Origin of the sequence: Pseudomonas sp. Tn43 (assembly GCF_014192635.1) — a bacterium.
Classification (GTDB): Bacteria; Pseudomonadota; Gammaproteobacteria; order Pseudomonadales; family Pseudomonadaceae; genus Aquipseudomonas.
The window spans coordinates 172,338-401,395 of record NZ_JACHYG010000003.1; the positions used below are offsets into that span (position 1 = coordinate 172,338).

Genomic DNA, 229,058 nt, shown 5'->3' on the forward strand with positions numbered 1-229,058 from the left:
GTAGACCCGGTCCGGCTCGATATCGACCCGCAGTTGTTCGGCAAGGCCGCCAATATCGCCCAGCTCTTCGTGCCACTCGAGCACCTGACGCAGCCAGGAGATTTTCTCTTCGTAGTGGTTCGAACCGGACTTGACGTCGGTGCCCTTGTACTTCCAGTGCGCGCACACGCCCAGTTCGGCTTCTTCGTGCATGGCATAGGTGCGGATCTGCACTTCCAGCACTTTGCCTTCAGGGCCGATCACCGCAGTGTGCAGCGAGCGGTAGCCGTTCTCTTTCGGGTTGGCGATGTAATCGTCGAACTCTTTCGGGATGTGCCGCCACAGGGTATGGACGATGCCGAGCGCGGTGTAGCAGTCGCGCATTTCCGGCACCAGCACACGAACCGCGCGCACATCGTAGATCTGGCTGAACTCCAGACCCTTGCGCTGCATTTTGCGCCAGATCGAATAGATGTGTTTGGCCCGACCGCTGATGTCTGCATCGACGCCGGTAGCCTGCAGCTCGTTTTTGAGTTGGGTCATCACGTCAGCGATAAAACGCTCACGATCCAGCCGTCGCTCGTGGAGCAACTTGGCGATCTGCTTGTACTGGTCAGGCTCAAGATAGCGGAAGGACAAATCCTCCAGCTCCCATTTGATATGACCGATACCGAGGCGGTGGGCCAGCGGCGCGTAAATGTCGAACACTTCACGGGCTACGCGGTGGCGCTTCTCGTCGTCAGCGGTTTTCACCGCGCGGATCGCACAGGTGCGCTCGGCCAGTTTGATCAGCGCGACACGCACATCGTCGACCATGGCCACGAGCATTTTGCGCAGGTTTTCGACCTGGCCTTGAGTGCCCAGCACCATGGATTGACGGGGGCTCAGGCTGGCGCTGATCGCTGCCATGCGCAACACGCCATCGATGAGTTTGGCGACTACCGGACCAAAGCGCTGGCTGACCGCCGGCAACGGGATCTGGCCTTCGCGCACGCCGCGGTACAAGACTGCCGCGACTAACGAATCCTGATCGAGTTTAAGGTCGGCGAGAATCTCGGCGATCTCAAGGCCCGTGCGGAAACTCGAGGTCCCTTCGGACCATAGATTCTTCGCCGCATTGGCTTGTTGTTCGGCCTCGCGAGCGAATTCGCAGGCTTCCTTCAAGGCTTCGCGATCCAGTGCCGCATCGACACTGACCGCATGATCGAGCCAAGCCTCGAGGTTGATACTGCCGTCGGTATTGATCGGCTGGTGTGCTCTCACCTGTACCATCTTGCTTTACCTTCCCTACGACGCAGATTCAATGCGTCAAATCGCTGACCGTCGCTGCCCGTGTGCATTCGCGGGGCTAAGACGAATGCGTTTGCACGAGCGGGTCAGTCGGACCAGACGAGCCGTCCTGGCTCGCTTCAAATAACGCCATGGCTTCGACATGCGCCGTCTGAGGAAACATATCGAGAATCCCGGCACGTTTTAACCGGTAGCCCTGCTTGATCAATTCGACGGTGTCGCGCGCCAGCGTTGCAGGATTGCACGACACATACACCAATCGTTTGGCGCCCAGGGATGCCAACTTGCGCACCACCTCGAAAGCACCGTCGCGAGGTGGGTCCAAGAGTACCGCACAAAAGCCTTCGTCGGCCCATTCGGCATTCGTCAAAGGCTGGGATAAATCGGCCTGAAAAAACGTCGCATTATGCAAATTGTTGTCAGCGGCATTCGCGGCAGCCCGCTCGACCATCGCTTGCACGCCCTCCACCGCCACCACTTCGCGAACGGTCTTGGCCAGCGGCAAGGCAAAGTTGCCCAACCCACAAAACAGGTCAAGAACCCGTTCATCCGATTTGGGCGCCAACCACGCCAACGCCTGGGCGACCATCGCTTCGTTGACCCCGGCGTTGACCTGGATGAAATCTCCCGGTCGATACGCCAGGTTCAAATCCCACTGTTCAAGGCGATAGCCCAGCGATTGATCGGCTTCGACCGGTTGCGGCTCGCCATCGCCTTGCAGCCATAGCTGGGCTTCATGGAACGCGCAGAATTGCTTGAGGATGGTCATGTCGGCTTCGGACAACGGCGCCATATGCCGCAGCAATACCGCCGACGACGAACCGCTGAACAACTCCACGTGCCCCAGCGCCTTGGGTTTGCTCAAGCGTCGCAGCATCTCCGGCAAGCGGCTCATGATGGGTTGCAAGGGCTGTACCAGCACCGGGCATTCGTTGATGGCGACGATGTCCTGACTGCCGGCAGCGCGGAAACCGACTTCGAGTTTTTTCGCTTTCATGTCCCAACGCACCGCCACTCGGGCGCGACGACGGTAGCCGAATTCCGGACCGCTCAACGGCGCTGCCCACTCATCAGGTTGGACACCGGCAACCCGCGACAATTGCTCGGCGAGCATGCGCTGTTTCAGGGCGAGCTGTTCGTTGTGGGGCAAATGCTGCACGCTGCAACCGCCGCAGCGACTGGCATGAACGCACGGTGCCGGGCGCCGCAATTCACTGGCCTGGAAGACGCGCTCGGTGCGCGCCTCGACCACTTTGCCGTGGGCCCCCAGGACCCGCGCCTCGATGTCTTCACCGGCCAATGCGCCGATGACGAACCAGGTGCGACCTTCGAAAAACGCGATACCGCGACCATCATTGGCCAGGCGCTCGATGGTCAAGCGCTGCTTTTTGCCGGTCGGGACTTGCGGGGCCTTGCTGCCACCCGTGGGCTGGAAGCGCAGGCCTCTCTCTTGCCTGGCCATCAGTTGGGCGCGTCGAAAATGCCGGTCGACAGGTAACGGTCGCCACGGTCGCAGATGATCGCGACGATCACCGCGTTTTCAACTTCTTTGGACAGGCGCAGCATCGCCGCCACCGCACCGCCCGAAGACACGCCGCAGAAGATGCCCTCTTCACGCGCCAGGCGACGGGTCACGTCTTCGGCTTCGCTTTGCGCCATGTCGACGATCCGGTCCACGCGCTCGGCCTGGTAGATCTTCGGCAGGTATTCCTGCGGCCAGCGACGGATGCCCGGAATCGCCGAACCTTCCATCGGTTGCAGCCCGATGATTTGCACGTTGTCGTTCTGTTCTTTCAGGTAGCGCGAAACGCCCATGATGGTGCCGGTGGTGCCCATCGAGCTGACGAAATGAGTAATGGTGCCTTCGGTCTGGCGCCAGATTTCCGGACCGGTGGTGGTGTAGTGCGCTTCAGGGTTGTCACCGTTGGCGAACTGATCCAGCACCTTGCCGCGACCTTCGGCCTCCATTCGCTGGGCGAGGTCGCGAGCGCCTTCCATGCCTTCTTCCTGGCTGACCAGAATCAGCTCGGCGCCATAAGCCGTCATGGCGGCTTTACGCTCGGCGCTGGAGTTGTCCGGCATGATCAGGATCATCTTGTAACCCTTGATCGCCGCAGCCATGGCCAGGGCGATCCCGGTGTTGCCCGAGGTCGCTTCGATCAGCGTATCGCCGGCGTGGATCTGCCCGCGCAATTCGGCGCGGGTGATCATCGACAGCGCCGGACGGTCCTTGACCGAACCCGCCGGGTTATTCCCTTCGAGCTTGAGCAAAAGGGTATTGCTGGTGGCGCCAGGCAGGCGCTGCAAACGGACCAGCGGAGTGTTGCCGACGCAATCGGCGATGGTTGGGTACTGCAAGGTCATGGCGTATTCGCAATCCAGACTGCGGGGGCGCCTATCATACCGGCAAACGTGCGCAGGCCATATCACGCAAAGTAAGAGGCTTATGGCGAATGGGAATAAGAGGGGTTATCCGCTTGTCTCCTGCTTAAAATCCAATGCATAGAACTCATGCAATTTGGGTTTTCGTGGTTTTGCGCTCATAGGCGTCGCGGAATATCTCAAGCGCTGCTGGGTGAGTTTGTCTCAGCACCGCAGAGGCTTTTGCCGGTTGGGTCACGCTTCGTTCGAACAGTGCGGTCTTGAACTGACGCTCCAATTCGCGCTTCGACCATTTTTCTTGAACAGCCATACGTAGGTAAAACTCACGCTCTTCCGGCAGCTTGCCCTGGCTGAAAATGACCAAGTTATGGGTCCAGGGTATTTGTCTCACCAGTGGTGAGACTTTCTCGTCGCCCCGGTAAGTCTCATAAAACTGACGCATGCGGAATAGATTGGGGCGCGTAAACCCGCGCAACCCCGGTTGAGTCTGAGCCAGATGCTCAGCCAGTTGATTGACCACAGAATCGCCCCATTCAGCCTGTTCCAGCTTGCGACTGATGTAAGCGCCCACCTGCCAATACAGCTCGATCAATTGGGTATTCACCGCCTGCATGGCTTGCTGTCTGGCACTTTGAATCAGCGCAAGCACTTCATTGAAACGGTCGTCAGCTGCGTTGTCGGGGACGCTGGATGCCTTCATGCCGAATTCCTGGAGGACGAGGAAAAACCCGAGTCTATTCCGTCGAGTCAGGCATAAGGTGTCGGCAATGCTCTTTAGGAAAGGTCGTACAAATAAACGCGAACGCTCCGGCATGAATCAGCGCGGTGACGGCTGAGAGGGCCGTATCGTGCGCAGGCTCTCTTCCACAGCTGCCGAATGTTTACGCCCCAAGCCCCAAGCACTGAACTTACCGACGAATGACGAGATCAATTTTACGAAGATTGCCCGCATGCAAATCGCTACACTGCGCAGATGGTGCATGCCGGACGCATGTGCAGGTCAATAAACAGCTGGATGCGGGAGAAATGCGTGCTCAAGAAACTGGGAATTAAAGGCCGCGTGCTGTTGTTGACCCTGTTACCGACCACCCTGATGGCACTGGTTTTGGGCGGCTATTTCACCTGGATGCAGCAATCGGACCTGCAATCCCAACTCATGCAGCGCGGCGAAATGATTGCCGAACAGCTGGCACCGCTGGTGGCCCCGGCCATGGGTCGCAAAGACAACGACCTGCTGGAACGCATCGCCACTCAGTTCCTGGAACAAACCGACGTGCGTGCGGTGACTTTCCTCGCCCCCGATCGCACTCAACTGGCCCATGCCGGCCCGACCATGCTCAATCCGGCGCCTTTGGGCAGCGGTTCCCAGCTTCTGCGACGCAGTGGCAATGACGCCACGCGCTATCTGCTGCCCGTGTTCGGCAAGCACCGCAACCTGGCGGGCGACCTGATTCCCGATGAAACCGACCGCCTGCTGGGCTGGGTCGAACTCGAACTGTCGCACAGTGGCATGTTGCTGCGCGGTTACCGCAGTCTGTTCGCCAGTCTGCTGCTGATCGGCGGTGGCCTGGTCGGTGCGGCGCTGCTGGCGCTGCGCATGGGCCGGACCATCAACCGGCCATTGAGCCAGATCAAACAAGCCGTGGCACAGCTCAAGGACGGTCACCTGGAAACCCGCCTGCCGCCCCTCGGCAGCCAGGAACTGGATGAACTGGCGTCCGGTATCAACCGAATGGCCGGAACCTTGCAGAACGCTCAGGAAGAATTGCAAAACAGCGTCGATCAGGCCACCGAAGACGTGCGTCAGAACCTGGAAACCATCGAGATCCAGAACATCGAGCTAGACCTTGCACGCAAGGAAGCCCTGGAGGCGAGCCGGATCAAGTCCGAGTTCCTGGCCAACATGAGCCATGAAATCCGCACGCCGCTCAACGGCATTCTCGGCTTCACCCATTTGTTGCAAAAAAGTGAATTGACCCCGCGTCAGCTCGACTATCTGGGCACCATCGAAAAATCCGCGGACAGCCTGTTGGGGATCATCAACGAGATTCTCGACTTCTCGAAAATCGAGGCCGGCAAACTGGTGCTCGACCATATTCCGTTCAACCTGCGCGATCTGCTGCAAGACACCTTGAACATCCTCGCCCCGGCCGCCCATGCCAAAGAGCTTGAGCTGGTGAGCCTGGTTTATCGCGATACGCCACTGTCGCTGGTGGGCGATCCGCTGCGACTCAAGCAGATTCTCACTAACCTTGTGAGCAACGCGATCAAGTTCACCCGCGAAGGCACCATCGTCGCCCGCGCCATGCTCGAAGAAGAGTATGAAGACAGCGTGCAACTGCGCATCAGCATTCAGGACACCGGGATTGGCCTGTCAAATCAGGACGTGCGCGCCTTGTTCCAGGCCTTCAGCCAGGCCGATAACTCGCTGTCCCGGCAACCTGGCGGCACCGGCCTGGGGCTGGTGATTTCCAAACGACTGATCGAACAGATGGGGGGCGAGATCGGCGTCGACAGCACACCGGGCGAAGGCTCGGAATTCTGGATCAGCCTGAGCCTGCCCAAAACCCGCGACGACGCCGAGGACCTGCCCGGCCCACCCTTGCTCGGACAGCGGGTGGCGGTGCTGGAAAACCATGAACTGGCCCGACAGGCCTTGCAGCATCAACTGGAAGACTGCGGCCTGGCCGTCACGCCGTTCAACACTCTCGAAAGCCTGGCCAATGGCGTGACCGGCGCCCATCAGACCGATCAGGCCATCGGTCTGGCTGTGCTCGGCATCACCAGCAACGACATGCCGCCGGAACGCCTCAACCAGCATATCTGGGACCTCGAACACCTGGGCTGCAGAGTATTGGTGCTGTGCCCGACCACCGAGCTGACGATGTTCCATCTCTCGGTACCCAACCCCCACAGCCAGCTGCAGTCCAAACCGGCCTGCACGCGCAAACTGCGTCGAGCCCTGTCCGACATGGTCAACCCTCGCCAGCAGCGCAGCGACCCCGGCGAGCCGCTTTCGAGTCGCGCACCGAAGGTCCTTTGCGTCGATGACAACCCGGCCAATTTGCTGCTGGTGCAAACCCTGCTCGAAGACATGGGCGCCAAGGTGCTCGCGGTGGAAAGCGGATATGCCGCGGTCAAGGCCGTGCAGAACGAGACCTTTGACCTGGTGCTGATGGACGTCCAGATGCCCGGCATGGATGGCCGCCAAAGCACCGAAGCCATTCGCCAGTGGGAAAGCGAACGGCATTGCACACCGCTGCCGATCGTCGCCCTTACCGCTCACGCGATGGCCAACGAAAAACGTGCATTGCTGCAAAGCGGCATGGATGACTACCTGACCAAACCCATCAGCGAACGGCAACTGGCGCAGGTGGTGTTGAAATGGACCGGCCTGGCGTTGCGCAACCTGGGGCCGGAGCGCTCCAGCGAAAGCAGCATCGATAATGACTTGCAGGTACTTGATCACGACGAAGGCCTGCGCTTGGCGGCGGGCAAGGCCGACCTGGCGGCAGACATGCTGGCAATGCTGCTGGCTTCCCTGGAGGCCGACCGCGAAGCCATTCGCCTCGCCCGTGAAGCCAATGACCAGAATGCGCTGATCGAGCGAGTCCATCGCCTGCATGGGGCGACCCGTTATTGCGGCGTCCCGCAATTGCGCGCTGCCTGCCAGCGCAGCGAAACCCTGCTCAAGCAACAGGACTCCAAAGCCCACGGCGCGCTGGAAGAACTCGAACGGGCCATCAATCGGCTGGCAGCCCATGCGCGTATCAATGCCTGATGCAGCGCAATAACACCGGTCGCCTTGAAGGCTAAGCTCAAATCTGTGTAGCAGCTGCCGAAGGCTGCGTCCGGCGGCGAAGCCGTCGTAAAACCTGCATCCGCGGTTTACCTGAACGATTGCGGTGCCTGATTTAACGACGGCTTCGCCGCCGAACGCAGGCTTCGCCAGCTGCTACAGGTAACTTCCAGGAGGACAGCATGCGCACGATTCTTTTCAGCAGCCAGATCTACGACCGCGACAGTTTTCTGCATGCGGAACTGCCCGCCGGCATCGAGCTGTATTTTCAGCCAGCGCGACTGAGCCTGGACACGGCGGCGCTGGCGGAACATCACGACGTGGTCTGCGCCTTTATCAATGATGACCTCAGTGCTCCGGTACTCGAACGCCTGGCCGCGGGTGGCACACGCCTGATTGCCCTGCGCTCGGCCGGTTACAACCACGTTGACCTGACGGCAGCCAAGCGCCTGGGGCTGGCGATTGTGCGGGTTCCGGCCTACTCGCCCCACGCAGTGGCCGAACATGCGGTGGCGCTGATTCTGGCGCTCAACCGACGCCTGCACCGTGCCTACAACCGCACCCGCGAGGGCGACTTCAGCTTGCACGGGCTGACCGGTTTCGACCTCGTCGGCAAAACCGTCGGCGTGGTCGGCACCGGGCAGATCGGCGCGACGTTCGCGAAAATCATGAACGGCTTCGGCTGCCGGTTGCTGGCCTATGATCCTTGCCCGAACCCACAAGTCGAAGCGCTCGGCGCGCGCTACCTCAGCTTGCCGCAATTGCTGGCCGAGTCGCAGATCATCAGCCTGCATTGCCCGCTCAACGAACAGAGCAAACACCTGATCAACAGCGAATCACTGAGGCACATGCAGCCCGGTTCAATGCTGATCAATACCGGGCGTGGCGGTCTGGTGGAGACGCCGGCGCTGATCGATGCGTTGAAGGACGGCCAATTGGGCTATCTGGGGCTGGATGTGTATGAAGAGGAGGCGCAGCTGTTCTTCGAGGATCGCTCCGACTTGCCGCTGCAGGACGATGTATTGGCGCGCCTGCTGACCTTTCCGAATGTCATCATTACCGCGCACCAGGCCTTCCTCACCCGCGAAGCCCTGGGCGCGATTGCCGCGACCACCCTGCAGAACATTGCGGCCTGGGCGGCCGGTTCGCCACAGAATCAGGTCGAGAGCTGACGGGTCAGGACTTGGACAAAAGGATCATCAGGGCCAGCCAGCCGAAGCCCAGCAAGCGCTGCCCCAGCGAATGCCCGCGACGCAGCAGGAACCAGACAAAAAACGGCGGCAGAAGAAAAATCATCAGTTTCAGCCAGAGTTCCACCGGACGCCGCCCGCCGGCTACCGGTGTCGGAATCCCGGCCTCGACCTCGGCTTTACGTTTGCGCCCGAAAGCGGCCGGGGTCACCCTCGGCACGCTCTCATTGGTCGGTAAACGCCCGAAAGAAACAGGCGCCTGCGTAGCCGTCGATGTAGCCGCTTCTGCCTGCGCAGGTGCACCGCAATGAATACAGGCAGGCGCCATGGAGCTGATGCGTTGCTTGCACTCAAAACATTCGATCAACGCCATTTCCATTCCCTAGAGATACAAAAGCGGCAGTGTGCCATGACTCGGCAAGTCATTTGAACCAGATCGAAGGTCACATGCCCGCGCCATGCTGCGTTCGTGCCCGTGCTAGCATATCGCGCATATTTGGAGGACCCATGGTCGAACACGATTTCCGCTATAGCCTGATGAACCCGCAACACACCCTCACCGAATGCCGCGCCCTTGTGCCGGGGCGTTATCAAGTCACCGGCAACGGCGGCTCGATTCGTAATAACGACGTGTTGGTCGTGACCCTTAAAGGCAGTAAGGACTTGTCCATGCGCCTGACCGTCGAAACGGTTCGCCACCTGATCAACCCGCCGGGCCAATGGGTCGCGGTGGCCAGTGGTCCAGTGTTCGGCGAACTGGCGATTCATACCTGGAAAGTCAATTGCGACAGCTGCGCCAAAGAGCTGAGCTTTGAGTTCGCGGTCGACGCCAAGCTGGGCAACAAGGCCGAAAAACCGGCGGCCACTGCGCGCATTGCCGAGCTGGGCTGGGCCACTGTTGCCGACAAGCACCTGTGCAAGAAGTGCCAGGAGCCTGCGTGATGAAACGCCTTGCTCTGACCGCCATGGCCGGCGCCAGCCTGTTGGGCTGCGCCGCCGAACCGGTGCAATTGCAACACAACCGCAGCTACATTCTGGAATGGATCGGTGAGCGTCCGTTGATGGACTACAGCCACCTGACCATTACCCTCGATGAAGACGGTCGCGCCTACGGCAATGGCGGCTGCAATCACTGGTTCGCGCCGTATACCCTGCAAGGCGACAAGTTGAGCTTCGGCAAGATCGGCAGCACTCGCAAAATGTGTGCGCCAGCGTTGATGGAGCAGGAAAAACGCTTCCTGCAGGCGCTGGAAAACGTCCAGCGCTGGGACGTTTCACCGCTCGACCAGATGCGCTTCTGGCCGGCGCAAGGCAAACCGTTGCGTTGGTGGCTTGAAGAGGGTTGATCATCAGCCCCGAAAAGATCGCAGCCTCGCCAGGGCTCGACAGCTCCTACATGGATTGCCGAACATCTTGTAGGAGCTGTCGAGCCCTGGCGAGGCTGCGATCTTTTGCTTTTAGTTCTTGGCCTGCAACGCCTCAAGCTTCGCCATCAACCCCGCCGCCGTCTGCTCGCCCATCAACTGTTCCCGCACCTTGCCCTTGTCATCGATGATGTAAGTCACCGGCAACGCTTCACTGCGCGGCAATTCGAAAAGGTCGGCCGGGTCCTGGGCCAGCACGGTGAAGGCGATGCCCAGTTTCTCGCTGGCGCTTTTCAGCTCTTCGCCCTGCACATTGTCGAAGTTGACCCCGAACACTCCGATCTTCTTGCCCTTGAGCTGCTCGGCCAGCAGGTTCAATTCGGGAATCTCGGTACGGCACGGACCACACCACTCGGCCCAGTAATTGAGCACCAGCCATTGTTGGTCCAGACGTTCGGCGGCGACTTTATGACCGTTCTGGTCGACGCCATAGTCATTGCCGCAGCCCCCCAGCAATAATGCCCCCAAGATCGCCAATGCCGCTGCCAGTCGCCTTGTCATGTCCGGATCCTTGTCAAAAATGAAATACACCGGCGACCCATCGCCTCCCAAGGTTCTGGATTACGCGCCGCACGGTTAGAATAGCCGCCACCTTACGCAAGATGCGACCCGCACATGACCGATCTGACGCTTTATCACAACCCGCGCTGCTCGAAATCCCGCGGTGCGCTCGAACTGCTCCAGGATCGTGGCCTGGCCCCGACCGTGGTCCGTTACCTGGAAACGCCGCTGGACGCCGCGCAAATCCAGAGCCTGCTGAGCAAGCTCGGCATCAGCGCCCGGCAATTGCTGCGCACGGGCGAGGATGAGTACAAAACCCTCAACCTGGCCGACAGCAGCCTGAGCGAGGCGCAATTGATCGCGGCCATCGCCGCGCACCCGAAACTCATGGAGCGGCCGATTCTGGAAGTCGGCGACAAAGCCATCATCGGCCGTCCGCCGGAGCAAGTGCTGGAGTTGCTGCCGTGAGCGCGCCGTACATTCTGGTGCTGTATTACAGCCGCAGCGGCTCGACCAATGAAATGGCCCGGCAGATTGCCCGGGGTGTCGAGCAAGCCGGCCTTGAAGCCCGATTGCGCACCGTGCCGGCGATTTCCACTGAATGCGAAGCCGTGTCGCCGGACATTCCCGATGAAGGCGCGCTGTACGCCAGCCTCGACGACTTGAAAAACTGCGCCGGCCTGGCCCTCGGCAGCCCGACCCGGTTCGGCAACATGGCCGCCCCCTTGAAGTACTTTCTCGATGGCACCAGCAATCTGTGGCTGACCGGCGCCCTGGTGGGCAAACCGGCCGGGGTCTTCACCTCCACCGCGAGCCTGCACGGCGGCCAGGAAACCACGCTGCTGTCGATGATGTTGCCGTTGCTGCACCATGGCATGCTGATCACCGGCCTGCCTTACAGCGAGTCGGCGCTGCTGGAAACCCGCGGTGGCGGCACGCCTTACGGCGCCAGCCATCACGCTGGGGCCGATGGTAAAAGCGGTTTGAATGAACACGAAGTTGCGCTGTGCCGGGCCTTGGGCCTGCGGTTGGCGAAGACTGCGCAAAAGTTGGTGAGCTGAGATGGCCAAAAAGCCGAAGATTCTGCCTTCCATCGAATGGCTCGAACCGCGAGTACGGGCGATGCGCATCATCAGCCTGCTATGCTTTTTCGGCTTGGTGGGACTGCTCTGCGCCTACTATCTGGTATTCGCCGACCTGCATGGCGCGCGACCGTGGGTGATTCTGCTGATCGAACTGGTGCCACTGCTATTGCTGGCGCCGGGGATGATCGCTGGCAGCGCCCGCGGGCATTCGTGGATGTGTTTTGTGGTGAACCTGTATTTCATGAAAGGCGCATTGGCCGCGTACGACCCGAACCGGCAGCTGTTCGGGTTACTGGAGATGGGCGCGAGCCTGGCGGTGTTCTGCTCGGCAATGTTGTATGTGCGGTGGCGATATCAATTGAACCGCAAGTTGGCGGGTGAAGGCCAGACCAGCGTCGCCTGACAGGCCCCTATCGCGGGCAAGCCCGCTCCCACAGGACCGGAGTCGTTCACATATTTTGTGCTCAATCCAATACCTGTGGTAGCGGGCTTGCCCGCGATGGGCTCATCTCGGTCTCAATGATTCACTGTGTAAGCGAGCATCATCGAAATCTGGCTCATCGGCCGCCCACCGCTCTCTTCGTGCCACTGGTTGAACGCATTCTGCACCGTGGCCATGTCCCGCAAACTGGTTGGCACCTTGTCGACGATCTTCTGCGCATTCAGCGCTGCCACCACGTCATAGCTGGGCACGAAGGTGTCCTTGCCGACCATGCGCAAGAATCGCGGTGCCGATAACCCGCCCAACTGATGCCCGTGTTTCTTCAGATAGGTCCACAAGCCGACAATATCGGTCACCGGCCATTCGGCGATCAACGCGCCAAAACTGTTCTTTTCTTGGGCCACGTCCAGAATGAACTGAGCATTGCGCGGCACGCTCTTGAGCTTGCCCAGGTGGCGGATGATCCGCGCGTCCTGCATCAGGCGTTCCAGGTGTTCGGCGCTCATCAGCACGACTTTTTCCGGGTCGAACTTGAAGAACACTTCTTCGAAAGCCGGCCACTTGGCGTCCACCAGGCTGTGCTTGAGCCCGGCGCGGAATACCCGCAACGCCATGGTCGAGAGGTAGCGATCGTCGCTGATCTTGCGCAATTGCGCCGGGGTCTTGGGAACGGGCAAATGGGCTTCCAGTTCAGCCGCCGAACCGAAGCGGTTCAGACAGTATTCGTGCAGCCACTTGTAATCGCGCATGCCCTTTCCTGATAAGTAAGTGAATAGACTCATGAACTGTCCCCCAAAGACAGGATCGGTGTCCAACTTTTGGGGGCAGTTCATCATGTGGGAGCCAGCCTGCTGGCACCCACCGTGATTGTGTTTAGAGGTTTACAACGTTGACGAAGCGCGAAGCCGCCGTTTCGTCAATCTTCAGGTTGGTGAAATCGAACAGGTTGCGGTCCGCCAATTGCGACGGAATCACGTTCTGCAAGCTGCGGAAAATGCTTTCGGTACGGCCCGGGGTCTTGCGTTCCCACTCCTGCAGCATCTCCTTGACCACCTGGCGTTGCAGGTTTTCCTGGGAGCCGCAGAGGTTGCAGGGGATGATCGGGAATTGCTTGAAGTCCGAGTAAGCCTGAATGTCTTTTTCGTTGCAGTAGGCCAGCGGACGGATCACCACGTTGCGCCCGTCATCGGCGCGCAGCTTGGGCGGCATGGCCTTGAGCGAGCCGTTGAAGAACATGTTGAGGAAGAACGTCTCGACGATGTCGTCACGGTGGTGACCGAGGGCCATTTTGGTCGCGCCAATTTCATCGGCAAAGGTATAGAGCGTGCCGCGACGCAGGCGCGAGCACAGCGAGCAGGTGGTCTTGCCTTCCGGAATCAGCTCCTTGACCACCGAGTAAGTGTCTTTCTCGACGATGTGGTACTCGATGCCCAGTTCTTTAAGGTAAGCCGGCAGCACGTGCTCAGGAAAGCCCGGCTGTTTCTGATCCATGTTCACGGCAACGATCTCGAACTTGATCGGGGCGACTTTCTGCAAATGCATCAGCACATCGAGCATGGTGTAGCTGTCCTTGCCACCGGACAGGCAGACCATGACCTTGTCGCCATCTTCAATCATGTTGAAATCGGCGACAGCCTCACCCGCCTGACGGCGAAGGCGCTTTTGCAGTTTGTTCTGGTTGACCGTAAGAGTGCCCATGACGCGAAATCCGTGAGGTGTGACGAAAGGCCGGCATTTTACGCAAAAACATTGCACTTGTGGCGAGGGGGCTTGCCCCCGTTCGGCTGCGCAGCAGTCGTAAAACAAACACTGCGGTTCCTCTTGGAAAATATAGTCGACTGATTGGGGGCCACTTCGTGACCCAACGGGGGCAAGTCCCCTCGCCACAGGGTTTAAAAGGCACAGACCCATCGGCGATTACCCATAACATTTACAGCGCGATTTGCTCTAAGCCCCTCGCACTATTTCCGGCAACTCCTTTCTATACTGCGGCATAAGGTCGCACACGTATTCAGACCTGTACTTACCTGGCCACTTTGGCCCGTAAGCGCTCCGCTGGGGGGCGATGGCAACAACAAGAGGAGTGACTGGCATGATCCATCACGTAGTGGGGCTCTTCACCCACCCTGACCAGGAATGGAAAGAAATCCGTGGCGACCAGGAGGAAAGCATCAGCCACATGTACCTCACGCACACCCTGATTCTGGCGGCGATCCCTGCCGTATCGGCGTTTATCGGCACCACGCAGGTCGGTTGGGTCATTGGTAACCGGGCGCCGGTGATGCTGACCATGGAAAGCGCGCTGTGGATGACCATCATGTCGTACCTGGCGATGCTTGGCGGTGTTGCGGTGATGGGCGCGTTCATTCACTGGATGGCTCGCACCTATGACGCCAACCCGAGCCTGGCACGCTGTGTCGCGTTCGCCACCTACACCGCAACGCCGCTGTTCATCGGCGGCCTGGCGGCGCTGTACCCGCACCTGTGGCTGGGGATGATCGTCGGCACCGCGGCCGTCTGCTACACGGTGTACTTGCTGTATGTGGGCTTGCCAACGTTCATGAACATTCCGTCGGACGAGGGATTTCTGTTTTCAAGCTCGGTGCTTGCCGTAGGACTGGTGGTGCTGGTGGCGATCATGGCGTTCACGGTGATTGTCTGGGGACTCGGCGTGGGGCCGGTCTATACGAATTAGCAACACCCCCACCAAAAACAAGATCTGCCAACACAGGCCGCCGCAAGGCGGCCTTCTAGCTCCAGGAAAGAGCAGGAGGTACGACCATTCGGCGCCTCGGCGATTCGCAAGTCCCGAGGGTTGCGGCATACTCGACGACTCTGGAGATCCATCAAGCATGCCCGAGCAACTCAACACCCGCGTCGAAGATTGTTTCCAACAAGCCGAATCCTTTTTCAAACGACCTTTCAAACGCCCCGTGGTGAGCCTCAAGCTGCGCGGGCAAAAAGCCGGTGTCGCGCATTTGCACGAGAACCTGCTGCGTTTCAATCTGCAGCTGTACCGGGAAAACACCGAAGACTTCCTCAAGCAGACCGTGGCGCACGAAGTCGCGCACCTGATCGCCCATCAGCTGTTCGGGGACCGCATCCAGCCTCACGGCGAAGAGTGGCAACTGATCATGCGCGGTGTGTACGAACTGCCGCCCAACCGCTGCCACACCTACGACGTCAAACGCCGCAGCGTGACCCGCTACATCTACAAATGCCCCTGCCCCGACAGCGATTTCCCGTTTTCGGCGCAGCGACATGGTCTGGTGAGACAGGGGCGACGGTATTTGTGTCGGCGGTGCAGGAGCACATTGGTGTTCAGTGGCGAGATGCGGGTCGAGTGACCCACATGATCATTCCCACGCTCTGCGTGGGAATGCCGCGATGGACGCTCCGCGTCCACTGTGACGCGGAGCGTCACGGGATGCATTCCCACGCGGAGCATGGGAACGATCTATGTAACAACCCTGGCACGCCGCAATTCCTCGATCCGCTCAGCACTGAACCCCAATTCCCCCAACACCTGATCGGTATGCTCACCCAGCCCCGCCCCGATGTGCCGCGCTTCAGGCAACCCTGCTGAAAACTTCAACGGACAGGCCATTTGCGCCTGAGTCGAACCATCGCCCCTGGGCACGTCAATCACCAATTCCCGCGCCTTCAACTGTGGATGCCGCACCGCTTCGCCCAGGCTCAACACAGGCTCGACGCAGGCATCGACCCCGGCGAACAGTTCACACAGCTTGGCAAAGTCGTATTTTTCGAATTCAACTTTCAACGCCTCCTTGAGCGCCTGTTGCCGGGCCGGCTCGGGCGACAGCCCTTGGGCCGCCAGTTCCGGCCGGCCCAGCGCCGTACAGAGTTGCTGCATGAAACCCGGCTCCAGACTGCCCACCGACAACCAGCGTCCATCGCGGGAACGGTAGTAATCGTAGAAGCTGCCGCCATTGAGCATCTGATTTTCCCTGCCCGGCTCAACCCCGCAGGCCAGGTACCCGGCACCGGCCATGGCGTTCAGGCTGAAGGCGCAGTCGGTCATGCTCACATCCAGATGTTGCCCCTGCCCTGTCTGCTGTCGCGCGATCACCGCCGCCAGCAGACCGATCACCCCGTGCAGCGAGCCGCCCGCGACATCCGCCACCTGCATGCCCAACGGCACCGGGCCGCTGTCGGCGCGACCGGTGTAGCTCGAAAGCCCCGCCAACGCCAGGTAGTTAATGTCGTGACCGGCGCGATCTTTGTAGGGGCCGGTCTGGCCATAACCGGTGATCGACACATAAATCAGCTTCGGGTTGATCGCTTTCAAGGCGTCATACCCCAAACCCAACCGGTCCATCACGCCGGGACGAAACTGCTCCAGCACGATGTCGTAGTCTTGCAGCAATTGTTTGATCACCTCCAGCGCCTCGGGGTGCTTGAGGTCCAGCGCCAGGCTGCGTTTGTTGCGATTGAGGTACGCATGGCTGGCCGACACGCCTTGATCATGCGGTGGCAATACTCGCAGCAGGTCCATGCGGGTCGGCGATTCGATGCGCAGCACCTCGGCGCCCATGTCTGCCAGCAGCAAGGAGGCGAACGGCCCCGGCAGCAGTGTCGAGAAATCCAGAACCTTGAGGGATACCAGTGGACCGAGCATAAGCGTTCTCCAGTGCAATCCCCCAAGCCTAGGCAGCCGAGGACAGTGCAGCAATCACCTTATGTGTCAGCGGCGGTGACCGTTGTGCTCAAATCGCCCCCATGAAAAAACCCGCCGAAGCGGGTTTTTCAGTGCAGCCTGTATGTCAATGAAGCGCTTACTTGAGGCTAGCCGGAGCCGGGCCTTCGGCCACGCCCAGGTCGTCTACTTCACGCTCATCGGAGATACCACGACCGCCGGAAGCCAGCTCGGTTTGCAGCGTGTCTTCATCCAGCTCTTTGACCCACTTGGCGACCACGATGGTAGCCACGGCGTTACCCACAAGGTTGGTCAGCGCACGGGCTTCGGACATGAAGCGGTCGATACCCAGGATCAGCGCCAGGCCGGCAACCGGCAAGTGGCCGACGGCAGACAGGGTAGCGGCCAGCACGATGAAGCCACTGCCGGTCACGCCCGCAGCGCCTTTGGAGGACAACAGCAGCACCAGCAGCAAGGTGATCTGGGCAGTGAGGTCCATCGGCGTATCAGTCGCCTGAGCGATGAACACCGCCGCCATGGTCAGGTAGATCGAGGTACCGTCGAGGTTGAACGAGTAGCCCGTCGGGATCACCAGACCCACAACCGATTTCTGCGCACCCAGGCGTTCCATCTTGATCAACATGCGTGGCAGCGCGGATTCCGAAGAGGAAGTGCCCAGCACGATCAGCAGTTCTTCACGGATGTAGCGAATCAGTTTGATCACGCTGAAACCGTGCGCGCGGCAGATGGCGCCCAGGACCAGAACCACGAACAGAATGCAGGTGATGTAGAAGCAGATCATCAGCTGACCGAGTTGCACCAGCGAACCGACACCGTAGGCACCGATGGTGAAAGCCATCGCACCGAACGCGCCGACTGGAGCGAGCTTCATGATCATGTTGATGATGTTGAACATCACGTGAGCGAAGCGATCGATGAAATCCAGCACCGGTTTGCCGTAGGCACCCAGGCGATGCAGGGCGAAACCGAAGATCACCGAGAACATCAGCACTTGCAGGATGTCGCCGTTGGCGAAGGCGCCGACGATGGTGTTCGGGATCACGTTGAGGACGAAAGCAATGATGCTCTGGTCTTTACCGGCGGAGATGAAGCCAGCGATTTTGCTGGTGTCCAGGGTCGTCACGTCGATGTGCATGCCGGCACCCGGTTGCACGACGTTGACCACGATCAGACCGATCAGCAAGGCAATGGTGGAGACGATTTCGAAGTACAGCAGCGCATAGCCACCGGTCTTGCCGACCGATTTCATGTTCTGCATGCCGGCGATACCACTGACGACGGTACAGAAGATGATGGGCGCGATGACCATTTTGATCAGTTTGATGAACCCGTCACCCAGCGGTTTGAGGGCTACACCGGTCTGCGGGTAGAAGTGACCGAGCAGGATGCCGATAGCGATGGCAACGATCACCTGGAAGTACAGGGATTTATACAGTGGCTGACGAGTCGTCATTGCAAAGTTCCTCAAGAGTGCCTCAGTAGCAACATCCATCTGTTGCCCCTGACATCTCAATTGCGAACCCTCCTGCACTGGAGGGATTTGTTTTGTCGAGCTGCACGCCGGCAGACCTCTGCGGCTTGTATCGCAAGCGTCGTGCCACCTTCGAAAAAAAACCCGCCAGCCTTGTGACATCAAGGGTTACAGGTTTTTTGGGGTCACTGCCCCGTCACAACGATGTGGCGGATTTCCGCCCGCCAGCCGAACCTCGTCCTGCAATTTGGCGGATATCCGCCTTGTTCATTCTCGACAGGCACCGCTACCATCCATTGCTCAATGGATGGACCTGCCCCCTATGCGCGAACGCACCATCGCCAGTCATTTCGCCCGCGCCGCCCTCGGTGGCGCGCGTCGGCGTGGCTACGACTATTCAAGTTTGTTGCAGCAACTGGGGATCAGCCCCGAGTTGCTCGAGGAGCCGCGCGCCCGAATCGCACCCGAGCAGTTCGCCCGATTGATCCAGGGTCTATGGCTGGCTCTGGATGATGAATACCTGGGCTTCGGGCATGCGCCGAGCAAACCCGGCAGCTTCGCGATGATGTGCCACGCGGTGATTCACTGCCGCACCCTGGAGAAAGCGCTCAATCGCGGACTATTGTTTTACAGCCTGTTCCCCGGCGCGCCGCGTCTGACGCTGAGCCGCGAAGGCGAGATGGTTCGCCTGAGCCTGGACGATTCGCCATTGTGGGACCCGGACCATTTCCTCAGCGAAAGCCTGTTGGTGATCTGGCATCGGTTCGGCAGTTGGCTGATCGGCCAGCGCATTCGTCTGGAGCAGGCCACGTTCAGCTACCCCAGGCCCGAACACGGGGCCGAATACGACTTGCTGTTTTCCTGCCCGCTGAGCTTTGCCGACGCAAAAAGCACGACGGCGCAAAGCAGCCTGCTGTTTCACAGTCGCTACCTGAACATGCCGCTGTTGCAGGACGAACGAACCCTCAAGCACTTTCTCGAGCGCTCCCCCGCCGACCTGCTATCGCGCCCCGACGAAGGCGACAGCCTGAGCAGCCAGTTGCGGCGCTTGCTCAGCCGCGACAGTGCTCGCTGGCCGGACCTGGAAGCCGTGGCCGCGCACCTGCATATCAGCCCGCAAACCTTGCGCCGGCATTTGCGCGAAGAAGGCACGAGTTTTCAGGAATTGAAGGATCAGTTGCGGCGGGACATTGCGATTTATCACCTGGGGCGCGCGGATCTGTCGTTGCAACAGATTGCCGAACAGTTGGGGTTTTCCGAGCCGTCGGCGTTTCACCGGGCGTTCAAGAAATGGACGGGGTTGACGCCGGGGGCCTATCGGGCCCAAGAGCTTTAAGATGATCGTTCCCACGCTCTGCGATGATCGTTCCCACGCTCCGCGTGGGAATGCAGCCCGGGACGCTCCGCGTCCCTTCCAGAGCCGAACGCGGAGCGTCCGTTGAGGCATTCCCACGCAGAGCGTGGGAACGATCGGTTGCAGGTTCTTCGTTAGCCTCGCGGGTCGAGGTTGTTTAAACACCACTGTTTATGATCGTTCCCACGCTCCGCGTGGGAATGCAGCCCGGGACGCTCCGCGTCCCTTCAGAGCTGGAACGCGGAGCGTCCCTTGAGGCATTCCCACGCGGAGCGTGGGAACGATCAGTGACAGGTTCAACCCCCCGGAAAATGAACCCGGAACGCCGCCCCACCCATTGGCGAATCCCCCAGCGTCAGCTTCGCGCTGTAGCTCTCGATGATGTCCTTGACCACCGCCAACCCGATCCCCTGCCCCGGATGCTGGCGATCCAGCCGTTCGCCCCGCTGCAGAATCCGCGCGCGCTGATCCGGTGGCACGCCCGGCCCATCATCTTCGACGCACAACTCAATGCCGCCGAGGGTTTCGCGCACGCTGATGCGCACTTCGGCGAGGCACAGGCGATAGGCGTTTTCCAGCAGGTTGCCCATCATTTCCAGCAAGGCACCTTGCTCGATCGGCATATAACATTGATCGGGCAGATCGAAAGCGACTCGCACCTGTTTGTCGCGGTAGACCTTGTCCAGGGTGTCGCAGAGGCTTTGCAACACTGGGCGCAGGCGCACCTGATGACGCACCAGGCCGCTTTTGCGCAGGCTGGCGCGTTGCAGTTGATAGCTGATTTGCTGGCTCATGCGTTCGATCTGGGTTTGCAGCACCCAGGCCTGGTCGCGCTCTTGCGGCTTTTGCGCCATGTCTTCGCCGACCCCTTGCAACACCGTCAGCGGAGTTTTCAGGCTGTGGGCCAGGTCGTCGAGGGAATCGCGATAACGGCTGCGCTGCTCGCGTTCGCTGTGCAACAAACGGTTGAGCGAGCCGGTCAGGCGCAACAATTCACGCGGGTGTTGTTCGCTGAGGCTTTCCCGGGTGCCGCTTTCGATCTGGTCCAGCTCCTGGCTCAGCCGGCGCAACGCCTGCAAGCCCCAGGTCAGACCGATCCACAGCAAGGCGAGCAACACCAGCAAAGCCGCACCAAAGCCCAGATAAAGGTTTTCCCGCAGGCCTTCGACGGTGATTTCGTATTCGCGCACCGGTTGCAACGCGACAATGCTGAACGCTGCGCTTTGGCCGCCGAGCAGTTTGACCTCGACGTCATAGACGAAGAACTCTTCCCCGTTGGCTTCGCGAATCCTTGCGAACTCGTTACCGCGTCCGTCGTAACGCGGTTTGTAGTTGATCTTCTCTTCCTGGGTAGCCTTCGAGCGCCAGACCAGGTGACCTTCGCGGTCATAGATGTAGCCGAGCAAACGGCTGTCGGTAAGGTTGAAGCGTTCGTCGGGCAGTTGCGCCGGCATCTGCAAGCGGTTGTTATTCACCCGGGCAGCAGAGATCAGCGTGGTGACGTCCGACGCCAGGCGCTGCTCGATAGAGTCCTGCAAGGCCAGGCTGAACGCGCCCTGCATCGCCGGCAGCAGCGCCAGCATGAATAAAACCGCCAGGAGGGTGGCGGCGAGCATCAACCGGACGCGAAGGGAACGAATCAAGTGCAGCGCTCGTTAAACAGGTAGCCAAGGCCACGCACGGTATCGATTGGCTTGAAGCCGGCCGGGCCTTCGAGTTTGCGGCGCAAGCGGCCGACCAGCACTTCGATCACATTCGGATCGCGCTCGCCGTCATCCGGATAGAGCTGTTCCATCAAGCGGTCCTTGGCCACCACTTGCTGGTGATGGCGCATCAGGTACTCGAGGATCCGGTACTCGTACGCGGTCAGCGCCAACGGTTGTTCATCGAGGCAGGCCTGTTTGCGATTGAGGTCCAGCAACAGCGGCCCGGCGATGATGGTCGACTGGGTGAAACCGCTGGAGCGGCGCAGCAAGGCATTGAGGCGAGCGTCCAACTCCTCGAACTGGAACGGCTTGACCACGTAGTCATCGGCACCGGCGGCGAGGCCTTCGACCTTGTCTTGCCAGTTGCCACGCGCGGTGAGGATCAGGATCGGAAAGGTTTTGCCCCGGGAGCGCAATTGACGAATCAGGTCGAGCCCGCCCATGCCCGGCAGGCCGAGGTCGATCACCGCCAGGTCATGGTTGAACTGCCCGGCCTGGTACAACGCTTCCTCGGCGTTGGCCACGGATTCGACCACATGGCCGCTATCGGTCAGGCGGGTTTGCAGGTGATGGCGCAACAGCGCTTCATCTTCGACGACCAGCAATTTCATAACGCTCTCCTGGGCAAATCAACATCTCCAAAGGCGCAACATATGCAAAGGCACAGCACCTCAATGGCTGACAGGGCGACGCCAGCAATCAAGCCGCAGAACCTGTGGGAGCGGGCTTGCCCGCGATAGCGATCGGTCTGACACATCAATGGTGAATGTGTTGCCGTCATCGCGGGCAAGCCCGCTCCCACAGGTTGTGCGGCTTAACCGACTGGCCGCCAAACACTTTTTAGAAAGCGTAGTTGGCGGACAGGTAAGTCTGGGCGCTGCTGGTCAAGTCCAGCGAACCCTGTTTGCTGCCGCCGCGCTCACTCATCTCGGTGCTGGCGTTGCTGCGCAGGTAACGGTAACCCAGCTCGACCGAGGTGTTTTGCGAAACTTGCTGCAATACACCGACCTGGCCGCCAATGGCGTAACCGATGTCGCTGTCGCGGCTGAAGCCTGGCGAATCCTGGGTCAGCTTGGTCAAACCGGCCGTGGCACCGCCAAACAATTGGGTGCTGCCGCCCACCGGGTAGAACAGATCGTAGCTGCCCAGCAGGTTTTCCTGACGCAGTTTAATGCCATTGTGCGAGCCCGATACATTGTCGTAAGTGGCGTAGTAGCGGCCCTTGCTGTCTTGCTGGCCCAGACGCACGCCCCAGGTGTTGTCCTTGCCAATCACACCATCGGCATTCGGGTGGTTGAGATTGTCGTTCAGGGCGCTGGATTTTTTAACCTTGTCGCTGGTCTGGCCAAAGCTCAGGCCGGCGAAATTGGTGGTGTCGGCGTGGGCTGCCACACTGGCGCCCAGCATGGTGAAAGCCAGAAGCAGTTTTTTAAAAGTAGTCATTGGGGTTTCCTCATGAGCTATGTGCTTTTTGGGTACGGGGCAAGGTTACTGCCCCCTCCCTGTACGGCCCCTGAACGCACACTGAACCTGAGCTGAATCAAATCGACTACGCTGTCCTGACGATTCTTAATATGGAGATTTGATCATGCGTGTGTTCCTCGCCCTCGTGTTACTGGCTCTGAGCGGGGTCAGCCAGGCCGCCATCCAGACCCAGGAAATTCCCTACCAGAGTGCCGACGGCACCAAGCTGATCGGCTATTACGCCTACGACGACGCCATCAAAGGCCCGCGCCCGGGCGTGGTGGTGGTGCATGAGTGGTGGGGCCTCAACGATTACGCCAAGCGCCGCGCCCGTGATCTGGCTGGTCTGGGCTATAGCGCGCTGGCGATCGACATGTTTGGCGACGGCAAGAACACCGAACATGCCAAGGACGCCATGGCCTTCATGCAAGCGGCATTGAAGGACAGCGCAGCGGCCAGCGCACGGTTTCAGGCCGGGCTCGACCTGCTGAAGAAACAACCGCAGACCGATCCGGACAAACTGGCGGCCATCGGTTATTGCTTCGGCGGCAAGGTGGTGCTGGATGCGGCGCGTCGAGGTGTGCCGCTGGCGGGCGTGGTGAGTTTCCACGGCGCGCTGGTGACCAATACGCCAGCGACGCCTGGCAGCGTGAAGGCGAAAATCCTGGTGGAGCATGGCGATCTGGACAGCATGGTCACCGCGGAAAACGTGGCGGCGTTCAAAGCGGAAATGGACAAGGCCGGTGCCGACTACAAATTCGTCACCCTCGAAGGCGCCAAGCATGGGTTCAGCAATCCGGAGGCGGATCGTCTGAGCCATGGCGACCACGGCGGGCCGGACATTGGTTACAGCAAGACCGCCGATGATAAGTCTTGGGCGGACATGCAGGCGTTTTTCAAGAAGATATTTGGCTGACACGATGATCGTTCCCACGGTCCCCGTGGGAATGCCGCCCGGGACGCTCCGCGTCCCTTCGACGGTGTGACGCAGAGCGTCACCGGATGCGTTCCCACGCAGAGCGTGGGAACGATCAAGCGCTCAGCCACTACCCAGCCTCAAGGCAACCCGGCAAAATGCCCGTCATGAATCCCGTCCCCGCCCTACCCGTCTGCTGCACCCCACTCGACGCTCATTGGCCGCTGCCGTTTGTGCTGGCCGATACCGTCCTGTTGGGCACCCACTTCGATACCAGGCAACTGGCCAGTGATGATTTCCAGCGCAGCGCCATCGAGCCGCCTGCGAGCATTCAGCGTTCAGTAGCCAAGCGCCAGGCCGAGTTTCTCGCCGGGCGAGTCTGCGCCCGGGCGGCGTTGCAACAACTGGAGGGGCTGAGCTTCATTCCCGCCATCGGCGAAGACCGCGCCCCGGTATGGCCGGCGCACATCACTGGTTCAATCACCCACAGCACCGGCCGGGCCGCAGCGATTGTCGCGAATAAAGCCCATTGGCGTGGCTTGGGAATGGACCTGGAAAACCTGCTCGACGCAGAGCGTGCCGAACGCCTGGCCGGGGAAATTCTCACCGGGCCTGAGATGCAGCGCATGGCTGCTGGTGCTCGCGATCAATTGGCAATGCTGGTGACGTTGACGTTTTCAGTGAAGGAGAGTCTGTTCAAGGCGCTCTACCCTATTGTGCAGAAGCGCTTTTATTTCGAACACGCCGAAGTGCTGGAGTGGAGCGCGGGCGGTGAAGTGCGGTTGCGGTTACTGACTGACCTGTCCGGTGAATGGCGTAGCGGCACTGAGCTGGACGCGCAATTTGCGGTGATGGATGGGCAGTTGTTGAGCCTGGTCAGCATCAAGGCCTGAAGCCCTGTAGCAGCTGGCGAAGCCTGCGTTCGGCTGCAAAGCAGTCGTAAATCCTGAGCACGCGATTTGCCTGAAACACCGCGGATGTTTGGTTTGACGACTGCTTCGCAGCCGAACGCAGGCTTCGCCAGCTGCTACAGGTCATATGCCCAACCTCACCGCCGCTCCTGATTCCTCGGCCAGCTCAAACTGAAACAGGCCCCGCCCAGGCTTTTGCTCTTGCCGATCAATGCTCGCCCGTCATGCCAATGGATGATTCGCCGCACGATCGATAACCCCAACCCATGCCCGCCCGAGGCACGGGTGCGGCTGTCATCGAGGCGCAGGAACGGGGTGAAGATTTTCTCCCAGGCCGTTTCCGGCACGCCCGGCCCATCATCCTCGACATCGACCCGACAGCGCTGCTGGCCGACCTGATAACTGACGGTCACCCGTGAATGGGCGTGGCGCATGGCGTTGCTCACCAGGTTCTGCAACGCCCGGTGCAGGTAGCGTGGCTCGGCCTCGACCCAGGCGTCGTCGCAATCGGCAGCCGACAGGCACAAACCGCGCTGCACCGTGACCTCGGCGCGCAGTGGCGCCAGTTCTTCGATCACCTGATTGACCAACGCATCCAGATCGATCCGCTGAAAATTCAGCGCCGGTGAGCCCTGCTCCAGCCGCGCATAGGTGAGCATCTCATCGACCAGCCGATCGAGGTCCTCGATGTCGTGGTCCATCCCTTCGCGGTATTTTTCCAGCGCCTCAGGCGTGGTGGCCGAGCCGATCATCTCCAGGCCAAACCGCAAGCGCGCCACCGGCGTGCGCAGTTCATGGGACACGGCGCGCACCAGTTCTCGCTGAATCGCCAACAATTGCTGCAAGTGCTCGGCCATGCCGTTGAACGCCGAGGCCAGACGCCCTACCGAGTCCGCGCCGCGGGCCGGTACGCGGGTTTCCAGGCTGCCCTTGGCGATGCGTGTGGCGGCGGCTTCCAGCCCGCGCAAACGGCGCTCCAGCTGACGCACCAACAGATAGACAATCAAACCGATCAGGCTCAGGCCGAGGGCCGCGATCAGCACCAGCCACTCGGGCGGGTAAGGATTCATCTGATACAGCGGGCCGATTTCCAGCACCCACGGCGTACCGACCATGCCGGCGAACACCCGGATCGAATCCCCTCCCTTGCCTAGCGCCATCACCGTGTCGCCTTCGGATACGCGCCGGCTCTGGTCTTCGTCCATGTCGGCCTGATCGATCGTGACCAGCTTCAGGTCAAAACCGAAACCCTTCTCTTCCTTCAATTGCGCCAGACGTTTGGGCTGCTCGGCCACCGGGAAGCGCACCAGTTCATCGGCCAACAGGTAAATGGTCGCTCGCGCCAGTTGCTCGCTGATCTGCTGGACTTCCCCGGTGAGCACCAGTTGTTCCTTGTCGCTGACCAAGCGGTAAACCTTCGCCGCGTGCGGCCCGGTCTGCTCCACCAAGACCTGGCCGCGCAGTACACGGGTGCGCTGGGTCAGGTCGAGACCGGTCTGGGGGAATGTCTTGAGCGCCAATGGAATCCCGAGCAAGCGCTCCCACACCAGCAAGGCCCGGTGACGCTCGGTTTCGTTCATCGGTTGCAGGTTGTCGGCCATCAACGAGAACGTGCCGTGGGCCAGACGCTCGCGGTATTGCTCGCTGCGCACCTGATTGAGCAGGTGCAAGGCCAGCACGCCAAGCACGGCCACCAGAATCAGCGCCGCGCACATGCCGCCGTAGATGCGCAGGAAGATCGAGTTCACAGCGACAAATCTGCGCAGGCTTCAGGAACGAACAGATAGCCTTTGCTGCGGATGGTTTTGATCAGTCGCGGATGCTCCGGGTCATCGCCGATCTTCGGGCGGATGCGTGAGATGCGCACGTCGATGGAGCGGTCCTGGCCGTCATAACCGATCCCGCGCAGCGCGGTGAAAATCTCTTCGCGCGACAGAATACGCCCGGCGTTGGCCACCAGCAGCCAGAGCAAATCGAACTCGGCGCTGGTCAACTCGATGCCTTTGTCATGCAGCCAGGCTTCGCGCAACGCGTTGTCCACCACCAACGGACCGAATTGCAGACGGCGTTGTTTTTCCGGCGCGGTTTCAGGGGGTTCACTGCGCCGCAACAAGGCCTGGATGCGCGCCAGCAGTAAACGCGGACGCACCGGTTTGCACACGTAGTCGTCGGCGCCGAGGTCGAGGCCAAGGATTTGATCGGTGTCATCGGTGCGCGCGGTGAGCATCAGGATCGGGCCGTCATACTTGTCGCGAACCTTGCGGCAAATGCTCAGGCCGTCTTCGCCCGGGAGCATCAGGTCGAGGATCACCAGGTCCGGTTTCTCCTTGATGATGCGGGCCGCGGCGAGGGCGCCGTTGCCCTCGATCGACACACGCAGGCCATTGGCTTCCAGGTAGTCGCGAGTCAGTTCGGCCAGACGCTGGTCATCCTCGACAATCAATACCTGCCAGACTTCTTGCTCCACGGTGACCTCTGCTTGCCAACATCACTTAAAGGAAGGATCCGCCCGTCTTTTTGTAATGATTGGGGAGGATAAGAATGCATCTGCATTGGCCGATTGTATAAACGGCGCACGTCTGGAACACAAGCAGGTAAATGCGTTCGGACACAGCGGTTTTTTGTGATAGGGTTCGCGCCCTTAAAAATTCGCTTGAGCGTTTTCGATCATTGAAAATTGATGAAAAATAGTCCGCTCCAGCAGCGTCGCGGCTTACACGCTGATTCCACCTTTCACTCACAATTTACGCACAGGTTTATCCACAGGTAGTACGTTGCAACACCCCCAAAAACGCACTATCTTGTAGCCCGCGTGAAAAAAAACCCTACATATGGGGTTTTTCACTAAAAAACCCAAACACGAATCAGACAAGAAACTCAAGTATTTTCTTGCTTCCAACGGGTTGAACCAAACGTATTTTCGAAAGACCAAACCGCACCTGCGGATGGCTGCTGTTTTTCACACCGAAATGGCGAAAACGGTACGGGTGTTGCAGTCCTCAAACTGCCCCCGACAGGAACTCCGGTCTCAGGCCCAAGGCGTGAGACCAAAGACTTCGGCATGGAAGCGGCATCAATAGCCTTCTTCCTACTGTCCCGAAGTTGTTATGTCCGGCGCTCGCCGGTTGTAGTGCTTCAGGACGGAACGGTGGGCATCGTTATGGTGCCCAAACAAACATAGAGAATGTGGAGACAACCCCCCATGCAAACCGACACAACTCGCGAGAACCCGCAGGGCACCTTGCCGCAGGCCGCCGATTCGACTTCGGATCTGTCCGCCACCGCGCCTGGCCAGCTGCGCGTGATCAAGCGAAACGGGACTGTCGTTCCTTACACCGATGACAAAATCACCGTCGCCATCACCAAAGCGTTTCTTGCAGTTGAAGGCGGCACCGCTGCCGCTTCGTCGCGCATCCACGACACCGTTGCCCGCCTGACCGAACAAGTCACCGCCACCTTCAAGCGTCGCATGCCATCGGGCGGCACCATCCACATCGAAGAAATCCAGGACCAGGTCGAACTGGCCCTGATGCGTGCCGGCGAGCAGAAAGTGGCCCGCGACTACGTGATCTACCGCGACGCCCGTTCCAAGGAGCGTGCTGTACGTGCCCCTGCCGAGGACGCGGTACAGGCTCACCCGTCGATCCGCATCACCCGCGCCGATGGCAGCCTTGCACCTCTGGACATGGGTCGTCTGAACACCATCGTCACCGAAGCGTGCGAAGGCCTGGAAGAAGTCGACGGCGACCTGATCCAGCGCGAAACCCTGAAGAACCTGTACGACGGCGTGGCCCTGACCGACGTCAACACCGCCCTGGTGATGACCGCCCGTACGCTGGTCGAGCGTGAGCCGAACTACTCGTTCGTGACCGCCCGCCTGCTGATGGACACCCTGCGTGCCGAAGGCCTGAACTTCCTGGGCGTCGCCGAGAGCGCGACTCACCACGAAATGGTCGACCTGTACGCCAAGGCGCTGCCGGCGTACATCGCCAAAGGTATCGAATTCGAATTGCTGAACCCGGTTCTGGCGTCCTTCGACCTGGAAAAACTCGGCAAGGCCATCAACCACGAGCGCGATCAGCAGTTCACGTACCTGGGCCTGCAAACCCTGTACGACCGTTACTTCATCCACAAGGATGGCGTGCGTTTCGAACTGCCGCAGATTTTCTTCATGCGCGTGGCCATGGGCCTGGCAATCGAAGAGAAGAACAAGGAAGACCGTGCGATCGAGTTCTACAACCTGTTGTCGTCCTTCGACTACATGTCCTCGACCCCGACCCTGTTCAACGCCGGTACTTTGCGTCCACAGCTGTCGAGCTGCTACCTGACCACCGTGCCGGATGACCTGTCGGGCATCTACCACGCGATCCACGACAACGCCATGCTGTCGAAATTCGCGGGTGGCCTGGGCAACGACTGGACACCGGTTCGTGCGCTGGGCTCGTACATCAAGGGCACCAACGGCAAATCCCAGGGCGTTGTACCGTTCCTGAAAGTGGTGAACGACACCGCCGTCGCCGTCAACCAGGGTGGCAAGCGCAAAGGCGCTGTCTGTGCCTACCTGGAAACCTGGCACATGGACATCGAAGAGTTCATCGAACTGCGCAAGAACACCGGTGATGATCGTCGTCGTACCCACGACATGAACACCGCCAACTGGATCCCTGACCTGTTCATGAAGCGCGTCTTCGATGATGGCCCGTGGACCCTGTTCTCGCCATCCGAAGTTCCGGACCTGCACGACTTGACCGGCAAGGCTTTCGAAGAGCGTTACGAGTACTACGAAGCCCTGTCCCAGTACCCAGGCAAGATCAAGCTGTTCAAGACCATTCAGGCCAAAGACCTGTGGCGCAAAATGCTGTCCATGCTGTTTGAAACCGGTCACCCATGGCTGACTTTCAAAGACCCGTGCAACCTGCGCAGCCCGCAGCAGCACGTGGGCGTGGTTCACAGCTCGAACCTGTGCACCGAGATCACCTTGAACACCAACAAGGACGAGATCGCCGTTTGCAACCTGGGCTCGATCAACCTGCCGAACCACATCGTGGGCGGCAAGCTGGACACCGCCAAGCTGCAACGCACTGTGAACACCGCTGTTCGCATGCTCGATAACGTTATCGACATCAACTACTACTCGGTGCCACAAGCGAAGAACTCCAACTTCAAGCACCGTCCGGTCGGTCTGGGCATCATGGGCTTCCAGGACGCTTTGTACCTGCAGCACATCCCTTACGGTTCCGACGCCGCCGTCGAGTTCGCCGACAAGTCGATGGAAGCGGTCAGCTACTACGCGATCCAGGCATCCTGCGACCTGGCCGACGAGCGCGGCGCCTACGAGACGTTCCAGGGTTCGCTGTGGTCCAAAGGCATCCTGCCGCTGGATTCGCAACAGATCCTGATCGAGCAGCGTGGCCAGAAGTACATCGACGTCGACCTGAACGAAACCCTGGATTGGGCACCGGTTCGCGCCCGTGTACAGAAAGGTATTCGTAACTCCAACATCATGGCCATCGCACCGACCGCGACCATCGCCAACATCACTGGCGTGTCGCAGTCGATCGAACCGACTTATCAGAACCTCTACGTGAAATCGAACCTGTCGGGCGAATTCACCGTGATCAACCCGTACCTGGTTCGCGACCTGAAGGCTCGCGGTCTGTGGGACTCGGTCATGATCAACGACCTGAAGTACTACGACGGTTCGGTACAACAGATCGAGCGCATCCCGCAAGAACTCAAAGAGTTGTATGCGACTGCATTCGAAGTGGACACCAAGTGGATCGTTGACGCGGCCAGCCGTCGTCAGAAGTGGATCGACCAGGCTCAATCGCTGAACCTGTACATCGCCGGCGCTTCGGGCAAGAAGCTGGACGTGACCTACCGCATGGCCTGGTACCGTGGTCTGAAAACCACCTACTACCTCCGTGCCCTGGCCGCAACCAGCACCGAGAAGTCGACCATCAACACCGGTAAGCTGAACGCTGTTTCCAGCGGCGGCAACCACGGCGACGACTCGGTCCTGGCAGCCCCTGCCGGCCCTGCTCCAGTGCCGAAGGCGTGCGCCATCGACGAGCCGGATTGCGAAGCTTGCCAATAAGCTGAGTCGGTGAGCGCTGAAAGGCGCTGACCTCGATAACCCCCGATGAGCCTCTGGCTGGTCGGGGGTTTTCTTTTGCCTGCTTTAAGTCAAAAAATCGCAGCCTCTTAAGATCAAAAGATCGCAGCCTCGCTTCGCTCGACAGCTCCTACAGGGATCAACGTAGGAGCTGTCGAGCGAAGCGAGGCTGCGATCTTTGATCTTGAACTGTATCTACCATCCACAAAAAAGCCCCTTTTGCGAGGGGCCCTTTGTGAAACGCTATTCGCTCACCAACATCAGGTCATCTGAATGATGGTCTGCATGATGGTGCTCTGGGTGGAAATGGTCTTGGCGTTGGCCTGGTAGTTACTCTGGGCCTTGATCAGCTCGACCAATTCATTGGTCAGGTTGACGTTGGACTCTTCCAGGGAGTTGGACACAACCGAACCCAGCGTGCCGGTCGTCGGCGCATCGACACCCGCCACGCCCGAGGCGAAGGTTTCTTTCCAGCGGGTACCGCCAATCGGTTGCAAGCCTTGCTCGTTAGCGAAGCTGGCGACTGCAACCTGGCCGATGGCCTTGGTTTGCTGGTTGCTGAAGTTGGCGGTCATGACGCCGGTAGCGTCGATCGTCAGGCTGGAGATCTGGCCAGTGGCGTAACCATCCTGGAATTGGGCGGTACGAGCGGTTGGCGAATTGTAAGAAGTGGTCAGCGCCATGTTGAACGCGATACCGCCAGTGGCAGCGACGGAACCGTTCGGCCCCCAGGTCACAGGGATCGTTGCGGCGTTGGTAATGGTGCCTGGCACCCAACCGGTCATGGTCAAGGTGTTGCCGGTCTGGGTCCACCCAGCACCCGCCGTCAGCGTATTGATGCTGCCATCGGAGTTGAAAGTGATGTCGGCGGTAATCGCCACGGGTGGCGTGGTGGCGGGGTTACCCGGGGAACGACCATCCATGTAGGTGTGGACACGCCAGGCGTTGGTACCCGTTTTCACGTAGTACTGATCCATGGTGTGCTCGTTACCCTGGCTATCGTAGACCTTGGTGGAAATGGTCTTGTTATAGCTGTTGGTGTCGGTCGGGCTGAACGTGGTCACGGTCGGTAATGTTTCCGCCGAATTCAGGTTCATCGTCTGATCGACCTTGGTCGTCGGATTCGGCTTGAGGCTCGAGGTATCGATCTTCAAATCCGTCAACACACCATTGATGATCTTGCCGTTGGCATCAACGCCATAGCCCTGCAAACGGTTGCCGTTGTTATCGACCACATAGTTTTCAGCATCCGTCTTGAACGCACCGGCACGGGTGTAGCTCAGGGAGCCGTTGTCGCTGAGAATGAAGAAGCCGTTGCCCTGGATGCCCATGTCCAGCACGTTGCCGGTGTTGTTCACATCGCCCTGGCCGAACTGCTGGGAAACGTTGGCCAGACGCACGCCGTTGCCGACGGTCTTGCTGCCGGTACCCAGGCGAGTGGCCGAGTACACGTCTTCGAATTCTGCACGGGAGGATTTGAAACCGGTGGTCGCGACGTTGGCGATGTTGTTGCCGGTCACGTCCAGTTGTTTGTTGGCTGCATAGAGACCGCTAAGGCCGATATTGAAAGACATATTCCACTCCTTGTGCCGTGTAGTCGGCTCTATATACCAATGGTTTGTACTTTGGACAGGGCAACGCTGCCCATGCCTGCCAGGTTCAGCATCAACTCACCGCCGGTCTGGCTGATGGTCACGCTGTTAACGGTCGCTGGCAGGTAAGTAATCAGTGATGTCGCCTTGCTGTCGATGGTGGTCGTTGCGCCGAAGGTGTAGGTACCCGCCGGTGCCACCGCGCCCGCATCGTCTTTGCCGTCCCAGATGAAACTGGCATTACCGGCACTTTGACTGCCCAACTCGAGCGTACGGATGGTCTTGCCTTCCGAGTTGGTGATCTTGACGGTGGCGGCGGAAACCGAGGTAGGCACCACGACGGTTCCGTTAAGGCTCTTGGAAGTGTCGACCAGGGTTTTGTCGGTCTGCGCAATGACGGAGCGCCCCACCAGCGAAGAAGCCTGCAAGGCTTGCGAGGAGCTGTAGCTGTTGGCAAGGCCGCTGACCGTATCGTTCAGCGTGGTAATACCTTCCAGGCTACTGAACTGCGCCAGTTGCGCCACGAACTCGCTGTTGTCCTGAGGATCGAGCGGGTTCTGGTTTTTCAGCTGAGTCACCAACAGTTGCAGGAACGCGTCCTTGCCCAGCGCCTGGCCGCCGGTAGCGGCGGAAGTCAGGCTGTCTTTGGTGGTTGGGGTCTGGACCGAAGAATTGGCCAGAACATCGCTGATAACGCTCATATGAATCGCCCCTTATCACTGACCCAGGGTCAGGACCTTCTGCATCATGGTTTTGGCGGTGTTCATCATTTCGGCGTTGGTCTGGAACGAACGGCTCGCGGAAATCATGTCGGCCATTTCTTCGACGACGTTGACGTTCGGGTAATAGACGTAGCCCTTGCCATCGGCAGCCGGATGGTTCGGCTCGTAGCGCGCGTCAAGGTTGCTCTGGTCTTCGACCACACCCAGCACTTGCACGCCTTGACCGGCAGCGTCCTGGTTCTGGAACAGTGAATCGCTGCCGCCGCTCTGGCTGCCCTGGAACATGGTGGCGAATACCGGGTGGCGGGCACGGTAGGTCTGGTCGATGCTCGAGGAGACGGTCTCGGCGTTGGCGATGTTCGAGGCGACGGTGTTCAGACGAGTGGTCTGGGCACTCATGCCGCTACCGGCAATGTTGAAAACACTGGCAAGGGACATGACTTACTCTCCGCGCAGGGCTGATACCAGCCCTTTGAATTTACTGTTGAGCAGGGTGAAGCTGGCCTGGAAGTTGACCGCGTTTTCCGCGTAATTCGACTGTTCCAGTTGAGCGTCCACGGTGTTCTGGTCGATCGACGGTTGCATCGGCGTGCGATACATCAGCGACTCGTCGCCATTGCCCATGCCTTCAGCTTCGATGTGACGGCTGTTGGTCATGTTCAAGGCGAACTTGCCGTTTTTGGTTTTCTCGTTCTGCTCGGCGAGCACTTTCGAGAAGTCCAGATCCCGAGCCTTGTAGTTCGGGGTGTCGGCGTTGGCGATGTTATTGGCCAGGACTTCGGCACGCTGGGCGCGGAAGCCCAAGGCTTGTTCATGGATACCGAGCGCTTTATCGAAGCTGATGCTCATGTCGGGAAACCTTCGGGTGACCTGATTTTTCGTAACAGGGACATAGCAAGCGTCGTGCCAATTCAAAAAACCCCGTAAACCGGGGCTTTGCGCGCGGTGGCAAACCGGCAATGCCAGAAAAGCGGCAACCGGTTTCCGCCGCCTGCCGCTTTTCTGCCGCTTATCAGGAACTACACCGACCACTGTAGGAGCGAGGCTTGCCCGCGAAAGCGATGTGTCAGTCAGCGATTTTGTGTCTGATACACCGCCTTCGCGGGCAAGCCTCGCTCCTACAGGTAATGCGGCGAGAATGAGAAATCAGGCACAAAAAAAACGGGAGCCCCTGAGGACTCCCGTTTTTTATGCCTGTCGCTTTTGCATCACTTCGCCTGGTAAATGATCCCCGGGCTGCACTGGACCATCTGGTAATGGTCCGGCAAACCGTTCAGCGCTTCGGACGCGCCAAGGAACAGATAACCGCCCGGCTTCAGCGTGCTGTGGATGCGCAACAGGATGTCCTTCTTCACTTCCGCAGAGAAGTAGATCAGCACGTTGCGGCAGAACACGATGTCGAACTTGCCCAGGCTCGCGTAGCTGTCCAGCAGGTTGAACGAGCGAAACTCAACCCGACTCTTGATCGGCGCCTTGATCGCCCAGCGCCCTGGCCCTTTCGGGTCGAAGTAACGCTGAAGGCGCTCGGGCGACAGACCGCGGCCGATGGCCAGGCTGTCGTATTCGCCGGTCTTGCAGTTGGTCAGCATGGTGCCGGACAGGTCAGTGGCAACGATCTGCACGCCCATCTTCAACTGGCCCATGTTGACCCGTTCGAACTCATCGATGGACATCGACAGCGAATACGGTTCCTGACCCGACGAACACGCCGCCGACCAGATCCGCAAGCGCTGGCCGGGGCTTGCCTTGATCGCTGCAGGCAAAACCTTGTTCTTCAAGACTTCAAACGGATAGGTATCACGAAACCATAGGGTTTCGTTGGTCGTCATGGCATCTACCACCATCTCGCGCAAACCGCTGCGCGGCTGGGTCTGGATGCGCTGGACCAGCTCACCCAGCGACTTGATGCCCTGCTGTTCCATCAGTTTGTTGAGACGGCTCGAGACCAGGTATTGCTTGTTTTCACCGAGCAAAATGCCACAGGCTTTTTCCAGGAAGACCCGGAACTGTTCGAAATCCAAATTACCCGTAGACAAAGATGCCGCCTCTTAACTCGTGTTGACCGCCAGGGGCAGAAGGCCCCTAGCTGTTATCTGCTGCTTTGATCCGGTCGACTACCCGGGATGCCAGGTCATCAGGACGGAATTTGGCCAGGAAGTCATCGGCACCGACCTTCTTGACCATCGCCTGATTGAACACACCCGACAACGAAGTATGCAGGATGATATGCAGCTTTTGCATGCGTGGGTCGTTGCGGATCTCGGCCGTCAGGGTGTACCCGTCCATCTCCGGCATCTCGATGTCGGAGATCATCATCAGGAACTCCTCTTCCGGCTTCTTGCCCTCGTCGACCAGCTTGCGCAGGTAATCCAGCGCTTGCCGACCGTCGTTCAGCGCCACCACTTCGACGCCGATGGTTTGCAGGCAACGGGTCACCTGCTTGCGCGCCACCGATGAGTCATCGACCGTCAGCACGCGCAAAGACAACGCCTTGTGCTGCGTCTCGACATCGACCACGCCCGCCGAAATGGCTTCCGGTGTCGGGGCCACTTCCGCCAGCACCTTCTCGACGTCGATGATTTCGACCAACTGATTGTCGACCCGAGTCACCGCCGTCAGGTAGTGATCGCGCCCGGTGCCCTTGGGAGGCGGATGAATCTCCTCCCAGTTCATGTTGACGATCCGCTCCACCGACCGAACCAGGAAACCCTGGGTCTTGGTGTTGTACTCCGTGATGATCACGAAGGGATTGCTTTGATCTTTCAGCGCTCCGGAACCGGTCGCCATCGCCAGATCCAGAATCGGAATGGTCGCCCCCCGAATATTCGCCACACCGCACACGACGGGACTGGACTTGGGCATCAGGGTTAGCTTGGGGCATTGCAGCACCTCACGAACCTTGAACACGTTGATCCCATACAGCTGCTGGCCGTCGAGACGGAACAACAACAGCTCAAGGCGATTCTGCCCCACCAGTTGCGTGCGCTGGTTCACCGAATCCATTACACCAGCCATGCCCAGACTCCTACACCAACGCTAAGTGTGTTGCGACGCACATTCTTCACGAAACGGCACGGCGCTTGCTTTTTAACTTTTATGAACACAGAACCGACATTTTTCCGACACCTGGCTTCAGCCTGCCGCAGATTACTCTGCGCGGTGTCGGCCGCTTGCCTGTTCAACGCTGGCAGCCCTGCCCTTGCTGACGCAGTTACCTTGCCTGACATGCTTATCGGCGTCACTCAGGGCTTTCTTGAATTCACCGTAGAAGACTATTTGGCCACCAGTCAAACGCAAGGACGCTACGAGATCGAGGTCAGCCAGCTCGATCCGCGCTTGCGCATGCCTATGTGCGACAAGGAATTGACAGCCAGCCTTGAGAGCCCGTCAAGGCCTCTGGGCCGGGTTACGGTCAAGGTTCGCTGTGACGGCGCCTCTCCCTGGACAGTCTTTGTACCCGCTCAAGTACGGCTGTTTCGCGACATCGTGACCACCACCCGTCCACTCAAACGCACAGGAATTATCGAACCTCAGGACGTAACCCTGCGAGAGCGCGATATCAGCCTGATAAATCAAGGCTTTCTGACTTCCGTCGATCAAGCGATCGGACAAAAACTGACCCGACCAATGGTCGCCGATCAGGTGATTACCCTGGTGCATCTCGAACAGGCGGAAGTCATTCGCAAGGGCGATCAGGTAGTGATTACTGCCCGTAGCGGTACGCTCAGTGTGCGTATGCCGGGTGAAGCGCTGTCCAATGGCGGCATGAGCGAACAGATTCGCGTGAAAAACCTGAACTCCCAGCGGGTTATCAAGGCGCAAGTCACCGCGCCCGGGCAGGTGGAAGTGTCTATGTAAGCGACCATGTAGTTTGTGAAGAGATGGCGCGCCACTGGGCTGTTGCCTAAACTGTGCCGCATGCAGGACACACGCTGGCGCATGCAAGCTCATTGATAAATGGGCCTAAAGTTTTCACAGCAATGGCCGAAAACATGGCAAGCGTCCAAATACCCAGAGGTTTTTTGTCATGGTCATCGATTTCAGTCGTTTAAACAGCTCCTCGTCACTTACGGGCAGTACACGTACCAGCGCAGCGAAGGAAACCGCCGAAGCCGGCCAATCCACGCCGCTGAATACCCCGGCCGAACAGGCCAGTACCACCAAAAGCGGGGAGTCGGTACACCTCAGCAATGAGGCTCAACAGTTGCAGAAGGTCACTGACAAGCTGCGTGATCAGCCTGCCGTCGACAAGGCCCGCGTGGCCGAGTTGAAAGCAGCGATTGCCGATGGCAGCTATAAAGTCGACAGCAACCGTGTAGCCAGCAAACTGCTCAACTTCGAAGCCCAGCGCTAGGCCACGGCCGCGCCAGGCTTTTGGACGCTTAAAACCCAAGGCCAGCCATGCACGACACTAATTTACTGCAACTGATCATCGACGACTTTGCCCCGGCGCAACACTTGCTGGAACTGCTGCAAACCGAGTCCCTCGCGCTGCACGGTCGTGACATGCCACTGCTCGAAGAAATTCTGGCGCAGAAACAGGCATTGATCATTTTGCTTGAGCAGCATGGCCGCAAGCGCAGTGAAATCCTCGCCGGTCTCAACCTGCCAACCAATCGCCAGGGCCTGGAACAACTTGCCAGCCATTCGAGCATTGGCGATCAGTTGCTGGCACAGAGCGATGTGCTGACTGACCTCCTGGCCCGGTGCCAGGCCGCCAACGTCAACAATGGCCAGTCGATTCTGGTGCAGCAGGCCGCCACGGCCAACCAGTTGAAAATCCTCACCGGCGGCGAGCCGCCAGCGCTTTATGATGCCCGCGGATCAACCTCCAAGCTCGCAAAGCCACGCCCGCTCAGTCAGGCTTGAGCCTTTCAACGCGCACGCTCTATCAAGACGCGAAACATGCTGGCAGAATGCTGGCAAATAGTCATATTGGTCTGGAGATTGATGCCCCGTGTTCAATGCCTTAAACGCGGAAGATGCTCCGCAGCCACCCAAGGTGCTCACTACGCCCCTGGAAATCTCCGGCAATCTGCGTCAGCTGCAAGACAGCCATGACCCGCTGATCATCACGTTCCATGAGCGCAGCCAGCGCTTCCAGAGTTATCTGGTGGACATCGACCGTGACAGCAACATGATCGCCCTGGACGAAATGATCCCACGCGATGGCGAGCGCTTCTTGCTCGCCGGCGAACCGTTCAAGGTCGAAGGCTTCCACGACGGCGTGCGCATCGCCTGGGAAAGCAATGGCCCGCTGACCATCCATGACTCTGGCGATGGCCGCTGCTACCGTGGCGCACTGCCCGCTGAAGTGGTTTATCACCAGCGCCGCAACGCTTTCCGCGCCGCGTTGAAGCTGGCGCAACTGGTCGATGTCGACTTGGGTGGCGACAAACTCAAATCGGCCATCGGCGGCAAACTGCTGGACATCTCTGCCACCGGCTGCAAGCTGCGCTTTGAGGGCGATATCACCGCCAAGCTGCAACTGGGCCAGGTCTACGACCGTTTTGTCGCAGCCCTGCCCTTCGGCAACATGACGGCCCCGGTCGAACTGCGTTACCTGCACTTTGAAGAAAAGATCAACACCACCTTCGCCGGCGTGCGCTTTCACAACATGAGTGGCCTGGTGCAGCGTCAGGTCGAACGGTTCGTCTATCAGCTTCAGCGTGAAGCGCGGCGCTTCGATAAAGACGACTTCTGATACGCCACACCCATGAAAAACGGGCAGTCCCTTGCGGGGACTGCCCGTTTTTTTATGCCTTGGTCAAGGCCGTGCTTCGGTAAAACTTTGCTCGCGACCTGTGTCAGGGTCTTCTGATTCCGTTTCTGTTTCAGCTTCCGTTTCAACTGCTGATGCGGGCTCGGCCTCCGGATTGAAATCATCCTCCGGGTTGACCGGGTTCTGCATCTGCTCCTGCACCACCTGTTCATCGACTCGCGGGTCCAGGCAAGCGACCAAGGGCGAACTCGACATACTGTCCGGCATGGCCACGTGATGCAGCGGAGCATCGTCCACCTGATGCAGGTTGGTGACCGCTTTCGGGCGAATTCGCCATACCAGCACCAGCGCAAAGAAGCTGAAGAAGGCATAGAGCATCTGACTGCCGAACAGCTTCATCAATACCCCGGCCACCAGCGGCCCAACACTCGCGCCGACACCATAGGTCACCAGCAGCATCGCCGTCAGTGACACCCGACGATCAGCCTCGACATGGTCGTTGGAGAACGCCACCGCCAACGGGTACAGGCAAAATTGCACCAACGAACAGAAAAACCCGGCGATGAACAGCACCTCCAGCGGCACTTGCTGCATGATTGCCAGCGGCAACGCAGCCAGCGCCAGGCTGAATGCGAAACAGCGGATCAACAGCGCCCGGTCATAGCGGTCCGACAGCCAACCCAACGGCCACTGCACCACCAGGCCTGCAAAAATGCAGCTACCCATGAACAGACCGACCTGTTCAGTGGACAGCCCTTGTTGCGAGGCATACAACGGGGCCAGACCGTAGAACGAACCGACGATCAAGCCCGATCCCAACACCGTGCTCAACGACTGCGGCACGCGCTTGATGAAGAAGCGTGGTTCCATCGGTGCCGGATGCAAAGGTGCGGGGTGAATCCGCCGCGTCAGGGCCACCGGTACCAGGCACAGGGCGAAACACAGGGCGACCAGCATCAGCAGTTCCAGCCCCAGGCCCGGGTGCATGACCAGAATCAGCTGACCCAGCACCAACCCCAGGTACGAAGCGATCATGTAGCCGCTGAACACCACGCCACGTTTATTGGCTTCTGCCTGCTCATTGAGCCAGCTTTCGATCACCATGTACTGGCACATCATGCCCAAGCCGACGATCACCCGCAGGAACAGCCACGCGGGCAACCAATCCACCAGGCCATGGCCCAGCACTGCTGCACCGACGATCCCGGCGCAGGCTGAATAAGCTCGAATATGCCCGACCCGGGCAATCAGCCGATGGCCGATCTTGCCGCCCAGCACCAGGCCAAAATAATTGGCCGCCATCAGCGCACCAACCCACAGGCTGTCGACTTTATCGGCCGCCAGGCGCAGGGCAAGGTAAGTACTCAACAGGCCCGAGCCGATCAACATCATCAGCGAGGCGAAATACAGCCCCCGAAAAGATTTCAAGATTTGGCGCATCGGCGTTCCGAGCGGCTCCTTGCGGTGAGTATCGGACTATCGACAAACGATAGCCCGACGGCGACGGGTCGTCAGGCCTGGGCTGCTAGAACACGCCGTTCCCAGGGAGTAATTTCATCAAAGAAGCTGGTCAACTCCATGGTCTTCGAAGCGATGTAGCCTTCGATGAACTCCTTGCCGAACAGTTCCTTCGCCAATTGGCTACGTTTCAGACGTTCAAGAGCAGCATGCAAGGTACACGGCAATGAAAGATTATCCGGCACAACGAACTCACCCTGGATCGGCTCGCTCGGCTCCAGTTTGTTCTCGATACCGTACAACCCCGCGGCCAGGCTCGCGGCGATCGCCAGATACGGATTGGCATCAGCCCCCGGCAAGCGGTTTTCGACCCGACGAGCGACCGGTGAACTGGCCGGAATGCGCAGCCCGGCCGCGCGGTTATCGTGGGACCAGCAGGCATTGTTCGGCGATGCAAAAGGATGGCACAGGCGCTGGTAAGAGTTCACGTTCGGCGCAAACAGCGCAGTGAAATCCGCCAGACCGGCCTGCAGGCCACCGATGAAATGACGGAAGGTCGCGGTCGGCTCGCCGGCCTTGTCGCTGAACACGTTACGCCCGGTGCCGATCTCGACGATGCTCTGGTGAATATGCATCGAACTGCCCGGCGTGTGCGCCAATGGCTTGGCCATGCAGACCACGGTCAGGCCATGCTTGAGCGCCACTTCCTTGAGCAGATGCTTGAACAGTAACGTCTGGTCGGCCAACAGTAGCGGATCGCCGTGCAGCAGGTTGATCTCGAACTGGCTGACACCCATCTCGTGCATGAAGGTATCGCGCGGCAAGCCCAGCGCCGCCATGCATTCGTAGACTTCATTGAAGAACGGCCGCAAGCCGTTGTTGGAGCTGACGCTGAACGCCGAATGACCATCCTCGCGACGACCGTCCAGGCCCAGTGGCGGCTGGAAGGGTTGCGTCGGGTCAGGGTTGGGCGCGAAGACGAAGAATTCCAGCTCGGTCGCCACCACTGGTGCCAGACCGAGGGCGGCGTATCGAGCGATCACGGCCTTGAGTTGGCCGCGAGTCGACAATGGCGAGCTATCGCCAGTCAGTTCGTCCGCATCGCAAATGGCCAGCGCCCGAGGCTGCGAGCTCCAGGGCAAGCGGTGGATCTGCGCGGGATCAGGCACCAGCGCCAGGTCGCCATCATCGCTGCCATAAAAACGCGCCGGCGGATAACCGCCCATGATGCATTGCAGCAGCACGCCCCGCGCCATCTGCAAACGCCGCCCTTCAAGAAATCCTTCGGCGGTCATCACCTTGCCGCGGGGTACGCCGTTCAGGTCCGGCGTGACACATTCAATCTCATCAATGCCCGTCAATCGCTGCGCGAGTGAACGATGGCCATCGGTTGTCATGACGCAATCCTTGTTGTTGTACGAGCCGCGAACGGCGACCCGTACAAAATAGGCTTCGGCTGTTCGGAATATCAAGCAGCGTCAAACAAAAAGACGTAGGAACCGCCGAAGGGGATTGTGTCTGTCAGGGGAGATAGAGGCTGAACACGCCGCCACCCAACGGGCCGCCATTGCTGATTTCTGTGCGTCCACCCACGCCGTTGCGCTGATGCAAGGCGGCGATCCGTCCGGCAAAGTACAGGCCCAGGCCGGTGCTGCCAGTGCTGTGGTTGATGCCCTGCACGTAATCGGCCTGACGCTCGATCATCTCGGGCGGATAACCCTCGCCATCATCGTTGATGGTCAGCACCAGTTGCCCGGCCTCATCGCTGACGCTGATCAACAAGGCATGGCGGGCATAACGCATGGCATTGTTGATGCAGTTGGCGAGTACCGAGGCAATCAGCTCCCGGTCGAAGAAACCCAGGGGGCTCAACGGATCCACTTCATAGCTGGCGATAATGCCGCGGCTGGCGAACACTTCCTGGTGAGCCGCCAGTTGCGCCTCGATGAAATCATCCAGCTCATGGTAAGCCGGCTGCAACGGCATCTGGTTGACGCCGAGTTTGTACAGCCCCAGCAATTGCACCAGCATGCCATTGAGGTGGGCGAACTCGAAGTCGATCACGCCCTGCTCCGGGGTGTGTTGCTCGGGATCGGGCAAGCGCGCCAGCCATTGGCTGTGTGCCTGCATCAGCATGGCCAGGGAGTTCTTCATGTCATGCACGGTGGAGGCAATCACCGTGGAAAAGTCGAGTGACGGTTCGCTGTCGATCATTCGCCGAACGCCTTGATTTTCAGTTTCTGGTAGCGCGGATAACGCGCGTCGGTATCGGGCATCAGACCGACGGTTTTCAGGCAGGCCCGGCATTCTTCCAGTTCGGCCGACGGCACGCTGGTGTCAGTGCCATGCAACAGCGACTGCGCCATGTTCAGGGCGATGCTGATGTTCTTGGGCTGTAGCGCCAGGGCTTTGCGAAATACATCCCGGGCCTCCACCAGGTTGCCGGTCTTGTACACCCGTACGCCCTGACGATTGAGGTCGGCGGCCGCGTTGCCGGAGTTGAGGATGGTCGGGTCGTCGGTCAGTTTGGCGATGCCTTTCATTACAGTCGGATCGTCGCCGTAGATTTCCGCACAGTTTTTCAGCATTGAAGCGCCGGCACTCGCCTGCCCCAACATTTGCAGCTGCTTGGCCACCAGCAGCGCCGCTTCGGCGCTCATGAACTGCTCCATGCCGTCGAGGCGCATCATCGCCTGCTCGGTGAGCTTCTCGGCGGTTTCGGCATCGTTGAGCAGCAGACTGGTGGCTTTCATCAGGCGCGCACGAATCTGCAAGCCGGGGTCGGAAGGGTTCTCCTTCGCCACGGCACTCAGCGTGGTGTTGATTTCGAGGCGGGTCCGGGTGTCCAGGCCTTTTTCACTGCCCTTGCTGATCAAGGCATGGGCCAGGCCGAGGTTACTTTCCGCATCTTTGAAACGTGACTGCGCCCCTTGGGCCACCGCTTGGCGATAGGCTCTGGAAGCGGTATCGAAATCCTCGTTGGCCATTGCCAGTTTGCCCAGCAACGCTTGCCGGCGCACCGCCAGCGGCGACAGGCGAATAGCCTCTTCCAGGACTCTCTGCGCCCCTTTGGTGTCCCCTTCGGCGACCAGCACATCGGCCATGCCGTCGTAGAGGGCCGGCATCATCGGAAAAACTTTCAGGGCCTTTTCATATACGCCTTTGGCTTGGCTCACCTGGCCGCGCTTGAACAGCAACTGGCCCAATCCGGCAAACGCCCAAGGCAAAGGCCGATCAGCGATGATGCTGTCGTACAGCCGCTCCAGCGCTTCGTTCTGGTTCAAATCGCGCAACGCATCGGCGCGGTAACGCAGGCACAGCGGCGAATAACGAATGTCCTGTTTGCACAGGGCGATGCAGGCATTGAGCACTTCAACCGGTTTGCCCCGATCAAGTGCTTGCAGGATCGGTTTGAGCAACGTCTTGCGCTGCTCCAGCCGTTCCAGGCGCTGGGCCAGGCCGGAACGGTTGAACGGCTTGGTCAGGTAAGCATCAGGCTCGTGCTCCAGGGCGCTGAGCACCATGGCCTGGCTGGTTTCGGCAGTGACCATGACAAACACGCTTTCATGGCTGATCAGCTTCTCGATCATCAGGTCTTCAAGCACCTGCTGACCGTTCTTCTTGCCGTCGCCCAGGTGGAAATCCTGCAGGATGAAATCGTAGGACTTCTGCGAGCACATACGCAGTGCCTGCTCACCGGTATCAGCGGTGTCCACGTCCTTGACGCCCAGCTCCCGCAGCATGGACCTCACGGAACTGCGGAAATCCGAGAAATCATCGACGATCAGGAAGCTTTTTTGGTGATACGACAGCATCGAAGATTTCCAGGCAATTTAAGAAGAACAACCTAAAGACAGTGACACGGGTGAACTCAGCATCGCGCCCGTTTTTCGGGCGCGCAGATGATAGCGAGAGGCCATAGGCTATCAAGCAATTTCGCACAATTGCGTGATCACACTTGCCGGCCGTCAGCGACGAAACTCGCACAGCCGATCGGGTTATCGGCCAGTAGTCGCGTTCCCTTGAAGCGACGGGAATGCAATCGTACGTTGGGTGGTCAAAAACTTATATAACCCCACAAATGCGCGCTAAATAATTGAACGCCTTATTGAAAAACGGGATTATTCTGATTTTATGAAGCGCGTTTTATATCCGCTTGAACTCTGTACGCTTTACATCGCCAGCAAAGGCAGAAGAAATGACCACCAACCCCAAGCACTCGGCCACCGCCTCTGAGCAAAAGGCCCTGAGCCCCAGCACCCTGGACTTTCCGGTGGTGGGCATTGGCGCGTCGGCGGGCGGGCTGCAAGCCATTAAATTGTTCTTCGAGAACATGCCTCAAGATAACGGCATGGCGTTCGTGATCATTCTTCATCTGTCGCCCGACCATCAGAGCATCGCCGACAAGATCATCCAGGAATCGACCCGGATGCCGGTCCTGCAGGTCACCGAAACCGTGCCGATCGAAAAAAACCGGGTGTACGTCATCTCACCGGCACAACGGCTGACGATGAATGACGGCAACCTTGAGGTCAGTGAAAACGATCCACAGTTGGGCCGCCACGCCTCGATCGATCTGTTCTTCCGTGACCTGGCCAACGTACATAAGGAACGCGCCTTTTGCCTGGTGCTCTCTGGCAGCGGCTCCGATGGCGCGGTCGGTTTGTCACGTATCAAGGAACAGGGCGGCATCACCATGGCCCAAGTGCCGGAAGACGCCGAATTTGACGGAATGCCACGCGCAGCCATCGAGACCGGCATGGTCGATCTCGTATTGCCCGTGGTCGAAATGCCGCAAAAACTGCTGGATCTATGGCATAACTCCCAGGAAATCAGTTTGCCCATCCTCAACGAGCCGGAACAGCAAGCCGTCGCCTCGATGTCCGAGCGCGATGTTGCATTCGCCGAACAAATGCTGCATGACATCCTCATCCAGTTGCGCTCCGGCACCGGCCACGACTTCAAGCACTATAAGCGCGCGACGGTATTGCGGCGGATCGAGCGCCGGATGCAGGTCACCGCGCAGCCAAACCTGAAAGCTTATTACCAGTACCTGCAAAGCAATCCCGAAGAAACCAAAGCGTTGCTGGGGGACATGCTGATCGGCGTAACCAACTTTTTCCGTGATCGCGAAGCCTTTGAAGCACTGGAGCGCGATATCGTGCCGCAACTGGTCAGCGCCGCTGTCTCGGCGCAGCCAGAGAAAGAAGAAATTCGAGTGTGGTCGGCTGGCTGCTCCACCGGCGAAGAGGCCTACAGCCTGGCGATGCTGGTCAGCGATCAGCTGCAACTGGAGTCCAGCAAGGCCTCGCTGCAAGTTTTCGCCACCGACATCGACGAGCGCGCCATCAGCTTCGGCCGGGCCGGCCTGTACCCGCAAGCGATTATCACGGATGTGCCGCCAACACGGCTGCGGAATTACTTCATCAAGGAAGATGACCACTATCGGATTCGCAAGGAAATCCGCGAGAAAGTGCTGTTTGCCAAGCACAGCCTGTTGTCCGACCCACCCTTTTCGCAAATCGACCTGATCGTTTGCCGTAACCTGCTGATTTATCTGGATCGCAGCGTGCAACGCGAAATTCTGCAGATGTTCCACTTTGCATTGCGGCCCGGCGGCTTCCTGTTCCTGGGGTCTTCCGAAAGCGCGGATGCTTGTCATGAGCTGTTCACGCCCGTAGACAAACGCAACCGGATCTTCCGCGCCAAGACCGGCACCGCCAATAGCCGACGCATGCCGACCGTGCCGCGCGGTGGTTATGTGCGCAGCAACGTTTCCCGGCAGACACCGCAAAATGCAGCACCGCGCAAGCTGTCCTTCGCCGATATCCACCAGCGCGCCCTCGAGCGCGCCGCCCCGCCGAGCATGATTGTCGATGCCAACGCGGATATCTTGCACATGAGCGAAAGTGCCGGGCGCTTCCTGCGGCATGTGGGCGGTGAGCTGTCACGCAACCTGCTGACGCTGATTCTTCCGGAGCTGCGCCTGGAGATCCGCACCACGCTGTTCCAGGTCCAGCAGAGTGGCCTGGCGGTCAAATCCCGCGAGGTGCCGATCAAACGTGAAGACCGGCGCTACAAGGTCAGCCTGGAGGCGCAGCCTTACAAAGAAGAAGAATCGTACGGCGAGTTCGTCCTGGTGATTTTCGAAGAAGTCGAAGTTGACCCTTCGCAAGTAACGACCACGACGCTGCTGCAAACCGAGAGCCAGGTACTGTCCAACCTGGAGCGTGAACTGCAACGCACCAAGCTGCACTTGCAGGACACCATTGAACAATCGGAAATTTCCAGTGAAGAACTGAAAGCCTCCAACGAAGAAATGCAGGCGATCAACGAAGAACTGCGCTCGGCCACCGAAGAGCTGGAAACCAGCAAGGAAGAGCTGCAATCGATCAACGAAGAGTTGCTGACGGTCAACTACGAGCTGAAAACCAAAGTCGAAGAAACCGACAAGATCAACGACTACCTGACCAACCTGATCGCCTCCACCGACATTGCCACGGTCTTTGTCGACCGCAGCATGCGAATCAAATGGTTCACCCCGCGCGCCACCGACATTTTCAGCATGTTGCCGATGGATACCGGCCGCTCCCTGCTCGACATCACCCATCGCCTGTACTACGACGAGCTGGCCAGTGATGCCGCCCAGGTATTCGAATCATTGAACATGATCGAGCGCGAAGTCAGCAGCACCGACAAGCGCTGGTACATCGCCCGCCTGCTGCCCTACCGCTCCAGCGAAGACCATATCGACGGCACGGTGTTGACCTTCATCGACATCACCAAACGCCGCGCGGCCGAAGAAGAACTGCGCCTGGGCGAAGAGCGCATGCGCCTGGTGGCCGAAAGCACCCGCGACTACGCGATCATTACCCTCGATGAGCAAGGCGTGATCACCAGCTGGAACAAAGGCGCCGAGCTGATCTTCGGCTACAGCAAGGCCGAAGCCGAAGGCGCTTACTACGACTTCATCTTTTCGGCCGAAGACCGCGCCTCTGGCGTGCCCGAAACCGAGCTGCAAGGAGCACGTACCCATGGCCGTTCCGAAGATGAACGCTGGCACCTGCGCAAGGACGGCAGCCGTTTCTATTGCAGCGGCGAGGTAACCCTGCTCAGCGGTGACAACCTGCGAGGCTATGTGAAAATCGCCCGTGACCTGACCGGCCACAAACGCCAGCATGAGGAACAGAGCCAACAACTGGCCGAGACGCTGAACACCAATTACCTCAAGGATGAGTTCTTCGCGGTCATGTCCCATGAGCTCAAGCATCCACTGAACCTGATCCAGCTCAACGCCGAACTGCTGCGGCGCTTGCCGGTGACCAAGTCTGTGGCGCCGGCCGCCAAAGCCGTCAGCACCATCTGCGATGCCGTCAGCAGCCAGGCACGGATCATCGACGACCTGCTGGATGTCGCCCGCGTCCGTACCGGCAAGCTCAAGCTGAAACCGGTGGCCGTGGACCTGGCCAGTGTGCTGCGCGATATCCACACGGTCGTGCTCAATGATCGGCACAGCACCACCGTCGAGTTGCAAATACCGTCGGAGCCGTTGATGGTCTGCGCCGATCCGACGCGCCTGGAGCAGATCATCTGGAATCTGGTAAACAACGCACTGAAATTCACCCCACCCAACGGCCACGTGCAATTGATCGCCCGGCAGACCGGAAACATGGCGCGTCTGGACGTCAAGGATGATGGCATTGGTATCGCCCCCGAGCACCTCGAACACGTATTCGACCTGTTTGGCCAGGCAGAAACCCAGCATGCCAACCACCAACGCGAGGGGCTGGGCATCGGTTTGTCGCTGGTGCGCCAATTGACCGAGGCCCAACGGGGTACGGTAGAGGTGAGTTCGCCGGGGGTCGGGGAAGGCTGTACCTTCAGTGTCTACTTGCCACTGGCCAGCCCCGAAGGCAAAACCCAAACCGAAGCTCAAATCGATGATGTGTCAGGAAAACTGAGCGGCTTGACGATTCTGCTGGTCGACGACTCTGCCGAGGTACTGGAAACCCTGAAAATGCTGCTGGAAATGGAAGATGCCGAAGTCATTGCCTTCGATCGCCCGGTGGCCGCTCTGGACGCAGCGAAGAGCACTCGTTTCGACCTGATCATTTCGGATCTGGGCATGCCGGTGATGAATGGCCATGAGCTGATGAATGCATTGCGTCAGTTGCCGCTTGCCAAGGATGTGCCGGCCATCGCCCTGACCGGCTATGGCGCCAGCAGCGACATTCAGAAGGCCCGCCAATCGGGTTTTGACCAGCACATTGGAAAACCGGTTTCCTACGATGACCTGATCGCAACCATTGAGAATCTGCGGCAATCCCAGCCCTGAGGGCCATAATCGCTCAGCGTAAATAGGTGCGTTGCACCCACACGCGCCGGTCAATCGCCTGCCTCAGACGCTCTTTGTGGTCTGCCCAGACCTTGGGATCGACCTTAGGCGCACGCATGAGATTCAGCATGGCCGCTTTGGCGGCCAGGTATTCCGACCATGCGTCTTCGCAACTGAGCTTGAAACGCTCACGCTCGCTCATTTCCATGCGCCGTAGCGCCAATACAGACTCATCGGTGATGACCGGACCCAGCGTCAATTGCACCCGATGCGGTGCGACGAACCCTTGGGCGTCCGCCACAATCTCCCTCGCGCGCTGGGCACCCCATTTCAACGCCGCGCAGTAAGACTCATCGTGACCCCTGTCGTGAAACTCCTCGCACAGCATGATCCCATGGTCATCGTAAATACCGATGAACACCTGGGAAACACCTTCGTGATTCACCCGCGCACGAACTTCCACTTGTACCCCATCGCTGAGCACTTCTTCATGGATGTGCAGCGATAACCGATTATCGGTCCATAACCAGAACTGTGCGCCTCTGTGTCGCATTGCCGGGCTCCTTGTGGAATGAGCAGTAAGGCACAGCAATGACAGACTTTCCATGTAGGTCGTCGGCTGGTTCGAGCGTAATAAAATCGCCAGAGCACAGGCGCTGGCGGAGGTTTTCTAACAGGTGAGCACAGACATTTAATCCGTAGCCCAACACCTTATGACGCAGCCGGCCCAAGCCCCACGCGGGTTTCAGCTCATTCGGGGCAATTACTATTGAGTGCCCATGGCCTCTTCGCCAAAAACAAATCGACATAATATTGACACCGAAACACCCGCCTGTCGGAATATTGGCACGTCGTACTGTTAGCTGCGGTTAACACCTTTACAAAGCCTGCCCCCACAACTAAACACACATCAAACTGATATCAGGAAAGGCCGTATCCCTGAGTCGGTGCTCTCTCAAAATACGTCTTGAACAATCTGAACGGTGCAAGGACAGGATTTCGTCCTGTCAGCAATGCCTGGCAACTCCAAAAATAAAAAACCGCCCTCTCGGGAGACAGACATGACTACCACTACAACGACCAGCGGCGGCACCGTTACTTCACTTTCCAACACTGCGCAGGCGCAGGACGACATTTTCACGACCGGTGTGATTGGCACGAGCACCGCGGCCATCACTGAAGACCTGCTGGGAGTCGTATACCTGGACGTCATGTCCAATGACCTCGGCGGCAGCGCAAAGACACTGTGGTCACTCGATGACGCGACCAGTCTTTCCACTGCCACCAAGGTTTATGCACCGGCCGACCTGCTGGTCCAGGACACCGGCAGAATTGAGGCAACGAGTACTGACACCAGTTTCAACGGGGCAAAGATCTGGATTACCTCCGATGGCAAGGTCGGCTACGACGCCGCAACATTGTCGACGGCTTTCAAGGCACAACTTCAGTCGCTGGCGGGTGGAGGGACCCTGACAGACACCTTTACCTATGCGATTCGTCTCGGCAACGGCACCCTCAGTTGGGCCACCGCGCAGGTGCAGTTCGCAGGTGCGAATGACAGCGTGACGATAAGCCTGGATGTGCAGGCCGGCACAGTAACCGAAGATGCGAGCACGACATCGAGCCCGACCGACTCGCTGAGCGCGACGGGGGTGATTGCGTTTAGCGACGTAGATCTGAGCGACACGCATACCGCCTCTTTCGTCCCTGCGGCAGGCAACGCCACCGCGCTGGGCAACTTCACCCTTGCATCAGTAACTGAAGCGGCCAACGCCGCCGACGGCACGGTTGACTGGACTTACACCCTGAACAATGCGGCAGCCCAATCCCTGGCCCAAGGGCAGACGGTGACTGAAACCTATATCGTCACCCTCAGTGACGGGCATGGTTCGTCGACCACGCAGAATGTGACCATCACCATCACCGGCATTAACGACCAGGTGCAGATCACCAGCGGCGTGCAGGCCGGCGATGCCGGGGAAGACAGCGGCGACTACGCAGCCAGCGGTAACATCACCTTCACCGACGTCGACCTGATCGACATCCACAGCGTTACCGTCACGCCGGGCGCTTCCGGCTATCTGGGCAGTTTCACCACTGATCCGCTGAGCGACAGCACCGGCACGGGCAGTGGTTCGCTGGGCTGGAACTTCGCAGTGGACAACGCCGCGTTGCAGTTCCTCGGCGAAGGCCAGATCGTCACCCAAACCTATAACGTGGCGATCGGCGACGGCGCGGTGCAGACCGTGACCATTACTATCACCGGTTCTAACGATCGGCCGACGCTGACAATCGCCGACAGCAGCGGCGCAATGAACGAAGGTAATGGCACCGCCACGCTGAGCGACAGCGGTGCACTGAGCTTTGCCGATCTGGACAGTACCGACACGGTGACCGTGTCGCAGACCGCCAACGGCGACATCGCCTGGAGCGGCGGCGTGCTCAATGCGGCCGTGGCTTCGGCACTGGTGGCCGGTTTCTCGGTCGATCAAAACAGCTGGGACTACAGCAGCAACCAGAACCTCGACTTCCTCGGTGCGGGTGAAACCATCACCTTCTCGTACACGGTGGTTGCCACTGACAACAGCGGCGCGGCTAATGCTGCCTCGGCGACGCAGACGGTGAACATCACAATCACCGGCACTAACGATGCGCCGGTACTCAGTTTCGCCACCGGCCATGATGTCGGCGCGGCGCAGGAAGACACCACGCTCAGCGTCAGCGGTCAGTTCAGTTCGGCCGACGTCGATCATGCCGCAACAGCCAGCTGGAGCATTGCCGGTACGAATACCGGCACCTATGGTTCGATCGCGGTGGATAGTACTGGTAAATGGACGTACACCCTGGCCAATGGCACCGATGGTGTTGCCAGTGCGGTGCAATCGCTGGGGGCTGGCGAGAGTCACGATGAAGTGTTCAGCGTGCAGGTCAGCGATGGCCTCGGCGGCGTGGACACCCAGTTGGTGACTGTGACCGTCACCGGCACTAACGACGCCGCCGTGCTGTCCTCAGCCAATGTCACGCTGACCGAAACCAATGCCCCACTGACCACAGCTGGCACCCTCACCATCAGCGACATCGACAGCCCGGAAACCTTCCAGGCCCAATCCGGCACCATCGGCGCCAACGGTACCTTCGCCATCGATGCCGGGGGTAATTGGAGCTATACCGCCAACTCGGCCTTCGACGCACTCAATGTCGGCGACAGTCTCACCGACAGCTTCACCGTACTCAGTGCCGACGGCAGCTCGACTGCAGTGACGGTGACCATCAACGGCAGCAACGACTCGCCAACAATCACCTCCAACGGCGGTGGTGCGACGGCTTCGGTCAACGTGGCGGAGAACACCACGACGGTCACGACAGTGACGGCAACCGATGCTGATCAGTCGTCACAAACCCTGAGCTACTCGATCCTGAATACGGCCGGGACGGATTTCAGCAAGTTCTCGATCAGTTCAAGCGGGGTGCTGACGTTCAATTCAGCGCCCGATTACGAGAATGCCCAGGATGTCGGTGGTGCTGACGGTGATAACGCCTATGTTGTGGATGTTCAGGTGGCCGACGGCAATGGGGGAACTGACACGCAGACGATAACGGTGAATGTGCAGAACGTCGTTGAGACGCCGGTTGATACCGTGACACCGACGGTGGTAGTGACGGGGACCGCGCTAGGGAATGCGATCGGCTCAGTATCGACAGTCACATTCCAGTTCAGTGAGGCAGTGATCGGTTTCAGCCTTTCCGACGTCACGGTGAGTGCATCAGGGCCAACCCCTCGCGGAACCTGGGGTAACTTCACGCAGGTAGACGGCGATACCTATACGGCGACGCTGACCAGAACGCTGACCGGTAGCGTGAAAGTCGACGTTAGCGCGAATAGCTACACCGATCTGGCGGGTAATGCTGGCACTGCCGGAAGCAGTGCAAACCTTCCGGCAGGCGTTGCCGGCGAACCTATCAATCTCGCCCTCACTACTCCGTCGAGCGATATCAGCGGCCCGATAACGGTTTCAATCAGCGGTGTTCCCTCGGGATGGATATTCAATGCGGGAACCGACAACGGCGATGGCACCTGGACCGTGCAGACCAGTGATCCTGGCGCGTTGACGGTGACAACCCCAAGCGACTTCGCGGGAGCGTTGGTGCTTGATATCAATATGTACTGGAGCAATAGTGACGGCAGCGACGGTAGCGCTTATGTGTTCAACAACATCGAAGTCTATGCCCCCGACGCGCCAATCTTCGCCTTGTCCGCTGACGACAACCTGACTGGCTCGTCCGGTGCCGACACTTTCGTTTTCGCCCAGCCGATCGGCAACAACCAGATCTACAGCTTCGATGCCACGGCGGACAAGATCGACTTGATCGGCTTCCCGGGCATCAACAGCTTTGCTGACTTGAACATCACTAACGACGCCAACGGCAATGCACTGGTCAGCATCAGCGCCGGCCAGTCGGTCACCCTGAAAGGTGTCGATGCGACAGACTTGAGCGAAGCGAACTTCCAGTTCGATGTGGACCCGGTCATGACCAATACCGGCACCCTCACCATTGCCGACGGCGCGATCATGCCGTTCGGTGGCAGCATTCATAACAGCGGCACCATCGAACTCGGCTCCACCGGCAGCGAAACCGAGCTGGAAATTCTTTTCCGCGGTGCGACCTTGACCGGCGGCGGCCAGGTCCTGCTATCCGACAGCGCGCAAAACGTGATTTTCGGTGGCAGCGCCGACACAGTCCTGACCAACGTCGACAACCGCATTTCCGGCGCCGGCCAGTTGGGCGCCGGGCAGTTGGTACTGGTCAATGCAGGCCTGATCCTGGCCAGCGGACTGAACAGTCTGGTGCTCGACACCGGCACCCACAGCATTACCAACAGCGGCGTGCTGGAATCGACGGGTGAAGGCGGCATGACGGTCGCCAGTGCGGTCGACAACTCCGGTCACTTATGGGCCAATGGCGGCGACATGCGTCTGCTGGCCGACGTGATGGGCAACGGCAGCGCCACCATCGACGGCGACGCGACCCTGACCTTTTCCGGCGCCGCCCACGGGTCCGTCGCCTTCCACGGCGAAGGTGCGGGCACGCTGGTGATCGCACAGGCCGAAGCGGCGAGCTCGCTGGTCGGCATCCTCGGTCTGGAAAGCGATGACATGCTGACCTTCGGCGATCTCGCCTTCGGCGCCAACACCCAGCTCAGCTACAGCGCCAACGCCTCTGGCAGCGGCGGCCTGCTGACGGTGAACGACGGCACGCATCGGGCCGAGGTGAACCTGCTAGGGCATTACATAGCGGAGGACTTCCAGGTCACCGAAGGCGAGGCCGGTACTCAGGTCAGTTACAACGGCGCATCCAGCGGCACACTCGTGGGCAGCATGACGGCAGACGTACTCAGTGGCGGCGACGGCAACGACATCCTGGCCGGTCGTGGTGGAGAGGACACGCTCAGTGGCGGCGCGGGAGCCGATATGTTCGCCTACCTCAACGCGGCGGAAGGCGGAGACACCATCCTCGACTACAACTTCGCCGAAGGCGACGCACTCGACCTCTCTGCCCTGCTCAGCGCCAACTTCGTCAGCGGTACCAGCCAGGCGTCCGACTTCGTCCAACTGGCGCAATCAGGCAGCGACATCACCGTGAAGGTAGATGCCGACGGCGCAGCCAATGGTACGAACTTCGCCGATGTGGCGGTCCTTGCCAACACGGGCACAAGCGGTACCGATCTGGTGCGTACGTGGTTTGGGGAGGCTGACCATACGCTGACGGCTTGATGTTGGGCTGGAAAACGAATCCATCGCTGCAGACAGCCACAAAAAAGCCCCACCAGATCACTCTGCGTGGGGCTTTCAAATATGTGGTGTCCCAGGGCAGGTTCGAACTGCCAACCTTCCCCTTAGGAGGGGGATGCTCTATCCAATTGAGCTACTGAGACACAAGTCGCCGCAAATAAATGCAAGCGATGGACGGCGTGCATGTTAACGGCCAGACCCGCGTTTGTCATGTCGTCCTTAGGCTTTTTAAGTGTAGGCAGATGCCTCACGAAAGCGTGGCTTTGCTCACCGTGCAAATTGCATCACCGCAAAATGCCATCATTGCAAAATGCAATGCATCCGCTTTACAAAAAATATCTTAATTCATTGTTTTTAAAGGATTTAATAGCCGTTAGACTTTTGGCATGCGGGCTGCTTCGACTGTTCTCAACCAACCCAGGAGATCAGCCACATGAACAGCGCGCTGTTAATCGCGAACGCGGTCGCTTTGGCAGTTCTGTTGGGTTTCCATTTCTTCCCCGAAAACGACGCCGTGACAATTGCGCAACGTATCCCTCATTACCTGCAGCTGCAAAAAACGCCTCAATTGGCAGTCGCGAACGATCAACGCAGGGTTGTCGGCAAAGAAATGAGCCAAGAAACTATTCAGCTGCGCACACAGTCTTTCGAACGCTTGGTATTTTGAAATCACCCATCAGGAGCACAGCATGTCTAAATCAGCCGCAGGATTTTTTATCCTCGCCTTACTGAGTGGCATCCTTCATTTGTCATTGGTCGAGGACACGGTCGTTACCCTGCCCCTGATTGCTTGCGGCGTGTTCGGTGCTCTGTTCGTGCTGGCGCTGATCGCCGGGCGCAAGATCAAGTTCGATCCGGTTCTGCGCTGAGACTCAACAGCTTCAGAAGATTGGCGACCGTGCCAGCAAGGTCGCCGGAGTTATCGAGTCGGCGGATCTGCGAATCATCGATTGACTCATCAGCCGTAAACAACGCATTACGGTGCAGTCTTGCTTCAATTTCTGCCGGGCTCTCACGCCCCCGCCGCAAAAGGCGCTCGCGCAGGGCTTCACTTTTGACCGTCAATAGCACCGGCAATAGCGTGGGATAGTGTTGTTGTGCTTCTGCCAGGTGCCCGCGCGAACCGTTGACCAACACATCACGGCCCTCCGCGAGCCATTGGTCGATGCATGCAGGAATACCGTAACTCAGCCCATTGGCCTGCCACCACAGCGCAAAATCCCCGTTGGCTCTGCGTTGTTCAAACTCTTCACGAGACACCTCGATGGCCTCTTCACCCACCGATTCCGCCGAACGTGTGATAACGCGACGCACGATTACACAATTGCGTGCGCGTAGCGGCTCGCGAGCGGCTTCGATAAGGGTGTCCTTGCCGGATCCCGAAGGCCCCATTAAATAAATCAGCCTGCCACCCATCCTCAAATCATCCCGTGCCGTACGTCCAGACTAGTAAATCGGCCATTTGCCACTATCCTGTATCAGGTAAGGAACAAGGATCGAATCCGCATAGCATGCACCTTCAGGGCGTCTTCGGGCATCACCTGTCGGGCAAGAGGACGCGGTCAGTAAATTCGGACTCATGGATTATTTTCAGACCAGTCCGCATTTCTGATAATAGGTGCTGGCATTAAGCCTTTACCCAGATCAATATTTGTCACAGAATTGACGCCAATGATCTGGCTAATTTGAGGCATGATGCGCGCCTCTATCAATTCAGGTTGAACATTTGGCCAGAGTGCTTGTCCTATCTGACATCCTGCGGCCAATCCCCGAGAACCGCTCCCCTGAACTAACCGGTTAAATATATGCGCCCATTGAAACAGGCAATTTATTCCAGCCGTACGGCTGACAAGTTTGTCGTACGTCTGCCAGACGGAATGCGTGAACGCATTGCCGAGGTGGCTCGCAATCATCATCGCAGCATGAACTCCGAAATCATCGCGCGCCTTGAGCAAAGCCTTATTCAGGAAGGTGCGTTGGGTGAAGAATTGAGCATGCGCCTGGACAGCCCCGAACTGTCTTTGCACGAACGCGAACTGCTGCAGCGCTTCCGCCAGCTCTCCCACCGCCAGCAAAACGCACTGGTTTCGTTGATCGCCCATGACGCCGAAATGGCCGCAGACGCTTCCTGATTTATCCCGAAAGCTCAAGCCAGCGTAATCGCTGGCTTTTTTTTGCCTGAAATTTACCTAAAAAAAAACCCGCCGGTTGGGCCCAGACTTTTAGGAGCCAGGCTTGCCGGCGAAGGCGTCCTTAAGAGCGCTTTCGCCGGCAAGCCTGGCTCCTACGAAAAGCGGCTTGCTCAGGCGGGTGTTTTTTTGAAGCAGGACATCAAAGCAGGAAAATCGTCGCCAGCCCGAGGAAGATGAAAAAGCCGCCACTGTCGGTCATGGCCGTGATCATCACACTGGCCCCCATTGCCGGGTCGCGCCCAAGCCGCGCCAGGGTCATCGGAATCAAAACCCCCATTAATGCCGCAAGCAATAGATTAAGCGTCATGGCAGCGGTCATCACCACGCCCAGGGACCAACTGCCATAAAGCAGATAGGCCACCACACCAATCACGCCCCCCCAAACCAGACCGTTGATCAAGCCAACCGCCAATTCCTTGCGCATTAGCCGCGACGTATTGCCGGTACTGACCTGGTCCAGCGCCATGGCCCGAACGATCATAGTGATCGTCTGGTTACCCGAGTTGCCACCGATACCGGCGACGATCGGCATCAATGCCGCCAGGGCTACCAGTTTCTCGATGGAGCCTTCGAACAGGCCGATCACCCGCGATGCAATGAACGCGGTGATCAGGTTCACCGCCAGCCAGGCCCAACGGTTGCGCAGGGATTTCCAGACCGACGCGAAAATATCTTCTTCTTCACGCAGACCCGCCATGTTGAGAACTTCGTTTTCGCTCTCTTCACGAATCAGGTCGACCATTTCATCGATGGTCAGACGACCGATCAGCTTGCCGTTCTTGTCGACTACCGGCGCCGAGATCAAGTCATAACGTTCGAACGCCTGAGCGGCCTCGTAGGCGTCTTCATCCGGATGAAAACTCACCGGGTCGCTGGCCATGACTTCCGACACCTGCTTTTCCGGGTCGTTGACCAGCAGACGCTTGATCGGCAACACACCCTTGAGCACGCCGTCATAATCGACCACGAACAATTTGTCGGTGTGGCTTGGCAGCTCTTTGAGACGGCGCAAGTAACGCAAAACCACTTCGAGACTGACATCCTCACGGATGGTCACCATCTCGAAGTCCATCAGCGCACCGACCTGCTCCTCGTCATAGGACAACGCGGAGCGGACGCGCTCACGCTGTTGATTATCGAGGGTTTCCATCAGCTCGTGGACGACGTCTCGCGGCAGCTCGGAGGCCAGGTCAGCGAGTTCGTCGGCATCCATGTCCTTGGCTGCCGCCAGGAGCTCGTGATCATCCATGTCGGCGATCAGGGTTTCACGAACCGAATCGGATACTTCGAGCAGAATGTCGCCGTCGCGATCAGCCTTGACCAATTGCCAGACCGTCAGGCGATCGTCCAGCGGCAGGGCTTCAAGGATGTAGGCAACGTCGGCGGAGTGCAGATCATCGAGCTTGCGTTGCAACTCGACGAGGTTTTGCCGGTGAACCAGGTTCTCGACCCGGTCGTGATGCGGACCTTCCTGGCGATGAGTCAGGTCTTCGACCACTCGCTGGCGCTGCAGCAGCTCAACGACTTGAGCGAGGCGGTCCTGCAAGCTTTCTTGCGTTTTCTTTACTTCAACTTCAGACATAGGCGAACTCCACTCCCAGCAGCGGGGCACGCCGGAAGGATCAATCAGTCAATTCATGATTGTAAAAACGGGATACTGAGTAACTACTGGGTAAGTCCATGGAGGTATTCCACAAGCCCCGGCGGGGCTGACGGGCGCAATGATAACACCGCCTGACGGTTTTAAACGTTAAAAATCGCGGCTGAAACAAGTGCTTGCGAGACAAACCTGAGCGCCTCCTGATCCAGTCAAACTGCGACGACTCATTCTGAAAAGAAAACACACCGCCGCCTGAAAATGTAAAGACTACCCTTGATGAAGACCGTCATGGAGGACGTCGAATGCCATCGATTGCTCAATATTTGCTAGCCGCCCTGCTCTGCCTGCCGCCCCCAGTGCTCGCCACGATCGTTCACCGGTGCGAAGCCGCCAACGGACACATTACTTTCACAACCTTGAGCTGTACGGCAGGAGAAAGTCTCTCAGCACACGACGTACGCACATTTCTGCCAGGCAGCGTGACGCCCCTGATGCCGGAGGCCGAGTCTCGCGAAACACCAGGCAAGAAATTGCAAAGGAGAGAGCCGACGGTCGTTGGTCAATCCGAAGGCAAATGTGGAGATCTGCTCAGCGCGAAGGAACGCCGCATAGCAATCATCAATCAGCGGGTCGTTGCCGGCATGACCCAGCAGGACGTCGAAAGCGCACTTGGCAAACCCGACAAGATCACCACCCGCAATTCAGCCACAAGCTATCGCTACGACAACAAGCGAGGGCGCAGTGCTCATATCGAGTTCGACGAGAAGGGTTGTACCAAAGGAAAAGCCAAATCGCAGACGGCAAAAAGCCCGCGTTAAACGCGGGCTTTTTGTTGTTTGGTGCACTCGACAGGATTCGAACCTGTGACCGCTCGGTTCGTAGCCGAGTACTCTATCCAGCTGAGCTACGAGTGCATTTGTGTTTTTATACCAGATCACAACTGGTTGAAGCCAAGTTACTCACATTACTGCAAACAACTCTTAAATGGTGCACTCGACAGGATTCGAACCTGTGACCGCTCGGTTCGTAGCCGAGTACTCTATCCAGCTGAGCTACGAGTGCATTTGTTGCCGCGCATTATAGGCCGTTGAATCTTTTTGTAAAGCTCTTTTTTCTAGTAATTTCAACAACTTACCGAAAAAGCCAGATTACAACGTACTACGCAAATAATGGCGGAGAACGGGGGATTCGAACCCCCGACACCCTTTTGAGGTGTACTCCCTTAGCAGGGGAGCGCCTTCGGCCACTCGGCCAGCTCTCCGCAACACGGGGCGTATCTTAACCAACCTTTTCCCCGTTTGCAAACATAAAAAACGATAAAAATTAATGGCTTGGTTCTTCGTCCTTCTCTTTCTTTATACGCAGGTAAATTTCTTCACGGTGCACAGCAACCTCTTTCGGGGCGTTGACACCGATACGCACTTGATTTCCTTTTACGCCGAGCACGGTCACGGTGATTTCGCCATCACCAATAATCAGGCTTTCTGCGCACCGACGAGTCAGAATCAGCATACCTTTCTCCTCACGCATTCATTTCAGGGACAACAGTCTGCAAAAAAAAGGCATTTGACCTACAACCAGAACGATCGCAGCCCTACATGCCTGAGTATTGACTAGCGCGAGCAAAAGAACAGTTTTGGTACGCGCCATTCAAAAAAACGAAGGGCGCGGTCAGACCGCGCCCTTGGGAGAACGTATTACTCGCCCTGTCGGGCCGGCGCATCCAGTTCGAAAGCCGTGTGCAGAGCACGCACAGCCAGCTCCAGGTACTTCTCTTCGATCACCACGGACACTTTGATTTCCGAGGTCGAGATCATCTGGATGTTGATGCTTTCTTTCGCCAGGGATTCGAACATACGGCTGGCCACACCTGCGTGGGAGCGCATGCCGACGCCGACAATCGAGACCTTGGCAATCTTGGTGTCGCCAACGACTTCACGGGCACCGATCTCGCGAGCCGTGTTTTCCAGTACGGTTTGCGCCGCCTGGTAGTCGTTGCGGTGCACGGTGAAGGTGAAGTCGGTGGTGTTATCGTGCGCAACGTTCTGCACGATCATGTCGACTTCGATGTTCGCGGCACTGATCGGGCCGAGAATCTTGAACGCCACGCCCGGGGTGTCTGGCACGCCACGGATGGTCAGCTTGGCTTCATCGCGGTTGAAGGCGATGCCGGAAATGATCGGCTGTTCCATGGTTTCCTCTTCATCAATAGTAATGAGGGTGCCCGGACCCTCCTTGAAGCTGTGCAGTACGCGCAGCGGAACGTTGTACTTGCCGGCGAATTCCACCGCACGGATCTGCAACACCTTGGAACCGAGGCTGGCCATTTCCAGCATCTCTTCGAAGGTGATCTTGTCCAGACGCTGAGCCACGGATACCACACGCGGATCGGTGGTGTAGACGCCGTCGACATCGGTGTAGATCTGGCATTCGTCAGCCTTCAGGGCTGCCGCCAGCGCCACGCCGGTGGTGTCGGAACCGCCACGACCAAGGGTGGTGATATTGCCGTGCTCGTCGACGCCCTGGAAACCGGCGACAACCACCACACGACCGGCTTTCAGGTCACCGCGAATCTTCTGGTCATCAATCTGCAAGATACGCGCTTTATTGTGCGCGCTATCCGTCAGAATCCGTACCTGATTGCCGGTGTACGACACCGCTGGCACGCCGCGCTTGATCAGCGCCATGGCCAACAGTGCAATCGTCACCTGCTCACCGGTGGAAACGATCACATCCAGTTCGCGAGGAACCGGCTGGCCATCGCCACTGATTTGCTTGGCCAGATCGATCAGACGGTTGGTTTCGCCGCTCATTGCAGACAGCACAACCACCAGGTCATCGCCCGCCTCGCGGAATTTCTTAACCTTGTCGGCGACCTGCTCGATTCTCTCGACAGTGCCGACGGAGGTGCCTCCAAATTTCTGTACGATCAAAGCCATTTCAAAGCCGCCTCTGCCCATGAAGGGCGCCCAATAATCACTCAAACAACGTTCTGGCCCGCCACTAGACCGCGAGCCAGACACATTGCCTTATAAACCCTGCTCTACAAATGGAACGGTCAGGGCCAATGCGGCATCCAGTGCGCCAGCGTCAACACCACCGCCCTGCGCCATGTCTGGACGACCACCGCCCTTCCCGCCCACTGCCGCAGCAGCCTGTTTCATCAAATCACCGGCTTTGAGTTGGCCAGTCAGGTCTTTGGTCACGCCTGCAACCAGTACGACCTTTTCCTCATGGACACTGCCGAGCAGGATCACTGCGCGGCCGAGTTTGTTTTTCAGTTGATCGACCAGCGCCAGCAGCGCCTTGCCGTCCTGACCGTCCAGACGCACGGCCAGCACTTTCACACCTTTGACGTCCAGGGCGGAAGCCGACAGATCGTCGCCCGCCGCACTGGCTGCCTTTGCCTGCAACTGCTCGAGTTGCTTCTCCAGCAGACGGTTGCGCTCCAGCACAGCCGACAGCTTGTCGATCAGGTTATCGCGGCTGCCCTTGACCAGGTTGGCCGCTTCCTTGAGTTGTTCTTCAGCCGCGTTCAAGTAGGCCAGCGCTGCTGCGCCGGTTACTGCCTCAATACGACGCACACCGGAGGCCACACCGCCTTCGCTGATGATTTTCAGCAGGCCGATGTCGCCGGTACGGGTAGCATGAATACCGCCGCACAATTCGACAGAGAAATCGCCCATGCTCAGCACGCGTACGCTGTCGCCGTACTTCTCGCCGAACAGCGCCATGGCGCCTTTTTGCTTGGCGGTTTCGATGTCGGTTTCTTCGGTTTCAACCAGGGAATTCTTGCGAATCTGGGCGTTGACGATGTCTTCCAGCGCCTTCAGTTGCTCAGGCTTGATTGCTTCGAAGTGGCTGAAGTCAAAGCGTAGACGCTGACTGTCAACCAACGAGCCTTTCTGCTGAACATGCTCGCCCAGCACTTGGCGCAACGCGGCGTGCAACAAGTGAGTGGCGGAGTGGTTCAGCGACGTCGCATGACGCACGTCGGCATCGACATGAGTCTCGACCGGAGCGCCGACGATCAGGCTGCCCGAATCCAGCACACCGTGGTGCAGGAACGCGCCGCCGGTCTTGGTGGTGTCGCGCACGTCGAAACGCGCAGCGCCCGCCTGGAGGAAGCCGCAATCACCAATCTGACCACCGGATTCGGCATAGAACGGGGTCTGATCGAGAACGACCACGCCCTCTTCGCCTTCGCTCAGCACGTCAACCGATTGCCCGTCTTTATAGAGAGCAACGATTTTGGCGGAACCGCTGTGGGCGGTGTAACCGGTGAACTCGGTGGCCACATCAACCTTGACCAGGCTGTTGTAGTCCATGCCGAAGGAACTGGCGGAACGGGCACGCACGCGCTGGGCTTCCATTTCGCGCTCGAAACCTTCTTCGTCGATGGTCAGGCTGCGCTCACGGGCGATGTCGCCGGTCAGGTCCATCGGGAAGCCGTACGTGTCGTAAAGCTTGAACACTACATCGCCCGGGACCACGTCGCCTTTGAGTTCGGCCAGATCCTGCTCGAGGATTTTCAGGCCCTGTTCCAGGGTCTTGGCGAATTGCTCTTCTTCGGCTTTCAGGACGCGCTCGATGTGCGCCTGTTGGGATTTCAGCTCGGGGAACGCTTCGCCCATCTCGGCGACCAGGGCCGCAACGATCTGATAGAAGAAGCTGCCCTTGGCGCCCAGTTTGTTGCCGTGACGGCAAGCGCGACGAATGATCCGGCGCAGCACATAACCGCGACCTTCATTGGACGGCAGCACGCCATCGGCAATCAGGAAGCCGCAGGAACGGATGTGGTCAGCCACGACTTTCAGCGACGCCTGAGCATCGTTGGTGCAACCGATGGCCTTGGCCGATGCGCTGAGCAGGCTCTGGAACAGGTCGATTTCATAGTTGGAGTGAACGTGCTGCAACACGGCACTGATCCGCTCAAGCCCCATGCCGGTGTCCACCGACGGTGCTGGCAACGGATGCAACACGCCATCGGCGGTGCGGTTGAACTGCATGAACACGTTGTTCCAGATTTCGATGTAACGGTCGCCGTCTTCTTCTGGCGAGCCCGGTGGGCCACCCCAGATATCGTCGCCGTGATCGTAGAAAATCTCGGTGCAAGGACCGCACGGACCGGTATCGCCCATGGTCCAGAAGTTGTCGGACGCGTACGGCGCGCCTTTGTTGTCGCCGATGCGAACCATGCGCTCGGCCGGCACGCCGATGTCTTTGGTCCAGATGTCGTACGCCTCGTCATCGCTGGCGTAGACGGTGACCCAGAGCTTTTCTTTCGGCAGATTGAGCCACTTCTCGGAGGTCAGGAAGTTCCAGGCGTAGGTGATGGCATCACGCTTGAAATAATCACCGAAGCTGAAGTTACCCAGCATTTCGAAGAAGGTGTGGTGACGGGCGGTATAACCGACGTTTTCCAGGTCGTTGTGCTTGCCGCCGGCGCGCACGCATTTCTGGCTGCTTACAGCGCGTGTATACGCGCGTTTTTCCTGGCCCAGAAAGCAGTCCTTGAACTGGTTCATCCCCGCGTTAGTGAACAGCAGGGTTGGGTCGTTGCCCGGAATCAAAGAGCTGGAGGCTACACGGGTGTGGCCTTGCTCTTCGAAGAAGCGAAGGAAGGCTTCACGGATTTCTGCGCTTTTCATTAGGTTCTTCCACGGAGGCTGCGGCCAAAGGCCTGTGCGAAACGTCAACAGACGAAGCGACGGCAAAGGGCCGCATTATATCGGCGTTAGTGACCAGGTACAGCGTGTTTGTACGATACAAGCAGTCAATTGGACGGCTAACACGCTCAGTTGTGAGAAAAGTCGGCAAATGTGGCGACGACTTGCTCGATTTGCCCATGGCTGACGTCCATGTGCGTGACCATTCGCAGTCGACCGGCAGCGCTGAGCTTGATCCCGCGTGTCGCGGCAAAGGCCTTGATTGCTTCGGCCTTGTCGCCCATCTGTACGTAAACCATATTGGTCTGCACCGGCTCGACCTCATAACCCGCTGCTCGCAGGCCGTCGGCCAGCCTTTGTGCGTTGGCATGATCATCTGCCAGGCGCTGAATATGGTTGTCCAGCGCATAAAGCCCCGCTGCGGCGAGAATCCCGGCCTGACGCATGCCGCCGCCAACCATTTTGCGCAGACGCCGCGCCTTGGCGATCAACTCGACCGAGCCGCACAATACTGAACCGATCGGCGCCCCCAGGCCTTTGGACAGGCAGACCGAAACCGAATCGAAATGCTGAGTGATCTCCCGCGCATCGACACCCAGCTTGACCGCCGCGTTGTAGAGCCGCGCGCCATCCAGATGCAGCGCCAAGCCGTTTTCATGAGTGAAACGGCGCGCCCGGGCCAGATACTCCAGCGGCAGAACCTTGCCCTGCATGGTGTTTTCCAGCGCCAGCAAACGGGTGCGAGCGAAATGGAAGTCATCCGGTTTAATCGCCGCGGCGACCTGCGCCAGGTCCAGTGAACCATCGGCCTGCACTTCCAGCGGCTGCGGCTGGATCGAACCGAGCACTGCAGCGCCACCCCCCTCGTACTTATAGGTATGAGCCTGTTGTCCGACAATGTATTCGTCACCGCGATCGCAGTGGGCCATCAGGCCAAGCAAGTTGCTCATGGTGCCCGTCGGGACAAACAGTGCCTGGGCAAAACCCAATCGTTTTGCCAGCTCGGCTTCCAGATGATTGACCGTCGGATCTTCGCCATAAACGTCGTCACCGGTGGCCGCATTGGCCATCGCGTCGAGCATCCCTGCGGTCGGTTGGGTAACGGTGTCGCTGCGAAGATCGATAACGCTCATGAATCTGGCCTCGGTAAGCAGGGGGAAATCCCTTTAAGGAAGGAATTACTGCGGTCATGCCGATGATTAATCAACCCTTCGGCTAGGAAAAGGTGGTTCAAGCCAACCAAACAGTCGATAACAATCATCAGATAGCAGCAATGCACAGGTGAGAAATATGTGTTAAAAACGCTTCGCCGCCAAACAATCTGGCGGCAAAACGTTCTCAGGGCGGGGTGCAATTCCCCACCGGCGGTAATTGCGCGCAATGCGCATAGCCCGCGAGCGCTTGGCGGCAGCATGGCAATGGCTGTGATGGCGACAAGGTCAGCAGACCCGGTGTGATCCCGGGGCCGACGGTCATAGTCCGGATGAAGAGAGAACGGGATTGGCGTCGCCTAGGCTCTGCACCAAAGCGCCGTCCGCAGGCACTTGTGGCTGCGTACGCTTAAATCCCATTCGATTCATAACGCCCTGTTTTTCACACAAACAGGAGTCAGAACATGCAACCCACCGCAATCGATAGCAAAAGCAAAAACCATCAGGGCGAGCGCGTCGCGTTCATCCAGGCCTGCTGGCACAAGGATATCGTCGACCAGAGCCGTAAAGGCTTCGTCGGTGAAATGATTGCTCAGGGTTATCAAGAGTCGGACATCGATTTCTTCGAAGTCGGCGGCGCCTTTGAAATTCCACTGCACGCCAAACTGCTGGCCAAATCGGGTCGCTATGCCGGCATCGTCGCAGCGGGCCTGGTGGTCGACGGCGGTATCTATCGCCACGAATTCGTCGCCCAGTCAGTCATCAGCGGCCTGATGCAGGTACAGCTGGAAACCGAAGTGCCGGTGTTCTCGGTGGTTTTGACCCCGCACCACTTCCATGCTGGCGAAGAACATCAGAAGTTCTTCTTCGAGCATTTCGTGCACAAGGGCCAGGAAGCGGCGAAGACCTGCGCGGATACGCTGCACAAGATGCGGGCGCTGCGTCGAAGTGAGCCTCGCGCGGTAGCCGTCTAGTCGAATGATCGTTCCCACGCTCTGCGTGGGAATGCCTCAATGGACGCTCTGCGTCCGCTATTGGGACGCGGAGCGTCCCGGGCTGCATTCCCACGCGGAGCGTGGGAACGATCGTTGCGCGAAAGTCAGGTCAGGTTTTCGTCGGTGGTCGGTACGATCAGGATGCCGGCGCGCAGGCCGTTCTTGACCTTGGGGTTCGGGAAGATGATCCGGGCGCCCTGCTCTTCGATGATCCAGCGGGTATTGGCGATATCCTCGGCCAGCACATACCCCACATCCAACTCTGAAAAGTTTTCGATATCCGCCGGCAGGTTCAGGTGGAATTTATCGCTGTGCTTGATCACTTCCCGCGCGACGCTGAACAATTGCAAGCCATCCAGCCCGTCCGCGGTGATTGGCGGTTCGGTGCCTTCGATGATCTGCTTCAAGCGGGTTTCAAGAAGGTCGACGTTGACCCCCTCGTTCTGCCCGAACGGCCGGGCCTTGCCCAGTTCCAGGGTGAAAGACTCGGCATCGAGCTTGTCGTAGGTGTAGGAACTGAAGACGATGGAAGGTTTGTTCTGCAACAGCACCGCCTCCATGCCGGCGGCGCGCAGGCGAGCCAGTTCCTGGCGTGAATGCTGACGACCTTCTTTCCAGGGGTACAGGGCGAACTGCTCGATTTTCGAGCCGCGGATCGCCGTGTGCAGGTCGTAATGCAGGCGATCGCGCTCTGGCAGGCTGAAGAAAGTCGCCGCCAGCCGTTCCAGCTCACACGCGCGCAAGGCCTCGGAACCACTGGTTTGTTCGTGCCGGCCGTTGAACAGCCGATTGACGTCCTGCTCGATGAAACGCTCGCCTTTGCGAATCGCTTCCGGGTTGCCGAACAGAAACAGAATACGTGCGCGCGGCTTCAAGTCACCACGGGCGATGTCATGCAACAGGCGATCGAGCAGCTCGATCGGCGCTGTTTCGTTGCCATGGATGCCGGCCGAAAGCAGCAGGTCCAGGCCGTTGTCGCGAGCTTCAGGTGGCCGGACTTCCAGCGCACCTTCGCTCAACCAGCGCATGCGCACGCCTTCGACAGTCAGTTGAGTCTTCTCCGCCGGTTCGCGGCCGGCGAGGGTCAGTTCAAGCAGTTTGCCGAGGGCGAGCATAGAGCGGTTTCCTTAGTGGTCGTGATTGCAATCCGGGCCGTGTACGTGGTCCTCATCATCGCCGACGTCGGCCGGTTCCATCTCCAGTTGCAAACTTACCAGATTAGTCGCCAATGGGCGCAGCAGCAGGTTGGCGTATTCAGCGTCACCTTCTTCGACGTCCACGCCAATCAGCAACTGGCCGCGGCCATCCTGCTGGATCCACAGCTCTTTGCCTTGCCACATGACCGCGACGCGGGTGCAGGACGTTTCCAGTTGCGTGCCGTCGGTGTCTTCAAGGATCAGCTGCAGGGTATCGCTCATGTTTTACGCTCTCGTCTGGAGATAGCGCGGCGCATTCAATTCATGCGCCGACTTTCAATTGATCTGGAATGGATAAACCGCGCCCAGTTTAAGGATTTGCGTCAGTTCATCCAGTGCCGTCCGGCACTCAAGCAACAATTGCGGGTCCGCCAGATCGTTTTCGGTCATGCGGTCGCGGTAGTGCTTGTCGACCCATTCGGTCAATGTGCCGTACAACGGTGCGGTCATGATAACCCCTTGGTTGACGGCCGCCAGTTCGGTTTCGTTAAGTGCGACGCGTAACCGCAGGCAAGCCGGGCCACCGCCGTTCTGCATGCTCTGCTTGAGATCGAAAACCTTCACTTCGCGGATCAGGCCGCCAGAGCTGGTCAGGCCTTGCAGGTACTGCCAGACACGCTCGTTGCCACGGCATTCTTCCGGCACGATCAACAGCATGGAGCCGTCAGGACGCGACAGCAGCTGGCTATTGAACAGGTAGGAACGTACCGCGTCTTCCACCGTGACCGCGGAACGCGGTACGCAGATCGACTGAAATTTCCCACCGACTTTTGCGAGTTTGCCTTGCAGTTCGGCGAGCATCTTTTCGGTATCGAGGAAGGCGTCCTCGTGATAGAACAGCACCTCGCCGTTACCCACCGCGATCACGTCGTTGTGGAACACGCCCTGATCGATCACCGAAGGGTTCTGCTGGGCATAGACCACGCCGTCATCGCTCAACCCGTGCAAACGCGCGACCGCCTGGGACGCTTCGAGCGTCTGGCGTGCCGGATACTTCTGCGGGTTCGGGTAACGGGTGTCAAACGCGCTGCGACCGAATACGAAAAACTCAACGCCGGCTTCACCATAATCACGGCAGAAACGGGTGTGGTTGGCCGCGCCTTCATCACCGAACTGCGCCACGGCCGGCAAAGCGGCGTGGTGAGCAAAATGCTTCTGATCGGCGAACATCGCCCCCAGTACGCGGCTGGTGGTCGGGTGTTCGATGCTGCGATGGTATTTGCAGTTCAGGTTGGCGGCGGTGAAATGCACGCGGCCATCGGCGGTGTCGGCGCTCGGGCTGACCGTGGCGGCGTTCGCCACCCACATGCTCGACGCCGAGCAACTGGCAACCAGCAGCGGCATGGCCTCTTTGGCGGCGCGCTCGATCACCTGAGCATCGGTACCGCTGAAACCCAGTCGGCGCAATGCGGCTACGTCCGGACGTTCTTGTGGCGCCAAAACGCCTTGCTGAAAGCCCATTTCCATCAGCGCTTTCATCTTCGCCAGGCCTTGCAGCGCGGCTTCCTTCGGGTTCGAAGACTGCTGGCTGTTGCTCTGGGAGGCGACGTTGCCGTAGGACAGGCCGCCGTAGTTATGGGTCGGCCCCACTAGACCGTCAAAATTGACTTCATAGGATTTCATCAGCGAGGCTCCACGAGAATCTGTTGTTATAAGGCTTCAGTAACTAACTGTTCAGTGCGACCGAGTCGCGGCCATCGCGGGCAAGCCCTGCTCCCACAGGTTCGGAGGTGTTCACACATGTTGTGACCGACGCAAATCCTGTGGGAGCGGGCTTGCCCGCGATTGGGCTTTACACCATCTTCACGCCAGGCGTGAGGGTGGCTGGCAACACCAGGCTCGGGGTTTCCAGCGAGGCCACCGGGTACGCGCAGTAATCCGCGGCGTAGTAGGCACTGGCGCGATGGTTGCCCGATGCGCCGACACCGCCGAATGGCGCGCTGCTCGCCGCACCGGTCAGCTGCTTGTTCCAGTTGACGATACCGGCCCGGCTTTCCAGCCAGAACTGCTGATAACGCGCTTCGGAATCCGACAGCAAACCAGCCGCCAGGCCATAGTCGGTGTCGTTGGCTTCAGCGATCGCCGCTTCAAAATCAGCGTAGCGGATCACTTGCAGCAGCGGACCGAACAGCTCTTCGTCCGGGCGATCGGCAACCGCCGTTACGTCCAGAATGCCCGGGGTCAGCAAGGCTGCCTGGGCCTGGGGCTGAGTCATTTCCAACAGCGCCACGGCGCCGTTGGCCAGCAGATGTTCTTGCGCATCCATCAGCGCTTTCGCAGCGCCGAGGGAAATCACCGAGCCCATGAACGGCGCCGGTTGCTGATCGAACGCACCGACTTCAATCGTCGAGCTGACGGCCACCAGACGCGCCAGCAGCGTATCGCCCCAGGCGCCTTGCGGCACCAGCAAGCGCCGCGCACAGGTGCAGCGCTGACCGGCGGAAATGAAGGCCGACTGAATGATGGTGTAAACAGCGGCATCGAGGTCCGCGACCTGATCCACCACCAGCGGGTTGTTACCGCCCATTTCCAGCGCGAGGATCTTGTCCGGACGACCGGCAAACTGCTGGTGCAGATGATTGCCGGTGCGGCTGGAACCGGTGAAGAACAGGCCGTCGATGCCCGGGTTAGCCGCCAGGGCGATACCGGTTTCGCGAGCGCCTTGCAGCAGGTTCAGCACGCCGGCCGGCAGACCGGCTTCGATCCAGCACTTGACCGTCAGCTCAGCCACTTTCGGGGTCAGTTCACTTGGCTTGAACAGCACGCTGTTACCGGCCAGCAGCGCCGGCACGATGTGTCCGTTCGGCAAGTGACCCGGGAAGTTGTAAGGACCAAACACCGCCACCACTCCGTGTGGTTTGTGGCGCAATACCGCAGTGGCATCGCCCAGCGGACCGCTCTTCTCGCCGGTACGCTCGCGGTAGCTCTGCACCGAGATCGCAATCTTGTTGACCATGCTGGTGACTTCAGTCGCCGCTTCCCACAGGGGTTTGCCGGTTTCTTCACCGATGGTGCGAGCCAGCTCGTCGGCGTGATTCTTCAGTGCAGCGGCAAAGGCTTCCAGCACGCTGATGCGTTCTTCCAGGGGACGACGAGCCCAGCCCGGGAACGCCTGACGCGCCGCTTGCACAGCCGATTCGACCTGACTGGCCGTGGCGCCTTCGCCGGCCCACAGCACTTGCTGGGTCACCGGGTTTACCGATTGAAAGTTTTCACCCTGACCGGCCAGCCATTCACCGGCGATGTATAGCGAATTCATTATTTCGACTCCCGAGCGGACAACGGAACGGCGCGCACTTGATCGCCAGCGTTGAGTTGAAGACGTTTGGCGGTCAGCGGATCGACCACCAACGTGCCGGCGGCGAAGCGTGCTGGTGCGGCAGTGATCCGGCAGTCTTCGCGCTTGCGGTTATGAATCAGGAATGGCGTGGCGTCGTCACCCGGGGTGCCGATGGCCAATACCAGCGCCTGGCTGTCGCGGACCGCACGGATCTTGGTGGTTTCGCATTCCACCGCAGGGCCGGCATCGAAAATGTCGACATAGCCTTGATAACTGAAGCCTTCGCTCTTGAGCATCGACAGTGCCGGCTCGGTATCCGGGTGAACCTGGCCGATCACGTTGCGCGCATCTGGCGACAGGAAGCAGGTGTACAGCGGGAATTTCGGCATCAGTTCGGCGATAAACGCCTTGTTGCCCACGCCAGTGAGGTAATCGGCCTGGCTGAATTCCATCTTGAAGAAGTGCCGACCCAGGCTTTCCCAGAACGGCGAACGCCCGGCCTCATCGGACACACCGCGCATTTCGGCGATGATCTTGTTGCCGAACAGCTGCGGGAACTCGGCGATAAACAGCAGCCGCGCCTTGGCCAACATGCGGCCGTTGAGGCCACTGCGGAAATCGGCGTGCAGGAACAACGAGCAAAGCTCGGAGTTACCAGTCAGGTCGTTGGCCAGAAACAGCGTCGGAATTTCACGGTAAATGTTCAGCTCTTGGGAGGCGCTGACCGTCAGGCCGACCCGGAAGTTGTACCAGGGCTCACGCAGGCCGACGGCGCCGGCAATGGCGGAAATGCCTACCACGCGGCCGTTGTCGTCCTCGAGTACGAACAGATAGTCCGCATCACCGCGCCCGGCTTCGCCGCGGAAGGTCTTCTCGGCCCAGCCGACCCGATGGGCCAGACGCTCTTCGTTGGCCGGCAAGGTGGTCAGGCCGGTACCGGTGCTGCGGGCCAGGTCGATCAGAGCGGGTAAATCGCTGCTGCGTACGGGACGAACAATCATGCTATCTCCTCAAACGGGCCGCTGGCGCTGCCCGTGAAACTCGCTGCTTTACTAAGCATTCATTCTTTACTAGGCATAGCAGCAGGCGTTAAACCGCCACCAGGCGCACGCTGGCACCTTCACCGACGCCCAGGGCTTCGGCCGCTTCAAGATCCAGGGTGACGGGTTTGCCCGGCGCGTAATCGAGCTCAAGCAAAACGGCGCGGTAATCCTGCAACTGGGCATTGGCCACCAGATATTGACGACCTGCGCCTTTGACCGGCTCGCCAATTTTCACCGGCACGACACGGCTCTGGGCGATCGAACGGATCCCCGAGACGCGGGCATGCAGCGTCGGGCCACCGTCGAAAATGTCGATGTAGTGATCGGTCTCGAAGCCTTCACGCATCAGGATGTCGAAGGTGATCTGTGCCCGTGGGTGCACCTGGCCCATCGCCTCTTGAGCGGAGTCCGGCAGCAACGGCACGTAGATCGGGTAATGCGGCATCAGTTCGGCCAGGAAGGTGCGGCTTTTCAGGCCACACAGACGCTCGGCTTCGGCGTAGTTGAGGTCGAAGAAGTTGCGACCGATGGCATCCCAGAACGGCGAGTCGCCATTTTCGTCGCTGTAACCGACGATCTCGGTCACCACCGAATCGGCAAAGCGCTCCGGATGGCTGGCCACGAACAACAGGCGACCACGGGAATTGAGCTCAGCCCAAGGCGAACCCACCAGCTCCGGCTTCACGTAGAAACTGGTCAGCAAGCTGTTGCCGGTCAGGTCGTGGCACTGGGAGAGCACGTGGATCTTGTTGTGAATCTTCAGCTCGCGGGAGGCATGCACAAAAGTTTCGTTACGAAAGCTGTAGAACGGCTCGGAATAACCGGCCGAGGCAACGATGGCCGAACAGCCGACCAGCTTGCCGGTGGCCGTGTCTTCGAGGACGAAGAAATAGCTTTCTTCACCGTTGAAGCTGACTTCGGCGGCGAACGAGGCTTCGCTTGCGGCGATCTTGTCGCTCAGGCGTTCAACGTCATCCGGCAAGGAAGTGACACCAATCGGGCTGTCCGCAGCCAGACGCTGTACCTCGCCCAGATCAGCCATTTGTGCGGGGCGCATCACCAGCATGGTGTCACTCCTTTCTCGAAAAATTCACAGAAGAAAATATCCGGGCCGCCCTTGAGGAGACTGTGGGAGCGAGCTTGTGTGGCGAGGGGGCTTGCCCCCGTTGGGGTGCGAAGCGCCCCTGAAACCAGTCGCCACGATCTTGGATCAGAAGGTGGTGACCGGTTTACGATTGCTTCGCAACCGAACGGGGGCAAGCCCCCTCGCCACAACAAGCCGCTCCCACATTGGTTTGGCCCGGCACAAAAAATTGGGTTCGACGCCTGAAATCATCAGGCGTCGAGGGGTCTATCAGGCTTGCGTCAGCTTGGCCACGGCGCGTTCGAAACGGTCCAGGCCAGCATCGATATCGGCGTCTTCAACCACCAGGCTTGGGGCGAAACGAATCACGTCCGGGCCGGCTTGCAGAATCATCAGGCCTTCACGCTCGGCGGCGTTGAAGATGTCTTTGGCCTTGCCTTTCCAGGCATCGCTCAGCACGCAACCGAGCAGCAGGCCCAGACCGCGAACTTCAGTGAAGAGGCCATATTTCTCGCCGATCTGCTCAAGACGGGTCTTGAACTTGTCGTGCTTGGCACTGACGCCATTCAGCACTTGGGGCGTGTTGATCACATCGATCACCGCCTCAGCGACCGCACACGCCAGCGGGTTGCCGCCATACGTGGTGCCGTGGGTGCCGACGACCAGGTGTTTGGCCAGGTCTTCGGTGGTCAGCATCGCTGCGATCGGAAAACCGCCGCCCAGGCTCTTGGCGCTGGTCAGGATGTCCGGGGTCACGCCGTAATGCTGGTAGGCGAACAGCTTGCCGCTGCGGCCCATGCCGGTCTGAACTTCGTCGAACACCAGCAGCGCGTTATGCGCATCGCACAGTTCACGCGCACCTTGCAGGTAAGACAACTCGGCTGGCAGTACGCCGCCTTCGCCCTGGATCGGCTCCAGAACCACCGCGCAGGTCTTGTCGGAAACAGCCGCTTTCAGCGCAGCCAGATCGTTGTAAGGCACGTGGGTGATGCCGGTGATCTTCGGACCGAAGCCGTCGGAGTACTTCGACTGGCCACCGACGTTCACGGTGAACAGGGTACGGCCGTGGAAGCTGTTGAGCGCGGCAACGATTTCGTACTTCTCGGTACCGAAACGGTCATGGGCCACGCGACGGGCCAGCTTGAAAGCGGCCTCGTTGGCTTCGGCGCCAGAGTTGCAGAAGAACACGCGCTCGGCAAAAGTGGCGTCGACCAGCTTATGAGCCAGACGCAAGGCCGGCTCATTGGTGAACACGTTGGACACGTGCCACAGCTTGTTCGCTTGCTCGGTCAATGCAGTGACCAGCGCCGGATGCGCATGGCCCAATACGTTAACGGCAATCCCGCCGGCGAAGTCGATCAGCTCGCGGCCAGACTGGTCCCAAACACGGGAACCGGCACCACGCACAGGAATGAAAGCGGCTGGCGCGTAGTTGGGAACCATTACCTGGTCAAAATCGGCGCGTTCTACCGCAGCGTGCTCAACGGACATCGGAGTCTCCTGAAGAGGAACACTCGCCTGGAACTGGCGAGCGATGAGGGGATTGTAAGGACAGTTTTCAGCCCGGCCTTGCCGCCAAGCGACAACTTCTTATAGCGCAAACACAGGTTTTGCCCGGGTTTACGGCAATGCGACAAATACCGTCGCAAAGGCGCAGTTTAAACTGCCTGCAGGGTTTGCGGCAGGCTGCGAGGATCTTACTCATCCGGATTTTACGGTGGCGGTATATATGTACCGCACGTCGTCGGCGCTCAGGGTGTTTTCTGAGGTCTTCTTAACGCCAACGGCAACCTTCATGAGCCTGACCAACGAAAATCCGGACGCTCTCCATCTCGATCCGATGCCACCCTTTAACAGGGACACCCATTACCAGCATTTGATGAGCGTCATCCCCCGCTGGCTGACGCAGGCGACTGCGCAAAAGCGCGAAGCCTTGAGCAAGGCAAAACCACGTTTGCCGGCCGGCCTCGACAGCGCGTCCCGCAGCCAGCACGCCGAATTACGCGAACTCAATGCCTTGCACTGGCAAGCACAGAATCGCGTTGACCAGTCCCTGGCCAAGTTGAAAAATGCCAGCGACTTTGCCGAACCATTGCTGGTTGCAGCGCTGAAAAAGCGCTTCGGCCTGGTGCTGGACGTCCGTCAAACTTTTTTGCGTCTTTATATTCCCGCCCATATCCCCTGGTTGCGGCTGAAGTCGGGCGCGGCGCGCATCTGGACGGTGTCGCTGCTGGACGCCGCGCTGCACAACTTCGAAAGCAGCGAGACCGAGGGCGACGCCTTTGAGGCCGCCTCGACCTACATCAGTGCGCCCTCCCCTGCGGGACAGTTCAATGAGCTGCCGCACGTCCGGCTAAAAATGCCCATCGCGGCATTCACTCAGCTGTGCCGGGAACTGGATATTGGCGAACACTACAAAACCTACCTCGAAGAAAACCTGGGCATCAGCAACCCGGTGGTCGCGGCGATCCTGCAAGCCAGAGTCCGCGATAGCCAGAAAACGGCCCTCGACACCGCCCTGCAAATGGCCTACATGCAAAACCGGCTTGGCGGCGATGCCCATCGCCTGATCCTTGGTTTACTCGACGGCCTGCAGCATTTACGCCTGCACGGACAGACATGGGGCTGTCATGAACTGACCATCATGAACGCGCGCCTGACTGGCATCGTGCTGTTTTCCCCGGACCTGGAACGGGCGCATGCAGCGGCCCGAGTGGTGGCCTATATCCCCGACGACCCCGAACACCCGATCAAGGAATATCCCTCCAGCGGCGCCTTCGCCCAAGACCTGACCCAGCGCTTGCGCAATCATGACTATCAACAGTTCTTCAGTCGCTTTATCGACCATGAGGATCGCGGGCACTTCTTCGCTCAGTTGAACAACCGTCTCACCCCCATCACCTGGCAACCGCTTCAACCTGGCGATCCACGCCCCACCTGGAGAGAAACTCCCGCCCGACGGGTAAATCTGCAAATGGCGGCAACGCCGATAAAAGCGGAGCTATGGACTCATCTCTATCAGCGCAAGCTCGACAAGCTTCTCAACGATGCACGTGTTGTCGCGGTATCGACGGCGACCGTCGACCAGAAAGCGCGCTGGGCGCTATGGGATTCGTTCAGTGAAATCGCCTCGGCCCTGATCAATATCGTCTCCTTCGTCGCCCTGCCGTTCGTGCCATTTCTCGGCGAGTTGATGCTGGCCTACATGGCCTACCAGTTACTCGATGAAACCTTCGAAGGCATTCTCGACTGGGCGCAAGGCCTGACCGTTGAAGCCTTCGAGCACTTCATGGGGGTGGTCGAGTCGGCCGTGCAACTGGGCACATTTGCGGCCGGAGGTGTTATTGCTGCGGGGGAGTTCCGTGCGGTTCTGCCCCGGGAAATCGTGCAATTCATCGACCGTTTCAATCCGGTACAGACGCCCACCGGCGCCACCCGCTACTGGAACCCCGACTTGACCCCTTACGAACAACCCCTCGCGCTTCCTGACGACATCAAGCCCGATGAACTCGGGCTACACCATTACGCGGGCAAAACCCTGCTGACCCTGGAAAACAAACACTACAGCGCGTCCCTGGATCCGGTGAGCGGCGAGTATCGCATCGAACACCCGACTCGCCCGCAAACCTACAAACCCGCGCTGAAGCACAATGGCAAAGGCGCTTGGCAAACCGAGGTCGACCAGCCGCTGAGCTGGGACCAGGCCACGGTGTTGCGCCGTATCGGCCCCGAAATGCAACGGTTTTCACCGTCAATGCGCGAACGCATGCTCAGCATCAGCCACTGCCATGAGAATGCCCTGCGCAAAATGCATGTGAATACCGGACAGCTGCCGCCATTGCTGGCCGACACGCTCAAACGCTTCAAGATCGATCAAGACCTCCAGACCTTTATCGATCTGATCGGCAGCGCACAGCCGATTGACTACCTGAAGGCCGACCCCATCGCACAACTGGAACTGCTGTGTGACTACAACTACTGGCCGGCTGACAAAGGATTGCGTCTGGTCGACGCAACGCGAACCCTTTGGGAGCGCAGCACCGCCCACCAAACCGTGGTGCAGATCAATCAAACGCAACTGAGCAACGGTGACCTGATCAGAACGCTATTCCTCAAGCTTGGGGAAAGCGAAACCAGAACACTGCTGGGTGAACATTTCGGCACGCCGGCTCCAAGCCTCGATACCCGCGCCCGCACTTTACGCGCGACACTGAAAGCGCTCGCCGAGAGTAAACGGGAAATTCTCTTCGACAATCGATACCGCAAGCTCGAACGCGCCACTTCCCCGCTGGTGCAAAAACTCATTGAAGCCGAACCCGGCTTGCCGACCAGCGTGGCGCAAGCGCTGCTGCAAACGGCCAGCGACCAAGAGCTGCAACAACTGGAGCGCGGCAACTTATCCAAACGCCTGGCACTGCTCACCCGTGAAGCCCGATTGCAAGTCAGGGTGACCAGGGCCTACGAAGGCTTGGAGCTCCGCTCAACCGCCAACAACCCCGACACCGATCGCCTGGCTCTGCACACCTTGAAGCAACTGCCTGGCTGGTCAGGACAATTGCGCCTGGAGATTCGCGAATACGTCCATGGTGGACGCTTGCTCGACCATGTCGGCAATGCCGATGCGCCGATCCGCAAAGTGCTCGTTCTCAATGCGGATGGCGATTACCAGGCCTTTGACGATAACGGCCTTGAGCTCAGCGGCACGAGCACGTTTTATCTGGAGCTATTGCAGGCGCTACCGGACAGCGAGCGCTCGGCACTCGGCATCCACATTGGCGAAGGCGAAAAACTCAAACAGCTGATTCGCAGCCATGCCCTGAACCGCGATGAACTGCGTTCGGTATTGGCGCAACATCCGCTGTTGAAACCCAGCTACGGCCCGACTGTCATGCGTTTGCTCGGTGGCGCGGATGGCTACCATCGCGCGCCGTACGCTACGCCAACCTTGCAGGCCCGCGCCCATCAGCTGTTCCCCCAGCTATCGCGCGAAGCACTGCACGCCTTTGTCGAACGCTTGCAACAGCATCCGACCGGCCCGCGGGCAGAGCTGACCCGGCTCATGGCCGAATACGCGCGACTGCGCAATGACCTGCACCTGTGGCGTGACGAAATCCCGCTGTTGATGCCGGACACCCAGATAAGAATCCCCCCAGAACAATTCAGCATCCAGCAGCGAAATCGCCGAGACCTGGCACAAGAATTACTCGACTGCTGGCGACAACAAGCCTCACCGCCCGACGGCGAGGATCACAGTGTCGACTTCCGCTTCTCCCAACCGATACTGGGCGAGCTGCCAGCCCTCAGCGCGGGCTTCGACCACGTGACAAACCTGTCGCTGGACGGCCATATCGCCACACGAGGTGTCCACGAATTCATACGCGGATTCCACGGCTTGCGTCGTCTGGCCTTGCGCGGTTTGCGCCTCAATCGCTTGCCGCAGGCCATTGAGCAATGGCCGAACCTCAATGAACTGATTCTGAGCGACTGCGCCATCACCCTGACGCAACAAAGCCATGCGACCCTGTCGGCCCTGGATAAACTGGTAATTCTGGACTTGTACAAAAACCCGCTGGGAATGATCCCTAATGTCGAAAATTTGCCGCACCTGAACTACATCGACGTCTCGGCCACCGGCATTTCCAGATTCCCCTCCGGTTTACTGACTCGGCCACACCTTCGAACCGCCCTGCTCAACGACAACCGCATTCAGGAGCTGCCCGAGGCACTTTTCAATCTTCCCAACGCTACCCGGGAAGGCTTCGATCTCGGCGCAAATCCGCTTTCAGTCATTGCCCGAGAACGCATAAAAATCCATTTCGGCCGCACGCGCCAGGACTTCGCAGTGTTTGCCGAACAGGCTGATATCGATCGGGTGCAAGCGCTGTACCCAGGCATGGATCAGGAGGAAGCCAGTGAATTAATCTATTTGCTGCCCGGCACGCTGGCCGACGGCAAAGTGGCGATCACGCGCCTGGAAAGCGAATTCAACACCCTCAGCAACGACCTCTCAGCCTGGACCGCAGATGTACCGGCGGTGCATCCGGTGAGCGGCGCCCCTTTTACCGCGCAGGAGTTGCTCAGCGAGCATTCGATCCGGGATGAATTCAAACGGATTGTGGAACGTTGCTGGCGCCGGCAAACCACTCTGGATGATTTCAATCAGCAGCTCCTGCCCACCTATGAGCTGAGCCTGCCCACCATTATTACCGGTAACTTGCCGACGCTGCGGGCCGACTTCAGTCACGTCTCGCTGCTGTATTTGCACAGCGTTGATGGGCTGTCCTCTGGGGCCGAGCGTTTTCTGGAGAGCTTTCCTCGCCTCAAGGGGCTGACCCTCGTTAACTACCGACAGCAGCATTTTCCCGAAGCGATTTTCAGGATGGGCGATCTGACCGCCTTGTCGATGACCGATTGCCAACTCACCCTGACGGCACACAGTGCCTTGGAACTGGCACAGATGGAGTGGCTTGATTATCTGGACCTGAGCGACAACCCGCTGGGGGCCCCGCCAGACGTGAGTCAGATGTCCCGCCTCACGACCCTGCTGCTGAACAACACCGGCATCACTGAATTGCCGCCAGGTTTGTTGCAACTCAACTCCCTGAACACTGTGGATCTCAGCGCAAACGCAATCATCCATATACCCGCCGAGATTCGGGAATTGCCACGGGAGATTGGCGAAGGCATCAATCTGAGAAGCAATCCGTTGTCAGAGGAAAGCCTGCAAATGCTGATCGATTATTTCAGGCAGACAGGTATTTACTTCGGCGTCGATGCGGTCATTGATCAAGCGGAAATGGAAGTGTCATCGTCCGAAGGCTCTGACGTCGATGAGTGATCGACGCCAGATTCAACGACTGATCAACCGCGTTCGGATGGCACCGACGACAACTCGAACGGGCTGCTGCTGCGCCGCTGGTTGCGATCTTCCCGCGGCGTGGCGCCGAAGAAGTTGCGGTAGGCGCTGGAGAAATGCGGCCCCGAAGAGAAGCCACATGACAGGCCGATCTGGATGATCGACTTGCTGGTTTGCATCAACATCTGCCGAGCCTTGTTCAGGCGCAATTCCAGATAGTACTGGCTCGGCACGCGGTTGAGGTATTGCTTGAAGATGCGCTCCAGCTGCCGACGCGATACGCACACGTGTTGGGCGATTTCGTCGGTGGTCAGCGGCTCTTCGATGTTGGCTTCCATCAGCAACACCGCCTGGGTGAGCTTCGGATGACTGGAGCCCAAGCGGTTCTGCAGCGGAATGCGCTGGCGTTCGCCGCCTTCCCGGATGCGTTCGACCACCAGTTCTTCCGACACCGCACCGGCCAGTTCGGCGCCGTGATCGCGGGCCAGCACCGCCAGCAACAGGTCAAGCACCGACAGGCCGCCGCACGCGGTCAGGCGATCACGGTCCCAGTCGAACAGGTGGCTGGTGGCAATCACCTTCGGGAAACGCTCGGCGAAATCGTCCTGCCAACGCCAATGCACGGCCGCGCGATATCCGTCGAGCAAACCCAACTGCGCCAACGGGTAAACACCGGCCGACAAGCCGCCGATTACACAACCGGCGCGCACCAGTTGTTTCAGCCCACTGCTGAGTGCCGGCGCAAGCGAGGTCGGCGGCTCATCGGCGAGCAGGAACAGTTTCTGGAAGTTTTCGAGCTTGCCGGCCCAGGGTTCACCTGGCAATTGCCAGGCGCCTTCGGTCGATGGTTCGGCCTGCAAGAACGACAGTTCGTAAACGACGTCCGGGTGCACACGCTGGGCAACACGCAAGGCCTCCTCAGCCAGCGCAAGCGTCAGAGCTTTTGTGCTGGGCCAAATCAGGAAACCAATTCGATGGGCAGTCATGGCGGGCAATCCGAAGCAAAGAACAGAATGAAGGCTTGGGCCAAGGCTAGCCTGTAAATGAACACAAATCTTGAAACCGATGGAGATCAAATTGTAGGAGCTGGCCTGCCAGCGATGGCGGTGTGTCTGTGCCACAGATGCAAACTGACCCACCGCTATCGCTGGCAGGCCAGCTCCCACAGGGATCGGGGCCGGCCTCTAAATCGCGAAGCATGCACAATCGCGGTGCATAACGACAGTCCTGATTATTTCAAGCTGCCGGACAAAAATTGCTGCAAACGCTCGGACTGCGGATTGACCAGCACTTCGCGCGGGTTGCCGCTTTCCTCGACCACGCCTTTGTGCAAGAACACCAGCTGATTCGACACTTCACGGGCAAAGCCCATTTCGTGCGTCACCACCACCATGGTCCGGCCTTCCTGCGCCAGGGCCTGCATGACTTTCAGCACGTCGCCGACCAACTCAGGGTCCAGGGCCGAGGTCGGCTCGTCGAACAACATCACCTCAGGCTCCATCGCCAGCGCCCGGGCAATCGCCACACGCTGCTGCTCGCCGCCGGACATGTGGCCCGGGTAAGCGTCTTTGCGATGGGCAACACCGACCTTGTTCAGGTAATGCTCGGCCTTTTCGCGGGCTTCGCTCTTGGATATGCCGAGCACGTGGACCGGCGCTTCCATGATGTTTTCCATCGCGGTCATGTGCGACCACAGGTTGAAATGCTGGAACACCATCGACAGGCGCGAACGCATGCGTTGCAGCTGTTTCGGGTCGGCGGCTTTCAGCGCGCCGTCCTTGTTGGCGACCAGTTTCAGCTCTTCGTTGTTGAGCAGAATCTTGCCCGCGTGCGGCTGCTCGAGCAGGTTGATGCAGCGCAAGAAAGTACTTTTGCCGGAGCCACTGGAGCCGATGATGCTGATCACATCGCCAGCCGCCGCTTTCAGGGACACGCCCTTGAGCACTTCGTGACTGCCATAGCGTTTATGCAGGTCTTGGACTTCAAGTTTGTACATGCGGTCGGTTCTCACAAAAACAGTCAGTCAGTCGTTGAGCAAGCGCCCGTGACGCAGCGCTTCGCGCCCCGCCACCTTGGCCAGCCAGAAACCGGGTTGGGCATAACGCAGCCGTTCAATGGCAAACAGCACCCCGGACGTACCAGCACACACCGTGCTGACCCGATCCGATAACGGATCGATCACTTCAAAAATCTCGTCGCCCGCCTCAACCCACTCACCGGGTTTACGCAGAAAACTCACCACGCCCGGATGCGGCGCGAACAGCAATTCAGTGCCTTCGAACGGCAGGCCTTCGCAAGCATCTTGCGCAGGTTTTGGCCATTCGCCGCTGATCAAGCCTTGTTCCGCGAGGAACGCCAGAATGCCTTCGGCGCAAGCCACCGCCTCTTCGCGACCGGTATCGGATTGACCACCCAGCTCGATGGTCGTTGCCAGGCAGGCCAGTGGAATCCGGGCATCCGGAAACAGACGCGACAGACGCAGCCATGGCAGCGAACAGGCTTCATCAAAGGAGCTGCCGCCGGAATCCTCCGCCAACAGCCCGACCTTGACGTTCAAGTGTGCGGCCAGCGAACGCCATTGCGGCCAGTGTTGCGGCAAGGCATACATGTGCAGCGCCGCTTCACAATCGCAATGCAGATCCAGCACCACGTCGGCGGTGCAGGCATGACTGAGCAAGATGCGCTGCATGCCTTGCAACTGACTCGCGGCCGGCGGCAAGGCAGCCAGCACATCGCTCATGGTTTCACGGATCAAACGGATATTGGCGTGAGGATCGTCACCCAGATGCCCTTGCAGCTCAGCGGCCACGGGCTCGCTCAGCTCGACGAAATCGCGGTTGAAATTCTTGCCGCTACCCGCCTCGAATCGCCCTTGATGATTACCCTGAAGCAGTTGACCCAGGCCCAGCGGATTAGCCACTGGCACCAGTTCGATCACACCGTTCAGCAAGCCCTGGGCTTCGAGTTCGGTCAGGCGTTTTTTCAGTTCCCAGGCCGTGCGCATCCCCGGCAGTTCATCGGCGTGCAGGCTGGCCTGGATGTAGGCCTTGCGCTCGCCAGCGCCGAAGCGGAACACCGAAATCCGGCGCTCGCTGCCCAGGTGACTCCACGGCAAAACATGATCGATACGTTCCATATCAGTGCTTCCGCGGGGCCAGATAGCCCAGCCAGCGCAGCTCGGCCATTTTGAACAGGCGCACCAGAATGAAGGTCAGGCACAGGTAGAACAGGCCGGCGGTGATGTAGGCTTCGAACGGCAAGTAGAACTGAGCGTTGACCGTACGCGCTGCACCGGTGATGTCGATCAGGGTCACGATGGACGCCAGACTGGTGGTCTGCAGCATCATGATCACTTCGTTGCTGTACTGCGGCAGTGCCCGGCGCAGGGCCGATGGCAGCAGGATCCGCTTGTACATTTTGACCCGCGACATGCCCATGGCCTTGGCCGCTTCGATCTCGCCGTTCGGCGTGGCGCGCAGGCTGCCGGCGATGATTTCAGCGGTGTAGGCGCTGGTATTGATAGCGAAGGCCAGGCACGCACAGAACGTGGCACTGGACAACCATGGCCAGAGGAAGCTTTCACGTACCGTTTCGAATTGCGCCAGGCCGTAGTAGATCAAAAACAGCTGCACCAGCATCGGCGTGCCGCGGATCACGTAAGTGAACAGCCAGGCACTCATATTCACCACCGGCTGCTTGGAGACGCGCATCAGCCCCAGCGGCAGCGCCGCCAACAGACCGAAGAACAGCGACAGTGCGAGCAATTTCAGGGTGGTCACCAGACCGCCGAGGTACAGCGGCAAGGCCTCCCAAATGACGTTGTAGTCGAAGATCATAGATCAGCCGCCCTTACGCCTACCGAGTAGCGCTTCTCAAGGTGACGCAATGCCAGCAACGAGACGCTGGTAATCACCAGGTACATCGCCGCCACTGCGAGGAAGAAGGTGAAAGGCTCGCGGGTAGCATCTGCCGCCTGCTTGGCCTTGAACATCATGTCTTGCAGACCGACTACCGAAATCAGCGCGGTCGCCTTGGTCAACACCAGCCAGTTGTTGGTGAAACCCGGAATCGCCAGACGAATCATCTGCGGCACCAACACCCGGAAGAACACCTGAAAACTGCTCATGCCATACGCCATGCCGGCTTCTGCCTGCCCCTTCGGGATTGCCATGAAGGCACCACGGAAAGTTTCCGACAGGTACGCACCGAAGATGAAACCCAGGGTGCCGATACCGGCGGCCAGCGGATTCAGGTCGATGTAATCGTCATAACCGAGCATCGGCGCGACACGGTTGAGCAAGTCCTGGCCGCCATAGAAAATCAGCAGGATCAGTACCAGATCGGGAATACCGCGGATCACCGTGGAGTACAGGTCGCCCAGCCAGGCCAGCCAGCGTATCGGGGACAGACGCAGCGCAACGCCGATCAGCCCCAGAACAATGGCCAGGACCATGGACGACAAGGCGAGCTGAAGCGTCAGCCATGCGCCATCGAGGATGACAGCCCCGTAGCCTTTCAACATGATTCAGGTCCTCGAAAGTTGGGATGAAAAAATGGCGCAAACCTCAGAGATCCTGTTGCTTGCGCCATTTCGCAGGTGTTGCGGGGACGATTACTTGCCGTAGATATCGAAGGCGAAGTATTTGTCCTGGATTTGCTTGTACTTGCCGTTCTCGCGAATGGCCGCGATCGCGGTGTTGATCTTGTCTTTCAGCGCGTCGCCCTTGCGAACTGCGATACCCACGCCGTCGCCGAAGTATTTGACGTCGGTGAAGGCCGGGCCAACGAAGGCGAAACCTTTGCCAGCGTCGGTTTTCAGGAAGCCGTCATCCAGCAGGGTAGCGTCTGCCACGGTGCCGTCGAGGCGACCGGCAGCCACGTCGAGGTAGATTTCGTTCTGCGAACCGTAAGGCTTGATCTCGGCACCCAGCGGGGCCAGGACTTCGCGGGCGAAACGCTCGTGGATCGAACCACGTTGCACGCCAATGTTCTTGCCCTTCAACTCAGCCAGGTTTTCGCTGACCTGAGTGCCGGCCTTCATGACCAGGCGAGCCGGGGTGTTGTAGTACTTGTTGGTGAAGTCCACAGACTTCTTGCGGTCTTCGGTGATGGACATGGACGACAGGATCGCATCGATCTTGCGCACTTTGAGTGCCGGGATCAGGCCGTCGAACTCTTGCTCGACCCACACGCACTTGACCTTCATCTCCTCGCACAGGGCATTGCCGATGTCGTAGTCAAAACCCACGATGCTGCCATCCGGCGCTTTGGAGGCGAACGGAGGGTAAGCTGCTTCGATACCGATTTTTACGGGCTTGTCATCGGCGAAGGTCGGCAGGGACAGCACGGACAGCGCCAGGGCGCCAAGCAGCACAAGTTTCTTCATCTTGGGACTCCATCGGTAAAGGGCAAAACGGCAGAGTGAGCAACAGCCCAATATGCGAATGGGTTAAACCGCAAAGCGGTGCTGCGTCCTAGGAACCATGCGCTGATTTCAACACAGGCAACGACGAGCGAGTGATCGGCATTCTAACGACAGGCCCGAAGCCGATATTTCTTCAATGCGACAACAAATTACAGATGCACCGAGAAAGCCGCTTGAGCGCATTGACAGCCTTGCAATTTCATGCAAGAGCAAAAGACAGTGAACCGATCTATATTGCAAATTGCGGGCCTATTATTGGCAAACCCTTCTAATCCGGCAAGCGCAGCGTGGCGTCTTATTTTTCCGGCCGGATTGAAGGGCCCTGAAACGGGGCGTTGCGTTTCCCAATGCCTCGTTATTGGACGAGCGGTTACACATTAAGTTACTTGAAGCGGGATGGGTAACAGTGGGAATGGGCCTACGGCGGATACCGATAATTATTGGCACTCCCGCTGATCATTCCCGCGCTCCGCGTGGGAATGCATCCCGTGACGCTCTGCGTCACAGCGTCAACGGCGGACGCGGAGCGTCCATGGCGGCATTCCCACGCAGAGTATGGGAACGATCAATACGAAAAAACCCCACCAGGCTCAACACCTGGTGGGGTTTCGATGACTCAGGAATCGGCGCTTACGCGACGTTCATGGTCTTGTGCGTATCAATCAGATGCTGCACCACACCCGGATCGGCCAGGGTCGAAATATCCCCCAACCCATCGTATTCGGCCGTCGCAATCTTGCGCAGAATCCGGCGCATGATCTTGCCCGAACGGGTTTTCGGCAGGCCCGGCGCCCACTGGATCACATCCGGCGAAGCAATCGGACCGATCTCCTTGCGCACCCAGTTTTTCAACTCCAGACGCAATTGCTCGGTCGGCTCTTCGCCAGCATTCAAGGTGACGTAAACATAAATGCCCTGCCCCTTGATGTCATGCGGCACACCGACCACCGCCGCTTCGGCGACTTTCGGGTGCGCGACCATCGCGCTTTCGATCTCGGCGGTGCCCATGCGGTGGCCGGATACGTTGAGCACGTCATCCACGCGACCGGTGATCCAGTAATAACCGTCCGCATCGCGACGCGCACCGTCACCGGTGAAATACATGCCACGGAACGTCTTGAAGTAGGTGTCAACGAAGCGGTCATGGTCGCCAAACAGCGTACGCGCCTGGCCTGGCCACGAATCGAGAATCACCAGGTTACCCTCGGCCTCGCCTTCGACGATGTTGCCCAGGTTATCCACCAGCGCTGGCACCACGCCGAAGAACGGACGCGCCGCAGAACCCGGCTTGAGGGCGTGAGCGCCCGGCAACGGGCTCATCATGTTGCCGCCGGTTTCGGTCTGCCACCAGGTATCGACGATCGGGCAACGAGACTTGCCGACATTCTTGTAGTACCAGTCCCAGGCTTCCGGGTTGATCGGCTCGCCCACCGAACCCAACAGGCGCAGGCTGCTGCCATCGGCGCCTTCAACGGCGGCGGTGCCCGAGGCCATCATCGCGCGGATCGCGGTCGGTGCGGTGTAAAGGATGTTGACCTTGTGCTTGTCGACGATCTTCGCCACCCGGGTGATGTCCGGGTAGTTCGGCACGCCTTCGAACAGCAGCGTGGTCGCGCCGTTGGCCAGCGGTCCGTAGACGATATATGAGTGACCAGTGACCCAGCCGACGTCGGCGGTGCACCAGTAAATTTCGCCCGGACGATAATCGAACACACGCTCGTGGGTCATCGCCGCATACAGCAGGTAACCGCCGGTGGTGTGCTGCACGCCCTTCGGCTTGCCGGTGGAACCGGAGGTGTAAAGGATGAACAGCGCTTCTTCAGCGCCCATCTCTTTGGGTGCACACACGGTGCCCGCCACTTTCATCAGGTCCTCGAACCAGATGTCGCGGTGCTGGTTCCACTTGATGTCGCCACCCGTACGCTTGCACACGATGACTTTCTGGATGCTGCTTGTTTCCGGGTTGGTCAGCGCGTCGTCGACGTTGGCCTTCAGCGGAATCTTTTTGCCAGCTCGTACGCCTTCGTCAGCGGTGATCACCACTTTGGATTTGCAGTCGATGATGCGGCCGGCCAGGGCTTCTGGCGAGAAACCGCCGAACACCACCGAGTGAATTGCGCCGATCCGGGCGCAGGCCAGCATGGCGACCACAGCTTCGGGGATCATCGGCATATAGATCGTCACCACGTCGCCGCGATGCACATCCTGGCCGCGCAAGGCGTTGGCGAACTTGCAGACTTGTTCGTGCAGCTCGCGGTAGGTGATGTTGCGGCTTTCGGCCGGGTCATCCCCTTCCCAAATGATCGCGATTTGATCGCCGCGTTCGGCCAGATGACGGTCGAGGCAATTGTAGGAAACGTTCAGCGTGCCGTCGGCGAACCATTTGATGTCGACGTGGTGATCGTCGAAGGACGTCTGCTTCACCGTGGTGAAAGGCTTGATCCAGTCCAGGCGCTTGGCTTGTTCACGCCAGAAGCCGTCCGGGTTGACGACCGACTGCTGGTACATGGCCTTATAGGTGGCCTCGTCAGTCAGCGTGTTGGCTAGAACCTCGGGACGAACGGGATACAAAGAAGCCGCACTCATCTTTCTTACCTCGGTGGAATAGTTGTTTTTGTATGGCTTCAGTTGTAGCCGGGCCGGGCCTATAGAACCATTCGACGATGGTAGTAACAAGCCCCTACAAATTATCGTGGATACCCCGAAACCCCACTTCTACGCCTATTCCAGACAATGCCGGAACGCGACCTGTAGCAGCTGGCGAAGCCTGCGTTCGGCTGCGCAGCAGTCGCAATTCGGTAAACGCCAAATTAGCTGACATACCGCATTGCTGGTTTTACGACTGCTGCGCAGCCGAACGCAGGCTTCGCCCGCTGCTACAAATCATGCGTCGCAGTAAAACGGATGCCTTGCCTTTTTGGGGATTGTTACCAAATCCGCCAAAAGTGTTTATCAAAAGCACGGCTATATGCCCGCCACCCCCAGGCTTAAAATCGATCTCGCCAACACGGCAACGTGATTAACCCAGTTGCAGCCCCCACGAAGGCAGTTAATCCAAGTCTCTTTATTAAAGCGCCACACGCAATCCAAAAAAGATTGCGCGACCCCATTCGACCTCAGAAAGGTAAATTTGAAATGAAAGCTTTATGGGTTCTGGTCCTCGGCAGTCTGTGCTTAACCGCCATGGCGGATGAGGTCCCGACTGATGTCGCACAGCAAAAACCCGCCATTGAGGAATACACCTACTCCACCCACCTGGACATCGCCAAAGTCATATCGATGAGCGAAATCCCGAATGTCTGCGAAGTGGTTCCGGCCAAAATGGAATACGACGATTCCAAAGGCCAGCGGCACATTCTGCGCTACAGCGTCATGGGCAACGGCTGCACTAACGGCTGATCCGCCCCCCCTTTATTTATCAAGGCTCGATCCATCCGCCCGCTTTGAAGGCAGATGAAGCGCCGAGCATTAAATCGATAAATACGATTGCTTTAAGCGTTTATTTGCGATTTTTAATCAAATTAGTTGGCGTAGGATGAATTCCACGCCCAAGGCACACAACGCCAACGAACCTGGAGATACCACCATGAAAACCAAACTGATCTTCGCCCTGACCCTTTCCGTTCTGGCCGCCAACACTTCCGCCGCCGATGGCTACGACCACACCGGCTCGGCCGCTTTCACTCAAGCGGCTGTCGTTTCTGACGGTTATGACCACACGGGTTCGGCTTCTTTCGCCTCCGATGGTTCTGATCACACTGGCGCTGCCAGGGTTGCTGCAGACGGCTTTGATCACACCGGCGCTGCCAAGGTCGCCGCCGACGGTTCTGATCATGTCGGCGCTGGTCGTCTCAGCTGAAAATCGAAAACGCCCTCATAGCCCGACTTCGGTCGGGCTTAGTTGTGTCTGGAGTGGTCAAAAATCGACCAAAACCACTACATGTAGTAAAAATCGCCGTTTCTGGTTGTTTTTTGAGCAGTCTATTCCAAGAACATTTTCAGCCAAAAACTGCACACAATCCCACCCACAAAAACGCTGAAAGGCCCGCCCCACCTGGCCTGCAACACAACAGCAGACCCTAATCGCGCGAACACCCAGCCCTCACCGTCAAAAACCAGCCAAAACAGGCGAAAAAAAAACTTCCTCCGCCAAAGCCCTGTAAACCCTCGCTCCAACCTGAAAACGCCACTCGCCGACCGCTCCGGGTGCCATTTCGCCGCACCACGGGGGCGAAAATTTCCTTATAATGCGCACTTAAACGGGCCTGCAATATTCCCTTACAGAGGTGAAAAGCCAGTCTGAAGCCCACGCAGAGCGGTTCACGTTTTCTGCACCCCTCAGCGGCTTCGGAACACCCGTACAAAATTCTGTTTATTGCCTGCGTTGTACCGCTGCAACAAACGATTTCCTTTAGATCCAACGCGGCCAGAAACGGCTGTGTGAAAAACCAACCTATCAGTTTTCACACGGGCAATCTGGCCCTCACGCAGGAGACGACACGTCATGCTGAGCTGGGACGAATTCGACAAAGAAGATGACGGCGAAGTCGCTGTAAAAGGCGCCAACGCCGGCCACGCTTCTGAAGCTAACATGGACCGCCTCGACAGCGCCGGTGGTGCCGCCGCTCAAGAGGCCCGCGCCGTGACCGCGACGGACTCCGCCGCGATCGCCCGCGCCAAGGCTGCCCTGGATTCCCTCGACGTCGCCGAAGGCCTCGCCGAACTGGAAGGCGCCTCTGCCCGTGTAGCCGTCGATGAAAAGCGCATGATCAACTGCCGCGCCGACCTCAACCAGCTCGTCCCATTCAAATACGACTGGGCATGGCAGAAGTACCTGGACGGCTGCGCAAACCACTGGATGCCGCAAGAAGTCAACATGACCGCCGACATCGCCCTCTGGAAAAACCCGGAAGGCCTGACCGACGACGAGCGCCGCATCGTGATGCGCAACCTCGGCTTCTTCTCCACCGCCGACTCCCTGGTTGCCAACAACCTGGTTCTGGCCGTGTACCGCCTGATCACCAACCCGGAATGCCGCCAGTACATCCTGCGCCAGGCCTTCGAAGAGGCGATCCACACCCACGCCTACCAGTACTGCATCGAATCGCTGGCCATGGATGAAGGCGAGATCTTCAACATGTACCACGAGATCCCGTCGGTCGCGAAAAAAGCCACCTGGGGCCTGAAATACACCCGTTCGATCTCCGATCCGAAGTTCGAAACCGGCACCGTCGAAACCGACAAAGAGCTGCTGCGCAACCTGATCGCCTACTACTGCGTTCTGGAAGGCATCTTCTTCTACTGCGGCTTCACCCAAATCCTCTCCATGGGCCGCCGCAACAAAATGACCGGCGTCGCCGAGCAGTTCCAGTACATCCTGCGCGACGAATCCATGCATCTGAACTTCGGCATCGACGTGATCAACCAGATCAAAATCGAAAACCCGCATTTGTGGGATGCTGAAATGAAGGAAGAAGCGAGCCAGATGATTCTGCAAGGGACTCAGCTGGAGATCGAATACGCACGGGATACCATGCCTCGTGGGGTATTGGGCATGAATGCGGCGATGATGGAGGATTACCTCAAGTTTATTGCTAACCGTCGGTTGTCGCAGATTGGGTTGAAAGAGGAATACCCAGGGACTACTAACCCGTTCCCTTGGATGAGCGAGATTATGGACTTGAAGAAAGAGAAGAATTTCTTTGAGACGCGGGTTATTGAGTATCAGACGGGTGGGGCGTTGAGCTGGGATTGATTCCTTAAGCTAAACCACCTGCTAGTACTGATGCAGCCATAGTAAAAAGCCCTGATTCCTCAGGGCTTTTTTTATTGAAATCTCTCAGGAAATCACCCTTCAAAAACCAGAGAAAAATTTCGACCCTTTATTGAAACAGGACTTCCGAACAAATCTTCCTGCAAAGAAAAAATTTCATCTCTAAAATTATAAAAATCAAACTCAGAAAGATAAACCCGACCAAGCAACTCTTCTTGGGCCACAACTATTTGACTTGACGTCCACTTCGGAAGCTCACACTTCAGATATTTCAGGAGCCTAGGCATAAGAATTTTGGCACGCTTATCACAAATCGCTCTAATAACCCGTATTAAAACCCCCGCTTTATTTGGATTCTCCGTCAACACAACCTCTAGCTCGCCCATTTTTAGACACTCCAGATAAGATGAACTAGAAATTATCTGCTTATCTTTAAATGAGAAAGCGACAGCATCCCAGTTTGTAATAGTTGTCAGAAGTAAGCTCTCGCGCCCCTCATACAAAACGTGCTTATGCTTAAACGCCCATGTTTCACGGATAGGCCAGACATCCACCGTCCAGCCACCAACCTCAACCCTATACCCACCAAATTTGTTTCTACTAAATGCAGAAGCCTCTGTAACAAAAAAAACGGACATCTCTTCAATAGAGCAATCGACAACCAAGTCGATATCAGAATTAAATCCTCTTGCCCCAAAGAGAGCTATATCTCTCAACAACCCGCCAAAAACCAGCACCTCGCCAAACAGGGAAAGACGTTTAATAAAATCTGCAACATCAGATCTTTTAGGCGAGCTGAAAAATCGTACAACTCGCTTCTTAAAAGCCTGACTATTAACGGCAATGTCGATCATAAAGAGGCTTTAATTCCGAGTGCAAAGCAATCAAATAGCTATCCGTCATACCAGAAACGGCATCAGCTAAAAGCTGCGCTTCTTTATAGCTCGTTGACAGTTCATTAGATGGGTCTGAGAAAATCCGTCTATAGCTCTCTGAGATCCTTGAGTAAACATACTCACCGAATGGTGCATTAGATTTAAATCCTCCATCCAGCCTTCCATGGATTCCTACCCATAACATATCCATAGTTTCTTCTATGTAATTATTACCTCTCAACTCTAATTCCAATACACTTTTATGCTTAAAGCCATACGCCATATCGAAGTCTTTTAGTACCTTGCAAAAATTCGCGGCATCAGAAACCCCTATTAACCCCTTGAAAACCTGACGCCCCTCTAAAAAGCCCTTCGAAAGCTCAGAGAACTTATCTACAACAGACTTAACCATCGCTGTAATAGCATGGACGCGAAACATTTGCATTGAACAGTCATTTAATTCCTGCGGACTCAGCGCCCCTTTTTCAAATTCGGAACTATGTCCTTTAGCACAGGCGATTACACCAGCAGCCACCGCATCAAAGGTACAATTCTTTTCTAGATATCTTAATAAATCATAATATGAAGCCAATCCCTTTTTAACCGTATCTTCAGCATCTAAAACCGAATACGCAATATCATCACAAGCTTCCATGATATAAGTTAGCGGATGCCTAACGCCTTCCGAAAGCCCAGTAGCTTCCCAAACCTCGGCTACTATTTTTTCCTCAGACTTAAAAAATCCTTGCTTTTTCCACTTTTCTTTAGAAATATTTTTTGTTGACACGGGGTACTTCAATAAAGCCGCAAGTGTCGCATAAGTCAAATTAAGACCAAATTGATCATTTAAAATTTGTAATTTTGTTACAAGACGAACCGTTTGCGCATTTCCATCAAAATTCAAGAAATCGAAAGCATCCTCAGTTTCACCCCCAAACACCTCTTCTTTATTTTCAGCAAACCAATTTCTAATTGCATATTCTCCCTGATGTCCAAAAGGAGGGTTACCTAAGTCATGAACGAGTCCTATCGCAGCCAATAGAGCGGGAACGCTGCGCTGGATAAATTCACATGTACCGGCGCCTTCAAAAAGGTTGGGGTTCTCGTACACCAATCGCAAACCTATACTTCTGGCCAACGTAGCAACTTCGTGCGAGTGGGTAAGCCTAGTTCTTACGCTATCATTTTTATCTAAAGGAAAAACTTGAGTTTTGTCGGCTAAACGTCTCGTCGGGGCCGAAAAAAGGATGCGGTCATAGTCTCGCTCAATTTCATATCTACCATTTGCTGTAGCAGATGTCCCACCTGGCTTTAACTTATCTTTCCTACGATCTTGATTTAAAAGCTGAGTCCAATTGAGCATATGAGATCCTTTTCACTGACTATTTGACCAAATAAGGTGATGAGCATAGTACTGTGGATAAACGACTAGTGCCAACATGTTCATTTCTCGTCACGCGCCTTTACATTTATGGGTTTTTTGATGCTTGACCCCCACCAATTATGCCCATACCCTCCCGGCTAGGTGCCTAAGAAACACCTCACACAGCGGACCAACCGCACCCGACAGTAGCGGCTTTTTTGTGCCTACGGCTCCTCCGTGCGCATCAAAAAATCTCTGTTATGCCGGGAGTGGGCGAATACAAGACCCGAAAGGGGAATATGTCCGGCCCTCTGTGTGGGGTTTCTTAACTCCCGGCACCCAGCCCTAAGAAAGCTGCCATCACACAGAGGTAAAGGATATGCCTAAAAATCTCTCCTTCTCTCCGAAGGAAATCCGCGTTAGCTGCTTCATTTTCTATGCGCCTCCATGCCTGGAGGCTTGCCATGTCTGATCCATACACCCCCACCGTCTTCATTCGCCAAAACCTCGAACTTCACGCCCTCCTCCTGGAAAACCAACCATGGTTCTGCGCCCGCGATCTGGGTCGCTTAATGGGCTTTCACCTGAGTGATCGGGTAGTCAGCAAGCTGGATGAGGATCAACGGCATACACTGTTGATTGACTACCACGGCCAACCAGAGAAGCGGTTAATGCTCAGCGAATCCGGTGTGTATGCGTTACTGGTGTATCACTACGCGCCAGGGAATCGGTTGTTGCGAGAGTGGTTGACTCATCAGGTGGTGCCGGCCTTACGTGATGCGGGGCAGTCGAAAAATGCGGATCGGCCAATGTTGAGCTTGTTGGATTGGCCGGAGATGTCATTGAGTCTGTTGCATTGGCAGGATGAAGGTTGGATTCGGCTGCGGGATATGCCTTATCTGTTGCTCAATCGCACGCGGCGGCGGGTGCCGGTGGTTAAGCCTTGGTGGCGGAAGGTGGCGGAAGTGGTGTTTCAGTCTTCGAAGCATTCGGTGGGTTAGAACGTATTTATAGGATCGCTTTAGCGATGCATCGGTCTTTTCAGTAGGAATTTTCGTAGACATCGTAATGACCACTCAGCATCGCCGAGGGTTTTCAACCCTCGGCGATGTTATGAACGTAACGACGAAAGCTCAATCAACCTTCAATTGCTTCCAACCGTTGCTTCAGCCTCTCATTCACCAACGCCCCGTGCACTCCAGAATGAATTTCCCTATGACAACTTGGGCACACGGCCCCCACGTAGCGTGGGTGATCTAACCCACCATCTGAGAGCCGGTTTACGTGATGTGGCTCTAAGTAGGGTGTGCCATCCTTTTTCATAAAAGGAGCCGGCATCTTACAGCTCTCGCATTCCCCCTGAGCGCGCATCAGTACATAGTGCGCAACCTTTCGGCTGCGCTGATAGATCTTACGCGGAGCGGATTGCCCTAACTCATCGCTGCCAGGCTTACACGCAGCCAGCGCAGCCAACCGTGCAGCAGCTAGAGAGTCGGGAAGGTCAGCTTCACCCTCATCTTCTTCAGCCCCAATCATTCCACTAGGAATACTCACAGGGACTAACCGAAAAACAATCGCCGTCCGTGCCTGGCCACTCACATCCGGCTGGGTCCGATTAAACATGTCGGCGCACGAAAATTCGCCCTCGTAAGCGTAGCCATTACCTTTGCCGAGGGACTTAAACAAGTGCAGCGCTCGGCCATCCTCCGCATGCTTGGCAATGGCTCGGTTGCCACGGATCAAAGTCATGGGCCCGCGTTGTCCTTCACCGGTGTAAAAGTACGCGCCGTCTTCCCAATGGTCGGCATATCCGTATTGCTCACCACTATCGCCGGTGAACAAAAAAATCACAGGATGGGTAGCGGACGCCGCAATGCCACTTTGCAGGCTTCCGCCGAACGGTCCATTGATCTCAGTTTTTCGGTCGTAAACAGCTCCTGGAGTGAACTGCAACACCGGCTCGGCCTCCCCGCGAGGTAACTCCACAATTGTGAAGCCTCGTTTTTCTAGGTAACTGTTGGTCGGATACCCACCAGAGAACTCGCCTACAGCAATGCCGGTAGCCAGAGAGACGATTTTTTTCGCCGGATACAGCTCACCGCCCGCGTGAATGGCATATCGGTGAGCTAAGTTATTTTCCCAGCCCTGCCACTCACGCCTACTCCGGAATTTACGATCAAACTCCAACATCGCTTTGTCTACTCGTTCCTTCGAAACCGCTTTGATCGCCACGAGTGCTGCCCTTCATCGACAATTGCCGTAGGAAAATTCCTACAGCAACCAAAGTACCAAAGGGTTTCAATGCGTAACAAGGCGAAAAGCCACTATTTCTAAAGCGCTAATGCTCAATATGCCCACGGCGCTGCGGAAGAACGCTTGATGTTGAGCGAATCCGGTGTGTACGCGTCGCTCAGCATGCTGCACTGGCAGGATGAGCCCTGGATTCGGTTGCGTGATATGCCTTGTGTGTTGGCAGATGGTCCATTCAATCGGCGTGAATCCTGGTGGCGGAAAGCTTCCAGGGTATTGCGTGGGTTCTGATTGTTTGTCGTGACATAAAAAATCCGCTGTTTGAAGTTCAAGCAACGGATTTTTTTCATTCGGTCGAGCCCTAATCGCCATCCTTGGTCTTCGTTGTGGCTCGCAACGAAGCCACTCTATTAAGCTGTCCTGCGGACTTGCGTTTAGGATTGGCACCGCGAACGGGCGCTTTGGAAACCGGCTTTTGCTGCCCAAGCGGCGGCGTGTAAAGGGTTGTGGCAGCCATGGTCAGCCCCAGGCGCAACCCGAATTTCCTCAAGATAGAGTCGATGGTGCTGATGGTCGGATTACTCTTGTCCTTCTCGATCTGGTACAGGGCCTTGGTCGACATGTTGCACATGACAGCAAAGGTTTCCTGATCCAGACCGGTCACCTCCAGCCGTAGCCGGCGAATAGCGGTGCCCAGGGTTTCGATCCCCGTCACATGCTGCATGACGATGTCGTCAATGAGCTCTCTGCGCCGTTCGTTGCTGTTCTCTTTCATCGCAGCCCCCATTCAACCAGGCGCTTATCCAGATTGTTCATTGGAATAGACTGGGCGCGCCTCACTTCCTCTGGAAGATCGACCAGCAGATCCGGCAAAGCTCTAAATGTCTCAGCGGCTTCGAGCAGACGCTCGAAGAGCATGTCAGGGCTCACCACGTCCTGGAAGTATCCGCAGATCGTTCTCCAGTCAGGACTTCCCATATGCTCGGGCTTCCACTTGGTGACTCGAGTAACGCCTTCCGGATCGAGCACCATCGGTGCAAGATCGTATATCGGCGCCAGCTCAAATTTGTCCCGATACCTGAAAATGGCCGTGTTGCGTCCATGGTTATCCGAATTCCCCAGGATACGGTTCAGCAGGTCACGGCGCAGGTATTCAAGTACCAGTTCCTCAAGCTCTCCCTCCTGCCCATTCGTACGCCACAGGTGGATCAGGCGGCTGAGCACATCCTCATGATTCATCTTCGAACCAGGCTCGGTATTCCCACACACTGAATAAATCGACTCGACCGGAATCCTCTCCACCACGCCGTTAGCGACTCGCCGATCAAAGCGCGGCATCCACAGACTTGGCTTAGCGGCTTCCTCCAGCACCAGTTCATCTATGGATATCGTGTTCAAACCGAGCTGGGATATCGCTTTGTAGTAGTGGTACTCGGCCCGCAGGATGTTCTTGTCGCGCTCAGTAGCTTGGTTGCGAGCAAACTTCACCAACCAATGGCGACGCGCAAGCTCGTCAGAAAGCATCGCATCGGCATGAAGCGCTCCATCCTCATCCTCAACCATAATCAGCTTTGGAGCTTCCCCCTGAGCGCCCGTAGCACCGCCTAGCGCAGCGCCAGATTCATAGGCGTATTCGAGGAAGTCATTTGTTCTGTCTACGACTTCTTTGCGCGCAAAGGCCTCCTTGCGAGTCTGATCGATATGCTCGAAAGATTCCTTCACGCGCAAGTGCCCAATGGGCGAGGGCGTGCAGCGACTCAGGAGGAAAAAGCTCATGTCCATGCCATCAGGCTTTTCCCCACCGAATCGCTTCTGCAACGATTTACGAGCAGCGCCGGCCGGTATGATGTCGTAGACAAATGGGGGATAGCCTTTGCTATCGACAGGGTTCCAGCTCAGCGGAAGGTTCACACTGATGGCGGGCTCGAACGGCGTCTCTAGTTTATTGATGAAATCGACCAAGTAATGCTGGTCGTAAGAGGCGCTGCATCGCGACTCATCAACCTTCTGAACGTTCGACACAGAAAGCGTCATTGCATCGTGCCAATGGCCTTCAATGAAAGTCTGGATCGTGAGTTTTCCTAACATGGCGCGCCATACAATCGGAACTATGATGCCGACTACTGTGGCTCAACCCTTCGTTTTCAGCAATATAATTCTGATTACCTAGGAAACCCAACTCATAATCGGCATTATCATGCCGATTACATCGAGCTTGGTGACTGCGCTGGTTTGGGGAAATCGCGAGCAGGCTCGCACAGATTTTGCACCGCGTCGAAAACATTCAGTGCAACCCGCCCCGCCTCCCGCTATTAATACCCTTCCCCACTCAAGGACCCGAGCCCAGCATGAAATTCGACCTCGCCTACTGCCTCAGCCTCGACGACAAGCTGTCGATCTATGACGTGCGCGATTTGAATTTCGACGAGACCATGGATTTCGACTCCGCCAAAGAACACTTCCAGTGCCCCAACGATGCCTGCCGTTCGGCGTTTGATGCGGCCAACGTGTTGGGGACGTTCAACGCCAAGAATGTGAATTACGTGCGCACACCGCACTTCAAGAACATACCCAGCACGCGGCATGTCGAGGGTTGTCCTTATGTCAGCCTGAAGACGCCGGCGCCGGGGCTGGAGGCGGATGGTGCGGAATCGGATGACAGTCGGGAGGAGCATTTTCCGTCGGAGTTGTTGCTGACTCGGCGTGAGTATGTGCGTAAGCCGTCAAACCCGGCGGAGGCGGCGGATGTCATGCGGGATGGCCCGAAACCAGCTTCAACGGCCAGTAATGTCGAGCATCCGAGCCGGGAGTCGGCGCCGGACAAGACCAGTGTCTTCGCCCATCCGGTGGAGTGTTTTGTGTCGAACTTCGAGGACAAGGAGCTGCTCAAGCGCATGCCGCTGAAGATTGGCGAGCACTCGGCGCCTTATGGGTCGTTCTTCAAGAAGATTGAGTATTTGCAGGACAACAAGGGGCTGATTTACTGGGGCAAGATCAAGGAGATCAAGGACTACACCCAGAGTTTTCGTATCGATTTCGAGCAGAAGGTCTGGTTCAAGCAACCGGACGAGGCGAAGAAGAAGCCTTATTCGGTGAACGTTTATTTGAGCAAGAAGCTGATCGACAACTACCGCAAGCGCAAGGCGTTTCTGGAAGAGATCAAGCACGCGGTCGACAGTGACGCCGAGTTGTATTGCTTCTTTTATGGGGTGACGCCGGAGTTGAAGCAGGTGCCGAGCAAGAAAAACCCCGAACAGACGTTCGGGGTGTTCAGTGCCAACATCGAAAATCTGGATCACTTCATTATTCGTGAAGCGCCGGGGTTGGCGGAGAAGTAATCAGTTTTGCTGAAGCTGATTCTCCAGATCCCGAATTTCCTGCTTCACCTCTTCAAGTCGATCACGTGCTGCCTGAATACTTTGCTCATCAACCCCGCAATACTGACGTAACCAGTGAACCATCATCTCTTCGCTCGGGAAGTAATAGTCTTTATAACCTTTACTGCCTTTGAGGAAGTCGTTCATCCTCGCGTCGAAGCAGCCGGCCGCATACTCATCCGGCGGTAAGGTGCCCCACTCCGCAGCGCAATCCTGGAAGATCCAGGCGATCTCGTCGATGTGCTTTTGCGCACCGCGATGACGGCGTTTATACAGTCGGTACTCGCGATTGCTTTCCTCAAAGCGCTCCATCATTGGCTTATCTTCGGCCCAGCGAAGGATGTCGTGCTGCCCCGCATGATGGATCAGGCCGTTTATCCATCGCTCGGAAAAACGTTGAACAAAACCTGCGACATCGGCCTTTTTCGCGTCCGCGAAAATCATGCAATAACGGGTTTGCACATGGATGACAAATAACACGTGCTTGCGTTGAACGGTGATTGCATGGACCAGCCACTGTTCGGTGGACTCAACTGACTCGTCGTCTTCGATAACAGGCGATGGCGGTTTCTCCACCGGAGTGATTTTCTTGCCCTTGCTCACGCGACTGAAGAAGTCACTGGCCGCTTCAGTGCAGTTGAAGATCAACATCCTTGGTCCTTTTGGTTCATGTAGTGAAGGACACTCAGTCCTGGCTCACGATCTCGTCAACCCATTCAAGCTCATAGGGTTGGCGAACAACTTCCGAAATGTAGTCCAGCGCATGTTCGCTTAGAACTGATAATTCGGCGTCGGTCAGCAAGTCGTGCATGGCCTATTCTTGCGAATAAGCCGACTGATTCCAACCTCACTTGGCGCACATACTCAGCATCACCAAAACCAGCAAACCAATATAAACCCGCGCATGTATTTGGTCCGGTATCCGTCCGATCCACGGCGTCGCCAGGCGAATCCCCACCAGCGATCCAGCCGTCAGCACCGCAAACGCCAGCACATCCACATAACCGACAAACCACGCCCCCAGATCAAACTCGGCAAAACCCGCCATCGCCATGTAAGTCAGCGTCCCGGCCAGTGCAACCGGCAGACTCAACGGATTGGCCATGGACGTCGAATGGGACATGCTCAGCCCACAACGCCGCAGCAAGGGCACGGTCATGACGCTGCCGCCCACGCCGAGGAACGTGGCGATGCTGCCGATGCCTACACCGCCGCCCGACACTTCTGCCCTGCCCAATCGCCGTGGGATGACGGCGTCGGACTGTGTAAGAAAACCGCGTCGGAACAAGCAGTCCAGAATCGTCACGCCGAGGTAGGCGATGAAGGCAAAACGGATCAGTTCGCCACTCGCCCACATCGCTGCAACGGCGCCGACGATCGCGCCCAAACCGATGAACCCGCCCAACGGCCACAGGTAATGGCGAATGAGATTACCGGCGCGGTGATGCTTTTCGGTAGCGATCAGGGCGTTGACGATCATCACGCAGGTCGAGGTGGCCACGGCGATGTGCATCGCCGATTGACTGATGGGGGCGTCGGCGCCGTGGCTGGCGGTGAGCATGCGGTACAGCAGGGGCACGACGACGAAGCCGCCGCCGAAGCCGAACAGCACGGCGGTGACGCCGGTCATGCAGCCGAAGAGTGCCAACAAGAGGTAGAAGAACATCGCGCATCGTCCGTTGGTTGAGAGTGGCCGACGATAGGGCGATGAGGCTTGGCCTGCTTCAGCAAGTCGGCCAATAATGTTTGCGTTTACGCCAACCGCTGGGTACCGCTCGATGCGCAATGTTTCGATTGATCTGCTGGATGACACGCCGCGACCGGTGGTGGCCCTCGGCACGGATTACCCCGACGGGCAGCTGTTGCCGCGCCATACCCATCGACGGGCGCAGTTGTTGTACGGCGCCACCGGGGTGATGCAGGTGAGTACGCACGACGGCAATTGGGTGGTGCCGCCGCAGCGGGCGGTGTGGATTCCGCCGGGGGTGGCGCATGAGGTGTTGATGCTGGGGGTGAGCACGCGCAGCTTGTACATCGAACCGGGGGCGGTTGATCTGGGCAATCGCTGTCAGGTAATCAATGTTTCGCCGCTGATGCGACATTTGCTGATGGAGTCGGTAGAGGTTGCGCTGGAATACGACGAGGCCGGACGCGATGGTGCGCTGATCGACTTGCTGCTGCATGAACTGGCCCGTAGCGCTCACTTGCCGTTGCACATTCCGCTGCCTGTGGATACGCGACTGCTGGGGTTGTGCCAGACGTTTCTCCAGCAACCGAACGCTCATCAAACGCCGCAACACTGGGCTGACCAGTTGCATATCAGTTTGCGTACTTTCAATCGTTTGTTCCGCCAGCAGACTGGGCTGAGTTTCAGCCAATGGCGGCAGCGGGCCTGTGTGGTGTTGGCTTTGGCGCGGTTGGCGGTGGGCACGCCGGTGACGCGGATTGCCCTGGATTTTGGCTATGACAGCCCGGCAGCGTTCTCGACGATGTTTCGTCGCGTGCTGGGGCAGGCACCGTCCGTTTGGTTGGAGGGGGCGAAATAGCGAGGCCAAAAAAGCACCTGCCAAGTGCAAAACCTGTGGCGAGGGGGCTTGCCCCCGTTGGGCTGCGAAGCAGACCTGAAACCTGCAACGCCGTTCTGTCAGGTACACACCGCATGCACCGGGCTTGCGACTGCTGCGCAGCCGAACGGGGGCAAGCCCCCTCGCCACAGGTGCAATGTTTGTCTCACAATTCCATAAGCATCAGCCGCTGCCTTGTTCTGACAGCAACTCAAAACTCTGCTCCTTCACGTCCTGGGAATCCAGACCGATCTGCACCCGGAATTCGCCCGGCTCGGCGGCGTATTCCAATTGGGTGTTGAAGAACTTCAAGTCGTTCTCATTAATGCTGAAATGGACTGCTTTCTCCTCTCCGGCCTTTAGCATGATTTTTTGAAAGTTCTTCAGTTCTTTCACCGGACGGCTGACAGATCCCACGACATCGCGAATGTACAACTGAACCACCGTTTCGCCGTCGCGCTGACCAGTGTTCTTCACCAGGACGCTGGCGACGAGGTTGTCGGTCTTGCTCAGGGTAGTCGACGACAGGGCCATGTCGGTCAGGCTGAAGTTGGTATAACTCAGCCCATAGCCGAAGGGATAAAGCGGACCGTGGGATTGATCGAAATATTGCGACGTGTAGTTGCGAAGCGCACCCGCTATATAGGGGCGACCGGTGTTCAAGTGGCTGTAGTAATTGGGTATCTGCCCCACGGAGCGTGGAAAGGTGATGGGTAATTTTCCGGATGGGTTGTAGTCGCCGAACAGCACATCAGCCACGGCGTTGCCTCCTTCCGAGCCGCTGTACCAGGTTTCCAGAATTGCATCAGCCTGTTTGTGCTCCTTGCCAATGGACAGTGGCCGGCCGTTCATCAACACCAGTACCAACGGCTTGCCGGTGGCTTTCAGGGCGGTGATCAATTCACTCTGGCGCCCAGGCAGGTCGAGGCTGGTTCGACTGGCCGCTTCATGAGACATGCTGCGGGGCTCGCCCACTACTGCGATCACGACATCGGCTTGCTGTGCAGCCTTCACCGCTTCATCAATCATTTCTGCCGCCGAACGAGGGTCATTCTCGATTTTGGACACGCCCTGGTATTCCAAGTATTTAACGACCTCCTGATCCTCCTCGAGATTGGCGCCTCGGGCATAGATCAGCGAGCCCTGGGTCATGGCGTTTTTCAGGCCGTCGTAGATCGTCACCGATTGCTCGGCCACGCCGCTTGCAGACCAACTGCCCATGATGTCGACGGTACTTTTTGCCAACGGGCCTATGAGTGCGATCACGCCCTCTTTTTTCAGCGGCAAGAGGCCGTTTTCATTCTTGAGCAGCACCAATGTCTTGCGTGCCACCTCACGGGCCTGGGCTCTGTGCAGACGGTGTTCGGCATTGTTGTCAGCGGGGTCTTCACTGGCAATGCCGATGCGCCGGTAAGGGTCTTCGAACAGCCCCATGTCGTACTTGGCCCCCAGCACTTCCCGCACTGCGTTATCGATATTGCTCTGGGAAATAGCGCCCGACTCAAGCAGCCCCTGTAACTCCGGACCGTAGGAAAAGTCGTTCATGCTCATATCGACGCCGGCCTTGATCGCGAGCCTGGCGGCTTCGCGGTGATTCTTCGCCACACCATGCTGAACCAGATCGTTTATCCCGTTATGGTCGCTGATGACCAGCCCCTTGAAGCCCCATGCCTTGCGCAGCAGGTCTTGCATCAACCAGGCATTGGAAGTGGCTGGCACGCCATTTATCGAGTTAAGCGCGACCATCATTGCCCCCGCGCCCCCCTCGATTGCCGAACGATAAGGCGGCAGGTAATCCTGGTGCATTCTGGCCAGGCCCATGTCGACGCTGTTGTAGTCGCGCCCACCCTCGACAGCCCCGTACAACGCAAAATGTTTGGCGCTGGCCATGATGCTGTCGGGTGCATTCGGGCTTGTGCCCTGGTAGGCCTGAACCATCGCTTTGGCAATGCGCGAAACCAGATAGGTGTCTTCGCCAAAGCCTTCGGAGGTGCGTCCCCAACGAGGATCCCGGGCGATATCTATCATCGGGGCGAAGGTCAGGTCGATACCGTCTGCACTGGCTTCTTTTGCCGCTATCCGGCCGCTTAGCTCAATAGCGCCAATGTCCCAGCTGGAGGCCAATGCCAGCCCAATGGGGAAAATGGTTCGATGGCCGTGTATCACGTCCCAGCCGAAAAACATGGGGATTTTCAGGCGGCTTTGTTGAGACGCGTCCTGCATGGGGCGGTTTACGAAACGGCTTACAGAGCCGTAGGTACCACCGATTCGCCCGGCGGCGATCTCTTCGCGTATTTTTTCGGGAGTCATCTTTTCATCAATAGTGATCAGCCTCAGTTGGCCGATTTTTTCCTCCAGGGTCATTTGACTTATCAGGTTGCTGACAAAGGCCTCTTTGCTCAACGATGCCATATCAGCCGCGGCGGGCAAGCTTGTAAAACCGATCAGGGCACATAACAGACGTAGTCTTTTCATGATTCCCTTCCCTGCATAACGCTGTGGCGCACTGCGTCATAAACGCCACCTTCCCTGTATTGAAGATCAGAAAGCTGACGTTCAATCATTGCTGCTCGCGGGCGTTGAAAGCCTTGAGCGTTCAGGTGCCCGCATAGAAACAGCGTAGTCGCTCTCAAGCGCCTGCCGGAGCGGAAAACAGAATCGATCAAAAAAATGAGTTTGATCCGGGATCAAAACAACTGTACAAAAACACAGTATATTTTGAATCAGCACTCTCGAGCCCGGAGAACACCATGGTCACTCTTGCGATGAAAATCACCCTGGAACGTATCGCCCTCTTTCAGTTCACCCCCGCCCACTGCGCCCAGGCCCGAGCGATGCTGGGCTGGAGCGTTGAAGAATTGTCCGAGGAGTCCGGGGTTTCCATTGACGCCATTCAGCGCTTCGAGGCGGAACGCGATGTGCTCGATGTCACCCGACTGGCGTTGGCGTATTGCTTCGAGTCGCAAGGCCTGGTGTTCTTCCCGGGATTTGCAACGGGCAGAGGGATGAATGTGAGAGGGTCGACACCGGACCCGGTGGGGCGGGCGGATTATGCGATGGTTGAATGAGGTGCCAGCCAATGAATGAAATCGATGGAAGCAACAGCTGCCTTCACGAGGCGCCGGGCTATCCCGAGGCGGGTGAGATGCGGGCCAAAGCCGAACATGTCATGAAGATTGGCCTGCTCCTCCAAAACGGTCAGCTGAGCAAGACTGAGGCTGCCCAAAGGCTCGGACTGTCTCGGGAAGAACTGGACGAATTACTGGGTGGACAACTTCGCGATTTGACCGTGGCAAAGATCTCGGAATATCCAAACCTGACTAACGTAAATAGATAGGGCAAGGAGCCAGGCCACCCACTTTTTTGTAGCAGCTGGCGAAGCCTGCGTTCGGCTGCGCAGCAGTCGTGAATCCAGCTAACGCGGTCTGCCTGACATACCGCAATCTCTGATTTTACGACTGCTGCGCAGCCGAACGCAGGCTTCGCCAGCTGCTACAGATTGCATTCGGCATCACGTGCCGCGCCCATGGCAAGCGGCCCGATAGCACAACATCAAGCGTTCTGAGGCGCCGCCTGATCGCTTTCGCCTTCCAATCCAAACCACCACGCACTGCCCCGTTGCGGATACATCACGTTGAATGCTTCGCCCATTTGCGGCGTGGTGATCGACACGTTTCGTTCCCAGGCCAATGCCAAAATACGGTCGAAGGGTTCGTACCAGGCGTGCATCGACAGGTCGAAGGTGCCGTTGTGGATCGGCAGCAACCAGCGCCCTTTGAGGTCGATGTGCGCCTGCAAGGTTTGCTCGGGCTGCATGTGAACATGCGGCCACTCGACGTTGTAGGCGCCGGTTTCCATGAGCGTGAGGTTGAATGGGCCGTACTGTTCGCCGATGCGTTTGAAGCCGTCGAAATAACCGCTGTCGCCACTGAAGAAAATCCGCGTGTCGCCGTCGATCATCACCCACGACGCCCAAAGGGTGCTGTTACCGTCGAACAGGCCACGGCCGGAAAAGTGCTGCGAAGGGGTGGCGACGAATTGAAGGCCATCGACCTCAGTGCTCTGCCACCAATCCAGTTGGCGCACTTTGCTGGCATCGATACCCCACTTGATCAGGGTGTCGCCTACACCCAGCGGGGTGAGGAAGTATCGGGCTTTATCCGCCAGTTTGAGCACGGCCTGATAATCGAGGTGGTCATAGTGATCGTGGGACAGGATCACCGCTTCAATCGGTGGCAAGTCTTCGAGGCTGATCGGGGGCTGATGGAAACGCTTCGGGCCAGCCCATTGCACGGGTGAGGCGCGCTCGGCGAAGACCGGGTCGGTGATCCAGAATTTATCTCGCAGTTTGAGCAGTACAGTGGAATGACCCAGACGATAGACGCTGTGGTTGGGCGCAGCGATCAACGCTGCCTGGGTCAGGGTTTGCACCGGGACGGGAGCGGACGGACGGGTGTCGCGCGGCTTGTTGAAGATAAAGTCCCACAAGATGCGCAAGGTTTTGCGAAAGCCTTCGCGCTTCACAGGTACATGATTTCGATATTGCCCTTGCGCCTGTCGTGAAGCTTCAGGCGTTGAGGCGTTATCCGCTGGGGTTAAAGGGGCCATGACTGAATGACTCCAGGAAAACGGCAGTTCGCGATTTTCCCTTTGGGGACGATAGATGGCCAAAGCACGCACGCATCAGCCGCGAGTTCTATTTTTTACCGGGCAGGATTAACAAAACATTACACTGCACAGTGTAGTTTCAAGGTTGCATCAAAGTCGTTCGCAAGTAAACTGCCAAGTGTAGTTCTCAACCTTTTCGTGCCTAAGCGTATTTATGACAGCTCCATATCGCCTCACCGACCGTAAACGCGAAGCCATCATCCAGGCGGCGATTGCCGAATTCCGTGCCAACGGTTTCGATATCACCAGCATGGACAAGATCGCCGCCACCGCTGGCGTGTCGAAGCGCACCGTGTACAACCACTTCCCGAGTAAAGAGGAGCTGTTCGCCGAAATCCTCAATCAGTTGTGGGCGCGGGTAACGGCCGAACAGGAAACCGCCTACCGCCCTGATCTGCCCCTGCGCGACCAGTTGCGTCAGCTGTTGCAGGCGAAATTGCAGATGCTGGCCGATGACAATTTTCTCGACCTGGCGCGAGTGGCGATCGCCGCCACCATCCATTCTCCCGAGCGCGCGCAGAACATGGTCGCCCGGATGGGTGAACGTGAAGAAGGCGTGACTGTATGGATTCGGGCTGCTCAGGCCGATGGCCGATTGAAACCGGTCGCCCCCGAATTCGCCGCACAACAGGTCCAGGGATTGCTCAAGTCCTTTGCGTTCTGGCCGCAGATTTCCATGGGCCAGCCAGGCTTGTCGCCCGAGATGCAGCACACCGTTGTGGAGTCGGCGCTAGACATGTTCCTGACCTGTTATGAGTGCTGAATCGGGTTGCAAAAAATGACAATGTGTACTGTTTTGCCGAAGGCCGGATAGCGCTGAAGAGAACGCCGTAATTTGTTTCAGAATGAAACTGGCGTTGGAGGTCATGAAGCCTTCGCAAGGTAAGGAACCGCCATTGAAGGAAGTTTCAGCGTGCGTAATCGCCAATCTATAGTGGGTACCAGGAATCAACAAGCGTCGAGATCACTCATGGAAACCAGCGCCATCCGCATCGCCCTGATCGGCGATCACGACCCAGAGGTCACCGCCCACCAAGCCATTCCTGTCGCCCTTGGCATGGCTGCCGAACACTCAGGCCAAGACATTCAGTTTCAATGGTTGGCCACCGACCGCATCAACGCCGCTACGCCACTGAATGACTTCGATGGTTTCTGGTGCGTGCCCGCCAGCCCTTATCGCGACATGGACGGTGCCTTACGGGCGATCCGTTTTGCCCGAGAGCAGCAGCGACCTTTCCTCGGCACTTGCGGCGGTTTTCAGCACGCGGTATTGGAATTTGCCCGCAACGTTCTGGGCTGGAGCGATGCCGAACACGGCGAGACCTCGCCCGAGGCCACGCGAGCGTTACTCACGCCGCTGACCTGTTCGCTGGTGGAAGCCGTCGACAGCATTCATTTGGTTGAAGGCTCGTTGATCGCCAAGGCGTACGAAAACGCTGAGATTCGTGAAGGATATCGCTGCCGCTATGGCGTGAATCCTGAGTTTGAACGTGAGCTACTGAAACAACAGTTGCATGCAGTCGGCCATGATTCGGCGGGGGATCTGCGGGCGGTGGAGCTAAAAGATCATCCGTTCTTCGTTGCCACCTTGTTCCAACCGGAACGCGCCGCGCTCCAGGGTACTCTGCCGCCGTTGGTTCGGGCGTTGATCGAGGCGTGTGGTTGAGCAGTAGCAGGTTCCGTGTTTTTTGGATCGCCATCGCGAGCAGGCTCGCTTCCACATTCAATGTGTGAGCGAGCCTGCTCGCGATGGGAAATTTCAACCCCGCACCAAACTCCTCACCGCCGAAATTTCCGGCACTTCCCGCCGATTCATGTACACCCGCAACGGTTCGGTGATGTTGATCCGGTCGTCGATGTTCTGGTCCAGCAGCAACTGGATCAGTTCGCGCTTTAGCGTCATGGTCTGCTCGGGGCCAGAAGCCCAGACGAATTCACTGCTGGGGATGATGCCGTCATCCGCCACGTCCATGCCGAACGAGTCTTCGCTGAAACGAACGATGTACTGGCCGGTCTTGCGATTGAGGCCGACGAAGCCTTTGAGTTGGTCGGCGGCCTGGCAAATGAGCTGGGATGTGATGCGCATGATAAACCTCACAAAAGGTCGAAAGACCGGTGATCGATGGTTTACACGCAGGGCAAGCGAACGGGTTTCCCTCTGCCGGGGAAATGGCCGGGGCCAAGGGTACTGCAAAGAACCGCACAAATGCGCTGAAAAAACTCCTTTAAACACGTTTATGTCGGTCTGGCGATAGCGCAAGTGGCGCTCAGTTGTTAAAAGAGACGTCTTTGAAAACCCATCGCAAAAGGACTTCGAGCATGCCTGTCAACTTCACCAAGAGCGCCTTGCTGCTGAGCCTGATGCTCGGCCTCGGCCAGGCACAGGCCACCAACGAGCCAAACCCCACCTCGCTGGCGACCCGTCTGGGCATTCCGCATCCGGCAGTGATCGCCCACCGTGGTGCGTCTTTCGACGCACCGGAATCCACTGCGGCGGCCTATAAACTGGCCCGTGATCTGGGTGCCGATTACCTGGAGTTGGACCTGCAACGCAGCAAGGATGGCGTGCTGTTCGCCCTGCATGACAACAACCTGCAACGCACCACGGATGTCGCCACCAAGTTCCCTGAGCGCAAGGACAGCCTGGCCAACGAGTTCACTATCGCCGAACTCAAAACCCTGGACGCCGGCAGCTGGTTCAACGCCGCTTACCCGGATCGCGCACGCCCGGGCTATGCGGGCCTGAAAATTCTGACCCTGGATGAAATCATCGACATCGCCCAGGGCAACCCGCTGCACAAACCAGGCCTGTACATCGAAACCAAAGAGCCCAAGCAGTTTCCCGGCATCGAGCGCGACCTCAAGGATAAATTGCAGGATCGCGGCTGGCTGAGCCCGGCCGGTTCAAAACTGGCCAAGAGCAATCTGGCGGTCGGTCAGGGCAAAGGTAAAGTGGTGTTGCAAACCTTCGAGAAGAGCAGTCTCGAACTGCTGCAGAAGGAAATGCCCAAAGTGCCGAAAATCCTGCTGTTGTGGGTGGGTGAAGGCAGCATCGAGCCAAAATCCAAAGTGACGTTCGCCGAATCCGGCGCCAAGGATAAAGCGACCTACTACGCCAGGCAGGAACCGAAAGACAAAGCCGAATTCCAGCAATGGGTTGACTACGCCAAGGCCCAGGGCGCTATCGGCACAGGCCCTTCAGCCGCACTGACCAAGGGTGGCGATCAGAGCTATTCCGACCTGGTGCAACCGTGGATGAACCAGTACACCCATGATCAGGGCTTGCTGGTGCACGTCTACACTATCGACGACGCCGTGGATTATCAGAAAGTCATGGATGCGGGTGTCGATGGCATCTTCACCAACCGCGCCAGCGAACTGCTGAAGTTCTATAAGCGGCCGGCGGCGGCGAGTGTTGCGCAGTTGTTGCAGAACAACGGGTACTGATCGGCGCCAGGCTCTGCACCGCGTCGTTCCCATCGCGGGCAAGCCACGCTCCCACAAGGTCTGCACAAGACCTGTAGGAGCGAGGCTTGCCCGCGAAGCTTTCAATCTGACGCCACAGGTAATTAAGGGTGAATTAAGTTGCGCTGTTTAATCTGATCCCACTTAAACAGTTCACCCCAAGGAAAGAACTTCATGAAAACGTTAACTGCCCTGTTCACCGCTGCTGCCCTGACCCTCACCGCTGGCCTGGCCCAGGCTGACGTTCGCGTCGACCAGATCCCCGAGCTGGTCAAGAGTGGCAAGATCAAATCCCTGGAAGAACTGAACCAGGCGGCCTTGAAGTTACACCCGGGGGCCACGATTACTGATACCGACCTGGATAACCACTTCAACGGTTACGAATATGAAGTTGAACTGCGTTTGGCTGATGGTACCGAGTGGGACGTGGACCTCGACGCCACGACCGGCAAGGTTCTGAGCAACAAACAAGACAAGTGATTCATCTGCAAGAAGCCGCACGATCTTCGGGTCGTGCGGCTTTTTTGCGTTCGGCGTCAGGCCGTTCGCTGAAGCGACGAACGAAGTCGCGAAAATTCACACAAGCCCGCTAGAATCCTTCAAAAATCACAAAAACCATTTGGCACGTTGAAGCAGAGAACCAAGGATATGGGGCAAACAGCGGCAGCAGACATCACCACAATCGGCCGGATCAGTGCGGTGCCGGCGATTCTTCAGGTGATCAGTGAGTTGACCGGCTTGCGGTTCGCGGCAGTAGCCCGGGTCACTGAAGATTCCTGGACAGCCTGCGCGGTGCTTGATCGACTGGATTCAGGTTTGAAGGTGGGCGATAAACTGGACCTGGTGCCTACCCTGTGCAACGAAGTGCGCCAATACCAGCGCTCGGTGATCATCGACAACGCCAGTGAAGATCCGCTCTACCGCGATCAGTACACGCTGAGTAACTGTCCATTTGAAAGCTACATTGCCGTGCCGATTGTGCGCACCGACGGACGTCTTTTCGGCAGCATCTGCGCCCTGGACTCTCATCCTGCGCCGCTCAAGTCCAGCACAATCCTGAGCACCATGGAATCGTTCGCCCGAATGCTCGCGCTGCAAATCGAAGCAGAAGAAACCCGGCAACAGACCGAAGCGGCGCTGGTCCAGGAACGCCGAACCGCCGAACTGCGCGAACAGTTCATCGCCGTGCTTGGCCATGACCTGCGCAACCCCTTGTTCGCCATCAGCGCCGGCGCCGAAATGCTCCTGCGCAAACTTTCCGACCCCGCCAATGAGCAGCGCGCCCGACACATCCTCACCAGCGCCCGACGGGCAACCAAACTGGTGGACGATGTGCTGGACTTTGCCCGGGGGTCATTGGGCCGAGGCATCCCGGTGAACATCGAGCCATGCCCAGACCTGAGAGATGCGTTGCGGCACGTGATTTCCGAGATCCAGAGCATTCACCCCAAACGCATCATTCAGTCGTCGATTGGCGACTTGAACAACATCAGTTGCGATCGCGAACGGGTCGCGCAATTGCTATCCAATCTGGTAGCAAACGCCGTTGTCCATGGAGATCCCCACGGCCCGATCGAAGTCAGTGCAAAGGTCAAGGAAGGACACTTTGTGTTGAGCGTGAAGAACCAGGGGCTGATTGCCGAGGATGCGCTACCGCACCTGTTCCAGCCCTACTCGAAGCCAACTGGCGGATCACCGCAGGCCGGGCTCGGGCTAGGGTTGTACATTGCCAGTCAGATTGCGCAGTCTCATGGGGGGCGGCTTGATGTGAAATCAACTCCGTCCGAGGGGACGGAGTTCATGTTTACGCTGGCGTTGGCACAGTAGCCTCAACGCTCTCCGTTAGCGTGGCTGACGGACGATTGGCTGTTAAATACCTCCACCTTGCAACGGAAAGAATCTGAGGTGGAGGTCGTTCCGTCCAGATGTTTGATCACGTAGAAAAACTCCCCCGTGCCAGCGATTAGAGCGAGTTTCTCTTTACTCAAAGAAACGTGCACAGGAAAGGAATCACCTTCTCGATAGACGTGAGAGGCAACCTCGATGTTGCCGCACGATACTGTGATTCTTTCGCCTGCTTTAAAATGTTCACGTGCCGGAACGACCACTTTCGGAATCAGCGGGTCTGCCTGGTTAACGTAAAGAACAACAATCTGACCGCCGACAAGTGTCATTGGGCTCAATGTTTCGATCATCGCAACCTCCTTGTGAAAGTACTGGCGGGTCAAATAGGCGCGCCAGGCGTTATGTAGCGCTGCGTGAAAAAACTTGTCTACTGTCAGAAATTACAGGTTGCGGCTGAATCAGGTGACGCAACCGAACGTATTCGATCAACGGTCACCTGAGCATTGCGTATGCCTTAATTTTCAGGCGGACGTGCTGAAAAGCGCGCCGGGCATATTGCCCATTTCACTAGGCACTCAACCGCGCCGTCACTTCATTCAATTGCCCCGACAAGCCATGCAGATTGTGGCTTGCCGCTTCGGTGCGCTGCACGTTGTCCAGGTTGGTACTGGCGATGCTGGTGATTTCGGTGAGGTTGCGCGAAATGTCTTCGGCCACTGACGTCTGTTCTTCGGCGGCGGTGGCGATCTGGCGGTTCATGTCACGAATGGCTTCCACGGCATGGGTGATGCGCTCGAGCATGGCGCCGGCCTGGGTCACTTGCTCGACGCTTTCTTCGCTGCGCGACTGGCCGCTTTCGATCGCCTGGGCCGCGTCCATCGCACCGGTTTGCACGGTTTGAATGATCTGGTTGATCTCGATGATCGACGCTGCCGTGCGCTGGGCCAGGCTGCGCACTTCATCGGCGACCACCGCAAAACCACGCCCGGCTTCACCGGCACGGGCCGCTTCGATGGCGGCATTGAGCGCCAGCAGGTTGGTCTGCTCGGCGATGCCGCGAATCACTTCCAGCACTTTACCGATGCGCCCGCTGTCGGCTTCCAGACGACGGATGACCGTGGCGGTGTTAGCGATTTCGCCGCGCATTTGGGTGATGGTGTGAATGGTGCCCTGCATGACTTTTTCGCCCTGCTGGGCGGATTGATCGGCGTCATCGGCCGCCCGTGCCGCGTCCGCTGCGTGGCGCGCGACTTCTTGCGCGGTGGCGGACATTTCGTTCATCGCCGTGGCCACTTGATCGGTGCGATTGAATTGCTCGTTGGTGCCGCTGGCCATGAGGCCGGCAATCGAATTCAGCTCACCGCTGGCGCTGTCCAGATCCGTCGCGCTGCGCTGCAAACGGTTGAAGGTTTCGGCGAGGAAATCGCGCAAGGTGTTGGCGGCTCTCGCCAGGTTGCCCAATTCATCCTGACGATGGCTGGCCACGCGCTCGGCGAAGCGCCCTTGGCTGAGTTGTGCCACGTAGTCGATCAGCTTGCGAATCGGTTCCACCAGGTTGCGGTTGACCAGCCACAGACTCAACAGGCCAATCAGCAGGCCCGATACCAGCATCACCACAAGCCCCAACCACACCGTCCGATCGGCGCTGGCGCTGATCAGCTTCGATTGCTCGGTGCCCTGCTTGCGCAACTCACTGACCAACTCGCTCATCTGCTCACTGGCTGCACGGTCCACACCCTTGACCGCGTTGTCGCCGGCTGTCGGGTCGGCACCGGCGGCCACGTAGGCGTCACGGCCCTTCTGATAGGCCACCCCTAATACACGATGCTCTTCACGCAGGCGTTCGATGCGAGTCTTGAGTTGCGGCTCGATGCCCTTCTGCCCGGCCAGTTCACCGAGGATGCCCTGCACATCGCGCTGACGGTCCTCGAACTGCTTCCAGTATTTGTCCAGGTTCGCAGGTTCCTTGCCGCGCAGCAGAACGTTTTTCCACTCCTGAACCTGCACCTTGAATTGCAGGTTGGCTTCATCGATCAATTGCGAGGTGTGCAACGGACCTTCAATCAGGTTCGCGTAGTTCTGAACGCCATTGGACAGGAAGTGAAAGCAGGCCAAAGCGATCAGCAACATCGCCAACAGGCTGCCGCTCAACAGGGCGAGGATTTGCGCTCTCAGGGATTTTTGCAAAAACATTCGAGTGGTATCTCATGACAGGGATAAGGCACGCCCAAGTGGCGTGCAAGATGTCCGGACATCCCTGTCAGCGACGCTGGTTCACCACCAGCATCGCAAGATCGACATCAGCGTCATCGGCGGGCCAGAGCCTTTCTTGAGCCCTTCCGACCATCGGTAAGAGGCCGGATTTGCGGCGCCCTCCTGGCACAAAACCTTCAAGGCAGATTGCGATGATGCGGCTCAAGCGAACCAACCTCGCAAGCCCTGCGCACCACCAGCCGCTCACGCATCACGTCATAACCCCAGTGGTACACGTAGGTGTAGGGCAGGAAAAACAGCAGCACGCCGATGTCCAGCAGCAATGCCTGCCACAGGCTGACCTGCAAACACCAGGCAATCAACGGCACACCGAACGCCACCAGGCCGCCTTCGAACAACAGCGCATGCACCCCACGCACCCAAGCGCTACGCACAATCGCCAAGCGCTTGAGCAACCGGTCGAACAGGCCGTTGAAGACCACGTTCCAAGCCAGCGCCAGGGCTGCAATGGCCAGGGTGACCGCACCCATTTCCAGCATGGGTTTGTCCATGATCCAGGCCAGCAGCGGGGTACAGATCAATATCGCCAGCAGTTCGAAACCGATGGCCTGAAAAATTCGTTCAGTGATGGATTTGTTGGCGTTCATGGCCAGGACTCCCCTGAGTGACTGTGGTTGCCATGATCGGTGGTCACGCCGATACTTCATAACCAATAACCATCGACCAAGGCGATAGTTCATGGCTTCCCACGAAGTGCTGCTGGCGTTTGTCCAGGCGGCGACTCAAGGTTCGTTTTCCGCCGCGGCGCGCAAGCTCGGTCGCAGTCAGTCGACCATCAGCGCCGCGGTGGCCAGCCTGGAAATCGACCTTGATCTCGTCCTCTTCGACCGCAGCAGCCGCAAACCGAGCCTGACCCCGGCCGGGCATGTCATGTTGCAACGGGCCGAAGAAATTCTGGCCGCCACCAGCCGTCTGGAAATGACCGCCAGCCAACTGTCCCAAGGCGTCGAGCCGAAGCTGACGGTGGCAATATCCGACACCTATCAGTCCGACCGTTTTGAAGCAGCGCTCAGTGCTTTTGAGCAGCGCTATCCCGACCTGGAACTGGAATGCCTGATCGCCGAATGCGATGACTTGGTGGCATTGGTGCAACGGGGTCGAGCGCACGTTGCCTTCGCCGAGAAGCAGGACAGTTACCCACCAGACCTGGTCAGTTCGACGGTGGACGAGCGCACGGAAATCGCTCTGTTCGTGTCCCACGCTCACCCGTTGGCGAAACTGACCGACATCGATCAGGACGTGCTGCAACAGCACCGTGAGCTGCGTCTGGCGACGATCGTCAATCCGTATGAAAGCCGGGCGAAGGGACGTGTCTGGTCGGCACCCAGTTACCTGATGCTGCTGGAAATGGCCCAGGGCGGATTCGGCTGGGCGCCGTTGCCTCGGTGGTTGGTGGGGCGGTTCGGGGCTGGCTCATTGGTGGAACTGAATGGGCGCGGCTGGCCGAAAACGGTGTACGTCGATGCGCTGTGGTCGCGGCTGCATCCACCGGGGCCGGCGGGGAGTTGGTTGCTTGGCAAGATGTTGGAGTGAAGGTCTTGCGGGCCCCTTCGCGGGCAAGCCTCGCTCCTACAGATTCGGGTCGAGTCGCAGAGGTGTGATCAACTCAATCCTGTAGGAGCGAGGCTTGCCCGCGAAGGGGCCCGCAAGATCACATCACTCCAACGCCCGCAGCCGCCCCTCGATAAACCGCCGCTCCGGCACTTGCTGCGTCAATTCCAACGCCCGCTCATACGCCGCTCGCGCCTCATCCACCCTCCCCAACTGCCGGCAAAATTCTGCCCGCGCCGAATGCGCCAGGTGGTAATCCAGCAATTCGCCCCGCGCCAGAATCCCTTCGACCAACATCAAACCCGCCAACGGGCCATCGCGTTTGGCCAGCGCCGCCGCGCGGTTGAGTTCGATCACCGGTGACGGCACGGCCCGCAGCAGCACGTCATACAGACCGACAATCTGCGGCCAGTCCGTCTCCGCCGCCGTGGGCGCTTCGGCATGCACCGCCGCAATCGCCGCTTGCAGGCAATAAGGCCCGAAACGCCGCGTTGTCAGCGCCCGCTCCACCAATGCGCAACCTTCGGCAATCAACTCGGCGTTCCACAATGAGCGATCCTGTTCATCCAGCACAATCAGTTCACCGCTCGATGAAGTCCTGGCCAGACGCCGGGACTCATGCAACAGCATCAGTGCCAGCAACCCCATCACCTCCGGTTCGGGGAGCAATTCCATCAACAACCGGCCGAGACGAATCGCTTCACGCGTCAGGTCTTCGCGGGTCAATTCGTTGCCGATGGACGCCGAGTAGCCTTCATTGAACACCAGGTAAATCACCCGCAGCACACTGTCGAGACGTTCGGGCAATTCCGTCAGTGTGGGCACCTGATAAGGGATTTTCGCGTCACGAATCTTCGCCTTGGCCCGCACGATGCGCTGGGCGATAGTGGCGGGCGCCGAGAGAAAAGCCCGGGCGATTTCCTCAGTGGTCAGGTCGCAGACTTCGCGCAGGGTCAACGGCACTTGAGCGTCCGCCGCCAATGCCGGGTGACAACAGGTGAAGATCAGCCGCAAGCGATCGTCTTCCACGTCTTCGTCACTCCAGTCAGCCTGCTCCAGCGCTTGCAGTTGAGCGATCAACATCGGTCGGGACGCATTAAAACGCGCGCGTCGGCGCAACACATCGATGGCCTTGAAGCGCCCGGTGGACACGAGCCAGGTGCGCGGGTTGTCCGGCACACCGTCACGCTGCCAGCGTTCGACCGCGACGAAGAACGCCTCGTGCAGCGCTTCTTCGGCGAGGTCGAAATCGCCGAGCAGACGGATCAAAGTCGCCAGAATCCGCCGCGACTCTTCGCGGTAGACCTGCTCGACTCGCGCCCGTACCGATTCGCCGGGCATCAGTGCGGCGTGCCTTCGGCGGGCTTTCGTTGCTGGGATGGCAGACTCATCAAAACACTCCCGTTGTACCGGTTATTCAAGGATTCAACTGACGAACAGGCCGCACCTCGACACAGCCGACCCGGGCCGCCGGAATATTGCCGGCGACCTGCAGGGCTTCATTGAGGTCCTTGGCATCGATCAAATAGAAGCCAGCCAATTGCTCCTTGGTTTCAGCGAACGGACCATCGGTAATCGACATCTTGCCGTTGCGCATGCGCACGGTGGTCGCGGTCTGTACCGACTCCAGCGCTTCGGCGGCGAGCATCCGCCCACTGCCCTGGATCGACTCGGCGTAGGCCATGCATTCAGCGTCCTTGGGGCTGTCGGGCAGCGAGTGCAACTCGTGCTCGTTGCTGTAGACCAGGCATAAATACTTCATGGGGGCTCTCCATTTCTTGGGGACTGTGCCCTGATCGAACGGATCAACTATGGCTGCAGATGGGTGCTTTGGCGCTGCTTTCCGATAAACAGCCCAACGAATCAGATCGAGCGTCAGGGTTCCAGATTGAACAGGGTCGCGCCGCTCGTCATGTCGAACGGTGCCGACCAATGTTCGTGAACGATCTGCCATAAGCCCGCTTCCTGGCGGTAGCACGCGGTGACGCGCATCCAGCAGGCCTGGGTTTCACCCTTTTCATTGGTGCCGCCGCAATGCGCCAGCCAGTGAGCGAAAGCGATCTCCTGCGACGACACGATGTCGACCTCGTGGAACTCGAAAATGTGCGGGCCAGGGCACATCTCCATGCATTCCTGCCAATGCGCCCGGTAAGCCTCCTTGCCCTTGAATTGCAGGGCTTTGACCGCGTCGAAGGAAACGATGTCATCGGCGTACAGGGCCATGACCTTTTCCACGTCCTTGGCCATGACTGCCTGGCGATAGGTATCGATCAGGCTACGAATCTGGGTCTGAGCATTCATGATGGTTCTCCGTGTTTTTTTTGTTGAAGACACCCTTAGTCGACTGACGATCCGCCAAATCGACAACGGAAATAAAAATAATCCATGGGAGCAAATTCGCTAGAATCCGAAGCTCATTTCCGTTGGAAAAAGGACACTCCAGTGACAGCCCGACTCGTTCCTTACGAAAGCCTGAGCGCCCTGCAGCGTCAACAGGTCGAGGCAATCGAAATCCACGCCGAACAAATCCGGTTCTCCGGCGACATTCATGGTGCATTGCATACTTTGCTGTCCAAGCCTGGCCCCGGGGTCAAAGGCTTCGCGCTGCTGGTTGAGGATGCTCCGGTGGCCTTCCTGCTGCTCAAGCGCCCGCCGGTGCTGCCGGACTGGGCCGACGAACACAGCGCCACTTTGCATGCCCTGCAAGTTGATCGCCGAGCCCAGGGCAAAGGCTATGGCAAAGCCTGCCTGCAAGCCCTGCCCGAGGCGGCGCGCCAGGCCTGGCCGGAAATCAAAGGACTGGAGTTATCGGTGGATGCGGACAATGAATCGGCCATCGCGCTGTATGCCAAATACGGCTTTGTCGACAGCGGCGAAGCGTACAAAGGCCGGATCGGTTATGAACGGCGGATGGGGCTGGTTTTCTGATTCGTAAAGGGATGAACGATGTTGAATTCAATCGAAGCGCTGGAAGCGATCTACGGCCTGCCCCATGACCGCGCGGTGCGCAAGCAGATCCCGTTTCTAAACGAGGACTATCAGGCGATGGTCCGCGCCTCGCCACTGGTGATTATCAGCTCGGTAGGCCCCGACGGCCTGGACGGCTCGCCGCGTGGCGATACGCCGGGTTTCGTGCGGATCGTCGATGAACGCACGCTGGCGATTCCGGATCGACCGGGCAACAACCGCATCGACACGCTGCGCAATGTCGTGCTCGATTCGCGGGTATCGCTGCTGTTCATCATCCCGGGGATCGGCGAGACACTGCGGGTCAACGGCACAGCCCAGATCAGCGCCGAGCCCGAGTTGCTGGAGAGTTTTGCAGTCAATGGCAAACCGGCGCGCACGGTGATGCTGGTGACGGTGCAAGCGGCGTATTTCCACTGCTCGAAAGCGATTGTGCGTTCGGATCTGTGGAACCCGCACAAACACCTCGAACGCTCTGCGCTGCCGACTGCCGGGGCATTTCACAAGCGCCTGAACGATGGACTGTTCGATGCCGAGGCGTATGACCGGGAAGCACCGGTGAGAGTGCGAGATAGTCTTTACTGATACGACGCCCCCAACTTTACTCCTACAACCTCTCGGGCTATGAACTGTAGGAATAATCTTCCAAAGAAAAAACAAAGTTTCTTTCCTGGATTGAATACCTGGAAATCAATCCCTGTAAGACACTTCTGATTTTTTGTATAAGTATTGACGACCTGCGCATATCGACACTAGGGTTCAGTACATGAGTACTATTACTTCTGAGCGGTGAGACGGGCCCAAGTAAAATACTTGCCACTATTCCTTTGGAGTGAAGCCTCTCACAACTTACAAAACCATTGCACAGGGAGTATTAGGCAATGACCGCGCTCATAAAAACTTCGCAATCGAAAATATTTGACAATGAAATCTCCATATTAGATGGAAAAATCTCAATCCCAAAAAAATATCTACGCGAAAGAGTTTTTTTAGAAAGCACAAGCATTCTCGTTATTTCAGGTTCTTTAATCGAGGGGATTGGGACCATTCATTCCGATATCGACTGCATTATTCTATGCGATCAACGACCTAAAGCTAACAACATCAAAAACAGCCAACACGCCTTGGTTACAGATATAAACTACCACTACATCTCCCAAGATGAAGAGGTTCATAACACAACAGATTTTTACGGTAACACCAGCATCCACATTGATGCTGACTATATAACATTTTCCGAGCTGGAAGATATTATTAAGAAGATCGAGAAAGCATTTGATGAGATCACTTATGATCAGCGCTTCCTCTATGGCCCAGTGTTGTCAAACACTGAAAACAACGTCATTCATAGATCATTAATTGGGCATGCATTGGAGAACGAGGAGAAATTCAATCAATTGAAGTCCGAGATACCTCTGGAGAAACACATTTATGTAGCTCATCGTGAAAAACTTCCCGTATTTTATGCATTCCAGGATGTTCAAGGCTGTTGGCAGTCGGGAAACCTTTGGATGGGTTGTGAGATAGCCCGGGATATGATGCTAAAGACAACAATGAGCTTTACCTACTTAACAGGCACAACAAACAAGCACTACAAGTGGGTTTATTCAAACATGTTCAGAGTTAATGGGTTTGATGAAATTAAAAATAGATTCTTTACCTTGTCCAGACAGGGGGCGGTCACAGAGGCTGAATGCCGATCATACATTCAAGAAACGCTGGAATATATGGACCTGGTATTTCTAGCAATCGAAGAACTGCTAAAAAAATACAAAATTTACCCATCAACACAAAAGTCTCTTTCCGCACTGGATAAAGAATTCAACAAACGAAAACAAACAAAACACAAAATATCGATGTGCGAGTACTACTTCAGGAAAAAATATTTTGCTGCGGAAGGAACACCCTCTTTAATCAGCCTACTTAAAGAATGGGATTGAAAGAGCGACTTACAAACAAACACGGGTGATCAAACATGGAAATTACCCGAATAGCTATTCCACTGATACTTTCCAGACTTGGGGAGATGATTGCATCACTACTTTACTTTTCCTTTATTGGACATTTTATAGTTGATTCACTTAGCTATGCCTCACTCGCATGGGCATTAATTTCTTTTATAACAGTAGTAGGTATTGGATTTTTCTCAACATCGCTGGTAAAAATAGCTGGGTCGACTGACTTAAATGCGAACAGCATTGAACTCGATTTAATTATTTCATTTAGACTTGCAATCCTACTTGGCACAATCATTGTTTTTTCTATATACATATTGACCACTGGCGCATCAATACTATTTATAGACAACGGCAACCTAGAAGAACTCAAAGTATTACTAGTACTTTCACTTTCCATTCCAGCCTTATACTTACAGATAGTTATTTTCAATTTTTTCAACGCTATCAAAAAAGCTCAATACGAGTTGATATACACATGGCTATTCAATGCCACTCTTGCTTTAATCTGCATCTTTTTTGCTTCGACGAAATCATACACAAATATAACTCACTTCGTACTCGCATATTCTGGTTTAAGGTGTTTCTTTGCTGGCCTTGCGTTCGTTTTTTTTAATTTAAAAATCCATCAATATATCTCCCAATTTAGGCATTCACGAAACATCCCGGCCACGGCATATGTCAATTACTTTACTAATGGCCTCCCAATGGCACTTTGTTTTGGCGGTGAAAGCTTGCTATTTTTCATTCTATCTTTCATCTCAAAAAGCTTAGACGATACAAGCTTATCCGCGTATCAGGCGTCGCTCCATTTTTTAAGCATCGTATACATGGTCTCAATTGGAGCGGGAAATGCTACTGGAATAGTTGTCGCACGGCACTATACCGCAATGGACTTCAATTCATTGAGCACAGCCTATGCTCAAGGAGTAAAGTTCGGCTTCTTCATACTGACTCCATTTTTGCTAGCTTGTTTTTTCTTAAAGGAAGATATATCAGCAATCTATACGTCCGATGCAACGACGAGGCGAATGATTGAGGGCAATATCCTGACATCAATTCCATTTTTAGTATTTGAATACGTTTATGTTGTGACGCGAATGACGTTAAGAAGTATGGGAGATTTTTGGGTTCCCACGCTATTTACTATATTGCTACTCAATATCCTTGGCTTAATTCTTTCTGTCGGACTACTATCGTTTTATGAACATAGCGTCAACTCCATATTCCTAGCACTAGTGTTTTGTTCGTTTTTTTTGATGTTGTTTCTACTTTGGCGCCTAGGAAGCATTTTATCTGGATAAGGCATTAGATTAGATGCGGTATAAAGCTCGATGTTTAAAGTGAGTTTTCAATCTTGCACATTATCTCGAGGACGCAACTATGAATCACGCAAATCCCGTTCCACCCTCACTAAATCAGCGCACCAAGTCCATAACTATCATTAGCGAGCATCATGGTTGGCGAACATTGAGCGGTGTACAAACCAGCGACTATTACACTTATCGTAACGCCATACTTGATGGCTGCCATCTTCAAAGGGCTTCTTTCGATCTCAGACACCCAGAAGAAATGATCTGTGACTTGAGCAACCTCGAGCCAATTTATAATGGCATGTCCGATGAAAACATCGTGCTTATATGGAACCACTTAAACTTAAGCACAAACAAAATCAAATTAAGAGAGGTACGTAGAATCAAAGGAGATGGGCTATCTCCAGAAATAGCCATTTCTGGCCCATCAAAACCGATCCTTGGCAATTTGAAAAAATCACTTATTAGCGAGGCATTTGCACACCTTCATAATGATAAATTCTCAGTTCTCACGAAAGAAACTAGTCGAGGCATTACCAAGAGCAGATTACTTATAAATACAAATAATGAAACCATGGAATTCCATAATAGATTCTGCGCCTTCTATAGCAAATATATATCCCATGAACATTGGGACAGTAGTTCCATTCTCAACACAAGATTTGTTTACGAGGATCATGCAATTTGGTCCAAACTCGAAAAAATTGCAAAAAATAAACTATTTTTACTATCGGCGGGATTACCGCTTGCCCTTGGCTACTTGGCGGCAACTGGAGATCATAATATTTTCTTTTCTGAAGTGCATCGGCAAAACGACTCTAGCCTTCTGAGTAGAGATGACGCTTTTCAAGATATTTTCCCTACCCCCACCTCATCGGACGGACCGTGGCTGATTATAGATAAAGCCTATACCGGAGGTAGTCTCAGGCAGGCGGCAAATATGATTAGAAAAAAATTTGGTTATGACGTCGAAGTCAAAACTGTAGCGCTATTCCCAAAATCACTCAGCGCCTTCATGAGCGCGGATTACGCTGTTTATGCTGGAAAACTATTTGAAGTCAAGTCTCATGCCCCACGATTAGACAGGGACCATTGGCACATACAATTAATAATGGAATAGTCGATATGAGACCATTATTTAGACGCGAGCACGTTCCCGAGTTAGAAGAATGCCTCTACGAGGCTAGAAAACAATTACGTCGTTATTGGGCGGGAACCCTGGCTTGCCTCCCAGATTCCAACACAAGAAACAACCGTTGGGATAACTCGCAAACCCCGTACGACTTAGATTGCCAGAGAATACTATATGACTGTCTTTCTAAGATAAGCATACGAGTCACGATATATTCTGAAGAGAACACTTCAGCGGTCACATATGGTGATATTGGAGATTTCTACCTGCTTATAGACCCTCTAGATGGAACGCACAACGCAGTTTTAGGATTTCCTGCTTATACATCTAGCGTGGCACTTTACCATGAGGGAGCCTATGTCTTTGGTTGGATTTATGATTTTTCAAGAGATTTAGTATATACCGCCGCATTAGGTGAGGGAGCTTATCTTCAGTCATCGATTATTGTAAAAAGACTTCAGACTCGTAAAGTTAATCGTATGGAAGACATGTGTATTTCTTTCCACCGTCCCAAAGAGGATAGAGAGAAAGTTATAATTGAAAAGCTTATATGGATAGCAAGTAAAGTCCGCGTTTACTCATGTTCCTCATTGGAAATTTGCCTTATTGCTGCAGGAGTTCTTGATGCCTTTATTGATATCGACACACCAGGACATGAGCGTAGTTGCGATATTGCCGCAGCAGAGTTGATTTTGAGAGAAGCAGGAGGTGCGCTATTTGATAGGACAGGACACTCTAGACTTCCCCTACCTCCTTCGCCGGCTTCTCTTTCAGACAACGGAACTTTGATTGCCTTATCCTCCGCAAAACTGATACGACTTTTTCTGTAGTGCAAGATCAACTTAACTGGAGACAAGCAGCATGCTAATCGAAACTGTAAGTCTGAAACTTGAATTATTGTGCAATGGGGTAAGTTTCACCAAGGACTTTCTAGAATATTATCAAGCTCGAACAGATCACATCGAAAAAAGACGACCCTATGGGACAGGTGACAGCATCATTCTTAATTCGAGCACTCGCACGCCGCAAGAAATCATTCTTGACAGGCAGATTATCGCAGCTGCAAATTACAATCCGGACTCAGACTACCGCATAACCTTAGAGCAAGAAACTCCTGTGCTCAAGCATGGAAATAGAACGATGAGAATTACATTTCCAAATAGACCTAGATCTTATGGAAAATATTTGAGCAATGGCGAGCTCTTTGAGAAACATATCACCGCCTATGGAGATTCGACACTCGGAATTTTTTCCCCTGGTCACTGTTATTACTTTAATGATGGAAATGAATGCAAGTTCTGCTCTTTGGGATCAGCAAGAGAAACCCTGTCTGATCACAAAATGCGAATAAAGGGCGATATAGCGGGCGAAGCAGTAACTATGGCCATCAAGGAGGAAAATGGTCGATATAAGAGAGTGCTATTAAACGGTGGCACAATTCCAAACTATGACAAAGGATACTCAATACATTTGGATTTACTGGAACAGGTAAAAAATACAAACCTGCAAAGCAGTTTAGAGTATCACTTAATTTCTATGCCTCCTAAGGACTTTCGTCTTTTTGATCGATTCAAGAAAATTGGCAACAATATGTCAATGAGCCTAGAGGTATTCAACCCGGATTTATTTTCAGAAATTTGCCCAGGGAAAGCTCGTGATTATACCCGCGAACGTTTCTTAGCCGCTTTTGAGGCCGCAGTGGATGTTTTAGGTCGTGGCAACGTATATGCAGGATTTGTCGCCGGCATGGAGCCACTAGAGTCAATTATTGAGGGCATCGAGTATTTTGGAGATATGGGAGTTGTACCTGCTGTTGCTGCATTTCACCCTGACGCCGGCTCGCAATATTATAACAGGCAGCGACCCTCAGTAGATTTCCTAATGAAGCTTGGAAAGAAAATGTCAGAAATATATCGCAAAGAAGGGTTTCAACCATTAATTGAGGGGAGCGGGAGAAACTCGTTAGATACCGAAGCCTATTTGGGAGGATTTTTATGAATTTGCCAACTGCGAGGAAAGCTATATTTATCGCATTTGAAGGCACTGACGGCGCAGGAAAATCTACAGTTGCAAGGGCAACATATGACAAGGTTTTTGAGTCCTATCCCAAATTGAATTATATAGATAAAAATCGACCACCTGTATCATCAGGGCATACGGAGTTTCATATGTCCCGCATACGTGAAATCCTTTGGGATTACCCGGACAATGCCCCTCTGGACCAATTAGGCGACAGGCATTGGATAAGCTTAATTGCCGCGTGGTTTCAAGCCACAGATTATGCCGCCATCAGGCCGTTGATGAAGGCTGGTAATAGTTGCATAGCAGATGGTTGGTACTACAAATACCTGGCACGCTTTTTACTTAAAGAAACATACTTGGCTGAAGAGGCATTAGCGATATTTTCAACAATTAGAAAACCTGATGCCGTCATTTTTTTGGATGTCGACCCAGTTCTTGCAGCGAAAAGAAAAGGATCTTTTCGTCTTAGCGAGAGTGGGGCCTATGATGGCGGTAATGAAGATCGACTTAAAAGTTTCATCGCGTATCAAAATCGAGTTCGATCCAGTTATGAACAATGCGGTTTGGCAAATTGGGTAAGGATCGATACGACCGACCTTAGTGAGGAAGCCGTACTCGATAGAGCGGTGAGTGCAGTAAAAAATATATTCAGCAAAACATAGAGCACAGCAGATGAGGGCTGCAATCTTCAGTGTGCGAAGATCAGCCTTGCCGGTAAGGCAAGGCAGTCTTCGCCTCTTCCGCATACCCCATCACCCCGACCCGCTCACGCTCAAGGAAGTCTTTCACCGCCGACTTCAAGCCCGGGTGGCGCAGGTAATGCCAGGAATGGGTAATCACCGGCTCAAAGCCACGAATCAACTTGTGCTCGCCCTGTGCGCCGGCGTCGAAACGCTGGAAGCCGTTGGCAATCGCGTAATCCATACCTTGATAGAAACAGGTCTCGAAGTGCAGGCGATCAAACTCCGCCAGGCAGCCCCAGTAACGGCCATAGAAGCTGTCGCCACCGACCAGGCTGAAGGCCATGGCCACCGGTCGTGAGCCTTGTTTAGCCAAAACCACACGAATCGATTCCGGCATGCGCTCGGCCAACAGACTGAAAAACTCCCGCGTCAGGTACGGCGCCTGACGACGCACCGCGTAGGTATTGGCGTAGCACGCATACACAAAGTCCCATTGCGCCTGATCCAGTTGCCGTCCTTCCAGCCATTCGAAGTCGATGCCCTGCCCCGCCACTTGCTCACGCTCCTTGCGCATTTGCTTGCGTTTGCGCGAACTGAGAGCGTCGAGGAAGTCCTGAAAATCCCGATAACCGCGGTTCTGCCAATGGTACTGACAGCCAATGCGCTGCAACCAGCCAGGCTGTTGGGCCAATGCCGCGTCGGTGAATGAATCGGTGAAGTTGATATGGGCGCTGGAGAGGCCTTCGATTTCCAGATAACCCGGCAGGCTCTGCAGGAGTTCGAAACCGTCCTCGATCGTCGCCGCCAGCAATCGCGGCCCGCTGACCGGGCTGAACGGCACCGCCGTCAACAGCTTGGGGTAATAGTCGATGCCGGCACGCTCACAGGCTTCGGCCCAGGCATGGTCGAACACGTACTCGCCGTAGGAATGCCATTTTCGGTAACTGGGCAGCGCGGCGATCAGGCGATCGCCTTCAACATGCAACAGATGCTCGGGCTGCCAGCCGGAATGCGGGCCGAGGCTGGCGCTGTCTTCCAGCGCACTCAGAAAGGCATGACGCAGAAACGGCTGAGTTTGCGGTACCAGCACGTCCCAGGTATGTGGCGCGATTTCGGACAGACTTTCCAGACGTTGCAGCGGCATTGGTATCCCCGAGCATCATTTTCTACAGATGGGAGGAGTATCGCTTATCTGATGCCTGACCCGAAAAAAAACCCCGCCGAAGCGGGGTTAAAACGAGAGGAGCTTTAACGGATGAAGAAAGAGCTCTTACAGCGGTTATTGCGATTTAGAACACGTATTGAGCGCGAACCACGAAGCCGTCACCGCTGTCATCACCCGTACGACGTGCCGGGGTAGTACCGCTGGCTGCAGTGGCATTGGTCACGTTGTCCGTCTTGGCCTTGAGGTAGGCGCCAGTGATTTTCACCGCTTCGTTGGCGTACCAGTTGACGCCCAGGGTGTGCACTTGGGCTTCGGCATCGCCGACATCGCGGGTCAGGCTGGCGGTGGTGATGTTGTCGTCTTCGACGGTCAAGCTGTCGTAACGATAGAACAGCTCCCAAGCGCCGATAGATTTGTTGGCTGGCTTGATCGCATCGAACTTGCCGACTTTATAGCCACGGGCTTCGCCGGTGAGGGTGTAGGCACCCTGAACATAGAAACCGTGACCTTTGATGTCTTCACGGCTGCTGTCATCGGCCTTGGTTTTGCGGGCGATGTATTCACCCTGAATCGAGGCCGGGCCCATGGCGAATGCGGCTTCCAGGCCGTAAGCATCGTCACGGTCATAGGAGCCGGCCGGCGACGAGGAACTGCCGCCCAGCACCGGACGGTTGCCGTTGGTGCCAGCATCGTTGCCACCGAGGGTTTCGACGCCACGCATGCCCATGCGGGTGCGATAACGCGAGTCGAACGCCGTGTCCGAGACGTCACGGGAAGCCACGTTCACACCAAAGTGCAGCACGTTACCGGCGTCATGCAATGGCGCGAAAACAAAGCGGCCGTTGGCCTGTTTAATGCTGTTGCCATCAGTGTCGTCGGTGTCTTTGCTAAACACGCCGGCGGAAGCGTAGAACGAATCAGCGAAGGTGCTGGAGGCTTGCAGGCCCAGGCCATTCTGGTGGCTGTTGGCCCAATCGACCATGTCGTACGCCATGTTGCGTTCTGGCGCAGTGACCCATTTGGAGCTGGTGGCTTTTTCCAGGCCGAAGTCCGGGTCGAAACGACCGACTTTGATCGAGACCGGTTTGAAGCCGTTGTAGGCCAGCGACGCTTCGTCGAAGTAACCGTTATCGGAATCACCGCTGTTATGCGAGAAGTCGTAGTTGATGCTGTAGGCCCAATCCGTGTACAGCACACCAGACAACTCCAGGAACCCACGACGGATGTAGGCCGCGTCAGCGGTATCGCCGTTTTTGGTGTAGACGCCATCGAACTGGCTGTAGTCAGCCTGCAAGCGACCGCCGAGTTTGAAGCTGAATTCTTTATCGGTGGTGGCGACTTCAAGGCCGCCCTTGGTTTTGACTACGATATCGGCGCCGTCAGTGGTGACGGTGCCAGCGAAAGCCTGGGCGGTTACTGCCATGGCCAATGCGCTGGCGGCAAAACCGGCGAAGTGCTTACGGATCATCGAAGAGTTCCCCTAATTGGTAGTCTGTAGCTTGGAAACACGCGGGTTTGGCCCCCGCTTGTGTTGGGAGGGAATCTTGGAGACGGGGTATTTCAGCCGGGTTGCTGATAGATAAAGATTTGATGACAGGGGAACTTTTTTACTTCGAATCGAAATAACAAAAAAACAGCATCAAGGGATGAGCTGCAAGCCGCAAGCTAGAGCGGCTGGAGGGGTGTGTTACGGACGGGGAAACTACGGTTTGTTCTTCAGTCGTTCGTTGGCGAGTCGTTCAGCCAGCGCATCCAGATCAGGTACAGAAGGTTCAGGCATCAGTTTCAGGGTGGCCTGCATCAACCGCATTTGCCGAATGAACCGTCGGCAATGGCGACAGAACATCAGATGATGGCGCATCATCAGTCGCTCTCGAAAACTCAATTGGCCATCGAGATAATCACTGGAGCGCGCCACTTGTTCCTTGCAGGTCAACATTCGCCGGTTTCCTCAAAATGCTCCACGGTCGCAAAGACCTTCAATCGTGCCCGATGCAGCAGCACACGAGCATTGGAGAGCGAGATCTCCAGAAGATTACAGATCTGCTCCAACTCAAGCCCCTGACGTTCACGCAACAGCAAGACACTGCTCTGCAGTTCCGACAGGCTGAGCAACGTGTGCTCCAGACATTCGCGCAACTCGTTTTCGGTCAGCAGCGCCTCTGGCGTGTCCTGATGCCAGGCGAACGGCGCCACCAGCCAATGCCCATCCGTCGATGAAAAACGATCGTCACCGAGGGTGCCGTGAGGCGACGGCAGGTCATCGAGCAGCACTTCCCGGCGGTTTTGCTTGTAGCGGCTCTTGGCCGAATTGGCGGTGATGGTCAGCAGCCAGGTCTTGAGGCTCGAACGCCCCTCGAACCCGCCCAGATTGCGCACCACCGACAGCCAGGCGTCCTGGACCACTTCGTCGGCGTGTCGGTTGCCGACGATGGCATAGGCCACCGCGCGCATGGCGCTCTGATAAGTGCTGACCAGTTCCTTGAAAGCCTTCTGCTCGCCCGCCAGCAGGCGTTCGAGCAATCGGGTGTCGTCAGCTGCAGCCATGCAAACCTCGTTTCAGATCCATCGATGCTCCAGCATCAGACAACATTGTGGCGAGGGGGCTTGCCCCCGTTGGGTGGCGAAGCCGCCCCAAATCTGCGGCCCCGGCTTATCAGTTATACCGAGTGCGCTGGTTTTACGACTGCTTCGCAGCCGAACGGGGGCAAGCCCCCTCGCCACAACAGCCCTCTCACCACAACAGTCCTTCGCCACGACAGCCTTCTCACCACAAGCTCACTCGCCATGTAAGCATCAGCGCTTGCGCAATATCACACTACCGATCGAGTAGCCGGCGCCGAACGAGCTGAGGACCGCCAGCGAACCGCTGACCAGATCGTCCTGGTTTTTGTGAAACGAAATCACCGAACCGGCGGAACTGGTGTTGGCATAGGTGTCGAGAATCACCGGGGCTTCTTCTTCGGTGGCTTCGCGGCCCAGCAGCTTCTTGACGATCAGGTGGTTCATGCTGAGGTTGGCCTGATGCAGCCAGAAGCGCTTCACGTCGCTGACGTTGAGCTGGTTTTCTTCCAGGTGCGTGGCAATCAGCTCGGCGACCATTGGGCAGACATCGCGGAACACCTTGCGGCCTTCCTGCACGAACAGTTTGTCGGGGGCACCGATGCCCTCTTCCGCAGCGCGGTTGAGAAAGCCGAAGTTGTTGCGAATGTTATTGGAGAACTTGGTCAGCAGTTTGGTGCTGACCACATCGAACTGGTATTGGGATGTCGCCAGATCGGCACGTTCGATGATCACTGCGGTGGCGGCGTCGCCGAAGATGAAGTGGCTGTCGCGGTCGCGGAAATTCAGGTGACCGGTGCAGACTTCCGGGTTCACCATCAGGATCGCCCGGGCCTGGCCCAGTTGCACGCTGTTGGCCGCAGCCTGGATGCCGAAGGTCGCCGAGGAACAGGCGACGTTCATGTCGAAACCGAAACCCTGGATACCCAGCGCTTCCTGGACTTCGATGGCGATGGCCGGGTAGGCGCGTTGCAGGTTGGAGCAGGCGACGATCACACCATCGATGTCAGCGGCGGTCTTGCCGGCACGCTGCAAGGCTTGCTCGGCCGCGCCGATGGCCATCTGGCAAAGCACCGACCACTCGTCGTTGGAACGTTCTGGCAGGCGTGGTGCCATGCGTCGCGGATCGAGAATGCCGTCCTTGTCCATGACAAAGCGGCTTTTAATGCCGGAAGCTTTTTCGATGAACGCTGCGCTGGATTCGGTCAATGCCTGGATTTCGCCACGCGCGATGGCGTCGGCGTTGTCGGCATTGAACAGCGCGACGTAAGCATTGAAAGACTGCACCAGCTCTTCGTTGGAAATGCTGTTGGCCGGGGTGTACAGGCCGGTGCCGCTGATGACGACGTTATGCATGGTCGTTTCTCTAATCCGTTCAGGCAGAAAGCGTTGGCACCGACGTACCAACACACAAAGGGTCTATTCCAGGCTCCGGACGCAAACCTGGCATCGCTTTATTCCGATCCGCCCGGCCCGTGAAGGCTCAAAACCGCGGGACTGGCGTTTATAGGCGCGAAGTTTGCCATAAACGCTGGCTTTTGGCGCCTTTTGCAAGAGCGCGATGTAATGCGATACCGGGTAGGAGCTGCCGAAGGCTGCGATCTTTTGATCTTTCTTTGTCGCGACACTAGAAGATCAAAAGATCGCAGCCTTCGGCAGCTCCTACGATAGACCGCAGGCGATCAAGGGGATCGTGTTTAGGGCTCGACCTGGCTCCATTGCTTGTTCAGGCGCTTGTCGGAGATCGGCACTTTGGTCCCCAATTGCTGCGCGAACAGCGAGACCCGATATTCCTCCAGCCACCAGCGATAGAGCTCCAGCTGCGGATCGCGCTTGCCTTCCTGGGCGTGTTTGTTGGCGCGGGTCTGGTATTGGGACCAGAGTCCGGACAATTCACCGCTCCAGACCCGGTCTTTCTGCACCTGAGCGCCGAGTTTTTCGAAACGTTGCTCGACGGCCTTGAGGTAACGCGGCAGTTCCTTGAGCCACGGCATCGGCGTTTCGCGCACGAACCCCGGATACACCAGATGGCTGAGCTGCTGCTTGATGTCGTTCAAGGCCACGGCTTGCGCCAGGTCGATCTTGCCCTTGAAGCGTTTTTGCAGGCCGTGCCACAGCTTGAGAATCTCCAGCGTCAGCCTGGCCAACCGCTCAGCGTGCTCGGTCCAGCCGCCGCGTTTGCGCTCGGCCAGCGACGCCAGCCCGGCGCCATCGCGTGGCAACGGGTCTTCGCCCTCAAGAATGCAGCTGTCGAGGCTGGCCAGCAGAATGTCTTCCACCAGGCTGTCGACACGCCCCATGTCGCGGTACATCAGGCCCAACTCGGTCAGCCCCGGCAACTTGCTGCGCAGGAACTTCGCCGGTTCCGCCAGTTGCTGCATCAGCAAACGCTGCAACGCCCGGCGATGCTGGAACTCGGCTTCGGCCGGGGTCGAGAATCGACCTTCCTTGACGGTGCCGGCCTCTTCGACCAGCGCCGGATACACCGTCATCGATAGCCCGGCGATTTTCTGCCGGGTTTTCTCGGCCACGGCGGCAAAGACTTTCGGCTCCACCGGTTGTTGGCTCTTCGCACTTTGCGGTACAGCCAACGCAGCCTGGCTGGCCTCGGCAAAGCGTGCGGTCAGCTCGGTCAGGTCACGGCCTTCGCCGAGGAACTTGCCCTGACCGTCGACGATTTCCAGGTTCATCCGCAAATGGCTTTCGACCTGCTGCGAGGCTTCGGCCCAGGCTTCATCGCTAACCCGCGCACCGGTCATGCGCAGCAACTCGCGGCCCAGCGCCTGAGGCAATGAGCCCTCGGCAAATGTGATGCGTTGCAATGCGGCTTTGACGAAGTCCGGCACTGGCACGAAATTCTTGCGCAGCGCCTTGGGCAGATTGCGCACCAGCGCAATGCATTTGGCCTCGATCATCCCTGGCACCAGCCATTCCAGACGTTCCGGCGGCAGCATCGGCAACAGCGGCGCTGGCACGCGCAAGGTCACGCCATCACGCGGATGGTTGGGCTCGAAGTGATAACTGAGGGCCAGTTCCAGATCGCCGATGTGCAGCGTGTCCGGGTAATGCGCGGCAGTGACTTCGCTGGCTTCGCGGGCCAGCACGTCTTCTTCGCGCATGATCAACAGCTGCGGGTCTTTCTGGCTGTTGACCCGGTACCAACTGTCGAAGGTCGCGCTCTGGTGAATCTCTGCCGGCAACCGCGCATCGTAGAAGGCGAACAGGGTTTCTTCGTCCGCCAGAATGTCCCGGCGACGCGCCTTGGCTTCCAGTTCATCCAACTGCTCCAGCAATCGCTGGTTGGCCGTCAGACATTTGGCTCTGGACTGAATCTCGCCACGCACCAGACCTTCGCGAATAAACAATTCACGAGACACCACCGGGTCGATCGGCCCGTAATGCACCGGCCGGCGACCCACCACGATCAGCCCGAACAGGGTGATTTGCTCGAAGGCCACGACCTGTCCGCGCTTCTTCTCCCAGTGGGGTTCGAAGTGGTTTTTCTTGACCAGGTGCCCGGCCAGCGGCTCGATCCAGTCGGCGTCGATCTTGGCGATCATTCGCGCGTAGAGTTTGGTGGTTTCCACCAGTTCGGCGGTCATCAGCCATTGCGGACGCTTCTTGCCCAGGCCCGACGAGGGGTGAATCCAGAAGCGCCGCTGACGGGCACCGAGGTAATCGCCGTCTTCGGTTTTCTGGCCGATCTGGCTGAGCAGGCCGCAGAGCACGGCTTTGTGCAGTTTCGGGTAATCCGCCGGCTCCTTGTTGAGGCTCAACTGCAGGTCGCGGCAGATCAGGCTCAACTGACGATGGGAGTCGCGCCACTCGCGCAGGCGCAGGTAATTGAGGAAATTCTTGCGGCACCAGTTGCGCAGCGGGCTGGCCGTCAGGGCTTGGCGCTGCTCTTCAAAACCACGCCACAGATTGACCAGCCCGGCGAAGTCCGAGTCCACGTCTTTCCACTGCGCGTGAGCTTGATCGGCGGCTTGCTGACGTTCCGGCGGACGTTCGCGCGGGTCCTGAATCGACATGGCGCTGGCGACGATCAGCACTTCCTGCAAGCTGCCAAGTTTCGCCGCTTCCAGCAGCATTCGGCCCATGCGCGGGTCCACCGGCAGCCGCGCCAGTTGGCGACCAAGCGGCGTCAACTGACTGTTGCGGTCCACCGCCGAGAGCTCTTGCAGCAGGTTGAAACCGTCGCTGATGGCCTTGCCATCCGGCGGCTCGATAAACGGGAAATCGGTGATCTCGCCGAGGCGCAGATGAAGCATCTGCAGAATGACTGCGGCGAGGTTGGTCCGCAGGATTTCCGGGTCGGTAAATTCCGGGCGGCCGATGAAATCTTCTTCGCTGTAGAGGCGGATGCAAATGCCCGGCTCGACCCGCCCGCAACGACCTTTACGCTGGTTGGCGCTGGCCTGGGAAATGGCTTCGACGGGCAGGCGCTGTACCTTGGCGCGGTAGCTGTAGCGGCTGATGCGCGCGGTGCCGCTGTCGATCACGTAACGAATGCCCGGCACCGTCAGCGAGGTTTCGGCGACGTTGGTCGCCAATACCACCCGACGTCCGGGGTGGGACTGGAAGATCCGCTGTTGCTCGGCCGGCGACAGTCGCGCGTACAAAGGCAGAATCTCGGTATGTTTGAGCTGAGCCTTGCGCAGCATGTCCGCTGCATCGCGAATCTCGCGCTCGCCGGGCAGGAACACCAGCACATCGCCCGGACTCTTGCGCTCACTGCGTTCGAACGCGGCAATTTCGTCCAGGGCGGCAAGAATCGCCTGATCCACGGTCAGGTCATCCTCGACGCGGTTGCCCTCCTCGTCCTGCTCAAGAGTCAGCGGGCGATACCAGGTTTCTACCGGAAAGGTGCGACCGGACACTTCGACGATTGGCGCATCGTCGAAGTGTTTGGAGAAACGCTCCAGGTCGATGGTGGCCGAGGTGATGATGACTTTCAGGTCCGGACGACGCGGCAGCAGGGTTTTCAGGTAACCGAGCAGGAAGTCGATGTTCAGGCTGCGTTCGTGGGCTTCGTCGACGATGATCGTGTCGTAGCGCTCGAGGTAGCGGTCGTTCTGGGTTTCCGCCAGCAGGATGCCGTCGGTCATCAGTTTGATCAGGGTGTTGGCATCGCTCTGATCCTCGAACCGCACCTGATAGCCGACCAGTGCGCCCAACGGCGTCGCCAATTCTTCAGCGACCCGGCTCGCCACACTCCGGGCGGCGATTCGACGGGGTTGCGTGTGGCCGATCAGACCGTGCTGGCCACGACCGATTTCCAGGCAGATCTTTGGCAACTGGGTGGTTTTACCCGACCCGGTTTCACCGGCAATGATCAGCACCTGATGCTTGAGCAGCGCTTCCTTGATTTCGTCGCGCTTGGCGGCGATCGGCAGGCTGTCGTCGTAACGAATCACCGGCAGGCTGGCACGCCGTGCCAACACCTGATCGCAAGACGCCTGCGTGCGTGTTACCCACTCGGCGAGTTTGGCCTCGTCAGGTTTCTTGCGCAGCTCCAGCAACTGCCGCCGCAACCGATGGCGGTCGGCGAGCATGGCGTGATCGAGGTTTTTCAGCAGTTTGTCGATTGAAGGCGATTCGTCAGTCATCAGGTACGCAAAAGTCGTCTAGTGGCGCAGGGGGCGGATTGTCGCAGATTTGGCAGCGATTGCGGGTGGTGTGATCGTTCCCACGCTCTGCCTGGGAATGCAGCAAGGGACGCTCTGCGTCCCAAGAGCGAACGCGGAGCGTCCGGGGAGGCATTCCCATGCGGAGCGTGGGAACGATCAGTGTCAGGTGCGGGTTACTCGTTATCGAGGCCTTTGCGCCGATACGGGAACACATCGATCACCTTCCCCGCCCGAATCGCCTCCTGCAAACTCTTCCAGTAATCGGCGTTGTACAACTCGCCATGCAACTGACCGAACAACTTTCTTTGCCCCAAATCGGCGAACAGAAACGGCGGAAACTCTTCAGGAAACACATCCAGTGGCCCGATCGAGTACCAGGGCTCTGACGCCATTTCGTCTTCCGGCGTGCGCGGTTGCGGGATATGGCGGAAGTTGGCTTCGGTCAGGAAACAGATCTCGTCGTAGTCATAAAACACCACCCGACCGTGACGGGTGACGCCAAAATTCTTCAACAACATGTCGCCGGGGAAAATGTTCGCCGCTGCCAGTTGCTTGATCGCCAGACCGTAATCCTCCAGCGCCTCGCGAACCTGCGCCTCGTTGGCGTGTTCCAGATAAAGGTTCAATGGCGTCATCCGGCGTTCGGTCCAGCAGTGGCGAATCAGCACCGTATCGTCCTCCACGGACACGGTGGACGCGGCCACTTCGAGCAACTCTTCAAGGCACGCCGGCTCGAACTTGCTCAAGGGGAAACGGAAGTCGGCGAACTCTTGGGTGTCGGCCATGCGCCCGACCCGGTCGACGCTTTTCACCAGGCGATACTTTTCGATCACCGTGGCGCGGTCGACGTTTTTCGACGGTGAGAAGCGGTCCTTGATGATCTTGAAAACGGTGTTGAAGCCCGGCAGGGTAAACACGCTCATGACCATGCCGCGCACGCCGGGGGCCATGATGAACTGGTCGTCGGTGTTGGCCAGGTGATTGATCAGCGCGCGATAAAACTCGGACTTGCCATGCTTGTAGAAGCCGATCGAAGTGTACAGCTCGGCAATGTGCTTGCCCGGCAGGATGCGTTTGAGAAAGCCGATGAATTCCGCCGGCACTGGCACATCAACCATGAAGTAGGAACGGGTGAAGGAGAAGATGATCGACACCTCCGCCTCGTCGGTGATCAGCGCATCGATCTGGATGCCCCGGCCTTCGCGATGCAGCAGCGGAATCACCAGTGGCCATTGCTCGTCAGGGGTGTAAATGCGCCCCACCAGATAGGCGCCCTTGTTACGGTAAAGCACCGAGGAAAACAGTTCGACGCTCAGCTCCGGGTCCTTGCAGACCCAGTCCGGCAGATTCTCGCGCAATTGCACTTCGAGGCGACGCAGGTCGCCGGCCAGATCGGCATAATCCTCGCTGAAGCGGTAGTCGGCAAAAATGCTCGTGAGCATGCCCGATAACTGCCCATGCGGTTTGTAGGTGCGGGTTTGTGCCGCCCGGGCGCGACGCAGGCTCGGGCGCGTGGTGTGGATGAACATGCAGCCATCGCTGATCAGGTCGTGGCTGAACAGGCCGCAGAAAATCGAGTTGTACCAGGTCTCGGACAACTCATCGTCAAAGCGCAGGTCGATCAGGCTGATGTAAGCGCTTTTGACCAGCGGCCAGTTGCTGACGTCCATCAGCACCTCGGTCGCGAACGCCGCATGCAAGCGCCCGACCGTTTCGCCGACCTTTTCTTCGTAGAGGTTGATCCGCGCCGCCGATGCGGCTTGCGCTTCCTGCCATTGGGCCTGTTCGAAGCGGGCCCGGGCGCCGTCGGTGATCTGACGGAAATGCTCGCGGTAATCGTCAAAGCCATCGAGGATCATTCGGGCGATGTCGGCGGCTGGCCATTGCTGCGGCATAGGTAAAACCTCGGCGGCTATTCTTGTCGTTGGGGCTGAGCTTAGTGGCCCTGTGTGACGCAACGCAACCATTGCCTTGTGCCCTGACTGGCGCGACACTTGCGCGCCAATCAAGGAAGGAAAGCGCTGTGAACCCCCTCGATATCCTGCGTATGTTGTCGCTTGCCGCCATTTGGGGTGCGAGTTTTCTGTTCATGCGCGTTATAGCCCCCGTGATTGGCACAATCCCCACGGCTTTTTTTCGCGTATCGATTGCCGCCGTCGGGCTGCTGGTGATTCTTGGGCTGATGCGCATCAGCTGGGATTTCAAAGGCAAGTTCAAGACGGTGATGCTGCTGGGGATGATTAATTCCGGGATTCCGGCAACCCTCTATTGCGTGGCGGCCCAGGTGCTGCCGGCCGGTTACTCAGCGATTTTCAACGCCACCACGCCTTTGATGGGGGTATTGATCGGCGGTCTGTTCTTCCATGAAAAATTCACCGCCGCCAAGTTGAGCGGCGTCTTTCTCGGCCTGTTCGGCGTGGGCATCCTCACCCGTGCCGGGCCGGTGGCGTTCAACCTGGAACTGCTGACAGGCGCACTCGCGTGCCTGATGGCCACCACTTGCTACGGCTTTGCCGGGTTCCTCGCCCGGCGCTGGCTCGACCATGCCGGCGGTCTCGACAGTCGCCTTTCGGCGCTGGGCAGCATGCTCGGCGCGACGTTGTTGCTGCTGCCGCTGTTTGGCTACAGCGTGCTCAGCCAGCCACCGGCGAGCTGGGGCGGCTGGAGTGTCTGGCTGTCGTTGCTGGGGTTGGGTTTGGTCTGCACAGCCTTTGCCTACATTATTTACTTCCGTTTGCTGACGTCGGTTGGCCCGGTGAAATCAATGACCGTGACCTTCATGATCCCGCCGTTCGGCGTGTTGTGGGGGGCGCTGTTGCTGGATGAGCCCCTGTCGATGGCGCACCTTTATGGCGGGGTGTTGATTGCGCTGGCGTTGTGGCTGGTGTTGAAGCCGGCGGTGGTGAAGGCGCCTGAGGTGGTTGCCAGGTAGTGAGGTGGTGTTGCTGATGAACCTCTTACGGAACACAAACACCAGGCCGACGATGATCAGCCGGGCAGAAACGATCCCTGTGGCGAGGGGGCTCGCCCCCGTTCGGCTGCGAAGCAGTCGTAAACCAGGCATTGCATTCGTTCTGAAAGAAACGGGATCACTGGTTTTGGGGTCGCTTTGCGACCCAATGGGGGCAAGCCCCCTCGCCACAGGTCACTCAGTCATCGGGCTCAGCCAAACAGCCAATACCCCAACAACGTCAACACCGCCACTGCCAGCACCGGCCGCAGTATGCGGTAGGCCTTGGGGTTACGGCGCTTCCACTGCTTGATCAGACCACTGAATTTGTCGCTGAAATGCTTGCTCCTGGCGTAGGCCTGGTTGATCCCGCCAACGCGTTCATCATCAAGGTTCTGAGGAGCAGTGGCACGTCCCAGCCAGCCGCTGATCGAGCGGTTGATGCGGGTCATGAGACGGTTGCTCAGCGGCCGTTCGATGTCGCAGAACAGAATGAGTCGAGTTCGTTCGGTTTCATTCTTGACCCAGTGCACGTAGGTTTCATCGAACATCACGTCTTCGCCATCACGCCAGGCGTAGACCTGACCGTCGACGAAGATCCGGCAATCGTCGGAATTCGGCGTCGACAGCCCCAAGTGATAACGCAGGGAACCACCGAACGGATCACGGTGCGGGTTGAGGTGACTGCCACCGGGCAGTAGCGCAAACATGGCGCCTTTGACATTAGGAATACTGCTGACCAACGCCACGGTTTTCGGGCACAGGGCTTCGGCCGATGGCAGTGGTTTGTCGTACCACTTGAGATAAAAACGCTTCCAGCCCTTTTTGAAGAACGAGCCGAAACCAGCGTCGTTGTTCATTTCGGCAGCGCGGATGTAGCCCTCGTCAAACAAATGCATGGCTTCGTCGCGAATAACTTCCCAATTGTCCCTGAGTATATTCAGTTCGGGGAACTTGCTGCGGTCCAGATAGGGTTTGGATGGCACGCTGGAGAACAGATACATCAGGGCGTTATACGGTGCGAACAGGGCCGAATGGTTGACGAATTGACGCAGAACCGGCAAACGCGCCTTGCCACGCAAGTGTACATAGAGCGTGCTGCCGAGAAACAGCAACAACACCGATGCCTTCGCGACAAAGGAAAAGTTCATCTACAACTCCTTGATAGTAGGTAACTTTGCACAACGCCATTTACCCGACGTGGCAGTCGGCCATTATCCACATTACAGGCCTGGGGAAATACCCGCCTTATCCAAGATTCAGTGTTAAGGATTACGCAACAAACACTTGTTAACACAAGGTTCCTGAACGGGGGCTGAACTGAATCACCCCCTGTGACAAGGAGTTGGAGCGAGCGTAAATGTTATTGCTGATTTTCCTGGTCGGTAAACAGATCACTGAACAGCATGCTCGACAAGTAGCGCTCGCCAGAGTCGGGCAGAATCACCACGATGGTCTTGCCCTGCATTTCGGGAGTTTCGGCCAGACGCACAGCCGCTGCCATGGCGGCGCCGCACGAGATACCGCTCAAAATCCCTTCTTCCTGCATCAGGCGCAGGGCCATCGCCTTGGACTCTTCGTCGCTGACCAGTTCGACCCGATCGACCATCGACAGGTCCAGGTTCTTCGGCACAAAACCAGCGCCGATGCCCTGGATTTTGTGAGGGCTCGGTTTGATCTCTTCTCCAGCCATCGCCTGGGTAATGACCGGAGACACCGCCGGCTCCACCGCCACCGAGATTATCGGTTTGTGCTGGGTATGCTTGATATACCGCGAAACCCCGGTAATGGTTCCACCTGTTCCGACCCCCGCCACCAGTACGTCGACCGCACCGTCGGTGTCATTCCAGATTTCCGGCCCGGTGGTTTTTTCGTGGATGGCCGGGTTGGCCGGGTTTTCGAACTGCGCCGGCATGAAGTAGGTCGATGGATCGCTGGCGAGGATTTCGGCGGCTTTCTCGATCGCGCCTTTCATGCCTTTGGCCGGTTCCGTCAACACCAGTTCGGCGCCAAGGGCTTTGAGCACCTTGCGCCGCTCGATGCTCATGGACGCAGGCATGGTCAATACCAGTCGGTAACCGCGGGCAGCGGCAACGAACGCCAGGCCGATGCCGGTATTGCCCGAAGTCGGCTCGATGATGGTCATGCCGGGCTTGAGTTTTCCGCTGCTTTCGCCCTCCCAGATCATGTTCGCGCCGATCCGGCACTTGACCGAGTAACCGGGGTTGCGCCCTTCGATCTTGGCCAGGATGGTGACACCGCGCGGGGCGATACGGTTGATCTGAACCAGCGGCGTATTGCCAATGGAATGGGCGTTGTCAGCATAAATACGGCTCATGGCTGGGTCCTTATACAGCGTTGAATTAGCTATCCAAGGTATGCCTGTTACCCGTGGTCGTCCAGTCGGTCGAACGTCCGCCAACCCCCGCAGTCAATCGCTTTATACCGCCAGAGAATTGCCGTCATGAAGCGTCGATACCGTTGGCCTCTGTGGATCCTCGCGGGCCTTGTTGTGCTGCTGGTTGCGCTGCATATCGCGCTCCCCTATCTGGTGCGCGATTACCTCAACGAGAAACTGGCGGACATGGGTGACTACAGCGGTCAGATTACCGATGTAGACCTGGCCCTGTGGCGCGGCGCCTACAAGATCAACGGGCTGAAAATCGTCAAGGTCAATGGCAAGGTCCCCGTGCCTTTCGTTAACGCGCCCTTGATTGACCTCTCCGTCAGCTGGCATTCGCTCTGGTACGACCATGCCGTGGTGGCCGAGGCGCAGTTCGACAAACCCGAAGTGAACTTCGTCGACGGCGGTGCCAACAAGAAGAATTCCCAGACCGGCCAGGGCACCGACTGGCGGGCACAACTGGAAAAACTGCTGCCGATCACCTTGGACGAAGTGCGGATCAACGACGGGCGCATCACCTTTCGCAACTTCAATTCGAAACCGCCCGTGAATATGAATGCCACCCAGGTCAATGCCAGCATCTACAACCTGACCAACGTGGTCGACAACAAGGGCAAACGCGACGCCCGCTTCGAGGGCAAGGCGCTGTTGCTGGGACATGCACCGCTGGAAACCGTGGCCACCTTCGACCCGCTGAGCAATTTCGAAGACTTCGAATTCCGCCTGCGCGCCCGGAACCTCGAGCTCAAACGCATGAACGACTTCGCCTCGGCCTACGGCAAGTTCGACTTCAATGCCGGCCATGGCGACGTGGTCATCGAAGCCGAAGCCAACAAGGGCCAACTCACTGGCTACATCAAGCCGCTATTGCGTAACGTCGATGTGTTCAATTGGCAACAGGATGTGGAGAACAAGAACAAAGGAATATTCCGTTCCATCTGGGAAGCACTCGTCGGTGGCACCGAGAACGTGCTGAAGAACCAGCCGAAAAACCAGTTCGCCACGCGCGTCCAGCTCAGGGGGAGCGTGCATCAGAAAGATATCAGCGCATTCGAAGCTTTTTTGCAGATTTTGCGTAATGGTTTTATCGAGGCCTTCAATGCCCAGTACGAACGGCCCAAGCCGGATACAGACTAGGATTTACGTGTGACGGTGTAGCGACCGGTGTCCTGCGCCGCCCGCGCCGGGTTTGATTGTTGTTGCAGAAAGTCCCAGCCCAGACAGGCCAGCGCCAATGACCGCGGCACCGCTTCACGACCACTGCTGTAGCGACTGATACTGCGGGCCATTCCACGCTCCAGCCATCGTCACCCAAAGCGGCGCCTTCAAAAGCATGCCCCTCCAGCAAGGGTTGCAACCCCGGGTACGAACGCAGATCACGCTAGCGGCCGAGACTGAGTCAAGATGTGACGCCCCATTCAGAGACTGAATAAGCCGTCTGCGTTCACAGTCGACCGGGCAGCGCGTTATAGTCGAGCCTGACCATTTATTGCGCCCCGCCCTGCCTCGCTCAGGTCGGCGTTACCGTTCGAGGATTAGCAGATGAAGTTCGAAGGCACCCAGGCCTACGTCGCCACCGATGACCTGAAGCTGGCGGTCAACGCCGCCATCACCCTGGAGCGGCCACTGCTGGTCAAGGGCGAGCCGGGCACCGGCAAGACCATGCTTGCCGAACAACTGGCCGAGTCTTTCGGCGCCAAGTTGATTACCTGGCACATCAAGTCCACCACCAAAGCGCATCAAGGCCTGTACGAGTACGACGCGGTCAGCCGCCTGCGGGACTCGCAGCTGGGCACGGAAAAGGTCCACGACGTTCGCAACTACTTGAAAAAGGGCAAGCTCTGGGAAGCGTTCGAATCGGAAGAACGAGTGATCTTGCTGATCGATGAAATCGACAAGGCCGACATCGAGTTCCCCAACGACCTGCTGCAAGAACTCGACAAGATGGAGTTCTACGTTTACGAGATCGACGAGACCATCAAGGCCAAGAAACGCCCGATCATCATCATTACTTCCAACAACGAGAAAGAGCTGCCGGACGCCTTCCTGCGCCGCTGCTTCTTTCACTACATCGCCTTCCCGGATCGCGTCACGATGCAGCAGATCGTCGACGTGCATTACCCGGACATCAAGAAAGACCTGGTCAGCGAAGCGCTGGACGTGTTCTTCGACGTGCGCAAGGTGCCGGGCCTGAAGAAGAAGCCATCGACCTCTGAACTGGTGGACTGGCTGAAGCTACTGATGGCCGACAACATCGGCGAAGCGGTGCTGCGCGAGCGCGATCCGACCAAGGCCATTCCGCCACTGGCCGGCGCCTTGGTGAAGAACGAACAGGACGTGCAATTGCTTGAGCGTCTGGCGTTCATGAGCCGTCGCGGCACTCGCTAAGCCCCGATAGAAGAGGCGATTGCCATGCTACTCAATCTGTTCAATGAAATGCGCGCCGCCAAGGTGCCGGTCTCGGTACGTGAGCTGCTGGACCTGATCAACGCGCTGAAACAGCGCGTGACTTTCGCCGACATGGACGAGTTTTACTACTTGTCGCGGGCGATCCTGGTGAAGGACGAAAAGCATTTCGACAAATTCGACCGGGCCTTCGGTGCCTATTTCAAAGGTCTGGAAAAACTCGACGATCACCTCCAGGCGTTGATTCCCGAAGACTGGCTGCGCAAGGAATTCGAGCGTTCCCTGACCGATGAAGAGCGGGCCGCGATCCAGTCCCTGGGTGGCCTGGATAAACTCATCGAAGAGTTCAAGAAGCGCCTGGAAGAACAGAAAGAACGCCATGCCGGCGGCAACAAATGGATCGGTACCGGCGGCACCAGCCCATTCGGCTCCGGTGGCTTCAACCCGGAAGGCATTCGGGTCGGCGATGCTGGCAAGCGCCAAGGCAAAGCGGTCAAAGTCTGGGATCAGCGCGAGTACAAGAACCTCGACGATTCGGTCGAACTGGGCACGCGCAACATCAAGGTAGCCCTGCGGCGCCTGCGCAAATTCGCTCGTCAGGGCGCGGCGGAAGAACTGGACATCGACGGCACCATCGACCACACCGCTCGCGATGCCGGGCTGTTGAACATCCAGATGCGTCCGGAGCGCCGCAACACCGTCAAACTGCTGTTGCTGTTCGACATCGGCGGCTCGATGGACGCCCACGTGAAGATCTGCGAAGAACTGTTCTCGGCCTGCAAGACCGAGTTCAAGCATCTGGAGTACTTCTACTTTCACAACTTCATTTATGAATCGGTGTGGAAGAACAACATGCGTCGTACCTCCGAGCGCACCGCCACCCAGGACCTGCTGCACAAGTACGGCGCCGACTACAAGGTGATCTTCATCGGCGACGCCGCCATGGCGCCCTATGAAATCACCCAGGCCGGTGGCAGCGTCGAGCACTGGAATGAAGAAGCCGGGTACGTGTGGATGCAGCGCTTCAAGGAAAAGTACAAGAAGCTCATCTGGATCAACCCATACCCGAAAGACACTTGGGGCTATACCTCGTCGACCAACATCGTGCGGGACTTGATTGATGACCAGATGTATCCGCTGACGTTGCGGGGGTTGGAGGAAGGGATGCGGTTTTTGTCCAAGTAAAGCCTTGCACCTGTGGCGAGGGGGCTTGCCCCCGTTGGGTTGCGAAGCGACCCTGAAACTTGCAATCGCGATGTATCAGACATACCACATGCAATGGTTCTACGACTGCTGCGCAGCCGAACGGGGGCAAGCCCCCTCGCCACAATTAAAACCGTCGCAAATACTCGACCTGTTCCCGATGCGCCACATCCTGCACCACCGGCCTCAACCGCACCTTCGCCCCGGGCAAACACTGCGCCAATCGCGCCAAGGCCAACGGCGTCAACGCCCCCAGGCGTGGATAACCACCAATGGTCTGCCGATCATTGAGCAACACGATCGGCTGCCCGTCCGGCGGCACCTGGACCGCGCCCAGCGGGATGCCTTCGGAGATCATCGGCTTGCCCTGATACTGCAACGCCGTTCCCAACAGACGAATGCCCATGCGATCGGCGCGGCTGTCGAGGGTCCAGACGCTGTTGAACGCGTCGAACAAACTCTGCCCGCTGAACTTGCCGATCTGTGCACCGAGCACCAGGTCCAGCGGCGCATTGAGTTGGAAATCGGGCACTTGTTCAGGCGCCAACTCCCGCAGCAGTAGCAGCGAGTTTCCCGAGTAGCTCAACTGCGCCTCTTTGGCCAGCGCCCGCCCCATGCCATCCAGCCCACCGAGTTCCTCACGGACCACTGTTGCACAACTGCCCAACACCTTTGGTGCATCAAATCCGCCCGGGGCCGCCAAATAAGCTCGAGCACCCAGCAGCGGCCGGGTGAATTGCAATCGCTGACCTTGGTTCAGCCTGAAACTGCGCCACGGCGCCAACGCCTCGCCATCCACTTGCGCCCCCAGATCCGCCCCGGCCAATGCCAGCACGCAATCGTCCTGGGCAACGACCGTAAACCCGCCGAGGGTGATTTCGATCACCGACGCGTCCAGCCCATTGCCCAGCAGCCAATTGGCCCACGACATCGACCGCCAATCCGCCGCCCCGCCCTGGGTCACGCCCAGATGCCGCACGCCAAACCGCCCGGCGTCCTGCAACAGGCACAGCGGTGTGCTTGCTTCAATCGTCAGTCGGCTCATGCCAGGGTCTCCAACGGCGTATCGTCACCGCCCAGGTTGATGAACTCGGCATGGCTGACCGCTTCGAAGCGTACCGTGTCGCCCGGTTGCAACAGGCTGTAGCCATCGCGCTCGCGGTCGAACAATTTGGCGGGGGTGCGGCCGATCAGGTTCCAGCCGCCGGGGGATACCAGCGGATAAGCCGCCGTCTGGCGTTCGGCGATGCCGACACTGCCGGCCGCCACTTTTTTACGCGGAGTATTCAGACGCGGTGCAGCCAATATTTCCTCCACCAAGCCCATGAAAGCGAAGCCGGGTGCGAAGCCCAATGCGAACACCTGATACTCGTGTTCACTGTGGCGATGGATCACCTCTGGCACCGTCAATCCGCTGCGCCGGGACAGCAAGGTCAGTTCCGGCCCGACGCTCAGGTCATACCAGACCGGCAACACATGGCATTTACCTTTGGCCCGAGCGTTGGGCGACAGATCGATCAAGGCCTCAGCAATCAATTCCCGCGCCTGGGTCGGGTTCAGCGCCATCAGATCGTAATGCACCATCAGTGTCGTGTAAGACGGCACCAGATCGATCAAATGGTTGCCGAATGCCTCCCGCAAACCCTCGCTGGCGGCGAGCATCCAAGGCATGTTGGCCTCGCTGATTTCATCGAACAGACGCACCATCAGGCAATCCAGCGCCACCACTTCCACCCGTGGTTTCATGACGCGCTCTGCTGATTCAGGGCTTGGCGAATGCGTTGCACGGCAGCCACCGAACTGGCGTTGTCGCCGTGTACGCACAAGGTATTGGCTTGCAAGTGCAAGGCACTGCCATCGCTGGCGGTAAGGGTGTCACCGCGGGCAATGATCAACGCCTGTTCGATGATTTTTTCGGGATCGTGATGCACCGCGCCCGGCAGTTGCCGCGAGACCAGCCTGCCAGCGCTGTCGTAAGCGCGATCGGCAAAGGCTTCGAACCACAGTATTACGCCGTACTCATCGCCGAGTTGCTGCGCGGCACTGTTGTCGCGGGTCGCCATCAGCATCAATGGCAGCGTCCGGTCGTAGGCCGCCACGGCCTGAATCACCGCACGTAATTGCGCAGGGTTGGCCATCATGTCGTTGTACATCGCGCCGTGGGGTTTGACGTAACTCACCCGCCCGCCCTGAGCCCGGCAGATGCCGTCGAGGGCGCCGATCTGGTAATGCAACAAATCTTGCAGCTCCTGGGCGGTGTAAGCCATGGACCGGCGACCGAACCCCACCAGATCCTGATAGGCCGGATGAGCACCCATCTGCACGCCGTGGCTCAAGGCCAGGCTGACGGTCTTGCGCATGATGCTCGGGTCGCCGGCATGGAAACCACAGGCAATGTTGGCGCAATCAATGAAGGGCATGACCTCGGCGTCCAGACCCATGGTCCAGTTACCGAAACTCTCGCCGATGTCGCAGTTCAATAGCAGGCGGTTCACGGTGAACACTCCTGTAGGCTTTTATCTTCTTAACTGAAGGACATGTGCCCTTCAGATTATCAGTTACCGGATATTCGCTTATTGAGCGTCGAGTTGCTTGCCACGGGTTTCCGGCAGGCTCAGGGCCGCCAGAATCACTATCCCGTAGGACACCGCCGCAAAGGCGCCGATTCCCACGCTCAGCGGCACCTTCTGGCTGAGCAAGCCGATCAACAACGGGAACAACGCCGCCAATGCCCGACCGATGTTGTAGCTAAAACCCTGGCCAGAACCACGAATCCGTGTCGGAAACAGCTCGGTCAAAAACGCCCCCATACCGCTGAAGATCCCCGAAGCAAAGAAGCCTAGCGGGAAACCCAGCCAGAGCATCACGCCGTTGCTGACCGGCAATTGGGTATACAGCAGAACAATGGTGAACGAGCCGACCGCGAACAGGATGAAGTTCTTTTTACGACCGAGGATGTCAGTCAAATACGCGCTGATCACATACCCGACGTAGGACCCGACGATCACCATGGCCAGATAACCGCCCGTGCCGAGTACGCTCAAGCCCCGTTCGTTTTTCAGAAAGGTCGGCAGCCAGGAAGTGATCGCGTAGTAACCGCCGAGGGCGCCGGTGGTCAGGATCGAAGCGCGAATGGTAGTGAACAAGATGCCCGGGGCGAAGATTTCATAGAACTTGGCGGGGTTGCTTGGCTCTTGTTTAGCCTTGGCTTCGCGGTAGATTTCCGGATCCTTGACCAGGCGACGGACGAAAATCACGAAGATCGCCGGTACGATGCCGAGGAGGAACAGAGCGCGCCAGGCATCTTCCGGCGCCAGCACCGAGAACAGCAGCGCATACAGAATCGCCGTCAGTCCCCAACCCAGCGCCCAGCCCGATTGCACCATGCCCACAGCCTTGCCGCGGTCCTTGGCGCGAATCACTTCGCCCATCAACACGGCGCCAGCAGTCCATTCACCGCCGAAACCGAAGCCCATCAACGTACGGCTGATCAACAGTTGCTCGTAATTCTGGGCGAAGCCGCAAAGGAAGGTAAAGAAAGCAAACCATAAAACGGTCAGTTGCAAAGTGCGCACCCGGCCGATGCGGTCAGAGAGAATTCCCGCCACCCAACCACCGATGGCCGAGGCGATCAGGGTGCTGGTGTGAATCAGCCCGGCCTCGCCGGTGGTGATGCCCCACATGGCAATCAGGGTCGGGACCACGAAACTGAGCATCTGGGTGTCCATGCCGTCCAGGCCATAGCCGATCTTGCAGCTCCAGAACGTGCGACGCTCCTGCTGACTGATGTTGCGGTACCAGTCGAAAGGTCCCGGGCGAGCCGTGGCTTTGGGAATATCGAGGGTGTCGGGCGCACTCATGGCAAGTCTCCGTGCAAATATTATTGGTATTGTTCTGAGCCCCGACGACGCCTATCGTGGGAACCGGATGCGTCGATTTTTGGACGCTTGGCCCTGCTGCGTCCAACTAATAAAAACCCGGCCAAGGCATAAGAAAAAGTTGATCCCATGAACCTGAAGTTTCTCGAGACCTTTGTCTGGGTCGCCCGACTCAAGAGTTTTCGCCTGACGGCAGACAAACTCTTCACCACCCAGGCGTCGATTTCCAGCCGCATTGCCGTGCTCGAAAGTGAGCTGGGGGTGAAGCTGTTCCTGCGCGATTCTCGCGGCGTGAGCCTGACGCCCGAAGGCTTGAAAGTGCTCGAATATGCCGAGCAGATGATGGACACGATGCAGGCGCTCAAGCACTCGATCGAGACACGCTCGAGCAAGGTCGGGCGGGTTCGGATCGGTGTCATGGACACCGTTATCCACACTTGGCTCAGCCCCTTGGTGGCGCAAATGATGGATCACTACCCACTGGTGGAAATCGAGCTGGTGGCCGATACCGCGCTCAACCTCTGCGATCAGCTGCAAAAAGGCTTTCTCGACTTGATCCTGCAAACCGACTTGCTGCGCCAGGAGAGCGTGCGCAGCCTGGAACTGGCCAGTCATCCGATGGGCTGGATCGTCGCCAGCAATTCCATCTACAACCGCGACTATTCGGGTGTCGCCGATCTGGCGCGGGAGCGGATCATTACCTATTCGAAAAACTCCCAACCGCACCAGGCGGTGCTTGCCCTGATGCAGGCCAATGGCGTCATGGCGCCGCGGCTCAACTGCGTGAATTCGGTGTCGGCGATTACTCGGTTGCTGCGCGATGGATTTGGCATCGGCGCGTTACCGCCAGTGTTGGTCGCCGAAGAACTGGCGCGGGGAGAATTGACCTTGCTGGCCATCGATCAACGACCGCCGAATTTGCAGGTGGTGGTGTCGTGGCGGGTGGGCGTGGAATGGGTCGAGGAGATTGTGGCGTTGTGTCAGCAAGTCGTGGAGCGCTATGCGCGCAAGTTGGGTGAGAGTTACATCGTGCTGGCTGATTGAACACTACCCGTGTTGATCGTTCCCACGCTCCGCGTGGGAATGCAGCCCGAGACGCTCCGCGTCCCATTCAAAGCCGAACGCAGAGCGTCCGTTGAGGCATTCCCACGCAGAGCGTGGGAATGATCAGGCCCGCTCGGCAGCGATCAGTCAGAGCCCCCGCACATCCCGGTCTTCGATTGGCCGGCTCTGGCGCAAACGCTTGCCGCCCAGCACCACCCAGTCGATCAATCGGAACAGGCATTCAATGCCGAACGACAGCAGCAATGCGCCGCTCATGCCCCAGATCATCGCTTCCGGTGTCAGCAGGATCTGGTAGCTGTAACCGTTCCAGGTTTCCTTGCGAATAGCCGGGTCGGCGGCCAGGGCCACTTGCAGGACGCGTATGTACCACGGCCCCTGCATGGCCTGGAATTGCTTGTCCAGGGCCAGTTGACGGGTGAGCAAGGTGCTCAGGCTGTCGGCATCGCTGCGAAAGATCGGGTCTTCGCTGGCACGGTAATGGGCCACCAGCGCCTGCATATCACCTTTGAAAAACTGATTGGCAGTGCCCTGAAAACCGCTCAGACCGGTCTGCGCCTCGATCAGATGCGCCTCGACCCGCTTGGCATAATCACTGATGAATCCTGGCACCTGGACACCGATCAACAGGCCCGCCGCGAACAACACCAGCCGTAGATAACTGAGCAACATGGGGGAGAATCCTTATTCGGTCTTGCCCTGGCTGACGCATTCACCGCGTCGCCAGAGGCTCCATTGGCCCGGTTCGTAGCGGGTCCAGGTTTCGTTTTCGGTCAAGGGTTCGGTGGCGATCACCGTGACCACGTCGTTGGGCGTGGTTTCAGCCTGGAAGTCGACGATCACATCGACGTCCTTCAACCGCGCCGGGCCGAAGGGTGCACGGCGGGTGATTTGCGCCAATTTGCTCGAGCAGTAGCAGAACAGCCAGTCGCCGTCGCTGAGCAGGCAATTGAACACCCCTTTGCTGCGGTATTCGGCGCAAGCGGCGACCAGGTCCGGCAGCAACGCTTCGATGTCTACCGGCTCGGGGAACGCGGTGCGTACCCGGTTGAGCAAATCGCAAAACGCCGCTTCGCTGTCGGTATCGCCAACGGGCCGGTAAAAACTGGCGGTCGGGTTGAAATCGGCCAACTGGCCATTGTGGGCGAAACACCAGTTGCGCCCCCACAACTCGCGCACGAACGGGTGAGTGTTGGACAGGCAGACCTTGCCGACGTTGGCCTGGCGGATGTGCCCGATCACTACTTCGCTTTTGATCGGATAGCGCTGCACCAGGTTCGCCACTTCCGACTCGCTGCTCGCCGCCGGGTCCTGGAACAGCCGCAGGCCACGGCCTTCATAAAAAGCGATGCCCCAGCCGTCACGGTGTGGCCCGGTGCGGCCGCCGCGCTGCATCAGCCCGGTGAAGCTGAACACGATATCGGTCGGGACATTGGCGCTCATGCCCAATAACTCACACATGCTCGGACTCTCGATTCAGTACTGGGGCACGGTTACAGGCGCGGTTCGACTCGCGAACGCTGAGGGTTGCTCGGCACCGGTGGCCGACCGTAACGATCATCGCCGGCACCGCCGAAAGGCCGATCGTCATCAGGCTCGTCGGCCCGCGCGGCTGCTTTGGCGGCAGCCGCCCGTTCCTTGCGAGCGTTGGAGGCGCGCTCGATGGGAAAACGGATGGCCACGAACACCAGGTAAATACCGAAGACAATCATGCCGTACATGAACAGATCGGAAACAGCGCGCCAGGCGTTATTGCCGACCTTGAACAGCAAGTCGAGGGCAGTAATGGCGATGGCCGGTGCGACCTTTTCTTTCACCGGATCGATGATGGTCGGGCTGAACAGCAACACCGCCACCAGCAACCGCAGCGGCTCACGCAGCCAACGCCACATCCAGCGGGTGATGCGCATCCACACCAACAGGCAGCCTAAAGCGGCAAAGGCGTAAAGGCCCCAAGCGATCAGATAGTCGTTCTCGGTCATGGTGTCCATGGCAAGGCTGGCAAAGAGACGCTTATAGTAACGACTTTTCGCACGTCAGGCTTGTCCCAATACCAGTTGGGCAAGACACAGACTCTGTGGGAACGGGCTTTTGTGGCGAGGGGGTTTGCCCCCGTTGGACTGCGCAGCAGTTCCTTTTTTGGGGCCGCTTCGCAGCCCAACGGGGGCAAGCCCCCTCGCCACAGACAAGCCTGCTCACCATAAGCCCGCTCCCACAGGTTGCGAAGCCCTTATTCCGTACATTGTTCGAGAGCCATTCATGCCTTTATCCACCCACGTCACCAGTGCCCCGATTGCCCACAAGGCCGACGGCTCTGACCCGTATGCCTGGCTGCAGGAGCGCGACACCGACGCGGTGCTCGATTACCTGAAAGCTGAAAACCGCTATCAAGAGGCACAAACCGCCGATCAGGCCGGCCTGCGCGAAACCCTGTTCGAAGAGATCAAGGGGCGGATTCTCGAAACCGATCTGTCGCTGCCCTCCCCGTGGGGCCCGTACCTGTATTACACCCGTACCACCGCTGGCGACGAATACGCCCGCCACTACCGCTGCCCGCGTCCGGCCGATGGCAGCCTGCAGATCGACGAAAGCCAGGAACTGCTGCTACTTGATCCGAATGTGCTGGCCAAGGGTGGCTTCTTTTCCCTGGGCGCGTTCAGCATCAGCCCGGACCACCAGCGTCTGGCCTACAGCATCGACTCCAGCGGCGAAGAGATTTACACGCTGTTCGTGAAGGAATTGTCCAGCGGCCGCGTCAGCGAGCTGGAGTTCCAGAACTGCGACGGCAGCATGACCTGGGCCAACGACAGCCTGACGCTGTTCTTCGGCGAACTCGACGACACCCATCGCCCGCACAAATTGTTGCGCTATCGACTGGATGGCACCGCGGCCGAAGAAGTGTTCCATGAGCCGGACGGCCGATTCTTCCTGCATTGCTATCGCTCAAGCTCCGAACGGCAACTGCTGTTGTCGCTGGGCAGCAAGACCACCAGCGAAGTCTGGGTACTCGACGCCTCGCTGCCGCATCAGGCCTTTACCTGCCTGGCGCCGAGGGTCGAAGATCATGAGTACGATGTCGACCACGGCAAACTCGATGGCGAGTGGACGTGGCTGATCCGCACCAACCGCGACGGCATCAACTTCGCCCTCTACCAGGCCGCCGATACTGGCGTCGCGCCGACCCAAGCCGACTGGCAGAACCTGATTCCCCACAGCGACACAGTGATGCTCGAAGGCATGAGCCTGAACGCCGAGGCCATGACCCTGACCCTGCGCGAAGGTGGCCTGCCGATCATCGAAGTCCGCCCACGGGACTTGGTGCCCTATCGCGTGCAATTGCCGGATGCGGCCTACAGCCTGCATGTGCAGAACAGCCTGGAATTTGTCAGCGACCGGATTCGTCTGCGCTACGAAGCCTTGAACCGTCCGGCGCAGATCCGCCAACTGATTCTGACCACCGGCGAGCAGAAAGTCCTCAAGGAAACCCCGGTGCTCGGCCCGTTCGACGCCGACGCGTACGTCAGCCAGCGGCTGTGGGCGACGGCACCGGACGGTACGCAAGTGCCGATCAGCCTTGTGGTCAAACGCGAATTTCTGGGTCAGCCGACGCCGCTTTATCTGTATGGCTACGGCGCCTATGGCGAAAGCCTCGACCCGTGGTTCTCCCACGCCCGCCTGAGCTTGCTGGATCGCGGCATGGCGTTTGCCATCGCCCATGTACGCGGTGGCGGTGAACTGGGCGAAGCCTGGTACCGCGCCGGCAAGCAGGAACACAAACACAACACGTTCAGCGATTTCATCGCGTGCGCCGAACACCTGATCGCCAACGGTTTCACCACCCCATCGAAGCTGGCGATCAGTGGTGGCAGCGCCGGTGGTTTGTTGATCGGCGCGGTACTCAATCAACGGCCGGAGCTGTTCGCTGCGGCGATTGCCGAAGTGCCGTTCGTCGACGTGCTCAACACCATGCTCGACCCGGAGCTACCGCTGACCGTCACGGAATACGACGAGTGGGGCAACCCGCAAGAGCCGGACGTTTATGAGCGGATCAAGGCCTACGCCCCGTACGAAAACGTCACCGCGCAAGCCTATCCGGCAACGCTGGTGATCGCCGGCTACAACGACAGTCGCGTGCAGTACTGGGAAGCGGCCAAGTGGGTGGCGAAACTGCGTGCGACCAAAACGGACAACAATCCCCTGCTGCTCAAGACCGAACTGGGCGCCGGGCATGGCGGCATGAGCGGTCGTTATCAAGGATTACGTGACGTAGCCCTCGAATACGCATTCGTTTTCAAGGTTTTGGGCATCGCCTGAGGAACTTGGCCCGGTGCGCCGGTCTTAACTCCAGACACCGGGCGCGATCCCTTGCAGGAGCGAGGCTTGCCCGCGAAGAGGCCCTGACATTCAACATCAATGTCGGCTGTGATAATGCCTTCGCGGGCAAGCCTCGCTCCTGCAAGGGATCGCGCCCGGAACAGACACAGACACAAGAAAAAGACCGTGACGACATGTCAGAACCGACCTTACTGAACAACGAAATTCGCGACTGGCTGATGGACTGCGGCCTGTTCGATCAACTGTTGCCCGCAGACTTCGTCGCGGCTTCGGGTTACTTCAGCATCAGCACCATTGCCGAAGGCGAAGAGATTTTCCATGAGGGCGATGCCGGCAGTTTCATGTGCATCATCCACACCGGCCAGGTTGCGGTGCAGAAAACCAACAGCGACGGACAACGAGTGACCATGGCCACCTTGCGCAGCGGTCGGGCGTTCGGCGAAATGGCCGTGCTCGACGGCGAACGACGCTCGGCCAGTTGCGTGGCCGCGAGCAATTGCCAGTTGCTCAACCTGGGCAAGGATTCCCTGGAAAAGATGCTCAACGACGCACCCAAAATCGCCGCCAAGATCATCCGCGCCCTCGCCGTTTCCCTTTCCAAACGCTTGCGCATGGCTGATGGGCAACTGCTCTCGCAGCAGCTTTAGTGGCCTGTGCCACCCACCGTATTGGTGAAATCGATACTACCCGCCCGGCGGTTTGATTTTTGTCGTGTTCGGCTCAAGGCCCGGCAAGGTCTGGTCCTTGGGTGGATTGGGCATTTCGATCGGCGGCAACAGCGGTGGCCCGCCACTGCCTGAACCGGCCTTGGGCACACTGGTCGGGGTGATCTGCGGATACGGCGTCGGAGTGGCGGTGCCAGGTGAACCGGGCATCGGCGCGGGGCTGGTGGGGATGGTCTGCAGCTCCTGGGCCGGCACTGCAGTTATCGAGAGCGCGGCCAGGGCAATGACCGCTAGAATGGTGCGCTTCATCAATGGCTCCGTTGGCCTTGTGGTCTTTTTGCAGGCTACTCCCTACTGCACGGGTTTGCCTTCCTCCATCTGTCAATTTCTCCTCAAGAGCGCCCCATGAAACGTTTCGTTCTGCTCGACACCACCCCCATCCCTGAAAACGGCGGCGCCCTGTGCCTGTTCGAATACGGCGAGGATTTCGTCATCAAGATCCAGGGCGGTGACGGCGGGCAGTTGATGAACACCCGCATGCACGGCTCCGAAGATGCCCTGGCCGAAATCCCCTGCCGCAAGGTTGCCGGCCGGTCGAATTCGCGCGTGTTGATCGGTGGCCTGGGCATGGGCTTCACCCTCGCCTCGGCGCTCAAGCATTTGGGCAAAACGGCGGAAGTGGTGGTCGCCGAACTGGTGCCCGGCGTGGTGGAGTGGAATCGCGGGCCACTGGGCGAAAAAGCCGGCAACCCGCTGCTTGACCCGCGTACGGTGATCCGTATGGAAGATGTGGCCAAAGTGCTGCAAGCCGAGCCGCAAGGCTTCGATGCGATCATGCTCGACGTCGACAACGGCCCCGAAGGCCTGACCCAGAAAGCCAACAGCTGGCTCTACTCCGCCGGCGGCTTGAGCGCGTGTGCCAAGGCCCTGCGGCCAAAAGGCGTGCTGGCGGTGTGGTCGGCCAGCGCCGACCGGCAGTTTTCCGACAAGCTGAAAAAGGCCGGCTTCAAGGCCGAGGAAGTGCAAGTTTTCGCCCACGGCAACAAGGGCACCCGCCACACCATCTGGATTGCCGAGAAACTCAAGGGCTGAGCGTGGGCCTGTCATCACTTATTTACTAGGCCGCATTGCGCCTGAAGGGCCGGTCTGCTGTGGCGCAGGGCTGCGTTGCTCGGAGCTCGTTTGGAATAACCAAACCACGCTCCTCGCGCCTTGCCTTGCGTCACAGCAGACCCGGCGCGGCCTAGTAAATAAGTGATGACAGGCCCTACACTCACGTCATAACCGTCATTAGTCTTTTACAAAGGTGAACCCATGAGTTCGTCCACCCCAACCAACACATCGAAGCTGGACCGCATCCTCGCCGACAACCAGCGCGACAAGGAAATGGGTTACCGCGACAAAGCCCTGAAGATGTACCCGCATGTGTGCGGTCGCTGCGCCCGGGAGTTCTCCGGCAAGCGTCTGAGCGAACTGACCGTGCACCATCGCGACCACAATCACGACAACAACCCTCAGGATGGTTCGAACTGGGAACTGTTGTGCCTGTATTGCCACGACAACGAACACTCGCGGTATACCGATCAGCAGTATTTCGACGAAGGCTCGCTGAGCACGCCGAAGATTGCCAAGGCGACGCACAACCCGTTTGCGGCGTTGGCGGGGTTGATGAAGAAAGAAGACTGAAATCTTCAGTGTCCTGACTGGCCTCATCGCGAGCAGGCTCGCTCCCACAGGGATCCTCTGTTGATCGTTCCCACGCTCTGCGTGGGAATGCATCCCGTGACGCTCTGCGTCACATTCGGAAGCGGAACGCGGAGCGTCCCTGGCGGCATGCCCACGCAGAGCGTGGGAACGATCACTGAACACCCCTCCCCCAATCCCCGTATAATCGCCGTTTTTTCCCCGAAGGCACCCCGCTCGTGGCAGACAAACGGTACAGCTGCATTGGTTTGTACAACCCCAAATCACCGGAGAACGTCGGTTCGGTCATGCGCGCCGCCGGTTGCTATGGCGTGGCGTCGGTGTTTTACACTGGCAAACGCTATGAACGCGCTGCCGATTTCGTCACCGACACCAAGAAAGTCCATTACGACATTCCGCTGATCGGCATCGACGACCTGAAGAAAATCCTCCCGCTTGGCTGTGTGCCGGTCGCGGTCGAACTGGTCGACGGTGCCCGCTCGCTGCCGGAATACACGCACCCGGATCGCGCCCTCTACATCTTCGGCCCCGAAGACGGCTCGCTGGACAAGGAAATCCGCGACTGGTGCGAAGACGTGGTCTACATCCCGACCACCGGTTGCATGAACCTGGCAGCCACCGTCAACGTTGTGCTGTACGACCGCATGGCCAAGGGCAACAACACCCGCTCAGGGCCAAAATTCCGCTGAATTGCCGCATATTCAATGGAACAAGCCGCTCGCCCAGGCAGTCAGCTAAATATCTGCAACCCTTCCCTGCCTGGAGACTGATCATGCGCGAGTTCAATCCTGTAGAACGTATCGAAACCACCCCCTTCCAGAGCCGTTCCGAACAAAACGTTCATGGTTGGGAACGTGCCGGCTCCCTGGCGGGTGGTGTGGTCATGCTAAGCAAAGGTCTGCGACGCGGCGGCGTGTTCGGATTGATTGAAATAGCCATTGGCGGCATGGCCCTCGCCCGGGGAATCACCGGGCATTGCTCGGCGAAAAGACTGTTGGAAAAAAACCGTCAGGACATGGAAAACGCCCGCACGCGAATCGAACGCGCCGGGGATGAGCTGAGCCGTATGAAAGCCAATGCCGAAGCGGCGACCAGCACCGTGACCGTGACAGGTAATGATTCGCTGAACTCGCCGAAGGCTGGAGTTTGATCCGGACGTTGCGATAGGCCTCAGGACCTCTTCGCGGGCAAGCCCGCTCCCACAGGGATTGGCGGTGAGCACACATGTTGTGTACACCGCAGTTCTCTGTGGGAGCGGGCTTGCCCGCGATGGCGGTATTACTGAAGCAACGCGTAGGTCAGGCTGGCCCAGGCTCCAGACACCACGGGCCTGCTTGGCGTTTAAACGACGACGCTTAACCCGCGCGAAAAATCAGATGGTCTTCCCAATCCTCTTCAGCCACGCTGCCCTCGGCGAGCATGCGCCCGGATTGGGAAATACGTTCTTTATGCACCACCTCGCGATCACCGCACACCAGGTGATGCCAGAGCGGCAAATCCTTGCCTTCGCTGACCAGTCGATAACCGCAGGTCGGCGGCAGCCATTTGAACTCATCGGCCTTGCCCGGCGTGAGCTGAATGCAATCGGGCACAAAGTCGCGGCGGTTGGGGTAATCGGTGCACTGACAGGTTTTGAGATCGAGTAATTTGCAGGCGATACGCGTGTAATAGACGGAGTTGTCGTCTTCGTCCTCGAGTTTTTGCAAGCAGCACAGGCCACAGCCATCGCACAGCGATTCCCATTCCTCTTGATCGAGTTGATCGAGGGTTTTGCGTATCCAGAACGGTTCGACTTTGGCGGCCATGGCTCAAGCATCAACATCAGGTAGTGAAAAGGCCGCCAGTCTAGTGCCAAGGCATCGGCGGGCCAAGCATTGGCGACTATCGGTACAACGGAACTTGTCAGTTACAGCGTCGCCAAGTAGCTTTGCCGTCGCAAGGAGCCATGCTCAAATGCCATTAACGCTCAATCGCGTTGCATTCAGGTGAACTACCCAGGCTCTCGAAAAACCGCATCGCTCAGTTCAACTGCGCCCGCAGGTCTCAGACGCCCCTCACTTTCAAACGTAAAGGAATCTCTTGATGAGTGCTAATCCACGCGTTGCCGACTACGCCATTCACCCTCAGTTCACCGATCGCTGGTCGCCCCGTGCCTTCACCGGCGAAACCATTCCCGTCGAGACCCTGCTGAGCTTTTTCGAAGCGGCTCGCTGGGCACCATCGGCATACAACTCGCAGCCTTGGCGGTTTCTCTATGCGCGCCGCGATACGCCGAATTGGGAGCGCTATCTGGGCCTGCTGAACGAGTTCAACCGCAGCTGGGCGCAGCACGCCTCGGCGCTGGTGATCGTGATCTCGAAAACCACTTTTGCGATACCTGGCGCCACCGAAGAAACACCGGCGCTATGGCACACCTTCGACACGGGCTCGGCCTGGGGCCACCTGGCGCTGCAAGCAAGCATCAGTGGCTGGCACACCCATGGCATGGCCGGTTTCGATCAGGAGCTGACCCGCAAGGAGCTGAATATTCCAGAAGGCTATGCGCTGCACGCGGCGGTGGCGATCGGCAAGCTGGGCGACAAGGCAACACTGGCCGAGTACCTGCAAGCACGCGAAGAACCGAGCCCGCGTCGCCCGTTGAGCGAGTTGGCGGCCGAGGGTGATTTCACCCTCTAAACGCGCCGGACTCGATCGTTCCCACGCGAAGCGTGGGAACGATCAGCTGGGTGAATTCAATACCCGCGATTGAAATCCACTTCCCCACGCAACGCTTCGCCCGCCTGATACGCCCGCAAGTTTTCGACGAACAGCTTCACCATCATGGGTGGCGAAGTCGGTGCCGAACTGTGGCCGGTCAGCAGCAGGCCCCACGCGGTCCAGAACGGATGGCGCTGTGGCAGTGGTTCCTGACGGCAGACGTCAATCACGGCCCCGGCCAGATGCCCTTCCTTCAAGGCTTGCACCAGATCCGCATCGACCACCGCCACGCCGCGCCCGACGTTGATGAACAACCCGGTCGGCTTGAACTGCTTGAACAGTGCGGCGTCGTACAGGTCATGAGTGCTCGGGGTGTTCGGCAGCAGATTGATCACGTAATCCACTTCGCCGACCAGTCGCGGCAAGTCGCTCAGCGCGCCGACTTCGACAAACGGCGCCTGCTCGCGGGCTTCGCTGGCGATGCCGTACAACTTGACGCCAAAGGGCACAAGGAACTGCGCCACGGTCTGGCCGATATCACCGGTGCCGACGATCAACACCTTGCGACCAGCCAGGCTTTGGCCCTGGCGACTGTCCCACTTTCGCTCGACCTGGCTGACCAGCCGCGGCAGTACTTCGCGCTCATGGCCGAGCATGTAAGTCAGTACGTATTCGGCCATGACCTGACCGAAAATCCCTACCGCGCGAGTCAAGCGATAGTGCCGTGGCAGGCCGTCGGCCAGCAACGGCGTGATGCCGGCCCAAGTCGACTGCAGCCATGCCGGCATGTGGCCCTGACGCAACAGCGTCGCCAGCAGGTCCGGCTGGCCGAGCCAGACCTGGCACTCGGCGGCCTGACGGGCCAGTTCGGCGGAATCGCCGCTGGTCAGTACTTCCAGATCAGGCGCTGCCTGACGCAACAGTTGGGCATACACAGGGTGGTCGTGTTCAGCAATCAGAACGCGCATGGTTCAAACCTTTCAAAAACAGTGCAGACGGCCGCCGACGGAGCATCACTCCATCGCCCTGGCCTTCGCCAAAATCATTCCAGTGTTTCATAAAGGCTCTGAACAGAGCCTGTCTGCCGATTACATCGGGTCGTTGCGTCGCAGCAATTCTTCCGGCAAATGCTCGATGTATTCGTCTTCGGCTGGCGGCATTTGCAGGTGATAGCCCTGCTTCTCGAGGTTTTCCAGCACTACGGTGATGTCTTCGCGCGACAGCTTGCGCTCAGGCGTCAGCACCAGATCGAAAGCGTGATGCGGTTTGCCGAAAGCCGCCATCAGACTTTCCGGAACGCGCTCCAGTGCATCGCTTTTAAGCACATAGAGGTACATCTCGTTTTTCTTCAGGCTTCGATAGATGGAACAAATACGTTTCAAGGCTGTTCTCCGGCGGTGGCCAGGCTGTCGAGCAGCGCCTGGCCCATCAATTCGCGGCGCCAGCCACGCAGCGAATCAGGCAATTGGTAAGGACCATTGGGGAAGCCGCTTTTGAGCAGCGCTTCCAGGGTTTTCTTGCGCAGCATCAGTTCAGGAGCGATGTTCAGTCGCTCGGCTTCGGCCTGGCCGATGGCGCGCAGCTGTTTGACCAGCGTAGCGGCATCTACCGGCAACGGCTCCGGCACTGCTGGCGGCCATTGATCAGGCGACACACTGCCAGAGCGCTTGATCAGATCAAGCAGAAATTCGCCGTCCTGACGCACGGTACGCGGGTGCATGTCTTCGATTTTCGCCAGCGCCCCGAGGTTGTCCGGTTGCGTGCGCGCCAACGGCCACAGGGAATGTTCACGGATGATGCGGTTGCGCGGCAGATCACGGGCGCGGGCTTCGCGCTCGCGCCAAGCACAGAGCTCACGCAATACGGCGAGTTGGGCGCGGGACAGCTTCCAGGCCAGTTTGGCGTCGCGATAGACCTCATACGGGTCGACCTCGCGACGCAGATTGGCCACCAGCTCGGCACCGTCTTCCAGGACCCAGGCGTATTTGTCCTCAGAAAGCTTCGGACGCAGTTGCACGAAAACTTCTGCCAGATGCAAGGCATCTTCGGCGGCGTAGCTGATCTGGGTGTCGGACAGTGGACGTTGCAGCCAGTCGGAACGGGTTTCGCCCTTGGGCAGATCGATGCCGAGCACTTCCTGCACCAGCCGCGAGTAACCCATGGAAAAACCCAGGTTCAAGTAAGCGGCGGCCAGTTGGGTGTCGAACAACGGCGTTGGCAGGCTACCGGTCAGACGCAGCAGCACTTCGAGATCTTCGCTGCACGCATGCAGGACTTTGACCACGGCCGGGTTTTCCAGCAACGCGGCCAGCGGCTGCCAGTTGTCGATGGTCAGCGGGTCAATCAGGTAAGCGCGTACGCCATCGCCAATCTGCAGCAAGCCTGCGATCGGGTAAAAGGTGTCGACCCGCATGAATTCGGTGTCGAGGGCAACGAATGGCAGCTGCTGCCACTCGGCGCAAAACTGACCGAGGCTATCGTTGTCGCGAATCCAGTGAATATCGATGGCCACACGGCTCTCCCTTGAAGAATGGCGCGCAGTATATATCGCCCCCGGGGATTTCCGCGCATCCACTGCACAAGAGCTTTAGCGAAAATACCTGCTGGATCGCAAGAATTGTCTGACAGAAGGAAACTAGCTGGTCTTACGCAGCACGTAGACCCGCATCCGCGCGCAACCCGGCAGGAAGTCCTGATGGCTGAGCAAGCGGAAACCCGCCTGCCTGAACTCGGCCTCGAGTTCGGCCTTGCTCGCCTGCGGCTGGACATAGGCACCTTGCGCAGTCGATCGGCGCAGCGTGAAATGCGCATCGACTCGCGCCGCCACAATTACTGTATCGCGACTGACCCGATGGAACTCACCCAGCATGGCTGACCGATGTTCAGGACTGGCGATATGTTGAAACAATTGCATGCAAAAAATGCAATCTACCGCGTTCGCCGACAAACCGATGGTGAAGGCTGAACTCTGAAAGGTCTTGACCCGTTCCAGCAGGTGCTGCGAATGGTGGGTACGGGCATGATCGAGCATGTCCTGCGACGGATCGGTTGCAAGAATCACCCGATTCGCATGCTCGGCCAGTATCGACCAGAAGCGCCCGACACCGCAGGCAACATCAAGAATCAATCCCGGTTCGCCAGCGACCTGAAGCGCATTACGCACCAGTTGCTCGTCGCGCCAGAACGACAGGCGCCCCGCCAGCCCACGCGGTCGCGACTGAAGGCAGACGCGGGCATGTTCCTGATCGTAGCGCCGGGCGAACTCCAGTTCGATGGCGGATGGGGGCTGCGCGGACATGTGCAAGGGCTCTGGTTGGAGTATCGACTGAGGGCAGGTTACTGACTGGCGCGTGAAAAAAAGGTCGACGGACTCATTTTTTGGCCAGCACTCCGTCAATGACTGCACCACGGCAGCCGACAAACAGGTCCAGCCCCGGGTCGTAAACCTTGCTGTTGACCTCCAGCAAGCCAAGCATCGAATGGAACAGGTTGTCCTGGCTCAAGGGCTTTTCGCGGCTCAACTGCAGGCAATGCGTGTCGACCGAGAACGATTTTTGATAACTGTCGGAGAACCACGCCAGCATCGCTACATGCTTCTGTTGCTCCGGCGCCAGCATGTAAGGCGTGCCATGAAGGAACAGATTGTATTCGCCCAGGGATTCGCCATGGTCCGACAGATAGAGCATGGCGGTATCGACTTTGTCCTGATTACTGCGCAATAGGTCGATCAAGGTCGACAGCACATGGTCGGTGTACACCAATGTGTTGTCGTAGCCATTGACGATACTTTCGCGGCTGCAATTGTTCAGCGCATTGCTTTCACACACCGGCGTAAAGTGCTCGTACTCTTTCGGGTAGCGCTTGAAATATTCCGGGCCATGACTGCCCATCTGGTGCAGTACCAGCACCGTGTCTTTATCCAGGGTGTCGATGAAGTGCTGCAAACCTTGCAGGAGAATTTCGTCGCGGCACTCGCTATAGGCGCACAGCACCGGGTCTTTCAGGTTACTCACGTCATCGACGGTAACCCGATCGCAAGTGCCTTTACAGCCTGACTGATTATCCCGCCAGATCACCTCCAGACCGGCGTGCTTGAGCACGTCCAGCAGCCCTTCCTCATTCTTTGCCTTGCTGGCGTTGTAATCCTTGCGGCCCATGTTGGAAAACATGCAGGGCACCGATACGGCGGTTTCCGTGCCGCAAGAATGCACATCGGTGAAGGCGATCAGGCCGGCTTCCTTATCCAGTTGGGGGGTGGTGTCGCGGTCGTAACCCAGGATGCCAAAGTTCTCGGCCCGGGCACTTTCGCCCACCACCAGGACCGTCAGGGATTTACGGCCGTGGGTCTGCCAGACCGGGTTTTTCCGGGCATCTTCACCGAGTTTGACAAAGGGTTGCCGGGCAGAAACGACTTGCTCGCGCAGATAACCGAGCGAGGCCCCGATGTAGTTGCTGGGTACCACCATCAGGCGCAATTCATGGTGATTGCGAAACAACGACGACAAGCCTTGATAGTTGACCAGGGCAACACCGCCGATCACTGCAACCGATGCGGTACTCACCAGCACTTTACTTAATAACTCGCGGTGCCAGCGACGATAGTTGACGGGGATTTTCCACAATAGCCAGGACGGTAATATTCCGAGCGCGACAATATAAACACACAACTTGACGGACACTAAGTCACGCACTTCTGTGGCATTGGTTTCTGCGAAGTTACGAAACATACCGGCGTCGATCAATACACCGTATTGGCTCATGAAATAGGCAACCCCGGCACTGACCAAAAAGATCAGGGTCAACACGGGTTTCATTACCAGTCGAAACGCCAGCCAGGTCAGCACTATGTTGAAGACCGCCAGGATCATTACCCCGAATGCAATACCCAAGGCGATGCCTTGACCCTTTGCCCCGGTGATAACGAACAGGTGACCCCAGAGTTCCGAATTGAACCCAGCCAATAAAAAGACACTGACAATCAACGTCACCCACTCGGGGCGTACGGCTTTTAACTTCAACATGATGGTCGGCTGTTCCTGAAAGAAGTGTCCGCGGCAAATGTGAAAAACTCATTGCCGCGACAACACAAATCTTAAGCAGCCCACTCTCAATTTTTCGTGAAAAAGAAGCCAACGATTAGTTGGCGCATGCCAGGAGACTCAAACGTTCAAAAGACTCACTTCACGCCTGATGCAGATACCAACGCCAGTCCTGCTCGCCGACTTCGCCCATGAACTGCCGGTACTCGGCACGTTTCACCGCCAGGTACACACCAAGAAACTCACTGCCGAATGCCTCCCGCGCCCAGTTCGATGCCTCCAGCGCGCGCAACGTGGTCAACCAGTCGGTGGGCAACAATGCCGTAGCCTGGGCGTACCCGTTGCCTTCCACGGGTGCTCCAGGATCAAGCTGCTCGCGGATGCCGCGATGAATCCCGGCCAGAATCGCCGCCGCCGCCAGGTACGGGTTGGCGTCGGCACCACAGAGGCGGTGCTCGATATGCCGGGAGAATGCCGGCCCGCCGGGCACTCGCAAACTCACGGTGCGATTGTCCACGCCCCAGGTGGCCGCCAGTGGTGCGTAGCTGTTGGTCTGGAAACGACGGTATGAGTTGGCGTTCGGACAGAACAGCAGCAATGAATCGAGCAATGTGCTGAGCATTCCGCCGACCGCTTGTTTGAGCAGTGGCGTGCCGTCCGGGGCTTCGCTGGCGAACAGGTTCTTGCCATCCTTGTCTGCCAGGCTGACATGCATGTGCATGCCGGTGCCGGCCAGATCATCGAAAGGCTTGGCCATGAAACAGGCGGTCATTCCATGCTTGTGGGCCACGCCCTTGACCAGTCGTTTGTAGCGCACCGCTTCGTCCATCGCCTGCAAAGCATCGGTGCGGTGTTCAAGGGTGATTTCCACCTGCCCCGGCGCGTATTCGGAAATCGCCGTGCGCGCCGCAATGCCCTGAAGCTTGCACGCGCTGTAGAGGTCGGCCAGAAATGGCTCGATCTGCTCAAGCTCACGCAAGCCATAAACCTGCGTGGAGCGTGGGCGCCCGCCATCAACATCCCGCGCCGGCTGCGGCCGACCGTTGCTGTCGCGCTGTTGATCCAGCAAATAGAACTCCAGCTCCGCCGCCATCACCGGGTAATAGCCGTCGGCCTGCAAGCCTTCGATGACCTTGGCCAGCAGGTGCCGTGGGTCGGCGATGGTCGCGGGCATGCCCTCTTTTGGATGCATGCTGACCTGCACCGCCGCCGTGGGAATCAATCGCCACGGCATGCGCTGTAGACTGCCGCTGATCGGGTAGGCGCGGCAATCGATATCACCGACGTCCCAGACCAGACCGGAGTTTTCCACGTCATCGCCATTGATGGTCAGGCCCAGAATGGTACTTGGCAGCGGCCGCCCGCTTTCGTACACCGCCAGCAGTTCATCGCGATGCAGCAACTTTCCCCGTGGCACACCGTTGTTGTCGAGGATGAACAGCTCGAACATCTCGATGTCCGGATTGTGTTCCAGGAAGGTCAGCGCTTCTTCTTTCGTGGCGAAGGATGTCGTGGCACAGCTCATGGGAATTCTCGTCTATCCGCGTCAGGCAAACGCACAGCGCGCCGCCAGTTTGATCCCGGCACACGGCGCGGGACCTGTCAGAACAATCAGCGAGACAGGCAGGAATCTGGCGGGCGCGCGTGGCGGCAGTGCCACAGTGCCCAAAAGGCCAGTTCGGAAGGGAGTGCGACCGGACAACCGTCCATAGAGAAGACCGCAGTAAACAGATGAGCAGCAGCGTCACACGGGCGGTTAACTCGTTAAATCGGGATTTGAAGAACCTTGGGTGTGGACAGACTAAACAATCAATTTCCCAAACGCCCTCTATCGCTATGGGAATGGGCTTGCCCGAGATGACGGATTTACATTCAGCCAAGTTGTTGACCGGTCTACCGCTATCAAGCCCGTTCCCACAGGAATTCTGGAGGTAGCGATACCGCTATTTAATTTTTAAATACCGCTCCAGACTTTCTGATTTGCGGCCTCCGGGGCTCGCGCGCCTAATCGGCTCCTGATTTTTGAAGGTCCGATTATGGAAAACGTTCGCACAACCTCCCGCCCTGCCTTCTGGCTGATGTTCAGTATCATGCTTGTCGCCCTGAACCTGCGTCCATCCATGGCCGCTGTCGGTCCTTTGCTATCAGCCATTCGCGGTGATATTGCGCTGAGTTTCAGCCTGGCCTCGCTCCTGACAATGCTGCCAGTCATGGCCATGGGGCTGGCGATGTTCTTCGGTATCGGTGTCAGTCAGCGCTTGGGCGAGCAACGCACCGTGGTACTGTCGCTGCTGATCATCGGCCTGGCCACGGTGTCGCGGCTGTTCCTCGATTCTGCGGCGCAATTGATCTTGAGCGCGGTGGTGGCCGGCATCGGCATTGCGTTGATTCAGGCGTTGATGCCCGCGCTGATCAAGTCCCGTTTCAGCGACAACGTTTCCGTGTGCATGGGCCTCTACGTCACCTCAATCATGGGTGGCGCGGCAATCGCGGCGTCGTTTGCGCCGCTGGTGATGACTCGCACTGCAAGTTGGCGAGTGGGTTTGGCGATCTGGGCGGCGCTGGCGCTGGTGGCGTTATCGTGCTGGTGTGTCCAACGCTCGAGAATGCCGACACTGGATACCAGATCATCAGGCAAGGAATCCTTTTTCACCCATTCTCGCGCCTGGTTACTCGCATTCTTCTTCGGCCTCGGCACCGCGTCCTACACCTGTGTGCTGGCGTGGCTGGCGCCGTATTACGTGGAAAAAGGCTGGAGCGAACAACAGGCCGGTTTGTTGCTGGGCTTTTTAACCGCCATGGAAGTGTTGTCAGGGCTACTGGTTCCCGCCATCGCCAATCGCAGCCGCGACCGCAGACTGGTGCTGGTGGTCTTGCTGATATTGATCATGGCCGGTTTTTGCGGGTTGATTCTAAGCCCGCAACACCTGAGTCTGCTTTGGCCTTGCCTGCTCGGACTGGGCATCGGCGGGCTGTTCCCGATGAGCCTGATTGTGTCATTGGATCATTTGGACAACCCCCAGCGCGCCGGCGGATTGACTGCCTTCGTACAAGGCATCGGTTACCTGATTGCTGGCCTCTCGCCGCTGATGGCCGGGATAATTCGCGATCAGTTGGGCAGTTTCGAATGGGCCTGGTGGTCACTGACCGGCGTCATGGCATTGATGATTTTGATGGCCCTGCGCTTCGATCCGCGGCATTACGCCAAGCACATTCACTGACCCGAGACCCTCATCATGAAACCCACAGGTTTTGCTGCGGCCCACGTCGGCATGCTGCTCTGGGCATTGTTGATTGCCGTCTCGTTTTCCGCCGCAGCCCAGGTCAGCCAAGCCATCGATCCGATTCTGCTGACCGGTTTGCGCTTGCTGTTTTGCGCCCTGGTATTTTTGCCCCTGCTGCTGGTAAAGGGTGATACCGCCATGAACATCCAGGGGCTGCTCAGCCATGCGCTGCTCGGCATGTTGCTGGCGCTGTATTTCGGTTCATTGTTCGAAGCATTGCGCTACACCTCGACGGTCACCACTGGGACGATGTTTGCTGTGGTGCCGTTATCGACGCTTCTGTTCGAAGCCTTCCTGATACCCGACAGCAACCTGAAACAACGCGTATTGCCCATGCTGACTGCCGCAGCCGGTGCCGTGCTGCTGGTGTTGAAAGGCGCCGGCCCCGACGAGTTGCCGTCGCTGTATGCGGTGTCGGTGTATGGGATCGGTTGTTTGGCAATGGCGCTCTACTCACCCCTGAGTCAACGGCTCAAGACCAATACCCTCAAGGGGCGCGGACCGGTGGGCATGACTTTCTGGAACATGCTGTTCGGCGCGCTGTTTCTATTGGCAATCTGTGGGCTCAGCGGCGGCTGGCGATCGGCGTCGTTGCTGACTGCGAGCGATCTTTGGTGGTTGTTGTACCTGGCACTGTTCGCCACGCTGGCGACCTTCTGGCTATTGCATCGAGCCATTGGCGTCATCGCCCCTTCCGCGGTCATTTCCTACATTTACCTGAGCACTCTATTCATCACGCTGTTCCACTGGTTCTGGCTACGTGAGTCGCCGCTCGCCCTGGAAATCATCGGCGCATTACTGGTGGGCATCGGCATGTTGGCGCTGCTAACATCCAGTCGCCAGGCGATTCCCGCGCAGCCATCAGCCTTATAAGCCTTATAAACCTCTGGCCAGCCATCAAGCGATTGAATTCAAAAGTCGTATTCGTACATTTTCTGTCCCACAACTCATGAAAAATCCTACAAGGCATTCTCTTGGCACCATCGTTCCGCTAGGATCATTCGCACACCTTTGCGCACAGTCAGCGCAAGGAGCACAGTGAGACAGAACGGATGCTGAACAGTAACTTGCTTAGAAAACTCGACATGCAGGACCTCATGGTGTTTGTCGCCGTGTATGAGCAAAGCAGCGTCACCGGCGTGTCGGAAGCGCTCTGCGTCAGCCAGTCCACCGTGAGTTATTGCCTGAAAAAACTGCGCATCAGTTTCGAAGACGAGTTGTTCATCAATACCCGCACGGGGATGCGACCCACCTACAAAGCCAGCACCATGTATACCTACGTGCTGAAAATTCTTGAAAACATCAACCTGTGTCATGCCGGAGCACCGACCTTCGACCCGACCTTGCAAGCGGTCACTTTCAATATCTGCGCGCCGGAATACTTCGAGCAGTTAATCCTGCCGCGTCTGTTGAAGAGCTTCGATTTCGCCAACCTGCCAGTGATGGTCAACATGCACAAGTTCGAAACAGACATTCCGGCCGACGAACTGCGTGACGGTAGCCTCGACCTGGTGGTCTGTTTCGGCCCGAATTTTCATCGCAGCCATACCGATTTCAACTGCAAGAGGCTGCTGGAGGATGACCTGGTCTGCGTCTTCGACAAACGGGCCACGCCACTGGAGCCGCGCTTGAGCCTGCAAGCGTTCACTCAACGCCGGCACGTGTTCCCGACGCCATGGACATCTACTACGAATATGGTCGACGGTTGGCTTGCTCAACAGGCCCACAAACGACAAATAGTCGCGCGCTCCAACAGCTACAGCGCGGCGCTGAAGATGATCACCGGCACCGATTTCATCCTGACCCTGCCCCGACGCATTCAGCAATTGCTGGCCAACGAAGCGATCTTCAATCACTGCGAAGCACCGAACGGCTTGCCGGGCTTCACCCTGGACATGCAGTGGAGTCAAAGCGTCGATCAGGACAGCGCCAACACCTGGCTACGCGAGCAAGTGATCAAAGCCTGCGCCGAGCAGGAAATGGCCTGAAGCTCAGCGGCTGATGGCGGTCTTGGTGTAAGACTCTCGATCGATGTCGAGGATTTCAACACACAGTTGGACCTCAACTTCTGCCGGCCACTCACACACATCCTGCACCACGGCCAGCAGGCTTGCAGATAACTGCTTTTTGGTCTCCGGCGAACGACCGCTCAACAGCGCCAGTTTCACATGCACGAAACCCCGCTCGCCCAGTGCAGTGCCCACCCTGAAAGTCTCGACCTTCACGGCACGCGCCTTGATATCGAACTCAGCGCCAAACAGGCCGGAAGCGACCAACGCGTTGTTGAGTCGCATCAACGCCACATCGGCATTCAATTCGGGCAAGTTGGCGGTGTATTCCATGTGCAAGTGAGGCATAACGGGGCTCCTGAAGATTGATAGGAAAAATGATCCTATCCTGAAAACCCGAAACACTTATACGAGCGTTCAAAAAAAAGAAGCTGCTCTGAGTGAGCAGCTTCACCGCCCGAAACCTATATTTCCCTGACCGGTGTCTGATCATGAGTCCCTTTGATCAAACTGATGGCATGCACGCAATCAGACTTGTTGACGTAAGCCTCTCCACTGGCAATCGTTTCATGATTCCCCGCCCGTAAACGCCAGCGCCATTGCCCCTTGCCGGTTTGTGCGGTGCCACGGGTTTGCCTGTAAATCTCAAAATACATTGATCGCTCCTTGCGACTGCTGATTACGACAGGTCAGTGACCTGCAAAACCAGAGTAGATGAGGAATTTTTGCGGCAGTGTCTTTCAATGTGAGGGGATATTTCGAAGATAACCTCTTGATTCACGAGACAATCAACAAATACAGGAGGTGGTAATTAAAGAGACCCAGTGGAGGTACTTTTCTCGGGAACAGTCATATTTTTCTTACGCAGTTGAGCTGATTTACTGACGCTGAAAACCTGAGGCACATGCAGTGAAAGTGGCCGGCCGAAAAATCCACACAAACGAAAAAGCCCCGTAGCTTATTCAGCTACGGGGCTTTTCTATGTAATGGCGGAGAGATAGGGATTCGAACCCTAGGTACCGGTGAAGGTACAACGGATTTCGAATCCGTCCCATTCGGCCACTCTGGCATCTCTCCAACGGCGCGCATCATAACAACACTTTTGCCGGAAGCGAACCCCCTAAGCGAAATTTTTCCGTGCTATCAGATGCTTGCGTCGATTAAAGCGGTACGCCCAGACGATTGGCGACTTCTTCGTAGGCTTCGATGACGTCACCGAGGCCCTGACGGAAGCGGTCCTTGTCCATTTTCTTGCCAGTGGCCTTGTCCCACAGGCGGCAGCCGTCCGGGCTGAACTCGTCGCCCAGAACGATGGTGCCGTCGGAGAAAACACCGAATTCGAGTTTGAAGTCGACCAGCAGCAGGCCGGCGTCGTCGAACAGTTTGCTCAGCACTTCGTTGACCTTGAGCGACAGTTCTTTCATGCGAACCAGTTGCTCGGCTGTGCCCCAACCGAATGCCACGACATGGGATTCGTTGATGAACGGGTCGCCCTTGGCGTCGTCCTTCAGGAACAGTTCGAAAGTATAAGGGTTGAGCTTCATGCCTTCTTCGACGCCCAGACGCTTGACCAGGCTGCCGGCGGCGTAGTTACGCACGACGCACTCGACCGGGATCATGTCGAGTTTTTTCACCAGGCATTCGTTGTCGCCCAGCAGTTTGTCGAATTGAGTCGGTACGCCGGCTGCTTCGAGTTTCTGCATGATGAAGGCGTTGAACTTGTTGTTCACCATGCCTTTGCGGTCGAGCTGCTCGATGCGCTTGCCGTCGAACGCCGAAGTGTCGTTGCGAAACAGCAGGATCAAGCGGTCAGCGTCATCGGTCTTGTAAACCGATTTGGCTTTGCCGCGGTAGAGTTCTTCACGTTTTTCCATGATGGGCTCCGCTTGCTAAGTAGGTGGGCTAGGCGATATGTCGCCAGTCGAGCCCTGAATCTTGATCGGCCAGTTGCAGCCAGTCCGGGTCGCACCCGAGGGTGTCGACAAAACATTGCCGGGCCAGCTGCGGCAGGTTGTTCTTGCTGCTCAGATGGGCCAGGACCAGGTGTTGCAGGCCTTGCCAGCCCAACTCGGCCACCAGGAATGCCGCCTGATGGTTGTTCAAATGTCCCAATTCACCGCCCACCCGCTGCTTGAGAAAGTACGGATAGTGACCGCGAGCCAGCATGTCACGGCAATGATTGGACTCGATCATCAATGCATCGAGGTCCCGGTAGCCGTCCAGCACTGTATTGCAATACGAACCCAGGTCGGTCAACAGGCCGAAACGCCGCTGACCATCACTGAAGACATACTGCGTCGGTTCCTGTGCATCATGGGCCACGGCAATGACGCCGATGCTCAGGTTACCGATCTGCAATTGCTCGCCGCCAGCCAGAAAGCCTGCGGGTTCAATCGGTTTGCGCATCCCGCGCAGGGTCCCGCGACTGAGGTAGACAGGCAGATTGTAACGCCGAGACAGCAAACCCACGCCATGCACGTGATCGGCATGTTCGTGGGTCACGAGTATCGCGCTCAACTGCGACGGGTTCACCCCCAGTCGCAGCAGGCGTTTTTCGGTTTCCCGCAGGGAGAAACCACAATCCACCAGTACATACGTGTCGTCGCTGGCTATCAGCGTGCCGTTCCCTTGGCTACCGCTGCCGAGAACGGCAAAACGCATGTGATCAGCCCAGGTTGTCCTGAATCACGCTCAACACTTTGCGCGCCACGTCTGCTGGCGCCACGGTGTTGATGTTTTTCTCGACAGTGACCTGGACGTTCTCGCCAACCTTGCTCAGTCGAACCTGATAACGCTCGGCGCGGGCTTCAACTTCTTCCTTGTCCGGCTTGCTGCCGAACAGACCGCTGAAGAACCCTGGCTTCTCGTCCTTTTTCTCGGCTTTTTCGGCGAGGTTGATGTAGTACAGGCCCAGGCTGCGGTTGATGTCTTCAACGCGCCATTCGCCCTGTTCCAGCGCACGACCGACACTCGACCAGGCACGATCCAGATCGGAACCGACGTTGAGCACCGGGTTGCCGCTGCCGTCCTCGGTCAGGCTGACACGGCTTGGCGTATCGAAATCACGGGAAGCCAGCATGGAGACCGAACCGCCCTTCTCCGAGGTGCGGCTCATGCTCGCGAGCATGTCATCGACCAATGCGGCGTCCAGGCCGGTATTGACCGAACGATTGGTGAAATCCACGTTGGCAGTGCTGCCGGCAGGACGCTCGGCGCTGACCACGTAGACTTCACTGGTGTTGCGTTGCACGCCCGGCTCGATACGCACCCGTACGCGGGTTTCGCTGTCGGTGTCGACACCGGCCGCGCTCAGGCGCTTGGCCATGGCTGCGGACAGTTCGTCGGAACGTTGCCAGGTAGTGGTGAACTCGCCGGTTTGCGGGCGTTGCTCGTCCAGACGGAAACCGTTGTCCTGGAAGAACTGCACGGCCACGGGCCAGACTTCAGCCGGTGGATGCTGGGCCATGACCCAGCGCGAATCGCCGCTCTTCTGCAGGGTGTAGTCGCTGGCATCAGCCGCTGCCGACAGCGGCTGTGGGCGAGGCACGATGTATTCGCCCTTGGCGGTGTCATCCGGCACATTGCGCGGGATCGGCAACAGCGGATCCAGACGCTTGGCGGTGCTGACGTCCGGAGGCAGTTGCATCGGTGCAGTCTGTTGCGCTTCCAGGTAGTCGCTACCACGGTCACGGAAATAACCTTCCGGGCCCCAGATCCATCCGCAGCCACTGGTGCTGGAGATAATCAAGGCAAGTGCGGAAAGTCCGGCCAATCGCTTCATGCGTAGTACTTCCTCAATTAAACCAGGACGCCGGACTGGCGCATGGCCTGTCGCAGCGGTTCGTGACAGGCAGCGCTGAGCCAGGTGAGCGGCAGACGGATACCGTCCGGCATCAAGCCCATTTCATGCAGCGCCCATTTCACCGGAATAGGGTTGGATTCGATAAACAGGGTTTTATTGAGTGGCATCAGTTTTTCGTGGATCGCCCGGGCCTTGACGGCATCACCGGCCATGGCTGCGGCGCACAACTCACTCATGGCGCGCGGCGCGACGTTGGCGGTCACCGAAATATTGCCCTTGCCGCCGAGCAGCATCAGCTCGACTGCGGTCGCGTCGTCACCGGAATACACCAGGAAGTCGCTGCTCACGCCGGCCAGGATGTCCTTGGCACGCTGCAAATCGCCTGTGGCTTCCTTGATGCCGATGATGTTCTTCACGGTCGACAGGCGGATCACCGTCTCGGCCAGCATGTCGCAAGCGGTACGGCCCGGCACGTTGTAGAGAATCTGCGGGATGTCGACGGCTTCGGCGATTGCCTTGAAGTGCTGGTACAGGCCTTCTTGCGTCGGCTTGTTGTAATAAGGGGTTACCAGCAGGCACGCGTCGGCGCCGGCGTTCTTCGCGTTGGTGGTCAATTCGATCGCTTCGCGCGTCGAATTGGCGCCCGTACCGGCGATCACCGGAATACGCCCTGCAACCTGGGCAACCACGCGACGAATCACTTCGATGTGCTCGTTCACGTCAAGCGTGGCCGACTCACCTGTAGTGCCGACGGCCACGATGGCGTTGGTGCCCTCTTGCAGGTGGAAGTCTACCAGTTTGCTCAGGCTGTCCCAGTCAAGACGACCTTGTGCATCCATGGGTGTGACCAGTGCCACCATACTGCCCGCAATCATGCAACCGCTCCTGCCGGAAAAAGAGAGCGGTAATGGTACTGGCGCCAAGATGCTTGTACAAGCGAAGTACTGCGCTGCTGCCATTCCCCTTGGCGCTGCTTTTCGCTACCCTTCAGACTTTGATCGGTACTGATAAGCTCGTACGCCGCGTTCCAGCCTCCATTTTCGGCCTCACAAGCCCCGATCCAGCGTTGCCACCCCTCGCTCTCGCCACTCTGGAGCACGTCGCAACCTTCGGCCGGGGTTTCTGAATTCGCATCCGCAGGCTGGTCCCGGTAAAAAAAGCCCATAAAAGTATCGACCGCTCATCGCTTTAGGAATGCTGCATGTCCACCCCCACAGTTCGCGAACAATTCCTTGTCATCAGTGCCCTCGGCGCCAACCCCATGGAGCTGACTAACGTCCTGTGCCGTGCCAGCCATGAAAACCGCTGCGCCGTGGTCACCTCTCGCCTGACCCGCCACGGCGAATGCAGCGCGCTGATCCTCGAGATCTCCGGCAGCTGGGACGCCCTGGCGCGCCTCGAGGGCAGCCTGCCCGTGCTGGCCAAACGGCACGCCTTCACCGTTAACGTGGTCCGCAGCGCTGCCCTGGAGAACCGTCCCCAGGCCCTGCCATACGTTGCCTACGTCAGCTCGGCCTACCGTCCGGACATCATCAACGAGCTGTGCCAGTTCTTCATGGATCACAACGTCGAACTGGAGAACCTGACCTGCGACACCTATCAGGCCCCGCAGACCGGCGGCACCATGCTCAACGCCACGTTCACCGTCACCTTGCCGGCCGGCACCCAGATCAGCTGGTTGCGTGACCAGTTCCTGGATTTCGCCGACGCCATGAACCTGGACGCACTGATCGAGCCGTGGCGCCCACAAAACCCAATGTAAGGAAGCTTTCATGGCCGTAGCCATCGACCAACCGGTTGCCGACTTCGAAGCACTCGCCACCAACGGGCAATCCGTCAGCCTCGCGGGCCTCAAAGGCAAGCAAGTGGTGATTTACTTCTATCCCAAAGACAGCACGCCGGGCTGCACCACCCAGGGTCAGGGTTTCCGTGATCAGCTTGACGCCTTTAAAGCCGCCAATACCGAAGTTTTCGGCGTGTCTCGCGACAGCCTCAAATCCCACGAAAACTTCAAGGCCAAACAGGCGTTCACTTTCGAGCTGATCAGTGACAAGGAAGAAGCGCTGTGCCAGCAGTTCGACGTGATCAAACTGAAAAAGCTCTACGGCAAGGAATACATGGGCGTTGATCGCAGCACATTCCTGATCGACAAGAATGGCGTGCTGCGTCAGGAATGGCGCGGCGTGAAGGTGCCAGGGCATGTGGATGCGGTTCTGGCTGCTGCTCAGGCGCTGAACAAGGCTTGATTCGGCTAGTGCCCGTTCTGACGCCATCGCGAGCAGGCTCGTTCCCACAGGATTTGCGCAAACCTTGGGGGACCGAGCCTGCTCGGGATGAGGCCTTCTGCCCCAACCACATAACCCGCACCGACGATTAAAGCAGCGGCGCCACCACAGGTTCTTTGCGCGGCCAGGCATCCAGCACGGCTTTGAACAGCGTCGCCAGGGGAATCGCAAAGAACACTCCCCAAAAACCCCACAATCCACCGAACAGCAGCACCGCGCAAATGATAGCTACCGGGTGCAGATTGACCGCCTCCGAGAACAGCAGCGGCACCAGCACGTTGCCGTCCAGCGTCTGGATGATCCCGTAGACTGCCATCAAATAGATGAACTGGTCGCTCCAGCCCCACTGAAACAGTGCAATCAGCAGCACTGGCACGGTCACCACCACTGCCCCGACGTAAGGCACCACGACCGAGACACCCACCAGCAATGCCAGCAACGCCGAGTAGTTGAGCCCCAACGCCACGAACGCGATATAGGTCACACCACCGCAAATGAAGATTTCGATGACCTTGCCGCGAATGTAATTGGCGATCTGCCGATTCATTTCCTGGGCAACCCGGGTGATCAGCGCCCGCTCGCGCGGCAGATAACCGCGGACCCACTGGCCGATCATCTCCCGGTCCTTGAGAAAGAAGAACACCAGAATTGGCACCAGCACCAGGTAAATCATGATGTTCACCAACAGTGGCAGGCTCGACAGCGAAAACGTCAATGCCCATTGGCCGAACTTGCCGATCTCGCCCCGCGCCACTTCGATCGCCTGCAACACCTGTTCATCCGACACCAGATGCGGATAGCGCTCGGGCAGCAGCAACAGCAGCGACTGCCACTTGACGAGCATGCCAGGCAATTCGTTGAACAGCGTGATCAATTGGTGCCAGAGCAGTGGCACCACGACGATGATAAAAACCAGCAACAACCCCATGAATAACGCGAATACCAGCCCCACCGCCGCGCCACCCGGCATGCGCAGGCGTTCGAGCGTCACCACCAGCCCCTGCATCAGATACGCCAGCACCATACCGGCCAGTACGGGCGCGAGCATTCCACCCAGGGTGAGCACCGCGGTAAATGCCAGAAACAGCAGCACCGCCAGCACCACGGCTTCTTCATCCGAGAAGTAGCGCTGAATCCAGTCGCGTAACACCTTGAACATCAATAATCCTTAGAAACGAACGCAACAGGTTTCAGGCTTTTTTTAACCAATAGCGGTAAACGCCCGCCTCATCTTCTTCACGAAGCAGCGTATGACCGGCCAATCGGGCAAAGGTGCGAAAGTCGCGCTGGGAACCTGCATCGGTAGCGATCACCTTGAGTACCGCACCGCTGGCCAATCGGTTGAGCTCCAGTTTGGCCTTGAGCAACGGCAACGGGCAATTCAGACCGCTGGCGTCCAGTTCGACATCGTGGGTTACTGCGTCAGTCATCAAATCACTCCGGGGCGGGGGTTAAGCCGCTTAGAATATCTGGTCCCAAGCGTAGTGTCCGGCTACAGTAAGGTCTTTGTCGACTAAGGCTTTGTGCATGACTTTTTTGCGCCCTACCCTGCTGACGCTCGCTTGCCTGCTCGCCTCACCGGGCTTCGCTGACGACTTGCCGTCACTTGGTGATGCCAGCTCTGCCATCGTCTCGCCGCAACAGGAACACCAATTGGGCCGTGCCTGGCTGGCGCTGTTGCGCAGCCAGGTGTCACAGCTCAACGATCCGCAGCTCAAGGATTATGTCGAATCCAGCGTCTACCGTTTGGTGGAAACCAGCCAGGTCAATGACCGGCGTCTGGAGTTCATCCTGATCAACAGCCCGCAGCTCAACGCTTTCGCCGCCCCGGGCGGAATCGTCGGCGTCAACGGTGGCTTGTTCCTCAATGCCCAGACCGAGGGTGAATATGCTTCGGTCATGGCCCACGAACTGGCTCACTTGTCGCAGCGTCACTTCGCCCGCGGTGTCGAAGCGTCGCAACGCATGCAAGTGCCCATGATGGCTGCGTTGCTGGCTGGCATTGTGATTGCCGCGGCCGGTGCAGGCGATGCAGGGATCGCAGCCATTGCCGGTACCCAGGCAGCGGCGATTCAGGAACAACGACGCTTCTCGCGCCAGAACGAACAGGAGGCCGACCGTATTGGCATCATGAACCTGGAAAGGGCCGGTTACGACCCGCGCTCGATGCCGACCATGTTCGAACGGCTGATGCGCCAGTACCGTTTCGACGCCAAGCCACCAGAATTCCTGCTGACTCACCCGGTCACCGAATCGCGGATCGCCGACACCCGCAACCGCGCCGAACAGGCCAAACCGGGCGGCATCGAAGACAGCATGCGTTACCAACTGATTCGCGCCCGCGTGCAATTGATCTATGAAGAAACTCCAGGCTTGGGTGCCAAGCGCTTTCGGGCCCAACTCGATGAAAATCCGAAAAACGACGTCGCACGCTATGGCTTGGCGATCGCCCAGATCAAGGGCGGTCAACTGAATGAAGCTCGGGAAAACCTCAAGCTGCTGCTGGCCAAATCGCCGAACGAGATCATCTACAACCTGGCGCAGGTCGATCTGGACATCACCAATAATCGCCTGCCCGATGCTCAATCCCGGGTCGACCGGATGCTCACTCAATACCCCGGCAACTACCCGCTGAATCAGGTGCGTGTCGATTTGCTGCTCAAGCAGAATCGAGCGGCCGAAGCGGAGAAAGCACTGGAGATCCTGCTCAAGAGCCGACCCTATGATCCGGACGTCTGGTACATGGTGGCCGAAACTCGAGGCCTGTCAGGCAACATCATCGGTCTGCATCAGGCTCGCGCAGAATACTTTGCACTGGTCGGCGACTATCGCCAGGCGATCCAGCAACTGGACTTCGCCAAGCGCAAGGCTGGCAGCAACTTCCCGCTGTCATCGCGCATCGACGCACGCCAACGCGAGTTGATGGAACAGGAACGCATGGTCAAGGACATGATGGGTTGACCTCTTCGGGAACAAAAATCCAGGCATAAAAAAACCGCCTCTTTCGAGGCGGTTTGTTATTCAGCCGACAACCGGTTTATTCAGCCAGTTTGAAGGTGATGAAGCTGGCACGACCTTGACGCAGAACTCGCATCGACACCGAGCGATTCTTCGGCAGCGCCTTGGCAATTTCCGTGAACTCCTTGGAGGAACCGATCGCCTGATTGTTCAGGTGAGTGATCACATCACCCGGTTGCAAGCCGATCAGGGCAGCAGGACCGTCCAGAACTTCCTTGATAACCACGCCACCCTTAAGGTCGAGGGTTTTCTTCTGCTCCTCAGTCAGCTCGGCCACGGAAACACCCAGGCGATTGCTGCTGCGCTCGATGCTGGATTGAGGAAGGGCTTCCAACTCCTTGCCTTCTTCGGGAATAGCGCCGACGGTCAGCTCGACGTTCTTGCGCTTGCCTTCGCGAATGACTTCAAGATTGGCTTTCGAGCCAGCCTTCAGCGCACCCACCAAATGCGGAAGATCGGCGGACATGACGATCGGTTGACCGTTCATGCTGAGGATCACATCGCCCACTTGCAGGCCACCCTTGGCAGCCGGACCGTCATCCTGGATCTGAGCCACCAGCGCACCGGCCGGCTTCTCGAGGCCGAACGATTCGGCCAGATCCTTGTTCACTTCCTGGATCACTACACCCAACCAGCCACGACTGACTTTACCGCCACTTTTAAGCTGATTGGAAACGTCCATCGCCACATCGATAGGGATCGCGAACGACACGCCCATGAAGCCGCCGGAACGGGTATAGATCTGCGAGTTGATGCCGACCACTTCACCGGCCAGGTTGAACAGCGGACCACCGGAGTTGCCCGGGTTGATCGCCACGTCGGTCTGGATGAACGGTACATAGTTTTCGTTTGGCAAGGTACGACCGATGGCGCTGACAATACCTTGGGTGACTGTGTGATCAAAGCCGAATGGCGAACCGATGGCCACGACCCACTGACCGGCTTTCAAGTCTTGCGACTTGCCAAGCTTCAGAACCGGCAGGTCCTTGCCTTCGATTTTCAGCAAAGCGACATCGGAGCGCGGATCGGTACCGATCAGCTTGGCCTTCAACTCACTGCGATCGGCCAGACGCACGAGAATCTCGTCGGCATCGGCAATCACATGGTTGTTGGTCAAAATGTAGCCATCGGGCGAAATGATAAAGCCTGAGCCCAGCGACTGCGCTTCACGCTGACGGTCACCGCGCGGGGACCGTGGCTGTTGCGGCATGCCCCGCTCGAAGAACTCTCGCAGCATCGGCGGCAAGCCTTCAAGGTCGGGCATTTGCTCGCTGGAGATCCGGCGATCGGGCAGCTTCTGGGTGGTACTGATATTCACCACCGCGGGCGAGGCCTGCTCGACCAGCTGCGTGAAATCGGGCAACTCGACCGCTGCTTGTGCGGCGACCGCCTGACCGAGTACTAGCACGGTGGCAACGATGGAAAGATAAGACTTCAAGCGTGGTATCGACATACGGCTCCCGTTACGACGAGCATGGTTAAGCGATATGGAGCAAGGAACACCGGAAACGATACGCCGGTATTTTTGTTCCGGGAACAACAAACAAGGCCAGAGCCGAGGGGTTCTGACCTATAAAAAATTTTCGGAATATTTGCAAATGAAAATGCTCGGCAAAACATTTCGAGACATTAATGGCGCAGTAGCCATTACCGATTCCCGCTCCAAACCAGCCCAGATAGGCGAGCACGGCTGACTCAGCTTACTGCTTGCTGGTAGCCGCGGCATCGTTGCGCATGGACAGCGCAATCCGTTCGGCGGTGCCAATCGGTATTTCACCGACAACGGTCACCATCATCTCACCTTGCGGTGTAGTCAATCGCCGGGAGACAGCAACGGTTGGCCCCAGCTGGGTGCGCGTATCTGTGACTGTTGCGCCATTCAATGGCTCAAGGAATACCGAGAAACGGGCCAGACCGTCGTCGAACATCAGGCTGTTGACCTGGGCTTTGGTCGCCGGGTCCTTGTGCGAGGTACTGCTGACCAGCTCGAAACCTGGTGGCAACCAGTCCGAATGCCAGACCTGTGCAGTTTTGACGGCGGAAGCCTTGTCACTATCGAAAGTAACAGGTTTGCAATCAGCACCTGCCTGCATATCGCTGTCGGCAGGCATCTGCGTAGTGTCCAGCCGGGTGAACTGGAACCGCTCAAGCAGTTGCCCTTTGTCATTGAGCAGCAATGACTTCAATGGCAAACCGGTTTCCTTGTCCAGATGCAGCTCAAAACCGTAACGATGCTGATCGCGAGGCTTTAACGACACGATCACCGCCGCACGCCCGGCCACACGCGACTTGCCAATAACGGCAAGGTCATACCAATTCTTTAGCTTTTGTGGATCGAGTGCCCGAGCGGTGGAGTTGGGTGTGTCCCCCAGCCCTGCTATCAGGGTGCCGCTCACGCATTGAGTATGCCCATCAATGCGCACGACTTCCTGTGCGGAGCCGTCGAGCTGGAGTAAACGCTCGCGGACCTTGCCATCCTGGACACGATGCCAGATGTTATGGGTAGAAAAACTACCGTTACGCTCGTAGACGAAAGTACCTTGGAAGCTCTGCGTTTGCTCCGCCTGTCCCAGACGCTTCAGCCAGTCCTGGGCTTCATCGGCGTGGGCTGGAACAACAAACCAGCCACTGAGCAGAAGCGTAAGTAGAGGTATGGGGCGCATGATCCTCCTTAACGGTTTTCCAGGCTTGCTGCACGAGCGTAAGGCAGAGCGCTCTCGGTACCTTTCAATGCTGCTTGTTGAGCATGTTGGCGCAAATAACCTGGCAGACGCTGATCCTGCCAGCCTGGCTGACCTTGCAATACGCCGTTGGCCATAGGGCCAGTGGCTTGCGAACTCTCATTGTAGCCTGCCAATACAGCGGGACCCTTGACCTGTGGAGCGGTCAGAGCCGGTTGACTGGATTGCTGGGCCAATTCGACACCGGCGATCTCATCCTGGTTATACAGACGAACACCTGCCAGCACGGCAACAGTCACAGAAGCAGCGACTGCCAGACGACCCAGACTGCGCCATGGACCGCGAGAGGCTTTTGCCGGTACGGCTTCGTCAGCCAGTGCAGCAGAGACTGCCGCAGCGATGTCCAGACGAGGAAGCAACAAATCCTTGTGCATAACTGCCCGAGCGATCTGGTAACGAGCCCAGGTATCGCGGGTTTCAACATCGTCGAAGGCGTTCAACACCCGACGCAATTCCAATTCGTCCGCTTCGTTATCCATCACTGCGGACAGCGATTCCTGCAGGGCTTCACGACTCATGGCGTTCCTCTCTTGGCTGTCGCCGCTGTCTCAGTTTTCCTGCAACAACGGCTGCAGGGCTTTATCGATGGCCTCCCGGGCGCGGAAAATCCGGGAGCGCACGGTACCCACCGGACACTGCATGACGCTGGCAATGTCCTCGTAACTCAGACCATCGAATTCACGTAAAGTTAACGCCGTACGCAAATCTTCTGGCAGTTGCTGAATGGTTCGATGGACGGTGCCTTCGATCTCATCCCGCAGCAATGCACGTTCTGGCGACTCGAGATCCTTGAGGCCATGATCGCCGTCGTAGAACTCTGCATCCTCGGAACTGACATCGCTATCCGGCGGCCGGCGGCCGCGTGAAACCAGATAGTTTTTCGCCGTGTTGATGGCGATGCGGTAAAGCCACGTATAAAACGCGCTGTCTCCGCGAAAATTGCCAAGTGCACGGTATGCCTTGATAAAGGCTTCTTGTGCGACATCCTGGGCTTCATGGGTGTCGTGCACGAAACGCACGATCAACCCGAGAATTTTGTGCTGGTATTTCAGCACTAGCAGATCGAAAGCTCGCTTGTCGCCGCGTTGAACGCGCTCGACCAGCTGCTGATCCTCTTCCTGGGTTAGCATGAACACTCCTCGATAAGCTCGAAGGAGGCTTGCATTACTGAACAACCAGACTTGCAAACATAGACTCGGGCTTTTCGCAAAAGTTCTCCCCCCTCCAAGCAAGTTTCCTGCGGGCTCTGATTTGGCACGCACGAAAAGCGCAGCGCGGGATAGCCCGGCTGCGCGAATAATCTTGTCATCGGATTCATGAGCAAGGACCCAATCGCAAGTCCTGCACCGAAGCCGACGCTGTCCCTTGTTTCAGGCAACCGTCTATTGATCTTGGGCCTTTGGCAAAAGTTCCATATTTATAGCTGCCCGAAACCGACATTGTGCAACCCTGAAGAGAAAAAGACTGTTAAATCCGCGATACAGTCGTGTTGTCGCCGAAGCCTTCGAAAAACTTCCGACGAAGCGTCCAGCGTTTTCCGTCACAGTAGTTTCACAATGCCATGCTGGCACGGCTATTGTGCCGCTCCCCCCCTCTATATACTAGTGGGCTGTGTGGCTGTCTTGACTCGCCGATCCAGCTGTCTTGCGCCAACCCCGACCCGGTTCGCTTTGAGCGGAATCCTGAAATGAGCCAACAGTTTCAACACGATGTTCTGGTAATTGGCAGCGGTGCTGCCGGCTTGAGCCTTGCGCTGACCTTGCCCGGTCATTTGCGCATCGCCGTATTGAGCAAAGGCGACCTAGCCAACGGTTCAACCTTCTGGGCCCAGGGTGGTGTCGCTGCTGTTCTGGATGACACTGATACTGTCGAGTCCCATGTCGATGACACCCTCAACGCCGGCGGTGGCCTGTGCCATGAAGATGCCGTGCGCTTTACGGTCGAGCACAGCAGGGAGGCGATTCAATGGCTGATCGACCAAGGCGTGCCTTTTACCCGCGATGAACAGTCCGGCACCGAAGACGGGGGTTTCGAATTTCACCTGACCCGCGAAGGCGGTCACAGCCATCGGCGCATCATCCACGCGGCCGATGCAACGGGCGCAGCGATTTTCAGAACCCTGCTCGATCAGGCCAAGCAGCGTCCCAACATCGAACTGCTGGAACAGCGGGTCGCGGTCGACCTGATCACCGAAAAGCGCCTGGGACTTGAAGGCGACCGTTGCCTCGGTGCCTATGTGCTCAACCGCGGCACCGGTGAAGTCGACACTTACGGCGCACGCTTTGTGATCCTTGCTTCGGGTGGCGCGGCAAAAGTCTACCTTTATACCAGCAACCCCGACGGCGCTTGCGGTGACGGCATCGCCATGGCCTGGCGTTCGGGCTGTCGAGTGGCGAACCTGGAATTCAACCAGTTCCACCCCACCTGCCTTTATCACCCGCAAGCCAAGAGCTTCCTGATCACCGAAGCCCTGCGCGGCGAAGGCGGGCATCTCAAGCTGCCCAATGGTGAACGCTTCATGCAGCGTTTCGACCCACGGGCTGAGCTGGCGCCACGGGACATCGTCGCCCGCGCCATCGACCATGAGATGAAGCGCCTGGGTATCGACTGCGTCTATCTGGATATCAGCCACAAGCCAGAAGACTTCATCAAGACGCACTTCCCGACGGTCTATGAACGCTGCCTGGAATTCTCCATCGACATCACCAGACAACCGATTCCGGTGGTACCGGCGGCGCACTACACCTGCGGCGGCGTGATGGTCGATCAGCGGGGGCGCACCGATGTGCCGGGCCTGTATGCGATTGGCGAAACCAGCTTCACCGGCCTGCATGGCGCCAACCGCATGGCCAGCAACTCGCTGCTGGAGTGTTTCGTCTACGCTCGTTCCGCGGCGGCGGACATTCTCGAGCAGTTGCCAGATGTATCAATTCCAACCGCCCTGCCCGTTTGGGATGCGAGCCAGGTCACCGATTCGGACGAAGATGTGATCATTGCGCACAACTGGGATGAACTGCGGCGATTCATGTGGGACTACGTCGGCATCGTGCGCACCAACAAGCGCCTGCAACGGGCTCAGCACCGGGTGCAACTGTTGCTGGACGAAATCGACGAGTTCTACAGTAACTATAAAGTGAGCAGAGACCTGATTGAGTTGAGGAACCTTGCTCAAGTCGCCGAACTGATGATCCAGTCAGCCATGGAACGCAAGGAATCTCGGGGTCTGCACTACACACTGGATTATCCAGAGATGCTGCCAGAGGCGAAGGATACGATCCTTACCCCGACCAGATGAGGCACGTTAGGAGCCCTGAGCGTAGCACGCTGAGGACCCGTTTTGTAACAGCTTTGGGCCATATTTGTCCCATCGCTGGGGTCCTTATCGCCCGCCAGCGAGGGTCCTTATCGCGCCCGCGAGGACCTGAGCGAGGCCACACGGGGGAACCTCACCCAGGAGAAGCATTGAGGTGGTGGCTCAGATTTTTCTATCAGATTTTCGAAGGCACCAGATTATCTGCGCTTAGACTCAAGGCCCGCGAGCATGACTATTGCGGATGCCGTTAGGTGCAATCCATAGGCGACAATCTCTGGTTCCACAGTCCTAACTTCCTCCCCTTGCCCATGACCACCATTCTTGTTTCTTAATGTAGGTATTCCGCTGGTGAGTACGTTGACCAAGGATGACATCTGAGATTCGTTGTATGCAGGCATTAGCCCTGCGTCCCTACACCCCAAGATCAATTTGGAGGCGGTGTCCCCTGCGCCATAAGTTTTACCATTGGCTGTCAGAATGACCTTCATGGTGCTTTCAAAGGCCTTAAGTGCATCGACTAACGCCTCCTCATGGTTCCCGTGACGGTAGTGCTCGTACGCCCCGAAAAACTCATCTCGTGCGCCTTCGAATCCTTCAGCGTTGAGGAATCCAATGGCAGGCTTCACGACTTCCGAATGAAGAAGCTGCGAATCGATACGGATAATTTTTCCATCGATTAGCTCGTACCCGCGTCCAGCTTCTTTGAATCGAGTGTTCAGTTCCTGAATGCAATCATCAACATGAGAACTGGCATCACGCCGACTAAGGTAGATTTGCTTTCGCGCAAGGGAGTCGCCAACGGCATAGCAAAGCTCGACAGCGTCAAGACATCGTTCAATGTCAGGCTCACTGATTAGAAAACTATGCAGATCAGCAAATTCGCTGTCGTAATAGCCGCTCATGGTGTCGGAATGCAATTTTTCTATCCCGTACTCTTTCCTCAGAATCTTGACAATCTGCTTATAGGCATCGATGGGCATCGGAAATTCGCGGAGCTGGGATTTGTCACCTAAAAGGTCTTTGATCATGTATGACAACTGCATTCGCAAAGGAGCTGGGAATGTGTCGTAGACGTAGACATCGATGACCTCACCGCGCAATCGCTTTTGCCGTTTTGAATACAAATCAAAGACTGCCATTTCACCGCCTCAACTGTTTGTCAAAGCGACATCATACATCTAAGCGTCACATGTATTACGCCCCAGCCAATCCCTCATCGGATAGGCCTTACGGGGCTTCACAGCGCGGCTCGTTACGAAGCCTCGAAGGTAATAGTGGTGATCATCGGGAACGCTACAGACTCGGTCTGGAGACCATCAGCGGTCAGCTTCACACGGACCTTGCCATTAGCCACGATGTCCACGACAGCCATGATCTCAACGTCCCAGCACTGATGGGCACCATTGCGGGTCGCTTCGATCTTCCACACGTCACCGTTGCGACCTTCACGGTAGCTCAGTGAGGTGAACAGCTTGGGCAGCAGGAACAGGCCATAATCAGTACCGCTGTAAGGTTGCACAGAGGTGCCAATCAGGGCTTCGATGTCCTCTACGCCAGCTCGTTGAGCAGCACGCTCAAGAACGGCCACCAGTGACACCGGGAGCAGGACCACGAAGTCACCCAGCGAGGTGCCCACAGTCTGGTTGATGTGCATCGTCAAGATGTCGATCAGGTCCTCTGCGATCTCTACAGGCTTGCCGGTTGGCTTGGTCGTGGAGACGCTCTCGGTGGATGGAGCAGTTGCCAGAATGCCAGCGATCTTGCCAGCGGCAGTGAACTCGATGTCCCTTAAGAGCTTCTCAGCGGTCTGGTTCATAGAGCCCTCGGTGAAGCCTGCCAACAAGGTGTGGTCGAGGATGGTGAAGCGGTGGCTGATGACCAGAGCGGTATCGGTGGGCTCAGTGAAGATCACAGACCCGGCCAGGACAGCGCCCTTCGAGATGGTCTGGTTGTCCCAGTTCTTGCGAGGGTCGAAGGTGACAGAGCGATCAGCCATGGTGATGATTTGTTGACCTGAGGCGTTAGAGCCAGCCGGACGGAACTCGCAGGGGGTTCTCTCAGCGGCCTCTTCACGCCATTCGTCACTGTTAAGGTACTCGTCGAGACCCTCGGTCAGGGCTTGCACGTAGACGGACACATCGGTGGCCGCTTCGTTCTCGGTGCGGATGTCAGCAGTGTTGAAGCGGATTGACCCGTTCTGATCATCGGTGATCGAGGTGTAATAGGTTGATGGCTTTTCGTATTGGTTAGGCAGTTTCATGGGAATGGTCTCCTGAATTATGGGAATGATTGAAGTGGTGTCTTTAGGTTCTCTTTGAGAGTTACCAGCCAGAGTTACGAGAGGCAGCACGGACACGGTCGCCTTGTTCACGAATGGCAGCCGCTCGGGCTTCTCTGTCAGCCTTCGCTTGGGCCAGCTCACGGGGCGTAGCTTCACGGAGACGCTCAGCGTGAGCATTGGCCTCAGCTTGTTGACGGAGACGCAGACGGGCCTTCTCTGACTTGTCTATGGCGTACTCACGGGCGACTTCGGGAATCGCAGCGAGCGACAGACCAGCCTCATCGAAGACCTTAACGATCTCGAACTTACGGCTTTGCACGGTGGCGCACTGAGCGACCAACATGGGCAACATGATGTTCTCGACGTACTCACGGCTCAGGGTCTGGCCGGACACGGTGACTTCGTTCTTCAGGACATTGGTGATGGTGATTTTCATGGTGTTGGATCTCCTATGAGGTGACCCATTCGTTCAGCCTTGGCGCCATAGACGCGCACGACAAGACGGCAAGGAGGGAGCCGCGTGGGAATCTTCCAAGACTGACGAATAGGTTCTTGATTGGTTTTGTTTAATGGTGATGGACTAACAGGCTATGGCGGACCTGAGAGACATCATTGAGGGCACCAGTGAGGCGACACTGGGTTATTGCATAGTTACTACAGGACGAGCCTTGAGAACTACGGGGATATTCTTCACGGCATTGTAAAGGGCGATCAGGTCGAGACCAGTAGCAGTCATCAAGGCCTCAAGGGACTCCATTAGGAACGCTCCCAGCTTGCCTGAGACAAACGCCTTGGCTTTCTCTGGGTCCCGATTGGTGAAGACATCGAGAGCTTTGAGGTCAAACAAAGCGGTAGAGGATCGACCTGTCATGGCCGACTCGATGGACAACAAGGTGTCACGGTGCTGATGATCGAGACCATCGAGCTTGAAGTGGAATCGCATGGGTCCTCCTTTGAGATGTTCGGAAAGAATGGGATGTTCATGGTCGCCAGACCAATCCCTAACTTAGAGAGAACTTGAGATGTTCTTTAAGATAAGAGCAAAGACTTATTTAAAGAGAATAATAAGAGAGTTACTCATTGAGTAATCTTTAGAATCTTTAAGGTTAAAGGCCCCCGTGAACATTGAGCAATACACGGTGGCCCCAATCCCGTGCAAGGTCTCTCAGCGGTGCCCTTAATGGACATCGACTAACGAGTGACAGTGTCAATGTTCGCTCCTTCCTACTGGAGCCAGACGCGAAGGTCTGCTTACCGGGGACAGTTGAATGTTGGCGTGTCACCTTGAAGGTGGTCGCACTTAGCACTCGGTGGTCTCAGGCCGGGTCCGTGATGGAGCCCGGTAGGAATCTGAATGGTCGCAGGGACAACTATTTATTTTCGTTGGTGTGTCGCCCTGTAGCCATAGTGAGGGTTTTTAATCCCCTGTTGACATCCTTGCGGAATCCGTGAACGGAATTAATCGACAGCACAACCATAGTAGGAAGGAACGTCAAGGTCGCCGTCATAGCCGTTGAACTCGAAAGGCTCCTCATCGACCTCCACAGGGAACGGTTCGAAGTTCTCCGGAAGTTCCTCAAGCACGCTCACCTGAACGAGGCGGGAGCTGCCAGTCTCTGTATTGGTATGCCGCTCAATCAAGTCGCCAGTGCAGGCGTCAGCGCCAAGAAGCTCGAAGTGGGGATGCTGGGCATGTGTCGTAACTCCTCGAATGGCCGCTGCGGGAGTGCAGCCATAGTGAGGGGTTTTAATGAGCCGTACATAGTGAGGGGTTTTCTAAGCTCGCCAGAAGCGCTACAGAGAACGTACCCAGTAGTCCATGCCGATGCATTGGAAGGGTGCCGAACGTGCCATGAACATGATTTTAGAAGGTTGCTTTTTGGAGGATCAAACGAAAAACCACAATATTCATATGGCTTTACGCGCTCCTACGCTCACACAGCAAGACCAGGACCCAGCGAGTCGAGGATATTTCACGTAGAAGCGCGTTTCGACGTATCAAATTTCGATATTTAGGATCAGCGCCTTGAGTTCGCCCAGCTCGACACCCATGAAACTGCGTTTTTCAACTATTATGGTCTCTCAAGCTCACCACCCGGCATACCTCTGCAATAGTCCCGCAGCGCTACTATCGTGGTAATTATACACTTCTTTTCAACACTCCATTCTTCTGGGCATACCCATTCATAAAACCGAAGACAGTCAACATTATCCCTCCCTGTAATTGACTGAAGAAGTTCCATCCCTCGTTGGATCGAGACTGGCTTATTAGTGACATTATCAAAGATATGCGCTGCATATTTACTTCTAAACTTACAAATATTCTTTTGCTCTATCGCTTTAGAATCTTCAAAGAGCGCCTTGGTAATCTCCGAGGGAAAGTGACGCAAAAATTGATTGTACTCCTTCCTGATCTCAACGAGTTTGAACAATGACAAGACTATGGAGTGATTATAAATCCGAAATGACCCCACGGTACGATTAGTTATTGCGCCCCGCGTTATATTTACGAGTTCTCTTGCAAGCTCCACAGCGGTCGTAAGATCCAAAATCAAATCAGTTAAAAGCCACTTAATATGGTTTGCTTCATTGTCTACGTTCAAGCCGCCACCCCTTTTATGTCAAAAGCAATTTTCAGCGCCTCAGCCATTCGCCCTACCTCTACGGCACTTCCCGCCCCATACAAGTCGTAACTGATCGACCCTGACGAATGCCCCAAGATTGACTCAGCGGTGCCCACAGGAACCTCAGCGGCCTTCAAGGCACCAGCCAGCGAGTGCCGTAACGAATGGAAGGTTTGGGTCCGGTCTGCCTTCAAGCTCAGGACATCCCGGAGGGTCCCATTGAGCAGCACAGAGAACTGACCAGCGCCCAGCGTGAACAACCGAGAGTCGGCCTTATCGACAAACTCAAGGAACGCCTGAAGGTCAAACCCATACGCCCCATCGGTCAGAGGGACGACCCTCAAAGCGTTCTTAGTCTTGGCTGTCTTACCATCGTTTCGGTTGATGTCGATCACCCAGACACCAGCGACCTGCTTAACATCAGCCTTGGTCAACTGCCTGAGTTCCTCGATGCGAGTCCCAGTGATGACCCCAAGGGACAAAGCCCAGCGTTGCCATGAGTCCACTGGGAGTGTCTTGGCGTGCCCCATAAGCGTCTTTACCTGATCCTGAGAGAACGCCTCACGGGAGCTGTCAGTGCCCTTTGTTGGCTTCAGGCCATCCGTGAGCGCCTTGGTTAAATAGTCGTTGTTCACTGCCCATTTCATCACCGTTGATAGCGTGGTCAGGATCTTCCCCACCGTCAAAGGCTTGCGCCCCTCAGAGAGCTTGGCTCGCAGGTTCTTCATGTCCTCCCTTGTGTGGGTCCTCAGGTCCAAGTCACCGAGAATCTCAGCGATGGTCTTACAAGAGGACTTGACGTCTCGTATGGTCCCTTCCCCCGCATACTCCTTATGCTCATCCATGTAGAGCGCAGAGAGAGTCTTGAAGGTCAGCGGCTTGGATGCTTCAGACGATAAAACAGATAGGGACGGAGACAGGGATACAGACGTGCCACAAGACTCACTCTTGAGGCCCCTTACGATCTCGACCAGCTTCCCCGGCCTACCCTCCAAGCGCTCTTGAGCGGCCTCAAGGATCTCCAACGCCTTGCTCACAGCCCGTTGCTGATTGACGCTCAAAGGCAGCTTAGCGCTGGCCTCACGGAGGGCAACATGGTGTTCATCGTGGATCATTTCATAGGCGACCAAGGAGCTATCACCATGCGCCATCGTCAGGCAAGACTCAGCGATGTCTATAAGACGCTCACGGAGTTCGTCCCAAGTGGCCTCAGGGTTGTCGAAGTGGTACGCCTTGAGGGTCTTGAGGATGTCTTGGGAGATGGTCATAGCAGTGGCCTTGTCGGTGGTCCTAAGCGATAGCGTGAAGAAGTCTTTAGTTGTGCCTTGAGGGCGAAGGCGAAGGTAATAACGACCAGACCGGCGATAGTGGTATGGCTTGGCGAGTGCGGTTTGTAACAGGTTTGTCCCACTTTGAGGGCGCTGGTTGATGCTCATCGGCTGAAACCCCTGTAGCCATTGGGTTTAGCCTCATCGCGTCGAGTTCTACAGTAACTATAAGGTCAGCCGGGATTTGATCGAGCTGCGCAACCTGGCTCAGGTAGCCGACCTGATGATCCGGTCAGCCATGGAGCGCAAGGAAAGTCGGGGCCTGCATTACACCCTCGACTATCCGAACATGTTGCCGGTCGCCCTGGACACTATTCTGGTGCCGCCCACCTACGCCGACTGAACTTGAGCCGAACCCGCAGGCGCCGGTGCATATCCGCCGCCTGCGAATCGCGCGGCACACAGATCGCCCTGATCCGTCGCTCATCGCGCAGACGAAAACGCAGCACCACAATCAATGGCAACGCCAGACTGTCCGGCCGCAGCTGCACGGGCTGCCAACCTGCCGCCTGATTCCACAACTGCCAACCATCGGCATCGCGACGCAAGCCGCGAAACGCCTGTGGGTGTGTCAGCAAAATCTGTCGCGGCAATGCCCAGACGCCATGAGCCAGACAGCAAAAAGTGCCGAGCAAACTGGCCCAGATCGGTATGGAAAGCAGAAACAACGAACCCAGCGCGAACAGCTGGGCCAGAAGATACGCCGCCAGCAACTGCCGTGAGGCATGCCAGCGGCATTCGAACACATTACTTGGGCTGGACACGATCCAGAATCATGCGAACCATGCGCTGAAGCTCCGGATCGTCCGATTCGGCACGCTCCATGAACCAGCCGAACATGTCCTGATCTTCGCATTCAAGCAGCCTGACGTAGCATGCGCGATCAACCTCGTTGAGGTGCGGGTAAACCTCTTTCACAAACGGCACCAGCAACACGTCAAGCTCAAGCATGCCACGGCGGCTGTGCCAGTAGAGGCGATTCAGTTCAACATCTTCGACCATGGAGCGCTCCTCAAATAGGCGGCAAGTATACAGCCCCGGGCCCGCTCGAACAGTCAGCTTTGGTCGCCCCCACCGATCCTTTGTGAACTACCCATTTCATGGGCGTCCCCTTATGATGTCCCTCGGACTCTTTACCCTGCGATGACCCATGGCCGATTCTGCTTTTTTCTGCACCCTGTCTCACGAAGGCGTTCTCGCGGTACGCGGCGCGGATGCCGGCAAATTCCTGCAAGGCCAATTGACTTGCAACATTAATTACTTGAGTGACAGCCAGGCCAGCCTTGGCGCGCGCTGCACGCAGAAAGGCCGGATGCAGTCGAGTTTCCGCATCCTGCTCGAAGGCGACGGTGTGCTCATGGCGATGGCCAGCGAACTGCTGGAGCCGCAACTGGCGGACCTGAAAAAGTACGCGGTGTTCTCCAAATCGAAACTGACTGATGAAAGCGCCCATTGGGTTCGCTTCGGCCTTGAGCATGGCGATGCGGCACTGACCAGCCTGGGCCTGGAGCTACCGGCGCAAACCGACAGCGTCGTGCGCAATGACGGCCTGATCGCCCTTCGCGTCTCGCCGGATCGCGCTGAACTCTGGGTTCGCGCCGATCAGGCCGACGTCATCAAGGGCAAGCTGTCCGCTCTGTTGGCCGAAGGCGAATTGAACCAATGGTTGCTGGGCCAGATCCGTGCCGGCATCGGCCAGGTCATGCCGAGCACCCGCGAACTGTTCATTCCGCAGATGCTCAATCTGCAAGCCGTCGGTGGCGTGAGCTTCAAGAAAGGTTGCTACACCGGCCAGGAAATCGTCGCGCGCATGCAATACCTGGGCAAGCTCAAGCGTCGGTTGTATCGCCTGCAACTGGAGGCCGGCGAATTACCGCAGCCGGGTACCCCACTGTTTTCCCCGACCCACGGCAGTTCGATCGGTGAAGTGGTACTGGCCGCCCGCGCCGGACAAAGCATTGAACTCCTTGCCGTGCTGCAAGCCGAAGCTGCAGAAGATGGCAACCTGCACCTTGGCGCACTCGAAGGTCCGGGCCTGCATCTGCTCGACCTGCCTTATCAACTGGATCGCGATCGCGAAATCCAGCGTTAATAGCAGCACTTGTCGCAATACCTAGAGAAAAGAAATGAGCGAGCTGGCGGATAAGGTCCAACAGGATTTGGTTGAGGCCATCGATAACGATGACCTGGTTCTGCCAACGTTACCGGAAGTGGCCCTGCAGATTCGCAAGGCCGCCGAAGACCCGGAAATCAGTGTCAGCACACTGAGCAAAGTGATTGGCCGCGATACCGCGCTGTCGGCGCGCCTGATCAAAGTGGTCAATAGCCCGTTGCTGCGCGCGACCCAGGAAGTGACTGATTTGCACACGGCCATCACCCGGCTGGGCGTCAATTACAGCAGCAACCTGGCCATCGGCCTGGTGATGGAACAGATCTTCAATGCCCGTTCCGAAGTGGTGGAACAGAAAATGCGCGAGGTCTGGCGCAAGAGCCTGGAGATCGCCGGCGTCAGCTATGCGCTGTGCCGCAATTACACACAGCTCAAGCCCGATCAGGCGGCGCTCGGCGGGCTCGTGCATCAGATTGGTGTACTGCCGATTCTGACCTATGCCGAAGATCATTATGAATTGCTGTCTGACCCGGTCAGCCTCAACCACGTGATCGATCGAATTCACCCGCTGCTGGGCGATAAATTGCTCAGGGTCTGGGAGTTTCCGGAAATGCTGGTGCAATTGCCGGGGTTGTATCTGGATTTCAAACGGCAATCGGAGCGGGTCGACTATGTTGATCTGGTGCAAGTGGCCAGCCTGTATTGCCGCAAGGACACCGATCATCCGATGGCCCGTATCGACCCCTTCAGCGTACCGGCCTTCAAGAAGCTGGGAATCGATCCGGAGAACGAGGCGATGTGCAAGCCTCTGGAAGAATCGCGGTCGATGTTTTACTGATTCTGTGGCGAGGGGGCTTGCCCCCGTTCGGCTGCGCAGTAGTCGTAAAACCTGTTATGTATGATCTACCAGACGGAATGCTGGGGACCGCTTTGCGCTCCAACGGGGGCAAGCCCCCTCGCCACAGGAAGCCCCCTCGCCACAGGGCTGTGTTCACTCTCCGGCAATAAAACTAACCCGCACCTTCAGCCCCGCTTGCTCGCCATCGTGCAAGCTGATCTGCGCCAGGTGGGCGCGGCAGATCTCCCCTACGATGGCCAAGCCCAGTCCCGATCCGGCCACCTGCTCATTACGCCGATAAAAACGCTCGAACACCCGATCCCGCTCCTCAAGGGGAATTCCCGGGCCATCGTCCTCGACCTCGAGCACCGCCGGTGCCATGACCCGCAAGATCACATTACCGCCCGGTGGCGTGTGAGCCAGTGCGTTGTCCACCAGATTGCTCAACAATTCGTTCAACAGCGTCGGCTCGCCACGCAGCCACACCGGTTCGTCTGCTTCCAGTGCCAGCGCCACGCCACGCGCATGGGCCAGCGGCGCCATGGCCATGCCCAGTTCACGGGCCAACTGACTGAGGTCGAGCAACTGCGCACCGCCCTCGGCGATTGCCCGGGCGCCATTCTCGACCCGGGCCAGCGAAAGCAATTGATTGGCCAGGTGAGTCAGGCGATCAGTGCCTTGGGCGGCGGTTTCCAGGGTGTTGCGCCAGGTGTCGGGTTCGTTCGAGCGCAAGCCCAGTTCGAGCCGTGCCTTGAGCGCCGCCAACGGAGTACGCAATTCATGGGCGGCATCGGCGATGAACTGCGCCTGACGCTCGAACTGTCCGCGCAACCGCTCGGTAAAGTGATTGAGCGCACGCACCAGCGGCCAGAGCTCGTGCTGCACTTCCACCAACGGCAAGGGTCGCAAGTCATCGGGCTGACGCTCTTCCACCGCCGTACGCAAGCGCTCCAGCGGACGCAACGCCGCACTGACCGCAAACCACACCATCAGCAATGCACCGATCGCCAGCATGCCCAGACGCAACAAGGTGTCAGCCATCAGGCTACGAGCCATGCGGACCCGCGCTTCATCGGTTTCCGCCACGCGAATTTCCGCCATGCCGTTCATGTTCGGCTCGCTGACCGCTTTGAGCAGGCTGACGACTCGCACGTTCTGCCCTTGATAAGTGGCGTTATAGAAACGCGCCAGCGCGGGATAATCATCGGTGCGAGGCGTTCCCGGCGGCGGCGGTGGCAGGTTTTCGTAGCCCGAGATCAGCTTCTGGTTGATGTCATTGACCAGGTAGAAAATCCGCCCGGCGCTGTCGTAGGCAAATGTATCGAGGGCCACGTAAGGCACGTTGGCGCTGAGGCTGCCATCGCGCTGGGACAGGCCCGCGGCAATGGTCCGCGCCGAGGCCAGCAAGGTCCGGTCATAAGCAGTGTCGGCGGCTTCGCGACCGTTCCAGTACGCGCTCAAACCACTGGCGAGCATCAACACCACCAACAACAGCGCGAGGTTCCACAGCAACCGCCAGCGCAGGCTGCTGAGCTTATGCATCGCGGCTTTCCAGCAAGTAGCCAAGGCCCCGGAACGTCACGATGGCTACCGGCTGCCCATCGAGTTTCTTGCGTAAGCGGTGAACATAGATTTCGATGGCATCGGGACTGGCTTCCTCGTCCAGACCAAACACCTGGGCGGCCAGTTGTTCCTTGCTCATCACCCGACCGGGACGGGCGATCAGGGCTTCCAGCACCGCCTGCTCACGAGAGGTCAGGGTCAGCAATTCTTCGCCGAGGGTAAAGCGCCGGGTGTCCAGGTCATAGGCCAGCACGCCACAACGCTGCTGACGTTCACCGCCGAGCACACTGCGACGCAGCAAGGCTTTGACCCGTGCTTCGAGTTCCGTCAGCTCGAAGGGTTTGGCCAGGTAATCGTCAGCCCCAAGGTTCAGGCCATGAACCCGATCCTTGACGTCGCTGCGAGCGGTCAGCATCAGCACCGGCAGGTTCTTGCCCCGGGCCCGAAGGCGCGCCAGCACTTCGAAGCCATCCATGCGCGGCAGGCCGACATCGAGGATCGCCACCGCGTACTCCTCGCTGCTCAAGGCCAGGTCGGCCGCCACACCGTCGTGCAACACATCCACGGTCAGCCCGGTGCTCTTGAGCGCCTGAGCAACACTGTCGGCAAGCTGCAGATGGTCTTCAACGAGCAGGACACGCATGGATCTTTACCTCATTCAGGGATGGTCGACGCCCATTCTTTGGCGCGGAGTTTACAGCCGCATCCGTCGCTGTGAAGCCCGAAAACCGTGAAAGTCAGCTGAAAGGTTAGCGAAAGGTTGGCCGGTTAAAGTCCAGCCACGGACAGTTTCGACTGCCGTCGCTGTACGAAAAACGCCCCGAAGCGTTTTCGCCAATAAGAACAATAAACGGAGTACGTCACCATGCTGTCCATGCAGCTTCAGGCTCGCCCGCCTGCCCGTTTTTCCCGTCTCAGCCACACCGCCCTCGCCAGTGCCGCCGCCCTCGCCGGCTTTTCGCCGTTGAGCCAGGCTGCCTTCTTCGAAGACAGTACGGCAACCTTCGAAACCCGCAACATGTATTTCAACCGCGACTTTCGCGACGGCACCAGCGCCCAGCAATCCAAGCGGGACGAATGGGCCCAGGGGTTCATGCTCAATCTACAATCGGGTTACACCGACGGCACCGTGGGGTTCGGTGTCGATGCGCTGGGCATGTTGGGGGTGAAACTCGATTCAAGTCCGGATCGCACCGGCACCGGCCTGTTGCCGACCCATGACGACGGGCGCGCGGCGGATGAATATTCCAAGCTCGGCCTGACCGGCAAAATGAAAATCTCCGCCACGGAATTGAAAATCGGCAGCCTGATTCCGGAATTGCCGATTCTCAAAGCCAACGACGGGCGCATTCTGCCGCAGACCTTCGAAGGCGGTCTGCTGACCTCCAAAGAAATCAAGAACCTGACCTTCACCGGCGGGCGCCTGGAGAAAGCCAAGGACCGCGACAGCACCGACTTCGAGGACATCGCCCTCAACAACAAAAACAGCCGTTTCGCCGGCACCGTGGCCGGCAAGCACTTTGATTTTGGCGGCGTGGATTACAAGTTCACCGACAAGATCACCGGCAGCTACCACTTCGCCCAACTCGATGAAGTCTATAACCAGCATTTCCTTGGCGTGGTCGCCTCGCAACCGTTCGGCCCCGGCACGTTCGGCACCGATCTGCGATTGGCCGTCAGTGACGACGAGGGTGCTGCACGGGGCGGCAAGATCGACAACCAATCCCTGAACGGGCTGGTGAGCTATGCCTTGAGCGGGCATAAATTCAGCGCCGGTTATCAGCACATGTCCGGTGACAGTGCCTTCCCCTACGTCGACGGCAGTGACCCTTACCTGGTCAACTTCGTGCAGATCAATGACTTTGCCGGTGCCGAAGAACGCTCCTGGCAGGCACGTTACGACTATGACTTCGCCAAACTCGGCATTCCCGGCCTGAGCTTCATGAGCCGTTACCTGAGCGGCGACAACATCAAGCTCAAGAACGGCGACGAAGGCAAAGAGTGGGAACGCAACACCGAGATCAAATACGTCGTACAAAGCGGCACCCTCAAAGATGTCGCTGTGCGCCTGCGCAATGCCACCTACCGCTCCAATTATTCCGCTCGCGATGCCGATGAAGTGCGTCTGCTGGTGAGCTATAGCGTTGCCCTTTGGTAATTCAGTACGTCCATAACAAAAACTCCAAGGAGACTCGAATGAATCTGTCATTGCGTAAAGTTGCTCTGGCCGCTGGCGTCATGTTGTTCGCCGGCCAATTGATGGCCGAACCCAAACGCCCGGAATGCATCGCCCCGGCCTCGCCAGGCGGCGGTTTCGACTTGACCTGCAAACTGGCGCAGAGCGCGCTGGTGAATGAAAAACTGCTGACCAAACCGATGCGCGTGACCTACATGCCCGGCGGTGTCGGCGCGGTGGCGTACAACGCGGTGGTCGCTCAGCGTCCGGCCGATGCCGGCACGCTGGTGGCGTGGTCCAGCGGTTCGTTGCTGAATCTGGCGCAAGGCAAGTTCGGTCGTTTCGATGAAACCAACGTTCGCTGGCTGGCCGCTGTTGGTACCAGCTATGGCGCCATTGCGGTGAAAAGCGATTCGCCTTACAAGACCCTGGACGATCTGGTTCAGGCACTGAAGAAAGATCCGAGCAAAGTGGTGATCGGTTCCGGCGGCACCGTCGGCAGCCAGGACTGGATGCAGACGGCATTGATCGCCAAGGCAGCCGGAATCAACCCGCGCGACTTGCGTTATGTCGCCCTCGAAGGCGGTGGTGAAATCGCCACCGCCCTGCTGGGCGGCCACATCCAGGTCGGCAGCACCGACATCTCCGACTCCATGCCACATATCCAGAGTGGCGACATGCGTCTACTGGCGGTGTTCTCCGAGAAGCGTCTGGACGAGCCGGAAATGAAAGACATTCCGACCGCTAAAGAGCAAGGCTACGACATCGTCTGGCCAGTGGTTCGCGGCTTCTACCTCGGGCCAAAAGTCAGCGACGAAGACTACGCCTGGTGGAAAAGCGCCTTCGACAAACTGCTGGCGTCCGAGGATTTCGCCAAATTGCGCGATCAGCGTGAACTGTTCCCGTTCGCCATGACTGGCCCGGAGCTGGACACCTACGTGAAGAAGCAGGTCGCGGACTACAAAGTGCTGGCCAAAGAGTTCGGCCTGATCCAGTGATCGCCTCTGTCTAGCGGCCACGGCCCCGGTTCTCGGGGTCGTGGCCCAGGAGTTCCTCATGCTCATACAACGCATTTTCGCTTCAGTGCTGTTGCTGGCCTGCATCGCTCTGGCCCTGATGGCGTGGCCGTATCAGGCGGCTTTTTCCTACGAACCGGTCGGGCCTCGGGCCTTCCCGCTGCTGATGCTCGGCCTGATGGGCCTGGCTTTGCTGTACATGGTATTTCGACCGACGCCGATCGTGCACAGCGACGATGACCCGAAACTGGACCGCGAAACCCTGATCAAAATCGGCATCTGCGTGCTGCTGCTGCTGGTGTTCGCCGGGACCTTCGAACCTCTTGGCTTCATCGTCGCCAGCATTCTCATCGGCGTCCCGATGGCACGTCTGTATGGCGGCCGCTGGCTGCCTAGCACGGTGATCATCAGCCTGATGGCCATCGGTCTTTATCTGCTGTTCGACAAGTTGATGGACGTGCCACTGCCGCTGGGCGTGCTCGACGTTCTGGAGAACTGATATGGATACTCTTGGCTATTTGGGTCAGGGCTTCGGCGTCGCGCTGAGCCCGTACAACCTGGTGACCGCGCTGTGCGGCACCCTGATCGGCACCGTCGTCGGGCTGTTGCCCGGATTGGGGCCGATCAATGGCGTGGCGTTGCTGATTCCAATCGCATTCGCCCTCGGTCTGCCACCGGAGTCGGCGTTGATCCTGCTGGCGGCAGTGTACCTGGGTTGCGAATACGGCGGCCGGATCAGCTCGATCCTGCTGAATATTCCGGGCGAAGCCTCCACCGTAATGACCACCCTCGACGGTTACCCGATGGCCCGCAAAGGCCTGGCCGGTGTAGCGCTGTCGCTGTCGGCGTGGAGTTCGTTCATCGGCGCGCTCATCGCGACCTGCGGCATGGTGCTGTTTGCCCCGCTGCTGGCGAAATGGGCGATTGCCTTTGGGCCGGCGGAGTATTTCGTGCTGATGGTGTTTGCGATTGTCTGTCTCGGCGGCATGGCCGGCGACCGACCACTCAAGACCTTCATTGCGGCGCTGATCGGTCTGTTTCTGTCCTGCGTCGGGATCGACGCCAACAGCGGCGTATACCGTTTCACCGGGGACAATATTCACCTGACGGACGGTATTCAGTTTGTCGTGCTGGTATTGGGCCTGTTCTCCATCAGCGAAATCCTCCTGCTGCTGGAAAAAACCCACCGCGGCCAGGAAGCGGTGAAAGCCACCGGGCGCATGATGTTCAACTTCAAGGAAGCTTCGGCGGTGTTCCTGGTAAACATCCGTTGCGGTTTGCTGGGCTTCATCATGGGCGTATTGCCGGGTGCCGGCGCGACATTGGCCAGCGCTGTGGCCTACATGACGGAGAAACGTATCGCCGGCGCCAAAGGCACGTTCGGACAAGGTGACATGCGCGGCCTCGCGGCGCCGGAAACCGCCATTGGTGGCGCCGCCTGCGGTGCTCTGGTGCCGATGCTGACCCTCGGCGTTCCGGGTTCGGGTACGACGGCGGTGATGATCGGCGCACTATCGCTATACAACATCACCCCTGGCCCGCTGTTGTTCCAGCAGCAACCGGACATCGTCTGGGGCCTGATCGCGTCGTTGTTCATCGCCAACGTGATGCTGGTGATCCTCAACATTCCGATGATCCGCATCTTTACCCGCATCCTCGCTGTGCCTAACTGGGCGCTGGTGCCGGTGATCGCGATCATCACCGGGATCGGTGTATATGCGGTGCATGCGACAACGTTCGACTTGTTCCTGATGATCGGCATCGGCATCTTCGGCTACATCCTGCGCAAGCTAGACTTCCCGTTGTCGCCCGTGCTGCTGGGCTTCATCCTCGGTGGCCTGATGGAACAAAACCTGCGTCGCGCCCTGTCGATTTCCAATGGTGCGCTGGAAATCCTCTGGTCGAGCCCGATCACATTCGGTTGCTGGGTGTTGACTGCAATCATGCTGCTGATGCCGCTGCTGCGGATCTGGCGCAAACGTGTGGTTGCCCGGCACGCTATCGCCGATGTCTGATCGCTCCCCGCTCAAAAGCTGGTGGGGAACACCGCTGGTCGGTCTGCTGGGCGGCTACCTCGCCAGTCAGATCGGCTGGCCACTGCCGTGGATGGTCGGCTCGTTGCTGGCAATTATCCTGGTGCGTTGCCTGACGCCCTGGCAATTGGCGGAAATCCCGGGCGGGCGCAAATGCGGCCAATGGGTTGTCGGCATCGGCATCGGCCTGCACTTCACTCCGGTGGTGATGGAGCAGGTGCTGAGCCACTTTGGTCTGATCTTCTTCGGTGCGTTGGTCACCAGCCTGTCCGCCGTGGTCGGGGTCTGGTTGATGCGGCGTACCGGGGAAGATCGCGCCACTGCATTCTTTTCCAGCATGCCCGGCGGCTCCGGGGAGATGGTCAACCTTGGCGCTCGCAATGGTGCAGTACTCAGCCGTGTTGCGGCTGGGCAGAGTTTGCGGGTGTTGGTGGTGGTGTTGTGTGTGCCGGCGGCCTTCAAGTATTTGATGGGCGATGGTGCGCCGATCGCCCATGCCGGCAGCGTCGACTGGCGCTGGCTGGCCATTCTGTTCCCGGCGGGCGCCCTTGCCGCCTGGATCTGGGAGCGGCTGCGCCAGCCCAATCCCTGGCTGTTCGGACCGTTGCTGGTGAGTGCTACGGTGAGCATTGGCTGGGACTTGCACATCGGTCTGCCCAACGGCGGCAGTCAGATCGGCCAGTGGCTGATCGGCAGCGGGCTGGGATGTCACTTCAATCGGCAGTTCTTCCGGCGGGCACCGTCGTTCATGGGCCGAACCTTGCTTGGCACAGTGTTGACCATGTTGATCGCGACCCTGGCGGCATTGGGGTTGAGCGCGCTGACCCATCTGGATCTGCGTTCGCTGACCTTGGGCATGATGCCCGGCGGGATCGCCGAAATGAGCCTGACGGCGGAGACCTTGCAATTGTCGGTGCCGTTGGTGACGGCGATGCAGGTGATGCGGTTGTTATTTGTACTGTTTCTGGCGGAGCCATTGTTTCGGTATTGGAACCGGGAGCCGGACTCTCCCTGATAGAGCCCTGTGGCGAGGGGGCTTGCCCCCGTTCGGCTGCGAAGCAGTCGCAAAATCTGAGAATTCGGTGTTTTTAGGGCCGCTGCGCGACCCAACGGGGGCAAGCCCCCTCGCCACAAATGCCCGCGAAACTTTTTAGACCGACGGCAATCGCCACTCGATCGGCGTCTCGCCGTTCTGCTCCAGAAACTTGTTCGCCCGGCTGAAGTGCCCACAACCAAGGAAGCCGCGATAGGCGGATAACGGCGAAGGGTGGACCGAGGTCAGCACCAGGTGTTTGGTGGCGTCGATGAGTTTCTGCTTGCTCTGGGCATGTGCGCCCCACAGCAGGAACACCAAATGTGGCTGATGCTCGCTGACCACTTCAATAATCCGGTCGGTAAAATGCTGCCAGCCCTTGCCCGCATGGGCGTTGGCATTGGCGCGCTCCACGGTCATGGTGGTGTTGAGCATCAACACGCCCTGCTCTGCCCAACTCTGCAGATAGCCATGGTTGGGGATGTCGATGTTCAGGTCGCGCTTCAATTCTTTATAGATATTCACCAACGATGGCGGTGCCGGCACGCCAGGTTGCACCGAGAAGCACAACCCGTGGGCCTGACCCGGGCCGTGATAAGGGTCCTGTCCGAGGATGACCACTTTGACCTTGTCCAGCGGCGTGGAATTGAGCGCGTTGAAAATCATTGGTCCGGGTGGATAGATCTCTTTGCCCGCCGCGCGCTCCTGTTGCAGGAATGTGCGCAACTCTGCCATGTAAGGCTGGTCGAATTCGGCACGCAGAGCCTCCTTCCAGCTCGGTTCGAGTTTGATACGGTCGTCAGCAGTCATGGTTACATCCGGCAAAAACAATGGGGCGAACCCTAGGAAACCCTGTCTCCCTTGTCAATTGATCCGATACACATCCGGCACTTTCCTCTAGAGCGATCATACTAAACGCTCAATTTACCGATCGAGGTCACGATGAATCTGCACTTCGAAGAACTCACCGGCACCGACGGCGCACGCATCGGCATCGCCAGCCTGGATGCCGAAAAATCCCTCAATGCCCTCTCCTTGCCGATGATCAACGCCCTGCGCGATCAACTGGACGCCTGGGCCAAGGAGCCCCAGATCGTTTGCGTACTGCTGCGCGGCAATGGCGCCAAGGCTTTTTGCGCCGGCGGCGAAGTACGCAGCCTGGTGGAAGCATGTCGCGCCCATCCCGGCGAAGTGCCGCCTTTGGCCGCACATTTCTTTGCGGCAGAATATCGCCTCGACTTCAACCTGCACACCTACCCGAAACCGCTGATCTGCTGGGGTCATGGTTATGTGTTGGGCGGTGGCATGGGGTTGTTGCAAGGGGCGAGCATTCGAATCGTCACGCCGAGCAGCCGGTTGGCGATGCCGGAAATCAGCATCGGCCTGTACCCGGACGTCGGCGCCAGTTGGTTTCTGTCGCGGTTGCCTGGCAAGCTCGGATTATTTCTCGGCCTGACCGGTGCCCAGCTGAACGGTCGCGATGCGATCGATCTGGACCTCGCCGATCGCTTTCTGCGCGATGATCAACAACATGAGCTGCTCGAAGGTTTGCTGCAATTGAACTGGCAGGAACAGACAGCCATGCAGCTCAACAGCTTGCTCAAGGCCTTGCAGCAGGAAGCGATCACACAACTGCCCCAAGCGCAGTGGCTGCCTCGACGCGAGCTGATCGACGAACTATTGGATGTCAGCGACGTTCGTTGCGCCTGGAAGGCCATTTGTGCGCTGCGCGATCATGCCGACCCGCTGCTCGGTCGTGCCGCCAGAACCATGGCTGAAGGCTCACCCTTGACCGCTCATCTGGTGTGGGAACAGATCGTTCGCGCCCGGCATCTATCGTTGGCTCAAGTCTTTCAGATGGAATACACCATGAGCCTCAATTGCTGCCGTCATCCGGAGTTCAGCGAAGGTGTGCGGGCGCGGTTGATCGACAAGGACCAGAAACCTCACTGGCACTGGCCAGACATCAATACTGTGCCGGAGGCGGCGGTGGAGGCGCATTTCCATAAGGTCTGGGAAGGACGGCATCCTCTGGCGGATTTATCGGAATACTAAAATTCAGGCACAAAAAAAGCGGCGCTTCATGCGCCGCTTTTTTATTGGATGTTTACCAGCGATGGCCTCGGCCATCGTGATCGCCACCACGGTGATCGCTTCTATGGCCTCTATCGCCACGATGATCTGACCTGCTGTGGCCTCGATAGCCATCACCCCGACCGCTGCGGTGACGGCCATCCCAGCCCCTGCGGTCATGACGGTCCCATCCACGATTCTGATAGACCCGGTAGTCTGCGCGCGGTGCCGGCTGGTAATAGCGCGGTGCCGGTTGATAAACCCGCGGCTGGTGGTAATAACGCGGGGATGGCTGGTAATACCGTGCAGGCGGTGAGTAATACCTGCGCGGTGCGGTGTAGTAACGGCTGTCGGAGTAATAAGACCCGCCACCGGAATAATACGGCGCTGGGGACGTGTAGACCTCGGAACGGTAATAGCCCGACCCTCCATCGGAATAGGGCACGCATGCACCAAGAGACAATCCCGATAAAACAATCAGCAGAATTTGGCGGAGCTTTTTTTGACAGAGCATGGCGGCCTCCTGGACCGCGGGTGAGCCATACCAGCGACGCTGGCAGGCGACAGTCAATGGTTCGGCGACTGTCGAAATATCAGACAGTGAATTCGGAATCTGGTGCGCTTCTGCAACACGTTGAAACAAGTAGCCGATGAAAGGTTTTTCATCTTTCCCACCAGAAAAACGGCGCGCCCGGGAAGCCGGACGCGCCGTGGTATTCGTGAGCTGATCAGCGATGCCCGCGATGATGTCCGCCGCGATGGTGATGACGGGGACCACTGAAATAATAGTAACGATAGCCCCCGTAAAAACGCGGGCCGCCATAGTAGTAAGGCGAGTAGTAGTAATAGCCGGGATAGTAATAGGGGGCCGGATAGATATCGGCGCCACCGGCATAGTAGTAACAACCGGACAGGCCCAGACCAAAAAATGCACTCAGCAATATTTGGCGGAGCTTTTTTTGACAGAGCATTGAGGCCTCCTGAAAGACCTGCAAAAGCAGTCGACTGACATCCGTTTTGACCTTTAAACCGGTACCGAGTGCCAGACGGTTCCGGCCTTCGGATCAGCGGCCAGCTGCAGCCGGCTTGCGCATGGCTGCTTGCCGGCCGATCATGCGCAGTCTCGGGCCAGGCAAAACCGGCCGTAATCGAATGTTCCTTCATGAATAAACCTGACCTCTGCCCGGCCTGCGGCGCCTCCAACGATTGCAGCCTGGCTGACCCGCGAACCGTCGATCGTGCCTGCTGGTGCTACGGCGTCAGCATCGATCCGGCGGTGCTCCAGGCATTGCCCAGCGAGTTGCGCGACAAGTCCTGCCTGTGCCCGGCCTGCGCTCAGGTCGAGATGCAGTTGCAAGCAGTCGCCTGGCCGATCGCCTAAGATGCGCGCCCCTTTTCCCTCGATCACTCGTCATGCGCGTTGACCGCTTCCTCAGCAATCTGCCCCGCTTCAACCGTAAGCAGATACGCCTGTTGCTGGTGGAAAAACGCGTCAGGATCGACGGCACTATCGTTTGCGACCCCCACGCCGAAGTACTCGAGTTCAGCCGCGTGGAAGTCGACGACGAAGTGCTGCAAGTCGGCAAGCCGGCCCGCTACTTCATGCTGCACAAACCACCCGGCTGCGTCAGTGCCACCCGCGACCCGCAACACCCGACCGTGCTCGACCTGATCGACGAACCGGACAAGGAAGACTTGCACATCGCCGGTCGCCTGGACTTCAACACCACCGGCCTGATGCTGATCACCAACGATGGCAGCTGGTCCCGACGCCTGACCCAACCGCAGACCAAACTGCCCAAGGTCTACTATGTCGAAACGGAGCAGGACATCACTGCCGAATACGCGATCACCTTCGCCAAAGGGCTGTATTTCGCCTTCGAAAACCTCACCACACAACCGGCCGAACTGGTTGTACTCGGGCCAAAATCCGCGCGCCTGAGCATCGTCGAGGGCCGCTACCATCAGGTCAAACGGATGTTCGGCCACTTCGACAACAAGGTGTTGCGCCTGCACCGCGAACGCATGGGGTCGCTGGTGCTCGACGCTACGTTGAAGCCCGGCGAATACCGGCCGCTGAGCAGCGATGAGATCCGAATGATCTAAGCAGGCGACCGCTCAGCAGAAGCCGCTGAAAATTTCACGAAAGATACTTGCGCGATGACGTGACCCCTGCTTGAATCAGGACGTCGGCGCGAAATGTGACCGACGAGTCACCAAAACTACTCTAAGAAACTTTTTGCCGGTAGAGAACCTCAGGTTCCGCCTTCCCCCGGCAAACTGCCCGCTTATAACAATACCCGTCGACCAGCGTGCAATGGATCGACATGGGCCTTCAAAAATTCCAGGCGTATGCCTACCTGTCACAAAGCTCGTGCAATCTGATTTGCGCGCATACCCGCTTGCCAGGAGTCTTATGTCATGAGGCCAGAAATCGCTGTGCTGGATATACAAGGTCAGTATCGGGTTTACACGGAGTTCTATCGCGCAGACGCCGCAGAGAAGACCATTATTCTGGTCAACGGATCGATGTCCACGACTGCGTCGTTTGCACAGACCGTGAAAAACCTTTATCCGCAGTTCAATGTGGTGTGCTACGACCAGCCCTATGCGGGCAAGTCCAAGGCTCACAACCTGCATGAAAAAATGCTGACCAAGGAAATCGAAGGGCAGATCCTCCTGGAGCTGATCGACCATTTCGCCGCCGAACACGTGCTGTCGTTTTCCTTTGGTGGCGCCGCCACGCTCGTCGCCCTCGCCCATCGGCCGCGGCGCATCGAGAAGGCTGTGATCAGCTCGTTCTCGCCGGTGATCAACGGGCACATGCGCGACTACCTTGAGCGCGGTGTCGATTACCTCGGCAGCCGTGACGGTAATCGTGTCGGCCATTTGGTGAACAGCACCATCGGCAAACACTTGCCTTCGCTGTTCAAGCGTTTCAACCACCGTCACGTCAGTTCGTTGGCCGAACATGAATACGGGCAAATGCACTTTCACATCAGCGACGTGCTCAGTAGCGATCGCAACTGCTATCTGAACACGGCAAAGAAAATCAATGTGCCGGTGCTGTTCATGAACGGCGAATGGGATGAGTACACCGCCGCTGACGATGCCAGGCTGTTCGCCGGCCATGTGCAGCACAGCACCTTCACCACCCTTCAGGCCACCGGCCACTTTCTGGACATGGAACACAAAACTGCCTGCCAAGACAGCCGTAACGCACTACTGGGCTTCTTGAAACCGGCGCAACACGAAAGCCGACCGCGTTACCGCTACGTCCAGGACCACCATGCATTGGCAATCTGAAACAGAGTCATCGCGAGCAAGCCCAGCCCTGTAGGAGCGAGGCTTGCCCGCGAATGACCGCAATGCGGTCTCTGCTTTCGTTTCCCCCGTGTTCCCCGTGTTAAAGCCATCGCGTGCAAAGAAAAACTTCATTTTCACGCCCACATCTGGTACAAAGTCAGCCGCTCTGAGCGGGTGTCGTATAATGGCATTACTCCAGCTTCCCAAGCTGATAACGAGGGTTCGATTCCCTTCACCCGCTCCAATCGAATTTTTGTCTCACGTCAGTTTTTGACGGGGGATGCAGGTAAAGAAAACCGGCCTTGATGGCCGGTTTTTTTGTGTCTGGGGTTTGGTGGAATCGGGCTCTGAGACGTCCCCCAATATCCGCTGATCGATGAGTAAGTGCACTCGGGACATTAGCGACTACCCTGAAGTCTGTTAGCGTTTTTTTCGAAAACCCCGGATTTATTATCAGATTTCATCAAGCGTTAACATTTTCATAGGGTTTGGGATTCCTCTACGAATAGCTGACAGGAGAACGCCTGGATGTGGCGCTGCAATGCCGAACTCGTCGGCGCACGACAAGCCCAATGCCGCCATCCAAGCCTTGACGCTACCACCCCAACATGCTAGCGAATGCTATACTTCCTACGAATTGCATCAAGCGTGCAACGTTCCCCACGTGCACAGACATCGACTGCAAATCTCGGTTAAAGGCTGCAGGACAAAGGAGGTCTGCAGCCGACACGAGATGGGAGGTGTGGCATGAATCGGCACTATTACATCAGTGAAAATCTCGATGATCTCGAGGCCGTTGAAAATGAACTGGAAGCCAACGGCATCAATACCGAACAAATTCATGTGCTCAGTGAACAAGTTGCCGAGGTTGAAGAACATCACCTCCACGAGGTCAACTCGTTAATGAAACAGGACGCTGTTCACTCTGGCGAGATTGGTGCGCTGATCGGCTTGCCGCTCGCGGCGCTGGTCCTGGGCGGCGCCTATTGGCTGGGTTGGACTGAATCCGCCGCAGGCTGGGTACCTTTTATCTTCCTGGCCATTGTCATATTTGGCTTCTGCATCTGGGAAGGCGGCTTTTTTGGTTTCCAGGTGCCAAATGCTCACTTCCGCAATTTCAAACAGATGGTAGAAGAGGGAAAACATATCTTCTTCGTGGATGTTGAACCGGATCAGGAACCGGTATTGAACCGGGTCATCGAACATCATCCAGCGCTGACGATTGCCGGCACGGGAACGGCAGCCCCCCACTGGACAGTGGCCTGGCAGCACAAATGGCATCAGTTCAAGCGAGTGATATCCGGTTAGCCCTGAAGATTCAAGGCCAACCGGAAGCTACCTATTGGCCGAAGGAAATGACCCGGCTGAGGAACACATAATCTGCTTCGGAGGCCATCAGTCCGACGAGCACCAGCAAACTCAACGGTGGCACCAATATGGCGTAGACCATGGCCAACCGTTCCCAAGCCATGTGCATGAAAATGGAGACAATCAAACCTGCCTTCAACAACATGAAAATGATAATCAGGGACCACCGCAGGTAACCCTGAAAGTGAAAATAGTCGACGAGATACGACAGCGTGCTGAGGACAAACAACAGCCCCCAGATCTTAAGATACAAACTGATTGGATGTTGCTGACCCTGAGCATGTGCCATCACCAAGTGCTCCTCTACCATAAATAGAAGAAAGCAAAAATAAACACCCACACCAAATCCACGAAGTGCCAGTAGAGCCCGGCTATCTCGACGTTCTGATAGTTTCCGGAGCGCTCATAATCCCCTCGCAATACTTTCATCGCCACAATGCTGAGGTATAGGGCGCCGATTGACACATGCAGGCCGTGGAAACCGGTAATCATGAAAAAGCTGGCTCCAAATTGCGCCGCCCCCATCGGATTGCCCCACGGACGCACCCCTTCTGCGATGAGCTTGCTCCATTCAAATGCCTGCATGCCGACGAAAGTCACACCCAAGGCAGCGGTCGCCAGCATCAGGGCAGCTGTTTTCGCGCGATTACGGCGATAGGCGAAATTAACGGCCATGGCCATGGTGCCGCTGCTACTGATCAGCACGAAGGTCATGATGGCGATCAGAATAAGCGGGATTTCTTTACCAGCAATCGTCAAGGCGAACACTTCACTGGGGTTTGGCCAAGCGGTGGTGATGGTCATGCGTACCGACATGTAGCCGGTCAAAAAACAGGTAAAGATAAACGTATCGCTGAGCAGGAATATCCACATCATCGCCTTGCCCCAGTGGACCTGCTTGAAAGCTTCCTTGTCCGAGGCCCAGTCGCTGACGATGCCCTGCCAGCCTGGTGGCGACATGACGGGGGAATTGGATGAATCGGACTCGCCGGGGGTGAGCGGGTGCGTTGCCATGGCTTTTCACCTCAGGCCGCAGAATCTGGCGATGGCTTCATAGGTTTGCGGCGTGCTGGCCAATAAAGCGAACAGCACGAACCAAAGACCCAACAAGTAATGCCAATAGAGGGTACAGAGCTCTACGCTGGCGCTGAGTTGCGCCAAGGGCACGCGATGCAGGAATTTAGCGACGATGATGCTCCAGGCTATCAGCCCGCCCAGCAGATGAAGCCCATGCAGGCCGGTCAACAAGTAGAAGAAACTGTTAGCCGGATTGCTGGCGATAAAGTAGCCCCAGGCGACAAACTGCTGCCAGACCCACAGTTGCCCTATCAGAAAGGCAATCGCAAATACGCCCCCCAATGCAAATCCAATGGCCGTTGCGCCCAGTCGAGCCTGCCGGGCAGCCATACGCGACCACTGCAGTGCAATGCAACTGAAGACCAGAAAAGCCGAATTCAGCCATAGCTGCCAGAGATCGGCTAACGGTGCCAAGGGGTCTGTCAGGGGGAGCCAGTCAGCCATTTGCGAACGGGCAATGAAGGCGAAAAGAAAGAGAAAGAACAACGAACTCACCACGACCAGAAACAAGCGCAGGCCCACTTTTGCGGTATGGCTTCTAGCGGAAGCGTCGGCGGCCTGAATACCGTCAGGATCGTGGTTCCAACTGCCGCCTGGGTCAGCACCGTCGGCGGTTCTCAATAGCAGCCTTTTCATGTTTTAACGTCCGCTATTCTGGCTTCGGCACTCTGTTGCCGCATCTGCTCCAGCTCCTCGGCGGAGACCGTTTGCGGAACGAAGTCCTGCTCTATCCCCGGCACACTGTAGTCATAGGCCCACCGATGCACGACCGGCAACTTCGCTCCCCAGTTACCGTGTATCGGCGGTGTGTTCGGCGTTTGCCATTCCAGACTCGCCGCTCCCCACGGGTTACTGCCTGCGGGCTTACCCTTGAATGCACTCCAGGCCAGGTTGAACAGGAACAGCAACTGCGCAACGCCAACGGTCAATGCGACTACTGTGATAAAGGCATTCAACTCTTGCGCCGACTGCGGGATGAACGCGTAGTTTTCAAAGGCGTAGTAACGACGCGGCATACCCTGAAAACCCAGGTAGTGCATGGGGAAGAAGATGGCGTAGGTACCCAGAAAGGTTATCCAGAAATGCAACTTGCCCAGGGTGTCGTTCAACATGCGCCCGGTGACTTTCGGGAACCAATGATAAATGCCGCCGAACACCACCAATACCGGTGCGACCCCCATGACCATATGGAAATGGGCAACGACGAAATAAGTGTCCGAGAGCGGAATATCCACGATCACATTGCCGAGAAACAATCCGGTCAGACCGCCGACCAGGAAGGTGACGATAAAGGCCAGCGCAAACAGCATCGGTACGGTCAGATGGATGTCGCCCCGCCACAGGGTCAGCACCCAGTTATAGACTTTCAGTGCGGTCGGCACCGCGATGATCAAGGTGGTGACGGCGAAGAAAAAGCCAAAGTAGGGGTTCATCCCACTGACATACATATGGTGCGCCCAGACCACAAAGCTGAGTGCGCCAATTGCAATAATGGCCCACACCATCATTCGGTAGCCGAAGATATTTTTACGCGCATGCGTGCTGATCAAGTCGGAGACCAGACCAAACGCAGGAAGAGCCACGATGTAGACTTCCGGATGACCGAAGAACCAGAACAGGTGCTGGAACAGTATCGGGCTGCCACCCTGGTGATCGATCTGCTGCCCCAGCGAGATCATCGACGGCATAAAGAAGCTGGTGCCCAACAGTTTGTCGAACAGCATCATCACTGCACTGACGAACAACGCCGGGAAAGCCAGCAAAGCCATGATCGAGGCCATGAAGATTCCCCATACGGAGAGCGGCATGCGAAATAAGGTCATGCCGTGCGTGCGCGCCTGCAACACCGTGGTGACGTAGTTCAGCCCGCCCATGGTGGCTGCAACAATAAAAATAGCCAGCGAGACGAGCATCAGGACGATGCCCCACTCGACCCCCGGTGTTCCCTGAGAAATGGACTGTGGCGGATAAAGCGTCCAGCCCGAACCGGTGGGACCGCCGGGGACAAAGAAACTGGAGAGCAATATCACTACCGCAAGCAGGTAGAACCAGTAACTCAGCATGTTGACATAGGGGAAGACCATGTCGCGGGCGCCCACCATCAGCGGGATCAGATAGTTGCCGAAGCCCCCCAGAAACAAGGCCGTGAGCAAATAAATGACCATGATCATGCCGTGCATGGTCATCGCCTGATAGTAAGCACTGGCGTCCATGAATTCCAAAGCGCCGGGAAAGCCAAGTTGTATACGCATCAAACCGGACAACACCACGGCGATAACGCCCACGAATATAGCCGTCAAGGAATATTGAATGGCGATGACCTTGTGGTCCTGACTCCAGATATATTTGGTCAGGAAGCTTTTAGGCTCGTGGAGTGTTTCTGTTTCGGCTTGCTCCGCATAGGCCATCACGTCATCCTCCGGTTCGAAGTTTCGGTGCATTCCTGGCGACTTACGGTTACTTCCCTGGCTCCGCCTTGCTCGCATCAGCGTCGGCATTCGCTTTGGATTTGATAAAAGCGATCAGTGCCTTCAACTCCTTCTCATTCGGAGCATAGGCCGGCATGACGGCTGCATAGCCTTTGACCAGTCTGGCGCCGGGATCAAGAATCGATTCCTCTAGATAACCCTCATCGACCTTGATACTCGTTCCGTCGGAAAGGGTTTCGGTCTCGTCAAACAGGCCTTGCCAGCTGGGGCCGACCCCCTTGCTGCCATCGACACTGTGGCAGGCCAGACAGCCGAGCGACTCGGCCAGCCGCTGCCCCTGCGTCGCCAAGTCGTCACCTCTGTCCAGCTTTTCGCTGGCAGAAGGTCCTTGCTGTGCAACACCGAGAGATTTGATCAGGGCGACGATAGCGTCCAGTTCATCTTCAGTGAGAGTATAGGCCACCATGACTGGCGGGTAGCCCTGTACCAGTCGGGCCTTCGGATCGAGGATCGACTCTTTCAGGTAGGCCTCATCGACCAGCGCACTGGTGCCATCGGCAAACTGTTCGGTGCGACCATACAGCCCCTTCCATCCCGGACCGAGACGGGTACTGCCATCCTGGCTATGGCAGGCACTGCAGCCGTATGTTTCGACCAACGCGCGACCTTTTTCCAGCACACTGTCCTGACTGGGTTTGGCCGCTGTCGCTAATGTCTGCGCAAAAGTCGGTTGGCTGTTCAGCCATTGATCGAAGGCGCCCTGCTCTTCCACGATCATCTGACCGCGCATGTTGTAATGTCCGACACCACAAAACTCAGCACACAGAATTTCATACTTGCCGGTTTGAGTCGGTGTAAACCAAAAGTACGACACCATTCCCGGCACCATGTCCATCTTGCTGCGAATTTGCGGGATATAAAAATTATGAAGTACATCTTTAGAGCGCAGTAAAACTTTTACTGGCTGATCGAGCGGAAGGCGAACTTCATTGTTTTTTATAAGCACATCGTCCTGACCAACAGGGTCTTTTGGATCCAGGCCAAGGGGATTGGTGAATTCAACAAATTTGATATCCGATTTACCCAGCTTGCCGTCCCGGCCGGGAAAACGAAAGGCCCACTGCCACTGTTGGGCGACCACTTCAAGTTCATAAGCATTTTTCGGCACTCGGATAAAATCATTGTAAACAATCAGGCCTGGCGCCAACATCGCGGCAATACCTATCGAGGTCACGATAATCAACCATGTTTCCAGTTTTTTACTTTCTGGTTGATAGTGCGCCTTGGCCCCCTCCTTGTGACGATAACGCATGACGGCTACCGCCATAAAGACCGTGATGGCGATGAAAAATACTCCACTGATAATCAGGGTGATGAACAGAGTGGCATCTATAGACCCCCAGTTGGAAGCTGCCGGGGTCGCCTGCCAAGGCGCTATTAGATGGAACAATACGGATGCAATAACGATTAGTATCAGGATAATTGCTATTGCCATTTTCTGTTCATCCTATTCCTGTTGTTCACTGGTTATGCAAACGCATCGCCACTGACGTCCAAGCAGGGCAGAAAATACCGTCCCATTCGGCGGTAAAGTCAGCACGAAGTATAGTGCATGGATGGAACAAGTGCTTTTTTGAACAACCTGATACAGGGACATTCCAACGAATATTAGTTAATCGTTTAAAGCAATTCGCTACATACAACTATGGATACTGGGCATTACGTTTCTATGGACTAAACGGGCGCAGCGGACAGCAAGCGAGATCAGGGGCCAGCTATACTCAACCCTGATGACGGGATCACAGAACGAGCCAAAAAAGCGGAAGGCTTGACAAGACACGAGCGCTACACAATCCCAGCAGTCCACGACGGAGGTTTCGTCATGAGCAACCTGACGATCAAAGGCTGGTGCAAAGCCAGCGGTGAGCAAAAGTCCAGCCAAATAGGTGAGATCAGCTTTGATGTCGATGGCCCCCTCCACCTGCGTCTGGAGGAAGCCGAAGAACACCTGCAGAAAACCCATGAGCCCGAAACCATGGTCGATGTCGACATGAATTCATTGGATTTGAACTTGCCGGAGGGATACGGCCCCTTGTCCGACTGCAAAATGCGCGTGTACTTGCAGCACGAGCGCGGTCAATTCCATTTGGTCGGGCATCAAGCCAAGGATGGAAGCTTGATCTATTCCAACGCGGTTTTGATTGATCAGCTGATTTAGAAGCTAGATTGGTTTTCCTTCAGGTTCGATTGCCCGCTGCCCGCGCCAATGCAGAAAAATCAAAAACCGGTCCGAAGTGACCGGTTTTTTATGCATGAAATTGATCTCCCTCGCTCTTCAGCACCTCGGCAAAACCCTGCAATACAGAGAGCCGGCCTTTCCCGAACCATCGCAAAATGCCCTCCTAGACTCATTTCATGTCGCTAACACATCGGGCTCCGGATGGCATCGGTGGTTATAGTGTTGATTAATGAATTTCAGTAGGTATAGTACCCACAAGCACACCACAGGGAGGTGATGTGAATAGCCGTTTTTTGATAAGCCAAATCGTTGCAGATGGCTGGTATCTGGTACGAATCAAGGGTAGCCATCACCATTTCAAGCATCCGACCAAACCAGGGCTGGTAACGGTTCCTCATCCAAAAAAGGATCTGCTGAAAAAAACAGCCATCAGTATTTTGCAACAGGCGCTGCTCTGACGAGACAAGGACAGCGCCTTCGGAGGATGACAAAACATGCTTTACCCAATTGCGATTTCCATGGGCGATGATGAACACGCCTGGGGCGTGGAAGTACCGGATATTCCGGGTTGCTTCTCCGCCGGGGAGGATCTGGATGACGCCATGGCCATGGCACGCGAAGCCATCGAAGGCCACTTCGAAATATTGGCTGAAGACGGCTCCCCGATTCCACCCGCTAACAAAGTGACCTTGCATGCAGCCAATCCGCAGTACGCAGGGTGTACGTGGGCCGTGGTGGACATCGACGTCACCAAATACCTGGGCAAAGCCCAGAAACTCAACATTACCCTGCCCGGCTACTTGCTCAACCGTATCGACGAATACGTACTGCATCATCCAGAAGAAAAAAGTCGCTCCGGATTTCTGGCGTCGGCCGCACTCAAGGTTTTGCAGCAGGGCTGATAGTTCGACGGTGGGTCAACCAAAGGGACAAACGACCAGGCGCGTCCCTTTGTCGGTCAGCGCGTCGCCACTATGAACAACCGCGGAAATGGCAACAGCACCGAACCATCGCTCAATGCCGGATAGGCCTTCTCGATCTCTGTCAGATACTGCTTGAGATATTGCTCCCGCTCCGCTTCATTCAGCGGCTCCAGAAAAGGCCGCAAACCGCTGCCCTTGAACCACTCGACCACGCCCGATGCACCGTCGGCGAGAGCATGATAGTAAGTGGTGCGCCATACATCGACCCGACTGCAGTGGGCACGCAGCATTGAGTAGTAACCACCGGCATCCTCCATTTCCGTTCGCAGGCCAGCGACGCTGGCCAGTTTGTCAGCCCAAGGGCCGTTCGCTGCGATTTCGCGCATCAACCTGTGCGACGGTTCGTTGAGGTTGTCGGGCATCTGAATCGCCAGGCTACCACCAGGGGCAAGCCTGGCCACCAATGACGGTAACAACCGGGCGTGATCAGGCAGCCATTGCAACACCGCGTTGGCGAAAATCACATCGAACGGGCCGGCATCGTTCCAGACATCGATGTCTGCGGTGTCGAATTGCACCTGAGGCAAACGCTGGCGGGCGGCCTCGATCATATCGGGTGAACTGTCCAACCCACGTACCGCGGCATTGGCAAAGCGTTGCACCAGCAACTCGGTGGAATTACCGGGACCGCAACCGATGTCGATGGCCGATCGGACATCCATTGGGGGAATGGCGGCCAGCAAATCACGCGCCGGGCGTGTGCGCTCATCTTCAAACGCTACGTATTGTTTGGCGGACCAACTCATATCGTTCTCCTGCTGTGCATGGTTGTAGACAGAGGCAGACAACCGGTTCGGTACGATACATCGACCGGTCACTCTGCCCCAACCTGACGTCGGAGGAGACATGAGTCTGAATGGCCAATTTCTTATCGCCAATTCATTGAGAGTAATAACCGTTCGTCGACAGTCGCACAAAGCGATTTTGACAGTATAAAAATGGCATCTATAGTCCTATTCGCGGCCTGTTGGAAGGAACCCAACCCGTCATTTCAAGGCAAGGAGCAAGGCCAGCTCGCACCCGTGATCGAGTGGGTTCCCCCGTAGTGTGTCCGCAACGGCCGCAAGGCAAACAAGCGTTGTCGTACCTGGCAGGTAGCCAGGTAATCACTCTGTTCAAGGAGCTTTACTATGTCTCGAGTCACGGATGTACTTGTTTCGATCGACACCGAAACCATTCTGAAAAACTACCCCAACATCAGCAAAAACCCTGCTGCGCCGACGATGATCGACGTCAATCACGTATACATGGTGACCAATCAGAACAACGTGGTGAGTGGCCAGGCCGGTGGTGAGCTCAACCTGAAAGCACAGGTAGGCGATCTGATTCGCTGGCGTGAAACCAGCCTGTCGCTGGGCTTCGAGCAAGCAGTTATTTTCTACAAGTTCGTCGGTAACGCAGGCAACGAGTTGATCTCTACGCCCACGCCACGCAAGGCTACCGCCTCCTTTGCAGTCCCCAACACCAGCAATCCGTCGGTGCCCAGCTGCCAGAAGGTCGATAACCATTACTGGTCTTCGGAAACCCTTGCCTGCGGCAGCGTGACCTATCACTTCCAGTTTCTGATCGTGAATCGCGACTGCCAGATCATCGGCTGCTGCACATGGGATCCGTTCATTACCATCCATAACTGATGCTGGAGCGGGCCCCTTGGTAACGAGGGGCCTACCAGGCTCGTTGCCGCCTCGGCTGGAATGGATTTCTTGCGTGACCGAAGCGGCTATCGATATGCGTCAACATCATGAAAGGAATCCATGATGACTTCCGAACCGATTACCTCCCCTTCGGCGAGCGTCGTGACAGTCAACAATGTGCTGCTGATCGTCGATGCCGAATCGCTGCTTTCCCGTTATCCGCAACCCAGTCTTGAATCGCAGAACCCGACGGTGATTGAAGATGGCTTCATCTTCCCCGTGACTAGTAGCACGACGACACAAAGTGCTGAAAATGACAGCAAAATAACGCTGACCGCCAGCAACGGAAAGGTCTTCCATATTCGCGGCAGAACCGTCAGCCTGCTGACCGAACATACGGTGGTATTTCACGACCTGACGGTGGACGACGCCGGGGTTCTTTCGCCGCCCAAACTGATCGTTCACAGCGACCAGACAGTCCCCGCGCCCGACCCCGCCAACCCGACCCAGCCTGGCAGCCACAGCGCCGATGATCATTATTGGGAGTGTTCGCAACTGAGCGCGGGCGTGACGGCTTGCGAACTGAACTTCGTGCTGATCAACCAGCGCTGTGAAGTGTTGGGGTATTTCAGCTGGGAGACTGAGGTGACGTTGTCGGCGTGAACCAGACACGTACAAAAGCCGGTCTCAAGGGCTTATGCCGGTCAGAATCGTCAAATGCAAGACCTGTGGCGAGGGGGCTTGCCCCCGTTGGGCTGCGAAGCAGTCCTGAAACCTGCAATCTCGTTCTGCCAGGCATACCGCATGCACCGGGTTTGCGACTGCTTCGCAGCCGAACGGGGGCAAGCCCCCTCGCCACAGGTGTCCTTCTCTCGACTAACGGGCATTAGTCTCAAGGAGGGGCCACTCACCGCTATTTACTATCCGCCCCCCTTCTCCTGCATCTGCACCGATGACTTGGTGCCATCAGTATTGTCCTTGGTCTCGTTATCCGAGTTATCGAAACAGCCCTGCAACGCAAGCAGGCAGCAGCAAAGGTAAAACGTGCGAGTGAGGTTCATGGGGGGTCTCCAGTGTCTCAGGCTTGAAGTAGTGACCCCCTGTCGGTGGAAATGGTTGCGACTTTTTTCGGCCCCGAACGATGCGCCCCGACAAGGGGTTCCCGCCTCCAGGTGGAGCAATGTTCAGCAGAATTTTCATCATGCCGATGCTGTCTGAAAATCAGGCGCTCCCCTATGAGGACTACGGCAATGAAATTCGCGAAAATCGCACAGAAGCTCTCTCTGTGGGCCGGCTATCCCCGGACTTTTCTGGGGGCGATCATTCTGATTGTGCTTTGGGGTTTGAGCGGGCCGGTTTTTCATTTCAACGATACCTGGCAATTGATCATCAACACCTCGACCACCATCATCACCTTCCTGATGGTGTTCCTTATCCAGAACACCCAGAACCGCGACACGGATATCTTGCACTTGAAGATCGATGAGTTATTGCGAGTAACCAAGGAAGCGCAAAACGCGATGCTGGGACTTGAATCGCTGGATATCAAACAGCTGGAAGAGTTGAGAAAGAAATATCGCACCCTCGGCGAGGGCGAAACAATTCCTCTGGACGGCACTGTCGTCCCGGAAACAAAGAAACAGGATTGAAGGAATGTTGATCCGTGCCCCGCGGGGGACCGGCGACGTCACCCGCGTCCGTGGTGCTAACGACTGGCTTGCAGAGCCCTGGCCATCTGCAGGTGGTTTTGCAGTTTGGGCAGGGTTTCTTCGGCGAACGCTTTGATTTGCGGCACGTCCGTGGTCTGCGCCTGTTGTTGAAGCTGCTCGATGGATTGCTGTGTGGTTTTCACCTGGTGGGCGGCGTATGCCTGATCGAAGGACGCGTCGTCCTTCACCTCCGGGATCAACGCTTTGGCCTTGTCCATCACCTCTTCACGTGGCGCAACCGGTAAATCAAGTTGCTTGGCAATTTTTGCCAGATGCTGGTTGGCGGTGGTGAGGTCGTTGATTACCACGATCGTGTAATCCTTGACCTCCTTGGATTCGGTTTTCTGATGCGCCAGGCGATTGGCTTCGATGTCGGCCATGCCTTTGGCCGACGCTTCGTTGATGAATTCTGTGGCTGACTGGGCGAAGGCACTGCTGGCAAACAGACTCAATAACGTGACAATACTGACATTGCGTAAACGGGTGGCCATCCGGCTCATGGTCGCGCCCTCCTTCTTTGAAAATTCCAACGGGGGCTTTCGCCCCCGTCTTTTAATAAAAACCACTTCACTATTACCGGGATTTCTGTCCACCTTTGCGGCCCATGCCGCCTTTCGCAGAGTCTCTATCAACGGTTGTTGTGGTGGTTTTCCCACCTTTGCGACCGGATTCAGACGACTTTGTTCGATCGTGGGCACTACCCGATCCTGGATTTTTGGAAGTAGGCATGGTTCTCATCCTCTTGGTGATGATCGTTGCGAGCAGCCGCTCGCATAGAATAAGAATTTCCAGTGCCAAAAAGGTTTAGAAAAACTGGCAACGCTGCGACGAACGGTGACGGGCTTTCATGCCCCCAGGTTCAGGTGCTGCTGGCGCTTGGCGCTGTACATCGCCTCATCGGCATGCCTGAACAATTGATTTTCTTCAGTCCCGTGTTCAGGGTAGCGCGCAACGCCAATGCTCGGCTGGATGTTCAGGTTATGCCCGTCCAGGCGCAGGGGTTGAGCCAGTACCTGACGGATTTTTCTTGCCACACTCTCGGCATCCTCCGCGGCATGGATGCTGTGCAACAACACCACAAATTCATCACCGCCGATGCGCGCCACGGTGTCGGTTTCACGCACGCAGCCCTTGAGCCGATTGGCGACCGCTTGCAACAGCATGTCGCCAACCGCATGACCGTGGGTGTCGTTGACACACTTGAAGCGGTCAAGGTCGACGTAGAGCAATGCCATTCGACCTGAGCCTGTTCGGGCCAGTGTCAGCGAGGCTTTGAGTCGTTCGCGCAGCAACTCGCGATTGGGCAACTGAGTGAGTTGGTCGTATTGCGCCATGCGCTGGAGCCGGGCATGCAGTTGCTTGCGCTCGATAGCGGTCGCGACCTGCGCACAAACATATTGCAGCAGTTCCTTGTCTTGCTCGGTATAACGTTCGCCGCCCGGTACGCTTTTAACGACCAACGCACCAATGGTGCCGTTCTTCGAACTCAACGGCACGCCCAGCCAGCAGGGCGAATCCTGGCCTGCGACCAGTGCCGCAAACCCCGTCGGCGGATTGTCCTGATCCGGAGTCAGCAGGATCGGCACGCCGCTGCGAATCACTTCACTGCAAAGACGCCCGGTCACCGTCCCGGGCTCCTCGGGTTGCGGTTCATGGTCGTCGACGTGATAGGGGAAGTTCAGCTGCATGCAATGTTCGTCATACAGCGCCACGGAGAAATTCAATGCCGGAAGCCATTCGCCGATGATCGAATGGATGCGTTTGAACAGCGCCAGCAGATCTTCCGCCGCATGGGCCGCTTCGGAAATGGCATACAGCGCCGCTTGCCGGGACTCGGCCTGTTTGCGCTCGGTGATGTCGCGCGCCACGGCAATGCGCAACTGATCGACCTGCGACCAACGCGCCGACCAGAGAATGTGCACCACCCGGCCGTCCTTGCGCAGGTAACGATTTTCAAAATTGAGCTTGGGCTCGCCGCCCATGATCTCCCGTGCGGCATCGAGGGTGCGCTGTCGGTCGGCGGGATGCACCAGGTCGATCATCGGCTGGCCGATCAACTCGTCGGGGGTGTAACCGAAAATGCGCTCGCAGGCCGCGCTGACAAATACGAAGCGACCTTGTTTATCTACCGCACAAACGGCGTCCAGCAAGAGATCAATGTAGCTCGCCAGTGGGGCGGAATTTCTGGTTTCCATAATGCCGAGAGCGTGTCCGGACAATGCAACATTGAACAACCCTCCCTGACCGGTCATCCGCCTGAGCGATGACTGTGCAGCCGAGGCTTCCCTGCGATCAGCTTCAAACTTTGTGCGTTACCAGCCCCGGCAGCGCATGCACCAGGGCATTGATGGCAAAACCGATGAACATTACCCCGCACAACCGGGTGATCGCCAGTTCATGACGCTGATACAACGTGCGAACCTGACGCGCCCCGACAATGCCTATGAGAATAGCGTAGGCCAAAAGGCCACCAACGAAGCTCAGGATGATCAACCAGGGCAACATCGACCAATGCAGCAATTCTGCACGGCTGGACAGCAGCGCGGTAAAGGTCGCCACTGCCACGGGATAAGCCTTGGGGTTGGTCAAACCGAACAGGATGCCATGCCAGAACGGCTGCCGAGCAGGCCCCTGAGGGGCATCGGCATTGCCGCGCCGAGCGCGAACCGCACGCAGACCCAGCCAGAACAGGTAGAGCCCACTGAATACGCCCAGTACATCGAATGCAGTGCTGCCGATTTCCCGCGCACCGACAATCGCGATCAGCGCCGTGCTGCACCAGACCACGTCGCCCAGCAAATGGCCGCACAGAAACCCCGCTCCGGCCCGCCGCCCGCGCGCCGCACCGATGCCGAACACCGCCAGCACACCCGGGCCCGGCGTGATGCCATAAATGAAGCCCGAGGCGAGAACGGCCATTAGCAGCGATGGAGTCATGGGATTCCTGTTGAAACGCCGGATGAATGGACGCAAGTCTATCTCAGGACCCGGAGCATCGACTCACTGATCGTCGAAGAACTTCATCCCCGCGTATGGCCGTTGCCGACAACCCGTCAGCCGCGACGCCAGGTCCCCGACATGCGCCTCCAGCTTGTGCCCGTCCGGGTCAAGAAAGTAGAACGAAGCCCCTTCACTGCGGTTGTCCCGCCACTCTTGCACGTTGGCCGATCGCAGGCGTTCGACGAACAACGGGAAGTGTGCGCAATCGATACTGAAGGCGTAATGGGTGTAGTCAGCAGCAGGCGCGGATTGGCGTAGCGGATCGAGAGAAAGGCACAACCACAGGCCGGGTAATGAGAGATAGGCGCCGGCGTCCCATGTGGCTTCCTGCTGGAATTGCAGCAGATCGCGATAGAACGCCACGCTGCGGTTCAGGTCGGTGACGGCGAGAGTCAGGTGGTTGAGGCCGGTAAGCATGGGTTTGTGACCTAGAGGCGGGTTCCGACCGGAGCGTACAACTTAAACGTCGTTGAGCGTATAGCCGCAGGTGCCGATGAGGTATAGCGCCAACTCCACCAAGCGCTTGCTGGCCGCCGACACCCTCGGTAATGTCGGCTCGGACGAGATCGCAGCATAGCGCTCCTCCCCCCCGAACCGTGCCCTGGTTAAAACGCGCTGCGGAAAATCTCCTCGATCTGCCGCTGATCCGCCGGCCGTGGATTGGTCAGTCCACAAGCGTCTTTGAGGGCATTGCTGGCCAGCACCGGGATGTCGTTGAGCCTGGCACCGAGCTCGCGTAAACCGGCGGGGATTTCCACTTCCCTGGCCAGATCGCGAATGGCCGCGATCGCTGCCTGAGCGCCCTCTTCAGGGCTGAACCCGCGAATATCGGCGCCCATGGCGTGGGCGACATCGGTCAGGCGGTCAGCGCAGACCAACGCGTTGAAACTCTGTACGTGAGGCAGCAGCACCGCATTGCACACGCCATGGGGCAAGTCGTAGAAACCGCCCAACTGGTGAGCCATCGCGTGAACGTAACCCAGGGACGCATTGTTAAATGCCATGCCGGCCAGGAATTGCGCGTAAGCCATGTTCTCCCGCGCGATCATGTCACTGCCGTCGCGTACGGCCTGGGGCAGGTTATTGCTGATCAAGGTGATGGCTTTGAGCGCACAGGCATCGGTAATCGGGTTGGCCGCCGTGGAGACGTAGGCTTCGATGGCGTGGGTCAGCGCGTCCATGCCAGTGGCGGCAGTCAACCCCTTGGGCATGGCGACCATCAGCGCCGGGTCATTGACCGACAACAGTGGCGTGACGTTGCGATCGACGATGGCCATTTTCACGTGACGGGATTCGTCGGTGATGATGCAAAAACGGGTCATTTCGCTGGCAGTGCCGGCGGTGGTGTTGATCGCGATCAGCGGCAGTTGCGGTTTGGCCGACCGATCGACGCCTTCGTAGTCACGAATCGTCCCACCGTTAGTGGCGCACAAGGCGATGCCCTTGGCGCAGTCGTGAGGCGAACCGCCACCCAGGGATACCACGAAATCGCAGCGGGTTTCCTTGAGCAGGCCCAGGCCAAGTTCGACGTTGGCAATGCTCGGATTCGGCTTGGCGCCGTCGAAGATCACCGAGTCGATGTCCTGCAACGCCAGTTTTTCGGCAATCATCGTCGCCACGCCAGCCTTGGCCAATCCGGTGTCGGTGACGATCAGTGCCTTGCGAAAACCATACTTGCGAATGGCGTCCATGGCTTCGTCAAGGCAACCGGTGCCCATGATGTTCACAGCGGGAATGAAAAACGTACTGCTCATGCGCGAGTCTCCTGGCTGAAGCCGAATCAACAGCACCGATCCGGCGGGTGCGCACAGAATCGACTCATTAGTCGTGCGGTAACTTGATCTGGCTCAAGTCCGGGTCGTGATAAAGTCGCCGTCCATCAGACCTTTTGCTTTGAGACTTTGATCGCAATGACCGATTTCCAGGATGTCGATGCCCAACTTGAAGACTGGAACGCCTTGCGCACCACCGCCTCTTTCGGCGGCTTGCTGGTGGGTAACGGTGCCAGTCGTGCGGTTTGGGACGACTTCGGCTACGACTCGCTGTTTGAAAACGCCCGCACCGTCGAAGAGAAGCCTCTGAGCCAATCCGAAATGAGTGTGTTCGAGGCGATGCAGACGCGCAGTTTCGAACAAGTGCTCGGTGCGCTGAAAACCACCAGCCGGGTCAACAAGGCGTTGGCCGTCAGCTCGGCGGCACCGCGCAATCGTTATTACGCAATCAAGGAAGCGCTGATCAACACCGTGCATGCAGTGCACATCCCTTGGCGCTTGGTGGTGCCCTCGACGCTGGCGACGATCAACCAGGAGTTGGCCAGCTATCGGACGGTGTTCACCACCAATTACGATTTGCTCAACTACTGGGCGGTTCAGCACCGACCTGACGCTATTACCGATCTGTTCCAGGGCACCGAGCCGCGTTTTGACCTGAGCGTCACCGCGACCGATAAAACCCGGCTGCTGTACCTGCACGGCGGCCTGCATCTGGTGCGCAATCAGGACGGTACCGCGCGTAAATTGATGTCGACCGAGGGTACGTTGCTCGGCAGTTTCGCCATCAACAATACGATCAAGACCCTCGACGACGTGCCACTGTTCGTCAACGAAGGCCCGACCCAGGACAAGCTCAAAACCATTCGCAGCTCCGATTACCTGTCGTTCTGTTACGACCAGTTACTGGGCCATGGCGATGGGTTGTGCATTTTCGGGCATGCCCTTGGCGAGCAGGACAGCCACATCATTCATGCATTGCGTCAGGCGAAGCCGAAGACAGCGGCGATCTCGATTTACCCGCGTAGCAAGGCGTTCATCCAGCATCAGAAGCGGCATTACGCGAAGGTGTTTGAAGGGACGGGCGTGGAGCTGCGGTTTTTTGATTCGAAGACGCATGCGCTGGGCAGCCCGAAGCTGACGGTACCGGTTGAGGTTTAGTGGCGCCGAGGCCGGCCCCTTCGCGGGCAAGCCCGCTCCCACAGGAATTTGTGAACACCGCCGAACCTATGTGAGAGCGAGCAGGCTCGCTCCCTCATCAAGTATCCGGTGTGTCAGAGCACCGGCAAGGTCTTGTCCTTGATCACCGTGGTCGGACCGTTGGCTTTAACGCTGGCGATGCCTTTATCCCTTGCGGCATCCGATGAGTAGGATTCGCTGCTGCCGATGATCTCGTGATTACCGGCCTTCAGGTTGAAGTAAGGATGTCCGTCCTTGGTGGTTTTTTTCTCGTAGCGTTCGTCCAGCGGACTGTTGGCCTGAACCGAGGCGATACCGCCATCGGCCGCACCGCGAGAGGTGTACAGCTCACTGGTCAGAATGGTTTCGGCATTGGCCGCTTTCAATACAAACTTGAATTGGCCGTTGACGGTTTTACTCACTTCGTACCATCCAGACATGCTTTTACTCCTTGGCGATTGAGAGGTTTCGCGCTTCAGAGTAAAGACCAAGTCAGGATTTCTGTCGCCTGTACCGACCCCTTCGCGGGCAAGCCTCGCTCCTACAGGACTTCGGTTGACCGCAGGTTTGCGTCCGGCACAAATCCTGTGGGAGCGAGGCTTGCCCGCGAAGGCGTCCTCAACATGGATACAAACTGCTCTACTTCACCGCAGCCCGCACCACCGACAACTCAGGTATCTGCACCCGGCGCTGGCTCAGGTAGCGCATGCAGCTGACCCGCAAGAACGAGGCAAAATTCACCACTTCGCCACGGTAGTCCATCACCTCTTCATACAGCTTGGCGATCAACTGATTGGTGGTCATGCCGTCGACCTCGGCGATTTCGCTGAGGATGTCCCAGAACTGATTCTCCAGCCGCAGGGTGGTCACCACCCCGCAGATGCGCAGCGAGCGGGAGCGCGACTCGTAGAGAATCGGATCGGCCTTGACGTAGAGCTCGCACATGGAAATGTCCCTCGTTACAGCGTGATTTTGGTGCCCAGCAACCCGAGGAAACCGGCCAGCCAGCTCGGGTGCGCCGGCCAGGCCGGTGCCGTGGCCAGATTGCCTTGAACGTGACCTTGCGTCACCGGGAGATCGATGAACGTGCCGCCAGCCAGGCGTACTTCCGGGGCACATGCCGGATAGGCGCTGCACTCGCGCCCCTCAAGAATGCCGGCCGCGGCCAGCAGTTGCGCACCGTGACAGACGGCGGCGATCGGTTTGCCGGCCTTGTCGAACGCTCGCACCAGGTCCAGGACTTTTTCGTTCAGGCGCAGGTACTCCGGCGCCCGACCGCCCGGCACCAGCAGCGCATCGTAGTCCGCCGCGTCTACCTTGGCGAAATCGAAGTTCAGGGCAAACAGGTGACCGGGTTTTTCGCTGTAGGTCTGGTCGCCTTCGAAGTCATGGATCGCTGTGCGCACAGTCTGGCCAGCGGCTTTATCAGGGCAAACGGCGTGCACCGTGTGGCCGACCATCAGCAGCGCCTGGAACGGCACCATCACTTCGTAGTCTTCGACGTAATCGCCGACCAGCATCAGAATTCTTTTAGCCGCCATGGGGAAGACTCCTCTGGAAAATGCGTGGGCATGCAGGAGTATTCAAGGTAGACCTTATCCGGCGGGTCGGGTAATAACCAGCTACTACGAACAATGAGCTTTTGTGGCGAGGGGGCTTGCCCCCGTTGGGTCGCGAAGCGGTCCTAATCCGGTTTATTCACTCAGGCCGTGGTCTCTGGTTTTGCGACTGCTACGCAGCCGAACGGGGGCAAGCCCCCTCGCCACAAGGACAGGGCTTTTTCGCTCTACCCTCGATTCTGGTTCATTCCTCGAGCATCAGAGGTAGCCATCAGCCCGCAGCAGTGTTTCCAGGCAATGTTCGCTGATGTGGTAGAAATCCTTCAGTTCCTGGATTTTCACCAACAGCTGAGCGGGATCAATCGGCTCGGCGCGTTTGACCGCCAGGATCATCTTGTTCTTGTTGGTGTGGTCCAGCGAGATGAACTCGAAGACCTTGGTCTCGTAACCGCACGCGTCCAGAAACAGTGCACGCAAACTGTCGGTGACCATTTCCGCCTGCTGGCCCAGGTGCAGGCCGTATTGCAACATCGGCTTGAGCAGTGCCGGGCTCTGGATCTGCAGGCGGATCTGCTTGTGGCAGCACGGCGAGCACATGATGATCGAGGCACCGGAACGAATACCGGTGTGAATCGCATAGTCGGTGGCGATGTCGCAGGCATGCAGCGCGATCATCACGTCCAGCTCGCTCGGCGCGACGCTGCGCACGTCACCGCATTTGAATACCAGCCCCGGATGTTCCAGCTTCGCAGCGGCGGTGTTGCATAGGTTGACCATGTCTTCGCGCAGCTCGACGCCGGTCACCTCGCCCTCGGCCTTCAGGGTGTTGCGCAGGTAGTCGTGGATCGCGAACGTCAGGTAACCCTTGCCTGAACCGAAATCCGCCACCTTCACGGGTTTGTCCAGCGCCAGCGGCGACGAGGTCAGCGCATGACTGAAGACTTCGATGAACTTGTTGATCTGCTTCCACTTGCGCGACATCGCCGGAATCAGCTCATGTTGCGCGTTGGTCACGCCGAGGTCTTTGAGGAACGGCCGACTCAGGTCGAGGAAACGGTTCTTCTCGCGGTTGTGCTCGGCGGACGGCACTTCGCGCAATTGCTGAGGTTTGCTCTTGAACAGCGAAGATTTGCCCTTTTTGCTGTATTCGAGCTGGGCTTCGTCGGTCAAGGACAGTAAATGCGCATTTTTGAACGATGCAGGCAACAACGCAGCGATGGTCGCCACGCCTTCGGCCAGCGGAAGGTTTTTGGTGATGTCGCGGGTCTTGTAGCGGTAGACGAAGGACAGGCAGGGCTGATCCTTGACCGTCAGTTGCTTGATGATCAGCCGCTGCAAATCCGCTTCGCCCCCGACGTACTTGGCCAGCACCAGTTTGATGAAGGCGTGCTGGTCGAGGCTGGTTTGCAGCAGGTCGATGAACTGGGCGTGATGATCCGGCGCGAGGCTGGCGGGAGTGGCGGTGACAGACATGGGGAAAAACGACCTCGGGCGGTGCGGATCGGGGAATGGTGGGTATTTTAGGGGGGATGGCCGTTCGGGACACGCAGTTATTTGCCAAACGGTGCGAATCCTGAGGCCAGTGAGTTCCTTGTGGCGAGGGGGCTTGCCCCCGTTGGGCTGCGAAGCGGCCCCCATGCATCTTCAGTTGCACCGAGTTCTCTGGTTTGACGACTGCTTCGCAGCCGAACGGGGGCAAGCCCCCTCGCCACAGGGAGCGGTGTCAATTGAAATCAGCTCAACACCACCAACCGATTCGGCAATTCGTTGCGCACATGGGTCACTGGCACATGCACCTTGAGCAACTCGCCGCAGGCCTCGATGCATGTCACAAACCCCTGCAAGGTCTGCCCTTGTTTCACCTGTTGCGTAAACGCCGCCACAATCGCGTCCCAGTTCTTGTTGTCCAGCCGTTTGGAAATACCTTCATCCACCAGGATTTCTACATAACGCTCGGCTTCGGAGACGAAAATCAGCATGCCGGTGCTGCCCACGGTGTGGTGCAGGTTTTGCTCCAGGAACTGCCGGCGCGCCAGGTTCGACGCCCGCCAGTGGCGGACCGAGCGCGGGATCAGGCGCGTGGTGACTTTCGGGATCCGGAACAGCAGGCACAACACGATGAAACTGAACCATTGCACCAGCAACAGGCTATGCATAGTCAGCCAGCCCGTCAGGTAATGCACGATCCCCGGCACCACCAGCGCCAACAGACTGGCCCAGAGCAGCGGGATATACGCGTAATCGTCGGCACGCGCCGCAAGCACCGTGACCAGTTCGGCATCGGTATCGCGCTCGACCCGGGCAATGGCCTCGGCGACTTTGCGTTGTTCGTGTTCAGTCAGTAATGCCATGGTTATGAATGCCTGCTCGCTATTGTTGTTTTTACCTGCAGTGTTATCACCAGCCGCCCGACGAGCCGCCGCCCCCGAAACTGCCCCCACCGCCGCTGAAGCCCCCGCCGCCACCGCCAAAACCTCCACCGCCGAAACCGCCCCTCGAGCCGCCACGGCCGCCGCCGCTTGGCAGAATACCGAACATCTGGCCGACGAAGATCGTCAGGATAAACAGCAACACCAGGAACACGAACAACCCCGGCGGCCGTTCAACGGCATCACTCTCCTGATCACCACGCGGGTCAAACACTGTCGACGGTTCGTCCAGCGGATTGCCGCCCAGCACCACCAGCATCGCCGCAACCCCGTCGCTGATGCCTTTGCTGAAGTTACCGGCCTTGAACGCAGGCGTGATCACCTGATGGATGATCACCGAACTCTGCGCATCGGTCAGGCGCCCTTCCAGGCCATAACCGACTTCGATCCGCAGCTTGCGCTCCTCACGGGCGACGATCAGCAGCGCGCCGTTGTTCTTGTCCTTCTGGCCGATGCCCCAGTAGCGCCCCAATTGATACCCGAAATCCGCGATGTCGGCGCCTTGCAAGTCCGGCAACGTGACCACCACCAACTGCTCGCCAGTGGTTTTTTCGTGGGCGTTGAGCTGTTGCGTCAGTTGCTCGCGCACCGCAGGCTCGATCATCTGGGCGTTGTCCACCACCCGTCCGGTCAGTTCGGGGAACTTCAGCTCGGCCTGGACCGTGAAGGCCAATACCCACAGCACCCACATCAGGCCCACTTTCAACACGCGCATTGGCAACCTCATCCTTGTTGACGCTTCAAGCCCGTTCCGGCGCTTACTGGAACTTCACTTCAGGCGCTTTCTCGGCACCGGGGCTGGTCGCCTCGAAGGTTTCACGGATCGGCAGATCGCTGTACAACACGGTGTGCCACAGGCGACCGGGAAAGGTGCGGATCTCGGTATTGTATTTCTGCACCGCCAGGATGAAGTCGCGACGCGCCACGGCGATGCGGTTCTCGGTGCCTTCAAGTTGCGATTGCAACGCCAGGAAGTTCTGGTTGGCCTTGAGGTCCGGGTAGCGCTCGGACACCACCATCAACCGGCTCAGGGCGCCAGTCAGCTGATTCTGCGCCTGCTCGTACTGTTTGAGCATTTCCGGGTTGTCCAGCGTGCTGGCATCCACCTGAATAGAGGTGGCCTTGGCGCGGGCTTCGATCACCGCGGTCAGGGTTTCTTGCTCATGCCGGGCATAGCCCTTGACGGTTTCCACCAGGTTGGGAATCAGGTCGGCGCGACGCTGGTACTGGTTCTGCACCTGGCCCCAGGCGCCCTTGGCCTGTTCGTCCAGGGTCGGGATATTGTTGATGCCGCAGCCGGTCAGCAATGCGGTCAGCCACATCAAGGCTGCGACCTGCAGACTCGACCGATAGTGAAGTCGTACATTCATCTGGTTGATGCTCCCTTGCCTATTCCGTTGGATGAAACAACCTGCGAACTTGAAGCCGGCTCTTGGGGCATAATCTGCGCCGCTACTGGATTGCATCGAGCCAATGGGCTAAAAGATGCCCCGGCGCTAACACATAACTGTGCTGCATTCACTTGAACAACAATAGTCGCTCCCAACATTTTGGCTGACCGGCGTGTATTCACTGCCGTTTAGGCTTTCGAGAAAACCATTCATGAAGAAGCTGTGTTTGCTGGGCCTGTTCGTCAGCCTGGCCAGTCATACCGTATTGGCCGCCACGACGCCCGCACCGATAGAGAACAAGGACGCCTTCATCAACCACCTGATGAAGCAAATGACCCTCGATGAAAAGATCGGCCAGTTGCGCCTGATCAGCATCGGCCCGGAAATGCCGCGGGAGATGATCCGCAAGGAGATCGCTGCCGGCAATATCGGCGGCACCTTCAACTCGATCACCCGCGCCGAAAACCGTCCGATGCAGGACGCGGCCATGCGCAGCCGCTTGAAGATCCCGATGTTCTTCGCCTATGACGTGATCCACGGCCACCGCACCATTTTCCCGATTCCGCTGGCCCTGGCCTCGAGCTGGGACATGGACGCCATTGGTCGCTCCGGGCGTATCGCCGCCCAGGAAGCAGCGGCTGACAGCCTCGACATTACCTTCGCGCCAATGGTCGACATCTCCCGCGACCCACGTTGGGGCCGCACCTCCGAAGGCTTCGGCGAAGACACCTACCTGGTTTCGCGGATCGCCGGCGTCATGGTCAAGGCGTTCCAGGGCATCGGGACGAACGCGGCTGACAGCATCATGGCCAGCGTCAAGCATTTTGCCTTGTACGGCGCGGTCGAAGGCGGTCGCGACTACA

At 57.7% G+C, this 229,058-nt stretch carries 217 protein-coding genes, 6 tRNA genes, 5 pseudogenes and 1 riboswitch (2 of these 229 cut by a window edge); of the genes and pseudogenes, 90 read left to right on the forward strand and 138 right to left on the reverse strand.

The genetic code is table 11. The annotated features are described in order from the left end of the window. From relA to FHW68_RS09325, 4 genes and pseudogenes are all read right to left on the reverse strand, one after another. On the reverse strand, positions 1–1,251 hold the 5' portion of the coding sequence (relA, locus tag FHW68_RS09310; protein WP_095634385.1) for a GTP diphosphokinase. 993 nt of this gene lie to the left of the window's left edge; the window shows 1,251 of its 2,244 coding nt (coding positions 1–1,251); its start codon is at positions 1,249–1,251; its stop codon lies beyond the left edge, outside the window. Positions 1,252–1,327: 76 nt separating this feature from the next. Further along, on the reverse strand, positions 1,328–2,731 hold the full coding sequence (rlmD, locus tag FHW68_RS09315) for a 23S rRNA (uracil(1939)-C(5))-methyltransferase RlmD (RefSeq protein ID WP_183680110.1): 1,404 nt from the start codon (positions 2,729–2,731) through the stop codon (positions 1,328–1,330). Next, positions 2,731–3,633, reverse strand: a complete 903-nt coding sequence (gene cysM / locus FHW68_RS09320) for a cysteine synthase CysM (protein WP_007899067.1) — start codon at positions 3,631–3,633, stop codon at positions 2,731–2,733. Before cysM ends, rlmD begins: the two co-directional genes overlap by 1 nt. A gap of 178 nt (positions 3,634–3,811) precedes the next feature. Beyond that, a pseudogene (locus FHW68_RS09325) lies at positions 3,812–4,351 on the reverse strand (DUF1016 N-terminal domain-containing protein); the annotation flags it as partial. 330 nt (positions 4,352–4,681) lie between these two features. Between FHW68_RS09325 and FHW68_RS09330 the strand changes: the two are divergent. Then, positions 4,682–7,432, forward strand: a complete 2,751-nt coding sequence (locus tag FHW68_RS09330; RefSeq protein WP_095634383.1) for a response regulator — start codon at positions 4,682–4,684, stop codon at positions 7,430–7,432. 200 nt (positions 7,433–7,632) lie between these two features. Then, positions 7,633–8,622, forward strand: a complete 990-nt coding sequence (locus FHW68_RS09335) for a 2-hydroxyacid dehydrogenase (protein WP_095634382.1) — start codon at positions 7,633–7,635, stop codon at positions 8,620–8,622. A gap of 4 nt (positions 8,623–8,626) precedes the next feature. Here the strand turns inward: FHW68_RS09335 and FHW68_RS09340 are convergent, their stop codons facing one another. Next, a complete protein-coding gene (locus FHW68_RS09340) occupies positions 8,627–9,013 on the reverse strand; it encodes a hypothetical protein (protein WP_183680112.1) in 387 nt (128 codons plus the stop codon). A gap of 134 nt (positions 9,014–9,147) precedes the next feature. Between FHW68_RS09340 and FHW68_RS09345 the strand changes: the two genes are divergently transcribed. Both FHW68_RS09345 and FHW68_RS09350 read left to right on the forward strand, forming a co-directional pair. After that, entirely contained in the window at positions 9,148–9,582 is a 435-nt protein-coding gene (locus FHW68_RS09345; RefSeq protein ID WP_007899088.1) for a hypothetical protein, read from the forward strand. Further along, entirely contained in the window at positions 9,582–9,986 is a 405-nt protein-coding gene (locus FHW68_RS09350; RefSeq protein ID WP_183680114.1) for an META domain-containing protein, read from the forward strand. The genes FHW68_RS09345 and FHW68_RS09350 overlap by 1 nt, the downstream gene beginning before the upstream one ends. A 111-nt stretch (positions 9,987–10,097) precedes the next feature. Here the strand turns inward: FHW68_RS09350 and FHW68_RS09355 are convergent, their stop codons facing one another. After that, positions 10,098–10,565, reverse strand: a complete 468-nt coding sequence (locus tag FHW68_RS09355) for a TlpA disulfide reductase family protein (RefSeq protein ID WP_095634379.1) — start codon at positions 10,563–10,565, stop codon at positions 10,098–10,100. Positions 10,566–10,679: 114 nt separating this feature from the next. On the opposite strand from FHW68_RS09355, the gene arsC reads away from it, so the two are divergent. From arsC to FHW68_RS09370, 3 genes are read left to right on the forward strand one after another with little or no spacing between them, the layout of a single operon-like run. Beyond that, positions 10,680–11,033 carry an arsenate reductase (glutaredoxin) gene (arsC, locus tag FHW68_RS09360; RefSeq protein WP_095634378.1) on the forward strand — a complete coding sequence of 118 codons (354 nt, stop codon included), beginning with the start codon at positions 10,680–10,682 and terminating at the stop codon, positions 11,031–11,033. Next, complete coding sequence (gene wrbA / locus FHW68_RS09365) at positions 11,030–11,626, forward strand: NAD(P)H:quinone oxidoreductase (RefSeq protein WP_095634377.1); 597 nt, start codon at positions 11,030–11,032, stop codon at positions 11,624–11,626. The genes arsC and wrbA overlap by 4 nt, the downstream gene beginning before the upstream one ends. Position 11,627: 1 nt before the next feature. After that, positions 11,628–12,053 carry a DUF2069 domain-containing protein gene (locus tag FHW68_RS09370; protein WP_183680116.1) on the forward strand — a complete coding sequence of 142 codons (426 nt, stop codon included), beginning with the start codon at positions 11,628–11,630 and terminating at the stop codon, positions 12,051–12,053. A gap of 113 nt (positions 12,054–12,166) precedes the next feature. Here FHW68_RS09370 and FHW68_RS09375 read toward each other — a convergent pair whose 3' ends face one another. Continuing rightward, entirely contained in the window at positions 12,167–12,841 is a 675-nt protein-coding gene (locus FHW68_RS09375) for a DNA-3-methyladenine glycosylase I (RefSeq protein ID WP_183680118.1), read from the reverse strand. A gap of 124 nt (positions 12,842–12,965) precedes the next feature. Beyond that, complete coding sequence (gene ttcA / locus FHW68_RS09380) at positions 12,966–13,790, reverse strand: tRNA 2-thiocytidine(32) synthetase TtcA (RefSeq protein ID WP_123720620.1); 825 nt, start codon at positions 13,788–13,790, stop codon at positions 12,966–12,968. Between the two features lie 394 nt (positions 13,791–14,184). Between ttcA and FHW68_RS09385 the strand changes: the two genes are divergently transcribed. Then, positions 14,185–14,787: a Yip1 family protein gene (locus FHW68_RS09385; RefSeq protein ID WP_095634373.1), complete on the forward strand. Its 603-nt coding sequence runs from the start codon at positions 14,185–14,187 to the stop codon at positions 14,785–14,787. 157 nt (positions 14,788–14,944) lie between these two features. After that, positions 14,945–15,439, forward strand: a complete 495-nt coding sequence (locus tag FHW68_RS09390) for a SprT family zinc-dependent metalloprotease (RefSeq protein ID WP_095634372.1) — start codon at positions 14,945–14,947, stop codon at positions 15,437–15,439. Between the two features lie 110 nt (positions 15,440–15,549). Here FHW68_RS09390 and FHW68_RS09395 read toward each other — a convergent pair whose 3' ends face one another. After that, a complete protein-coding gene (locus tag FHW68_RS09395; RefSeq protein ID WP_183680120.1) occupies positions 15,550–16,731 on the reverse strand; it encodes a CaiB/BaiF CoA-transferase family protein in 1,182 nt (393 codons plus the stop codon). A 157-nt stretch (positions 16,732–16,888) separates the two neighbouring features. Then, positions 16,889–18,223, reverse strand: a complete 1,335-nt coding sequence (locus FHW68_RS09400; protein ID WP_183680122.1) for a dicarboxylate/amino acid:cation symporter — start codon at positions 18,221–18,223, stop codon at positions 16,889–16,891. Between the two features lie 340 nt (positions 18,224–18,563). On the opposite strand from FHW68_RS09400, the gene FHW68_RS09405 reads away from it, so the two are divergent. After that, positions 18,564–19,577, forward strand: coding sequence for an AraC family transcriptional regulator (locus FHW68_RS09405; RefSeq protein WP_095634369.1), 1,014 nt, complete (start codon positions 18,564–18,566; stop codon positions 19,575–19,577). 314 nt (positions 19,578–19,891) lie between these two features. On the opposite strand, the gene FHW68_RS09410 is transcribed toward FHW68_RS09405, so the two are convergent. The 3 genes from FHW68_RS09410 to FHW68_RS09420 all read right to left on the reverse strand — a co-directional run bounded on the left by FHW68_RS09410 (position 19,892) and on the right by FHW68_RS09420 (position 22,744). After that, on the reverse strand, positions 19,892–21,238 hold the full coding sequence (locus FHW68_RS09410) for an ATP-binding protein (protein ID WP_183680124.1): 1,347 nt from the start codon (positions 21,236–21,238) through the stop codon (positions 19,892–19,894). Beyond that, a complete protein-coding gene (locus FHW68_RS09415) occupies positions 21,235–21,912 on the reverse strand; it encodes a response regulator (RefSeq protein ID WP_095634367.1) in 678 nt (225 codons plus the stop codon). Before FHW68_RS09415 ends, FHW68_RS09410 begins: the two co-directional genes overlap by 4 nt. Before the next feature lie 229 nt (positions 21,913–22,141). Further along, complete coding sequence (locus FHW68_RS09420; RefSeq protein WP_183680126.1) at positions 22,142–22,744, reverse strand: hypothetical protein; 603 nt, start codon at positions 22,742–22,744, stop codon at positions 22,142–22,144. 145 nt (positions 22,745–22,889) lie between these two features. On the opposite strand from FHW68_RS09420, the gene FHW68_RS09425 reads away from it, so the two are divergent. After that, on the forward strand, positions 22,890–23,681 hold the full coding sequence (locus FHW68_RS09425; RefSeq protein WP_183680128.1) for a dienelactone hydrolase family protein: 792 nt from the start codon (positions 22,890–22,892) through the stop codon (positions 23,679–23,681). Positions 23,682–23,848: 167 nt separating this feature from the next. Then, positions 23,849–24,574, forward strand: coding sequence for a 4'-phosphopantetheinyl transferase (locus tag FHW68_RS09430; RefSeq protein WP_221217087.1), 726 nt, complete (start codon positions 23,849–23,851; stop codon positions 24,572–24,574). A 155-nt stretch (positions 24,575–24,729) separates the two neighbouring features. On the opposite strand, the gene FHW68_RS09435 is transcribed toward FHW68_RS09430, so the two are convergent. Further along, entirely contained in the window at positions 24,730–26,340 is a 1,611-nt protein-coding gene (locus tag FHW68_RS09435) for an ATP-binding protein (protein WP_095634363.1), read from the reverse strand. Next, positions 26,337–27,059: a response regulator gene (locus tag FHW68_RS09440; RefSeq protein ID WP_095634362.1), complete on the reverse strand. Its 723-nt coding sequence runs from the start codon at positions 27,057–27,059 to the stop codon at positions 26,337–26,339. The genes FHW68_RS09435 and FHW68_RS09440 overlap by 4 nt, the downstream gene beginning before the upstream one ends. Positions 27,060–27,794: 735 nt before the next feature. Between FHW68_RS09440 and FHW68_RS09445 the strand changes: the two genes are divergently transcribed. Further along, positions 27,795–30,689 (forward strand): ribonucleoside-diphosphate reductase subunit alpha, encoded by a 2,895-nt coding sequence (locus tag FHW68_RS09445; protein ID WP_095634361.1) that lies wholly within the window; start codon positions 27,795–27,797, stop codon positions 30,687–30,689. A gap of 278 nt (positions 30,690–30,967) precedes the next feature. Here FHW68_RS09445 and flgE read toward each other — a convergent pair whose 3' ends face one another. From flgE to FHW68_RS09475, 6 genes are all read right to left on the reverse strand, one after another. Further along, positions 30,968–32,281 carry a flagellar hook protein FlgE gene (gene flgE, locus FHW68_RS09450; protein ID WP_095634360.1) on the reverse strand — a complete coding sequence of 438 codons (1,314 nt, stop codon included), beginning with the start codon at positions 32,279–32,281 and terminating at the stop codon, positions 30,968–30,970. Between the two features lie 29 nt (positions 32,282–32,310). Continuing rightward, on the reverse strand, positions 32,311–33,000 hold the full coding sequence (gene flgD, locus FHW68_RS09455) for a flagellar hook assembly protein FlgD (RefSeq protein WP_095634359.1): 690 nt from the start codon (positions 32,998–33,000) through the stop codon (positions 32,311–32,313). Positions 33,001–33,015: 15 nt separating this feature from the next. Next, positions 33,016–33,459 carry a flagellar basal body rod protein FlgC gene (gene flgC / locus FHW68_RS09460; protein WP_095634358.1) on the reverse strand — a complete coding sequence of 148 codons (444 nt, stop codon included), beginning with the start codon at positions 33,457–33,459 and terminating at the stop codon, positions 33,016–33,018. Between the two features lie 3 nt (positions 33,460–33,462). Further along, positions 33,463–33,870, reverse strand: a complete 408-nt coding sequence (flgB, locus tag FHW68_RS09465; RefSeq protein WP_095634357.1) for a flagellar basal body rod protein FlgB — start codon at positions 33,868–33,870, stop codon at positions 33,463–33,465. A 359-nt stretch (positions 33,871–34,229) separates the two neighbouring features. Then, entirely contained in the window at positions 34,230–35,057 is an 828-nt protein-coding gene (cheR, locus tag FHW68_RS09470; protein WP_008071786.1) for a protein-glutamate O-methyltransferase CheR, read from the reverse strand. Positions 35,058–35,103: 46 nt separating this feature from the next. Continuing rightward, positions 35,104–36,036 (reverse strand): chemotaxis protein CheV, encoded by a 933-nt coding sequence (locus tag FHW68_RS09475; protein ID WP_095634356.1) that lies wholly within the window; start codon positions 36,034–36,036, stop codon positions 35,104–35,106. Between the two features lie 81 nt (positions 36,037–36,117). On the opposite strand from FHW68_RS09475, the gene flgA reads away from it, so the two are divergent. From flgA to FHW68_RS09495, 4 genes are all read left to right on the forward strand, one after another. Then, positions 36,118–36,879, forward strand: coding sequence for a flagellar basal body P-ring formation chaperone FlgA (gene flgA, locus FHW68_RS09480; RefSeq protein WP_095634355.1), 762 nt, complete (start codon positions 36,118–36,120; stop codon positions 36,877–36,879). Positions 36,880–37,048: 169 nt separating this feature from the next. After that, complete coding sequence (gene flgM / locus FHW68_RS09485) at positions 37,049–37,375, forward strand: flagellar biosynthesis anti-sigma factor FlgM (protein WP_095634354.1); 327 nt, start codon at positions 37,049–37,051, stop codon at positions 37,373–37,375. 47 nt (positions 37,376–37,422) lie between these two features. Next, entirely contained in the window at positions 37,423–37,890 is a 468-nt protein-coding gene (locus FHW68_RS09490; RefSeq protein ID WP_095634353.1) for a flagella synthesis protein FlgN, read from the forward strand. An 88-nt stretch (positions 37,891–37,978) separates the two neighbouring features. After that, positions 37,979–38,725, forward strand: coding sequence for a flagellar brake protein (locus tag FHW68_RS09495; RefSeq protein WP_095634352.1), 747 nt, complete (start codon positions 37,979–37,981; stop codon positions 38,723–38,725). A 63-nt stretch (positions 38,726–38,788) separates the two neighbouring features. On the opposite strand, the gene FHW68_RS09500 is transcribed toward FHW68_RS09495, so the two are convergent. The 4 genes from FHW68_RS09500 to FHW68_RS09515 all read right to left on the reverse strand — a co-directional run bounded on the left by FHW68_RS09500 (position 38,789) and on the right by FHW68_RS09515 (position 44,016). After that, on the reverse strand, positions 38,789–40,183 hold the full coding sequence (locus tag FHW68_RS09500) for an MFS transporter (RefSeq protein ID WP_095634351.1): 1,395 nt from the start codon (positions 40,181–40,183) through the stop codon (positions 38,789–38,791). Positions 40,184–40,254: 71 nt separating this feature from the next. Beyond that, on the reverse strand, positions 40,255–41,496 hold the full coding sequence (locus FHW68_RS09505; protein WP_183680481.1) for a glutamine synthetase family protein: 1,242 nt from the start codon (positions 41,494–41,496) through the stop codon (positions 40,255–40,257). Between the two features lie 226 nt (positions 41,497–41,722). After that, on the reverse strand, positions 41,723–42,415 hold the full coding sequence (locus tag FHW68_RS09510) for a sensor histidine kinase KdpD (protein WP_183680131.1): 693 nt from the start codon (positions 42,413–42,415) through the stop codon (positions 41,723–41,725). Further along, positions 42,412–44,016 (reverse strand): tetratricopeptide repeat-containing response regulator, encoded by a 1,605-nt coding sequence (locus FHW68_RS09515; RefSeq protein WP_095634348.1) that lies wholly within the window; start codon positions 44,014–44,016, stop codon positions 42,412–42,414. Before FHW68_RS09515 ends, FHW68_RS09510 begins: the two co-directional genes overlap by 4 nt. 383 nt (positions 44,017–44,399) lie before the next feature. Here FHW68_RS09515 and FHW68_RS09520 point away from each other — a divergent pair, with 383 nt between their 5' ends. Then, complete coding sequence (locus FHW68_RS09520; protein WP_183680133.1) at positions 44,400–48,536, forward strand: CheR family methyltransferase; 4,137 nt, start codon at positions 44,400–44,402, stop codon at positions 48,534–48,536. A gap of 13 nt (positions 48,537–48,549) precedes the next feature. On the opposite strand, the gene FHW68_RS09525 is transcribed toward FHW68_RS09520, so the two are convergent. Then, on the reverse strand, positions 48,550–49,089 hold the full coding sequence (locus FHW68_RS09525; protein WP_095634346.1) for a hypothetical protein: 540 nt from the start codon (positions 49,087–49,089) through the stop codon (positions 48,550–48,552). Positions 49,090–49,597: 508 nt separating this feature from the next. Here FHW68_RS09525 and FHW68_RS09530 point away from each other — a divergent pair. Then, positions 49,598–54,310, forward strand: coding sequence for an S-layer family protein (locus FHW68_RS09530; protein WP_183680135.1), 4,713 nt, complete (start codon positions 49,598–49,600; stop codon positions 54,308–54,310). Positions 54,311–54,394: 84 nt separating this feature from the next. Here FHW68_RS09530 and FHW68_RS09535 read toward each other — a convergent pair. Further along, positions 54,395–54,471, reverse strand: a tRNA-Arg gene (locus tag FHW68_RS09535). A gap of 290 nt (positions 54,472–54,761) precedes the next feature. Here FHW68_RS09535 and FHW68_RS09540 point away from each other — a divergent pair. Then, complete coding sequence (locus FHW68_RS09540) at positions 54,762–54,995, forward strand: hypothetical protein (protein WP_095630446.1); 234 nt, start codon at positions 54,762–54,764, stop codon at positions 54,993–54,995. Between the two features lie 22 nt (positions 54,996–55,017). Further along, positions 55,018–55,197: a PA3371 family protein gene (locus tag FHW68_RS09545; RefSeq protein WP_095630445.1), complete on the forward strand. Its 180-nt coding sequence runs from the start codon at positions 55,018–55,020 to the stop codon at positions 55,195–55,197. Here FHW68_RS09545 and phnN read toward each other — a convergent pair. Further along, positions 55,172–55,744 carry a phosphonate metabolism protein/1,5-bisphosphokinase (PRPP-forming) PhnN gene (gene phnN / locus FHW68_RS09550; protein WP_183680137.1) on the reverse strand — a complete coding sequence of 191 codons (573 nt, stop codon included), beginning with the start codon at positions 55,742–55,744 and terminating at the stop codon, positions 55,172–55,174. The two genes, FHW68_RS09545 and phnN, sit on opposite strands and share 26 nt — an antisense overlap. 389 nt (positions 55,745–56,133) lie before the next feature. Between phnN and FHW68_RS09555 the strand changes: the two genes are divergently transcribed. After that, positions 56,134–56,460, forward strand: a complete 327-nt coding sequence (locus FHW68_RS09555) for an Arc family DNA-binding protein (protein WP_003178899.1) — start codon at positions 56,134–56,136, stop codon at positions 56,458–56,460. A gap of 199 nt (positions 56,461–56,659) precedes the next feature. On the opposite strand, the gene mgtE is transcribed toward FHW68_RS09555, so the two are convergent. Then, positions 56,660–58,102, reverse strand: a complete 1,443-nt coding sequence (mgtE, locus tag FHW68_RS09560) for a magnesium transporter (protein ID WP_095630443.1) — start codon at positions 58,100–58,102, stop codon at positions 56,660–56,662. 320 nt (positions 58,103–58,422) lie between these two features. Between mgtE and FHW68_RS09565 the strand changes: the two genes are divergently transcribed. Next, complete coding sequence (locus FHW68_RS09565) at positions 58,423–58,938, forward strand: cell envelope protein SmpA (RefSeq protein WP_095630442.1); 516 nt, start codon at positions 58,423–58,425, stop codon at positions 58,936–58,938. 19 nt (positions 58,939–58,957) lie between these two features. On the opposite strand, the gene FHW68_RS09570 is transcribed toward FHW68_RS09565, so the two are convergent. The 7 genes from FHW68_RS09570 to ltaE all read right to left on the reverse strand — a co-directional run bounded on the left by FHW68_RS09570 (position 58,958) and on the right by ltaE (position 64,922). Beyond that, a tRNA-Arg gene (locus tag FHW68_RS09570) sits at positions 58,958–59,034 on the reverse strand. A 71-nt stretch (positions 59,035–59,105) separates the two neighbouring features. Then, a tRNA-Arg gene (locus FHW68_RS09575) sits at positions 59,106–59,182 on the reverse strand. A 108-nt stretch (positions 59,183–59,290) separates the two neighbouring features. Further along, positions 59,291–59,381: transfer RNA gene (locus FHW68_RS09580), tRNA-Ser, on the reverse strand. 62 nt (positions 59,382–59,443) lie between these two features. Further along, on the reverse strand, positions 59,444–59,632 hold the full coding sequence (gene csrA, locus FHW68_RS09585; RefSeq protein WP_002554426.1) for a carbon storage regulator CsrA: 189 nt from the start codon (positions 59,630–59,632) through the stop codon (positions 59,444–59,446). 185 nt (positions 59,633–59,817) lie between these two features. Then, positions 59,818–61,059 carry an aspartate kinase gene (locus tag FHW68_RS09590; RefSeq protein ID WP_008071826.1) on the reverse strand — a complete coding sequence of 414 codons (1,242 nt, stop codon included), beginning with the start codon at positions 61,057–61,059 and terminating at the stop codon, positions 59,818–59,820. A 90-nt stretch (positions 61,060–61,149) separates the two neighbouring features. Further along, positions 61,150–63,771, reverse strand: coding sequence for an alanine--tRNA ligase (alaS, locus tag FHW68_RS09595; protein WP_095634605.1), 2,622 nt, complete (start codon positions 63,769–63,771; stop codon positions 61,150–61,152). Positions 63,772–63,917: 146 nt separating this feature from the next. Further along, positions 63,918–64,922: a low-specificity L-threonine aldolase gene (gene ltaE, locus FHW68_RS09600; RefSeq protein ID WP_095634604.1), complete on the reverse strand. Its 1,005-nt coding sequence runs from the start codon at positions 64,920–64,922 to the stop codon at positions 63,918–63,920. Between the two features lie 197 nt (positions 64,923–65,119). Beyond that, positions 65,120–65,289: riboswitch (FMN riboswitch) on the forward strand. A gap of 115 nt (positions 65,290–65,404) precedes the next feature. On the opposite strand from ltaE, the gene FHW68_RS09605 reads away from it, so the two are divergent. Then, entirely contained in the window at positions 65,405–65,914 is a 510-nt protein-coding gene (locus FHW68_RS09605; protein WP_095634603.1) for a 6,7-dimethyl-8-ribityllumazine synthase, read from the forward strand. 125 nt (positions 65,915–66,039) lie between these two features. On the opposite strand, the gene astE is transcribed toward FHW68_RS09605, so the two are convergent. From astE to FHW68_RS09640, 7 genes are all read right to left on the reverse strand, one after another. Next, a complete protein-coding gene (gene astE, locus FHW68_RS09610; RefSeq protein WP_095634602.1) occupies positions 66,040–67,050 on the reverse strand; it encodes a succinylglutamate desuccinylase in 1,011 nt (336 codons plus the stop codon). Positions 67,051–67,062: 12 nt separating this feature from the next. Next, a complete protein-coding gene (locus FHW68_RS09615) occupies positions 67,063–67,353 on the reverse strand; it encodes a hypothetical protein (RefSeq protein ID WP_007904718.1) in 291 nt (96 codons plus the stop codon). 54 nt (positions 67,354–67,407) lie between these two features. Then, positions 67,408–68,754: an N-succinylarginine dihydrolase gene (gene astB / locus FHW68_RS09620; protein WP_095634601.1), complete on the reverse strand. Its 1,347-nt coding sequence runs from the start codon at positions 68,752–68,754 to the stop codon at positions 67,408–67,410. A gap of 169 nt (positions 68,755–68,923) precedes the next feature. After that, positions 68,924–70,393, reverse strand: coding sequence for a succinylglutamate-semialdehyde dehydrogenase (gene astD / locus FHW68_RS09625; RefSeq protein WP_183680483.1), 1,470 nt, complete (start codon positions 70,391–70,393; stop codon positions 68,924–68,926). After that, a complete protein-coding gene (gene astA, locus FHW68_RS09630) occupies positions 70,390–71,412 on the reverse strand; it encodes an arginine N-succinyltransferase (RefSeq protein WP_183680139.1) in 1,023 nt (340 codons plus the stop codon). The genes astD and astA overlap by 4 nt, the downstream gene beginning before the upstream one ends. A gap of 88 nt (positions 71,413–71,500) precedes the next feature. Then, complete coding sequence (gene aruF / locus FHW68_RS09635) at positions 71,501–72,520, reverse strand: arginine/ornithine succinyltransferase subunit alpha (RefSeq protein ID WP_095634598.1); 1,020 nt, start codon at positions 72,518–72,520, stop codon at positions 71,501–71,503. A 288-nt stretch (positions 72,521–72,808) separates the two neighbouring features. Continuing rightward, positions 72,809–74,029, reverse strand: coding sequence for an aspartate aminotransferase family protein (locus FHW68_RS09640; RefSeq protein WP_095634597.1), 1,221 nt, complete (start codon positions 74,027–74,029; stop codon positions 72,809–72,811). A gap of 304 nt (positions 74,030–74,333) precedes the next feature. On the opposite strand from FHW68_RS09640, the gene FHW68_RS09645 reads away from it, so the two are divergent. Beyond that, positions 74,334–79,376, forward strand: a complete 5,043-nt coding sequence (locus FHW68_RS09645) for a dermonecrotic toxin domain-containing protein (RefSeq protein WP_311655370.1) — start codon at positions 74,334–74,336, stop codon at positions 79,374–79,376. 23 nt (positions 79,377–79,399) lie between these two features. Here FHW68_RS09645 and FHW68_RS09650 read toward each other — a convergent pair whose 3' ends face one another. The 7 genes from FHW68_RS09650 to acs all read right to left on the reverse strand — a co-directional run bounded on the left by FHW68_RS09650 (position 79,400) and on the right by acs (position 87,405). After that, positions 79,400–80,380, reverse strand: a complete 981-nt coding sequence (locus FHW68_RS09650) for a GlxA family transcriptional regulator (protein WP_095634595.1) — start codon at positions 80,378–80,380, stop codon at positions 79,400–79,402. Positions 80,381–80,625: 245 nt separating this feature from the next. Beyond that, entirely contained in the window at positions 80,626–81,390 is a 765-nt protein-coding gene (locus FHW68_RS09655) for an ABC transporter ATP-binding protein (protein WP_095634594.1), read from the reverse strand. Positions 81,391–81,417: 27 nt separating this feature from the next. Next, entirely contained in the window at positions 81,418–82,530 is a 1,113-nt protein-coding gene (locus tag FHW68_RS09660) for a M14 family metallopeptidase (protein ID WP_095634593.1), read from the reverse strand. A 1-nt stretch (position 82,531) separates the two neighbouring features. Next, positions 82,532–83,230 (reverse strand): ABC transporter permease, encoded by a 699-nt coding sequence (locus tag FHW68_RS09665; protein WP_183680143.1) that lies wholly within the window; start codon positions 83,228–83,230, stop codon positions 82,532–82,534. Beyond that, a complete protein-coding gene (locus FHW68_RS09670; protein ID WP_007904805.1) occupies positions 83,227–83,916 on the reverse strand; it encodes an ABC transporter permease in 690 nt (229 codons plus the stop codon). The genes FHW68_RS09665 and FHW68_RS09670 overlap by 4 nt, the downstream gene beginning before the upstream one ends. Before the next feature lie 90 nt (positions 83,917–84,006). After that, entirely contained in the window at positions 84,007–84,780 is a 774-nt protein-coding gene (locus tag FHW68_RS09675) for an ABC transporter substrate-binding protein (RefSeq protein ID WP_008009943.1), read from the reverse strand. Between the two features lie 669 nt (positions 84,781–85,449). Next, positions 85,450–87,405: an acetate--CoA ligase gene (gene acs, locus FHW68_RS09680; RefSeq protein ID WP_095634591.1), complete on the reverse strand. Its 1,956-nt coding sequence runs from the start codon at positions 87,403–87,405 to the stop codon at positions 85,450–85,452. 549 nt (positions 87,406–87,954) lie between these two features. On the opposite strand from acs, the gene FHW68_RS09685 reads away from it, so the two are divergent. From FHW68_RS09685 to FHW68_RS09695, 3 genes are all read left to right on the forward strand, one after another. Beyond that, positions 87,955–88,218: a DUF2790 domain-containing protein gene (locus FHW68_RS09685; RefSeq protein WP_095634590.1), complete on the forward strand. Its 264-nt coding sequence runs from the start codon at positions 87,955–87,957 to the stop codon at positions 88,216–88,218. Positions 88,219–88,405: 187 nt separating this feature from the next. Then, a complete protein-coding gene (locus tag FHW68_RS09690; RefSeq protein ID WP_183680145.1) occupies positions 88,406–88,678 on the forward strand; it encodes a hypothetical protein in 273 nt (90 codons plus the stop codon). A 645-nt stretch (positions 88,679–89,323) separates the two neighbouring features. Continuing rightward, positions 89,324–90,574 (forward strand): ribonucleotide-diphosphate reductase subunit beta, encoded by a 1,251-nt coding sequence (locus FHW68_RS09695; RefSeq protein ID WP_007934889.1) that lies wholly within the window; start codon positions 89,324–89,326, stop codon positions 90,572–90,574. A gap of 92 nt (positions 90,575–90,666) precedes the next feature. Here the strand turns inward: FHW68_RS09695 and FHW68_RS09700 are convergent, their stop codons facing one another. Both FHW68_RS09700 and dgt read right to left on the reverse strand, forming a co-directional pair. Beyond that, positions 90,667–91,446: a hypothetical protein gene (locus tag FHW68_RS09700; protein ID WP_183680147.1), complete on the reverse strand. Its 780-nt coding sequence runs from the start codon at positions 91,444–91,446 to the stop codon at positions 90,667–90,669. Beyond that, on the reverse strand, positions 91,427–92,830 hold the full coding sequence (gene dgt / locus FHW68_RS09705) for a dGTP triphosphohydrolase (protein ID WP_183680148.1): 1,404 nt from the start codon (positions 92,828–92,830) through the stop codon (positions 91,427–91,429). The genes FHW68_RS09700 and dgt overlap by 20 nt, the downstream gene beginning before the upstream one ends. 464 nt (positions 92,831–93,294) lie before the next feature. Between dgt and FHW68_RS09710 the strand changes: the two genes are divergently transcribed. Further along, positions 93,295–93,831 carry a Bro-N domain-containing protein gene (locus FHW68_RS09710; protein ID WP_183680150.1) on the forward strand — a complete coding sequence of 179 codons (537 nt, stop codon included), beginning with the start codon at positions 93,295–93,297 and terminating at the stop codon, positions 93,829–93,831. Positions 93,832–93,967: 136 nt separating this feature from the next. On the opposite strand, the gene FHW68_RS09715 is transcribed toward FHW68_RS09710, so the two are convergent. Further along, complete coding sequence (locus FHW68_RS09715) at positions 93,968–95,062, reverse strand: HNH endonuclease signature motif containing protein (RefSeq protein WP_183680152.1); 1,095 nt, start codon at positions 95,060–95,062, stop codon at positions 93,968–93,970. Between the two features lie 123 nt (positions 95,063–95,185). Between FHW68_RS09715 and FHW68_RS27275 the strand changes: the two are divergent. Then, positions 95,186–95,371: pseudogene (locus FHW68_RS27275) on the forward strand (phage antirepressor protein); the annotation flags it as partial. Positions 95,372–95,441: 70 nt separating this feature from the next. Here FHW68_RS27275 and FHW68_RS09720 read toward each other — a convergent pair. After that, on the reverse strand, positions 95,442–95,855 hold the full coding sequence (locus FHW68_RS09720; RefSeq protein ID WP_183680154.1) for a helix-turn-helix domain-containing protein: 414 nt from the start codon (positions 95,853–95,855) through the stop codon (positions 95,442–95,444). After that, the gene (locus tag FHW68_RS09725) at positions 95,852–97,168 is read right to left on the reverse strand and encodes a type II toxin-antitoxin system HipA family toxin (RefSeq protein WP_183680156.1); all 1,317 of its coding nucleotides are present in this window, start codon (positions 97,166–97,168) and stop codon (positions 95,852–95,854) included. Before FHW68_RS09725 ends, FHW68_RS09720 begins: the two co-directional genes overlap by 4 nt. A gap of 260 nt (positions 97,169–97,428) precedes the next feature. Here FHW68_RS09725 and FHW68_RS09730 point away from each other — a divergent pair, with 260 nt between their 5' ends. After that, positions 97,429–98,418 carry a hypothetical protein gene (locus FHW68_RS09730; RefSeq protein WP_183680158.1) on the forward strand — a complete coding sequence of 330 codons (990 nt, stop codon included), beginning with the start codon at positions 97,429–97,431 and terminating at the stop codon, positions 98,416–98,418. Here FHW68_RS09730 and FHW68_RS09735 read toward each other — a convergent pair whose 3' ends face one another. The 3 genes and pseudogenes from FHW68_RS09735 to FHW68_RS09740 all read right to left on the reverse strand — a co-directional run bounded on the left by FHW68_RS09735 (position 98,419) and on the right by FHW68_RS09740 (position 100,123). Continuing rightward, positions 98,419–99,108, reverse strand: coding sequence for a DUF6933 domain-containing protein (locus FHW68_RS09735; protein WP_183680160.1), 690 nt, complete (start codon positions 99,106–99,108; stop codon positions 98,419–98,421). 34 nt (positions 99,109–99,142) lie between these two features. After that, positions 99,143–99,268: pseudogene (locus tag FHW68_RS27280) on the reverse strand (hypothetical protein); the annotation flags it as partial. A 36-nt stretch (positions 99,269–99,304) separates the two neighbouring features. Beyond that, complete coding sequence (locus FHW68_RS09740) at positions 99,305–100,123, reverse strand: sulfite exporter TauE/SafE family protein (protein ID WP_183680162.1); 819 nt, start codon at positions 100,121–100,123, stop codon at positions 99,305–99,307. 112 nt (positions 100,124–100,235) lie between these two features. Between FHW68_RS09740 and FHW68_RS09745 the strand changes: the two genes are divergently transcribed. After that, positions 100,236–101,003 (forward strand): helix-turn-helix transcriptional regulator, encoded by a 768-nt coding sequence (locus FHW68_RS09745; protein ID WP_095634579.1) that lies wholly within the window; start codon positions 100,236–100,238, stop codon positions 101,001–101,003. A 201-nt stretch (positions 101,004–101,204) separates the two neighbouring features. Here the strand turns inward: FHW68_RS09745 and bglX (FHW68_RS09750) are convergent, their stop codons facing one another. After that, the gene (gene bglX, locus FHW68_RS09750; protein ID WP_183680164.1) at positions 101,205–103,496 is read right to left on the reverse strand and encodes a beta-glucosidase BglX; all 2,292 of its coding nucleotides are present in this window, start codon (positions 103,494–103,496) and stop codon (positions 101,205–101,207) included. A gap of 275 nt (positions 103,497–103,771) precedes the next feature. On the opposite strand from bglX (FHW68_RS09750), the gene FHW68_RS09755 reads away from it, so the two are divergent. Both FHW68_RS09755 and FHW68_RS09760 read left to right on the forward strand, forming a co-directional pair. Continuing rightward, the gene (locus FHW68_RS09755; protein ID WP_183680166.1) at positions 103,772–104,089 is read left to right on the forward strand and encodes a helix-turn-helix transcriptional regulator; all 318 of its coding nucleotides are present in this window, start codon (positions 103,772–103,774) and stop codon (positions 104,087–104,089) included. A gap of 11 nt (positions 104,090–104,100) precedes the next feature. After that, on the forward strand, positions 104,101–104,358 hold the full coding sequence (locus FHW68_RS09760) for an XRE family transcriptional regulator (RefSeq protein ID WP_183680168.1): 258 nt from the start codon (positions 104,101–104,103) through the stop codon (positions 104,356–104,358). A 215-nt stretch (positions 104,359–104,573) separates the two neighbouring features. Here FHW68_RS09760 and FHW68_RS09765 read toward each other — a convergent pair whose 3' ends face one another. Continuing rightward, complete coding sequence (locus tag FHW68_RS09765) at positions 104,574–105,629, reverse strand: MBL fold metallo-hydrolase (RefSeq protein WP_183680170.1); 1,056 nt, start codon at positions 105,627–105,629, stop codon at positions 104,574–104,576. 214 nt (positions 105,630–105,843) lie between these two features. Between FHW68_RS09765 and FHW68_RS09770 the strand changes: the two genes are divergently transcribed. After that, on the forward strand, positions 105,844–106,452 hold the full coding sequence (locus FHW68_RS09770; RefSeq protein ID WP_183680172.1) for a TetR/AcrR family transcriptional regulator: 609 nt from the start codon (positions 105,844–105,846) through the stop codon (positions 106,450–106,452). Between the two features lie 207 nt (positions 106,453–106,659). Beyond that, entirely contained in the window at positions 106,660–107,355 is a 696-nt protein-coding gene (locus FHW68_RS09775) for a CTP synthase (RefSeq protein WP_183680174.1), read from the forward strand. A 93-nt stretch (positions 107,356–107,448) separates the two neighbouring features. Here the strand turns inward: FHW68_RS09775 and FHW68_RS09780 are convergent, their stop codons facing one another. After that, on the reverse strand, positions 107,449–107,775 hold the full coding sequence (locus tag FHW68_RS09780) for a DUF2025 family protein (RefSeq protein ID WP_095630891.1): 327 nt from the start codon (positions 107,773–107,775) through the stop codon (positions 107,449–107,451). Positions 107,776–108,008: 233 nt separating this feature from the next. Here FHW68_RS09780 and FHW68_RS09785 point away from each other — a divergent pair, with 233 nt between their 5' ends. The 3 genes from FHW68_RS09785 (at position 108,009) to FHW68_RS09795 (ending at position 110,981) form a co-directional block, all read left to right on the forward strand. Continuing rightward, positions 108,009–109,136 (forward strand): glycerophosphodiester phosphodiesterase, encoded by a 1,128-nt coding sequence (locus FHW68_RS09785; protein WP_183680176.1) that lies wholly within the window; start codon positions 108,009–108,011, stop codon positions 109,134–109,136. A gap of 192 nt (positions 109,137–109,328) precedes the next feature. Further along, complete coding sequence (locus FHW68_RS09790; protein ID WP_183680178.1) at positions 109,329–109,634, forward strand: PepSY domain-containing protein; 306 nt, start codon at positions 109,329–109,331, stop codon at positions 109,632–109,634. 168 nt (positions 109,635–109,802) lie between these two features. Continuing rightward, positions 109,803–110,981: a GAF domain-containing sensor histidine kinase gene (locus tag FHW68_RS09795; RefSeq protein ID WP_183680180.1), complete on the forward strand. Its 1,179-nt coding sequence runs from the start codon at positions 109,803–109,805 to the stop codon at positions 110,979–110,981. A gap of 2 nt (positions 110,982–110,983) precedes the next feature. Here FHW68_RS09795 and FHW68_RS09800 read toward each other — a convergent pair whose 3' ends face one another. From FHW68_RS09800 to FHW68_RS09810, 3 genes are all read right to left on the reverse strand, one after another. Then, complete coding sequence (locus tag FHW68_RS09800) at positions 110,984–111,349, reverse strand: hypothetical protein (protein WP_183680182.1); 366 nt, start codon at positions 111,347–111,349, stop codon at positions 110,984–110,986. Between the two features lie 217 nt (positions 111,350–111,566). Then, a complete protein-coding gene (locus FHW68_RS09805) occupies positions 111,567–113,192 on the reverse strand; it encodes a methyl-accepting chemotaxis protein (RefSeq protein ID WP_183680184.1) in 1,626 nt (541 codons plus the stop codon). A 197-nt stretch (positions 113,193–113,389) separates the two neighbouring features. After that, positions 113,390–113,860, reverse strand: a complete 471-nt coding sequence (locus FHW68_RS09810) for a multidrug/biocide efflux PACE transporter (protein WP_183680185.1) — start codon at positions 113,858–113,860, stop codon at positions 113,390–113,392. A 91-nt stretch (positions 113,861–113,951) separates the two neighbouring features. Between FHW68_RS09810 and FHW68_RS09815 the strand changes: the two genes are divergently transcribed. Next, on the forward strand, positions 113,952–114,806 hold the full coding sequence (locus FHW68_RS09815; RefSeq protein WP_183680188.1) for a LysR family transcriptional regulator: 855 nt from the start codon (positions 113,952–113,954) through the stop codon (positions 114,804–114,806). Between the two features lie 123 nt (positions 114,807–114,929). Here FHW68_RS09815 and FHW68_RS09820 read toward each other — a convergent pair whose 3' ends face one another. The 3 genes from FHW68_RS09820 to FHW68_RS09830 form a co-directional block, all read right to left on the reverse strand. Beyond that, positions 114,930–116,165: an RNA polymerase sigma factor gene (locus FHW68_RS09820; protein ID WP_183680190.1), complete on the reverse strand. Its 1,236-nt coding sequence runs from the start codon at positions 116,163–116,165 to the stop codon at positions 114,930–114,932. 76 nt (positions 116,166–116,241) lie between these two features. After that, positions 116,242–116,586: a YciI family protein gene (locus tag FHW68_RS09825; RefSeq protein ID WP_095630900.1), complete on the reverse strand. Its 345-nt coding sequence runs from the start codon at positions 116,584–116,586 to the stop codon at positions 116,242–116,244. A 113-nt stretch (positions 116,587–116,699) separates the two neighbouring features. After that, complete coding sequence (locus FHW68_RS09830) at positions 116,700–117,125, reverse strand: SgcJ/EcaC family oxidoreductase (RefSeq protein WP_183680192.1); 426 nt, start codon at positions 117,123–117,125, stop codon at positions 116,700–116,702. 141 nt (positions 117,126–117,266) lie between these two features. Here FHW68_RS09830 and FHW68_RS09835 point away from each other — a divergent pair, with 141 nt between their 5' ends. From FHW68_RS09835 to FHW68_RS09870, 8 genes are all read left to right on the forward strand, one after another. Further along, positions 117,267–117,752 (forward strand): GNAT family N-acetyltransferase, encoded by a 486-nt coding sequence (locus tag FHW68_RS09835; protein WP_095630902.1) that lies wholly within the window; start codon positions 117,267–117,269, stop codon positions 117,750–117,752. Positions 117,753–117,770: 18 nt separating this feature from the next. Continuing rightward, positions 117,771–118,376, forward strand: a complete 606-nt coding sequence (locus FHW68_RS09840; RefSeq protein ID WP_183680194.1) for a pyridoxamine 5'-phosphate oxidase family protein — start codon at positions 117,771–117,773, stop codon at positions 118,374–118,376. Positions 118,377–118,672: 296 nt separating this feature from the next. Continuing rightward, positions 118,673–119,731, forward strand: a complete 1,059-nt coding sequence (locus tag FHW68_RS09845) for a hypothetical protein (protein ID WP_095630904.1) — start codon at positions 118,673–118,675, stop codon at positions 119,729–119,731. A gap of 35 nt (positions 119,732–119,766) precedes the next feature. Beyond that, entirely contained in the window at positions 119,767–121,050 is a 1,284-nt protein-coding gene (locus FHW68_RS09850) for an MATE family efflux transporter (RefSeq protein ID WP_095630905.1), read from the forward strand. Between the two features lie 79 nt (positions 121,051–121,129). Next, positions 121,130–122,179, forward strand: a complete 1,050-nt coding sequence (locus FHW68_RS09855; protein WP_183680196.1) for a hypothetical protein — start codon at positions 121,130–121,132, stop codon at positions 122,177–122,179. A 5-nt stretch (positions 122,180–122,184) separates the two neighbouring features. Next, on the forward strand, positions 122,185–123,021 hold the full coding sequence (locus FHW68_RS09860) for an inositol monophosphatase family protein (protein ID WP_095630907.1): 837 nt from the start codon (positions 122,185–122,187) through the stop codon (positions 123,019–123,021). Between the two features lie 31 nt (positions 123,022–123,052). Continuing rightward, positions 123,053–124,189: a radical SAM protein gene (locus tag FHW68_RS09865; protein ID WP_183680198.1), complete on the forward strand. Its 1,137-nt coding sequence runs from the start codon at positions 123,053–123,055 to the stop codon at positions 124,187–124,189. Beyond that, positions 124,186–124,875: a thymidylate kinase gene (locus FHW68_RS09870; RefSeq protein ID WP_095630909.1), complete on the forward strand. Its 690-nt coding sequence runs from the start codon at positions 124,186–124,188 to the stop codon at positions 124,873–124,875. The genes FHW68_RS09865 and FHW68_RS09870 overlap by 4 nt, the downstream gene beginning before the upstream one ends. A 40-nt stretch (positions 124,876–124,915) precedes the next feature. Here FHW68_RS09870 and FHW68_RS09875 read toward each other — a convergent pair whose 3' ends face one another. The 7 genes from FHW68_RS09875 to aceK all read right to left on the reverse strand — a co-directional run bounded on the left by FHW68_RS09875 (position 124,916) and on the right by aceK (position 136,148). Beyond that, a complete protein-coding gene (locus FHW68_RS09875) occupies positions 124,916–126,040 on the reverse strand; it encodes a GNAT family N-acetyltransferase (protein WP_183680200.1) in 1,125 nt (374 codons plus the stop codon). 145 nt (positions 126,041–126,185) lie between these two features. Next, positions 126,186–127,529, reverse strand: coding sequence for an OprO/OprP family phosphate-selective porin (locus FHW68_RS09880; protein ID WP_095630911.1), 1,344 nt, complete (start codon positions 127,527–127,529; stop codon positions 126,186–126,188). A gap of 234 nt (positions 127,530–127,763) precedes the next feature. After that, entirely contained in the window at positions 127,764–128,000 is a 237-nt protein-coding gene (locus FHW68_RS09885) for an anti-sigma factor (protein WP_183680202.1), read from the reverse strand. Continuing rightward, positions 127,994–128,608: an RNA polymerase sigma factor gene (locus FHW68_RS09890; RefSeq protein WP_095630913.1), complete on the reverse strand. Its 615-nt coding sequence runs from the start codon at positions 128,606–128,608 to the stop codon at positions 127,994–127,996. The genes FHW68_RS09885 and FHW68_RS09890 overlap by 7 nt, the downstream gene beginning before the upstream one ends. A gap of 249 nt (positions 128,609–128,857) precedes the next feature. Next, positions 128,858–129,979: a beta-ketoacyl-ACP synthase III gene (locus FHW68_RS09895; protein WP_095630914.1), complete on the reverse strand. Its 1,122-nt coding sequence runs from the start codon at positions 129,977–129,979 to the stop codon at positions 128,858–128,860. 341 nt (positions 129,980–130,320) lie between these two features. After that, entirely contained in the window at positions 130,321–134,232 is a 3,912-nt protein-coding gene (hrpA, locus tag FHW68_RS09900) for an ATP-dependent RNA helicase HrpA (protein ID WP_183680204.1), read from the reverse strand. 194 nt (positions 134,233–134,426) lie between these two features. After that, complete coding sequence (aceK, locus tag FHW68_RS09905; RefSeq protein WP_183680206.1) at positions 134,427–136,148, reverse strand: bifunctional isocitrate dehydrogenase kinase/phosphatase; 1,722 nt, start codon at positions 136,146–136,148, stop codon at positions 134,427–134,429. 128 nt (positions 136,149–136,276) lie between these two features. Between aceK and FHW68_RS09910 the strand changes: the two genes are divergently transcribed. Then, positions 136,277–137,185 carry a DMT family transporter gene (locus FHW68_RS09910; protein ID WP_183680208.1) on the forward strand — a complete coding sequence of 303 codons (909 nt, stop codon included), beginning with the start codon at positions 136,277–136,279 and terminating at the stop codon, positions 137,183–137,185. Positions 137,186–137,415: 230 nt separating this feature from the next. On the opposite strand, the gene FHW68_RS09915 is transcribed toward FHW68_RS09910, so the two are convergent. Beyond that, positions 137,416–138,354: an aspartyl/asparaginyl beta-hydroxylase domain-containing protein gene (locus tag FHW68_RS09915; protein WP_183680210.1), complete on the reverse strand. Its 939-nt coding sequence runs from the start codon at positions 138,352–138,354 to the stop codon at positions 137,416–137,418. 212 nt (positions 138,355–138,566) lie between these two features. Further along, positions 138,567–139,541 carry a cysteine synthase A gene (gene cysK, locus FHW68_RS09920; protein WP_095630931.1) on the reverse strand — a complete coding sequence of 325 codons (975 nt, stop codon included), beginning with the start codon at positions 139,539–139,541 and terminating at the stop codon, positions 138,567–138,569. Between the two features lie 126 nt (positions 139,542–139,667). Here cysK and FHW68_RS09925 point away from each other — a divergent pair, with 126 nt between their 5' ends. Next, on the forward strand, positions 139,668–140,744 hold the full coding sequence (locus FHW68_RS09925; protein ID WP_183680211.1) for a DUF748 domain-containing protein: 1,077 nt from the start codon (positions 139,668–139,670) through the stop codon (positions 140,742–140,744). Here FHW68_RS09925 and FHW68_RS09930 read toward each other — a convergent pair. Continuing rightward, positions 140,741–140,988: pseudogene (locus FHW68_RS09930) on the reverse strand (hypothetical protein); the annotation flags it as partial. The gene FHW68_RS09925 and the pseudogene FHW68_RS09930 sit on opposite strands and share 4 nt — an antisense overlap. Before the next feature lie 161 nt (positions 140,989–141,149). Here FHW68_RS09930 and FHW68_RS09935 point away from each other — a divergent pair. Continuing rightward, positions 141,150–141,995: a MoxR family ATPase gene (locus FHW68_RS09935; RefSeq protein WP_095630933.1), complete on the forward strand. Its 846-nt coding sequence runs from the start codon at positions 141,150–141,152 to the stop codon at positions 141,993–141,995. Positions 141,996–142,019: 24 nt separating this feature from the next. Then, positions 142,020–143,198 carry a VWA domain-containing protein gene (locus tag FHW68_RS09940; protein WP_008067571.1) on the forward strand — a complete coding sequence of 393 codons (1,179 nt, stop codon included), beginning with the start codon at positions 142,020–142,022 and terminating at the stop codon, positions 143,196–143,198. A gap of 145 nt (positions 143,199–143,343) precedes the next feature. Here the strand turns inward: FHW68_RS09940 and FHW68_RS09945 are convergent, their stop codons facing one another. From FHW68_RS09945 to FHW68_RS09960, 4 genes are all read right to left on the reverse strand, one after another. After that, positions 143,344–144,261 carry a biotin-dependent carboxyltransferase family protein gene (locus FHW68_RS09945; RefSeq protein WP_183680213.1) on the reverse strand — a complete coding sequence of 306 codons (918 nt, stop codon included), beginning with the start codon at positions 144,259–144,261 and terminating at the stop codon, positions 143,344–143,346. Further along, a complete protein-coding gene (gene pxpB, locus FHW68_RS09950; protein ID WP_183680215.1) occupies positions 144,258–144,962 on the reverse strand; it encodes a 5-oxoprolinase subunit PxpB in 705 nt (234 codons plus the stop codon). Before pxpB ends, FHW68_RS09945 begins: the two co-directional genes overlap by 4 nt. Next, entirely contained in the window at positions 144,959–145,711 is a 753-nt protein-coding gene (locus tag FHW68_RS09955) for a 5-oxoprolinase subunit PxpA (protein ID WP_183680217.1), read from the reverse strand. Before FHW68_RS09955 ends, pxpB begins: the two co-directional genes overlap by 4 nt. A gap of 78 nt (positions 145,712–145,789) precedes the next feature. Then, complete coding sequence (locus FHW68_RS09960; RefSeq protein ID WP_183680219.1) at positions 145,790–147,076, reverse strand: MFS transporter; 1,287 nt, start codon at positions 147,074–147,076, stop codon at positions 145,790–145,792. A 147-nt stretch (positions 147,077–147,223) separates the two neighbouring features. On the opposite strand from FHW68_RS09960, the gene FHW68_RS09965 reads away from it, so the two are divergent. Continuing rightward, positions 147,224–148,138: a LysR family transcriptional regulator gene (locus FHW68_RS09965; RefSeq protein WP_183680220.1), complete on the forward strand. Its 915-nt coding sequence runs from the start codon at positions 147,224–147,226 to the stop codon at positions 148,136–148,138. Between the two features lie 147 nt (positions 148,139–148,285). Here the strand turns inward: FHW68_RS09965 and FHW68_RS09970 are convergent, their stop codons facing one another. The 3 genes from FHW68_RS09970 to FHW68_RS09980 are packed head-to-tail and all read right to left on the reverse strand — an operon-like array spanning position 148,286 to position 150,147. Continuing rightward, positions 148,286–148,828, reverse strand: a complete 543-nt coding sequence (locus FHW68_RS09970) for a DUF2937 family protein (RefSeq protein ID WP_183680222.1) — start codon at positions 148,826–148,828, stop codon at positions 148,286–148,288. A gap of 12 nt (positions 148,829–148,840) precedes the next feature. Next, positions 148,841–149,617, reverse strand: coding sequence for a class II glutamine amidotransferase (locus tag FHW68_RS09975; protein WP_095630939.1), 777 nt, complete (start codon positions 149,615–149,617; stop codon positions 148,841–148,843). Between the two features lie 32 nt (positions 149,618–149,649). Then, positions 149,650–150,147, reverse strand: coding sequence for an MFS transporter (locus FHW68_RS09980; protein WP_095630940.1), 498 nt, complete (start codon positions 150,145–150,147; stop codon positions 149,650–149,652). A gap of 268 nt (positions 150,148–150,415) precedes the next feature. On the opposite strand from FHW68_RS09980, the gene FHW68_RS09985 reads away from it, so the two are divergent. Both FHW68_RS09985 and FHW68_RS09990 read left to right on the forward strand, forming a co-directional pair. Further along, complete coding sequence (locus FHW68_RS09985) at positions 150,416–152,470, forward strand: S9 family peptidase (RefSeq protein WP_183680224.1); 2,055 nt, start codon at positions 150,416–150,418, stop codon at positions 152,468–152,470. 194 nt (positions 152,471–152,664) lie between these two features. Further along, complete coding sequence (locus tag FHW68_RS09990; RefSeq protein ID WP_095630942.1) at positions 152,665–153,138, forward strand: cyclic nucleotide-binding domain-containing protein; 474 nt, start codon at positions 152,665–152,667, stop codon at positions 153,136–153,138. Between the two features lie 36 nt (positions 153,139–153,174). On the opposite strand, the gene FHW68_RS09995 is transcribed toward FHW68_RS09990, so the two are convergent. Beyond that, positions 153,175–153,465, reverse strand: a complete 291-nt coding sequence (locus tag FHW68_RS09995) for a hypothetical protein (protein ID WP_095630943.1) — start codon at positions 153,463–153,465, stop codon at positions 153,175–153,177. Positions 153,466–153,561: 96 nt separating this feature from the next. On the opposite strand from FHW68_RS09995, the gene FHW68_RS10000 reads away from it, so the two are divergent. From FHW68_RS10000 to FHW68_RS10015, 4 genes are all read left to right on the forward strand, one after another. Further along, entirely contained in the window at positions 153,562–154,248 is a 687-nt protein-coding gene (locus FHW68_RS10000) for a spermidine synthase (RefSeq protein ID WP_095630944.1), read from the forward strand. Between the two features lie 222 nt (positions 154,249–154,470). Next, positions 154,471–154,842, forward strand: coding sequence for a YajD family HNH nuclease (locus FHW68_RS10005; protein ID WP_007898702.1), 372 nt, complete (start codon positions 154,471–154,473; stop codon positions 154,840–154,842). Between the two features lie 236 nt (positions 154,843–155,078). Then, positions 155,079–155,549: an RNA methyltransferase gene (locus tag FHW68_RS10010; protein WP_007942196.1), complete on the forward strand. Its 471-nt coding sequence runs from the start codon at positions 155,079–155,081 to the stop codon at positions 155,547–155,549. A gap of 83 nt (positions 155,550–155,632) precedes the next feature. After that, the gene (locus FHW68_RS10015; protein WP_183680226.1) at positions 155,633–156,010 is read left to right on the forward strand and encodes a DUF2892 domain-containing protein; all 378 of its coding nucleotides are present in this window, start codon (positions 155,633–155,635) and stop codon (positions 156,008–156,010) included. A gap of 205 nt (positions 156,011–156,215) precedes the next feature. On the opposite strand, the gene FHW68_RS10020 is transcribed toward FHW68_RS10015, so the two are convergent. Next, positions 156,216–156,665: a YcgN family cysteine cluster protein gene (locus FHW68_RS10020; protein WP_095630947.1), complete on the reverse strand. Its 450-nt coding sequence runs from the start codon at positions 156,663–156,665 to the stop codon at positions 156,216–156,218. Positions 156,666–156,942: 277 nt separating this feature from the next. Here FHW68_RS10020 and FHW68_RS10025 point away from each other — a divergent pair, with 277 nt between their 5' ends. After that, positions 156,943–157,536 (forward strand): nitroreductase family protein, encoded by a 594-nt coding sequence (locus FHW68_RS10025; RefSeq protein WP_095630948.1) that lies wholly within the window; start codon positions 156,943–156,945, stop codon positions 157,534–157,536. 56 nt (positions 157,537–157,592) lie between these two features. Here the strand turns inward: FHW68_RS10025 and FHW68_RS10030 are convergent, their stop codons facing one another. The 6 genes from FHW68_RS10030 to FHW68_RS10055 all read right to left on the reverse strand — a co-directional run bounded on the left by FHW68_RS10030 (position 157,593) and on the right by FHW68_RS10055 (position 164,121). Next, positions 157,593–158,525 (reverse strand): D-2-hydroxyacid dehydrogenase, encoded by a 933-nt coding sequence (locus tag FHW68_RS10030; protein WP_183680228.1) that lies wholly within the window; start codon positions 158,523–158,525, stop codon positions 157,593–157,595. A 120-nt stretch (positions 158,526–158,645) separates the two neighbouring features. Next, entirely contained in the window at positions 158,646–158,939 is a 294-nt protein-coding gene (locus FHW68_RS10035; protein WP_007898694.1) for a YcgL domain-containing protein, read from the reverse strand. Next, on the reverse strand, positions 158,936–160,069 hold the full coding sequence (gene rnd / locus FHW68_RS10040; RefSeq protein WP_095630950.1) for a ribonuclease D: 1,134 nt from the start codon (positions 160,067–160,069) through the stop codon (positions 158,936–158,938). The genes FHW68_RS10035 and rnd overlap by 4 nt, the downstream gene beginning before the upstream one ends. 123 nt (positions 160,070–160,192) lie before the next feature. After that, positions 160,193–160,855, reverse strand: coding sequence for a class I SAM-dependent methyltransferase (locus FHW68_RS10045; protein WP_183680230.1), 663 nt, complete (start codon positions 160,853–160,855; stop codon positions 160,193–160,195). A 73-nt stretch (positions 160,856–160,928) separates the two neighbouring features. Next, positions 160,929–162,578 (reverse strand): phosphoethanolamine transferase, encoded by a 1,650-nt coding sequence (locus FHW68_RS10050; RefSeq protein WP_183680232.1) that lies wholly within the window; start codon positions 162,576–162,578, stop codon positions 160,929–160,931. 160 nt (positions 162,579–162,738) lie between these two features. Further along, positions 162,739–164,121 carry a glutamine synthetase family protein gene (locus FHW68_RS10055; protein ID WP_095630953.1) on the reverse strand — a complete coding sequence of 461 codons (1,383 nt, stop codon included), beginning with the start codon at positions 164,119–164,121 and terminating at the stop codon, positions 162,739–162,741. Positions 164,122–164,632: 511 nt separating this feature from the next. Here FHW68_RS10055 and FHW68_RS10060 point away from each other — a divergent pair. The 3 genes from FHW68_RS10060 to FHW68_RS10070 all read left to right on the forward strand — a co-directional run bounded on the left by FHW68_RS10060 (position 164,633) and on the right by FHW68_RS10070 (position 167,868). Continuing rightward, on the forward strand, positions 164,633–165,817 hold the full coding sequence (locus tag FHW68_RS10060; RefSeq protein ID WP_183680234.1) for a cyanate transporter: 1,185 nt from the start codon (positions 164,633–164,635) through the stop codon (positions 165,815–165,817). A gap of 15 nt (positions 165,818–165,832) precedes the next feature. Next, positions 165,833–166,753 carry a DMT family transporter gene (locus FHW68_RS10065; protein WP_095630955.1) on the forward strand — a complete coding sequence of 307 codons (921 nt, stop codon included), beginning with the start codon at positions 165,833–165,835 and terminating at the stop codon, positions 166,751–166,753. A 179-nt stretch (positions 166,754–166,932) separates the two neighbouring features. After that, on the forward strand, positions 166,933–167,868 hold the full coding sequence (locus FHW68_RS10070) for a LysR family transcriptional regulator (RefSeq protein ID WP_095630956.1): 936 nt from the start codon (positions 166,933–166,935) through the stop codon (positions 167,866–167,868). 3 nt (positions 167,869–167,871) lie between these two features. Here the strand turns inward: FHW68_RS10070 and FHW68_RS10075 are convergent, their stop codons facing one another. From FHW68_RS10075 to dapA, 7 genes are all read right to left on the reverse strand, one after another. Continuing rightward, positions 167,872–168,237 carry a 5-carboxymethyl-2-hydroxymuconate Delta-isomerase gene (locus FHW68_RS10075; protein WP_095630957.1) on the reverse strand — a complete coding sequence of 122 codons (366 nt, stop codon included), beginning with the start codon at positions 168,235–168,237 and terminating at the stop codon, positions 167,872–167,874. A 116-nt stretch (positions 168,238–168,353) separates the two neighbouring features. Further along, complete coding sequence (locus FHW68_RS10080; protein WP_095630958.1) at positions 168,354–168,545, reverse strand: DUF1508 domain-containing protein; 192 nt, start codon at positions 168,543–168,545, stop codon at positions 168,354–168,356. A gap of 331 nt (positions 168,546–168,876) precedes the next feature. After that, positions 168,877–168,966: transfer RNA gene (locus FHW68_RS10085), tRNA-Ser, on the reverse strand. Positions 168,967–169,049: 83 nt separating this feature from the next. Beyond that, positions 169,050–169,763, reverse strand: a complete 714-nt coding sequence (purC, locus tag FHW68_RS10090; protein ID WP_095630959.1) for a phosphoribosylaminoimidazolesuccinocarboxamide synthase — start codon at positions 169,761–169,763, stop codon at positions 169,050–169,052. A 28-nt stretch (positions 169,764–169,791) separates the two neighbouring features. Further along, entirely contained in the window at positions 169,792–170,550 is a 759-nt protein-coding gene (locus FHW68_RS10095) for an MBL fold metallo-hydrolase (protein WP_038979338.1), read from the reverse strand. A 4-nt stretch (positions 170,551–170,554) separates the two neighbouring features. Next, the gene (gene bamC / locus FHW68_RS10100) at positions 170,555–171,670 is read right to left on the reverse strand and encodes an outer membrane protein assembly factor BamC (RefSeq protein WP_183680237.1); all 1,116 of its coding nucleotides are present in this window, start codon (positions 171,668–171,670) and stop codon (positions 170,555–170,557) included. A 17-nt stretch (positions 171,671–171,687) separates the two neighbouring features. Further along, positions 171,688–172,566 (reverse strand): 4-hydroxy-tetrahydrodipicolinate synthase, encoded by an 879-nt coding sequence (gene dapA, locus FHW68_RS10105; protein ID WP_048394063.1) that lies wholly within the window; start codon positions 172,564–172,566, stop codon positions 171,688–171,690. Positions 172,567–172,892: 326 nt separating this feature from the next. On the opposite strand from dapA, the gene FHW68_RS10110 reads away from it, so the two are divergent. Next, a complete protein-coding gene (locus FHW68_RS10110; protein WP_007898662.1) occupies positions 172,893–173,453 on the forward strand; it encodes a glycine cleavage system protein R in 561 nt (186 codons plus the stop codon). A gap of 10 nt (positions 173,454–173,463) precedes the next feature. Next, a complete protein-coding gene (locus FHW68_RS10115) occupies positions 173,464–173,937 on the forward strand; it encodes a peroxiredoxin (protein WP_183680239.1) in 474 nt (157 codons plus the stop codon). 127 nt (positions 173,938–174,064) lie between these two features. Here FHW68_RS10115 and FHW68_RS10120 read toward each other — a convergent pair whose 3' ends face one another. Both FHW68_RS10120 and FHW68_RS10125 read right to left on the reverse strand, forming a co-directional pair. Next, complete coding sequence (locus FHW68_RS10120) at positions 174,065–175,135, reverse strand: AI-2E family transporter (protein WP_183680241.1); 1,071 nt, start codon at positions 175,133–175,135, stop codon at positions 174,065–174,067. Between the two features lie 31 nt (positions 175,136–175,166). After that, positions 175,167–175,406 carry a sulfurtransferase TusA family protein gene (locus FHW68_RS10125; protein ID WP_095630963.1) on the reverse strand — a complete coding sequence of 80 codons (240 nt, stop codon included), beginning with the start codon at positions 175,404–175,406 and terminating at the stop codon, positions 175,167–175,169. Positions 175,407–175,503: 97 nt separating this feature from the next. Between FHW68_RS10125 and FHW68_RS10130 the strand changes: the two genes are divergently transcribed. Next, positions 175,504–176,937, forward strand: coding sequence for a M48 family metalloprotease (locus FHW68_RS10130; RefSeq protein ID WP_183680243.1), 1,434 nt, complete (start codon positions 175,504–175,506; stop codon positions 176,935–176,937). Positions 176,938–177,013: 76 nt separating this feature from the next. Here the strand turns inward: FHW68_RS10130 and FHW68_RS10135 are convergent, their stop codons facing one another. Next, complete coding sequence (locus FHW68_RS10135) at positions 177,014–178,447, reverse strand: DegQ family serine endoprotease (RefSeq protein ID WP_095630965.1); 1,434 nt, start codon at positions 178,445–178,447, stop codon at positions 177,014–177,016. Positions 178,448–178,481: 34 nt separating this feature from the next. Between FHW68_RS10135 and FHW68_RS10140 the strand changes: the two genes are divergently transcribed. Further along, positions 178,482–178,688: a hypothetical protein gene (locus FHW68_RS10140; protein WP_095630966.1), complete on the forward strand. Its 207-nt coding sequence runs from the start codon at positions 178,482–178,484 to the stop codon at positions 178,686–178,688. Positions 178,689–178,694: 6 nt separating this feature from the next. Here the strand turns inward: FHW68_RS10140 and FHW68_RS10145 are convergent, their stop codons facing one another. From FHW68_RS10145 to rpoE, 3 genes are read right to left on the reverse strand one after another with little or no spacing between them, the layout of a single operon-like run. Beyond that, the gene (locus FHW68_RS10145; protein ID WP_095630967.1) at positions 178,695–179,657 is read right to left on the reverse strand and encodes a MucB/RseB C-terminal domain-containing protein; all 963 of its coding nucleotides are present in this window, start codon (positions 179,655–179,657) and stop codon (positions 178,695–178,697) included. Between the two features lie 8 nt (positions 179,658–179,665). Beyond that, positions 179,666–180,253: a sigma-E factor negative regulatory protein gene (locus FHW68_RS10150; protein WP_095630968.1), complete on the reverse strand. Its 588-nt coding sequence runs from the start codon at positions 180,251–180,253 to the stop codon at positions 179,666–179,668. 30 nt (positions 180,254–180,283) lie between these two features. Beyond that, positions 180,284–180,865: an RNA polymerase sigma factor RpoE gene (gene rpoE, locus FHW68_RS10155; RefSeq protein WP_003172477.1), complete on the reverse strand. Its 582-nt coding sequence runs from the start codon at positions 180,863–180,865 to the stop codon at positions 180,284–180,286. 557 nt (positions 180,866–181,422) lie between these two features. On the opposite strand from rpoE, the gene nadB reads away from it, so the two are divergent. Then, complete coding sequence (gene nadB, locus FHW68_RS10160; protein WP_183680245.1) at positions 181,423–183,030, forward strand: L-aspartate oxidase; 1,608 nt, start codon at positions 181,423–181,425, stop codon at positions 183,028–183,030. A 215-nt stretch (positions 183,031–183,245) separates the two neighbouring features. Here the strand turns inward: nadB and FHW68_RS10165 are convergent, their stop codons facing one another. The 6 genes from FHW68_RS10165 to FHW68_RS10190 all read right to left on the reverse strand — a co-directional run bounded on the left by FHW68_RS10165 (position 183,246) and on the right by FHW68_RS10190 (position 189,389). After that, positions 183,246–184,187, reverse strand: coding sequence for an STM4504/CBY_0614 family protein (locus tag FHW68_RS10165; protein WP_183680248.1), 942 nt, complete (start codon positions 184,185–184,187; stop codon positions 183,246–183,248). A gap of 113 nt (positions 184,188–184,300) precedes the next feature. Further along, the gene (locus tag FHW68_RS10170) at positions 184,301–185,308 is read right to left on the reverse strand and encodes a hypothetical protein (protein WP_183680250.1); all 1,008 of its coding nucleotides are present in this window, start codon (positions 185,306–185,308) and stop codon (positions 184,301–184,303) included. Between the two features lie 61 nt (positions 185,309–185,369). Then, positions 185,370–185,765 carry a hypothetical protein gene (locus FHW68_RS10175; RefSeq protein WP_183680252.1) on the reverse strand — a complete coding sequence of 132 codons (396 nt, stop codon included), beginning with the start codon at positions 185,763–185,765 and terminating at the stop codon, positions 185,370–185,372. A 204-nt stretch (positions 185,766–185,969) separates the two neighbouring features. Beyond that, positions 185,970–186,272, reverse strand: coding sequence for a hypothetical protein (locus FHW68_RS10180; protein WP_183680254.1), 303 nt, complete (start codon positions 186,270–186,272; stop codon positions 185,970–185,972). 1,129 nt (positions 186,273–187,401) lie between these two features. Beyond that, positions 187,402–187,932 carry a hypothetical protein gene (locus FHW68_RS10185; protein WP_183680256.1) on the reverse strand — a complete coding sequence of 177 codons (531 nt, stop codon included), beginning with the start codon at positions 187,930–187,932 and terminating at the stop codon, positions 187,402–187,404. Continuing rightward, entirely contained in the window at positions 187,929–189,389 is a 1,461-nt protein-coding gene (locus FHW68_RS10190) for a tyrosine-type recombinase/integrase (RefSeq protein ID WP_183680258.1), read from the reverse strand. Before FHW68_RS10190 ends, FHW68_RS10185 begins: the two co-directional genes overlap by 4 nt. A gap of 43 nt (positions 189,390–189,432) precedes the next feature. On the opposite strand from FHW68_RS10190, the pseudogene FHW68_RS10195 reads away from it, so the two are divergent. Next, positions 189,433–189,624 (forward strand): annotated as a pseudogene (locus FHW68_RS10195) (L-aspartate oxidase); the annotation flags it as partial. Here FHW68_RS10195 and FHW68_RS10200 read toward each other — a convergent pair. Continuing rightward, positions 189,593–190,045, reverse strand: a complete 453-nt coding sequence (locus FHW68_RS10200) for a protein YgfX (protein WP_183680260.1) — start codon at positions 190,043–190,045, stop codon at positions 189,593–189,595. The pseudogene FHW68_RS10195 and the gene FHW68_RS10200 sit on opposite strands and share 32 nt — an antisense overlap. Beyond that, positions 190,029–190,283, reverse strand: a complete 255-nt coding sequence (locus FHW68_RS10205) for a succinate dehydrogenase assembly factor 2 (protein WP_095630971.1) — start codon at positions 190,281–190,283, stop codon at positions 190,029–190,031. The genes FHW68_RS10200 and FHW68_RS10205 overlap by 17 nt, the downstream gene beginning before the upstream one ends. Before the next feature lie 148 nt (positions 190,284–190,431). On the opposite strand from FHW68_RS10205, the gene FHW68_RS10210 reads away from it, so the two are divergent. Further along, positions 190,432–191,373 (forward strand): folate-binding protein YgfZ, encoded by a 942-nt coding sequence (locus FHW68_RS10210; protein ID WP_183680262.1) that lies wholly within the window; start codon positions 190,432–190,434, stop codon positions 191,371–191,373. A gap of 34 nt (positions 191,374–191,407) precedes the next feature. Beyond that, entirely contained in the window at positions 191,408–192,229 is an 822-nt protein-coding gene (locus FHW68_RS10215) for an HDOD domain-containing protein (RefSeq protein WP_095630973.1), read from the forward strand. A 153-nt stretch (positions 192,230–192,382) separates the two neighbouring features. On the opposite strand, the gene FHW68_RS10220 is transcribed toward FHW68_RS10215, so the two are convergent. Both FHW68_RS10220 and FHW68_RS10225 read right to left on the reverse strand, forming a co-directional pair. Beyond that, a complete protein-coding gene (locus tag FHW68_RS10220; protein WP_183680264.1) occupies positions 192,383–193,771 on the reverse strand; it encodes a sensor histidine kinase in 1,389 nt (462 codons plus the stop codon). Beyond that, entirely contained in the window at positions 193,764–194,435 is a 672-nt protein-coding gene (locus FHW68_RS10225; protein ID WP_095630975.1) for a response regulator, read from the reverse strand. Before FHW68_RS10225 ends, FHW68_RS10220 begins: the two co-directional genes overlap by 8 nt. Before the next feature lie 222 nt (positions 194,436–194,657). On the opposite strand from FHW68_RS10225, the gene FHW68_RS10230 reads away from it, so the two are divergent. Genes FHW68_RS10230 through FHW68_RS10250 form a run of 5 tightly spaced genes read left to right on the forward strand, consistent with a single transcriptional unit; the run spans position 194,658 to position 200,032 of the window. Then, complete coding sequence (locus FHW68_RS10230; protein WP_095630976.1) at positions 194,658–195,950, forward strand: OprD family porin; 1,293 nt, start codon at positions 194,658–194,660, stop codon at positions 195,948–195,950. Between the two features lie 38 nt (positions 195,951–195,988). Further along, positions 195,989–196,966, forward strand: a complete 978-nt coding sequence (locus FHW68_RS10235; RefSeq protein WP_183680265.1) for a tripartite tricarboxylate transporter substrate binding protein — start codon at positions 195,989–195,991, stop codon at positions 196,964–196,966. Between the two features lie 58 nt (positions 196,967–197,024). Continuing rightward, the gene (locus tag FHW68_RS10240; RefSeq protein WP_095630978.1) at positions 197,025–197,483 is read left to right on the forward strand and encodes a tripartite tricarboxylate transporter TctB family protein; all 459 of its coding nucleotides are present in this window, start codon (positions 197,025–197,027) and stop codon (positions 197,481–197,483) included. 1 nt (position 197,484) lies between these two features. After that, positions 197,485–198,999, forward strand: coding sequence for a tripartite tricarboxylate transporter permease (locus FHW68_RS10245; protein WP_183680267.1), 1,515 nt, complete (start codon positions 197,485–197,487; stop codon positions 198,997–198,999). Then, positions 198,992–200,032, forward strand: coding sequence for an AbrB family transcriptional regulator (locus FHW68_RS10250; RefSeq protein WP_183680269.1), 1,041 nt, complete (start codon positions 198,992–198,994; stop codon positions 200,030–200,032). The genes FHW68_RS10245 and FHW68_RS10250 overlap by 8 nt, the downstream gene beginning before the upstream one ends. Before the next feature lie 135 nt (positions 200,033–200,167). Here the strand turns inward: FHW68_RS10250 and ung are convergent, their stop codons facing one another. Beyond that, positions 200,168–200,860, reverse strand: a complete 693-nt coding sequence (gene ung, locus FHW68_RS10255; protein ID WP_095630982.1) for a uracil-DNA glycosylase — start codon at positions 200,858–200,860, stop codon at positions 200,168–200,170. Positions 200,861–200,992: 132 nt separating this feature from the next. Between ung and FHW68_RS10260 the strand changes: the two genes are divergently transcribed. Further along, positions 200,993–202,105 (forward strand): enoyl-CoA hydratase/isomerase family protein, encoded by a 1,113-nt coding sequence (locus tag FHW68_RS10260; protein WP_095630983.1) that lies wholly within the window; start codon positions 200,993–200,995, stop codon positions 202,103–202,105. Between the two features lie 52 nt (positions 202,106–202,157). On the opposite strand, the gene FHW68_RS27285 is transcribed toward FHW68_RS10260, so the two are convergent. Further along, positions 202,158–202,637 (reverse strand): hypothetical protein, encoded by a 480-nt coding sequence (locus FHW68_RS27285; protein ID WP_095630984.1) that lies wholly within the window; start codon positions 202,635–202,637, stop codon positions 202,158–202,160. A 214-nt stretch (positions 202,638–202,851) separates the two neighbouring features. After that, a complete protein-coding gene (locus FHW68_RS10270) occupies positions 202,852–203,094 on the reverse strand; it encodes a hypothetical protein (protein ID WP_183680273.1) in 243 nt (80 codons plus the stop codon). A 191-nt stretch (positions 203,095–203,285) separates the two neighbouring features. Here FHW68_RS10270 and FHW68_RS10275 point away from each other — a divergent pair, with 191 nt between their 5' ends. The 5 genes from FHW68_RS10275 to FHW68_RS10295 all read left to right on the forward strand — a co-directional run bounded on the left by FHW68_RS10275 (position 203,286) and on the right by FHW68_RS10295 (position 206,737). Continuing rightward, positions 203,286–203,504, forward strand: a complete 219-nt coding sequence (locus tag FHW68_RS10275; RefSeq protein WP_095630986.1) for a cysteine-rich CWC family protein — start codon at positions 203,286–203,288, stop codon at positions 203,502–203,504. 32 nt (positions 203,505–203,536) lie between these two features. Continuing rightward, positions 203,537–204,229, forward strand: a complete 693-nt coding sequence (locus FHW68_RS10280) for a pseudouridine synthase (protein WP_183680275.1) — start codon at positions 203,537–203,539, stop codon at positions 204,227–204,229. A 315-nt stretch (positions 204,230–204,544) separates the two neighbouring features. After that, positions 204,545–205,429: an alpha/beta fold hydrolase gene (locus FHW68_RS10285; RefSeq protein ID WP_183680277.1), complete on the forward strand. Its 885-nt coding sequence runs from the start codon at positions 204,545–204,547 to the stop codon at positions 205,427–205,429. A gap of 170 nt (positions 205,430–205,599) precedes the next feature. Beyond that, positions 205,600–205,673, forward strand: a tRNA-Gly gene (locus tag FHW68_RS10290). A 503-nt stretch (positions 205,674–206,176) separates the two neighbouring features. Beyond that, a complete protein-coding gene (locus FHW68_RS10295; RefSeq protein WP_095630989.1) occupies positions 206,177–206,737 on the forward strand; it encodes a hypothetical protein in 561 nt (186 codons plus the stop codon). 31 nt (positions 206,738–206,768) lie between these two features. On the opposite strand, the gene FHW68_RS10300 is transcribed toward FHW68_RS10295, so the two are convergent. From FHW68_RS10300 to FHW68_RS10320, 5 genes are read right to left on the reverse strand one after another with little or no spacing between them, the layout of a single operon-like run. Continuing rightward, positions 206,769–207,086, reverse strand: a complete 318-nt coding sequence (locus tag FHW68_RS10300) for a cytochrome C oxidase subunit IV family protein (protein WP_095630990.1) — start codon at positions 207,084–207,086, stop codon at positions 206,769–206,771. Positions 207,087–207,100: 14 nt separating this feature from the next. Continuing rightward, on the reverse strand, positions 207,101–207,811 hold the full coding sequence (locus tag FHW68_RS10305) for a heme-copper oxidase subunit III family protein (protein WP_183680279.1): 711 nt from the start codon (positions 207,809–207,811) through the stop codon (positions 207,101–207,103). A 6-nt stretch (positions 207,812–207,817) separates the two neighbouring features. Next, positions 207,818–208,510 carry a cytochrome c oxidase subunit 3 gene (locus FHW68_RS10310; protein WP_183680281.1) on the reverse strand — a complete coding sequence of 231 codons (693 nt, stop codon included), beginning with the start codon at positions 208,508–208,510 and terminating at the stop codon, positions 207,818–207,820. Next, entirely contained in the window at positions 208,507–210,282 is a 1,776-nt protein-coding gene (gene ctaD, locus FHW68_RS10315) for a cytochrome c oxidase subunit I (RefSeq protein ID WP_095630998.1), read from the reverse strand. Before ctaD ends, FHW68_RS10310 begins: the two co-directional genes overlap by 4 nt. A gap of 49 nt (positions 210,283–210,331) precedes the next feature. Beyond that, positions 210,332–211,798 (reverse strand): cytochrome c oxidase subunit II, encoded by a 1,467-nt coding sequence (locus tag FHW68_RS10320; RefSeq protein ID WP_095630993.1) that lies wholly within the window; start codon positions 211,796–211,798, stop codon positions 210,332–210,334. 387 nt (positions 211,799–212,185) lie between these two features. On the opposite strand from FHW68_RS10320, the gene FHW68_RS10325 reads away from it, so the two are divergent. From FHW68_RS10325 to FHW68_RS10335, 3 genes are all read left to right on the forward strand, one after another. Beyond that, complete coding sequence (locus FHW68_RS10325) at positions 212,186–212,521, forward strand: hypothetical protein (protein ID WP_095630994.1); 336 nt, start codon at positions 212,186–212,188, stop codon at positions 212,519–212,521. A gap of 299 nt (positions 212,522–212,820) precedes the next feature. Continuing rightward, positions 212,821–213,000: a type II toxin-antitoxin system HicA family toxin gene (locus FHW68_RS10330; protein ID WP_048394018.1), complete on the forward strand. Its 180-nt coding sequence runs from the start codon at positions 212,821–212,823 to the stop codon at positions 212,998–213,000. A gap of 36 nt (positions 213,001–213,036) precedes the next feature. Then, positions 213,037–213,444: a type II toxin-antitoxin system HicB family antitoxin gene (locus FHW68_RS10335; protein ID WP_008074516.1), complete on the forward strand. Its 408-nt coding sequence runs from the start codon at positions 213,037–213,039 to the stop codon at positions 213,442–213,444. Between the two features lie 56 nt (positions 213,445–213,500). On the opposite strand, the gene tam is transcribed toward FHW68_RS10335, so the two are convergent. Beyond that, positions 213,501–214,271 (reverse strand): trans-aconitate 2-methyltransferase, encoded by a 771-nt coding sequence (gene tam / locus FHW68_RS10340; RefSeq protein ID WP_095630995.1) that lies wholly within the window; start codon positions 214,269–214,271, stop codon positions 213,501–213,503. A gap of 384 nt (positions 214,272–214,655) precedes the next feature. Here tam and FHW68_RS10345 point away from each other — a divergent pair, with 384 nt between their 5' ends. Together FHW68_RS10345 and FHW68_RS10350 are read left to right on the forward strand one after the other, a co-directional pair. Continuing rightward, positions 214,656–215,159, forward strand: coding sequence for an inclusion body family protein (locus FHW68_RS10345; protein WP_095630996.1), 504 nt, complete (start codon positions 214,656–214,658; stop codon positions 215,157–215,159). A gap of 123 nt (positions 215,160–215,282) precedes the next feature. Then, positions 215,283–215,822 (forward strand): AidA/PixA family protein, encoded by a 540-nt coding sequence (locus FHW68_RS10350; RefSeq protein ID WP_183680283.1) that lies wholly within the window; start codon positions 215,283–215,285, stop codon positions 215,820–215,822. A 257-nt stretch (positions 215,823–216,079) separates the two neighbouring features. On the opposite strand, the gene FHW68_RS10355 is transcribed toward FHW68_RS10350, so the two are convergent. Beyond that, positions 216,080–216,220 carry a hypothetical protein gene (locus tag FHW68_RS10355; RefSeq protein ID WP_183680286.1) on the reverse strand — a complete coding sequence of 47 codons (141 nt, stop codon included), beginning with the start codon at positions 216,218–216,220 and terminating at the stop codon, positions 216,080–216,082. 189 nt (positions 216,221–216,409) lie between these two features. Here FHW68_RS10355 and FHW68_RS10360 point away from each other — a divergent pair, with 189 nt between their 5' ends. Beyond that, positions 216,410–216,808, forward strand: coding sequence for a low affinity iron permease family protein (locus FHW68_RS10360; RefSeq protein WP_095632337.1), 399 nt, complete (start codon positions 216,410–216,412; stop codon positions 216,806–216,808). A gap of 56 nt (positions 216,809–216,864) precedes the next feature. Here the strand turns inward: FHW68_RS10360 and FHW68_RS10365 are convergent, their stop codons facing one another. The 6 genes from FHW68_RS10365 to yiaY all read right to left on the reverse strand — a co-directional run bounded on the left by FHW68_RS10365 (position 216,865) and on the right by yiaY (position 221,622). Further along, positions 216,865–217,368, reverse strand: a complete 504-nt coding sequence (locus FHW68_RS10365) for a DUF4142 domain-containing protein (RefSeq protein ID WP_095632338.1) — start codon at positions 217,366–217,368, stop codon at positions 216,865–216,867. Positions 217,369–217,441: 73 nt separating this feature from the next. After that, on the reverse strand, positions 217,442–217,597 hold the full coding sequence (locus FHW68_RS27425; RefSeq protein ID WP_095632339.1) for a stress protein: 156 nt from the start codon (positions 217,595–217,597) through the stop codon (positions 217,442–217,444). Positions 217,598–217,713: 116 nt separating this feature from the next. Further along, positions 217,714–219,063, reverse strand: coding sequence for a diguanylate cyclase domain-containing protein (locus FHW68_RS10370; protein WP_095632340.1), 1,350 nt, complete (start codon positions 219,061–219,063; stop codon positions 217,714–217,716). Positions 219,064–219,166: 103 nt separating this feature from the next. Continuing rightward, positions 219,167–219,805 (reverse strand): LysE family translocator, encoded by a 639-nt coding sequence (locus tag FHW68_RS10375; protein WP_095632341.1) that lies wholly within the window; start codon positions 219,803–219,805, stop codon positions 219,167–219,169. A 63-nt stretch (positions 219,806–219,868) separates the two neighbouring features. Continuing rightward, complete coding sequence (gene fos / locus FHW68_RS10380) at positions 219,869–220,285, reverse strand: fosfomycin resistance glutathione transferase (RefSeq protein ID WP_183680288.1); 417 nt, start codon at positions 220,283–220,285, stop codon at positions 219,869–219,871. Positions 220,286–220,473: 188 nt separating this feature from the next. Then, complete coding sequence (gene yiaY / locus FHW68_RS10385) at positions 220,474–221,622, reverse strand: L-threonine dehydrogenase (protein WP_095632343.1); 1,149 nt, start codon at positions 221,620–221,622, stop codon at positions 220,474–220,476. Positions 221,623–221,778: 156 nt separating this feature from the next. On the opposite strand from yiaY, the gene FHW68_RS10390 reads away from it, so the two are divergent. Beyond that, entirely contained in the window at positions 221,779–222,798 is a 1,020-nt protein-coding gene (locus FHW68_RS10390; RefSeq protein WP_095632344.1) for a DUF4917 family protein, read from the forward strand. 113 nt (positions 222,799–222,911) lie between these two features. Here FHW68_RS10390 and FHW68_RS10395 read toward each other — a convergent pair whose 3' ends face one another. The 7 genes from FHW68_RS10395 to FHW68_RS10425 all read right to left on the reverse strand — a co-directional run bounded on the left by FHW68_RS10395 (position 222,912) and on the right by FHW68_RS10425 (position 228,174). Next, positions 222,912–223,256, reverse strand: a complete 345-nt coding sequence (locus FHW68_RS10395; protein ID WP_095632345.1) for a YegP family protein — start codon at positions 223,254–223,256, stop codon at positions 222,912–222,914. A 199-nt stretch (positions 223,257–223,455) separates the two neighbouring features. Further along, positions 223,456–223,761 carry a ribbon-helix-helix domain-containing protein gene (locus FHW68_RS10400; protein WP_095632346.1) on the reverse strand — a complete coding sequence of 102 codons (306 nt, stop codon included), beginning with the start codon at positions 223,759–223,761 and terminating at the stop codon, positions 223,456–223,458. A gap of 14 nt (positions 223,762–223,775) precedes the next feature. Beyond that, on the reverse strand, positions 223,776–224,357 hold the full coding sequence (locus FHW68_RS10405) for a DJ-1/PfpI family protein (RefSeq protein WP_183680290.1): 582 nt from the start codon (positions 224,355–224,357) through the stop codon (positions 223,776–223,778). A gap of 276 nt (positions 224,358–224,633) precedes the next feature. Then, positions 224,634–225,848 carry an SAM-dependent methyltransferase gene (locus tag FHW68_RS10410; RefSeq protein WP_183680292.1) on the reverse strand — a complete coding sequence of 405 codons (1,215 nt, stop codon included), beginning with the start codon at positions 225,846–225,848 and terminating at the stop codon, positions 224,634–224,636. Between the two features lie 260 nt (positions 225,849–226,108). After that, a complete protein-coding gene (locus FHW68_RS10415; RefSeq protein WP_123499169.1) occupies positions 226,109–226,726 on the reverse strand; it encodes a TPM domain-containing protein in 618 nt (205 codons plus the stop codon). 46 nt (positions 226,727–226,772) lie between these two features. Then, positions 226,773–227,519: a YgcG family protein gene (locus FHW68_RS10420; RefSeq protein ID WP_183680295.1), complete on the reverse strand. Its 747-nt coding sequence runs from the start codon at positions 227,517–227,519 to the stop codon at positions 226,773–226,775. Positions 227,520–227,562: 43 nt separating this feature from the next. Beyond that, positions 227,563–228,174 carry a LemA family protein gene (locus FHW68_RS10425; RefSeq protein WP_095632351.1) on the reverse strand — a complete coding sequence of 204 codons (612 nt, stop codon included), beginning with the start codon at positions 228,172–228,174 and terminating at the stop codon, positions 227,563–227,565. Positions 228,175–228,406: 232 nt separating this feature from the next. Between FHW68_RS10425 and bglX (FHW68_RS10430) the strand changes: the two genes are divergently transcribed. Then, positions 228,407–229,058 carry the 5' end (the start) of a beta-glucosidase BglX gene (gene bglX, locus FHW68_RS10430; RefSeq protein ID WP_183680297.1) on the forward strand. Its footprint extends 1,640 nt past the window's final position, so the window shows 652 of its 2,292 coding nt (coding positions 1–652); the start codon lies at positions 228,407–228,409; the stop codon falls past the right edge of the window.

Coding starts and splice junctions, on each gene's coding strand:
- FHW68_RS09685 (WP_095634590.1), top strand. CDS start 87,955: ATGAAAGCTTTATGGGTTCTGGTCCTCGGCAGTCTGTGCTTAACCGCC.
- FHW68_RS09860 (WP_095630907.1), top strand. CDS start 122,185: ATGAGACCATTATTTAGACGCGAGCACGTTCCCGAGTTAGAAGAATGC.
- FHW68_RS09795 (WP_183680180.1), top strand. CDS start 109,803: ATGGGGCAAACAGCGGCAGCAGACATCACCACAATCGGCCGGATCAGT.
- FHW68_RS09985 (WP_183680224.1), top strand. CDS start 150,416: ATGCCTTTATCCACCCACGTCACCAGTGCCCCGATTGCCCACAAGGCC.
- rpoE (WP_003172477.1), bottom strand. CDS start 180,865: ATGCTAACCCAGGAAGAGGATCAGCAGCTGGTCGAGCGCGTTCAACGC.
- yiaY (WP_095632343.1), bottom strand. CDS start 221,622: ATGAGCAGTACGTTTTTCATTCCCGCTGTGAACATCATGGGCACCGGT.
- FHW68_RS10175 (WP_183680252.1), bottom strand. CDS start 185,765: ATGAAAATCACCATCACCAATGTCCTGAAGAACGAAGTCACCGTGTCC.
- FHW68_RS09785 (WP_183680176.1), top strand. CDS start 108,009: ATGCCTGTCAACTTCACCAAGAGCGCCTTGCTGCTGAGCCTGATGCTC.
- FHW68_RS09980 (WP_095630940.1), bottom strand. CDS start 150,147: ATGGACACCATGACCGAGAACGACTATCTGATCGCTTGGGGCCTTTAC.
- FHW68_RS10370 (WP_095632340.1), bottom strand. CDS start 219,063: ATGGAAACCAGAAATTCCGCCCCACTGGCGAGCTACATTGATCTCTTG.
- FHW68_RS09885 (WP_183680202.1), bottom strand. CDS start 128,000: ATGTTGACCTGCAAGGAACAAGTGGCGCGCTCCAGTGATTATCTCGAT.
- FHW68_RS10420 (WP_183680295.1), bottom strand. CDS start 227,519: ATGCGCGTGTTGAAAGTGGGCCTGATGTGGGTGCTGTGGGTATTGGCC.
- FHW68_RS09995 (WP_095630943.1), bottom strand. CDS start 153,465: ATGAAGCGCACCATTCTAGCGGTCATTGCCCTGGCCGCGCTCTCGATA.
- FHW68_RS09395 (WP_183680120.1), bottom strand. CDS start 16,731: ATGCTCGGTCCACTGGTATCCCTCAAGGTTCTGGATTTCTCGACACTG.
- arsC (WP_095634378.1), top strand. CDS start 10,680: ATGACCGATCTGACGCTTTATCACAACCCGCGCTGCTCGAAATCCCGC.
- FHW68_RS09340 (WP_183680112.1), bottom strand. CDS start 9,013: ATGGCGTTGATCGAATGTTTTGAGTGCAAGCAACGCATCAGCTCCATG.
- aceK (WP_183680206.1), bottom strand. CDS start 136,148: ATGCCGCAGCAATGGCCAGCCGCCGACATCGCCCGAATGATCCTCGAT.
- FHW68_RS27285 (WP_095630984.1), bottom strand. CDS start 202,637: ATGCTCTGTCAAAAAAAGCTCCGCCAAATTCTGCTGATTGTTTTATCG.
- FHW68_RS10320 (WP_095630993.1), bottom strand. CDS start 211,798: ATGGCAATAGCAATTATCCTGATACTAATCGTTATTGCATCCGTATTG.
- mgtE (WP_095630443.1), bottom strand. CDS start 58,102: ATGTCTGAAGTTGAAGTAAAGAAAACGCAAGAAAGCTTGCAGGACCGC.
- FHW68_RS10280 (WP_183680275.1), top strand. CDS start 203,537: ATGCGCGTTGACCGCTTCCTCAGCAATCTGCCCCGCTTCAACCGTAAG.
- FHW68_RS10120 (WP_183680241.1), bottom strand. CDS start 175,135: ATGTTCAAGGTGTTACGCGACTGGATTCAGCGCTACTTCTCGGATGAA.
- FHW68_RS10065 (WP_095630955.1), top strand. CDS start 165,833: ATGAAACCCACAGGTTTTGCTGCGGCCCACGTCGGCATGCTGCTCTGG.
- FHW68_RS09755 (WP_183680166.1), top strand. CDS start 103,772: ATGGTCACTCTTGCGATGAAAATCACCCTGGAACGTATCGCCCTCTTT.
- flgD (WP_095634359.1), bottom strand. CDS start 33,000: ATGAGCGTTATCAGCGATGTTCTGGCCAATTCTTCGGTCCAGACCCCA.
- cysM (WP_007899067.1), bottom strand. CDS start 3,633: ATGACCTTGCAGTACCCAACCATCGCCGATTGCGTCGGCAACACTCCG.
- FHW68_RS09420 (WP_183680126.1), bottom strand. CDS start 22,744: ATGACTACTTTTAAAAAACTGCTTCTGGCTTTCACCATGCTGGGCGCC.
- FHW68_RS10390 (WP_095632344.1), top strand. CDS start 221,779: ATGACCGATTTCCAGGATGTCGATGCCCAACTTGAAGACTGGAACGCC.
- FHW68_RS09940 (WP_008067571.1), top strand. CDS start 142,020: ATGCTACTCAATCTGTTCAATGAAATGCGCGCCGCCAAGGTGCCGGTC.
- FHW68_RS09665 (WP_183680143.1), bottom strand. CDS start 83,230: ATGATCTTCGACTACAACGTCATTTGGGAGGCCTTGCCGCTGTACCTC.
- FHW68_RS09975 (WP_095630939.1), bottom strand. CDS start 149,617: ATGTGTGAGTTATTGGGCATGAGCGCCAATGTCCCGACCGATATCGTG.
- FHW68_RS09690 (WP_183680145.1), top strand. CDS start 88,406: ATGAAAACCAAACTGATCTTCGCCCTGACCCTTTCCGTTCTGGCCGCC.
- FHW68_RS09825 (WP_095630900.1), bottom strand. CDS start 116,586: ATGAAGTATTTATGCCTGGTCTACAGCAACGAGCACGAGTTGCACTCG.
- FHW68_RS10245 (WP_183680267.1), top strand. CDS start 197,485: ATGGATACTCTTGGCTATTTGGGTCAGGGCTTCGGCGTCGCGCTGAGC.
- FHW68_RS09390 (WP_095634372.1), top strand. CDS start 14,945: ATGCCCGAGCAACTCAACACCCGCGTCGAAGATTGTTTCCAACAAGCC.
- FHW68_RS10060 (WP_183680234.1), top strand. CDS start 164,633: ATGGAAAACGTTCGCACAACCTCCCGCCCTGCCTTCTGGCTGATGTTC.
- FHW68_RS09740 (WP_183680162.1), bottom strand. CDS start 100,123: ATGTTCTTCTACCTCTTGTTGGCACTCTTCGGCTGCATGACCGGCGTC.
- FHW68_RS10075 (WP_095630957.1), bottom strand. CDS start 168,237: ATGCCTCACTTGCACATGGAATACACCGCCAACTTGCCCGAATTGAAT.
- FHW68_RS09710 (WP_183680150.1), top strand. CDS start 93,295: ATGTCTGATCCATACACCCCCACCGTCTTCATTCGCCAAAACCTCGAA.
- FHW68_RS09965 (WP_183680220.1), top strand. CDS start 147,224: ATGAACCTGAAGTTTCTCGAGACCTTTGTCTGGGTCGCCCGACTCAAG.
- FHW68_RS09725 (WP_183680156.1), bottom strand. CDS start 97,168: ATGTTAGGAAAACTCACGATCCAGACTTTCATTGAAGGCCATTGGCAC.
- FHW68_RS10145 (WP_095630967.1), bottom strand. CDS start 179,657: ATGCGCCCCATACCTCTACTTACGCTTCTGCTCAGTGGCTGGTTTGTT.
- FHW68_RS10080 (WP_095630958.1), bottom strand. CDS start 168,545: ATGTATTTTGAGATTTACAGGCAAACCCGTGGCACCGCACAAACCGGC.
- flgB (WP_095634357.1), bottom strand. CDS start 33,870: ATGAGCATCAGCTTCGATAAAGCGCTCGGTATCCATGAACAAGCCTTG.
- FHW68_RS10250 (WP_183680269.1), top strand. CDS start 198,992: ATGTCTGATCGCTCCCCGCTCAAAAGCTGGTGGGGAACACCGCTGGTC.
- phnN (WP_183680137.1), bottom strand. CDS start 55,744: ATGGGTGGCAGGCTGATTTATTTAATGGGGCCTTCGGGATCCGGCAAG.
- FHW68_RS09375 (WP_183680118.1), bottom strand. CDS start 12,841: ATGCGCGATTACAAGTGGCTGCACGAATACTGTCTGAACCGCTTCGGT.
- FHW68_RS09820 (WP_183680190.1), bottom strand. CDS start 116,165: ATGCCCGGCGAATCGGTACGGGCGCGAGTCGAGCAGGTCTACCGCGAA.
- rlmD (WP_183680110.1), bottom strand. CDS start 2,731: ATGGCCAGGCAAGAGAGAGGCCTGCGCTTCCAGCCCACGGGTGGCAGC.
- astE (WP_095634602.1), bottom strand. CDS start 67,050: ATGCTCGCCCTCGGCAAACTGCTTGAACTGACCCTCGCCGGCCGCGAA.
- FHW68_RS10425 (WP_095632351.1), bottom strand. CDS start 228,174: ATGAATGTACGACTTCACTATCGGTCGAGTCTGCAGGTCGCAGCCTTG.
- FHW68_RS09700 (WP_183680147.1), bottom strand. CDS start 91,446: ATGATCGACATTGCCGTTAATAGTCAGGCTTTTAAGAAGCGAGTTGTA.
- FHW68_RS09555 (WP_003178899.1), top strand. CDS start 56,134: ATGCGCCCATTGAAACAGGCAATTTATTCCAGCCGTACGGCTGACAAG.
- bamC (WP_183680237.1), bottom strand. CDS start 171,670: ATGAAGCGATTGGCCGGACTTTCCGCACTTGCCTTGATTATCTCCAGC.
- FHW68_RS10215 (WP_095630973.1), top strand. CDS start 191,408: ATGAGCGAGCTGGCGGATAAGGTCCAACAGGATTTGGTTGAGGCCATC.
- FHW68_RS10055 (WP_095630953.1), bottom strand. CDS start 164,121: ATGAGCTGTGCCACGACATCCTTCGCCACGAAAGAAGAAGCGCTGACC.
- FHW68_RS10285 (WP_183680277.1), top strand. CDS start 204,545: ATGAGGCCAGAAATCGCTGTGCTGGATATACAAGGTCAGTATCGGGTT.
- FHW68_RS10130 (WP_183680243.1), top strand. CDS start 175,504: ATGACTTTTTTGCGCCCTACCCTGCTGACGCTCGCTTGCCTGCTCGCC.
- FHW68_RS09745 (WP_095634579.1), top strand. CDS start 100,236: ATGCGCAATGTTTCGATTGATCTGCTGGATGACACGCCGCGACCGGTG.
- FHW68_RS10235 (WP_183680265.1), top strand. CDS start 195,989: ATGAATCTGTCATTGCGTAAAGTTGCTCTGGCCGCTGGCGTCATGTTG.
- FHW68_RS10220 (WP_183680264.1), bottom strand. CDS start 193,771: ATGCATAAGCTCAGCAGCCTGCGCTGGCGGTTGCTGTGGAACCTCGCG.
- FHW68_RS10350 (WP_183680283.1), top strand. CDS start 215,283: ATGACTTCCGAACCGATTACCTCCCCTTCGGCGAGCGTCGTGACAGTC.
- dapA (WP_048394063.1), bottom strand. CDS start 172,566: ATGATTGCGGGCAGTATGGTGGCACTGGTCACACCCATGGATGCACAA.
- FHW68_RS09810 (WP_183680185.1), bottom strand. CDS start 113,860: ATGAACGCCAACAAATCCATCACTGAACGAATTTTTCAGGCCATCGGT.
- FHW68_RS09345 (WP_007899088.1), top strand. CDS start 9,148: ATGGTCGAACACGATTTCCGCTATAGCCTGATGAACCCGCAACACACC.
- FHW68_RS10135 (WP_095630965.1), bottom strand. CDS start 178,447: ATGTCGATACCACGCTTGAAGTCTTATCTTTCCATCGTTGCCACCGTG.
- FHW68_RS10240 (WP_095630978.1), top strand. CDS start 197,025: ATGCTCATACAACGCATTTTCGCTTCAGTGCTGTTGCTGGCCTGCATC.
- FHW68_RS09675 (WP_008009943.1), bottom strand. CDS start 84,780: ATGAAGAAACTTGTGCTGCTTGGCGCCCTGGCGCTGTCCGTGCTGTCC.
- FHW68_RS09875 (WP_183680200.1), bottom strand. CDS start 126,040: ATGCCGCTGCAACGTCTGGAAAGTCTGTCCGAAATCGCGCCACATACC.
- FHW68_RS09960 (WP_183680219.1), bottom strand. CDS start 147,076: ATGAGTGCGCCCGACACCCTCGATATTCCCAAAGCCACGGCTCGCCCG.
- FHW68_RS09515 (WP_095634348.1), bottom strand. CDS start 44,016: ATGCTGTCGTATCACCAAAAAAGCTTCCTGATCGTCGATGATTTCTCG.
- FHW68_RS09805 (WP_183680184.1), bottom strand. CDS start 113,192: ATGTTTTTGCAAAAATCCCTGAGAGCGCAAATCCTCGCCCTGTTGAGC.
- acs (WP_095634591.1), bottom strand. CDS start 87,405: ATGAGTGCGGCTTCTTTGTATCCCGTTCGTCCCGAGGTTCTAGCCAAC.
- FHW68_RS09890 (WP_095630913.1), bottom strand. CDS start 128,608: ATGGCTGCAGCTGACGACACCCGATTGCTCGAACGCCTGCTGGCGGGC.
- FHW68_RS10210 (WP_183680262.1), top strand. CDS start 190,432: ATGGCCGATTCTGCTTTTTTCTGCACCCTGTCTCACGAAGGCGTTCTC.
- FHW68_RS10305 (WP_183680279.1), bottom strand. CDS start 207,811: ATGGCAACGCACCCGCTCACCCCCGGCGAGTCCGATTCATCCAATTCC.
- FHW68_RS09505 (WP_183680481.1), bottom strand. CDS start 41,496: ATGACCGCCGAAGGATTTCTTGAAGGGCGGCGTTTGCAGATGGCGCGG.
- FHW68_RS09970 (WP_183680222.1), bottom strand. CDS start 148,828: ATGTTGCTCAGTTATCTACGGCTGGTGTTGTTCGCGGCGGGCCTGTTG.
- FHW68_RS09990 (WP_095630942.1), top strand. CDS start 152,665: ATGTCAGAACCGACCTTACTGAACAACGAAATTCGCGACTGGCTGATG.
- FHW68_RS10295 (WP_095630989.1), top strand. CDS start 206,177: ATGAATCGGCACTATTACATCAGTGAAAATCTCGATGATCTCGAGGCC.
- flgM (WP_095634354.1), top strand. CDS start 37,049: ATGGTCATCGATTTCAGTCGTTTAAACAGCTCCTCGTCACTTACGGGC.
- ttcA (WP_123720620.1), bottom strand. CDS start 13,790: ATGGGCACTCTTACGGTCAACCAGAACAAACTGCAAAAGCGCCTTCGC.
- FHW68_RS09350 (WP_183680114.1), top strand. CDS start 9,582: ATGAAACGCCTTGCTCTGACCGCCATGGCCGGCGCCAGCCTGTTGGGC.
- FHW68_RS10150 (WP_095630968.1), bottom strand. CDS start 180,253: ATGAGTCGTGAAGCCCTGCAGGAATCGCTGTCCGCAGTGATGGATAAC.
- ung (WP_095630982.1), bottom strand. CDS start 200,860: ATGACTGCTGACGACCGTATCAAACTCGAACCGAGCTGGAAGGAGGCT.
- FHW68_RS09660 (WP_095634593.1), bottom strand. CDS start 82,530: ATGGAACGTATCGATCATGTTTTGCCGTGGAGTCACCTGGGCAGCGAG.
- FHW68_RS10275 (WP_095630986.1), top strand. CDS start 203,286: ATGAATAAACCTGACCTCTGCCCGGCCTGCGGCGCCTCCAACGATTGC.
- flgA (WP_095634355.1), top strand. CDS start 36,118: ATGAACACAGAACCGACATTTTTCCGACACCTGGCTTCAGCCTGCCGC.
- FHW68_RS09815 (WP_183680188.1), top strand. CDS start 113,952: ATGGCTTCCCACGAAGTGCTGCTGGCGTTTGTCCAGGCGGCGACTCAA.
- purC (WP_095630959.1), bottom strand. CDS start 169,763: ATGGAAAAACGTGAAGAACTCTACCGCGGCAAAGCCAAATCGGTTTAC.
- FHW68_RS09370 (WP_183680116.1), top strand. CDS start 11,628: ATGGCCAAAAAGCCGAAGATTCTGCCTTCCATCGAATGGCTCGAACCG.
- FHW68_RS09640 (WP_095634597.1), bottom strand. CDS start 74,029: ATGTCCGTTGAGCACGCTGCGGTAGAACGCGCCGATTTTGACCAGGTA.
- FHW68_RS10140 (WP_095630966.1), top strand. CDS start 178,482: ATGGAGCAAGGAACACCGGAAACGATACGCCGGTATTTTTGTTCCGGG.
- FHW68_RS09925 (WP_183680211.1), top strand. CDS start 139,668: ATGAAGCGTCGATACCGTTGGCCTCTGTGGATCCTCGCGGGCCTTGTT.
- FHW68_RS10400 (WP_095632346.1), bottom strand. CDS start 223,761: ATGTGCGAGCTCTACGTCAAGGCCGATCCGATTCTCTACGAGTCGCGC.
- aruF (WP_095634598.1), bottom strand. CDS start 72,520: ATGCTGGTGATGCGCCCCGCACAAATGGCTGATCTGGGCGAGGTACAG.
- FHW68_RS10365 (WP_095632338.1), bottom strand. CDS start 217,368: ATGAGCCGGATGGCCACCCGTTTACGCAATGTCAGTATTGTCACGTTA.
- bglX (WP_183680164.1), bottom strand. CDS start 103,496: ATGAAAAGACTACGTCTGTTATGTGCCCTGATCGGTTTTACAAGCTTG.
- FHW68_RS09500 (WP_095634351.1), bottom strand. CDS start 40,183: ATGCGCCAAATCTTGAAATCTTTTCGGGGGCTGTATTTCGCCTCGCTG.
- FHW68_RS10190 (WP_183680258.1), bottom strand. CDS start 189,389: ATGAGCATCAACCAGCGCCCTCAAAGTGGGACAAACCTGTTACAAACC.
- FHW68_RS09565 (WP_095630442.1), top strand. CDS start 58,423: ATGCCATCGATTGCTCAATATTTGCTAGCCGCCCTGCTCTGCCTGCCG.
- FHW68_RS10115 (WP_183680239.1), top strand. CDS start 173,464: ATGGCCGTAGCCATCGACCAACCGGTTGCCGACTTCGAAGCACTCGCC.
- FHW68_RS09895 (WP_095630914.1), bottom strand. CDS start 129,979: ATGCATAACGTCGTCATCAGCGGCACCGGCCTGTACACCCCGGCCAAC.
- FHW68_RS10395 (WP_095632345.1), bottom strand. CDS start 223,256: ATGTCTGGATGGTACGAAGTGAGTAAAACCGTCAACGGCCAATTCAAG.
- FHW68_RS09405 (WP_095634369.1), top strand. CDS start 18,564: ATGCGCGAACGCACCATCGCCAGTCATTTCGCCCGCGCCGCCCTCGGT.
- flgC (WP_095634358.1), bottom strand. CDS start 33,459: ATGTCCCTTGCCAGTGTTTTCAACATTGCCGGTAGCGGCATGAGTGCC.
- FHW68_RS10165 (WP_183680248.1), bottom strand. CDS start 184,187: ATGGCAGTCTTTGATTTGTATTCAAAACGGCAAAAGCGATTGCGCGGT.
- FHW68_RS09915 (WP_183680210.1), bottom strand. CDS start 138,354: ATGAACTTTTCCTTTGTCGCGAAGGCATCGGTGTTGTTGCTGTTTCTC.
- FHW68_RS09840 (WP_183680194.1), top strand. CDS start 117,771: ATGTTGAATTCAATCGAAGCGCTGGAAGCGATCTACGGCCTGCCCCAT.
- FHW68_RS09850 (WP_095630905.1), top strand. CDS start 119,767: ATGGAAATTACCCGAATAGCTATTCCACTGATACTTTCCAGACTTGGG.
- FHW68_RS09730 (WP_183680158.1), top strand. CDS start 97,429: ATGAAATTCGACCTCGCCTACTGCCTCAGCCTCGACGACAAGCTGTCG.
- FHW68_RS10070 (WP_095630956.1), top strand. CDS start 166,933: ATGCTGAACAGTAACTTGCTTAGAAAACTCGACATGCAGGACCTCATG.
- FHW68_RS09545 (WP_095630445.1), top strand. CDS start 55,018: ATGTCTAAATCAGCCGCAGGATTTTTTATCCTCGCCTTACTGAGTGGC.
- FHW68_RS10125 (WP_095630963.1), bottom strand. CDS start 175,406: ATGACTGACGCAGTAACCCACGATGTCGAACTGGACGCCAGCGGTCTG.
- FHW68_RS09385 (WP_095634373.1), top strand. CDS start 14,185: ATGATCCATCACGTAGTGGGGCTCTTCACCCACCCTGACCAGGAATGG.
- FHW68_RS10310 (WP_183680281.1), bottom strand. CDS start 208,510: ATGAAAAGGCTGCTATTGAGAACCGCCGACGGTGCTGACCCAGGCGGC.
- pxpB (WP_183680215.1), bottom strand. CDS start 144,962: ATGAAACCACGGGTGGAAGTGGTGGCGCTGGATTGCCTGATGGTGCGT.
- astA (WP_183680139.1), bottom strand. CDS start 71,412: ATGATTGTTCGTCCCGTACGCAGCAGCGATTTACCCGCTCTGATCGAC.
- FHW68_RS09735 (WP_183680160.1), bottom strand. CDS start 99,108: ATGTTGATCTTCAACTGCACTGAAGCGGCCAGTGACTTCTTCAGTCGC.
- FHW68_RS10375 (WP_095632341.1), bottom strand. CDS start 219,805: ATGACTCCATCGCTGCTAATGGCCGTTCTCGCCTCGGGCTTCATTTAT.
- FHW68_RS09865 (WP_183680198.1), top strand. CDS start 123,053: ATGCTAATCGAAACTGTAAGTCTGAAACTTGAATTATTGTGCAATGGG.
- FHW68_RS10005 (WP_007898702.1), top strand. CDS start 154,471: ATGAGTTCGTCCACCCCAACCAACACATCGAAGCTGGACCGCATCCTC.
- FHW68_RS09855 (WP_183680196.1), top strand. CDS start 121,130: ATGAATCACGCAAATCCCGTTCCACCCTCACTAAATCAGCGCACCAAG.
- flgE (WP_095634360.1), bottom strand. CDS start 32,281: ATGTCTTTCAATATCGGCCTTAGCGGTCTCTATGCAGCCAACAAACAA.
- FHW68_RS10225 (WP_095630975.1), bottom strand. CDS start 194,435: ATGCGTGTCCTGCTCGTTGAAGACCATCTGCAGCTTGCCGACAGTGTT.
- FHW68_RS09510 (WP_183680131.1), bottom strand. CDS start 42,415: ATGATCGACAGCGAACCGTCACTCGACTTTTCCACGGTGATTGCCTCC.
- FHW68_RS09935 (WP_095630933.1), top strand. CDS start 141,150: ATGAAGTTCGAAGGCACCCAGGCCTACGTCGCCACCGATGACCTGAAG.
- nadB (WP_183680245.1), top strand. CDS start 181,423: ATGAGCCAACAGTTTCAACACGATGTTCTGGTAATTGGCAGCGGTGCT.
- FHW68_RS09590 (WP_008071826.1), bottom strand. CDS start 61,059: ATGGCTTTGATCGTACAGAAATTTGGAGGCACCTCCGTCGGCACTGTC.
- FHW68_RS09540 (WP_095630446.1), top strand. CDS start 54,762: ATGAACAGCGCGCTGTTAATCGCGAACGCGGTCGCTTTGGCAGTTCTG.
- fos (WP_183680288.1), bottom strand. CDS start 220,285: ATGCTTACCGGCCTCAACCACCTGACTCTCGCCGTCACCGACCTGAAC.
- FHW68_RS09695 (WP_007934889.1), top strand. CDS start 89,324: ATGCTGAGCTGGGACGAATTCGACAAAGAAGATGACGGCGAAGTCGCT.
- FHW68_RS09770 (WP_183680172.1), top strand. CDS start 105,844: ATGACAGCTCCATATCGCCTCACCGACCGTAAACGCGAAGCCATCATC.
- hrpA (WP_183680204.1), bottom strand. CDS start 134,232: ATGACTGACGAATCGCCTTCAATCGACAAACTGCTGAAAAACCTCGAT.
- ctaD (WP_095630998.1), bottom strand. CDS start 210,282: ATGGCCTATGCGGAGCAAGCCGAAACAGAAACACTCCACGAGCCTAAA.
- FHW68_RS10405 (WP_183680290.1), bottom strand. CDS start 224,357: ATGGCGGCTAAAAGAATTCTGATGCTGGTCGGCGATTACGTCGAAGAC.
- FHW68_RS09615 (WP_007904718.1), bottom strand. CDS start 67,353: ATGAGCGATACCCTGCAGCTGATCCTTGAAGACACCGACGGCACGCAA.
- FHW68_RS09475 (WP_095634356.1), bottom strand. CDS start 36,036: ATGGCTGGTGTAATGGATTCGGTGAACCAGCGCACGCAACTGGTGGGG.
- csrA (WP_002554426.1), bottom strand. CDS start 59,632: ATGCTGATTCTGACTCGTCGGTGCGCAGAAAGCCTGATTATTGGTGAT.
- FHW68_RS09335 (WP_095634382.1), top strand. CDS start 7,633: ATGCGCACGATTCTTTTCAGCAGCCAGATCTACGACCGCGACAGTTTT.
- FHW68_RS10345 (WP_095630996.1), top strand. CDS start 214,656: ATGTCTCGAGTCACGGATGTACTTGTTTCGATCGACACCGAAACCATT.
- FHW68_RS10230 (WP_095630976.1), top strand. CDS start 194,658: ATGCTGTCCATGCAGCTTCAGGCTCGCCCGCCTGCCCGTTTTTCCCGT.
- FHW68_RS10180 (WP_183680254.1), bottom strand. CDS start 186,272: ATGCGATTCCACTTCAAGCTCGATGGTCTCGATCATCAGCACCGTGAC.
- FHW68_RS10410 (WP_183680292.1), bottom strand. CDS start 225,848: ATGTCTGTCACCGCCACTCCCGCCAGCCTCGCGCCGGATCATCACGCC.
- FHW68_RS10020 (WP_095630947.1), bottom strand. CDS start 156,665: ATGGCCGCCAAAGTCGAACCGTTCTGGATACGCAAAACCCTCGATCAA.
- FHW68_RS10270 (WP_183680273.1), bottom strand. CDS start 203,094: ATGCTCTGTCAAAAAAAGCTCCGCCAAATATTGCTGAGTGCATTTTTT.
- FHW68_RS10015 (WP_183680226.1), top strand. CDS start 155,633: ATGCGCGAGTTCAATCCTGTAGAACGTATCGAAACCACCCCCTTCCAG.
- FHW68_RS10025 (WP_095630948.1), top strand. CDS start 156,943: ATGAGTGCTAATCCACGCGTTGCCGACTACGCCATTCACCCTCAGTTC.
- FHW68_RS09430 (WP_221217087.1), top strand. CDS start 23,849: ATGAATCCCGTCCCCGCCCTACCCGTCTGCTGCACCCCACTCGACGCT.
- FHW68_RS10045 (WP_183680230.1), bottom strand. CDS start 160,855: ATGTCCGCGCAGCCCCCATCCGCCATCGAACTGGAGTTCGCCCGGCGC.
- FHW68_RS10030 (WP_183680228.1), bottom strand. CDS start 158,525: ATGCGCGTTCTGATTGCTGAACACGACCACCCTGTGTATGCCCAACTG.
- FHW68_RS10415 (WP_123499169.1), bottom strand. CDS start 226,726: ATGGCATTACTGACTGAACACGAACAACGCAAAGTCGCCGAGGCCATT.
- FHW68_RS10205 (WP_095630971.1), bottom strand. CDS start 190,283: ATGGTCGAAGATGTTGAACTGAATCGCCTCTACTGGCACAGCCGCCGT.
- FHW68_RS09525 (WP_095634346.1), bottom strand. CDS start 49,089: ATGCGACACAGAGGCGCACAGTTCTGGTTATGGACCGATAATCGGTTA.
- FHW68_RS09780 (WP_095630891.1), bottom strand. CDS start 107,775: ATGCGCATCACATCCCAGCTCATTTGCCAGGCCGCCGACCAACTCAAA.
- FHW68_RS09415 (WP_095634367.1), bottom strand. CDS start 21,912: ATGAAATTGCTGGTCGTCGAAGATGAAGCGCTGTTGCGCCATCACCTG.
- FHW68_RS09645 (WP_311655370.1), top strand. CDS start 74,334: ATGAGCCTGACCAACGAAAATCCGGACGCTCTCCATCTCGATCCGATG.
- FHW68_RS09790 (WP_183680178.1), top strand. CDS start 109,329: ATGAAAACGTTAACTGCCCTGTTCACCGCTGCTGCCCTGACCCTCACC.
- FHW68_RS10050 (WP_183680232.1), bottom strand. CDS start 162,578: ATGTTGAAGTTAAAAGCCGTACGCCCCGAGTGGGTGACGTTGATTGTC.
- FHW68_RS10170 (WP_183680250.1), bottom strand. CDS start 185,308: ATGAAACTGCCTAACCAATACGAAAAGCCATCAACCTATTACACCTCG.
- FHW68_RS27425 (WP_095632339.1), bottom strand. CDS start 217,597: ATGCCTACTTCCAAAAATCCAGGATCGGGTAGTGCCCACGATCGAACA.
- ltaE (WP_095634604.1), bottom strand. CDS start 64,922: ATGAGCGTTATCGATCTTCGCAGCGACACCGTTACCCAACCGACCGCA.
- FHW68_RS09520 (WP_183680133.1), top strand. CDS start 44,400: ATGACCACCAACCCCAAGCACTCGGCCACCGCCTCTGAGCAAAAGGCC.
- FHW68_RS09670 (WP_007904805.1), bottom strand. CDS start 83,916: ATGTTGAAAGGCTACGGGGCTGTCATCCTCGATGGCGCATGGCTGACG.
- cysK (WP_095630931.1), bottom strand. CDS start 139,541: ATGAGCCGTATTTATGCTGACAACGCCCATTCCATTGGCAATACGCCG.
- FHW68_RS09720 (WP_183680154.1), bottom strand. CDS start 95,855: ATGAAAGAGAACAGCAACGAACGGCGCAGAGAGCTCATTGACGACATC.
- astB (WP_095634601.1), bottom strand. CDS start 68,754: ATGAAATCCTATGAAGTCAATTTTGACGGTCTAGTGGGGCCGACCCAT.
- FHW68_RS09425 (WP_183680128.1), top strand. CDS start 22,890: ATGCGTGTGTTCCTCGCCCTCGTGTTACTGGCTCTGAGCGGGGTCAGC.
- FHW68_RS10000 (WP_095630944.1), top strand. CDS start 153,562: ATGAAACGTTTCGTTCTGCTCGACACCACCCCCATCCCTGAAAACGGC.
- FHW68_RS09490 (WP_095634353.1), top strand. CDS start 37,423: ATGCACGACACTAATTTACTGCAACTGATCATCGACGACTTTGCCCCG.
- FHW68_RS09355 (WP_095634379.1), bottom strand. CDS start 10,565: ATGACAAGGCGACTGGCAGCGGCATTGGCGATCTTGGGGGCATTATTG.
- FHW68_RS09945 (WP_183680213.1), bottom strand. CDS start 144,261: ATGAGCCGACTGACGATTGAAGCAAGCACACCGCTGTGCCTGTTGCAG.
- FHW68_RS10110 (WP_007898662.1), top strand. CDS start 172,893: ATGTCCACCCCCACAGTTCGCGAACAATTCCTTGTCATCAGTGCCCTC.
- FHW68_RS09605 (WP_095634603.1), top strand. CDS start 65,405: ATGCAACCCACCGCAATCGATAGCAAAAGCAAAAACCATCAGGGCGAG.
- FHW68_RS09870 (WP_095630909.1), top strand. CDS start 124,186: ATGAATTTGCCAACTGCGAGGAAAGCTATATTTATCGCATTTGAAGGC.
- FHW68_RS10360 (WP_095632337.1), top strand. CDS start 216,410: ATGAAATTCGCGAAAATCGCACAGAAGCTCTCTCTGTGGGCCGGCTAT.
- FHW68_RS09445 (WP_095634361.1), top strand. CDS start 27,795: ATGCAAACCGACACAACTCGCGAGAACCCGCAGGGCACCTTGCCGCAG.
- FHW68_RS10325 (WP_095630994.1), top strand. CDS start 212,186: ATGAGCAACCTGACGATCAAAGGCTGGTGCAAAGCCAGCGGTGAGCAA.
- FHW68_RS10300 (WP_095630990.1), bottom strand. CDS start 207,086: ATGGCACATGCTCAGGGTCAGCAACATCCAATCAGTTTGTATCTTAAG.
- FHW68_RS09775 (WP_183680174.1), top strand. CDS start 106,660: ATGGAAACCAGCGCCATCCGCATCGCCCTGATCGGCGATCACGACCCA.
- FHW68_RS09800 (WP_183680182.1), bottom strand. CDS start 111,349: ATGATCGAAACATTGAGCCCAATGACACTTGTCGGCGGTCAGATTGTT.
- FHW68_RS10335 (WP_008074516.1), top strand. CDS start 213,037: ATGCTTTACCCAATTGCGATTTCCATGGGCGATGATGAACACGCCTGG.
- FHW68_RS09765 (WP_183680170.1), bottom strand. CDS start 105,629: ATGGCCCCTTTAACCCCAGCGGATAACGCCTCAACGCCTGAAGCTTCA.
- FHW68_RS10355 (WP_183680286.1), bottom strand. CDS start 216,220: ATGAACCTCACTCGCACGTTTTACCTTTGCTGCTGCCTGCTTGCGTTG.
- FHW68_RS09880 (WP_095630911.1), bottom strand. CDS start 127,529: ATGATCCGTAAGCACTTCGCCGGTTTTGCCGCCAGCGCATTGGCCATG.
- alaS (WP_095634605.1), bottom strand. CDS start 63,771: ATGAAAAGCGCAGAAATCCGTGAAGCCTTCCTTCGCTTCTTCGAAGAG.
- FHW68_RS10260 (WP_095630983.1), top strand. CDS start 200,993: ATGAATCTGCACTTCGAAGAACTCACCGGCACCGACGGCGCACGCATC.
- FHW68_RS09760 (WP_183680168.1), top strand. CDS start 104,101: ATGAATGAAATCGATGGAAGCAACAGCTGCCTTCACGAGGCGCCGGGC.
- FHW68_RS09650 (WP_095634595.1), bottom strand. CDS start 80,380: ATGACTGCCCATCGAATTGGTTTCCTGATTTGGCCCAGCACAAAAGCT.
- FHW68_RS09655 (WP_095634594.1), bottom strand. CDS start 81,390: ATGTACAAACTTGAAGTCCAAGACCTGCATAAACGCTATGGCAGTCAC.
- FHW68_RS10095 (WP_038979338.1), bottom strand. CDS start 170,550: ATGCGTTTTGCCGTTCTCGGCAGCGGTAGCCAAGGGAACGGCACGCTG.
- dgt (WP_183680148.1), bottom strand. CDS start 92,830: ATGCTCAATTGGACTCAGCTTTTAAATCAAGATCGTAGGAAAGATAAG.
- FHW68_RS09830 (WP_183680192.1), bottom strand. CDS start 117,125: ATGAATGCTCAGACCCAGATTCGTAGCCTGATCGATACCTATCGCCAG.
- FHW68_RS09400 (WP_183680122.1), bottom strand. CDS start 18,223: ATGACGACTCGTCAGCCACTGTATAAATCCCTGTACTTCCAGGTGATC.
- FHW68_RS09530 (WP_183680135.1), top strand. CDS start 49,598: ATGACTACCACTACAACGACCAGCGGCGGCACCGTTACTTCACTTTCC.
- FHW68_RS09845 (WP_095630904.1), top strand. CDS start 118,673: ATGACCGCGCTCATAAAAACTTCGCAATCGAAAATATTTGACAATGAA.
- tam (WP_095630995.1), bottom strand. CDS start 214,271: ATGAGTTGGTCCGCCAAACAATACGTAGCGTTTGAAGATGAGCGCACA.